This window comes from Bacillus sp. EB V-12, assembly GCF_056158125.1.
Map to the genome: position 1 here is coordinate 173014 of NZ_JBUXJL010000001.1, position 230686 is coordinate 403699.

At 36.3% G+C, this 230686-nt stretch carries 233 protein-coding genes, 3 tRNA genes, 3 pseudogenes and 6 other annotated features (2 of these 245 running past the window's edge); of the genes and pseudogenes, 195 read left to right on the forward strand and 44 right to left on the reverse strand.

The genetic code is table 11. From position 1 onward, the window contains the following. On the forward strand, positions 1-490 hold the 3' portion of the coding sequence (motB, locus tag ACZDYH_RS00915; RefSeq protein WP_001256734.1) for a flagellar motor protein MotB. The gene continues 299 nt to the left of window position 1, outside the view; 490 of the gene's 789 nt are visible here — the last part of the coding sequence; its start codon lies off the left edge, out of view; it ends in the stop codon at positions 488-490. A 26-nt stretch (positions 491-516) separates the two neighbouring features. Here motB and ACZDYH_RS00920 read toward each other — a convergent pair whose 3' ends face one another. Next, positions 517-1344 carry a 5'-nucleotidase, lipoprotein e(P4) family gene (locus ACZDYH_RS00920; RefSeq protein WP_000782767.1) on the reverse strand — a complete coding sequence of 276 codons (828 nt, stop codon included), beginning with the start codon at positions 1342-1344 and terminating at the stop codon, positions 517-519. 342 nt (positions 1345-1686) lie between these two features. Between ACZDYH_RS00920 and ACZDYH_RS00925 the strand changes: the two genes are divergently transcribed. From ACZDYH_RS00925 to ACZDYH_RS00935, 3 genes are all read left to right on the forward strand, one after another. Beyond that, on the forward strand, positions 1687-2571 hold the full coding sequence (locus ACZDYH_RS00925) for an ABC transporter ATP-binding protein (protein ID WP_000058117.1): 885 nt from the start codon (positions 1687-1689) through the stop codon (positions 2569-2571). Between the two features lie 2 nt (positions 2572-2573). Further along, the gene (locus ACZDYH_RS00930; protein WP_001224980.1) at positions 2574-3800 is read left to right on the forward strand and encodes an ABC transporter permease; all 1227 of its coding nucleotides are present in this window, start codon (positions 2574-2576) and stop codon (positions 3798-3800) included. Between the two features lie 118 nt (positions 3801-3918). Continuing rightward, positions 3919-4350 (forward strand): Rrf2 family transcriptional regulator, encoded by a 432-nt coding sequence (locus ACZDYH_RS00935; protein ID WP_000512998.1) that lies wholly within the window; start codon positions 3919-3921, stop codon positions 4348-4350. Between the two features lie 60 nt (positions 4351-4410). Here the strand turns inward: ACZDYH_RS00935 and ACZDYH_RS00940 are convergent, their stop codons facing one another. Next, a complete protein-coding gene (locus ACZDYH_RS00940; protein ID WP_000913213.1) occupies positions 4411-5076 on the reverse strand; it encodes an aquaporin in 666 nt (221 codons plus the stop codon). A 143-nt stretch (positions 5077-5219) separates the two neighbouring features. Continuing rightward, entirely contained in the window at positions 5220-6185 is a 966-nt protein-coding gene (locus ACZDYH_RS00945; RefSeq protein ID WP_001201624.1) for a DMT family transporter, read from the reverse strand. A gap of 100 nt (positions 6186-6285) precedes the next feature. On the opposite strand from ACZDYH_RS00945, the gene ACZDYH_RS00950 reads away from it, so the two are divergent. Next, positions 6286-6858 carry a helix-turn-helix domain-containing protein gene (locus tag ACZDYH_RS00950; protein ID WP_000661924.1) on the forward strand — a complete coding sequence of 191 codons (573 nt, stop codon included), beginning with the start codon at positions 6286-6288 and terminating at the stop codon, positions 6856-6858. 61 nt (positions 6859-6919) lie between these two features. On the opposite strand, the gene ACZDYH_RS00955 is transcribed toward ACZDYH_RS00950, so the two are convergent. Beyond that, positions 6920-7105 (reverse strand): PspC domain-containing protein, encoded by a 186-nt coding sequence (locus tag ACZDYH_RS00955; protein ID WP_000038411.1) that lies wholly within the window; start codon positions 7103-7105, stop codon positions 6920-6922. Positions 7106-7288: 183 nt separating this feature from the next. On the opposite strand from ACZDYH_RS00955, the gene ACZDYH_RS00960 reads away from it, so the two are divergent. The 5 genes from ACZDYH_RS00960 to ACZDYH_RS00980 all read left to right on the forward strand — a co-directional run bounded on the left by ACZDYH_RS00960 (position 7289) and on the right by ACZDYH_RS00980 (position 12042). Further along, positions 7289-8530 carry an amidohydrolase family protein gene (locus tag ACZDYH_RS00960; protein WP_000219564.1) on the forward strand — a complete coding sequence of 414 codons (1242 nt, stop codon included), beginning with the start codon at positions 7289-7291 and terminating at the stop codon, positions 8528-8530. Between the two features lie 97 nt (positions 8531-8627). Further along, positions 8628-9923, forward strand: coding sequence for a purine/pyrimidine permease (locus ACZDYH_RS00965; RefSeq protein WP_166694765.1), 1296 nt, complete (start codon positions 8628-8630; stop codon positions 9921-9923). 165 nt (positions 9924-10088) lie between these two features. Beyond that, positions 10089-10313: a spore germination transcription factor GerE gene (gene gerE / locus ACZDYH_RS00970; RefSeq protein WP_000659484.1), complete on the forward strand. Its 225-nt coding sequence runs from the start codon at positions 10089-10091 to the stop codon at positions 10311-10313. 106 nt (positions 10314-10419) lie between these two features. Continuing rightward, positions 10420-11082, forward strand: coding sequence for a type 1 glutamine amidotransferase domain-containing protein (locus tag ACZDYH_RS00975; RefSeq protein ID WP_000919610.1), 663 nt, complete (start codon positions 10420-10422; stop codon positions 11080-11082). Between the two features lie 321 nt (positions 11083-11403). Beyond that, positions 11404-12042, forward strand: a complete 639-nt coding sequence (locus ACZDYH_RS00980) for a TetR/AcrR family transcriptional regulator (RefSeq protein ID WP_001233008.1) — start codon at positions 11404-11406, stop codon at positions 12040-12042. A gap of 48 nt (positions 12043-12090) precedes the next feature. Here the strand turns inward: ACZDYH_RS00980 and ACZDYH_RS00985 are convergent, their stop codons facing one another. Then, positions 12091-12774 carry a type 1 glutamine amidotransferase domain-containing protein gene (locus tag ACZDYH_RS00985; protein WP_000728515.1) on the reverse strand — a complete coding sequence of 228 codons (684 nt, stop codon included), beginning with the start codon at positions 12772-12774 and terminating at the stop codon, positions 12091-12093. Between the two features lie 545 nt (positions 12775-13319). Between ACZDYH_RS00985 and ACZDYH_RS00990 the strand changes: the two genes are divergently transcribed. The 8 genes from ACZDYH_RS00990 (at position 13320) to ACZDYH_RS01025 (ending at position 19159) form a co-directional block, all read left to right on the forward strand. Continuing rightward, the gene (locus ACZDYH_RS00990; RefSeq protein WP_000513858.1) at positions 13320-14645 is read left to right on the forward strand and encodes an MFS transporter; all 1326 of its coding nucleotides are present in this window, start codon (positions 13320-13322) and stop codon (positions 14643-14645) included. A 213-nt stretch (positions 14646-14858) separates the two neighbouring features. After that, entirely contained in the window at positions 14859-15668 is an 810-nt protein-coding gene (racE, locus tag ACZDYH_RS00995) for a glutamate racemase (RefSeq protein ID WP_000774005.1), read from the forward strand. 181 nt (positions 15669-15849) lie between these two features. Beyond that, positions 15850-16899 carry a spore germination protein GerM gene (gene gerM, locus ACZDYH_RS01000; RefSeq protein WP_001126748.1) on the forward strand — a complete coding sequence of 350 codons (1050 nt, stop codon included), beginning with the start codon at positions 15850-15852 and terminating at the stop codon, positions 16897-16899. 128 nt (positions 16900-17027) lie between these two features. After that, entirely contained in the window at positions 17028-17765 is a 738-nt protein-coding gene (gene rph / locus ACZDYH_RS01005) for a ribonuclease PH (protein WP_001261765.1), read from the forward strand. A gap of 11 nt (positions 17766-17776) precedes the next feature. Further along, positions 17777-18385 carry an XTP/dITP diphosphatase gene (locus ACZDYH_RS01010; protein ID WP_000815939.1) on the forward strand — a complete coding sequence of 203 codons (609 nt, stop codon included), beginning with the start codon at positions 17777-17779 and terminating at the stop codon, positions 18383-18385. Between the two features lie 13 nt (positions 18386-18398). Then, on the forward strand, positions 18399-18902 hold the full coding sequence (locus ACZDYH_RS01015) for a metallophosphoesterase (RefSeq protein WP_000645511.1): 504 nt from the start codon (positions 18399-18401) through the stop codon (positions 18900-18902). Positions 18903-19010: 108 nt separating this feature from the next. Next, positions 19011-19084, forward strand: a tRNA-Gly gene (locus ACZDYH_RS01020). Position 19085: 1 nt separating this feature from the next. Then, positions 19086-19159, forward strand: a tRNA-Arg gene (locus tag ACZDYH_RS01025). A gap of 163 nt (positions 19160-19322) precedes the next feature. On the opposite strand, the pseudogene ACZDYH_RS01030 reads toward ACZDYH_RS01025, so the two are convergent. Beyond that, a pseudogene (locus tag ACZDYH_RS01030) lies at positions 19323-19415 on the reverse strand (DUF6572 domain-containing protein); the annotation flags it as partial. Between the two features lie 152 nt (positions 19416-19567). On the opposite strand from ACZDYH_RS01030, the gene ACZDYH_RS01035 reads away from it, so the two are divergent. Continuing rightward, positions 19568-19768 carry a hypothetical protein gene (locus tag ACZDYH_RS01035; protein WP_000124459.1) on the forward strand — a complete coding sequence of 67 codons (201 nt, stop codon included), beginning with the start codon at positions 19568-19570 and terminating at the stop codon, positions 19766-19768. A gap of 84 nt (positions 19769-19852) precedes the next feature. Here ACZDYH_RS01035 and ACZDYH_RS01040 read toward each other — a convergent pair whose 3' ends face one another. Then, the gene (locus tag ACZDYH_RS01040; RefSeq protein ID WP_000473869.1) at positions 19853-20467 is read right to left on the reverse strand and encodes a PH domain-containing protein; all 615 of its coding nucleotides are present in this window, start codon (positions 20465-20467) and stop codon (positions 19853-19855) included. A gap of 519 nt (positions 20468-20986) precedes the next feature. On the opposite strand from ACZDYH_RS01040, the gene ACZDYH_RS01045 reads away from it, so the two are divergent. The 7 genes from ACZDYH_RS01045 to ysxC all read left to right on the forward strand — a co-directional run bounded on the left by ACZDYH_RS01045 (position 20987) and on the right by ysxC (position 30425). After that, on the forward strand, positions 20987-21235 hold the full coding sequence (locus ACZDYH_RS01045; RefSeq protein WP_001983650.1) for a hypothetical protein: 249 nt from the start codon (positions 20987-20989) through the stop codon (positions 21233-21235). 197 nt (positions 21236-21432) lie between these two features. Continuing rightward, positions 21433-22431: a hypothetical protein gene (locus tag ACZDYH_RS01050; RefSeq protein ID WP_006921228.1), complete on the forward strand. Its 999-nt coding sequence runs from the start codon at positions 21433-21435 to the stop codon at positions 22429-22431. Positions 22432-22740: 309 nt separating this feature from the next. Beyond that, positions 22741-24018, forward strand: a complete 1278-nt coding sequence (gene tig, locus ACZDYH_RS01055) for a trigger factor (RefSeq protein ID WP_000105215.1) — start codon at positions 22741-22743, stop codon at positions 24016-24018. A 264-nt stretch (positions 24019-24282) separates the two neighbouring features. Beyond that, on the forward strand, positions 24283-25542 hold the full coding sequence (gene clpX / locus ACZDYH_RS01060) for an ATP-dependent protease ATP-binding subunit ClpX (protein WP_000472289.1): 1260 nt from the start codon (positions 24283-24285) through the stop codon (positions 25540-25542). Between the two features lie 106 nt (positions 25543-25648). Further along, a complete protein-coding gene (gene lonB, locus ACZDYH_RS01065) occupies positions 25649-27319 on the forward strand; it encodes an ATP-dependent protease LonB (RefSeq protein ID WP_000119170.1) in 1671 nt (556 codons plus the stop codon). 182 nt (positions 27320-27501) lie between these two features. Beyond that, positions 27502-29832, forward strand: coding sequence for an endopeptidase La (gene lon, locus ACZDYH_RS01070; protein WP_000097285.1), 2331 nt, complete (start codon positions 27502-27504; stop codon positions 29830-29832). Continuing rightward, a complete protein-coding gene (gene ysxC, locus ACZDYH_RS01075) occupies positions 29829-30425 on the forward strand; it encodes a ribosome biogenesis GTP-binding protein YsxC (protein WP_000869116.1) in 597 nt (198 codons plus the stop codon). Before lon ends, ysxC begins: the two co-directional genes overlap by 4 nt. 33 nt (positions 30426-30458) lie before the next feature. On the opposite strand, the gene ACZDYH_RS01080 is transcribed toward ysxC, so the two are convergent. Then, positions 30459-30875, reverse strand: a complete 417-nt coding sequence (locus tag ACZDYH_RS01080; RefSeq protein ID WP_000359781.1) for an organic hydroperoxide resistance protein — start codon at positions 30873-30875, stop codon at positions 30459-30461. 2 nt (positions 30876-30877) lie between these two features. Further along, on the reverse strand, positions 30878-31330 hold the full coding sequence (locus ACZDYH_RS01085) for a MarR family winged helix-turn-helix transcriptional regulator (RefSeq protein ID WP_000133916.1): 453 nt from the start codon (positions 31328-31330) through the stop codon (positions 30878-30880). A 416-nt stretch (positions 31331-31746) separates the two neighbouring features. On the opposite strand from ACZDYH_RS01085, the gene hemA reads away from it, so the two are divergent. The 32 genes from hemA (at position 31747) to pheA (ending at position 65287) form a co-directional block, all read left to right on the forward strand. Continuing rightward, positions 31747-33081, forward strand: coding sequence for a glutamyl-tRNA reductase (hemA, locus tag ACZDYH_RS01090; protein WP_000547868.1), 1335 nt, complete (start codon positions 31747-31749; stop codon positions 33079-33081). 17 nt (positions 33082-33098) lie between these two features. Beyond that, a complete protein-coding gene (locus tag ACZDYH_RS01095; protein WP_000008991.1) occupies positions 33099-33932 on the forward strand; it encodes a cytochrome c biogenesis protein in 834 nt (277 codons plus the stop codon). A gap of 15 nt (positions 33933-33947) precedes the next feature. After that, positions 33948-34877 carry a hydroxymethylbilane synthase gene (gene hemC, locus ACZDYH_RS01100; protein WP_001226395.1) on the forward strand — a complete coding sequence of 310 codons (930 nt, stop codon included), beginning with the start codon at positions 33948-33950 and terminating at the stop codon, positions 34875-34877. 2 nt (positions 34878-34879) lie between these two features. Beyond that, a complete protein-coding gene (hemD, locus tag ACZDYH_RS01105) occupies positions 34880-35632 on the forward strand; it encodes a uroporphyrinogen-III synthase (protein WP_000992345.1) in 753 nt (250 codons plus the stop codon). A 20-nt stretch (positions 35633-35652) separates the two neighbouring features. Beyond that, complete coding sequence (gene hemB, locus ACZDYH_RS01110; RefSeq protein WP_001087065.1) at positions 35653-36642, forward strand: porphobilinogen synthase; 990 nt, start codon at positions 35653-35655, stop codon at positions 36640-36642. Next, positions 36642-37931 carry a glutamate-1-semialdehyde 2,1-aminomutase gene (gene hemL / locus ACZDYH_RS01115; protein WP_000712943.1) on the forward strand — a complete coding sequence of 430 codons (1290 nt, stop codon included), beginning with the start codon at positions 36642-36644 and terminating at the stop codon, positions 37929-37931. Before hemB ends, hemL begins: the two co-directional genes overlap by 1 nt. A gap of 79 nt (positions 37932-38010) precedes the next feature. Then, positions 38011-39021 (forward strand): stage VI sporulation protein D, encoded by a 1011-nt coding sequence (gene spoVID / locus ACZDYH_RS01120; protein ID WP_002024850.1) that lies wholly within the window; start codon positions 38011-38013, stop codon positions 39019-39021. 66 nt (positions 39022-39087) lie between these two features. Beyond that, the gene (gene ysxE, locus ACZDYH_RS01125) at positions 39088-40113 is read left to right on the forward strand and encodes a spore coat protein YsxE (RefSeq protein ID WP_000350658.1); all 1026 of its coding nucleotides are present in this window, start codon (positions 39088-39090) and stop codon (positions 40111-40113) included. A gap of 250 nt (positions 40114-40363) precedes the next feature. Then, positions 40364-40595, forward strand: a binding site (T-box leader). 37 nt (positions 40596-40632) lie between these two features. Continuing rightward, a complete protein-coding gene (locus ACZDYH_RS01130) occupies positions 40633-43278 on the forward strand; it encodes a valine--tRNA ligase (protein ID WP_000072252.1) in 2646 nt (881 codons plus the stop codon). Positions 43279-43371: 93 nt separating this feature from the next. Beyond that, positions 43372-44673, forward strand: a complete 1302-nt coding sequence (locus ACZDYH_RS01135) for a bifunctional folylpolyglutamate synthase/dihydrofolate synthase (protein ID WP_070179515.1) — start codon at positions 43372-43374, stop codon at positions 44671-44673. Between the two features lie 165 nt (positions 44674-44838). After that, a complete protein-coding gene (locus ACZDYH_RS01140; protein WP_070179514.1) occupies positions 44839-45789 on the forward strand; it encodes a stage II sporulation protein B in 951 nt (316 codons plus the stop codon). 232 nt (positions 45790-46021) lie between these two features. Beyond that, positions 46022-46597, forward strand: coding sequence for a Maf family protein (locus ACZDYH_RS01145; protein ID WP_001226292.1), 576 nt, complete (start codon positions 46022-46024; stop codon positions 46595-46597). 46 nt (positions 46598-46643) lie between these two features. Continuing rightward, positions 46644-47321: a RadC family protein gene (gene radC / locus ACZDYH_RS01150; RefSeq protein WP_001013390.1), complete on the forward strand. Its 678-nt coding sequence runs from the start codon at positions 46644-46646 to the stop codon at positions 47319-47321. Between the two features lie 157 nt (positions 47322-47478). After that, complete coding sequence (mreB, locus tag ACZDYH_RS01155; protein ID WP_000466736.1) at positions 47479-48498, forward strand: cell shape-determining protein MreB; 1020 nt, start codon at positions 47479-47481, stop codon at positions 48496-48498. A gap of 41 nt (positions 48499-48539) precedes the next feature. After that, a complete protein-coding gene (mreC, locus tag ACZDYH_RS01160; protein WP_001135488.1) occupies positions 48540-49391 on the forward strand; it encodes a rod shape-determining protein MreC in 852 nt (283 codons plus the stop codon). Positions 49392-49405: 14 nt separating this feature from the next. Continuing rightward, a complete protein-coding gene (mreD, locus tag ACZDYH_RS01165; protein ID WP_000975766.1) occupies positions 49406-49951 on the forward strand; it encodes a rod shape-determining protein MreD in 546 nt (181 codons plus the stop codon). A gap of 35 nt (positions 49952-49986) precedes the next feature. Then, positions 49987-50673, forward strand: a complete 687-nt coding sequence (gene minC / locus ACZDYH_RS01170; RefSeq protein WP_000391521.1) for a septum site-determining protein MinC — start codon at positions 49987-49989, stop codon at positions 50671-50673. A gap of 2 nt (positions 50674-50675) precedes the next feature. Beyond that, a complete protein-coding gene (minD, locus tag ACZDYH_RS01175; protein ID WP_000503309.1) occupies positions 50676-51473 on the forward strand; it encodes a septum site-determining protein MinD in 798 nt (265 codons plus the stop codon). Between the two features lie 134 nt (positions 51474-51607). Continuing rightward, positions 51608-52354, forward strand: a complete 747-nt coding sequence (gene spoIVFA, locus ACZDYH_RS01180; RefSeq protein WP_000797471.1) for a stage IV sporulation protein SpoIVFA — start codon at positions 51608-51610, stop codon at positions 52352-52354. After that, positions 52347-53207, forward strand: a complete 861-nt coding sequence (spoIVFB, locus tag ACZDYH_RS01185) for a stage IV sporulation intramembrane metalloprotease SpoIVFB (RefSeq protein ID WP_098943406.1) — start codon at positions 52347-52349, stop codon at positions 53205-53207. Before spoIVFA ends, spoIVFB begins: the two co-directional genes overlap by 8 nt. 67 nt (positions 53208-53274) lie before the next feature. After that, positions 53275-54663, forward strand: a complete 1389-nt coding sequence (locus tag ACZDYH_RS01190; RefSeq protein ID WP_166694764.1) for an Rne/Rng family ribonuclease — start codon at positions 53275-53277, stop codon at positions 54661-54663. 77 nt (positions 54664-54740) lie between these two features. Further along, positions 54741-54818 (forward strand) — a sequence feature (ribosomal protein L21 leader region). A 14-nt stretch (positions 54819-54832) separates the two neighbouring features. Beyond that, complete coding sequence (gene rplU, locus ACZDYH_RS01195; RefSeq protein WP_000270907.1) at positions 54833-55141, forward strand: 50S ribosomal protein L21; 309 nt, start codon at positions 54833-54835, stop codon at positions 55139-55141. An 11-nt stretch (positions 55142-55152) separates the two neighbouring features. Further along, positions 55153-55497 carry a ribosomal-processing cysteine protease Prp gene (locus ACZDYH_RS01200; protein WP_001973720.1) on the forward strand — a complete coding sequence of 115 codons (345 nt, stop codon included), beginning with the start codon at positions 55153-55155 and terminating at the stop codon, positions 55495-55497. A 3-nt stretch (positions 55498-55500) separates the two neighbouring features. After that, the gene (gene rpmA / locus ACZDYH_RS01205) at positions 55501-55791 is read left to right on the forward strand and encodes a 50S ribosomal protein L27 (RefSeq protein WP_000944957.1); all 291 of its coding nucleotides are present in this window, start codon (positions 55501-55503) and stop codon (positions 55789-55791) included. A gap of 63 nt (positions 55792-55854) precedes the next feature. Beyond that, positions 55855-56403, forward strand: coding sequence for a sporulation initiation phosphotransferase B (locus ACZDYH_RS01210; protein WP_001003587.1), 549 nt, complete (start codon positions 55855-55857; stop codon positions 56401-56403). Then, a complete protein-coding gene (gene obgE / locus ACZDYH_RS01215) occupies positions 56403-57689 on the forward strand; it encodes a GTPase ObgE (RefSeq protein ID WP_000497127.1) in 1287 nt (428 codons plus the stop codon). Before ACZDYH_RS01210 ends, obgE begins: the two co-directional genes overlap by 1 nt. Positions 57690-57829: 140 nt before the next feature. Continuing rightward, the gene (locus ACZDYH_RS01220; protein ID WP_002082113.1) at positions 57830-58537 is read left to right on the forward strand and encodes a response regulator transcription factor; all 708 of its coding nucleotides are present in this window, start codon (positions 57830-57832) and stop codon (positions 58535-58537) included. Further along, positions 58527-59609 carry a HAMP domain-containing histidine kinase gene (locus ACZDYH_RS01225; RefSeq protein ID WP_166694763.1) on the forward strand — a complete coding sequence of 361 codons (1083 nt, stop codon included), beginning with the start codon at positions 58527-58529 and terminating at the stop codon, positions 59607-59609. Before ACZDYH_RS01220 ends, ACZDYH_RS01225 begins: the two co-directional genes overlap by 11 nt. A gap of 93 nt (positions 59610-59702) precedes the next feature. After that, positions 59703-60479, forward strand: a complete 777-nt coding sequence (locus ACZDYH_RS01230) for an ABC transporter ATP-binding protein (protein WP_000114529.1) — start codon at positions 59703-59705, stop codon at positions 60477-60479. Beyond that, a complete protein-coding gene (locus tag ACZDYH_RS01235; protein WP_166694762.1) occupies positions 60454-62376 on the forward strand; it encodes an ABC transporter permease in 1923 nt (640 codons plus the stop codon). The genes ACZDYH_RS01230 and ACZDYH_RS01235 overlap by 26 nt, the downstream gene beginning before the upstream one ends. Before the next feature lie 49 nt (positions 62377-62425). Then, entirely contained in the window at positions 62426-64339 is a 1914-nt protein-coding gene (locus ACZDYH_RS01240; RefSeq protein WP_088362139.1) for an ABC transporter permease, read from the forward strand. 96 nt (positions 64340-64435) lie between these two features. Then, the gene (pheA, locus tag ACZDYH_RS01245; RefSeq protein WP_000621701.1) at positions 64436-65287 is read left to right on the forward strand and encodes a prephenate dehydratase; all 852 of its coding nucleotides are present in this window, start codon (positions 64436-64438) and stop codon (positions 65285-65287) included. Between the two features lie 232 nt (positions 65288-65519). On the opposite strand, the gene ACZDYH_RS01250 is transcribed toward pheA, so the two are convergent. From ACZDYH_RS01250 to ACZDYH_RS01260, 3 genes are all read right to left on the reverse strand, one after another. Beyond that, entirely contained in the window at positions 65520-66167 is a 648-nt protein-coding gene (locus ACZDYH_RS01250) for an MOSC domain-containing protein (protein WP_000510698.1), read from the reverse strand. Positions 66168-66246: 79 nt separating this feature from the next. Next, a complete protein-coding gene (locus ACZDYH_RS01255; RefSeq protein WP_000812275.1) occupies positions 66247-66789 on the reverse strand; it encodes a transcription repressor NadR in 543 nt (180 codons plus the stop codon). Continuing rightward, positions 66789-67931: an IscS subfamily cysteine desulfurase gene (locus tag ACZDYH_RS01260; protein ID WP_000973766.1), complete on the reverse strand. Its 1143-nt coding sequence runs from the start codon at positions 67929-67931 to the stop codon at positions 66789-66791. Before ACZDYH_RS01260 ends, ACZDYH_RS01255 begins: the two co-directional genes overlap by 1 nt. A gap of 152 nt (positions 67932-68083) precedes the next feature. On the opposite strand from ACZDYH_RS01260, the gene nadB reads away from it, so the two are divergent. The 5 genes and pseudogenes from nadB (at position 68084) to ACZDYH_RS01285 (ending at position 74519) form a co-directional block, all read left to right on the forward strand. Beyond that, positions 68084-69613, forward strand: a complete 1530-nt coding sequence (gene nadB / locus ACZDYH_RS01265) for an L-aspartate oxidase (protein ID WP_001138532.1) — start codon at positions 68084-68086, stop codon at positions 69611-69613. Positions 69614-69632: 19 nt separating this feature from the next. Beyond that, on the forward strand, positions 69633-70466 hold the full coding sequence (gene nadC, locus ACZDYH_RS01270; RefSeq protein WP_088362138.1) for a carboxylating nicotinate-nucleotide diphosphorylase: 834 nt from the start codon (positions 69633-69635) through the stop codon (positions 70464-70466). 29 nt (positions 70467-70495) lie between these two features. Next, the gene (nadA, locus tag ACZDYH_RS01275; RefSeq protein ID WP_000025339.1) at positions 70496-71602 is read left to right on the forward strand and encodes a quinolinate synthase NadA; all 1107 of its coding nucleotides are present in this window, start codon (positions 70496-70498) and stop codon (positions 71600-71602) included. A 225-nt stretch (positions 71603-71827) separates the two neighbouring features. Further along, positions 71828-71984: pseudogene (gene safA, locus ACZDYH_RS01280) on the forward strand (SafA/ExsA family spore coat assembly protein); the annotation flags it as partial. A gap of 1893 nt (positions 71985-73877) precedes the next feature. Beyond that, on the forward strand, positions 73878-74519 hold the full coding sequence (locus ACZDYH_RS01285; protein WP_001093542.1) for a YhcN/YlaJ family sporulation lipoprotein: 642 nt from the start codon (positions 73878-73880) through the stop codon (positions 74517-74519). 33 nt (positions 74520-74552) lie between these two features. On the opposite strand, the gene ACZDYH_RS01290 is transcribed toward ACZDYH_RS01285, so the two are convergent. Continuing rightward, complete coding sequence (locus tag ACZDYH_RS01290; RefSeq protein WP_113304279.1) at positions 74553-74987, reverse strand: branched-chain amino acid ABC transporter substrate-binding protein; 435 nt, start codon at positions 74985-74987, stop codon at positions 74553-74555. 429 nt (positions 74988-75416) lie between these two features. On the opposite strand from ACZDYH_RS01290, the gene ACZDYH_RS01295 reads away from it, so the two are divergent. Beyond that, a complete protein-coding gene (locus tag ACZDYH_RS01295; RefSeq protein ID WP_000871192.1) occupies positions 75417-75947 on the forward strand; it encodes a BofC C-terminal domain-containing protein in 531 nt (176 codons plus the stop codon). A gap of 13 nt (positions 75948-75960) precedes the next feature. Here ACZDYH_RS01295 and ACZDYH_RS01300 read toward each other — a convergent pair whose 3' ends face one another. Further along, positions 75961-76905 (reverse strand): iron-hydroxamate ABC transporter substrate-binding protein, encoded by a 945-nt coding sequence (locus tag ACZDYH_RS01300; RefSeq protein WP_086389513.1) that lies wholly within the window; start codon positions 76903-76905, stop codon positions 75961-75963. A 188-nt stretch (positions 76906-77093) separates the two neighbouring features. Between ACZDYH_RS01300 and ruvA the strand changes: the two genes are divergently transcribed. Genes ruvA through yajC form a run of 6 tightly spaced genes read left to right on the forward strand, consistent with a single transcriptional unit; the run spans position 77094 to position 81427 of the window. Beyond that, positions 77094-77711 (forward strand): Holliday junction DNA helicase RuvA, encoded by a 618-nt coding sequence (ruvA, locus tag ACZDYH_RS01305; RefSeq protein ID WP_000464511.1) that lies wholly within the window; start codon positions 77094-77096, stop codon positions 77709-77711. Between the two features lie 5 nt (positions 77712-77716). Continuing rightward, positions 77717-78718, forward strand: a complete 1002-nt coding sequence (gene ruvB / locus ACZDYH_RS01310) for a Holliday junction branch migration DNA helicase RuvB (RefSeq protein ID WP_000344449.1) — start codon at positions 77717-77719, stop codon at positions 78716-78718. Further along, positions 78715-78915 (forward strand): DUF2905 domain-containing protein, encoded by a 201-nt coding sequence (locus ACZDYH_RS01315; RefSeq protein WP_000138162.1) that lies wholly within the window; start codon positions 78715-78717, stop codon positions 78913-78915. The genes ruvB and ACZDYH_RS01315 overlap by 4 nt, the downstream gene beginning before the upstream one ends. A gap of 19 nt (positions 78916-78934) precedes the next feature. Continuing rightward, on the forward strand, positions 78935-79987 hold the full coding sequence (gene queA, locus ACZDYH_RS01320; protein ID WP_086410356.1) for a tRNA preQ1(34) S-adenosylmethionine ribosyltransferase-isomerase QueA: 1053 nt from the start codon (positions 78935-78937) through the stop codon (positions 79985-79987). Between the two features lie 12 nt (positions 79988-79999). Next, the gene (gene tgt / locus ACZDYH_RS01325; protein WP_000125365.1) at positions 80000-81139 is read left to right on the forward strand and encodes a tRNA guanosine(34) transglycosylase Tgt; all 1140 of its coding nucleotides are present in this window, start codon (positions 80000-80002) and stop codon (positions 81137-81139) included. Between the two features lie 27 nt (positions 81140-81166). Next, on the forward strand, positions 81167-81427 hold the full coding sequence (yajC, locus tag ACZDYH_RS01330; RefSeq protein ID WP_000991115.1) for a preprotein translocase subunit YajC: 261 nt from the start codon (positions 81167-81169) through the stop codon (positions 81425-81427). 36 nt (positions 81428-81463) lie between these two features. On the opposite strand, the gene ACZDYH_RS01335 is transcribed toward yajC, so the two are convergent. Then, positions 81464-81847, reverse strand: a complete 384-nt coding sequence (locus ACZDYH_RS01335; protein WP_000349148.1) for a TIGR04086 family membrane protein — start codon at positions 81845-81847, stop codon at positions 81464-81466. A 103-nt stretch (positions 81848-81950) separates the two neighbouring features. Between ACZDYH_RS01335 and ACZDYH_RS01340 the strand changes: the two genes are divergently transcribed. Continuing rightward, positions 81951-82598, forward strand: a complete 648-nt coding sequence (locus tag ACZDYH_RS01340) for a DUF421 domain-containing protein (protein ID WP_000454838.1) — start codon at positions 81951-81953, stop codon at positions 82596-82598. An 80-nt stretch (positions 82599-82678) separates the two neighbouring features. On the opposite strand, the gene spoVB is transcribed toward ACZDYH_RS01340, so the two are convergent. Next, a complete protein-coding gene (gene spoVB / locus ACZDYH_RS01345) occupies positions 82679-84238 on the reverse strand; it encodes a stage V sporulation protein B (protein WP_088362203.1) in 1560 nt (519 codons plus the stop codon). Positions 84239-84423: 185 nt separating this feature from the next. Between spoVB and ACZDYH_RS01350 the strand changes: the two genes are divergently transcribed. The 11 genes from ACZDYH_RS01350 to ACZDYH_RS01400 all read left to right on the forward strand — a co-directional run bounded on the left by ACZDYH_RS01350 (position 84424) and on the right by ACZDYH_RS01400 (position 99164). Then, positions 84424-84708 carry a post-transcriptional regulator gene (locus tag ACZDYH_RS01350; protein ID WP_000886979.1) on the forward strand — a complete coding sequence of 95 codons (285 nt, stop codon included), beginning with the start codon at positions 84424-84426 and terminating at the stop codon, positions 84706-84708. A gap of 269 nt (positions 84709-84977) precedes the next feature. Beyond that, the gene (gene secDF, locus ACZDYH_RS01355; protein ID WP_088362204.1) at positions 84978-87242 is read left to right on the forward strand and encodes a protein translocase subunit SecDF; all 2265 of its coding nucleotides are present in this window, start codon (positions 84978-84980) and stop codon (positions 87240-87242) included. Between the two features lie 156 nt (positions 87243-87398). Continuing rightward, on the forward strand, positions 87399-88292 hold the full coding sequence (locus ACZDYH_RS01360; RefSeq protein WP_000409743.1) for a cation diffusion facilitator family transporter: 894 nt from the start codon (positions 87399-87401) through the stop codon (positions 88290-88292). Positions 88293-88393: 101 nt separating this feature from the next. Then, complete coding sequence (gene recJ, locus ACZDYH_RS01365) at positions 88394-90733, forward strand: single-stranded-DNA-specific exonuclease RecJ (RefSeq protein ID WP_000941230.1); 2340 nt, start codon at positions 88394-88396, stop codon at positions 90731-90733. A gap of 47 nt (positions 90734-90780) precedes the next feature. Continuing rightward, positions 90781-91293, forward strand: a complete 513-nt coding sequence (locus tag ACZDYH_RS01370) for an adenine phosphoribosyltransferase (protein WP_000346215.1) — start codon at positions 90781-90783, stop codon at positions 91291-91293. Between the two features lie 210 nt (positions 91294-91503). Further along, complete coding sequence (relA, locus tag ACZDYH_RS01375) at positions 91504-93687, forward strand: GTP diphosphokinase (protein ID WP_001262795.1); 2184 nt, start codon at positions 91504-91506, stop codon at positions 93685-93687. A 16-nt stretch (positions 93688-93703) separates the two neighbouring features. Further along, on the forward strand, positions 93704-94144 hold the full coding sequence (locus tag ACZDYH_RS01380) for a D-tyrosyl-tRNA(Tyr) deacylase (RefSeq protein ID WP_001266965.1): 441 nt from the start codon (positions 93704-93706) through the stop codon (positions 94142-94144). Between the two features lie 165 nt (positions 94145-94309). After that, positions 94310-94486, forward strand: coding sequence for a hypothetical protein (locus tag ACZDYH_RS01385; RefSeq protein ID WP_001242605.1), 177 nt, complete (start codon positions 94310-94312; stop codon positions 94484-94486). Positions 94487-94540: 54 nt separating this feature from the next. Beyond that, positions 94541-94771 (forward strand) — a binding site (T-box leader). Between the two features lie 69 nt (positions 94772-94840). After that, positions 94841-96112, forward strand: a complete 1272-nt coding sequence (gene hisS / locus ACZDYH_RS01390; protein WP_000027084.1) for a histidine--tRNA ligase — start codon at positions 94841-94843, stop codon at positions 96110-96112. 12 nt (positions 96113-96124) lie between these two features. After that, complete coding sequence (aspS, locus tag ACZDYH_RS01395; RefSeq protein ID WP_000840891.1) at positions 96125-97900, forward strand: aspartate--tRNA ligase; 1776 nt, start codon at positions 96125-96127, stop codon at positions 97898-97900. A 496-nt stretch (positions 97901-98396) separates the two neighbouring features. Continuing rightward, positions 98397-99164 carry a tRNA threonylcarbamoyladenosine dehydratase gene (locus tag ACZDYH_RS01400; RefSeq protein ID WP_000903179.1) on the forward strand — a complete coding sequence of 256 codons (768 nt, stop codon included), beginning with the start codon at positions 98397-98399 and terminating at the stop codon, positions 99162-99164. A 615-nt stretch (positions 99165-99779) separates the two neighbouring features. Here the strand turns inward: ACZDYH_RS01400 and ACZDYH_RS01405 are convergent. Together ACZDYH_RS01405 and ACZDYH_RS01410 are read right to left on the reverse strand one after the other, a co-directional pair. Further along, positions 99780-100421, reverse strand: coding sequence for an RsfA family transcriptional regulator (locus tag ACZDYH_RS01405; RefSeq protein WP_000857710.1), 642 nt, complete (start codon positions 100419-100421; stop codon positions 99780-99782). A gap of 37 nt (positions 100422-100458) precedes the next feature. Then, positions 100459-101745, reverse strand: coding sequence for a replication-associated recombination protein A (locus tag ACZDYH_RS01410; RefSeq protein ID WP_000812943.1), 1287 nt, complete (start codon positions 101743-101745; stop codon positions 100459-100461). A 293-nt stretch (positions 101746-102038) separates the two neighbouring features. On the opposite strand from ACZDYH_RS01410, the gene cymR reads away from it, so the two are divergent. From cymR to ACZDYH_RS01445, 7 genes are all read left to right on the forward strand, one after another. After that, complete coding sequence (cymR, locus tag ACZDYH_RS01415; RefSeq protein ID WP_000704116.1) at positions 102039-102455, forward strand: cysteine metabolism transcriptional regulator CymR; 417 nt, start codon at positions 102039-102041, stop codon at positions 102453-102455. Between the two features lie 35 nt (positions 102456-102490). Next, complete coding sequence (locus tag ACZDYH_RS01420; protein ID WP_000439881.1) at positions 102491-103636, forward strand: cysteine desulfurase family protein; 1146 nt, start codon at positions 102491-102493, stop codon at positions 103634-103636. Positions 103637-103652: 16 nt separating this feature from the next. Beyond that, positions 103653-104768, forward strand: a complete 1116-nt coding sequence (gene mnmA / locus ACZDYH_RS01425; RefSeq protein ID WP_001038010.1) for a tRNA 2-thiouridine(34) synthase MnmA — start codon at positions 103653-103655, stop codon at positions 104766-104768. Between the two features lie 109 nt (positions 104769-104877). Then, positions 104878-105537, forward strand: a complete 660-nt coding sequence (locus tag ACZDYH_RS01430; protein WP_163092995.1) for a tetratricopeptide repeat protein — start codon at positions 104878-104880, stop codon at positions 105535-105537. A 95-nt stretch (positions 105538-105632) separates the two neighbouring features. After that, positions 105633-107969, forward strand: coding sequence for an SF1B family DNA helicase RecD2 (gene recD2 / locus ACZDYH_RS01435; protein WP_000528082.1), 2337 nt, complete (start codon positions 105633-105635; stop codon positions 107967-107969). Between the two features lie 127 nt (positions 107970-108096). After that, entirely contained in the window at positions 108097-108285 is a 189-nt protein-coding gene (locus ACZDYH_RS01440; protein ID WP_000469281.1) for a hypothetical protein, read from the forward strand. Between the two features lie 18 nt (positions 108286-108303). Next, the gene (locus tag ACZDYH_RS01445; protein WP_001053553.1) at positions 108304-108432 is read left to right on the forward strand and encodes a YrzQ family protein; all 129 of its coding nucleotides are present in this window, start codon (positions 108304-108306) and stop codon (positions 108430-108432) included. Positions 108433-108478: 46 nt separating this feature from the next. On the opposite strand, the gene ACZDYH_RS01450 is transcribed toward ACZDYH_RS01445, so the two are convergent. Next, positions 108479-108691: a hypothetical protein gene (locus tag ACZDYH_RS01450; RefSeq protein ID WP_000242535.1), complete on the reverse strand. Its 213-nt coding sequence runs from the start codon at positions 108689-108691 to the stop codon at positions 108479-108481. Between the two features lie 176 nt (positions 108692-108867). Here ACZDYH_RS01450 and ACZDYH_RS01455 point away from each other — a divergent pair, with 176 nt between their 5' ends. Next, positions 108868-109935 carry an AI-2E family transporter gene (locus tag ACZDYH_RS01455; RefSeq protein ID WP_000793128.1) on the forward strand — a complete coding sequence of 356 codons (1068 nt, stop codon included), beginning with the start codon at positions 108868-108870 and terminating at the stop codon, positions 109933-109935. Positions 109936-109979: 44 nt separating this feature from the next. Here ACZDYH_RS01455 and ACZDYH_RS01460 read toward each other — a convergent pair whose 3' ends face one another. Continuing rightward, positions 109980-110324: a PH domain-containing protein gene (locus ACZDYH_RS01460; protein ID WP_000209578.1), complete on the reverse strand. Its 345-nt coding sequence runs from the start codon at positions 110322-110324 to the stop codon at positions 109980-109982. Between the two features lie 241 nt (positions 110325-110565). Next, positions 110566-110785, forward strand: a binding site (T-box leader). Between the two features lie 40 nt (positions 110786-110825). Between ACZDYH_RS01460 and alaS the strand changes: the two genes are divergently transcribed. The 13 genes from alaS to ACZDYH_RS01525 all read left to right on the forward strand — a co-directional run bounded on the left by alaS (position 110826) and on the right by ACZDYH_RS01525 (position 123765). Beyond that, positions 110826-113468 carry an alanine--tRNA ligase gene (alaS, locus tag ACZDYH_RS01465; protein ID WP_000811831.1) on the forward strand — a complete coding sequence of 881 codons (2643 nt, stop codon included), beginning with the start codon at positions 110826-110828 and terminating at the stop codon, positions 113466-113468. 76 nt (positions 113469-113544) lie between these two features. Continuing rightward, entirely contained in the window at positions 113545-113811 is a 267-nt protein-coding gene (locus ACZDYH_RS01470) for an IreB family regulatory phosphoprotein (protein WP_000348590.1), read from the forward strand. Positions 113812-113814: 3 nt separating this feature from the next. Further along, positions 113815-114228, forward strand: coding sequence for a Holliday junction resolvase RuvX (gene ruvX, locus ACZDYH_RS01475; protein ID WP_001221192.1), 414 nt, complete (start codon positions 113815-113817; stop codon positions 114226-114228). Between the two features lie 12 nt (positions 114229-114240). Continuing rightward, positions 114241-114519 (forward strand): DUF1292 domain-containing protein, encoded by a 279-nt coding sequence (locus ACZDYH_RS01480; RefSeq protein WP_000392730.1) that lies wholly within the window; start codon positions 114241-114243, stop codon positions 114517-114519. A 223-nt stretch (positions 114520-114742) separates the two neighbouring features. Next, a complete protein-coding gene (mltG, locus tag ACZDYH_RS01485) occupies positions 114743-115813 on the forward strand; it encodes an endolytic transglycosylase MltG (RefSeq protein ID WP_070179508.1) in 1071 nt (356 codons plus the stop codon). 203 nt (positions 115814-116016) lie between these two features. After that, entirely contained in the window at positions 116017-116658 is a 642-nt protein-coding gene (locus tag ACZDYH_RS01490; protein ID WP_000389102.1) for an O-methyltransferase, read from the forward strand. A 7-nt stretch (positions 116659-116665) separates the two neighbouring features. Then, the gene (locus ACZDYH_RS01495; RefSeq protein ID WP_000742806.1) at positions 116666-117595 is read left to right on the forward strand and encodes a peptidase U32 family protein; all 930 of its coding nucleotides are present in this window, start codon (positions 116666-116668) and stop codon (positions 117593-117595) included. Positions 117596-117613: 18 nt separating this feature from the next. Beyond that, entirely contained in the window at positions 117614-118894 is a 1281-nt protein-coding gene (locus tag ACZDYH_RS01500; protein WP_000217974.1) for a peptidase U32 family protein, read from the forward strand. 17 nt (positions 118895-118911) lie between these two features. Further along, positions 118912-119550: a uridine kinase gene (udk, locus tag ACZDYH_RS01505; RefSeq protein WP_000537078.1), complete on the forward strand. Its 639-nt coding sequence runs from the start codon at positions 118912-118914 to the stop codon at positions 119548-119550. Positions 119551-119828: 278 nt separating this feature from the next. Then, positions 119829-120305, forward strand: coding sequence for a transcription elongation factor GreA (gene greA / locus ACZDYH_RS01510; protein ID WP_000102591.1), 477 nt, complete (start codon positions 119829-119831; stop codon positions 120303-120305). 157 nt (positions 120306-120462) lie between these two features. Next, positions 120463-121143, forward strand: a complete 681-nt coding sequence (locus ACZDYH_RS01515; protein WP_000680877.1) for a hypothetical protein — start codon at positions 120463-120465, stop codon at positions 121141-121143. A gap of 88 nt (positions 121144-121231) precedes the next feature. Then, positions 121232-122986 carry a peptidoglycan D,D-transpeptidase FtsI family protein gene (locus tag ACZDYH_RS01520; RefSeq protein WP_000695153.1) on the forward strand — a complete coding sequence of 585 codons (1755 nt, stop codon included), beginning with the start codon at positions 121232-121234 and terminating at the stop codon, positions 122984-122986. A 116-nt stretch (positions 122987-123102) separates the two neighbouring features. Next, on the forward strand, positions 123103-123765 hold the full coding sequence (locus tag ACZDYH_RS01525) for a YrrS family protein (RefSeq protein ID WP_000897098.1): 663 nt from the start codon (positions 123103-123105) through the stop codon (positions 123763-123765). Between the two features lie 34 nt (positions 123766-123799). Here ACZDYH_RS01525 and ACZDYH_RS01530 read toward each other — a convergent pair whose 3' ends face one another. Further along, positions 123800-124015: a YrzA family protein gene (locus ACZDYH_RS01530; protein ID WP_000010984.1), complete on the reverse strand. Its 216-nt coding sequence runs from the start codon at positions 124013-124015 to the stop codon at positions 123800-123802. A 136-nt stretch (positions 124016-124151) separates the two neighbouring features. On the opposite strand from ACZDYH_RS01530, the gene ACZDYH_RS01535 reads away from it, so the two are divergent. The 13 genes from ACZDYH_RS01535 to ACZDYH_RS01595 all read left to right on the forward strand — a co-directional run bounded on the left by ACZDYH_RS01535 (position 124152) and on the right by ACZDYH_RS01595 (position 136166). Then, positions 124152-124790, forward strand: a complete 639-nt coding sequence (locus ACZDYH_RS01535; protein WP_000536320.1) for a class I SAM-dependent DNA methyltransferase — start codon at positions 124152-124154, stop codon at positions 124788-124790. A gap of 14 nt (positions 124791-124804) precedes the next feature. Continuing rightward, on the forward strand, positions 124805-125500 hold the full coding sequence (gene mtnN / locus ACZDYH_RS01540; RefSeq protein ID WP_001217024.1) for a 5'-methylthioadenosine/S-adenosylhomocysteine nucleosidase: 696 nt from the start codon (positions 124805-124807) through the stop codon (positions 125498-125500). An 82-nt stretch (positions 125501-125582) separates the two neighbouring features. After that, positions 125583-126506 (forward strand): O-acetylserine dependent cystathionine beta-synthase, encoded by a 924-nt coding sequence (locus ACZDYH_RS01545; protein WP_166694758.1) that lies wholly within the window; start codon positions 125583-125585, stop codon positions 126504-126506. A gap of 3 nt (positions 126507-126509) precedes the next feature. Then, a complete protein-coding gene (locus ACZDYH_RS01550; protein ID WP_001201917.1) occupies positions 126510-127643 on the forward strand; it encodes a bifunctional cystathionine gamma-lyase/homocysteine desulfhydrase in 1134 nt (377 codons plus the stop codon). A gap of 264 nt (positions 127644-127907) precedes the next feature. Continuing rightward, entirely contained in the window at positions 127908-130511 is a 2604-nt protein-coding gene (gene adhE / locus ACZDYH_RS01555; protein WP_000260507.1) for a bifunctional acetaldehyde-CoA/alcohol dehydrogenase, read from the forward strand. 126 nt (positions 130512-130637) lie between these two features. Then, positions 130638-130865, forward strand: coding sequence for a YrhC family protein (locus ACZDYH_RS01560; RefSeq protein WP_166694757.1), 228 nt, complete (start codon positions 130638-130640; stop codon positions 130863-130865). A 157-nt stretch (positions 130866-131022) separates the two neighbouring features. Continuing rightward, a complete protein-coding gene (locus ACZDYH_RS01565) occupies positions 131023-131970 on the forward strand; it encodes an ABC transporter substrate-binding protein (protein ID WP_000748452.1) in 948 nt (315 codons plus the stop codon). A 5-nt stretch (positions 131971-131975) separates the two neighbouring features. Then, positions 131976-133004, forward strand: coding sequence for a FecCD family ABC transporter permease (locus ACZDYH_RS01570; RefSeq protein WP_166694756.1), 1029 nt, complete (start codon positions 131976-131978; stop codon positions 133002-133004). Continuing rightward, positions 132991-133809 (forward strand): ABC transporter ATP-binding protein, encoded by an 819-nt coding sequence (locus ACZDYH_RS01575; protein ID WP_006926759.1) that lies wholly within the window; start codon positions 132991-132993, stop codon positions 133807-133809. The genes ACZDYH_RS01570 and ACZDYH_RS01575 overlap by 14 nt, the downstream gene beginning before the upstream one ends. Continuing rightward, positions 133776-134171: an ankyrin repeat domain-containing protein gene (locus ACZDYH_RS01580; RefSeq protein ID WP_001192770.1), complete on the forward strand. Its 396-nt coding sequence runs from the start codon at positions 133776-133778 to the stop codon at positions 134169-134171. The genes ACZDYH_RS01575 and ACZDYH_RS01580 overlap by 34 nt, the downstream gene beginning before the upstream one ends. Before the next feature lie 427 nt (positions 134172-134598). Further along, on the forward strand, positions 134599-135138 hold the full coding sequence (locus tag ACZDYH_RS01585; RefSeq protein ID WP_139848815.1) for a GNAT family N-acetyltransferase: 540 nt from the start codon (positions 134599-134601) through the stop codon (positions 135136-135138). A gap of 70 nt (positions 135139-135208) precedes the next feature. Then, positions 135209-135667 carry a GNAT family N-acetyltransferase gene (locus ACZDYH_RS01590; protein ID WP_000276126.1) on the forward strand — a complete coding sequence of 153 codons (459 nt, stop codon included), beginning with the start codon at positions 135209-135211 and terminating at the stop codon, positions 135665-135667. Between the two features lie 121 nt (positions 135668-135788). Further along, a complete protein-coding gene (locus tag ACZDYH_RS01595) occupies positions 135789-136166 on the forward strand; it encodes a hotdog family protein (protein ID WP_088362209.1) in 378 nt (125 codons plus the stop codon). 35 nt (positions 136167-136201) lie between these two features. Here the strand turns inward: ACZDYH_RS01595 and ACZDYH_RS01600 are convergent, their stop codons facing one another. Next, positions 136202-136747, reverse strand: a complete 546-nt coding sequence (locus ACZDYH_RS01600) for a helix-turn-helix domain-containing protein (protein ID WP_001020693.1) — start codon at positions 136745-136747, stop codon at positions 136202-136204. A gap of 156 nt (positions 136748-136903) precedes the next feature. Here ACZDYH_RS01600 and ACZDYH_RS01605 point away from each other — a divergent pair, with 156 nt between their 5' ends. After that, on the forward strand, positions 136904-137308 hold the full coding sequence (locus ACZDYH_RS01605) for a DoxX family protein (protein ID WP_001071553.1): 405 nt from the start codon (positions 136904-136906) through the stop codon (positions 137306-137308). A gap of 22 nt (positions 137309-137330) precedes the next feature. Then, entirely contained in the window at positions 137331-138188 is an 858-nt protein-coding gene (locus tag ACZDYH_RS01610; RefSeq protein ID WP_000009849.1) for a VOC family protein, read from the forward strand. A 14-nt stretch (positions 138189-138202) separates the two neighbouring features. Here ACZDYH_RS01610 and ACZDYH_RS01615 read toward each other — a convergent pair whose 3' ends face one another. The 3 genes and pseudogenes from ACZDYH_RS01615 to ACZDYH_RS01625 form a co-directional block, all read right to left on the reverse strand. Further along, positions 138203-138517: a 4a-hydroxytetrahydrobiopterin dehydratase gene (locus ACZDYH_RS01615; RefSeq protein ID WP_000979537.1), complete on the reverse strand. Its 315-nt coding sequence runs from the start codon at positions 138515-138517 to the stop codon at positions 138203-138205. Next, the gene (locus tag ACZDYH_RS01620; RefSeq protein ID WP_000163187.1) at positions 138498-140252 is read right to left on the reverse strand and encodes an aromatic amino acid hydroxylase; all 1755 of its coding nucleotides are present in this window, start codon (positions 140250-140252) and stop codon (positions 138498-138500) included. Before ACZDYH_RS01620 ends, ACZDYH_RS01615 begins: the two co-directional genes overlap by 20 nt. A 163-nt stretch (positions 140253-140415) precedes the next feature. Beyond that, positions 140416-140643: a binding site (T-box leader), on the reverse strand. A 50-nt stretch (positions 140644-140693) separates the two neighbouring features. Beyond that, positions 140694-140922 (reverse strand) — a binding site (T-box leader). A gap of 220 nt (positions 140923-141142) precedes the next feature. Continuing rightward, a pseudogene (locus tag ACZDYH_RS01625) lies at positions 141143-143896 on the reverse strand (S8 family serine peptidase). A 227-nt stretch (positions 143897-144123) separates the two neighbouring features. On the opposite strand from ACZDYH_RS01625, the gene ACZDYH_RS01630 reads away from it, so the two are divergent. Further along, entirely contained in the window at positions 144124-145362 is a 1239-nt protein-coding gene (locus ACZDYH_RS01630; RefSeq protein WP_000825732.1) for a TolB family protein, read from the forward strand. Between the two features lie 39 nt (positions 145363-145401). On the opposite strand, the gene ACZDYH_RS01635 is transcribed toward ACZDYH_RS01630, so the two are convergent. Together ACZDYH_RS01635 and ACZDYH_RS01640 are read right to left on the reverse strand one after the other, a co-directional pair. Next, entirely contained in the window at positions 145402-145524 is a 123-nt protein-coding gene (locus ACZDYH_RS01635; RefSeq protein WP_000071866.1) for a DUF4023 domain-containing protein, read from the reverse strand. A gap of 69 nt (positions 145525-145593) precedes the next feature. Further along, positions 145594-145932, reverse strand: coding sequence for a hypothetical protein (locus ACZDYH_RS01640; RefSeq protein ID WP_000871150.1), 339 nt, complete (start codon positions 145930-145932; stop codon positions 145594-145596). Between the two features lie 120 nt (positions 145933-146052). On the opposite strand from ACZDYH_RS01640, the gene ACZDYH_RS01645 reads away from it, so the two are divergent. From ACZDYH_RS01645 to ACZDYH_RS01655, 3 genes are all read left to right on the forward strand, one after another. Next, the gene (locus tag ACZDYH_RS01645; protein ID WP_000706239.1) at positions 146053-146655 is read left to right on the forward strand and encodes a histidine phosphatase family protein; all 603 of its coding nucleotides are present in this window, start codon (positions 146053-146055) and stop codon (positions 146653-146655) included. An 18-nt stretch (positions 146656-146673) separates the two neighbouring features. Continuing rightward, positions 146674-147210 carry a hypothetical protein gene (locus ACZDYH_RS01650; protein ID WP_000931931.1) on the forward strand — a complete coding sequence of 179 codons (537 nt, stop codon included), beginning with the start codon at positions 146674-146676 and terminating at the stop codon, positions 147208-147210. Positions 147211-147474: 264 nt separating this feature from the next. Then, on the forward strand, positions 147475-147975 hold the full coding sequence (locus ACZDYH_RS01655) for a DoxX family protein (RefSeq protein ID WP_088349056.1): 501 nt from the start codon (positions 147475-147477) through the stop codon (positions 147973-147975). Positions 147976-148016: 41 nt separating this feature from the next. Here ACZDYH_RS01655 and ACZDYH_RS01660 read toward each other — a convergent pair whose 3' ends face one another. Both ACZDYH_RS01660 and ACZDYH_RS01665 read right to left on the reverse strand, forming a co-directional pair. Next, positions 148017-148901, reverse strand: coding sequence for an alpha/beta fold hydrolase (locus ACZDYH_RS01660; protein WP_166694755.1), 885 nt, complete (start codon positions 148899-148901; stop codon positions 148017-148019). A gap of 15 nt (positions 148902-148916) precedes the next feature. Beyond that, positions 148917-149750, reverse strand: a complete 834-nt coding sequence (locus ACZDYH_RS01665; protein ID WP_000706693.1) for a GNAT family N-acetyltransferase — start codon at positions 149748-149750, stop codon at positions 148917-148919. A 260-nt stretch (positions 149751-150010) separates the two neighbouring features. Here ACZDYH_RS01665 and ACZDYH_RS01670 point away from each other — a divergent pair, with 260 nt between their 5' ends. After that, positions 150011-151396: an alkaline phosphatase gene (locus ACZDYH_RS01670; RefSeq protein ID WP_166694754.1), complete on the forward strand. Its 1386-nt coding sequence runs from the start codon at positions 150011-150013 to the stop codon at positions 151394-151396. 54 nt (positions 151397-151450) lie between these two features. Next, positions 151451-151918 carry a hypothetical protein gene (locus ACZDYH_RS01675; RefSeq protein ID WP_000732795.1) on the forward strand — a complete coding sequence of 156 codons (468 nt, stop codon included), beginning with the start codon at positions 151451-151453 and terminating at the stop codon, positions 151916-151918. Positions 151919-151995: 77 nt separating this feature from the next. Here ACZDYH_RS01675 and ACZDYH_RS01680 read toward each other — a convergent pair whose 3' ends face one another. Then, positions 151996-152646, reverse strand: coding sequence for a GTP pyrophosphokinase (locus ACZDYH_RS01680; protein WP_000456219.1), 651 nt, complete (start codon positions 152644-152646; stop codon positions 151996-151998). 349 nt (positions 152647-152995) lie between these two features. On the opposite strand from ACZDYH_RS01680, the gene ACZDYH_RS01685 reads away from it, so the two are divergent. The 3 genes from ACZDYH_RS01685 (at position 152996) to ACZDYH_RS01695 (ending at position 155551) form a co-directional block, all read left to right on the forward strand. Next, positions 152996-153622 carry a nitroreductase family protein gene (locus ACZDYH_RS01685; protein WP_000245977.1) on the forward strand — a complete coding sequence of 209 codons (627 nt, stop codon included), beginning with the start codon at positions 152996-152998 and terminating at the stop codon, positions 153620-153622. A 196-nt stretch (positions 153623-153818) separates the two neighbouring features. Then, a complete protein-coding gene (gene rpmG, locus ACZDYH_RS01690) occupies positions 153819-153968 on the forward strand; it encodes a 50S ribosomal protein L33 (protein ID WP_001265617.1) in 150 nt (49 codons plus the stop codon). Positions 153969-154057: 89 nt separating this feature from the next. After that, complete coding sequence (locus tag ACZDYH_RS01695) at positions 154058-155551, forward strand: YcdB/YcdC domain-containing protein (RefSeq protein WP_139848817.1); 1494 nt, start codon at positions 154058-154060, stop codon at positions 155549-155551. Positions 155552-155609: 58 nt separating this feature from the next. On the opposite strand, the gene ACZDYH_RS01700 is transcribed toward ACZDYH_RS01695, so the two are convergent. Continuing rightward, on the reverse strand, positions 155610-156515 hold the full coding sequence (locus tag ACZDYH_RS01700; protein WP_208328178.1) for a hypothetical protein: 906 nt from the start codon (positions 156513-156515) through the stop codon (positions 155610-155612). A gap of 152 nt (positions 156516-156667) precedes the next feature. On the opposite strand from ACZDYH_RS01700, the gene sigK reads away from it, so the two are divergent. Further along, positions 156668-157381 carry an RNA polymerase sporulation sigma factor SigK gene (sigK, locus tag ACZDYH_RS01705; protein ID WP_000051382.1) on the forward strand — a complete coding sequence of 238 codons (714 nt, stop codon included), beginning with the start codon at positions 156668-156670 and terminating at the stop codon, positions 157379-157381. 289 nt (positions 157382-157670) lie between these two features. After that, positions 157671-158459 (forward strand): phosphatidylserine decarboxylase, encoded by a 789-nt coding sequence (locus tag ACZDYH_RS01710; RefSeq protein WP_001255000.1) that lies wholly within the window; start codon positions 157671-157673, stop codon positions 158457-158459. A 185-nt stretch (positions 158460-158644) separates the two neighbouring features. Here ACZDYH_RS01710 and sda read toward each other — a convergent pair whose 3' ends face one another. Continuing rightward, complete coding sequence (gene sda / locus ACZDYH_RS01715) at positions 158645-158800, reverse strand: sporulation histidine kinase inhibitor Sda (RefSeq protein WP_000850094.1); 156 nt, start codon at positions 158798-158800, stop codon at positions 158645-158647. Between the two features lie 246 nt (positions 158801-159046). Between sda and ACZDYH_RS01720 the strand changes: the two genes are divergently transcribed. From ACZDYH_RS01720 to ACZDYH_RS01755, 8 genes are all read left to right on the forward strand, one after another. Further along, positions 159047-159559, forward strand: a complete 513-nt coding sequence (locus tag ACZDYH_RS01720; protein ID WP_000765314.1) for a YqeG family HAD IIIA-type phosphatase — start codon at positions 159047-159049, stop codon at positions 159557-159559. A gap of 3 nt (positions 159560-159562) precedes the next feature. Then, positions 159563-160669 (forward strand): ribosome biogenesis GTPase YqeH, encoded by a 1107-nt coding sequence (yqeH, locus tag ACZDYH_RS01725; protein ID WP_000140799.1) that lies wholly within the window; start codon positions 159563-159565, stop codon positions 160667-160669. A 15-nt stretch (positions 160670-160684) separates the two neighbouring features. Continuing rightward, the gene (aroE, locus tag ACZDYH_RS01730; RefSeq protein WP_000812076.1) at positions 160685-161518 is read left to right on the forward strand and encodes a shikimate dehydrogenase; all 834 of its coding nucleotides are present in this window, start codon (positions 160685-160687) and stop codon (positions 161516-161518) included. Positions 161519-161523: 5 nt separating this feature from the next. Then, a complete protein-coding gene (yhbY, locus tag ACZDYH_RS01735) occupies positions 161524-161817 on the forward strand; it encodes a ribosome assembly RNA-binding protein YhbY (RefSeq protein WP_000955224.1) in 294 nt (97 codons plus the stop codon). Between the two features lie 137 nt (positions 161818-161954). Beyond that, positions 161955-162524 (forward strand): nicotinate-nucleotide adenylyltransferase, encoded by a 570-nt coding sequence (gene nadD, locus ACZDYH_RS01740; protein ID WP_001226048.1) that lies wholly within the window; start codon positions 161955-161957, stop codon positions 162522-162524. Next, complete coding sequence (gene yqeK / locus ACZDYH_RS01745; RefSeq protein WP_001078477.1) at positions 162514-163083, forward strand: bis(5'-nucleosyl)-tetraphosphatase (symmetrical) YqeK; 570 nt, start codon at positions 162514-162516, stop codon at positions 163081-163083. The genes nadD and yqeK overlap by 11 nt, the downstream gene beginning before the upstream one ends. Beyond that, the gene (gene rsfS / locus ACZDYH_RS01750) at positions 163080-163436 is read left to right on the forward strand and encodes a ribosome silencing factor (RefSeq protein WP_000998173.1); all 357 of its coding nucleotides are present in this window, start codon (positions 163080-163082) and stop codon (positions 163434-163436) included. Before yqeK ends, rsfS begins: the two co-directional genes overlap by 4 nt. Continuing rightward, entirely contained in the window at positions 163433-164182 is a 750-nt protein-coding gene (locus tag ACZDYH_RS01755) for a class I SAM-dependent methyltransferase (RefSeq protein WP_000873069.1), read from the forward strand. The genes rsfS and ACZDYH_RS01755 overlap by 4 nt, the downstream gene beginning before the upstream one ends. Positions 164183-164353: 171 nt before the next feature. Here the strand turns inward: ACZDYH_RS01755 and comER are convergent, their stop codons facing one another. Beyond that, positions 164354-165181 carry a late competence protein ComER gene (gene comER / locus ACZDYH_RS01760; RefSeq protein ID WP_001020554.1) on the reverse strand — a complete coding sequence of 276 codons (828 nt, stop codon included), beginning with the start codon at positions 165179-165181 and terminating at the stop codon, positions 164354-164356. Positions 165182-165258: 77 nt separating this feature from the next. Here comER and ACZDYH_RS01765 point away from each other — a divergent pair, with 77 nt between their 5' ends. The 3 genes from ACZDYH_RS01765 (at position 165259) to ACZDYH_RS01775 (ending at position 168815) form a co-directional block, all read left to right on the forward strand. Further along, entirely contained in the window at positions 165259-165858 is a 600-nt protein-coding gene (locus ACZDYH_RS01765) for a helix-hairpin-helix domain-containing protein (RefSeq protein ID WP_000989944.1), read from the forward strand. Between the two features lie 63 nt (positions 165859-165921). Next, on the forward strand, positions 165922-166479 hold the full coding sequence (locus ACZDYH_RS01770; RefSeq protein WP_000439769.1) for a ComE operon protein 2: 558 nt from the start codon (positions 165922-165924) through the stop codon (positions 166477-166479). Between the two features lie 14 nt (positions 166480-166493). After that, positions 166494-168815 (forward strand): DNA internalization-related competence protein ComEC/Rec2, encoded by a 2322-nt coding sequence (locus ACZDYH_RS01775; RefSeq protein WP_001157831.1) that lies wholly within the window; start codon positions 166494-166496, stop codon positions 168813-168815. Positions 168816-168846: 31 nt separating this feature from the next. Here the strand turns inward: ACZDYH_RS01775 and ACZDYH_RS01780 are convergent, their stop codons facing one another. Beyond that, complete coding sequence (locus ACZDYH_RS01780; protein ID WP_000997609.1) at positions 168847-168981, reverse strand: YqzM family protein; 135 nt, start codon at positions 168979-168981, stop codon at positions 168847-168849. 346 nt (positions 168982-169327) lie between these two features. Here ACZDYH_RS01780 and holA point away from each other — a divergent pair, with 346 nt between their 5' ends. Beyond that, positions 169328-170338: a DNA polymerase III subunit delta gene (gene holA, locus ACZDYH_RS01785; RefSeq protein ID WP_001279916.1), complete on the forward strand. Its 1011-nt coding sequence runs from the start codon at positions 169328-169330 to the stop codon at positions 170336-170338. Positions 170339-170421: 83 nt separating this feature from the next. Here the strand turns inward: holA and rpsT are convergent, their stop codons facing one another. Further along, positions 170422-170679 carry a 30S ribosomal protein S20 gene (gene rpsT, locus ACZDYH_RS01790; RefSeq protein ID WP_001274011.1) on the reverse strand — a complete coding sequence of 86 codons (258 nt, stop codon included), beginning with the start codon at positions 170677-170679 and terminating at the stop codon, positions 170422-170424. Positions 170680-170859: 180 nt separating this feature from the next. Between rpsT and gpr the strand changes: the two genes are divergently transcribed. From gpr to ACZDYH_RS01950, 32 genes are all read left to right on the forward strand, one after another. After that, on the forward strand, positions 170860-171963 hold the full coding sequence (gene gpr, locus ACZDYH_RS01795) for a GPR endopeptidase (protein ID WP_000662616.1): 1104 nt from the start codon (positions 170860-170862) through the stop codon (positions 171961-171963). After that, positions 171960-172325, forward strand: a complete 366-nt coding sequence (locus tag ACZDYH_RS01800) for a YqxA family protein (protein ID WP_001215037.1) — start codon at positions 171960-171962, stop codon at positions 172323-172325. The genes gpr and ACZDYH_RS01800 overlap by 4 nt, the downstream gene beginning before the upstream one ends. 210 nt (positions 172326-172535) lie before the next feature. After that, a complete protein-coding gene (lepA, locus tag ACZDYH_RS01805; RefSeq protein ID WP_001030949.1) occupies positions 172536-174359 on the forward strand; it encodes an elongation factor 4 in 1824 nt (607 codons plus the stop codon). A gap of 130 nt (positions 174360-174489) precedes the next feature. Further along, entirely contained in the window at positions 174490-174864 is a 375-nt protein-coding gene (locus ACZDYH_RS01810; RefSeq protein ID WP_001293539.1) for a winged helix-turn-helix transcriptional regulator, read from the forward strand. A 51-nt stretch (positions 174865-174915) separates the two neighbouring features. Further along, entirely contained in the window at positions 174916-176055 is a 1140-nt protein-coding gene (gene hemW / locus ACZDYH_RS01815) for a radical SAM family heme chaperone HemW (RefSeq protein WP_000249433.1), read from the forward strand. 133 nt (positions 176056-176188) lie between these two features. Further along, positions 176189-177205: a heat-inducible transcriptional repressor HrcA gene (gene hrcA / locus ACZDYH_RS01820; RefSeq protein WP_000954941.1), complete on the forward strand. Its 1017-nt coding sequence runs from the start codon at positions 176189-176191 to the stop codon at positions 177203-177205. 114 nt (positions 177206-177319) lie between these two features. Next, entirely contained in the window at positions 177320-177886 is a 567-nt protein-coding gene (grpE, locus tag ACZDYH_RS01825; protein WP_000392711.1) for a nucleotide exchange factor GrpE, read from the forward strand. A 26-nt stretch (positions 177887-177912) separates the two neighbouring features. Next, on the forward strand, positions 177913-179748 hold the full coding sequence (dnaK, locus tag ACZDYH_RS01830; protein WP_000034700.1) for a chaperone protein DnaK: 1836 nt from the start codon (positions 177913-177915) through the stop codon (positions 179746-179748). Between the two features lie 204 nt (positions 179749-179952). Then, positions 179953-181068, forward strand: a complete 1116-nt coding sequence (gene dnaJ, locus ACZDYH_RS01835; protein WP_000043947.1) for a chaperone protein DnaJ — start codon at positions 179953-179955, stop codon at positions 181066-181068. A gap of 28 nt (positions 181069-181096) precedes the next feature. Then, on the forward strand, positions 181097-182035 hold the full coding sequence (gene prmA, locus ACZDYH_RS01840) for a 50S ribosomal protein L11 methyltransferase (protein WP_000872101.1): 939 nt from the start codon (positions 181097-181099) through the stop codon (positions 182033-182035). A 144-nt stretch (positions 182036-182179) separates the two neighbouring features. Then, on the forward strand, positions 182180-182929 hold the full coding sequence (locus ACZDYH_RS01845) for a 16S rRNA (uracil(1498)-N(3))-methyltransferase (RefSeq protein WP_001190154.1): 750 nt from the start codon (positions 182180-182182) through the stop codon (positions 182927-182929). A 6-nt stretch (positions 182930-182935) separates the two neighbouring features. Beyond that, positions 182936-184288 (forward strand): tRNA (N(6)-L-threonylcarbamoyladenosine(37)-C(2))-methylthiotransferase MtaB, encoded by a 1353-nt coding sequence (mtaB, locus tag ACZDYH_RS01850; RefSeq protein ID WP_000108679.1) that lies wholly within the window; start codon positions 182936-182938, stop codon positions 184286-184288. A gap of 321 nt (positions 184289-184609) precedes the next feature. Further along, positions 184610-184783, forward strand: coding sequence for a 30S ribosomal protein S21 (gene rpsU, locus ACZDYH_RS01855; protein WP_000048061.1), 174 nt, complete (start codon positions 184610-184612; stop codon positions 184781-184783). 15 nt (positions 184784-184798) lie between these two features. Beyond that, entirely contained in the window at positions 184799-185242 is a 444-nt protein-coding gene (locus ACZDYH_RS01860; protein ID WP_000054562.1) for a GatB/YqeY domain-containing protein, read from the forward strand. 864 nt (positions 185243-186106) lie between these two features. Further along, positions 186107-186400: a sporulation protein YqfC gene (yqfC, locus tag ACZDYH_RS01865; RefSeq protein WP_000732269.1), complete on the forward strand. Its 294-nt coding sequence runs from the start codon at positions 186107-186109 to the stop codon at positions 186398-186400. Positions 186401-186561: 161 nt separating this feature from the next. After that, entirely contained in the window at positions 186562-187761 is a 1200-nt protein-coding gene (gene yqfD / locus ACZDYH_RS01870) for a sporulation protein YqfD (protein WP_000792498.1), read from the forward strand. A gap of 3 nt (positions 187762-187764) precedes the next feature. Next, positions 187765-188724, forward strand: coding sequence for a PhoH family protein (locus ACZDYH_RS01875; RefSeq protein WP_000840501.1), 960 nt, complete (start codon positions 187765-187767; stop codon positions 188722-188724). Between the two features lie 194 nt (positions 188725-188918). After that, positions 188919-191063 carry an HD family phosphohydrolase gene (locus ACZDYH_RS01880; protein WP_000091509.1) on the forward strand — a complete coding sequence of 715 codons (2145 nt, stop codon included), beginning with the start codon at positions 188919-188921 and terminating at the stop codon, positions 191061-191063. Next, entirely contained in the window at positions 191060-191530 is a 471-nt protein-coding gene (ybeY, locus tag ACZDYH_RS01885) for an rRNA maturation RNase YbeY (RefSeq protein ID WP_000054684.1), read from the forward strand. Before ACZDYH_RS01880 ends, ybeY begins: the two co-directional genes overlap by 4 nt. Further along, positions 191527-191880 (forward strand): diacylglycerol kinase family protein, encoded by a 354-nt coding sequence (locus ACZDYH_RS01890; RefSeq protein WP_000715466.1) that lies wholly within the window; start codon positions 191527-191529, stop codon positions 191878-191880. The genes ybeY and ACZDYH_RS01890 overlap by 4 nt, the downstream gene beginning before the upstream one ends. A 99-nt stretch (positions 191881-191979) precedes the next feature. Further along, the gene (locus ACZDYH_RS01895; protein WP_017673539.1) at positions 191980-192378 is read left to right on the forward strand and encodes a cytidine deaminase; all 399 of its coding nucleotides are present in this window, start codon (positions 191980-191982) and stop codon (positions 192376-192378) included. Continuing rightward, entirely contained in the window at positions 192371-193276 is a 906-nt protein-coding gene (gene era / locus ACZDYH_RS01900; protein WP_001080230.1) for a GTPase Era, read from the forward strand. Before ACZDYH_RS01895 ends, era begins: the two co-directional genes overlap by 8 nt. 176 nt (positions 193277-193452) lie before the next feature. After that, a complete protein-coding gene (locus ACZDYH_RS01905) occupies positions 193453-193596 on the forward strand; it encodes a YqzL family protein (RefSeq protein WP_000883924.1) in 144 nt (47 codons plus the stop codon). Between the two features lie 33 nt (positions 193597-193629). Then, positions 193630-194376: a DNA repair protein RecO gene (recO, locus tag ACZDYH_RS01910; RefSeq protein WP_000487015.1), complete on the forward strand. Its 747-nt coding sequence runs from the start codon at positions 193630-193632 to the stop codon at positions 194374-194376. 107 nt (positions 194377-194483) lie between these two features. Beyond that, entirely contained in the window at positions 194484-195116 is a 633-nt protein-coding gene (ccpN, locus tag ACZDYH_RS01915; RefSeq protein WP_000583756.1) for a transcriptional regulator CcpN, read from the forward strand. A gap of 29 nt (positions 195117-195145) precedes the next feature. After that, positions 195146-195958 (forward strand): pyruvate, water dikinase regulatory protein, encoded by an 813-nt coding sequence (locus ACZDYH_RS01920; protein ID WP_000368944.1) that lies wholly within the window; start codon positions 195146-195148, stop codon positions 195956-195958. Positions 195959-196593: 635 nt separating this feature from the next. Then, on the forward strand, positions 196594-196737 hold the full coding sequence (locus tag ACZDYH_RS01925; RefSeq protein ID WP_000479733.1) for a hypothetical protein: 144 nt from the start codon (positions 196594-196596) through the stop codon (positions 196735-196737). An 81-nt stretch (positions 196738-196818) separates the two neighbouring features. Next, positions 196819-198615, forward strand: a complete 1797-nt coding sequence (gene dnaG / locus ACZDYH_RS01930) for a DNA primase (protein ID WP_000528223.1) — start codon at positions 196819-196821, stop codon at positions 198613-198615. A gap of 59 nt (positions 198616-198674) precedes the next feature. Next, entirely contained in the window at positions 198675-199802 is a 1128-nt protein-coding gene (rpoD, locus tag ACZDYH_RS01935) for an RNA polymerase sigma factor RpoD (protein ID WP_000764065.1), read from the forward strand. 386 nt (positions 199803-200188) lie between these two features. Beyond that, a complete protein-coding gene (cccA, locus tag ACZDYH_RS01940) occupies positions 200189-200545 on the forward strand; it encodes a cytochrome c550 (RefSeq protein WP_000828141.1) in 357 nt (118 codons plus the stop codon). A 165-nt stretch (positions 200546-200710) separates the two neighbouring features. Continuing rightward, positions 200711-201418 carry a tRNA (adenine(22)-N(1))-methyltransferase gene (locus ACZDYH_RS01945; protein WP_001006542.1) on the forward strand — a complete coding sequence of 236 codons (708 nt, stop codon included), beginning with the start codon at positions 200711-200713 and terminating at the stop codon, positions 201416-201418. Further along, the gene (locus ACZDYH_RS01950) at positions 201415-202536 is read left to right on the forward strand and encodes a Nif3-like dinuclear metal center hexameric protein (protein ID WP_139848820.1); all 1122 of its coding nucleotides are present in this window, start codon (positions 201415-201417) and stop codon (positions 202534-202536) included. Before ACZDYH_RS01945 ends, ACZDYH_RS01950 begins: the two co-directional genes overlap by 4 nt. Positions 202537-202576: 40 nt before the next feature. Here ACZDYH_RS01950 and ACZDYH_RS01955 read toward each other — a convergent pair whose 3' ends face one another. After that, positions 202577-203527 (reverse strand): 4-hydroxy-3-methylbut-2-enyl diphosphate reductase, encoded by a 951-nt coding sequence (locus ACZDYH_RS01955; RefSeq protein WP_000706662.1) that lies wholly within the window; start codon positions 203525-203527, stop codon positions 202577-202579. A gap of 89 nt (positions 203528-203616) precedes the next feature. Continuing rightward, the gene (locus tag ACZDYH_RS01960; RefSeq protein WP_049107964.1) at positions 203617-204351 is read right to left on the reverse strand and encodes a YqfQ family protein; all 735 of its coding nucleotides are present in this window, start codon (positions 204349-204351) and stop codon (positions 203617-203619) included. Between the two features lie 181 nt (positions 204352-204532). Here ACZDYH_RS01960 and ACZDYH_RS01965 point away from each other — a divergent pair, with 181 nt between their 5' ends. Together ACZDYH_RS01965 and ACZDYH_RS01970 are read left to right on the forward strand one after the other, a co-directional pair. Continuing rightward, positions 204533-205843 carry a DEAD/DEAH box helicase gene (locus ACZDYH_RS01965; protein WP_000194017.1) on the forward strand — a complete coding sequence of 437 codons (1311 nt, stop codon included), beginning with the start codon at positions 204533-204535 and terminating at the stop codon, positions 205841-205843. 168 nt (positions 205844-206011) lie between these two features. Beyond that, positions 206012-206908 carry a deoxyribonuclease IV gene (locus ACZDYH_RS01970; RefSeq protein WP_000912460.1) on the forward strand — a complete coding sequence of 299 codons (897 nt, stop codon included), beginning with the start codon at positions 206012-206014 and terminating at the stop codon, positions 206906-206908. A gap of 19 nt (positions 206909-206927) precedes the next feature. Here ACZDYH_RS01970 and ACZDYH_RS01975 read toward each other — a convergent pair whose 3' ends face one another. Further along, positions 206928-207182, reverse strand: a complete 255-nt coding sequence (locus ACZDYH_RS01975) for a DUF2624 domain-containing protein (RefSeq protein ID WP_001048954.1) — start codon at positions 207180-207182, stop codon at positions 206928-206930. Between the two features lie 148 nt (positions 207183-207330). Here ACZDYH_RS01975 and ACZDYH_RS01980 point away from each other — a divergent pair, with 148 nt between their 5' ends. The 4 genes from ACZDYH_RS01980 to ACZDYH_RS01995 all read left to right on the forward strand — a co-directional run bounded on the left by ACZDYH_RS01980 (position 207331) and on the right by ACZDYH_RS01995 (position 210420). Beyond that, on the forward strand, positions 207331-208209 hold the full coding sequence (locus ACZDYH_RS01980) for a YitT family protein (RefSeq protein WP_000435963.1): 879 nt from the start codon (positions 207331-207333) through the stop codon (positions 208207-208209). A 180-nt stretch (positions 208210-208389) separates the two neighbouring features. Then, a complete protein-coding gene (locus ACZDYH_RS01985) occupies positions 208390-209160 on the forward strand; it encodes a metal ABC transporter ATP-binding protein (protein ID WP_001059662.1) in 771 nt (256 codons plus the stop codon). Beyond that, positions 209160-209993 (forward strand): metal ABC transporter permease, encoded by an 834-nt coding sequence (locus ACZDYH_RS01990; RefSeq protein ID WP_000613815.1) that lies wholly within the window; start codon positions 209160-209162, stop codon positions 209991-209993. Before ACZDYH_RS01985 ends, ACZDYH_RS01990 begins: the two co-directional genes overlap by 1 nt. Positions 209994-210006: 13 nt before the next feature. Then, complete coding sequence (locus ACZDYH_RS01995; RefSeq protein ID WP_001054516.1) at positions 210007-210420, forward strand: Fur family transcriptional regulator; 414 nt, start codon at positions 210007-210009, stop codon at positions 210418-210420. A 79-nt stretch (positions 210421-210499) separates the two neighbouring features. Here ACZDYH_RS01995 and ispG read toward each other — a convergent pair whose 3' ends face one another. The 3 genes from ispG to yqgB all read right to left on the reverse strand — a co-directional run bounded on the left by ispG (position 210500) and on the right by yqgB (position 212977). Beyond that, a complete protein-coding gene (gene ispG, locus ACZDYH_RS02000; RefSeq protein WP_440022411.1) occupies positions 210500-211615 on the reverse strand; it encodes a flavodoxin-dependent (E)-4-hydroxy-3-methylbut-2-enyl-diphosphate synthase in 1116 nt (371 codons plus the stop codon). 164 nt (positions 211616-211779) lie between these two features. Beyond that, positions 211780-212145, reverse strand: a complete 366-nt coding sequence (gene yqfZ / locus ACZDYH_RS02005) for a protein YqfZ (RefSeq protein WP_000825414.1) — start codon at positions 212143-212145, stop codon at positions 211780-211782. Between the two features lie 73 nt (positions 212146-212218). Then, positions 212219-212977 carry a protein YqgB gene (gene yqgB, locus ACZDYH_RS02010; RefSeq protein WP_139848821.1) on the reverse strand — a complete coding sequence of 253 codons (759 nt, stop codon included), beginning with the start codon at positions 212975-212977 and terminating at the stop codon, positions 212219-212221. A gap of 241 nt (positions 212978-213218) precedes the next feature. On the opposite strand from yqgB, the gene ACZDYH_RS02015 reads away from it, so the two are divergent. From ACZDYH_RS02015 to glcK, 14 genes are all read left to right on the forward strand, one after another. Next, positions 213219-213292: transfer RNA gene (locus ACZDYH_RS02015), tRNA-Ile, on the forward strand. A 221-nt stretch (positions 213293-213513) separates the two neighbouring features. Next, complete coding sequence (sodA, locus tag ACZDYH_RS02020; RefSeq protein WP_088314527.1) at positions 213514-214125, forward strand: superoxide dismutase [Mn]; 612 nt, start codon at positions 213514-213516, stop codon at positions 214123-214125. Positions 214126-214241: 116 nt separating this feature from the next. Beyond that, positions 214242-215519: an MFS transporter gene (locus ACZDYH_RS02025; RefSeq protein ID WP_000871384.1), complete on the forward strand. Its 1278-nt coding sequence runs from the start codon at positions 214242-214244 to the stop codon at positions 215517-215519. Between the two features lie 109 nt (positions 215520-215628). Beyond that, the gene (locus ACZDYH_RS02030; protein ID WP_474885585.1) at positions 215629-217758 is read left to right on the forward strand and encodes a peptidoglycan D,D-transpeptidase FtsI family protein; all 2130 of its coding nucleotides are present in this window, start codon (positions 215629-215631) and stop codon (positions 217756-217758) included. Between the two features lie 332 nt (positions 217759-218090). Then, positions 218091-219008 (forward strand): PstS family phosphate ABC transporter substrate-binding protein, encoded by a 918-nt coding sequence (locus ACZDYH_RS02035; RefSeq protein WP_000871830.1) that lies wholly within the window; start codon positions 218091-218093, stop codon positions 219006-219008. 27 nt (positions 219009-219035) lie between these two features. Continuing rightward, the gene (gene pstC, locus ACZDYH_RS02040) at positions 219036-219986 is read left to right on the forward strand and encodes a phosphate ABC transporter permease subunit PstC (protein WP_000940917.1); all 951 of its coding nucleotides are present in this window, start codon (positions 219036-219038) and stop codon (positions 219984-219986) included. Between the two features lies 1 nt (position 219987). Then, entirely contained in the window at positions 219988-220854 is an 867-nt protein-coding gene (gene pstA, locus ACZDYH_RS02045; RefSeq protein ID WP_001242557.1) for a phosphate ABC transporter permease PstA, read from the forward strand. A gap of 28 nt (positions 220855-220882) precedes the next feature. Beyond that, complete coding sequence (pstB, locus tag ACZDYH_RS02050; RefSeq protein WP_000226686.1) at positions 220883-221698, forward strand: phosphate ABC transporter ATP-binding protein; 816 nt, start codon at positions 220883-220885, stop codon at positions 221696-221698. Between the two features lie 291 nt (positions 221699-221989). Then, complete coding sequence (phoU, locus tag ACZDYH_RS02055) at positions 221990-222646, forward strand: phosphate signaling complex protein PhoU (RefSeq protein ID WP_000251240.1); 657 nt, start codon at positions 221990-221992, stop codon at positions 222644-222646. A 340-nt stretch (positions 222647-222986) separates the two neighbouring features. Beyond that, positions 222987-225341, forward strand: coding sequence for a sugar phosphate nucleotidyltransferase (locus tag ACZDYH_RS02060; RefSeq protein WP_000679336.1), 2355 nt, complete (start codon positions 222987-222989; stop codon positions 225339-225341). 69 nt (positions 225342-225410) lie between these two features. Then, positions 225411-225560 carry a 50S ribosomal protein L33 gene (gene rpmG, locus ACZDYH_RS02065; protein ID WP_001265616.1) on the forward strand — a complete coding sequence of 50 codons (150 nt, stop codon included), beginning with the start codon at positions 225411-225413 and terminating at the stop codon, positions 225558-225560. A 105-nt stretch (positions 225561-225665) separates the two neighbouring features. Continuing rightward, positions 225666-226244, forward strand: a complete 579-nt coding sequence (locus ACZDYH_RS02070) for a 5-formyltetrahydrofolate cyclo-ligase (protein ID WP_000642750.1) — start codon at positions 225666-225668, stop codon at positions 226242-226244. Positions 226245-226347: 103 nt separating this feature from the next. Beyond that, entirely contained in the window at positions 226348-226548 is a 201-nt protein-coding gene (locus ACZDYH_RS02075) for a YqgQ family protein (protein ID WP_000253699.1), read from the forward strand. A gap of 19 nt (positions 226549-226567) precedes the next feature. Further along, positions 226568-227551, forward strand: coding sequence for a glucokinase (gene glcK, locus ACZDYH_RS02080; RefSeq protein ID WP_000391701.1), 984 nt, complete (start codon positions 226568-226570; stop codon positions 227549-227551). A gap of 80 nt (positions 227552-227631) precedes the next feature. Here glcK and ACZDYH_RS02085 read toward each other — a convergent pair whose 3' ends face one another. Beyond that, positions 227632-227805, reverse strand: a complete 174-nt coding sequence (locus tag ACZDYH_RS02085) for a DUF2759 domain-containing protein (RefSeq protein WP_000524852.1) — start codon at positions 227803-227805, stop codon at positions 227632-227634. A gap of 170 nt (positions 227806-227975) precedes the next feature. Between ACZDYH_RS02085 and ACZDYH_RS02090 the strand changes: the two genes are divergently transcribed. Both ACZDYH_RS02090 and ACZDYH_RS02095 read left to right on the forward strand, forming a co-directional pair. Beyond that, a complete protein-coding gene (locus ACZDYH_RS02090) occupies positions 227976-228605 on the forward strand; it encodes an MBL fold metallo-hydrolase (protein WP_000871236.1) in 630 nt (209 codons plus the stop codon). A gap of 9 nt (positions 228606-228614) precedes the next feature. After that, positions 228615-229727, forward strand: coding sequence for a class I SAM-dependent methyltransferase (locus tag ACZDYH_RS02095; protein ID WP_000525152.1), 1113 nt, complete (start codon positions 228615-228617; stop codon positions 229725-229727). Between the two features lie 142 nt (positions 229728-229869). On the opposite strand, the gene ACZDYH_RS02100 is transcribed toward ACZDYH_RS02095, so the two are convergent. Then, positions 229870-230160, reverse strand: coding sequence for an ArsR/SmtB family transcription factor (locus ACZDYH_RS02100; protein ID WP_000894377.1), 291 nt, complete (start codon positions 230158-230160; stop codon positions 229870-229872). Between the two features lie 433 nt (positions 230161-230593). Further along, on the reverse strand, positions 230594-230686 hold the final stretch of the coding sequence (locus ACZDYH_RS02105; protein WP_000379157.1) for a cysteine hydrolase family protein. The gene runs 420 nt beyond the window's last position; only the last 93 of its 513 coding nucleotides appear in the window; its start codon lies off the right edge, out of view — the gene reads right to left on this strand; its stop codon occupies positions 230594-230596.

Sequence of the window (230686 nt, forward strand, 5' to 3'; positions counted from 1 at the left end):
AGCTAAAGAAAAAAAAGAGATGGATGAATTGAAAGCATTACAAAAAAAGATTGATCAATATATTAATGAAAAACAATTATCTTCTTCTTTTCAAACTAAATTAACTGAAAAGGGATTAATGGTGACAATATTAGAAAATATACTGTTTGATTCGGGGAAAGCAGATGTGAAATTAGAATCTTTAGGGATTGCAAAAGAGATGTCTAGCTTACTTGTTTCAGCGTCACCTCGTGAAATTACAGTATCGGGTCATACGGATAATGTCCCTATTGCCAATGCGCAGTTTGCGTCGAATTGGGAATTAAGTACGCAGCGGGCAGTTAATTTTATGCAAGTATTACTGCAAAATAAAGAATTACAACCAGAAAAATTTAGTGCGATTGGATACGGAGAATACCGTTCAATTGCTCCAAACGATACACAAGAAGGAAAGGCAAAGAATAGACGTGTGGAAGTATTTATCTTGCCTTTAACAGAGAAAGTAAAATAAAAGAGGATGGCGAATGCCATCCTCTTTTATTTTACATCAAATGATTTTAAGTTGTCGCGACGGATTTTATCTTTTTCTGCATCTGATTTTTTGAAATCATAATCATATAAAGCGCCTTCCCAATCGCCATACATTGGATTCGGGAAAATAATGAATTTCTCACCAAATTGTGCTTTTGAATCTGCTACTGTTTGGTTACGATCTTTTACAGATTTTCCATCAAAACCTGTGAAATCAGATAAGTTATCACCGAAGAATAAGACAATATCATGGGTTTGAGAAACGAGTTCACGGCGTTTTTCTTTTCCTTTTTCTTTCGGATCTTGTAGTAATATATGTTCTTTCGTTGCTTGAGGAGCACCTACACGCTCAAGATTTTTAATTGTTGCATCTAGTTGATTCGTTTTACGATTTGAGATGTAGTAAATATCTACACCTTTAGACTCTGTATATTTTAAGAAATCAATTGCGCCTGGAAGGGCTTCAGCTTCAGCTTTGTTAATCCAATCATCCCATTTGTAAGGATAGCCTTTGCCTGTTTTTACGCTCATTGCCTGATGAGGACTGTTATCTAAAACAGTTTCGTCTAAATCAAGCACGATAGCAGGTTTTTTCTCTGTCCCTTTTGCAAGAATTGCATCAAGCTTTAATTGACCAATGTTGTACCCTTGGTAGTAAAGTGCTTTCGTTTCACCGGCTGTTTGATACCATAAATCAGCCATTAATTGTTGTTCTGTTAATTTTACTTTCTCTTCTTTCGCCACTGTTTTCTCTGGTGTTCCTGAACATGCTACAAGTGATGTAGATAGAACCGCTACAGATAATAAAGTGGTAATGCCCCTCTTCATCTTCATATGTATCCTCCTTGATGTTAGAAAATCATTTTATATTATATATTAAAATATAATATTTTTATATGAACATTTGCATATTGTCTTTTGTATATATAGTAGTATGTCCTATATTAGAAAGATGAGCAAAATAATAATAGTTGTTTTGACAAGTTTTATTGTCGTAATGACAATTATAATTGACAAAAAGAACTTTTTTATTTACAATTTTAACTAAATAGAACAAATGATGGATTCATGACGATGTTTACATATAAGAGAATGAAGCGTGGTGCTATATTTTGTCTTGAATAAACATAGTCTTTGAAAGAGAGTACGAATGATACTAAAGGGGAGGCTTTATACTTGAGTTTACAAATTCAAAACTTAACGAAACAATTTGGGGAATCAAAAGCAGTTAACGGTTTGCAAATTTCGTTACCAAAAGGTGAAGTACTAGGGTTACTTGGACGAAATGGTGCAGGGAAAACAACAACAATCAAAATGCTTCTCGGATTATTAACGCCTAATGAAGGTTCGATTACATGGGATGGAAAAGCATTTGGAAATAGTGGTGTAACAATTGGGTATTTACCAGAAGAAAGAGGTTTATATACAAAAAGTAGAGTAATAGATCAGCTGCGATATTTTGGTAGATTAGAAGGAATGTCGAAGAAAGAAGTGGATCACGCTATTGATCACTGGTTAGAGCGTTTAGCGATACCAGAATATAAATTTAAAACGGCTGGAGAGCTTTCAAAAGGGAATCAGCAAAAAATACAATTAATTGCTGCTCTTCTTCATAATCCGGAACTTCTCATTTTAGATGAACCATTCAGCGGCCTTGATCCAGTTAATGCTGGGATGCTAGCTAGTATTATTGAAGAACAAGTACAGAGCGGAAAGACGATTATTTTATCAAGTCATCGTATGGAACAAGTAGAGGCTTTTTGCCAACATGTATGTATTTTGAAAAAAGGTGAAGCAGTCGTAAAAGGACAGCTAAGTGATATTAAGAAAGAATACGGTTTCCGTAATTTAACGATTGAAGATACAGTAGAGAATGAAAAGGGATTAGAAGCTATACATGTATCGTATGAAAAACAACAAGGCCTTCTTTATGTGAAAGTACAGGACGATGCGGAAGCTCTCAAGATTTTGCAACAGTTGCAAGAGCAAGGTGTTAGCTTACGACAATTCAAAATGTTAGAGCCGACGTTAAACGAAATCTTTGTAGAGAGGGCGAAATAACGATGCGTAAATTTTCTCACGTATTTTCATTTTATTTTAGGGAAGCGTTTTTATCTAAGAAATCATTAATTACGAGTGCGATTTTATTTTTAGTTGTGTTTGGGATTTTTGCATTTAATCATTTTACTTCAGGCGATGATAAAAATAAGGATAAAGATAAAATTGCAGTTGTAGTAGAGAGTTCCACATATAAAGTACAAAAAGATGAGCTAAATAAGCTATTGCCATCAGCAAAAATAACAATTGGTTCAAAGGATGATTTTGATAAACTGCATAAGCAAGTAGAAGAAGGCGATTTAGATGGTCTATTCCATGTGACGGAAAAGGGTGGGGCTCCATCGATTACATATATGTATAATGGATTTCCAAGCCAAGCAACTTCTGCAATTATGGCAGGATATTTAAAGCAACAATATACGATGGTGACGATTGCCAAAAATAATGTTTCACCAGAAATTGCACAGCAATTACAAACAGAAATTCAAGTAAAGCAAGAAGCGATAAAAGATCGTACATCTTCTTTCGGAATTGCCTATTTCTTTACATTTGCTTTATATATGTTTATTGTAGCGTTCGGAAATACAATCGCAATGAATATTGCATCTGAAAAGGCGTCACGTGTAATGGAAGTAATGCTTCCGAAAGTGAAGCCTCTTACGATGATGTATGCGAAAATTTTAGCGGTTGTTTCAACGGCGTTATTGCAACTTGTCATATTGGCGTGTGGTTATCTTATTCCATATTTGTTAGGCTGGGTCGATTTAGAAAGTGCCTCACTATTTGGTATTCCAATTGACTTTACGAAATTAGATGCAAAGGTTATCAGCATGTTTCTTGTTTATTTCATTACGGGATATTTACTTTATGCGATGATGTATGCTGCTGCTGGAGCTGTCGTGTCTAAGACGGAGGATTTACAAGCTGTATCTTTCCCGGTAATGATTTTAATTATGGCTGCATTCTTTATTAGTATTAAATCATTAAGTGATCCGAATAGTACTATCGTTGTTGTAAGTTCTTACGTTCCATTTTTTACACCGATGGTTACCTTCTCACGTATTGTAGCTGGTGAAGCAGGTATGCTAGAAATTACGATAACATTAGCAGTCTTATTGGCGACAATTGCGGTATTAAATGCTGTTACAAGCCGCATTTACGTAAACGGCGTAATGAATTACTCAGATAAAGTGAAATTTAAAGATTTAGCGAAATTTATAAAGCGTCAATAATGAGAGAAAAGCATGATTTCCTATTGAAATCATGCTTTTTCTTTATGTATAAATTAAAAATAGTATATAATAATAAGAGTCGTCTTTTAATAGAATGAATAAAAAGGAGGGTGTGCAGATGGGGATTAGTAGTCGTTTTACAGTAGGTGTTCATATGCTGACATTACTTGCGATAGATCGAAACTCTCGCTGTACCTCTGAATGGATTGCCGGTAGTGTGAATACAAATCCAGTTGTGATTCGTCGCATTACAGGAATGTTGAAGAGAGCAGGGCTTGTTGATGTACAAGCTGGTAAAGGTGGTACGACACTTGCTCGAGATTTAGAAGAAATTACATTACTTGATGTATATAAAGCAGTGGAAGTTGTAGAAGAAGGACAACTATTTTCCTTCCATGAAAATCCCAACATTGAATGTCCAGTAGGAGCTAATATTCAATCAGTATTAGAAATTATTTTAATGCAAGCGCAAGAAGCGATGGAAAACGTACTTGCAAATGTAACGGTAGATCAATTAGTTACAAATTTAAAGTCTAAAATGAAAGAATAAAAAAAGCGAGCTTCCTCATAATGAGGGCTCGCATTTTTTTATTCAGAAATATTGAAAATTCTATTTTTCAGTATTTAAAATGAATTTACCTACGATAGCTGCAAAGATACCACCAAGAATTGGTGCTACGATGAATACCCATAGTTGAGAAAGTGCTTCTCCACCAACAAATAAAGCTGGTGCGATACTACGAGCTGGGTTAACAGATGTTCCAGTTAACGGAATTCCTAATAAGTGAATTAAAACTAATGTGAAACCAATTACTAGTCCAGCTAAAGAAGAACTTCCTTTTTTACCTGTTACAGCAACGATAACTAAAATAAATACGAAAGTTAAAATGAACTCAACTAAAAATGCTCCAGATAAACCAAGAGTTCCGAAACCATTTTGTCCTAAATTATCTAAAGGTGTTTTAGCAGATTTTAAAATTGTTACTAACGTTGCAGTTCCTAATAAACCACCTAAAATTTGAGCTAATACATAATAACAAAGTTCCATAGCGTTCATTCGTTTGTTGATGAACATAGCTACTGATACTGCTGGGTTAATGTGACATCCAGAAATTGTTCCGATGCTATATGCCATAGCTACAATAGATAGACCGAAAGCCATAGCGATTCCTAATGTTCCAATTCCTTCAATTCCGCCGCCAGTGACAGCTACTCCAGTTCCGAATAATACAAGTACAAATGTACCAATAAATTCAGCGATTGCTTTTTTTAACATAATTTACCTCCTATTGATGCGCATGAAACGTATTATAACATAAGTTTTAGTATAAACAGCCAATGAAATACTATTCTGATAAGGCGAAATAGGGGGACAATAAAAAAGAGTATGGTTCATCTCTATAGAACCATACCCTTTTTTTATGCCGATTTTTTCTGTTTAACGACTGGAACAGAACGGTTTAAAATACTATTTGCAACCATTCCTAACATGATAATAATCATTCCGATGAGAGAAAGTCCTTCAGGGAGTGAACCATTTAAGAAAATGATTTCTCCAAGTACGGTAAAGACCATCGTTCCAGCTTGTGTTGCTTCAACAGCTCCAAGTAGAGCGAGGTTATCTTTTGCTAAGTCAGTAGCAAAGAAAAATGTCATCGTTGCAATAACGCCGGAACATAACGCTAACAAAAATCCTTGAAGCATTTGGTTGGATGTTGGAATGCCAGTAGTAGAAAATCCGTATATACCAAGCAAGATTGTTATAGGAAGACTTCCAATTGCCATTCCTAATACACGTTGGAACGTATCAAGGCGTCCACCAACAAGCTCCATCATTTTTCGGTTACCGAACGGATATAAGAAAGCGGCTAATACGACAGGTAAAAAACCTGAAATGAACTGAGTCATTGTAATATGGCCTGCGGCAGTTGCTTGCATACAAATTACACCAAGTAAAATAAATAATGCAACATATAAGCTACGAAGTGGAATTTTTCCGCGTACAAGTTTCGTACCTGATTTTGTTTCTATTTTCACGAAAAATAGTGGTGATAGTAGTAAACCGGCTAAAATCGTAACTTGCCAAGTTCCAGCAACGAGCCAAGCTGGAGAAAAGACAGCTGCGAAACTTAATAAAGAATAAAAACCAATACCGGCAACAGAACCCCATCCGATCCATGCCAATGGATGTTTTTTTAACTCTTCCCATAATTCCCTAAAGTTTTTGCGAAATAAAACGATAAGGAATAAAATAGGAAGAGCAAATAAAAAACGGAAGGAAGCTGTCCAAGCCCAGCTCGTTCCAGATACATTCATTGCTCTATTAATAATAAAGGTTGCAGAAAAAAAGGCCGATGATAAAAGACCTAATAAAATTGCGCGCATGAAGTATAGCACTCCTTTCGAAAATAAATAATTATGTATAGTATGATATACTTTTAATTATTAAAAGTAAACTATTTTATACTTTGAGGTGGTTTTATATATGAAAGAAAATGAAGATATGCAAACGAAAGAAGTCATTCAACAAGTTGGACAGTTATTGAGACAAATTCGAAATGAACAGAAATTAAGTTTAGAAGAATTAGCCCATAAAACAGGAGTTAGTAAATTAACATTAGGAAAGATCGAAAGAGGGGAAACAAATCCGACACTAGCTGTCATTTGGAAAATAACGAAAGGGTTATCAATTCCTTTATCCAGATTAATGGTTGTTGGAGAACCTGTAGCTGTTGCACGCTGTGGAGAAGGATTTGCAGTAGATGAAGGACAAGCGTGGCATTTAGAAACGATGTTCCGTTATACGAAAGAAACAGGGATGGAAATGCACCGTGCTTGTTTACGATCAAATAGTATATATGAGCCAGAAGCTCATCATGAAGGTGCGATTGAGCTTGTAACGGTAATGAAAGGGAAAGTGTCTATTCAAGTGGAGAATGATGTATACGAATTAAATGAGTTTGATTCCATTCAATTTGAAGCGAATAAGAAGCATATTTATAAAAATGAAGAAGAAGAAGTGGCGGTATTACATTTAACGATGAAATATTCTTCATGAAAAAATCACCTATAGGATTCTATAGGTGATTTGCTCTTCTTAAGTATGTGAAATAATGCCGTTAGTACGAACGTGGCATAAGTAATAAACAAATGAAATAAACTAAAAATCCTGTCCCAAAACATAAAACAGCAATAACCCAAATGATACGAATAAGAGTAGAGCTAATATCAAAATATTCTCCTAAACCACCACATATACCAAATAGCATTTTATCAGTTTCGGATTTACATAACTTTTTTGACATATTCCAATCAACTCCTTTTTATATCAAATTGCATACTTTTATTCTATATGGAAATTTATGAGAAGACTATGGGGTTGTATTACATTTTTTTGCGAGAAGGGATCGTATTAATTGTCTTAATTTTCAGTGGATATTAAACTTGTAGTTATGAGGTGATTTTTAATAAAGGGTGGGGAAATAGAGATGACAGTATATTGGTTGACTAACGTAATGCTTGAATCAGGATATACATATGAAGAAGAGAGAATTTCACAAACAGAAACAGAATTATGCAGTTTACTTATTGAAGATGGTCGAATTAAAAAAATTATAAAAGGGATTGTTCAAGAGGAAGATATAGTAACTTTTGATGCTAAGAACTTATTAATGTTGCCAGCTTTCAAAGAGATGCACATTCACATTGATAAAACATATTATAGTGGCCCATGGAAAGCTTGTATGCCAGCAGAAAGTATTTTTACACGTTTTAATGAAGAAGAAAAAATTTTACCAAAGCAATTAGCGACTGCCCAAAATAGAGCTGAAAATATGCTAGAGTTACTACTGCAAAATGGTGCAACGAATATTAGAACGCATTGTAATGTTGATCCAATTATTGGGCTTGGTAATTTGGAGGCGACGTTAGCGGCATTAGAAACATATAAAAATCGAGTATCTAGTAGAATTGTTGCGTTTCCGCAACATGGATTATTGCGCAGTAATTCTGTGCAACTCGTGAAAGATGCGATGCGTATGGGTGCTCATCTAGTCGGAGGAGTAGATCCAGCTACAGTGGATAATGACATTGAAAAGTCATTACATACAATTATGGATATCGCAGTCGAATTTAATGCGGATGTTGATATTCATTTGCACGATGCGAATAATCTTGGAACGTTTACGATGAAGAGATTGGCAAGTTTAACAGAAGAAGCAGGATGGCAAGGCCGTGTAACGATTAGTCATGCACTTGGACTTGGTGGTGTTACTGATAAAGAGGCTGAAGAAGTGGCAGAAAGACTCGCAAATGTAAATATTGATATTACTTCAACAGTGCCAATTGGTAAACAAGTAATCCCAATTCCGTTATTAGATAAAAAAGGTGTTAAGGTTTCATTAGGCAATGATAGCATTACAGATCATTGGTCACCGTTTGGAACAGGTGATATGCTTCAAAAGGCGAATCGATTAGCAGAGCGTTTTGGGTGGAGTGACGAAAGGTCTTTAGGAAAAGCACTCCGCTTTATTACAGGAGGAAAAGAAACGTTAAATAAGGAAGGGAAACGAGTATGGCCGAATGTAGGGGATGAAGCGAGCTTTGTTTTGACGAATGCGACATGCGCTGCTGAAGCAGTAGCACGTCAAACAGAAAAACGTTTAGTCGTGTATAAAGGAAATATTGTTGTTGGAAGTTTAAATGAGGTGGAATTAAATAATCTTGTGTAGAAGAATCGTTTAAATATTTTGAGGAGGGTTCTAATGGTGAGTATAGAACTCTTCTTTTTTATTCTTACAATATATTTTTATAGGAAAGCTAGAAGGGATGAAAAAATTGGACAATCAACATAACCAAAATCATATTATGGGAACTTTGCAATGGTTTATATTTTTATTAGCAAATTCAATCGCACTACCAATTGTCGTTGGCGGATTATTTCATCTTACGACGGAAGAAATATTTTATTTAATGCAGCGTACGTTTTTTGTAGTTGGTATATCTTCTTTTTTACAAGGATGGCTTGGGCATAGACTGCCAATTGCGGATGGGCCGGCTGGATCTTGGGTTGGTGTATTTACCGTACTTGCTTATGCAACGGCCGGACAAGATCAATTACATAGTACACTGCAAATTTTAGAATTAGGAATGATAATCTCCGGTGTTATTCTAATAGGATTAGGAGTAACTGGTTTTATAGGACGTATTTTATTTTTATTTACGCCGCTTGTGACAGGGACGTTTTTACTTTTATTATGTTTACAATTAAGTGGTGTATTTTTAAAAGGAATGTTAGGAATTACAGCTACTATTTCTCAAATCGACGGATTTACAGCAATGATCGCGTTTAGTATATTTCTGTTCGTTATTATACTATCTAATTTTGGACAAGGCTTTGTCAAAAGTTATGCAGTTTTAATAGGATTAATTAGTGGGTGGGTTATTTTTCTCATTGCAGGAAAATTGACAATCCCATCTCAAGTAACTCATTTTGTGCAACTTCCACATATATTTGCTTGGGGACTTCCAAAATGGAATACAGGTATGGCTGTATCAAGTTTTGTTATGGTATGTATTTTAGTTTCGAATACGGTGGCAGCTATTATAGCAATTAATCAAGCAACTATTCATAAAGCGACTATTGAACAAAAACAGTTGAAAGATGGAACATGGGTTGGAGGGATTTCGCATATCATCTCTTCTGTATTTTCAACTGTAGGTGTCGTTCCGTTACCAGCAACGGCAGGATTTATACGTTTAACAAAACAAAAGTATATACGATCGTTCTTAATGGCATGTGCGTTACTAGTCGTAATGTCTCTTTTTCCAAGTATTATTCGTTACTTAGCATCTTTACCATCAGCTGTCGCATCGGCTGTTTTAATGGCTTCGTTCGTACAGTTAATTGGAATTGGATTTAATAATATAAAACAAGTGCCGATGAGTGAAAGGAATGTGACGATTTTAGGCGTTGCAGTATTATTTGGCAGCGGCGTTATGTTTTTACCGTCTGGAGTACTCCAATCCTTGCCGTCTGTTATGCAATATATATTCGGTAATGGTTTATTCGTAGGTACGGTTGTAAGTATATTGCTAGAACAAATATGGCGCGTTGGAAAGTAAGTGGATAAAAAGAGTGTACGCACTGTATAAAAGTCTAAAATAACATAGGAAATAAAGCCCATTTTCATTCACCACCTGCACATTTCGTTCATACAATATCTTGACTAAATAAACACCCAACTTACACATACACAGCTCTGGCTTAAGCAAGGAGGGTTATACCAGTTGAAGGAAAAAGCGTATCAATCTAAACCTTTACTCACAAAGAGAGAGAGAGAAGTATTTGAATTGCTGGTTCAAGATAAAACAACGAAGGAAATTGCAGGTGAACTTTTTATAAGTGAAAAGACAGTTCGCAACCACATCTCAAACGCAATGCAAAAGCTAGGGGTTAAAGGACGTTCACAAGCAGTTGTGGAGCTTCTTCGTATGGGAGAGCTCGAATTATAAGAAAGCAGCCGACTTTTATATAAAAGTCGGCTATTTTTTTGTTTGCTTCACTTGCTATATGAATGATAAAAACGTTTCATACATAAATAGGTAATAAGGAGGGGATATGTTGAAAAGGATACTGTTAGTTTCAACAAGTGCTCATGATATGAATGGACACCCGACTGGTTTGTGGCTTGAAGAGCTCGCAGCTCCTTATCATGTATTAAAAAAGGCTAAGTTTGATGTTGATATTGTGTCAATAAAAGGCGGGAGAGTACCTATAGATAGAGTGTCTATTCCGAATGGTATACCTCGCGAATTCAAGCATGTAGCTTCTTTATTGCAAAATACGAGGCCGATTTCAAATGTTCATTTTTCGGATTATGATGCGGTTTTATTTGGTGGTGGGCACGGGGCGATTGTAGATTTTCCAGGTAATCCATATGTAGCAAATTTGATTGAGAATATGTATAACAATAACCGGATTGTAGCGGCTGTTTGTCACGGAGTAAGCTCTTTAGTCGGTGTGAAAAATAAGGATGGCTCGTTTTTTGTTGCGGGTAAGCGTATAACAGGTTATACAAACGATGAAGAAAGAGCTGTACATTTAGAAAAGCGCGTTCCGTTTTTGCTAGAAAGTAAGTTGAAAGAAGAAGGAGCTTTGTTTTATGTAGCCCCCAATTTTACGCCGCATGTAGTAGTAGATGGTCATTTAATTACAGGACAAAATCCACAGTCTAGCGTGGAAATAGGTAAGGCTATAAAAAGGGCTGTAAATAAATTATAGAAAAAGTACCCGCTACTAACAAAGGTAGTGGGTATTTTTATCCCTCTATTTTCCAGGTAGTAGGACCGCGATTGGTGAGGGCTAATAATCAGTGGGGGATGAACAAAACTCCCACTGATTAAAGTTTCACTTTATTCTAAAATTCCCGCCTCAAAATTGGTTTGTAACCGTCCAGTTGGTAATAATTGATTATAGTTTTTTATGTATAGTATATGAAAATGTAATAAACTAAAAAGGCATAATGAGTATAATAACTTCATTTATAATCATTCGTGAATTTGCTATACTATTTTGTATGGACAAAAGGGGAGGCTCTTTTAAATGAGAAAAGTCGCATGTGCAAATACTTATATTAATAAAATAAAGCCCATTATTAGAAAGACAAGTTTTAGCCAATTGAAAATAGATGAAATTGCGAAATATATGGATATTAGTAAAGCTACTTTATATAAACGTTTTTCTTCGAAAGATGAAATTATTGAGGTGGTAGTAGAGGATTTCATGAACTATCTACTCGAAGGTGATGCGGATAATCAAGATGAAAGTATGTCATTTACAGAACGTTTCCAAAAGACGTTTATCCATTCTTTAAAATGTGTGACATATATTTCGGATGTTTTTTTGCAAGATTTGAAAGAAGCATATCCGCATTTGTCGGATCAATTAGTCGCTGCCCAACAAAATCGTAATCATAATTTGCAAATGTTTTTTGAAGCGGGTATGGAACAAGGTTATTTTAATAAAATGAATGCACAATTATTTATGGTACAAGATGATGTGATGTTAAGACGTATTATAGATCATTCTTTTTGTATTCAGTACGATATTACGTTAAAGAAAGCGATACTTGATTTTTATCAATTAAAGAAGTATCAACTTTTTAAACCAGAGTATATAGAAGCAATTGATGATTCTGAAATTGAAAAAGAAGTTATTGCTATTTTGCAAATGATTTCGTAAAAAAGCAGATCTCCCTTAATAGAGGAGAATCTGCTTTTTTAGTACATATTATTTTTGCAACTGTTTTAATACTAATTCGGCTACTGAACCACCTGAAGCTGGGTTTTGACCAGTGATAACACGATTATCTTCTAGAGCATAAGCTTCCCACGGTTGCGCGGCTTTTTCGTAAAGTCCTCCATTTTTAATGAGTTCATCTTCTGTTAAAAATGGAACGAATTGATCTAATTCAGCTAATTTTTCTTCTTCATTTGAAAAGCCTGTTACCTTCTTACCGCTAATTAAACGATCCCCATTGCTTAATGTAATATGAAATAAACCAGCAGCTCCATGACAAACGGAAGAAACAATTCCGCCGTTTTCATAAATATTGCGGCTAATATTTTGAAGTTCTTTATTTTCTGGGAAGTCCCAAATAACCCCGTGGCCACCTGCGTAATAAATAACAGCGTAGTCTTCTGGATTCACTTCACTTGGTTTCATTGTAGAACCGAGGCGATTCATAAACTCTTTCTTTTGATACCATTCCCAATCGATGCTCTCCGCCATTGCTAAACTATGTGGATCAATTGGTGTATAACCGCCTTGTGGACTGACGTAATCAACTTCGTAACCCGCTTCTTCTACTTTTTTTACGAAATGTACAGCTTCACCAAGCCAAAGTCCGGTAGCCCTATTTAAATTTGGATATTTTTCTACGCTTGTTAATACAACTAACATTTTTTTCTTCATCATAATCCTCCTATAATGTCTCTTCTATATAAAAGTTCTGTATGCGTTTCATTTTATTAAGTTAAAAAATGTAAATTTGAATAATCATGCCAGTCCTCCTTATATCGGCTTCGAAATTAGTGTATAATAACTTTTGAACAAAGTAAACTAAAAAGACTTAATTAGTTTACTTTGTATATTTTTCATTGACAAACTGTAATGCTGAAACTATGATAGTTCCATGAATATCGAACAACATACGTGTTTCGTTTCGAATTCAATTTACCCCGCATTAACGGGCAGTAAGACCCTCATCTCAAAATTCAGCGGAAGCAAAGAAGTTAGGTGGGGGTTGGGCTGCCCGTAAAAGCCCGATTGGTGAGGGCTAATAATCAGTGGGGGATGAACAAAAACCTCACTGATTAAAGTTTCACTTTATCGCGCGATAAATTAGCAACTTTTACACATTTAATGAAGTTGTTTAGTGGTAATACAACATTTAAATAACTTCATTTTTTTATCTATAGTTTGACAGTTTTAAAATTGCAATCAGGAGAGTGTTACACATGGGGAAAGATATAAGAAACCATTCGAAATGGTTTGTTTTTACATTATGTTTTATTGTTTTGTTAGGACCGATGAACGCTGTGTTATTTAATGTAGCGCTAGAGGATATTGCCAATGATTTATCAATTAGTCAATCGAAAGTAAGCTGGGTTGTAGTAGGGTATTCCTTAGTTGTCGGTATTGGTTCGATAATATATGGAAAGCTGGCTGATCGTTACAGTGTAAAAAGACTATTAATTATTTCTATTATCATATTTGTAGCTGGTTCTATTGTTGGATTTGTGAATCAATCTTATGAAATTATCATTTTCGCAAGGTTAGTGCAGGCGAGCGGCGGAGCAGCGTTTATTGCGCTTAGTATGATTGCGGTGGCGAAATTAGTTGCTCCAGCTAAAAAACCAGGTGCGTTAGCAATGATTAGTTCTTCTATTGCATTAGCGGTTGGTATTGGACCTTTAGTAGGTGGGGCAATTACAAATACGTTAGGGTGGCCGTATTTATTTTTATTTATGGTTATTTCAATGATTGGTATTTTCTTACTCGTAAAATTTATGCCAGAAGAGGCGCGACATACAGATGAAGTGTTTCGCTTTGATTTCATTGGAGCAGTTTTATTATTTGTATTGATTACGACCATTTTATTAGGAGTTAATATTAATAGTTGGCTTTTTGTGTTATCTGTTGTTTTTCTATTTTTATTTAAGGCTCATATGAAGAGAACGGAGTCGCCGTTTATTGATATTGAGTTATTTACAAATAAACCATTACTTCGTTTAATAGCGGTCGGATTTATCATTAATGTGGCGTTATGTGCTAGTTTATTATTATTACCATTACTGTTAGGAAGAGGACATGGATTGTCTCCATTCGTTATTGGAATTGTATTGTTTATTGCATCTCTCTTTGGTATTGTATCTAGTTTTATTACCGGAAAGATTATTCCTTCGTTTGGGAATGTGAAGATGATGTATGTAGCTTCTGTAGTTATGATCATTGGCTTTTTAATTTTAGGGATTATTCCGGACGGGAACTTACTCTTTATTTTATTTGCGGTTATTTTAACATTTATGAGTTATTCGGCAATTCAAGTATCATTAAACACATTTATCCCGAAAACATTAAATCCAGCTAAAGTTGGAGTCGGTCTTGGTTTATATAATTTAATTAACTTTTTCGGTATGGCATTTGGACCAGCTGTAGCGAGCAAAATTATGGAATCTACAAATAGTTATCGATTGAATTTTATTTTGATCGTCATTTTAATTGTTGCTCATTTCTTCTTATTAATGGGAATGTCTTCTTTTCAAAAAAAGATGGAGCAATGAATATGCACTTTATATAGAAGAAACCGACTTTCTTATAGAAGGTCGGTTATTTTTCTATCTTGCAAATTACGAAAAAAAGGAGCAAAATAAAAAAGGTCCTAGTCTATACATGGGAAAATGAAAATTTTCATACAGAAGCATTTGAAGTGAGCGAACTTAAAGTGTGTAAAATATAATGATAAACATAAAAGATGATGAATGAGAAAACGGGTGATGAAGTTGAATAGAGCAATCGGTGTTATCGATTCAGGAGTTGGCGGTTTAACAGTAGCGAAGGAATTAATTCGTCAGTTGCCGAAAGAGCGTATCATATATTTAGGAGATACAGCACGTTGTCCTTATGGTCCACGTTCTCGAGAAGAAGTACGTCAATTTACGTGGGAAATGACAGAGCATTTACTAGATTTAAATATTAAAATGTTAGTTATTGCGTGTAATACAGCAACTGCAGTTGTATTAGAAGAGATGCAAAAACAATTACCAATTCCAGTAGTAGGAGTTATTCACCCAGGATCACGTACAGCTTTAAAAGTGACAAACACGTATCACGTTGGGATTATTGGAACGATTGGAACGGTGAAAAGTGGTGCATACGAAGAGGCGTTAAAGTCTATTAATAACCGTGTTATGGTAGAAAGTTTAGCTTGTCCACCTTTCGTTGAACTTGTAGAGAGTGGGAATTTCGAAAGTGAAATGGCGTATGAAGTTGTAAGAGAAACGTTGCAACCACTGAAAAGTACCGATATTGATACACTTATATTAGGGTGTACACATTATCCGATTTTAGGACCTGTTATTAAAAAAGTAATGGGAGATAAAGTGCAACTAATTAGTTCTGGTGATGAAACAGCACGTGAAGTAAGTACAATCTTATATCATAGTAAAATGTTGAATGAAGGAGAAGAACAAAGCGATCATCTCTTCTTAACAACAGGAAAAATAGGCTTGTTTAAAGAAATTGCATCAAAATGGTTCGGTCAACCGATTGAAAATGTGAAGCATATTCATTTAGAAAAAGAATAATAGTAGAATTTATATAAGTGAGCTCCTGAGAAATCAGGAGTTTTTGTTTTATCTTGCTATTTGCTGGGGAGTAAGACCCCTGTTGATTAAAGTTTCAATTTATAAGAGGCGCAGCTTGTTCTAAAACATGAAACAGCTCGTATACATAATAGTACAAACTTAGATTTTAGGGGGGAATGGCATGCCTAAATCCACTTTTAAATGGGTTGTTGGTGCTACTGTGAGTGCTGTTTTACTAACAGGGTGTGGCTTTATAAATCAAGAGAAAGCAACTGAACAAATTGATCCGCCAAAACAAGTTACGTATACAGAGGGTGGGAAGAAAGAAGTAGCTAAAAAAGATAAGCAAGGGCAAATGGTAAATAGAGAACTATACCTTGTTGATAAAAATGGTTATGTTGTACCACAAACGTTAGCTATACCTACTCCGAAAGCAAATGAGACTGTGAAGCAAACGTTAGAATACCTTGTGAAAGATGGACCGGTAACGAATTTATTACCGAATGGGTTTCGTGCAGTCATTCCGGCGAATACAACGATGACCTTAGATTTGAAAAAGGACGGAACGGCAGTTATTGATTTCTCTAAAGAAATGAAAAACTATGCGAAAGAAGAAGAGCGTCAAATCGTTGAATCTATAGCTTGGACGTTGACGCAATTTACAGAGATAAAACAAGTGCAGTTCCAAATAAATGGTGAGAAATTGGCAAAGATGCCGGTTGGTGGTACACCGCTTGGTGAAGGAGTGAGCCGTGCAAATGGTATTAACTTCGATGATGAACAAGTAGCAGATGTAACAAATACAAAACCAGTCACACTGTATTTTATGGCGCAAAATAATAATAAACAGCAATACTACGTACCAGTCACACGCCGCGTTGCGGAAGGTAAAGAAAATGACTATGCAACAATTATAGATGAACTTGTAAAAGGTCCGATCCATCAATCGCTCCTGAATGATTTTAATCCAGGCGTTAAGCTTATTACGAATCCGAAATTACAAGACGGAAATCTTACATTAAACTTTAATGAAAATATATTTGTAAACCCAGATAAAAATATGATCTCAAATTACGTATTGAAGTCGTTAGTTTTATCTTTAACAGAAAAGAAAGGTGTGAAAAATATTTCTATTGAAGTGAATGGAAAAGCAAATCTTATAGATGAAAAGGGCGGAAAGTTAATAAAACCTGTAGATCGTCCAGAAAACGTGAATACAGGTAGTTTTTAATCGTCAATAATTTGATATACTTAAGTAAGAAAGAGGAATTGCTTTTTGGGTTCCTCTTCTTTTATTGTATACATATCATACATTTAAATTTGGCTATACTAACAAGTAGTTATGAGGAGGTTATTTTTATGCGAGTAGATGGTAGAGAGAAAACAGAATTACGCCATATACATATTCATACGAATTATTTAAAACATCCAGAAGGATCAGTGTTAATTGAGGTTGGGGATACAAAGGTAATTTGCTCAGCGACAATTGAAGAGCGTGTCCCGCCATTTATGCGTGGAGAAGGAAAGGGCTGGGTAACAGCTGAATATGCGATGATTCCACGTGCGACAGAACAACGTACAATTAGGGAGTCAAGCAAAGGGAAAGTAACAGGACGTACAATGGAAATCCAGCGCTTAATAGGACGAGCATTACGTGCGGTAGTTGATTTAGAAGCGCTTGGCGAGAGAACAGTTTGGATTGACTGTGATGTCATTCAAGCAGATGGTGGAACGAGAACAGCTTCTATTACAGGTGCATATGTAGCGATGGTATTAGCTTTCGAGAAATTATTACAAGCAGAAAAAGTATCTAAAATTCCAGTAAAAGATTATTTAGCAGCAACATCAGTAGGAATTGTTGAAGAGCAAGGTGTTGTTTTAGATTTAAACTATGCAGAAGATTCTAAAGCAGACGTTGATATGAATGTAATTATGACTGGAAAAGGTCAGTTCGTTGAAGTGCAAGGAACTGGAGAAGAAGCGACGTTTAGTAGAGCGCAGTTAAATGAATTACTTGATGCAGCAGAACAAGGCATTTTCCAACTGATTGATATGCAAAAAGAAGCGTTAGGTGACATCGTATCTCATATAGAGTAGAGGTGGAAAGTATGAAACAAGTTGTTGTAGCGACAAAAAATATGGGGAAAGTACGTGAATTTGCTGAGTTATTTGAGCGATTTGATTTAGAAGTGAAATCATTACACGATTTTCCTCATATTGAAGAAGTCGAAGAAACTGGTGAAACATTTGAAGAAAATGCGATCTTAAAAGCGGATAGTTTGAGTAGACAGTTGAATGCAATTGTAATTGCGGATGATTCAGGTCTTATTGTAGATGCGTTAAACGGGAAACCAGGCGTGTATTCAGCTCGTTTTGCTGGAGAGCCAAAAGATGATCAAGCGAATATTGATAAAGTTTTACAAGAATTAAATGAAATACCGTTTGATAAGCGTAAAGCTCGCTTCTACTGTGCATTAGCAGTAGCTTTCCCTGAAGGTGATAAAAAGCCTGTCATTGTAAACGGGACATGTGAAGGATTTATTTTAGAACAACGCCGCGGAGAAAATGGCTTTGGATACGATCCGATCTTTTATGTGGAAGAGTACAAAAAAGCAATGGCGGAATTAAGTTCAGATGAAAAAAATGCTATTAGTCACCGCGGACGTGCTCTTCGTAAGTTAGAAGAAAAAATCCCGGAATGGTTTTTAGGAGAATAAGGGAGAGAGAATGATGAAAGCTTTAATCGTAAGCGATAGTCATAGCTCTGTGAAGGAATTACAGCAGTTGAAAGAGAAGTATGAAGGGAAAGTAGATATCATGATTCATTGCGGTGATTCAGAGCTAACATCTGCTCATGAAGAACTGCAAGGTTTCCATGTTGTAAAAGGAAACTGTGATTATGCTAACTTTCAAGATGAAATTGTAACTGATGTAGATGGAATTCGCTTCTTAGTTGTGCATGGACATCGCCATAATGTGAAAATGACATTACAAACGCTAGCGTACCATGCTGAAGAAGTGGGAGCGCAAGTTGCATGCTTCGGACATTCTCACGTATTAGGTGCGGAATTAATCGAGGGCGTTTTATTTATTAATCCAGGCAGTATTTTATTACCACGTCAGCGTGTAGAAAAGACATTTGCTTTATTAGAAATGGATGAAAATCAAATGGAAGTTCGTTTTGAAACGTTAGACGGACAACTAGTTGAACAGGCAGTTTTTAAAAGAGGATAAGAAAATTTATCCTCTTTTAAAAAAGGTGTTGACTTTATGTGTGGTTATACATATAATAAATATTGTCGATAGGGCAACGGCGCTAACGAAGAAAAGAAAATAACATATGCGGGTGTAGTTTAGTGGTAAAACAAGAGCCTTCCAAGCTCTGGTCGAGAGTTCGATTCTCTTCACCCGCTCCATGTCCCAGTAGCTCAGCCGGATAGAGCATACGCCTTCTAAGCGTACGGTCGGGAGTTCGAATCTCTCCTGGGACGCTAAAAAAACCTTGTTATCTTTTGATAACAAGGTTTTTTGTTTGGGTTATAAGTGTAGTTCATGCTTAATATTTGCGACCTTTCCTTTGATATTAAGCAGTTGCATATGTACTTCTTTTTCTTAAATAAAAAGAGGACCATTTATGCGCCCTATTCCTCTTATTTAATTTAAAGAATCAATAGGTTTATGATGGAACTCAAATCCATATCCAGATTCTCTTAATTGTTTACTTACAATATTATAAAACTCTTTACCATTCTAGTACGATTGAGCAGCAGTTATCGGAACTTATCCCTGTGAGTGTGTTACAATTAATAGAAGCGAAAAACGAGAATCTCCAATTGACTGGACCTGTGATTGGTTAGATGGTTTAAGAAGGTCGTATAAAAAAGGGAGATGGCGCAAAGATGGCGAGATCAAATGAGAACGATTTAACGGAGAAATTGGCAGAAGGTCACCGAAAATATGGTGATGGCAATTTTACAGTACAGAACATCGGTGATGAAACTAACCCGAATTGGACTATCGTAAAAAATGTGAGGAAGGGATCGGCAGGCATTCGCGAAGGAGAAGATATATTAAGACTGCGATCAAAATATATAAAATAGTACGGAAATGGGCGGAGCGGGAGCTCGAATCTCTCCTGGTACGCTACAAAAACCTTGTTATCTTTTGATAACAAGGTTTTCTGTTTAGTTATTAATAAACTTCTCAAATACAAAACCATAATCTTTCACATTATATTGTTTCTTCGTATCAACAAGCCAGTTAAAGGCAATCTCGTTCATTTCTTTAAATTGCTCTGCTAAATTTACTTGTGCGTTTGAAATGCGGCTAAAGGCATTAGATGCCATATCTAAACTTTTATGTGCATATTGTAATGTAATATCGTTGTCGTATGAAATTTCTTCGATTTTAAGTAAAGCCTTATATAAATCTTTTAATTCTTCAATATGTTTTTTATGAACATCAATTGAGTAATGTTCATCGCCCATTTGAAACTTAATTTCTACATCTAAATCAATCGTTCCTGCAGTTTCAAGTGCTACGTTTTTAATTTGATATTTACTATAACTAAAGCGGCGTAGTGTACGTTTTTTACTTGTTGCGCTTGTACCGTCTAAGTGAATTAACCCTTTGTTTGTGAAGCAATATTCATCTGATTTCGATTTAATTAGAAAGTAAATTTTCTCCCCATCTTCATGCATTACATAATCATCGGCATCGACCTTATCATAGTCTTTAGGTGTAATAACAGAACCTACATCGCTTAGTCCTAATACATCTGCGGCCATTTTTTTAAACATATATAATCCCCCTTGTAAATTAAATTCTTAATTGTACAAAAATATATTAACATGATTTTCATCCTTTGTTTTCTTGTAATACGAAAATATCTGAAGGTAAGTTAAGAAAAGTAATGAATAATTATTTTGATCCTAAATTATTTAGTAAATCTATTAGTTTAAGATTGGATTCTTCGAAAAATAACCAAGAGAAAAAAGTTAATTTTGCAAGTGATTATAGAGAAATTCCGTGAAAGCACCTCAAGCTATGTGAGGTGTTTTTCTATCCTCTTTTGAAATCTTACAATTCTGTAAGGTAACTGTAAGGTAGTTCGATGGTAACAAATTGCTAATCTTTTATAATGAAGATAACAACGATAAAACGAGGAGGCAGAAATGATGAAAGGATTAGTTGTAACGGGCTTAACGGTTGCTTTTGGATTTGTAGCGTATGAGAAATTAACGTATGTAGTTGATGTTGTGAAACATTTGATTGCTTAGAGAAAACAGCCATGAGAGGGAAAGGGAATGAGTGAATGAATGGAATGGTTATTTGGAATTATAGGTACTTGTAGTGTAGTGTTATTGTTCTTTGTCCCAAGTGGTATACTTAGTTCGACAACAAGTTTGTTCTTCTTAAGTTTGTTTGCTTGTACGATGCTTATTATTATGTTTTTAATGAAGCGAAGTAAGCCAATCTTCTATTTTAGCATGATTGTTATGGCAATTATTGTTCTCCAAATTATTACCCTTGTAATATACCCCACAATTATAAAAGCTTTCCATTAATGATGAATCCTCTGCGTTTGTTGCTGGGGATTTTTATTTGTACAATTTTAATTTTTAGTAGAGATTTATTCGTATTGGAATGTAAAAATTAAATATTTTCATATTTCAAACAAATAATTTGGGGATGTTGTGTTCTCATTACGCATTTGATATATTTACTTTGAACATAATTAAAATCAAGAAAAAGAGGCGGACGTATGGATAAAAAAGAAAATACGGTCGTATTGTTTCCGCAGCTATCAGAGCGCTATATTGATGAAGGTTTTTTAGCGTTGAAAGAGCGGAAGTTCGAAGATGCATTGCGCTGCTTTGAAATATTACGTCAGTATAATGCGGAAACGGAACAAACGGAATTAGCTTCAGTTATTTGTTTACTCGAATTAAAACGTATGGAAGAAGCGAAAGACAAATGTGAACAGTTGCTTAAAACAGGAGTTGTCTTATTTGGTGATATTCTTGAAACGTACGTGACTATTTTAGTTCAAACAAATGATTATGAAGGTGTTATTGAAACTGTTGAAAAGGTTTTACAAACGAAAGATATAATGCCTGATCAAAAGGAAAAATTAGCGCAGCTTGCTTTATTTGCAGAAGGTATGCTAAATGAGGGAGACGCATCGCTAGTGGATTCAAATTTTGAGTTGAATGAGTTTACTAATGAAATTTTTGGAGAAAACTTTGGACAGAAGCTAAGAGCGATTCAGCGACTTTCATTAAAAGACTTAGATCTTGCATTACCTATTTTAAAGAAATTTTTAATAGATGAAGAGCAACATCCCTATTTGAAAACTTCTATTTTGTATAAAATGATAGAAAGTCAGGTAGAAGAGGAAATAGAGGTAGAAAAGTTTGGGAATACGATTAAGGTAATTCCAGCATTTACAGGTCATAATGAGGAGCAATCCAATAACATTATACATAAATTATCAAGTCGATTAGAGCAAAATTATCCCGATATATTTGAAGCGATGGTTACATATTGGAAAGAATTGCAAATTAGCATTTTCCCATTCGCTCTATTAATGGATAAAGAAGAGATTTGGTCAGCTGTTTTAGAGAGAATTGGAAGAAAGCGTTTCGGATTGGCTATTGATGAAGAAGAGCTTATGGCAGCATACAATATCGAATTGGAAGAGTTTCATATTGCCTATCAATGGTTATTACGTGTTGAAAGAGAAGGATATTTGCCCGTATAATTATGAAAAAGAATCGTTCAGTTCTTGAAACGAGCATATTCTATGTTATAATGTAAGGGTTGCAAAAGGCAGAAAACTGCCTGTTTGTAAGAGAAGAGAAGTGTAATTCTCTTACTTAATATGTTTCATATTATTCTCGAACAAAATATACCGTAGTTGTCTTCTGGGCAATTAGTAGATTGGAACATTATATCTGAAAGCTTTTGCTAGAGGATTATTTGTGTATTTGTTATTTCAAAAAAGAGATAATGAAGATCTTAATCTATAGAGGTATGTGCATACATTATTATAGTTGGAGGGAAAGAATAAATGTCTACAAAATGGGAAAAATTAGAAGGTAACGTTGGCGTTTTAACAATCGAAGTTGATGCTAAAGAAGTAAACAACTCTATCGACGCTGCGTTCAAAAAAGTAGTAAAAACAATTAACGTACCAGGTTTCCGTAAAGGAAAAATGCCTCGTCCATTATTCGAACAACGCTTTGGTATTGAATCTTTATACCAAGATGCTTTAGATATCATTTTACCAAAAGCATACGGTGAAGCGATTGAAGAAGCTGGTATCTTCCCAGTTGATCATCCTGAAATCGACATCGAGAAGTTCGAAAAAAATGCTAACCTTATCTTCACTGCAAAAGTTACAGTGAAACCTGAAGTTAAATTAGGTGAGTACAAAGGTTTAGCAGTAGAAAAAGTTGAAACAACTGTAACTGACGAAGATGTAGAGAACGAATTAAAATCTTTACAAGAACGTCAAGCTGAACTAGTTGTTAAAGAAGAAGGAACTGTTGAAAACGGTGATACAGCTGTAATCGACTTCGAAGGTTTCGTTGATGGCGAAGCATTTGAAGGCGGAAAAGGCGAAAACTACTCTCTAGCAATCGGTTCTGGTACATTCATCCCAGGTTTCGAAGAGCAAGTAATCGGTCTTAAATCTGGTGAGTCTAAAGACGTTGAAGTATCATTCCCAGAAGAGTACCATGCTGCTGAATTAGCTGGCAAACCAGCAACATTCAAAGTAACAATTCACGAAATCAAAACAAAAGAACTTCCTGAGTTAAACGACGAGTTCGCTAAAGAAGCAGACGAAGCGGTTGCAACTCTTGATGAATTAAAAGCAAAACTTCGCACAAACTTAGAAGAAGGCAAAAAGCACGAAGCTGAGCACAAAGTACGTGACGAAGTAGTAGAATTAGCTGCTGCTAACGCTGAAATCGAAATTCCAGAAGCTATGATCAACACTGAGTTAGATCGTATGGTTCGTGAATTCGAGCAACGTTTAAGCCAACAAGGTATGAACCTTGAGCTTTACTACCAATTCACAGGTACTGATGCTGACAAATTAAAAGAGCAAATGAAAGAAGATGCACAAAAACGTGTAAGAATCAATCTTGTTCTTGAAGCTATCATTGAAGCTGAAAACATCGAAGTTACTGAAGAAGAAGTAACTGCAGAAGTTGAAAAAATGGCTGAAATGTACGGTATGCCAGTAGACGCTATCAAGCAAGCTCTTGGAAGCGTAGACGCTTTAGCTGAAGATCTTAAAGTGCGTAAAGCTGTAGACTTCTTAGTAGAAAACGCTGCATAATAAAATAACAAGGCACGATTAAAATCGTGCCTTGTTTTATAAATATAGAAATATATTTATAAAACTTTTCGATGGAGAAGGAAAAGTTCCTTTACAAGTCGAATATACATATTTCAAAAGTTTTAAAAATTTTTTATTTGTACATAACTAGTCATATTATTTGTATTTCTCGCCACGTAGTGACATAATATGTATTTACATACGATACATTTATCGTGTACATACGAAGGCAAGAGGTTAGCACTTTGTAAGGGGTGTGAAAATATGTTTAAATTTAATGATGAAAAAGGGCAATTAAAATGTTCTTTCTGTGGTAAAACACAAACGCAAGTTCGAAAGTTAGTGGCAGGTCCAGGTGTTTACATTTGTGACGAGTGTATCGAACTTTGTACTGAAATTGTACAAGAGGAGCTTGCGAAGGACGAAGAAGTAGAATTCAAAGATGTACCGAAACCGGTAGAAATTCGTGAAATCTTAGATGAGTATGTCATCGGGCAAGATAGCGCGAAAAAAGCACTAGCGGTAGCGGTATATAACCATTACAAACGCATTAATTCTAACAGCAAAATTGATGATGTAGAATTAGCGAAGAGTAATATCGCACTTATCGGGCCAACAGGTAGTGGTAAAACATTACTGGCACAAACTTTAGCGCGTATTTTAAATGTTCCATTTGCAATCGCGGACGCAACATCTTTAACAGAAGCTGGATATGTTGGGGAAGATGTAGAAAATATCTTACTAAAATTAATTCAAGCAGCTGATTATGATGTAGAGAAAGCGGAAAAAGGAATCATTTATATTGATGAGATTGATAAAGTGGCACGTAAGTCCGAAAATCCATCAATTACACGTGATGTATCTGGTGAAGGTGTGCAGCAGGCACTTCTGAAAATTTTAGAGGGTACTGTAGCAAGCGTTCCACCTCAAGGTGGTCGTAAGCATCCGCACCAAGAGTTTATTCAAATTGATACAACGAACATCTTATTCATTTGTGGTGGAGCGTTTGATGGCATTGAGCCGATTATTAAACGTCGCCTTGGTGAAAAAGTAATTGGATTTGGTTCTGAGAAGAAAAATGCTGATGTGAATGAGAAGCATGTTTTATCTCACGTATTACCAGAGGATCTTTTAAGATTTGGTTTAATTCCAGAGTTTATCGGTCGTCTTCCAGTTATTGCGAACCTAGAGCCACTTGATGAAGATGCTCTTGTTGATATTTTAACGAAACCGAAAAATGCACTTGTTAAGCAATTCCAAAAATTATTGGAGCTTGACGATGTTGAGTTAGAGTTTGAAGAAGGTGCACTAATCGAAATTGCGAAAAAAGCAATTGAACGTAAAACGGGTGCTCGTGGACTTCGTTCTATTATTGAAGGCTTAATGCTTGATGTAATGTTCGAACTTCCATCTCGTAAAGATATCGAGAAGTGTATTCTTACAAAAGAAACAGTAGCTGATAATGAGCCGCCAAAATTGGTGTTACAAGACGGTACTGTACTTGATACAAAAACATCTGCATAATGCGAAAGGGAAACAGCAATTTTTATAATTGCTGTTTTTCTTTATGTTTAGCTACGTTCCTCCGCGGAAATACTAAGAGATAAAATATTGCGGGAGGAAATAAATAATGAGCTGGACAAATATATTTTTAGTTGTTCAACTTGTTTTTGGTGTAATTGTCGGATTGTATTTCTGGCATTTACTTCGAAATCAACGAACACAAAAAGTTTCAATTGATCGAGAATCGAAAAAAGAATTAGAACAGCTTCGTAAAATGCGTGAGATTTCTTTAACAGAGCCGCTAGCAGAAAAGGTGCGTCCTACAACCTTTTTAGATATTGTAGGGCAAGAGGACGGAATTAAGTCGTTAAAAGCGGCTCTTTGTGGTCCGAATCCGCAACATGTAATCATATATGGCCCGCCAGGTGTTGGGAAAACAGCGGCAGCACGTCTTGTATTAGAAGAAGCGAAACGAAATCCTAAATCTCCATTTCGTACGAATGCAACATTTATTGAACTTGATGCGACAACAGCTCGGTTTGATGAACGTGGTATCGCAGACCCTTTAATAGGTTCGGTGCATGATCCGATTTATCAAGGTGCTGGGGCGATGGGGCAAGCAGGTATTCCGCAACCGAAAAAAGGTGCTGTAACAGATGCACATGGTGGTATTTTGTTTATTGATGAGATTGGCGAGCTCCATCCGATTCAAATGAATAAAATGTTAAAGGTGTTAGAAGATCGAAAAGTATTTTTAGAAAGTGCGTACTATAGTGAAGAAAATACGATGATCCCAACATATATACATGATATTTTCCAAAAAGGCTTACCGGCAGATTTTCGCTTAGTTGGAGCAACGACACGTTCGCCAGAGGAAATTCCTCCTGCTATTCGGTCACGTTGCTTAGAAGTATTTTTCCGTGAATTAGATACGGAAGAAATTCAAAAAGTAGCGAAAAATGCCGCGGAAAAAGTGGAAATGCAAATAGGTGAAAATGGTATTGAAATGATCGGGATGTATGCAAGGAATGGACGAGAAGCGATTAATCTCGTGCAAATCTCTGCTGGTATGGCGATAAATGAAGAACGTTCTTTCATTAAGGATGAAGATATAGAGTGGGTTGTTCACTCAAGTCAGCTTACACCGAAATATGAAAAGCACATTTATCCGATTCCAAGGATTGGTCTTGTAAATGGTCTTGCTGTATACGGACCAAATACAGGTGCGTTATTAGAAATTGAAGTAACAGCAATCAAGGCGAAAGATAAAGGATCGGTAAATGTTACCGGAATTGTGGAAGAAGAAAGTATTGGTAGTCAAACGAAATCGATTCGTCGTAAAAGTATGGCGAAAGGCTCTGTTGATAATGTATTAACAGTACTTCGTTCTTTAGATGTGTTGCCAGAAGGATATGATATACATATTAATTTTCCAGGTGGTATCCCAATTGATGGACCTTCTGCAGGAATCGCTATGGCAACAGGTGTATATTCTGCGGTGCACCGCACGTATGTAAATAATGAAGTAGCGATGACAGGGGAAATAAGTATACACGGAGAAGTAAAACCTATTGGTGGCGTGTACGCAAAAATAAAAGCTGCGAAAAAAGCGGGAGCTAAGAAAGTCATTATTCCTGCTGAAAATATGCAACCATTTTTGTATACGATCAAGGGAATTGAAATTATTCCTGTCCGTAAGTTAAAAGAAGTATTTGAGTTAACGTTTATGCAAGAAAATATGCATAGAGAGCTAGATGTACATACTCACGTAGACGAAACAGATGCACAATCTATGTAAAAATAAACAATAATAAAATTTGCCAGACTTCGTTTAAGTTTGTATGCTTAATCGGAGTCTTTTTTCTTTTCGTGAGGTAGAAAAACAAGCTATTTACAATTGCGCGGAATCTCAGCAATTGCATCTAGGTGTATTGTAATATAAAATAGTTGAACAGGAGTTTAATTTATTATGGAGGTGCTATGTCTAGTATGAATACGAACGAAAGAATCGTGCCCCTCCTACCATTAAGAGGCGTTCTCGTATATCCAACGATGGTTTTGCATCTTGATGTAGGACGTGATAAATCGATACAAGCACTAGAGCAGGCGGCAATGGATGAAAATATCATCTTTTTAGCAATGCAAAAAGAAATGAATATCGATGATCCGAAAGAAGATGACATATATAGTGTAGGTACGGTGGCGAAAGTGAAGCAAATGTTAAAATTGCCGAACGGTACGCTTCGTGTCCTTGTGGAAGGTTTACATAGAGCAGAAGTAATAGAGTTTATCGAAGAAGAAAATGTAGTACAAGTGTCTATTAAAACGGTAACTGAAGAAGTAGAAGATGATTTAGAAGAGAAAGCTTTTATGCGTACGTTACTGGAGCATTTCGAACAATATATTAAAGTCTCGAAAAAAGTTTCAAATGAAACATTTGCAACGGTAGCTGATGTGGAAGAACCAGGGAGATTAGCTGATCTAATTGCTTCTCACTTGCCGATTAAAACGAAGCAGAAACAAGAGATTCTAGAGATTGTATCTGTAAAAGAACGATTACAAACACTTATTTCAATTATTCAAGATGAACAAGAGTTACTTAGCCTAGAAAAGAAAATTGGGCAAAAAGTGAAACGTTCCATGGAGCGCACGCAAAAAGAATATTTCTTACGTGAGCAAATGAAGGCGATTCAAACTGAACTTGGCGACAAAGAAGGCAAGGGCGGAGAAGTAGAAGAACTTCGTGAGAAAATTGAACAGTCAGGAATGCCGGAAGAAACAATGAAGGCTGCGCTGAAAGAATTAGATCGTTATGAAAAGTTACCAGCAAGTTCTGCGGAGAGTGGTGTTATTCGCAATTATATTGATTGGTTATTAGCGCTTCCGTGGACAGAGGCAACAGAAGATATAATTGATCTTGCTCATTCGGAAGAGATTTTAAATAACGATCATTACGGTCTTGAAAAAGTGAAAGAGCGTGTACTTGAATATTTAGCTGTACAGAAGTTAACGAATTCATTAAAAGGACCTATCCTTTGTTTAGTAGGCCCTCCTGGGGTCGGCAAAACTTCGTTAGCGCGTTCAATTGCAACATCATTGAATCGTAACTTCGTCCGTGTATCTCTTGGTGGTGTGCGTGATGAATCTGAAATTCGTGGTCACCGCCGTACATATGTTGGAGCAATGCCAGGACGCATTATTCAAGGTATGAAAAAGGCGAAAACAGTTAATCCAGTCTTCTTATTAGATGAGATTGATAAAATGTCTAATGATTTCCGTGGAGATCCATCAGCGGCATTACTTGAAGTATTAGATCCAGAACAAAACCATAACTTCAGTGATCATTACATTGAAGAACCATATGATCTATCAAAAGTTATGTTTGTAGCAACTGCTAATACACTTTCAAGTATTCCAGGTCCATTACTTGACCGTATGGAAATCATTTCGATTGCTGGCTATACAGAACTTGAAAAAGTACACATTGCTCGTGAGCATTTATTGCCGAAACAATTAAAAGAACATGGCTTACGAAAAGGTAATTTACAAGTGCGTGATGAAGCGCTGCTTGAGATTATTCGTTATTATACACGTGAGGCTGGTGTTCGTACGCTAGAGCGCCAAATTGCAAAAGTTTGCCGTAAAGTAGCGAAGATTATCGTTACAGCAGAACGTAAACGTATCGTTGTGACAGAGAAAAAGATTGTTGATTTACTTGGTAAACACATATTCCGTTATGGGCAAGCTGAAAAAACAGACCAAGTTGGTATGGCAACAGGTCTAGCTTACACAGCAGCAGGCGGCGATACACTTGCCATTGAAGTTTCTGTAGCGCCAGGAAAAGGGAAACTAATTTTAACAGGGAAACTTGGGGATGTTATGAAAGAATCAGCACAAGCTGCGTTTAGTTATATACGTTCTCGTGCAGAAGAGCTTCAGATCGATCCGAATTTCCATGAGAAAAATGATATTCATATTCACGTTCCAGAAGGAGCGGTTCCAAAAGACGGACCGTCAGCAGGTATTACGATGGCAACGGCACTTATTTCTGCGCTAACAGGTATTCCTGTAAGTAAAGAAGTGGGTATGACAGGTGAAATTACACTTCGTGGTCGTGTATTACCAATTGGTGGTTTAAAAGAAAAAACATTAAGTGCTCACCGCGCAGGCTTAACAAAAATTATTTTGCCAGCAGAAAACGAGAAAGATTTAGATGATATTCCAGAGAGCGTAAAAGAAAACCTTACGTTTGTGCTTGCATCTCATTTAGATGAAGTATTGGAGCACGCATTAGTAGGAGTGAAACAATGAAAGTAACAAAAGCAGATATTGTAATTAGTGCTGTTAAACCAGAACAATATCCAGACAGTGATTTACCAGAAATTGCATTAGCAGGTCGTTCAAATGTGGGGAAGTCTTCCTTTATTAATAAAATTTTAAATCGTAAAAAGTTAGTACGTATTTCTTCTAAACCAGGAAAAACGCAAACGCTGAACTTTTTCTTAATCAATGAGATGATGCACTTTGTTGACGTTCCAGGTTATGGATATGCGAAAGTATCTAAATCGGAGCGCGCTGCATGGGGGAAAATGATTGAAACGTACTTTACAACGCGTGAACAATTAGACGCAGCTGTATTAGTAGTTGATTTACGTCACCAACCAACAAGTGATGACGTGATGATGTATGATTTCTTAAAGCATTATGAAATCCCAACAATTATTATTGCGACGAAAGCCGATAAAATTCCGAAAGGGAAATGGCAAAAGCATTTAAAAGTTGTAAAAGAAACGCTTGCTGTTGAAATTGGCGATGAAATTGTTCTATTCTCTTCTGAAACAGGACTTGGAAAAGAAGAAGCGTGGAAAGCAATTCATAAATTTACAAAAACAAAAAACGCGTGACGAATGTCGCGCGTTTTTGTTTTGCTAAATTTTTTAGCGTACGTTTAATGTAACTTCAATATTTCCTCGTGTTGCTTTCGAGTAAGGACATACACCGTGAGCCGCTTCCACAAGTTCTTGTGCTTCGCTATGTGAAACGCCAGCCACATGTACATCAAGTACAGCAGATAGGCCGAAACCACCATCTGTATCTTTTCCGATAGAAACGTGAGCAGTTACTTCTGTACTTTCTACTTTCACACGTTTTGTACGAATGACAAGTTGTAATGCACTATCGAAACAAGCTGCATAACCAGCTGCAAATAGTTGTTCTGGATTTGTTGCTTCTCCGCCTGCACCACCTAGTGCTTTCGGCATTTTTACATCAAGATTTAATATGCCATCATCTGAAACTACTTTCCCATTTCTTCCACCTGTTGCTGTTACTGAAGCAGTATATAATTTATCCATATTTATTCCCCTTTTCCATCATTAATTGTTTTCATTGTGTCAATCAGTTTATTTAGTTGAATTAATAAAGAGCGATATTCTTGCTCTGTAATTCCTAAGTTTGTAGCCATCGTTGTCGGTAATGAACAAGCCTTTTCCTTTAAATCTTTGCCCTGTTCTGTTAATTCAATACAAACTTTTCGCTCGTCTTCTTTGGAACGAACACGTTTTACAAGTTTTAATGATTCCATACGTTTTAACATAGGTGTTAACGTACCAGAATCTAAAAATAGACGTTCTCCAATTTCTTTTACTGTTAGTCCATCTTGCTCCCATAGTACGAGTAAAGTAATGTACTGGGGATACGTAATACCCATTTCTTCTAAATAAGGTCGATAAAAACGAGTAACCTCTCTAGAGCAGGCGTAAATAGAAAAACAAAGTTGGTTATCTAGATGCAAAGAGTCTTCTGTCATAAATAACTCCCTTCTAATTAAGTTGTGCACAATTTAATTTTGTAAAACTAATATAACGAAAAAGAAATGCAATGTCAAATACATTGTATTGAGAAAGTCTTTGTTACATTTTGGAACAATCATACATATTTTCCTTCATGATGAAAGAAGATAGGGAAGATGATGTTATAATTTATATGGAATAGTTTCCATCACTTGATTATGAGGGCTTTTTTTGGTAACGTACAAATAGAGTTATTAATTTATAATCATTATAAAGTAGAATTTTTTTTATTAGTGTTACTGAATCTCCTTTATTACATACGGAGAATAATTAAAAAATAATCGGTTGTTCACACGATTGTCAGATTCATAAGAGGAAAGTTGTATTATGATAGTAGATAAAGTGATAAAACGGGTGAAGGGGGACATGCTGCGTGCATATTCTTGTTGTTAGTGTAAATTATCGAACAGCCCCTGTAGAATTTCGTGAGAAACTCACATTTCAGGCAGCAGAACTAGAGCGAGCGATGACTACATTACAAAATCAAAAGAGCGTGTTAGAGAATGTCATTGTATCAACTTGTAATCGCACTGAGATTTATGCTGTTGTCGATCAATTACACACGGGACGGTATTATATTAAGAAGTTTTTAGCTGATTGGTTTCAGCTTGAAATAGAAGAAGTCGCGCCATATTTAACTATTTTTGAACAAGATGGCGCAATAGATCATTTATTCCGCGTAACGTGCGGTTTAGATTCAATGGTAGTCGGAGAAACGCAGATTTTAGGTCAAATAAAAGATAGCTTTTTAGAAGCGCAACAAGTTAAAGCAACAGGCACAATTTTTAATGAATTGTTTAAGCAAGTCATTACATTAGCAAAACGTGCCCACTCAGAAACAACAATTGGTGAAAGTGCGATGTCTGTTAGTTATGCTGCTGTTGAGCTTGGAAAGAAAATATTTGGCGAGTTAACAGATTGTCATGTGCTTATTCTTGGTGCTGGTAAAATGGGCGAACTTGCACTACAAAACTTATATGGAAGTGGTGCTCGTAAAGTAACAGTTATGAATAGGACGCTTTCGAAAGCAGAAGTAATGGCTGAGAAATATATGGGACATGCAAAATCGTTAAGCGAATTACAATGTGCATTATTAGAAGCAGATATTTTAATTAGTTCAACTGGTGCATCTGAGTATGTCATTACGAAAGAGATGATGACAAAGGTGGAGAAAATGCGCTCTGGTCGTCCATTATTTATGGTTGACATTGCAGTGCCGCGTGATATTGATCCAGCGATTGATGAGCTAGAAGGTTCTTTCTTGTATGATATTGATGATTTACAAGGAGTAGTGGAGGCAAACCGTGCTGAGCGTTTGAAAGAGGCAGAGAAAATTCAATTTATGATTGAAGAGGAAATTGTTCTATTTAAAACGTGGTTAAGTACACTTGGTGTTGTTCCATTAATATCAGCTCTTCGTGATAAGGCACTTGCAATCCAAAGTGAAACGATGGTAAGCCTAGAGCGAAAAATACCAAACCTTAGTGATCGTGAGAAAAAAGTTATTAGTAAGCATACGAAAAGTATTATTAATCAATTATTAAAAGACCCAATTTTAGTAGCGAAAGAAATAGCTGCTGAAGAGGGAGCGAGCGAAAAATTAGCGTTATTTGCAAAGATTTTTGATTTAGAAACGGAAGAAGTAGAGAGTCGTGCGGAAGAAGTAGAACATAAAAGAGTGTGGACACCATCCGTTCCATCTTTATAATTTGGAAGGATGATCGGATGAGTTTTTTAAATAACAGTATTATTTATCATATTGCAATTATTTTATATGCTTGTAGCATTAGTTTATATTTTATAGATTATTTCCAAAGTAACCGAAAGGCGAACCGATTTGCTTTTTGGTTACTTGCGATTGTATGGGTCCTGCAGTCTATTTTTATGTTGCTTAGAGCTACAGATTCAGAAACGAATCCTATTTTAACTTTATTATCAGGGATTTATTTTTATGTTTGGTTATTGATTACGATGTCGTTAGTTATTAATCGATTTATGAGAATTGACTTTTTAGTCTTTTTTACAAATGTTGTAGCATTTGGCGTAAGCGCTTTTTCTATTTTTACACCGCTCGGAAAGATGTCGCCAGTACTTGCGGAACAATTAGTTTCAGAACTTGTATACGTGCATGTCGGTATGGCAATTATTTCTTACGCAACGTTTACTGTATCGTTCATTTTTTCTATTATGTATTTATTGCAATATCGCCTATTAAAAAAGAAAAAATGGAATGCGAGATTAAGAAGGTTAGGGAATTTACCGAAGCTAGAATCTATGTCTTACGGATTAAATTTATTTTCTGTTCCATTTTTCTTACTAGCAATTTTATTAGGATGTATATGGGGATATACAAAATTGGATAATTTCCATTGGTATGATACGAAAGTAATCGGATCTTTTGTCGTTCTATTTGTGTATTGCACAGGTTTATATTTACGAGCGGCAGATGTGTTGCAAGGTAAGAAAATTGTACAGTGGAATATCGGATCGTTTCTCGTAATGCTAGTAAACATTTTTCTATTAAGCAGTTTGTCCAATTTCCACTTTTGGTATTTATAATGAGGAGAGAGAATTATGCGCAAAATTATTGTAGGATCACGAAAGAGTAAACTAGCATTAACGCAAACAAACTGGTTTATTGATCAGTTAAAAGCCCTAGGTCTACCATATGAATTTGAAGTGAAAGAAATTGTCACAAAAGGTGATGTTATTTTAGATGTTACTCTTTCAAAAGTAGGCGGAAAAGGCTTGTTCGTTAAAGAAATTGAGCATGCGTTACTTACGAAAGAAATCGATATGGCTGTACATAGTATGAAAGATATGCCAGCCGTACTTCCAGAAGGTTTAATGATTGGCTGTACACCAAAGCGTGTTGATCCTCGTGATGCTTTTATCTCAAAAAATGGAGCATCGTTTAAAGAATTAGCGGAAGGTGCTATTTTAGGTACGAGTAGTTTAAGACGTAGTGCACAGCTACTCGCTGCGAGACCAGATTTACAAGTGAAGTGGATTCGCGGGAATATCGATACACGTTTACGTAAATTAAAAGAAGAAGATTACGATGCGATTATTTTAGCGACAGCTGGATTACAAAGAATGGGCTGGGATGATGATGTTATTACAGAACATTTAGATGATACGTTATGTGTACCTGCTGTAGGACAAGGTGCATTAGCGATTGAGTGTCGTGAGGATGATAAGGATTTATTGCAGTTGTTAGCGCATATTAATGATACGATAACAGAAAGAACAGTGGCAGCGGAGCGAGTATTTCTTCATAAACTTGAAGGTGGATGCCAAGTTCCAATTGCTGGATATGCAACCCTTACAGAAAACGATGCAATCGAATTAACAGCTCTTGTCGGCTCTATGGATGGCTCTGTTTTATTAAAAGAGACAGTAGTGGGTACTAATCCTGAGGAAGTAGGGTTAGAGGCCGCGGACCGTTTAATTAAACAAGGCGCCAAAGAACTCATTCTTGCTGCAAATAAGGAGCAACAATAAATATGAACGCTCTCGCTGGAAAAACGGTATTGATTACACGTGCCCAGCATCAAGCGAAACAAATGAGTGTAGCAGTGAAAGAAAAGAGCGGAATTCCATTGGAAATTCCGCTTTTGCGTATGGAAGGTATGTCTCATAGGCAAATTCAACATATTGAAGAGCAGCTACATTCATACGACTGGGTTATTTTTACGAGCAGAAATGGTGTAGCTTTTTTTCTAGATAGTTTAAAAAAGAAACTACCACTAACCATTAAAATCGCTGCGGTAGGTGTGAAAACAAAATTAGAGTTAGAAAAAAGGGGCTATCAAGTTCATTTTGTTCCGACTTCATTTGTTGCAGAAGCATTTGCAGAAGAGTTTCTAAAAGAATTAAGTGGAAACGAACGTATTTTATTTCCGAAAGGGAATTTAGCAAGAGAGATAATTCCGGTTGCACTTCGGGAAATTGGTGTTTCTCTAGATGAGCTAATCGTATACGGTACGAAAGTGAATATAGAAAAAAAGCAAGAACTTATAGCAGCATTGAAGTTAGGGAAAGTAGACATTATTACATTTACGAGCCCTTCAACTGTTACTAGTTTTGTTCGTTTACTTGAGGGTACAAACTGGAGAGAATGGACAAAAAAATGTACAATTGCTTGTATAGGACCTATTACGGAAAAAGAGGCAAGTCTTTATTTTCCGTCTGTTATTGTGCCGAAAGAGTACACTGTAGAAGCATTACTACAATATGTTTGTGAATCTATAAAATGAAAGAATGGGGATAGAAATCTATGAACTCTTTACAATTTAATCGTCATCGTCGTTTAAGACAAAGCGGGGGCATGCGTGCACTTGTGCGTGAAACGTTTTTACATACGGAAGATTTTATTTACCCTATTTTTGTATTAGAAGGTGAAAATGTTCGTAATGAAGTTCCTTCTATGCCGGGCGTATATCAAATGTCTTTAGATTTATTGCAAGCTGAAATGCAAGAAGTTGTTGATTTAGGTATTCGTTCTGTTATTGTATTTGGTTTACCTGCTGAAAAGGATGAAGTTGGATCATCAGCATATTGTGATCATGGAATTGTACAACGTGCTATTCAGCAAATTAAAGGTGATTTCCCTGAGCTAGTAGTAGTTGCAGACACATGTTTATGTCAATTTACAAGCCATGGCCATTGCGGTGTAATTGAAGATGGGATTATTTTAAATGACGAGTCTCTTGCAGTTCTTGCGAAAACAGCTGTAAGTCAAGCGAAAGCAGGAGCGGACATTATTGCACCATCAAACATGATGGACGGCTTCGTAACAGCAATTCGTCATGCATTAGACGAAAATGGTTTTGGACACGTGCCAGTTATGTCGTACGCTGTGAAATATTCATCAGCATTTTATGGACCATTCCGTGATGCTGCGCACGGTGCACCGCAATTTGGTGACCGTAAAACATATCAAATGGATCCGGCAAACCGTATGGAAGCATTCCGTGAAGCAGAATCAGATGTAATGGAAGGTGCAGATTTCTTAATCGTAAAACCAGCTCTTTCTTACTTAGATATTGTTCGTGATGTGAAAAATAACTTTAATTTACCAGTTGTCGCTTATAATGTAAGTGGTGAATATTCGATGATTAAAGCGGCAGCGCAAAATGGTTGGATTAATGAAAAAGAAGTTGTTCTTGAAAAATTAATTAGTATGAAACGTGCAGGGGCAGATTTAATTATTACGTATCATGCAAAAGATGCAGCAAGATGGTTACAAGAAGGAGGCGCTAAATAATGAAAAAGTTTGATAAGTCAATTGCAGCGTTTGAAGAGGCGCAAGACTTAATGCCTGGTGGCGTAAATAGCCCGGTTCGTGCCTTTAAGTCTGTTGGGATGAATCCGTTGTTTATGGAGCGTGGAAAAGGCTCTAAAGTATATGATATCGATGGGAATGAATACATCGACTACGTATTATCATGGGGGCCTTTAATTCATGGTCATGCAAATGATCGTGTTGTAGAAGCGTTAAAATCTGTTGCTGAAAGAGGTACAAGCTTCGGTGCACCAACAGAAATTGAAAATAAATTAGCAAAACTTGTTATTGAGCGCGTGCCATCAATTGAGATTGTGCGTATGGTTAACTCTGGAACGGAAGCAACAATGAGTGCACTACGTTTAGCTCGTGGTTATACAGGTCGTAATAAAATCTTGAAATTTATTGGTTGTTACCACGGTCATGGTGATTCGTTATTAATTAAAGCTGGTTCTGGTGTGGCGACTTTAGGTTTACCAGATAGTCCTGGTGTACCAGAAGGTGTAGCGAAAAATACGATTACAGTAGCTTATAACGATTTAGAAAGCGTAAAATACGCGTTTGAACAATTCGGTGATGATATTGCTTGTGTAATTGTAGAACCAGTAGCAGGAAATATGGGGGTTGTTCCTCCGCAGCCTGGATTTTTAGAAGGTCTTCGTGAAGTAACAGAACAAAACGGTGCATTGCTTATTTTTGATGAAGTAATGACAGGGTTCCGAGTAGCTTATAATTGTGGCCAAGGTTATTATGGCGTAACGCCTGATTTAACATGCCTAGGTAAAGTAATCGGTGGTGGTTTACCGGTAGGAGCATACGGTGGTAAAGCGGAAATTATGCGCCAAGTTGCGCCAAGCGGACCGATTTACCAAGCTGGTACTTTATCAGGTAATCCACTTGCAATGGCGGCAGGTTATGAAACGTTAGTACAGTTAACGCCAGAATCATATGTAGAATTTGAGCGTAAAGCTGAAATGTTAGAAGCTGGATTACGTAAAGCAGCTGAAAAACATGGCATTCCGCATCATATTAACCGTGCAGGCTCTATGATTGGTATTTTCTTTACAGATGAACCCGTTATTAATTACGATGCAGCAAAATCTTCAAACTTAGAATTCTTTGCGGCTTACTATCGTGAAATGGTAGAACAAGGTGTATTCTTACCACCATCTCAATTCGAAGGTTTATTCTTATCGACAGCACATAGTGATGCAGATATTGAAGCGACGATTGCAGCAGCTGAAATTGCAATGTCAAAATTAAAAGCGTAGTGTATTAGAGAAAATCGCTCTCCATAAGGGGAGCGATTTTTTTTATTCATAAAGTAAGCTTCCCACACATAAATCTGTAATGACATATAGTTTGGGAGGGGGAAAAGAAGTGGCTACAGATCATTCATTACGATTTTCATTAAAAGAATCTGTGTGGTTCCAAAAAGGACAGGAAGTCGAAGAACTTTTGTCAATTTCGTTAGATCCAGACGTTGAGATAGAAGAGCTTGATCATGAAGTAATCGTGAGAGGACAATTAGATTTAACGGGAGAGTATGTTGCACGAAAAGATGATTCCGCGTATTCATTAAGAGAACTATCGCCAGCAAAGTCAATTGATTATGTAGAAACAAGAGAAGATGGGGTTAATGAACTTGTTCATTCCTTTCCACTTGAAATATCAATTCCGAGAAATCGAGTGAAAGTAATTGAAGAGCTATATGTATCAATCGAGGAATTTGATTATGAATTAAAGGAAAATGGTTGCTTACAATTATTAGCGGATATATCTATTACCGGTTTGTGTGATGAAGAGAGAAGCGAGGATGAAGTTGAAGAGGAAGAAACGGTGTATGCTGAGTTAGAAGAAGATTCAGCGCAAGAGGATGAAAATAGACCGGCGCCGCATGTAGAAGAACCAGCATATAAGGAATCAGATGAGTGGGAAGATTACGCATTTGAACCGTTCCAATTAGAGGAAAGAAAAGAGCAGGAATTAGAAGAAGAGAAAATAGAAGAACATGAATTTGTGGAACGTGAAGAGGAGCAAGAAACAACGCCGCAATTTGAACTGTTCGGACGAAAAGATTTCAAGAAAGAAAAAGCGAAAAAGCAGGAAGAACAAGAAGAAGAGTACTCACAGCGAGATGAAAATGCGCTTTATTTAACAAAACTATTTACGAAAGAACCGGAAGAAGAATTTACAAAGTTAAGAATGTATTTCGTGCAAGAAGGGGATACAATTGAATCTATTGCAGACCGTTATGAAACGTCTGTACAAAATTTATACCGTGTCAATCAAACAGAAGATATATTTTTAAATACGGGGCAAATTATTTATATTCCCGTTTCAAGGGTAAAGGCGAAATAAGGAAGTGAGTGTTTTCACTCACTTCCTTTCTTAGAGGCTATGTTTTGAATAGAAAGGGTTATTCGTATGGATATTGAGTTGCGAAATCACTATGAACCTATCGTGAGGCAATATAGATTGGATACGCAGCATATGGAAGAGCACGGAAATGTAATGAAAATTTATACGAATCAAGGTCCATATGCACTCAAGAAAATAGAAGGCAGAAAGTTAGAGCGGAATAACTTTCTGCATCATATTCAATATTTGAAGGAGAAAGGTTTTTCAAATTATGTACCTATATATCATGCGACGGATGGAAGTTATATTTTAAGTGACGGGACGTATAATTATTATTTAATGCCTTGGTTAGAACGTGCAGAAGGAAACGGTGAGGACAATGATCAATACCATAAAATGTTTCAGACACTTGGAACGTTGCATCAAAAAACTGTGAAGGAAGAAACGTATACGGAAGAAGATTTAGAAAAACATTATACAAGTATATCCGATCGTTGGGAAAATGATGGTGAGATGTTAGAAGAGTTTCTCGTAGAATCTGAATCAAAATGGTATATGTCCCCGTTTGAATTGCAATATTGTACGTACTATCATCATGTAATGAGAGCGCGTGAATTTGCAACGAAGCAATTAAATGAGTGGAACGATGCGATGAAAGAAAAAGAGAAAACGCGTATTACTTTTGTGCATGGTAATGTGTCACTGAATCATTTTTTATTTGACTATGAGCGGAATGGCTATTTTATTAGTTTAGAAAAATCGAAGTTTGCAACGCCTGTGCAAGATATAGTAGGTTTTTATTCACGGTCTTTAAACACATATCCAATCGCAAGAAGTGATCGGTTTGAATGGTTTCAAATGTATCAAAAAAATTTCCCTTTTACGAAAGAAGAGCAACTACTTATGTTTGCGTATATGACGTATCCATCACAATTTATTCGGCAAATCCAGTCTTATAAGAAAAGAAGAGATAATCGCAACGAGGAAAATGAACTGCGCGGAGTAAAGAGTTTGCAACAATCGCATTGGCTCGTTAGCAATATAGAATATTTCCTGTCACAATTACAAGCTGCCCAGCAAGGGAACGGATAAAGTAAACATTCCCCGCTGATGATTAGCCTTCACCAATTGGGCGTTTACGGGCAGCAGGGCTCCCATCTAACTTCTTTGCTTCAGCTGAGTTTTGAGGTGGAGGTCTTACTGCCCACAAATAGCGTGGTAAAGAAGATAAGTAGAGGATTCTACTTATCTTCTTTTTGGCACGAAAAGCTGTAGTTTTAAATTTATCTTGACGAATAAGGTTTCGTTTTTTACACTATTGTATATAATAATTAACAATCATATAAATGCCTTGAAGGGGAAGAGTATAACATGAAACGTCTTCAGAGAGGAGAATCATTAGCTGGGAGATTCTCTAGATAGTTATGTTAGAAGGTAGCCCTGGAGCATCTTTTCTGAACAGAATAGTTCTTATTAGGAAAAGACGGATTTGTCCGTTATCAAATTAAGAGTATAAGCAAATTATGAATTTGTTTGTAAATAAAGGTGGTACCGCGATGTCCCTCGTCCTTTTTGGATGAGGGACATTTTTTATTTTAAGGAGGGAAAATAATGTCAAACACGGAAAAGAATTTACCAACTAAATATGATCATATGTCCGTTGAAGAAGGCCTTTATCAATGGTGGCTTGAAGGCAAATATTTTGAAGCAACAGGAGACGAGAAGAAACAACCGTATACAATTGTAATTCCACCTCCGAACGTAACTGGTAAGTTACACTTAGGTCATGCTTGGGATACAACTCTTCAAGATATTTTAACTCGTACGAAGCGTATGCAAGGATACGATGTACTATGGCTTCCAGGAATGGACCATGCTGGTATCGCAACACAAGCGAAAGTAGAAGGAAAACTTCGTGAAGAAGGTATTTCACGTTACGATCTTGGCCGTGAAAAATTCCTTGAAAAAGCTTGGGAGTGGAAAGAAGAGTACGCTTCTCACATTCGTCAACAATGGGGGAAAGTTGGTTTAGGACTAGACTATTCTCGTGAACGTTTCACATTAGACAAAGGTTTATCAGATGCGGTTAATAAAGTATTCGTTCAATTATACGAAAAAGGCTTAATTTACCGTGGTGAATATATCATCAACTGGGATCCAGCTACACGTACAGCTCTTTCTGATATTGAAGTAATTCATAAAGAAGTTCAAGGTGCATTCTACCATATGAACTATCCGTTAACAGATGGTTCTGGTCATATTCGTCTTGCGACAACTCGTCCAGAAACGATGCTTGGTGATACAGCAGTAGCAGTTCATCCAGAAGACGATCGTTACAAACATTTAATCGGAAAAACAGTTACACTTCCAATCGTAGGCCGTGAGATTCCGATTATTGCTGATGAGTACGTAGAAAAAGATTTCGGAACGGGCGTTGTAAAAATTACACCAGCTCATGACCCGAATGACTTTGAAGTAGGTAACCGTCATGACTTACCACGCATTTTAGTAATGAACGAAGATGGAACAATGAACGAAAAAGCTGGTAAGTATAACGGTATGGATCGTTTCGAATGCCGTAAAGAATTAGTAAAAGACTTACAAGAAGCTGGCGTATTAGTAGAAATCGAGCCACATATGCATTCAGTAGGTCATAGTGAGCGTAGCGGTGCAGTTGTTGAGCCTTATTTATCAACACAGTGGTTCGTAAAAATGGCTCCACTTGCTGAAAAAGCAGTAGCGCTTCAACAAAAAGAAGAAGAAAAAGTAACGTTCGTACCAGAGCGTTTTGAAAACACATATTTACGTTGGATGGAAAATATTCATGACTGGTGTATTTCTCGTCAATTATGGTGGGGACACCGTATTCCAGCTTGGTACCATAAAGAAACTGGTGAAGTATACGTAGGTACAGAAGCACCAGTAGATATTGAAAACTGGAATCAAGATAACGATGTACTTGATACATGGTTCAGTTCAGCGTTATGGCCATTCTCAACACTTGGTTGGCCAAATGAAGATTCAGCAGACTTCAAACGTTACTATTCAACAGATGCACTAGTAACGGGTTATGATATCATCTTCTTCTGGGTATCTCGTATGATTTTCCAAGGTTTAGAGTTTACAGGCGAGCGTCCATTTAAAGATGTATTAATTCACGGTTTAGTTCGTGACGAGCAAGGTCGTAAAATGAGTAAATCTCTTGGTAACGGTATTGACCCAATGGATGTTATCGAGAAGTACGGTGCAGATGCAATGCGTTTCTTCTTATCAACAGGAAGTGCACCAGGTCAAGATTTACGTTTCAGCATGGAAAAAGTAGAATCTACTTGGAACTTCATTAATAAAATTTGGAACGCATCACGTTTCGTATTAATGAACATGGATGATATGAAGTATGAAGAAATCGATTTAACTGGTGAAAAATCAGTTGCGGATAAGTGGATCTTAACTCGCTTAAACGAAACAATCGAAAGCGTAACACGTAACATGGATAAATATGAGTTCGGTGAAGCTGGTCGTTCATTATACAACTTCATTTGGGACGATTTCTGTGATTGGTATATTGAAATGGCGAAACTTCCACTATACGGTGAAGATGAAGCAGCTAAGAAAACAACTCGTTCTATTTTAGCTTACGTATTAGATCAAACAATGCGTCTATTACACCCATTCATGCCATTCGTAACAGAGAAAATTTGGCAACATTTACCGCATGAAGGCGAGTCTATTACAGTAGCTGCTTGGCCAACAGTTCGCGAAGATTTACAAGATACGGAGGCTGCGGCAGAAATGCACCTTCTAGTTGATATCATTCGCTCTGTTCGTAACATCCGTGCAGAAGTAAATACGCCAATGAGCAAAAAAGTTCAAATGCAAATTAAAGCAAAAGATGAGGCTGTACTTGCTCAACTTACGAAAAATAGCTCTTACATTGAGCGTTTCTGTAACCCAAGCGAATTAACAATTCAAACAGACTTACAAGCGCCAGAAAAGGCAATGACTGCAATCGTATCAGGTGCAGAGTTATTCTTACCGTTAGCTGATCTTATCAATCTTGATGAAGAGAGAGCTCGTCTTGAGAAAGAACTTGAGAAGTTCGATAAAGAAGTAGAACGTGTACAGAAGAAACTTTCTAACCAAGGTTTCGTAGCGAAAGCTCCTGCAGCGGTTATTGAAGGAGAGCGTGCGAAAGAGCAAGATTACCTAGAAAAACGCGAAGCAGTTCGTCAACGTCTAGCAGATCTTGAAAAGTAAAAATGTTTTTAGAGACTCACTATATTGGTGAGTCTCTTTTCTTTGCGTATAATAGAACTATGAAAGTTGTCTTTTGAAAGGGGAAAAACATACGTGATACATACATACGAAGAAGCGATAGGGTGGATCCATAGCCGATTGAAATTTGGAATTAAGCCAGGATTAGAAAGAATGAGATGGATTTTAGAAGAACTTGGAAATCCAGAGCGTCATATAAAATGTGTTCATCTTGCTGGTACAAATGGAAAAGGTTCAACGTTAACATATATGCGTTACATGTTAGAAGGCGCGAAATATAAGGTAGGAACGTTTACCTCTCCTTACATCGAATCATTTAATGAACGCATTAGTGTGAATGGAACACCAATTGCAGACGAAGAGATTACTGAACTTGTAAAGCTGGTAAAACCAGTCGTGGAAAAACTAGATGAAACGGATTTAGGGGAAGCGACAGAGTTTGAAATTATTACTGTTATGGCGATTTGCTATTTCGGCAAATTCAATTTCTGTGATGTTGTTTTATTTGAAACAGGGCTTGGTGGACGTTTTGATTCTACCAATGTTATACACCCTGTTCTCACGATTATTACGAATATCGGTCACGATCATATGCATATTTTAGGAAATACACTAGGAGAAATTGCATATGAAAAGGCGGGGATTATTAAGTCTGGCGTGCCGGTAATTACTGGTGTACAAGATGAAGAAGCTTTGCAAGTTATTCAAAATGTTGCAAAGGAAAATCATGCAAACTTATACGAGATGGACAACCATTTTACAGCATTACATAAACAGTCTAGTGAAGATGGAGAACAGTTCGATTTCACTTGTCCTTTCGCCTCTTTTGAAGATGTGCGAATCACAATGAAAGGCAGCCACCAAGTAGGGAACGCAGCACTTGCGCTTATGGCAGTCATGTATGTAAAAACATACTTATCATTTTTAATTGAGGAAGAAGAAATAAGAACTGGATTACAGGAAGCGTATTGGGTGGGGCGCTTTGAAAAACTGCAAAGTAATCCAGATATTATTATAGATGGTGCTCATAATCCAGAAGGTATCGAAAGCCTTGTGAAAACAGTAGAAGCGCATTACAAAGATAAAAATGTAATAGTGTTATTTACTGCCCTTGGTGATAAACAATTACATAACATGGTAGGCCAATTAGAAACCATTGCAGATGAAATTATTTTTACAACATTCGCCTTTGATCGTGCTATTTCTGCTGATAAGCTTGCATCATATTCACAGAAAGAATCAAAATTAGTTTTTGAAAATTGGAAAGAGGCAATTGATACAAAAGTTGAAATGATAGCAGAAAATGATGTTTTTATCATAACAGGTTCTCTTTATTTCATTTCTGAAGTACGAAAATATATTTGCGAGAAAAACTAGATAGTCTTTGCTATCTAGTTTTTTTGTTCTACAAATGAAGTCAAATGCATACATATAAGATAAATATATAGGGTTATTTGGCGAATTCCTCTGACAAATATCTCGTTTTTTTATGAAATGAATATGATATGATGCGGACAACGATAAGAGGTGAGGTGTGAGTGTATGGACAAGCAATCACGAACGATCTCAGTGAAAGTGAATGGAACAGAAGCGAAGTATGAGGAAAAAAAGAAAGATGAATTTGAATGGATGGTAGTAGAAAGTGAACGACCGAAAAATGTTGTTCCGTTTCAAAAAGCGAAATCAATGTCTGTGGAAAAATACCGAAAGAAGTGGAGTAATACATTAATTGTAATCGTTGCAACTGCAATCATTATCGGTACGGCGTTTGGAATGGGGATGCTTCATTTACTTACTGGACAAGGAACGACAGGAGGAAGTGAAGTGACAGCTTCAAGGCCGACTGGAAATGGAGAATCAAAGGTGGGTGGAACGGCAGAACAAACACCAGCACCGAAAGAAGAAAAACAAAAAGCACAAGCAGGAACGTCATTGGATCCAATGAAATTATTTTTTGTTCAAGGGGGGCTTTATTCTTCTGAAGAAAAGGGACAGGCAGCTCTTGAAGAATGGAAAGGCAATGGGGGCATTGGTGCTTTAAGACCGAGCGGTGATAAGTATGCAATAGTTGTTGGTATTGCTAGCGATGAACAGTCTATAAATCAATTAATGACTAAGTATAAAAATGATGGTGTCTCCGTTTTAAAAAAGAACTGGGATATAACAGATAAAGCATTGCTGAAAGATGATAAAGAAGTAGGAACATTTTTAACAAAAGTGCAGCCATTATACACTCATTTAGCAAAATATGCTTCTAGCGTACAAGTTGGTGGAAAAAGCAGCGCAAAAGATATAGAAGTAATTGGAAAAGAATGGAAAAAGGTTGAAAAAGAAGGGAAAAGTATGAAACAAGAAGAAGCAAAGAAACTGTATATGTATACGTCGGTAGCTGTACAAACAGTAAAAGATGGGAAGATGGATAAGGAATCTTTGGCGAAATTAAATCAAGTTATTATTGATGGTTTACTCTCGTATGAAAAAATTGTTTCGTAGAAAGTGAAATGATAGGATAATAAAATGAGTAAGAAAGAAGTACATGTACTTCTTTCTTTTCTTTTGAATTTAGAGCAAAGTGCTTTCTCTATGACAGGAATATAATCGTATGCAATAAAGAAGTGTTATTTTAGTTAGAGAAATTAATATTTCTTTCATTTGTGGACAAACTATTCCTTTGATACGATTAATATAAATTGTTCTGCTTCATGTGAGAAAGGAAGGAGAAAATATGAGAAAAATAATTTTAGCTTCAGGGTCACCTCGGAGGAAGGAATTGCTTGAGTTAGCTAGTGTGCCATTTGAAATCGTTGTAAGTGAAGTAGAGGAAACAATTGGTGCATATTCATCGCCTTCTGATATTGTAATGTCGCTTGCCTTGCAAAAAGCATCAGCGGTGGCAGAAAATAATAGTGATCACATTGTGTTAGGTGCAGATACAATTGTTACATATGAGTCGCGTATTCTTGGTAAGCCTTCTAATGAGGATGAGGCGAAAGAGATGTTGCAATTACTATCAGGGAAAACACATGAAGTGTATACAGGTGTTGCAATTATAGCAAAAGAAAAAACGGTTACTTTTTATGAGCGTACAGAAGTTACATTTTGGGAGTTAACAGGAGAGGAAATTGATACATACGTCGCGTCGAAAGAACCTCTTGATAAAGCCGGTAGTTATGGGATTCAAGGTAAAGGATCTATTTTCGTTCAAAATATTCAAGGGGACTACTATAGTGTAGTTGGCTTACCAATTGCACGTCTCGTTCGGGAATTAAAACAATTTGATATTGATGTAACCCATGCGTAAAATTGCATGGGGTTTTCTTTGAGAGAACAAATAAAGGGGTGGAGAGATGAACGGTATTCGTGATGTTGTAAGAGAAGAACAGCCACGGGAGCGTTTATTGTTAGAAGGTGCTGGAAGTTTATCAAATCGAGAGCTTCTCGCAGTGTTACTCAGAACAGGTTCTAAAGAAGAAACAGTTTTAAAGTTGTCAGATAAAATTTTACATCAATTTGATGGCTTACGTATGTTGAAAGATGCAACATTAGAAGAGCTAATTAGTATACATGGTATTGGGATTTCAAAGGCATCGCAACTTATGGCAGCCTTTGAACTAGGCAGAAGAATGGTACGTTTAGAATATCAAAATAGATATAGTATTCGAAGTCCAGAAGATTGTGCGAAATACATGATGGAAGAAATGCGTTTTTTACAACAAGAGCATTTTGTTTGTTTATATTTAAATACAAAAAATCAAGTTATACATAGGCAAACGATCTTTATTGGAAGTTTAAACACGTCAATTGTACACCCGAGGGAAGTTTTTAAAGAAGCCTTCCGTCGTGCAGCAGCCTCTATCATATGTCTTCATAACCATCCCTCAGGAGATCCCACGCCGAGCCGTGAAGATATTGCAGTAACAAAACGCTTAGTAGAATGCGGCCAGATTATCGGAATTGAAGTGCTTGATCATATTATAATAGGTGACCATAAATTCGTGAGTTTAAAGGAAAAAGGTCATATTTAAGACTATGCTTTTTACTTATTTTGTTTTATAATGTGATTTATGAGTTTTTTGTAGAAATTTATCTACAAAAAGGATAAAGATATAAAAAACGTACTGTTTTTATAATATAAAGTAAGAAAAAATGAGTCCGTGAAAACAAGAAAGGAAGATAAATAATATGTTTGGATTTGGTGGATTTACTCGCGATCTTGGAATAGACTTAGGAACTGCGAACACGCTTGTATATGTAAAAGGAAAAGGTGTAGTTTTACGTGAACCTTCAGTAGTTGCGTTACAAACTGATACGAAACAAATCGTTGCTGTAGGTAGCGATGCAAAACAAATGATTGGTCGTACACCAGGGAACGTTGTGGCACTTCGCCCGATGAAAGACGGTGTAATTGCTGATTATGAAACAACTGCAACAATGATGAAATATTACATTCAACAAGCTCAAAAATCAAACGGTTTCTTCTCACGTAAGCCGTATGTAATGGTATGTGTACCATCTGGTATTACAGCTGTAGAAAGACGTGCAGTAATCGATGCGACTCGTCAAGCGGGTGCTCGTGATGCTTATCCTATCGAAGAGCCATTTGCAGCAGCAATTGGTGCAAACTTACCTGTTTGGGAACCAACTGGTAGTATGGTTGTTGATATCGGTGGCGGTACAACAGAAGTTGCAATTATTTCTCTAGGTGGTATTGTAACAAGCCAGTCAGTCCGTGTTGCTGGTGATGATATGGACGATTCAATCATTCAGTACATTAAGAAAAGCTATAACTTAATGATCGGTGAAAGAACAGCTGAAGCATTAAAATTAGAAATTGGTTCTGCAGGCGAGCCAGAAGGTATCGAGCCTATGGAAATTCGCGGTCGTGATTTAGTAAGTGGTTTACCAAAAACAGTACTAATTCAGCCAGAAGAAATTGCAGATGCATTAAAAGATACAGTAGATGCGATTGTAGAATCAGTTAAAAATACGTTAGAAAAAACTCCACCTGAATTAGCGGCTGATATTATGGACCGCGGTATCGTATTAACAGGTGGCGGGGCATTACTACGTAATTTAGATAAAGTAATTAGTGAAGAAACGAAAATGCCAGTTCTTGTTGCAGAAGATCCATTAGATTGCGTAGCAATTGGAACAGGTAAAGCATTAGACAATATCGATCTTTTCAAAACTGCTGCTCGATAATATTGCAAAATAAAAATCAGTGAAATTAAGAGGGTGTGAACGTGCCACAGTTTTTCTTAAACAAAAGATTAATTGTTTTGTTGGTTAGTATTATTCTTCTCGTGGCATTGATTGGAATCTCATTGAAAGAACGGAACAGTTTAACATGGCCAGAGCAGTTTGTTAAAGATACTGTCGGTGTTGTAGAACGTGTATTCCAAAAGCCAGCGAAATACGTAGCTGGATTCTTCGAAAATGTAGAGGATGTAAAGCGCACGTATGAAGAGAATAAAGAATTAAAAGCAAAATTAGATAATTATGCAGGTCTATCAGGGAAAGTAAAACAATTAGAAGATGATAACAAGAAGTTACAAGAGCTAACTGGTAAAAAAGAGTTAAATAGCGGGTATACTGAAATTCCAGCTACTGTTGTTTCTCGTAATCCAGATAAATGGTACGATTTAATTGGAATTGATAAAGGGGCACAGCAAGGAATTAAAAAAGATATGGCTGTAGTAACTTCACAAGGGTTAGTTGGAAGAGTGAAAAGTGTATCTCAGTTTACATCATCAGTAGAATTACTAAGTTCTATGAGCCGAACAAATCGCGTTTCTGCTATTGTACAAGGGCAAGAGAAAATCTTTGGATTGATTGAAGGTTATGACAAAGAAAAGCAATTACTTCTTTTCACAAAGATTGGCTCTGATGCACCGGTAGAGAAAGATCAACTAGTTGTAACATCTGGACTGGGTGATATTTTCCCGAAAGGTCTTGTAATTGGAAAAATCGTTGAAGTTCAGCCGGATGCATATGGCTTAACAAAAACAGCTTATGTAAAACCTGCCGCTGATTTAAATGACGTAGAGCATATTACGGTTGCTAAACGTGCAACACCTTCAGCGCCATTAGAATAGGAGGAGAAGAAGAGATGATGAAGATATTAAAAAGAGCAGCTCTTCCTCTTTTGCTCCTTTTTGTGTTTCTATTTGAAAATATGTTTGCTACTGTTGTTCCAACGGATGTATTTTGGAAAGACAGCATAGCAGCACCGCATTTCTTTATAATCGTCTTATGTTTTATTACAGTGTATTATAGTCCGGTCCAAGGGATTTATTACGGACTATTATTTGGCTTCTTATTTGATACCGTATACACAGAACTTGTCGGGATATATATTTTTGCTTATCCGATTTTAGCTTATTTAGTATATAGTGTGATGAAAGTACTACAATTGAATTTATTTATTGTTGTTTCTATCATATTAGCTAGCGTTGTAGCACTAGAGTATTATGTGTATGGATTCTTAACTTTATTAGGACGTACTCATATGCCAGCGTATGTCTTTTTCACAGATCGTCTCCTTTCTACTTTATTGTTAAATGCTATTTTCTTATTGATAGTTTGTTTCCCACTGAGACGATATATAGTGCGTCTTTCAAAAGCGATGGAAGAAAAAGAAAAAAGGATTTTCTAATTTTATGTCGAATTGAATCGGTGGGGTGAACTTTAGTGGAAGAAAAAAAGCAACAAAATGTAACGATAAAAGGGACAAAAGATGGGATAACGCTTCATTTAGATGATTGTTGTTCATTCTCAGAATTATTGATGGAATTAGACGAAAAACTTTCTACACATTACTACGATGGTGATGGGCGCTCTTTAATTGAAGTGCATGTGAAAGTAGGAAATCGTTATTTAACAGAAGTCCAACAAGAAGAGATTCGTACGTTAATTCGTAATAAAAAGAATCTTGTTGTGGATTCAATTGAAAGTGATGTTATCACTAAAGCAGAAGCAATAGCTTGGAAAGAAGAAACAGAAATTGTCCCTATTTCCAAAATTGTTCGCTCTGGACAAGTTTTACATGTAAAAGGAAATTTGTTGTTAATTGGAGATGTTAATCCAGGCGGAACGGTTATCGCTGGGGGGAATATTTTTGTCGTAGGATCATTAAGAGGAATTGCACATGCTGGGTATTATGGGGATTCGGATGCTGTAATCGCTGCATCTGTTATGAACCCGATGCAACTTCGAATTAGTGATGTGGCAATGCGGGCTCCGGAAGAGAAAGAAGACGGAGCGGAGGCGGCAGAATGTGCGTATATTAATGAGAACAATCACATTGTTGTCGATCGCCTGCAACTTCTCACTCATCTTAGACCTAATTTAACAAAGTTAGAAAGGGGAATTGTATAGCTGTGGGAGAGGCAATAGTAATTACATCTGGAAAAGGCGGAGTAGGTAAAACTACTACATCTGCGAACATTGGTACGGCCCTAGCGTTATCTGGAAAGAAAGTGTGCTTAATTGACACAGATATCGGTCTTCGAAATTTAGACGTAGTAATGGGGCTGGAAAATCGTATTGTATTTGATCTTGTTGATGTCGTTGAAGGGCGTTGCCGTTTACCTCAGGCTCTTATTAAAGACAAACGTTTTGATGATCTTTATTTATTACCTGCAGCACAAACGAGTGATAAATCAGCGGTAACACCTGAACAAATGGATGAATTAATACAAGTATTACGTCAAGATTATGATTACATATTAATCGATTGTCCTGCGGGGATTGAGCAGGGATTTAAAAATGCGGTAGCTGGTGCGGATAAAGCAATCGTTGTTACGACTCCAGAAGTATCCTCAATGCGCGATGCGGATCGTATTATTGGGCTTTTAGAAAAAGAGGATATTGAACCACCCAAACTTGTTATTAACCGTGTACGTAGTCATATGCTTCATGAACAGGATATGTTAGATGTTGATGAAATTGTACGTACATTGTCAATCGAGCTTCTTGGTGTTGTCGAAGATGATGATGAAGTTATTCGAGCTACAAATACAGGTGAACCTGTGGCGTTGCAACCAAGCGGAAAAGCAGCGTTGGCTTATCGTAATATTGCAAGACGCTTGTTAGGTGAGAATGTACCATTACAAGCATTTGAACAAGAAAAGGTATCGGTATTTGCAAAGGTGAAAAACTTCTTTGGAATCCGTTAAGAGCACTTCGCACATATGCGAGGTGCTTTCTTTTTTCTTCACACGAATATCTTTCTTTCTTAGCTCATACATATGTACAAACTGTATACAACTGTTTCTAAATGAAATTAGCTTAACGAAAGAAAGGAGACAGTATGAAGAATAGACGCGTAGAAGAAATTAAAAAGCGGATTGCAAAAAGGAAGGCCGAGCAAGAAAGGATGGAGGAAGAGCAGTATTTTAACGGAGGGAATTTTGATAGTGAAGCAGTATTTATTGAAGATGGAGAAAAGGAAATGCATCCCTTATTTCGAAAGGAAGTCTTTTTCTTCAAAGTTTTATTATCAGCAATATTAGTTCTTTCGGTTGCTATTTTATATAAGAATGCTCCTTCTTCATTCAATGGAGCTAAAGCTGTTACAGAAAAAGTGATGAAAGAGGAATTTCAGTTTGCTACTGTAGCGAAATGGTACGAAAAGCAATTTGGAAAACCGCTTGTATTCTATTCGCCGAACGAGAAAAAAGAAGGAAGTATTCAGCAAAAAGATTATGCAATTCCTGCTTCTGGAAAAGTAATGCAAGGGTTTCAAAAAAATGGCCAAGGTGTATTTGTCCAAACAGCTACAAATGCAAAAGTGGAGTCAGTAAATGAAGGGTTAGTTGTTTTTGCAGGCAAGAAAGAGGAACTTGGAAATACAGTTCAAATTCAACATGCAGATGGTACGGAGTCATGGTATGCAAACTTAAACGATATGTCAGTGAAATTATATGATTACGTTTCAAAGAAACAAAAAATTGGAACGGTGAGTAATGATACAAATGATAAAAATGGAAAGTTTTATTTCGCGATAAAAAAGAATGAGAAATTTATTGATCCGATCCAGGTGATATCATTTGATTAAATATAGGGACGTTTTAACGAAAATTTCCGTGCATCCATTATTTTGGGTTATTATTGTCATTGGTATTTTTACTGCGCGTTTTAAAGAGTTATTACTGTTATTTTGTATTGTTCTTATTCATGAACTTGGGCATGCTATTGCAGCAGCACACTATAATTGGCGTATAAAAAGAATTCAGCTTTTGCCGTTTGGTGGCGTGGCCGAGCTTGAGGAACATGGTAATAAGTCATTGAAAGAGGAACTTGTTGTCGTAATTGCAGGGCCGATTCAACATGTTTGGATGATGCTGGTAGGTTATATGTTGTTTGAAGCCGGTTGGTTGAATGCAGATTTATATTATTTCTTTATGTGGAATAATATAATTATTTTAGCGTTTAATTTACTCCCTATTTGGCCGTTAGATGGCGGGAAAGTATTGTTTAATATACTATCATATCGTTTTCCTTATTTACAAGCACATGAAAAGATGATGAAATTGTCATGTGTTTTTTTTGGTGTAATATTAGGATGGCAGTTGCTCTGGAATAGTAACAATATTATGATGTGGGTACTACTCATATTTTTGGCAGTGTCGTTATATCAAGAGTGGAAACAAAGACGGTATGCATTTATGCGTTTTTTATTAGAACGTTATTATGGAAATAAAAGAGGGATTGAAAAGATTGCACCTATTGAAGTGCAATCAGAAGATCATTTATATAAGATATTCACAAAATTTCGTAGAGGATATAAGCATTCTATTATCATCCGTGGAAAATATAAAGAGCATTACACATTGGATGAAAATGAATTGCTCTATGCATATTTTACTGAAAAACGAACAACCTCATCAGTTGAAGAATTAATCGGTTAGTGTTGACGATAGCACTAACCTTTTATTATTGTAAAAGCAAAGAAGATTATAAAGTGAGGAAATAATTTTGAAAACGTTATATGTGAATTACGCTGGTTCGGAAAAGCGCGTTGCAATTGAAGAGAAGAAAAAGATTGTTGAGTTTTTATGGAAACGTAATGAAGAGCAAGAGATTGTTGGGCATATTTATGTTGGACGTATCGTAAGAACAATTGCTGGAATGAACGCAGCTTTTGTAAATATAGGTTTAGAAAAACATGCGTATCTTTCATACGATGATGTACCACCTTCTTATCGTATACATGAAGGGCAAGCGATACTCGTACAGGTTGTGAAAGAGGCAATTGATACGAAAGGGCCTAAATTGACAGCGAATATAGAATTTACCGGGAAATATGTCGTTTATATGCCGTTTGATGAGATGCGAGCTGTTTCTCGGAAAATAAAAAATAATAAAAGAAGACAACAGTTACTTGAAATTGAAGTAGAAGGAACGGGAGGTTACATTTTCCGCTCTGCTTCTGAAAAAGGGGGAATTGAAGAAATACAAGCTGAAATGCAAGGGTTACAACAGTTGTATGAAGAGTTAAAAAGAAAAGAGGATCAAGGAAAGGCGCCGTTATTACTTCATCGACCGGCGACCTTTTTAGATCGTGTATTTCAAGAGAACCCAATTGAAACAATTGAAAAAGTAGTTGTAGATACAAGAAGTATAGTAAAAGAGTTAGAAGACAAAGTTGGAAAAGAAAAAGTATCTTTTTATAATGAAAAGTCTTCGATGTTTAACCATTTTGGAATAGAGCGTGAAATTGAGAAAGCACTCCAAAAAATTGTGTGGCTTCCAAATGGTGCTTATTTAATTGTAGAGCAAATGGAGACGATGACTGTAATTGATGTGAATACGGGCAAGTTTACTGGAAAACAAAATTTACAAGATACAGTACTTCGCACAAATGAGATGGCAGCTGAAGAAATTGCACGCCAATTAAGACTTCGTGATATTGGTGGTATGATATTAATTGATTTTATTAATATGAAAAAAAGAGAAGATAAAGAAAAGGTAAGAGAATGTCTCATAGCTGCTATGCAAGATGACCGAACATATACAAGGGTGCTCGGTTTTACGGAGCTAGGGATTTTGGAGATGACACGAAAACGTAAAAAACATTCTTTACGTGACGTATTACTAGAAGAGTGTGTATCTTGCAAAGCGACGGGTTATGTGATGTCGCATGAAACAATTGCGTATGAGTTAGAGAGAGAACTAATCACATATGGAAATATAGAAGATGAAGCGGTATTAATCGCTGCGCCTAAAGAACTGCAAAAACAATTTTTGCAAAAAGAATTACAAAAAAATATTCCATTTGAAATTTATTTCAAAGATGATATTATCGAAAAGTACGCTATTATCCGTTTTGGAAGTAAAAAAGAAATTGTAGAACGGAAAAAATAGTTAGTAGAAGATTCATTGACAATACTCAATGAATTATGGTAACATCTTTATGTTATAGTTTATAGCACCTAAACGGCTATATGCTACAACCGCACAAGACAGGTTCCCTAAAGGCATTTATGTCTACCTCGTTTTTGGCGAGTCTTAGTAATTAAGAGGAGGTGCAAGTATGTACGCAATTATCGAAACAGGTGGAAAACAAATTAAAGTTGAAGCTGGTCAAGCAATCTACATTGAAAAATTAGATGTTGAAGCTGGTGAAACTGTTACTTTTGACAAAGTTCTTTTCGTTGGTGGCGAAAACGTTAAAGTTGGTAGCCCAGTTGTAGAAGGTGCAACAGTTACTGCGAAAGTTGAAAAACAAGGTCGCGCTAAGAAAATTATCGTTTTCAAATACAAAGCGAAAAAGAACAATCGTAAGAAACAAGGTCATCGTCAACCTTACACTAAGCTAGTTGTTGAAGCTATCAACGCTTAATTCTGGTTAACATGATTAAAATTACGATAAGTCGCACGAAATTAGGAAGTATCCAATCATTTAAAATGACTGGACATGCCGATTATGCGCCACATGGACAAGACCTTGTCTGTGCTGGAACTACAGCGGTTGTGTTTGGTTCTATAAATGCAGTGGAAGAACTTTGTAATGTGCAAGCAACTATTGAACTCGGAAGTGATGGCGGATTCTTAACGTATGAATTGCCTAATGATTTAGACGTTCATGCAGCAGAAAAAGCACAAACCCTTTTAGAAGGATTAGTTGTTTCGCTTAAGACGATCGAACTTGATTACGGAAAGTATATCCGTTTAATAGAAAAAGTGCAGGAGGTGTAACGTATGTTAAGATTAGATCTTCAGTTTTTCGCATCTAAGAAAGGTGTAGGTAGTACAAAGAACGGTCGTGACTCTCAGTCAAAACGTCTTGGTGCTAAACGCGCAGATGGTCAAACGGTTTCAGGTGGTTCAATTCTTTACCGTCAACGCGGTACAAAAATTTATCCAGGTGTTAACGTTGGTCGTGGTGGCGATGACACTTTATACGCGAAAGTTGACGGCGTAGTACGCTTTGAGCGTCTTGGCCGTGACCGCAAACAAGTGAGCGTATATCCTGTTGCTCAAGAAGCATAAGAACTCACGGAAAACTCTAACCTGAGTGCAGGTTAGAGTTTTTCTATATTAAGGGGTATCTAAATGAATGAAAAATGGACAATTATAGATGCATTGCGCCATTCAAGACATGATTGGCTCAATCGTATGCAGATGGTGAAAGGAAACCTTTCACTTGGAAAAGTGGAAGAAATTCATAGTCTCATCGATCGTTTTGTCCAAGAAGCGAGACAAGAATCCAATCTGATGGGGCTATCAATGCCTTTATTTTCAGAGTGGATTTTAACATATAATTGGAAACAGCAGCCGTGCTTATTGGAGTACGAAGTATTAGGGAAATTACATAACTTATCTCACTTGGATGAGACTGTATGTACATGGACGAATCAATTTTTCTCAATGCTTCAGCATAGTTTAGACGTATATGTTGAAAATTATGTTTGTATCACAATTGAATGTGACGCGGAGAATGCTCGTTTCTTTTTTGATTTTCGTGGTAAGCTAACGAGTGTAGAAGAACTACAGAATTGGCTTGCGACCCAAAACAATAAATGGTATTCCATTTCTTATACAGTGCGAGACGAAGAAGTCTCAGTTATATTACAACCAATTGAAAAAAGTGTGGTGAAATAATGTTTGTAGATCAGGTCAAGATATATGTAAAAGGCGGCGACGGTGGTAACGGTATGGTTGCGTATCGTCGTGAGAAGTATGTTCCTAAAGGTGGCCCAGCAGGTGGCGACGGCGGTAAAGGTGCAGATGTTGTTTTCGTAGTTGAGGAAGGCTTACGTACATTAATGGACTTCCGCTACCAACGTCATTTCAAAGCTGATCGCGGTCAGCACGGAATGAGTAAAGGTCAGCACGGACGTAAATCTGAAGATTTACTTGTAAAGGTTCCGCCAGGAACAGTAGTAAAAGATGAAAAAACTGGTCAAATTCTTGCCGATTTAGTAACGCATGGACAAACTGCTGTAATTGCAAAAGGTGGCCGTGGTGGCCGTGGTAACTCACGTTTCGCAACAGCTACGAACCCAGCGCCAGAAATCGCTGAGAACGGGGAACCAGGTCAAGAGCGTGATGTCATTCTAGAACTTAAAGTACTAGCAGACGTTGGACTTGTTGGATTCCCAAGTGTAGGTAAATCTACATTATTATCTGTTGTATCATCAGCGCGTCCGAAAATTGCAGAGTATCACTTCACAACAATCGTTCCGAATCTTGGTGTTGTTGAAACTGGTGATAACCGCAGCTTCGTTATGGCTGACCTTCCAGGACTAATTGAAGGCGCACATGCTGGCGTTGGACTTGGACACCAATTCTTACGTCATATTGAGCGTACACGTGTAATCGTGCATGTTATTGATATGTCTGGTTTAGAAGGCCGTGATCCATATGAAGATTACGTAACGATTAATAATGAATTGAAAGAATACAATCTTCGCTTAACTGAGCGTCCACAAGTTGTTGTTGCAAACAAAATGGATATGCCAGATGCAGAAGAAAACTTACAAGCATTTAAAGAGAAAGTGGGAGACGAAGTAAAAATCTTCCCAATCTCAGCTGTAACAAGACAAGGTGTTCGTGACTTACTGTTTGAAGTAGCAAACTTAATAGAAACAACACCAGAATTCCCAATACATGAAGTTGCGGATGAGTCTGATACAAGTGTAATGTACAAATTTGATACTGAAGGTGTTAAATTTGAAATTACACGTGAAAGTGATGGCACGTTTGTTATCTCTGGTTACGATATAGAGAAAACATTCAAGATGACAGACTTCTCACGTGATGAATCTATACGTCGTTTCGCTCGTCAAATGCGCGGAATGGGTATTGATGAAGCGCTTCGTGCACGTGGTGCAAAAGACGGAGATATTGTAAAAATTCTTGAATATGAATTTGAATTTATCGATTAAGACTGCCGAAATACGGCAGTCTTTTTTTATATCGTAAAAATCGGATTTATATAGGAAAAAATCCCCACTAATTAAATTTTCAATTTATAATGGAAAAAGGAGTAAATGTAGAAGAATTCTTTTATGGGGAGAAAAAGAACATGTATAAAATATTAATTGTAGAAGACGATGAGAAAATTGCGGGAATATTAGAGGAGCATTTAGAAAGGTATGGCTATCAATCATTTAGAGCAAGTGATTTACGTCATATAAAAGATGAGTTTGTAAAAATAAATCCTCATCTTGTGTTACTTGATATTAATTTACCGTACTTTGATGGTTTTTATTGGTGTCGTCAAATTCGTACTGTATCGAATGCGCCGATTATTTTTGTTTCTGCAAGAACAGGGGAAATGGATCAAGTAATGGCGATTGAAAATGGCGGCGATGATTATATTACGAAGCCATTCCATTTAGATATCGTAATGGCAAAGGTGAAGAGTGCGCTTCGCCGTGGCTATGGAGAGTATGCCTCTGCTGCTGAGAGTGATTGTTTAGGTGTAAATGGACTGTTGTTATTCCCGTCCCAGCATATCGTTGAGTGGCAGGGACAACAAACTGAACTGACAAAAAATGAGTTTTACTTATTAGAGTGTTTAATGAAACAGGTGAATCAATATGTAACGCGTGAAGAACTGTTAGAAGCTCTATGGGATGAAGTAGCATTTGTGGATGATAATACATTAACCGTAAATGTAAAACGTGTAAGGAAGAAACTAGAAGAGCTAGGCATTAAAAATGCAATTGTAACGAAACGTGGATATGGTTATGCGCTTCTTACAGAGTGGGGCGAAGGGCATGAAGGTTAAAAATTACCTCATGGACCGCTTTTCTTTAATACTTTCTTATATTGTTAGCCTTTGTTTATTTGGGCTTGTTTTGCAGTTGCAAAGTCTTTTAGAAAAGAAATCCATTGATTGGAGTACGTGGTTATATGGACTTTTATTAGGAACAGTTGTGTTTACTGTATACCTCATTTACGATTACCGAAAACGGAGTGTGTTTTTAAAGAGGATCGAAAAGTATGTTACTGTTGGAAATACATTACATGACTCTTTACTTATTGATGAATCTTATACATCAGAGCAAGAAATGGTCGTTGAATCTTTTACGTTATTAAGACAGCAATATATGAATGAAGTTCATAAACAGCATGCGAAAGAGCAACAGCAAATGATATTTATGAACCAATGGATTCACCAAATGAAAACACCAGTATCTGTTATTGAATTATTGCTGCAAAAGTTTGGCAAAGAGCATCGTGAGGCAAGAGCAACAGTTGAAAGTATTCGTGAAGAAAATAACCGTATACTAAATGGTTTAGATTTAGCGTTACATATGGCAAGACTAGAGCAGTTTGCGAAAGATTATAAGGTAGAAGTAGTAAATGTTATAGATGTCGTGCGAGGTATTATTAATGAAAATCGGAAATCCTTCATTCAATCGTCTGTATTTCCGAAAGTGATGTTTGAAGAAGATACTTGTATGGTTGCCTCTGATAGAAAATGGCTAAGTATTGCTATAGGTCAAATTGTTGTAAACGCAATTAAGTATACAAAAATTTCAGCGGCAGAGAAAAAAGAAATTCAATTTCAAATTGAAGAGAAAGACCAAAAGGTGTTATTACATATTAAGGACAATGGAATCGGTATTCCAGAGCAAGATGTAAAGCGCATATTTGATCCATTCTTTACGGGGGTAAATGGCCGTAAAACGAGAGAAGCGACTGGAATGGGTTTATATATTACGAAGGAAATTTGCGATAATTTACATCATGGAATGTATGTCCAATCGGCTGAAGGAGAAGGGACAACATTCACGTTCCAATTTGCAAAAGATGAAGAATATCATACATTGATGAGAAAAATGACAAAACTGTAAGATAACAAAACGTTTTGTAAGGGAAATCACTCGTTTCTTTTTCTTATTTTTCTTATAGTAAATGTAAGAAGAAAACACGTAGGGGGATTAGAAATGAGTGTTCTTGAAGTAAAAGGATTAACGAAGGTGTACCAATCAAAAGGTTCAGTAGCGACGACTGCTTTAAATGATATAAATTTTAAAATAGAAGAAGGCGAATTTGTAGGGATTATGGGTCCTTCAGGAAGCGGGAAAACGACGCTTTTAAATTTATTAGCAACAATTGATAAGCAAACTTCAGGTCATGTGCTTGTAAATGGTGAAGAAATTAATCAAATGCGTGCTGCAAAATTAGCGGAGTTTCGCCGTACACATTTAGGGTTCATCTTTCAAGATTTTAATTTACTTGATACGTTATCCATTAAAGAAAATATTATTTTACCACTTGTAATGGCGAAGAAATCTGTAAATGAAATCGATGCGAAAGTACTGGAAATTGCGAAGTTTTTAAACATCGAAGAAATTTTAAATAAAAAAGTATACGAAGTATCTGGGGGACAACAACAACGTGCAGCAGCAGCGAGAGCAATCATTCATGAACCGACGTTAATTTTAGCAGATGAGCCAACTGGAAACTTAGACTCGAAGTCAGCGAAATCGCTAATGGGCGCTCTGCAAGATTTACACGAGCAAAAGAAAGTAACGATTGCAATGGTTACGCACGATCCAGTAGCGGCTAGTTATTGTGAACGTATCCTTTTCATACGCGATGGGGAAATTTTCTCGGAAATACATAAAGGTAGAACGAAACAAGCCTTTTTCCAAGAAATTCTGGACGTACTTGCGATGCTAGGAGGAGAATATCATGAACTTTCGCCAGCTCGCGCTTAATAACGTAAAAGGAAATTGGCGTAACTATAAAGCGTTTCTTATTAGCAGTTGTTTATCGATTGTCGTATTTTTCATGTATGCTTCTTTTATTTATCATCCAGATGTCGTAAGCGGTAATATTAGTATGAGAAAGATGATCACAAAAGGATTAGAATCGATGAATTATATTGTGGTCATCTTCTCGGCACTCTTTATTTTATATGCAAATTCAACGTTTTTACGAGCAAGAAAAAAAGAGTTTGGTCTACTAACATTAATAGGCGGAACGAAATCGCAGCTCGGCCGAATGATTATATTAGAGCAACTGATGTTAGGTAGTATTGCAATTGTAATTGGTGTTGGGATTGGAATGCTTTGTTCAAAATTATTTTTCCAAGCGTTAAGCGTATTATTGAAAATAGATAAGACACTTCCACTTGTTTGGAATAGTAAAGCAGTTCTTATTACAGCTGGCGTATACTTTATCCTATTTTTAATCCTATCATTGTTTAGTGTTTGGACAGTAGGACGCTTGCAAATTATTGATTTATTAAGAGAAGCTAGAAAGCAAGAAGTAGAGCCGTTTGCATTTACATGGTTATGTGTAGTTGGTATAGGATGTATTATTGCTGCATATGTACTTAGCTTCCAAGTAACGTTTCTGAATTTCCTCATCCTCTTTTTACCGGTGGTAGGACTGACAATTGGCGGAACGTATTTATTATTTACACAAGGTAGTACAGTTGTATTAAAAGCATTACAAAAAAGAAAGCAATCTTTCTATACGTATCCAAATATGTTTGTTCTTAGCAATCTTATTTATAAAATGAAAGATAATGCTCGTTTTCTATTTGTAATTTCTATTATTACGGCGGTAGTATCTTCAGCAGTAGGTACACTGTACGTATATTTTGAAAATATGAGTGCGAAAACGGTAGAACTTACACCACATGCTATTTCATATGAGGAAAAGGGGTTAAATACGCATAATCTTATTAATGAAGAAAAGGTACAGGAGCTTGTGAAGAGACACGGGTTTGAAGATGCGCGAAAAGTAACCTACGTTAAACTACCGGCAACACAGAAAATAACGTTGTTTAATAGTGAACATGAAGTACCGATGACGATTATTTCAGAAAAAGAATATAATGCAGAAGTGCGCAAACAAAAGGGAGAGCAACCTACAGAAGTTCATAATGCACCAGGTAGTGCAACGATGGTTATGGTTGATATGTCAAATGAACTGATGAAGATAGATCGTACGAAACCGTATGAATTTACAATTAACGGGCAAAAGCAGTCTGTTCAATTAAATAATCCAACGCAGTATTCTGTTTTTAATGATAGTGAATATCTTATTGTAAATGATCAAGATTTTGAGAAATATGAAAAACTCGTACCAGATGAAGAAAAGACGAAATATTACGGTTATTATATCGAGGATTGGAAAAATACAGAAAATCTTGTATTAGATTTGAAAAATGAAATTGCACCAGAAAAGCAAGGAGAATTGAGAAATTCAGTGTTTGCGTATAAGGATATAAGAGAAGGTGGAGCAATTACAATGTTCATCGGTTTCTTCGTAGCGGTACTGTTCTTCTTCTTCGCTTGTAGTATGACATACTTTAAATGGTTTAACGATAAAGAACAAGATCGTATTCAATTTAAATCGTTAAAGAGAATCGGTATGACAGATAAAGAAATTCGCAAAATTGCGATTCGACAAATGGGAGTTATCTTCTTTATCCCAATTTTAATCGGTTCCATTCATAGTGGAGTTGCTCTTCATACGTTAGGGAAAATGCTTTATATTGATTTATGGAAATCAGGTGCGCTTGTAATTGGAGCATACATTTTAGCTTCTGCCATTTACTTTATGATCGCGCAAAGAGGATATTTAAAACACGTAAAAAGCTAGGGGAACCTCTAGCTTTTTGCCTATGTAGTAAGTTACAGGAGGACGATAGATGAACATTTGGCAACTAGCGCTGCAAAATATAAAAGGGAATTGGCGTAATTATAAAGTGTTTTTCTTAAGTAGTTGTTTTGCAATATTTGCTTCTTACGCATATATGTCTGTCATTGTGCATCCGTATATGCAAGAGACGGTGTGGTATCAAAACGTACGTTGGGGACTTATCATATGTAATGTTATAATCATTTCTTTTTTCGTCATATTTATTTTGTACTCTACTTCTATTTTCATAGAAGCACGTAAGAAAGAATTAGGGTTATATATGTTAATGGGAGCAACGAAATCTAACGTAATAGGAATGATTATGACCGAACAAATTTTAATCGGGGTCTTCGCGAATATTTTCGGTATTGTGCTCGGTATGATATTTTTAAAACTCTTTTTTATGGTATTTAGTATGTTACTGGGGCTTCCGAAAGAACTCTCTGTCATATTTGACGTAAGGGCGATTGGTGTAACATTTATTACATATATGGTTGTTTTTATTTTGTTATCTTTTATAAGTGCTTTACGTATATGGAATATAAAAATCATTCGGTTATTGAAAGAATTTCGAACAGATAAAAAAGAGAAGAAAACATCAAAGTGGCTTTGTTTATTCGGTTTTGCTTGTTTAGTGGGCGGGTATGCGTTGGCGCTACAAGTGACGATGACTACGATAGCAATATACTTTTTCCCTGTGTCTATACTTGTCTTTTTTGGAACGTACTTTTCTTTTACACATGGAGCTACCCAAGTGTTAGAAATGATAAAGCGAAATAAAAAGATTATGTATACATATCCGTATTTATTTATAGTGAATCAATTGTCACATCGAATGAAGGAAAATGGTCGCTTTTTCTTTCTGATGTCTATGGCAACGACGTTTGTAGTTACAGCAACAGGTACGGTGTTCTTATATTTTTCTAGCATGCAAGATATGTGGCGAACTGGAGGGGTACACTCGTTTTCGTACATAGAAAAAGGTATTTCTACTTATGAAGTCTTTGAGGAAGGTGCGGTTGAAAAATTACTGCATCAATATGAGTATGATGATTTTCAATATATGAGTTTTGTTGGAGTTTATGCATCCTTTCAGTCTAATAAGGGAGAAACAACAATAGTACCGCTTATAAAAGAAAGTGAATATAACCAAGAAGCAAGGAAACAAAAACAGAAAACGTATCGTCCTAAAAAAGGTACAGTGACACTCGTTTATTATAATAAATACAATAATTCGAATGTGTATAATCAAAAAGAGATTCAATTGCAAGTAATGAATCAACCATATCAATTCGTATTTAACGGTCAGAAAGAAGGGGTTCAATTTAACCATCACCCTTCGTACATTAATGGTCTGTTCTTCGTTATGAATGATGAAGATTTTGACAGTATAGCAAATCAGGTTCCTGATTCTGAAAAAATGATATATAGAGGCTACACATTATCAAATATAGAAAATACGAAGAAATTAAATGAAGATTTACGGAGACATATAAAACAAGATAATAATAATGCATTTCGAAGCAATATGGAGTTGTATGTAAATATGAAAGAAGGCGGCGATATTACTCTATTTGTAGGCTCATTTATTAGTATATTATTCTTTCTCACTTCATGTAGTATCGTGTATTTTAAATGGTTCCATAATATTGCATCGGACCGAAAGCGGTATGGTGCACTCTCTAAACTTGGAATGACGAAGGAAGAAGTATGGAAAATTTCTCGTTGGCAATTATGTATGCTATTTTTTGCGCCAATTATAGTAGGGAGTATGCATAGTGCAGTTGCATTATATACGTTTCATAATACGCTTTTTATGGATGGATCATTAAGAAAAGTAGGTTTGTTCATTCTGTTTTATATCGCAGCATGTATCATTTATTTCTTCTTCGCTCAAAGAGAGTATAAGAAACATTTAGACTAGCGAATGCTAGTCTTTTTTAAATATTCGAAATTTACATAGAAGAATATAAAAAAGTATGGTATAACAGTAAGAAAACGAAAAAGAGGGGAAAAGACGATGATTCGAGTAGGATATTTAGGACCAGAAGCAACATTTACAAATATGGCGGTGAGTCGTTTTTTTCCGGAAGCAGAGCATGTACCGTATCGAACGATTCCAGATTGTATAGATGCAGCTGCAAATGAAAATGTAGACTTCGCAGTTGTACCGTTAGAAAATGCAATAGAAGGTTCAGTGAATATAACGGTTGATTACCTTGTACATGAGCAGCCGCTTTCCATTGTAGGAGAAATTACAGTACCAATTCAGCAGCATTTACTTGTACATCCGCAGTATGCAGAAGTGTGGGATGAAGTATATGCAGTGCATTCTCATCCGCATGCCATTGCACAGTGCCATAAATTTTTAAATGAAGAATTAAAAGGAGTAACTGTTCGAGATATGACATCTACAAGTGCTGCTGCACAATATGTGAAAGAACATCCTGAAGAGAAAATTGCCGCTATTGCAAATGAAGCGGCTGCAGAAAAATACGGATTAACAATTGTGAGACGTAGTATTCATACGCATAAAAATAATCACACACGTTTCTTAGTACTCCATAAGAAAAAGAAAGCAGTACTCCCGAATAACGGAGAGAACCGCGGAGAGAAAACGACGCTTATGATAACGTTACCTGCAGATTATGCAGGTGCCCTATATCAAGTGTTATCAGCTTTCGCATGGAGAAAATTAAACTTATCAAAAATCGAATCGCGTCCGATGAAAACAGGTCTTGGAAATTACTTTTTCTTAATCGATGTCGATAAAGCATACGATGACGTATTATTGCCAGGCGTAACGATGGAACTTGAAGCACTCGGTTTTTCTGTTACTGTGCTGGGGAGTTATTCTTCTTATTGGTTGTAAGATGTAGATGGAATGTTGGTATTTGTCTAATCGTCAATATCATTTCATTGCCTAATATATTTTTTAATAGATTAATAAAATCCCACCTGCAGAAGGTGGGATTCTTTATCCCGCTATTTGCCGGGCAGTAAGAGCCCCACCTCAAAATTCAGCGAAAGTGAAGAAGTTATGAGGGGATCGGGCTGATAATCAGTGGGGAATGAACAAAACCCCCACTGATTAAAGTTTCACTTTATTTCAACTTCGCAAGACGATCTTCTAATTGACCACGCCAAATATCAGCTAGTTCTGGAACAGCAAGAATCTTCTCGATGCCATCTTTATCTTTTCTATTATGAAAATAAATTTCGTTAGAGAATAAAACAGAAACATTGCTTGATGGACGTTCTAGTAATGTAATTTTTGAATCTTTACGTACAGTACCTTCTTGAAGAACGCGGCATAGGTAGCCAGTAAATCCAGTTGCTACAATACGCGGCAGTATGCCAGGGATGCCAAGGCGTTTTGAAATTGTGCTACAAGGTACGCGCGCTTGTGTCACTTGAATAATCGCTTCACCTAATTTGTATGTATCTCCGATGCAAACATCATGCTCTAACATATTTGTTACGGTAATGTTTTCGCCAAATGCGGAAGCTGGAAGTGTTGTTTGAAATTCTTTTTCCCATAGTGCGTAATGCTCGTGTGAGTACACACAAACTGCGCGATCAGGTCCACCGTGGTGTTTTAAATCTGCTACATCATCACCAAGGAAGCCATCTTTTGATAGGAAAGCTTCTTCGGTAAGTTCTTTACATATACCGGTAATCATTTCTTTATCTTCGCTATATTTCATTTGTTTCGGTTTCCCAATGCTAAAGTGAACGAGTTCAATTCCCATATTTGATCTCCTTTACGATTGATTACAATATTATAGCATTAAAAAAGCACAGAGAATGATAAAAACTCTGTGCTTTACATTAATAAACGAGAAATCCTGCTTTATCTAAAGCTTCGCAAGCAGCATCTAACTTCTCTTTAGAATCTGCTTCAATTGTATGTAAGTGAATACCATCTGTTAGTTGCGATAGATAGGAAGCGTTTGTGTTTTCGATTTTTTGTAAATATTGCTCTACATCAAAGCGATTGCTTACCATAATGGATGCTGTTAAGTCACCGTATACAGGATGCTCAACTTTTACGTCTTTAATCGTAACGCCGTGGTCAACAAGCATTGTAAGTTCTTGACGTACTTCTGCTGGTTTGTGCTGGCATACGATTACGCGTTCAAAAGTTTGTTGTTTCTCTTGTGGCTTTAAATATAAATAGCCTTGAGCAGTTGCAATAATTGGTTCGTTTCGTGCTTTAAGCAAGGAAATATCTTGCACGATAACTTGTCTACTTACGTTCGTCTTTTTCGATAGTTCATTCCCCGATAACGGTTCATTTGCAGCAAGAAGCCACTGGAGGATAAGCTGTCGTCTTTCTTCACCTAAAATCTTTTTTTGTTCATTTTGTTTCATTATGATTTAACACCTCTATAAAATTGATTTCCAATTGTGTGTAGTGCATGAATAGTAGTATCAATTTGATCTTTCGTTGTTTGTTGTCCGAAAGAGAAGCGGACATATTGTTTTGCCTCTTCATACGTTTTTCCAATTGCAAGCATAGTTTTCGAAGGTTCTTGTTTACCGACTTGGCAAGCACTTCCGGTGGAAATGGCGATACCATGGCGATTACATTCTAGCATAGTATATTGACCTTCTATTCCTTTTATTGTAACCCCAACAATATGTGGTAAACAAGAAGTAGAATGACCTTCTACTTCAATTTCTAGCGGAAGTGTTTGTATTTGCTCTAAAAAGTAGGATCGTAACTCTTTAAAACGTAAACTTTCTTCCCATTGAGTTTTTAATATATTTTCAGCAGCTGTTAAAAAAGATGCGATGCCGGGAACGTTCACTGTACCTGGGCGAAATCCTTTTTCGTGAGAAGTTCCTGGAAATACTTGTTCCCAGCGAGTTTGCGGATTTATGTAGCAAGCGCCGACACCTTTTGGTCCGTATATTTTATGTGCTGAAACAGAAAGACTATCAATCCCCATCTCAAAAACATGGATAGGCAGTTTACCAAACGTTTGCACACAATCCGTATGAAATAAAACATTATATTTTTTTAAAAGTGCCCCGATTTCTGTAATGTTTTGAACGGTTCCGATTTCAGAGTTTCCATGCTGTATACTTGCTAGCACAGTATCTTCCGTAATAGCTGCCTCTAAATCTACTAAACAAATGAGTCCATTTTTATCAACAGGAATTTCAGTGATCGTATAGCCTTTTGATTTTAGGGATTGAAAATAACTTCGAATGGATGCATGTTCCATAGGTGTCGTAATAATATGCTTCTTATTTCGGGCATTTAGAAGTGATTGGATTGCAAGATAGTTCGATTCCGATCCACCACTTGTGAAAAATATTCCTTGTTCTTTTCCTCCAATCATTTCCGCAAATGTTTTTCGGCAAACTTGTAATAAAGAAGAAGCCGTTCCTCCAATATCATGTAAACTTTGTTCATTTCCGAAGTATTGCGATGCTGCTTTCATATATGTTTGTAACGCTTCCTCGCTCATAGGTGTAGTAGCTGCATAGTCAAGATATATCATCATGTAAGTTCCTCTCTCTAGTAAGAGTTACATTTCTTTTACTTTTTAAATGGTAGTGAAAATAAGAATTATAAAAAAACTCTTGTCATTATTTTAAAACTATGTAAATATAGGTGTCAAGACAGTTGAAAAGTGTAAAGTAGGAGGCAACAATTATGCCAAGCGCAGATGTCTTAATTATTGGAAGTGGCGTTGCGGCACTTCGTGTTGCAAAAGAGATTTGTCACGAAAAGAATGTGATTATTATCACAAAGGAGACGAAACGTAATAATAATACACATTTAGCTCAAGGTGGAATTGCCGCAGCGGTAGCTACATACGACAATCCTAATGATCATTTTGAAGATACGCTAGTAGCAGGGTGTCATTATAACAATGAAGAAGTGGTCCGTTATTTAGTCGAGGAAGGACCGAAAGAAATTAATAACCTTATTGAAAATGGAATGAAATTTGATGGAGATGAAACAGGTCCTCATCTTGGAAAAGAAGGAGCGCATCGAAAACGTCGTATTTTACATGCAGGTGGCGATGCAACAGGAAAGAATTTATTAGAGCATCTTATTCAAGAAGTAGCTCCATACGTTACGGTAGTGGAACAGGAAATGGTGCTCGATTTTATTATAGAAAAAGATAAATGTGTTGGGGCTTTAACTCGCAACAATAAAGGAGAATTGAAACGTTACAATGCAGATTATACGGTGTTAGCTTCAGGCGGTATTGGCGGTTTATACGCCTTTACTTCTAATGATGAGACGATTACAGGCGATGGACTTGCAATGGTGTACCGTGCAGGCGGAGAGCTTGTAGATTTAGAGTTTATACAATTTCATCCGACGATGTTATACGCGGGTGGGCGTTGTTCTGGTCTTGTGTCCGAAGCTGTTCGCGGAGAAGGAGCTGTCCTTATAAATGGAAAAGGGCAGCGTTTTATGATGGATATACATTCCGAACAGGATTTAGCGCCTCGTGATGTAGTCGCAAGGGCTATTCATGAACAGCTACTTGCGGGTGAAAAAGTGTACTTAAACATCGAAATGATTCAAAACTTTGAACAACGCTTTCCGACCGTGTCATCGATATGTAAAACAAATGGAGTCGATATAAATAAAAAACGTATTCCAGTCGTGCCTGGTACTCATTTTCACATGGGCGGCGTGAAAACGAACTGTGATGGAGAGACGTCTATTCCGAACTTATACGCAGTCGGTGAAGTAGCTTGTAACGGGGTTCATGGTGCAAATAGATTAGCGAGTAATTCATTATTAGAAGGTCTTGTGTTTGGAAAAAGAATCGGACGACACATTTTATCTAGAGAGACAAAAGAAAAGGTGAACATGCTAGCCGAAAAGGAAGCAAAGTTTATCGTTCTGAATCATTTACCGACGAAAGAAGAAATACAAAAATGCATGATGAAATATGTTGGGATTGTGCGAACAGAGCAAAGTTTATCTTATGCGAAGAGATGGCTTAGTAAGTATGGTGTTCGAAATATGATATTACAACATGATGTTCTTACGAATGAAGAGATAACGCTTATTAATATGTTAACGGTTTGTGAGCTTATAGTTGTGTCAGCCTTGCAAAGAGAAGAAAGTATTGGCGGGCATTACCGGAGTGATTATCCAGATAGAAATATAGGAAAGAAAGAGATTGTTCGAGTAAAGAGAAAACGACAACTTGTGTGATGAGGGGAAGAGGGGCTTTATGAACACGATAAAAGTTAAAGAAGCATTAAATCGATTTTTTTTAGAAGATATAGGGGAAAGAGATGTAACATCTCAGCTTATTTTTCCAGATAACTTGCTTTCGAAAGGAACGTTTCTTGCGAAGGATACAGGGGTCTTTGCAGGACGTTTAGTAATTGAATCAGGATTTAAATTAATTGATGAGAGAATTGAAGTAGAGCTTCATAAAAAAGATGGGGACCTTGTAGAAAAAGGCGAAATCATTGCAACTGTGCAAGGTCCAATTGCATCGTTATTAACAGCAGAGCGCGTTATATTAAATGTTATTCAGCGTATAAGCGGAATAGCGACGATGACGCGTAAAGCGGTTCTTGCTTTAGATAGCAGTCATACTCGCATTTGTGATACGCGAAAAACGATGCCAGGACTACGTATGTTTGATAAGCATGCAGTCGTGTGCGGCGGTGGATTTAATCATCGCTTCGGTTTATATGATGGTGTCATGATTAAAGACAATCATATTGCGTTTGCTGGTTCTATTACAAAAGCTGTTACATCAGTGAAAGAGAAGTTAGGACATATGGTGAAAGTAGAAGTAGAAACAGAAACTGAGGAACAGGTGAGAGAGGCTGTTGCTGCTGGTGCTGATATTATTATGTTCGATAATCGTACGCCAGATGAAATCCGGGAGTTTTCAAAAATTGTACCAAGTGCTATCGTTACAGAAGCTTCAGGGGGCATCACAATTGAAGATTTACCGAAATACGGAAAAACAGGGGTAGATTATATTTCACTTGGAGCGTTAACACATTCAGTGAAAGCACTTGATATTAGTTTCAATATTGAAGGATAAGGAAAGTGGCTTAGAGGGGAGAAACGTATATGAGTATTTTAGAACAAGTACAGCCAATTGAAACGATGTTACCAGAGCGTTATTACACGATGTCAACGGAAGATATGGAAAAGCGTGTTCGTGAAATTAAAGAGAAAATGGGGAAAATGTTATTCATTCCAGGGCATCATTATCAAAAAGATGAAGTGGTACAATTTTCAGATGCAGCAGGGGATTCACTTCAGCTTGCGCAAGTTGCAGCGAGCAATAAAGACGCAAAATATATTGTTTTTTGCGGGGTGCACTTTATGGCGGAAACAGCAGATATGTTAACGACAGATGATCAAGTTGTCATCTTACCAGATATGCGTGCAGGTTGTTCGATGGCGGATATGGCAGATATTGAACAAACAGAAAGAGCATGGAAAGAGCTCACGAAATTATTTGGAGATACGATGATTCCGTTAACATATGTGAACTCTACAGCTGCAATTAAAGCGTTTTGTGGTCGTAATGGAGGAGCAACAGTAACATCTTCTAATGCAAAGCAAATGGTATCTTGGGCGTTTACTCAAAAAGAACGTCTTGTCTTTTTACCAGACCAACATTTAGGGAGAAATACAGCGTACGATTTAGGTATCCCGTTAGATAAAATGGCAGTATGGGACCCGCACACAGATTCATTAGAGTACGATGGGGATATAGAAGAAATTCAAGTAATTTTATGGAAAGGGCATTGTTCTGTTCATCAAAATTTTACAGTGAAGAACATTGAGAGCGTACGAAAAAATCATTCTGATATGAATATTATTGTACATCCAGAATGTTGCTATGAAGTTGTAGCTGCTTCAGATTATGCAGGCTCAACGAAATATATTATTGATATGATTGAATCAGCGCCATCTGGTAGCAAATGGGCGATTGGTACAGAAATGAATTTAGTGAACCGAATTATTCAGCAACATCCAGATAAAGAAATTGTTTCACTTAATCCATTTATGTGTCCGTGCTTAACGATGAACCGAATTGATCTGCCTCACTTATTATGGACACTTGAAACGATAGAAAGAGGAGAAGAAATTAACGTTATTAGCGTAGACAAACAAGTAACGGCAGAAGCGGTTCTTGCATTAAATCGTATGTTAGAGCGTGTGTAAAGCAACGGTATTCCCGTTGCTTTTTTTCATACATATAATCATAACGGGAACGAAATGGGCATACATTGTTTTGAAGAAATCATTGTGGTTCTTTATGCTTATTCCGCTTCGAATGATATTGAAAATCGAAGAAGTGATAAAAGTGAAAAGAAGTTAATGTTATTTAGAAAGAGTTACTTCATGAGATTTGTTACTTATAGATAAGTTATACAGGAGGGGGAAAATTTGAAAATTCATATCGTGCAAAAAGGGGATACCCTTTGGAAAATTGCGAAAAAGTACGGAGTGGATTTTGACACGTTGAAAAAAACAAATACACAACTTAGTAATCCAGATTTAATTATGCCAGGTATGAAAATTAAAGTGCCATCCAAGAGTGTTCACATGAAACAACAGGCTGGAGCAGGTTCAGCGCCTCCAAAGCAATACGTAAAAGAAGTGCAGCAAAAAGAATTTGCAGCAACACCAACTCCGCTTGGAATAGAAGATGAAGAAGAAGTTACGTATCAATCAGCACCAATTACACAGCAGCCAGCTATGCAACAAACACAAAAAGAAGTGCAAGTAAAACCGCAGAAGGAGATGCAGGTAAAGTCGCAAAAAGAAGTACAGGTGAAACCACAGAAGGAGATGCAGGTAAAGCCACAAAAAGAAGTACAGGTGAAACCGCAAAAAGAAGTGCAAAAAGAACAGCCAATTCAAAAAGAAAAACCAGTTGAAAAACCGTCTGTTATTCAAAAACCACCTGTGATAGAAAAACAAAAACCGGCGGAAAAAGAAAACACGAAGTTTTCGGTAAATGTATTACCGCAGCCGCCACAACCACCAATAAAACCGAAAAAAGAATATAAAATTTCAGATGTAATAAAAAAAGGAAGCGAGTTAATTGCTCCTCAAATTAGTAAAATGAAACCTAACAATATCATTTCTCCGCAAACGAAAAAAAACAATATAGTATCGCCACAAGTGAAGAAAGAAAATGTAGGAAATATAGTATCGCCGCAAGTGAAGAAAGAAAATGTAGGGAATATAGTGTCGCCGCAAGTGAAGAAAGAAAATGTAGGGAATATAATATCGCCACAAGTGAAGAAAGAAAATGTAGGAAATATAGTGTCACCGCAAGTGAAAAAAGAAAATGTAGGGAATATAGTGTCACCGCAAGTGAAAAAAGAAAATGTAGGGAATATAGTGTCACCGCAAGTGAAAAAAGAAAATGTAGGGAATATAGTGTCACCACAAGTGAAGAAAGAAAACGTAGGGAATATAGTATCGCCAAATGTATCGAAAGAAAATGTAGTTATTCCACAAGTCATACCGCCAAATATTCAAATGCCAAATATTCAAATGCCAAATATTCAAATGCCAATCATGGATAACAACCAGCCACCGAATATAATGCCAATCATGGATAACAATCAAATGCCGAATATAATGCCAATTATGGATAACAATCAAATGCCGAATATAATGCCAATTATGGATAACAATCAAATGCCGAATATGATGCCAATTATGGATAACAATCAAATGCCGAATATGATGCCAATTATGGATAATAATCAAATGCCGAATATGATGCCGATTATGGATAACAACCAACCGCCGAATATAATGCCAATTATGGATAACAACCAAATGCCGAATATAATGCCAATTATGGATAACAATCAAATGCCGAATATGATGCCAATTATGGATAACAATCAACCACCCAATATGATGCCGTATCAAATGCCGTATCAACAGCCCATGATGCCGCCGAATCCGTATTATCAACAACCAAATCCATATCAAATGCCATATCAGCAAGGAGCGCCGTTTGGACCGCAATATACGTCTATGCCAAATCCGAATATGATGCCAATGGATAATAATAATATGCCGCCGCTTGTGCAGGGTGAGGAAGATTGTGGATGCGGAGGAGAAAGTAGACTATATAGTCCACAACCAGGCGGTCCGCAATATGCGAATCCTTTATATTATCAACCAACTCAGTCTGCATATGCACCACAGCCAGGAACGATGTATTATCAACCAGATCCACCAAATGTATTTGGAGAGCCCGTTTCAGAAGAAGAGGACGAAGAAGAAGTTTAAAAAGGCGGGAGTATTCCCGCCTTTTTTACATTCCTGTTAATTAAGAAAATGAAGTTTTTTTATGAAGTGCTAGAAAATTCCCAGTGAAATATTAACAGTGTAAAAACCTTCTCTGTTACTCATCATAAGAGGGAGCTTTTCAGTAGAGAAGCTCATTCTAACAGAGGGGGTTTTTGTATTGAATACGAAAGTAAAAGTGATTGCTGCTTCTTTGTTAGTTACTAGTGCATTAGCTGCATGTGGTACACCAAAAAACAATGCAATGGATGGACGTAACTACAATTACGAGCGTACATCTTATAATGATACACACCAGTATCGTGATAATGTGACGCGTAATGATCGTTATACAGATTATGTAACATATAGAAATGGTCGTAACGATACAGGATACAATTATTATCGAGATGTAAATTACAATGGACAAATTGCTAATCCGCATCCAACTCGTAATATTACAATGAACAATTCATACATTAACAATGATGGTAAAACAGCTGAAAGAATAACAAATCGTGTGAAACGTATGAATAACGTAGACCGTGTGTCTACAGTTGTATATGGAAACGATGTAGCGATTGCGGTAAAACCACGTAACACAGTGACAAATGAAACGGCGATGGCTAACGAAATTCGTCAAGCTGTTGCAAATGAAGTTGGAAACAGAAACGTATATGTTTCTGTAAGAAATGATATGTTTACTCGTGTCGATGCAATGAGTACGCGTCTACGTAACGGTACAGTTACAAACGATTTTAATCGTGACATAGTGAATATGTTCCGAGACATTCGTTACGGTTTAACTGGTACAGTGCGATAACAAAACAAAAGAGGAAGGGTGAGCCCTTCCTCTTTATTCATCGTTGTCTTGTAAACGACGTTTTTTAATAAAATAACTAACGGAGTAAGAAACTAAAAAGCATATGAAAAGAATACTACCTGTTAAAATAGTTTCAAACAGTGGTCTTTCTGGACTGAAAATAATATAAATAATAGCCATAACGATTCCTACAATAAGGGAGCGGAAGACAAGTTTGTAATAAGGAGTTAACTGTATTTCCTTTTCGCCTTCTTCTACATCGATTGAAACACTTAACTGTAAATAAGCAAGTAAAATACTTGTAAACATAAATAATAGCCACAATGGAGATTTCGTAATTTGATCAATGCCTTCAGTGAATCCGATATAGCCTAAAATTCCAACTACGCCAATGTATTGAAAAAGAAAGACAATACGTATGTTTTTTAACATTTGAAGAATGAGGCGTTCATCCTTTATTTTTTTCATAATATTCATCCCCTGCTTATTATGATTTCGCTGTCACATTAATTGTAACATATATATTGCAATTATCAATTTATAATTTACATAAAATAATTTGGATGAAAGAGGAAATGAAATGTTTTTATAAACATGTTGCACTTATACTTTATTAATGTTATATTAGCAAAGCGATGAGCTAATTTACGTAAGACGAGAGATATGCTTAAGTGCTAAACACGCGAATGTGGTCGCCTGGTCTCTCGCCGTAAACGCATCAAGACGCCTGCTTTGCAGGCGTCTTTCATTTTATATAAAAGTAAATGATACATGCAGATGAGGTAAACCCTTATCTGCATTTTTTATTTTTCGAAAGAAATGTAATATGGATAAAACCCCCATTTCCGGAAAAACTACTAATGAAAGTATGATCTTGCCTAAAAGAGGTGAACGGAAATGAAATGGATACTGATTGCGATGCAAGCTTTCGTTATGATGTTTTGTTTCGTTTATGGAACGAATGTGAAGGCGGAAGGGCCAGTACCAGAAGTAACGAAAAAAGAACCTGAGGTTACAATTTTATTAGAGCGTATGTATGTTGATGGCGAAGTAAGCGAAGAAATACTTACAGAAAAAGTGACGGATTTAGAAAAGTTTTTACAGCAGTATAAAGAATGGCAGCTCGTTGATCGTGATGATGTACAAATTGTATTGCAAAAGAAAGTTGATGATATTTCTCCGTTATTGAAAACGAGCGGGTATTTTGGTGTTTCAGAGGAAGGGATATTACAAATTTTCAAAGGTGTACCGAAAAGTGATAATGCGATCCATTCTTTCTTTCAAATTGATATGAAAAAGCTTGAGAGCTATGAACGTGCGAAATTGAAACGTGGCATTCGTATTAAATCAAAAGAAGGTTTTGTGAAGACGATTGAAAAAATGAAGCAATACGCAGTTCAAAGTAAGAAAAAAAGCAGCTCATGGTGAGCTGCTTTTTTTCTTATTTGTTTTTAGCTAAAATTTCTTTTGCGATTTCATCAATTAGCATATCTTTTCCGATTGGATTGAATGCTTTCGTATTGAAGACTTCATTTGATACTTCATATACGTGATTATTTTTAACTGCTTTATTGTCTTTCCAAACGGCACTGTTTTTGTAGTCTTCGTAAACTTTATCAGCTTCGCCGCCGAAGTTTACAATAAACATTTGGTCAGGCTGGAATGCAACTAGACCTTCTAGTGATACTTGCGCCATCGTTTGTTTTAAATCCGTACCTTTTGTTGCTGGAAGTTTTAAGTCATTAAAGATGATGTCACCGTATCCGAAGCTACCGTATACACGGAAGTTTTGTGGTGTAACTGCAACGAACATAAAGTTCTCATCTTTTGTTTTCTCTTTAATTTTTTTAGATAAAGAGTCTGCTTTCTTCTCGTAGTCTGCAATCCATTTGTCTGCTTTCTTCTCTTCGTCAAATAGCTTACCTACTTCTTTAAACTTACCACGCCAGTCTTCTAAGTTTGTTTCTAGAACAACTGTAGGTGCAACCTTTTCTAGTTGATCATAAATTTTTAATTGACGGTTGTTTAAAATAATTAAGTCTGGTTTTAAAGCAGTAACAGCTTCTAAATCAACTTTAGGTGCCCAGTACCAACCTACTGCTTTTACTCCATCTAACTTGTCTGTTAAGTGATTTTGGATTTTATCTTTATATGTATTTGCTGTACCAACAGGTTTGTGTCCAAGAAGTAATAGTTCTTCTGTTGATCCAGATAAGTCAACAATTCTCTTTGGATTTACTGGAATTGTAGCTTCACCTTTAGCATGTTTTACAACTTTTGTTTTCGGTTGTTCTTTTGCCTTCGATTCTTCTTTTTGAGAAGAACAGCCAACGATAGAAAGAACAACGAGCATAATAGTAAATAAAATAAATAGCTTACGTTTCATCCTGATGTAACCCCTTTAATTAGTATTGATAATCATTATCGACTTCTGTATATTAAGGTGCTTTAACCTTTCTGTCAATGGAAAATAACAGAAGTTTCAAGTGGAGAACATTTGTTGGGGTAGTCTCGCTTTTCTATCATTAAATATGTTAAAATGGAATACATGATTTAAGAGGGAGAGATCGTATTTTGTTTGAATATGTTACAGGTTACGTGGAGTATGTAGGGCCGGAATATGTCGTAATTGATCATAATGGAATTGGTTATCAAATTTTCACACCGAATCCGTATGTATTTCAAAGAAGTAAGCAAGAAATCCGTGTCTATACATATCATTATGTAAGAGAAGATATTATGGCACTTTACGGGTTTAAAACACGTGAAGAGCGTTTATTATTTACAAAGTTGTTAGGCGTGTCTGGCATTGGGCCAAAAGGAGCTCTTGCAATTTTAGCTTCTGGTCAAACAGGACAGGTCGTTCAAGCGATTGAGCATGAAGATGAGAAGTTTTTAGTGAAATTCCCAGGCGTCGGAAAGAAAACAGCACGCCAAATGATTTTAGATTTAAAAGGAAAACTAGCAGATGTCGTACCAGATGCATTTGTTGATTTATTCTCAGACACAGAACGTTTTGATGAGAAGAAAGGTTCATCAGCTGAGCTTGATGAGGCACTGGAAGCTCTGCGCGCACTTGGATACGCAGAACGCGAAGTTTCTCGTGTTGTACCAGAGTTATTAAAAGAATCATTAACGACGGATCAGTATATTAAAAAGGCACTTAGTCTTTTACTAAATGGTAAGAGGTGAGTATAATGGACGAACGTCTCCTTTCAGGGGAATCTGCATATGAAGATGCGGATTTAGAATATTCATTACGGCCACAGACGCTCCGTCAGTATATTGGCCAAGATAAAGCAAAACATAATTTAGAAGTATTTATTGAAGCGGCGAAAATGCGTGAAGAAACGTTAGATCACGTGCTTTTATATGGACCACCAGGTCTTGGTAAAACGACGCTTGCGAATATTATTGCCAATGAGATGGGCGTTAATGTTAGAACAACTTCAGGTCCCGCAATTGAAAGACCAGGAGATTTAGCTGCTGTATTAACAGCGCTTCAGCCAGGGGATGTATTATTTATTGATGAAATTCATCGTTTGCATAGATCAATTGAAGAAGTATTGTATCCTGCGATGGAAGACTTTTGCCTTGATATTGTAATTGGAAAAGGGCCTTCAGCACGTTCTGTACGCCTAGATTTACCGCCATTTACATTAGTTGGAGCAACAACACGTGCTGGAGCATTATCGGCACCGCTTCGTGACCGCTTCGGTGTACTTTCAAGGTTAGAGTACTACACAGTAGATCAGCTTTCTGCGATTGTTGAACGTACAGCAGAAGTATTTGAAGTTGAAATCGATTCGTTAGCTGCATTAGAAATTGCAAGACGTGCTCGTGGTACACCTCGTATTGCGAATCGTCTTTTAAGACGTGTACGTGATTTCGCGCAAGTTCGTGGTAACGGAACGGTTACGATGGAAATTACACAAATGGCATTAGAGCTACTGCAAGTAGATAAATTAGGTCTAGATCATATTGATCATAAATTACTGCTTGGTATTATTGAGAAATTCCGTGGCGGTCCAGTTGGATTAGAAACGGTTTCAGCAACAATTGGAGAAGAATCTCATACGATTGAAGATGTGTATGAGCCGTATTTATTACAAATTGGTTTTTTACAACGAACGCCAAGGGGCCGAATTGTAACGCCGCTTGCGTATGAACATTTCGGAATGGAGATACCAAAAGTATGACGGAGATGCCAAAGCTGCTTATTACAGCCGGGATCTTACTCATCGTTGTTGGATTAGCTTGGAAGTTCATTGGAAGGCTTCCAGGCGATATTTTTGTGAAAAAAGGAAACGTTACCTTTTATTTTCCTATCATTACATGTATTGTGTTAAGTATTGTATTATCTTTTATTATGTATATAATAAATCGATTTAAATAAGAAATAGGTGGATATAGCTATGGATATAAATCTGTTTGATTTTCATTTACCAGAAGAACTTATTGCACAAGTCCCGTTAGAAGAGCGTGAAACATCAAGATTAATGGTGTTAGACCGTGAAACAGGTGATATTGAGCATAAACATTTTACGGATATTCTTTCTTACTTACATGAGGGGGATTGCTTAGTTTTAAATGAAACGAAAGTTATGCCTGCTCGTTTGCACGGTGTGAAAGAAGATACAGGCGCGCACATTGAAGTACTTCTTTTAAAACAAGAAGAAGGTGATAAGTGGGAAACGCTTGTAAAGCCAGCGAAACGTGTAAAAGAAGGAACTGTTATCTCTTTTGGCGAAGGGAAATTAAAAGCAACTTGCACAGGAACTGCAGATCAAGGTGGACGTCAGCTTGAATTTTCATATGACGGCATCTTCTATGAAATTTTAGATGAACTTGGGGAAATGCCACTTCCTCCATATATTAAAGAGACGCTAGAAGATCGCGATCGCTATCAAACAGTATATGCGAAAGAAATCGGTTCAGCAGCAGCGCCGACTGCGGGACTTCACTTTACAGAAGAGTTACTTGAGAAGTTAAAGCAAAAAGGCGTTCAGTTAGCATTCATTACACTTCACGTAGGACTTGGAACATTTAGACCAGTTTCTGCAGACACGATTGAAGAACACCATATGCACGCAGAATATTATCATATGTCTGAAGAGACAGCGGCATTATTAAATCGTGTGAAAGAGAATGGTGGACGTATTATTACTGTAGGTACGACATCAACTCGTACGTTAGAAACAATTGCAACAGATCATGACGGTAAGCTCTGCGCCGCTTCTGGATGGACAGATATTTTCATGTATCCGGGATATGAATTTAAAGCAATTGATGGTTTAATTACAAACTTCCATTTACCGAAATCAACATTAATTATGCTTGTAAGTGCATTTGCAAATAGAGATAATGTACTTCATGCTTATAATGAAGCAGTAAAAGAAAAATATCGTTTCTTTAGCTTCGGTGATGCAATGTTCGTTGCATCTCACGCTAAAATGAGAAACAAATAAAAGGAGTAAGTTATGACAGCAATTCGTTATGAATTTATTAAGACATGTAAACAAACGGGTGCCCGTTTAGGTCGTGTGCATACGCCGCACGGTTCATTTGATACACCAACATTTATGCCAGTTGGTACACTTGCAACAGTTAAGACAATGTCACCAGAAGAATTAAAAGCAATGGATTCTGGCATTATTTTAAGTAATACGTATCATTTATGGCTACGTCCAGGTCATGAAATTATTCGTGAAGCAGGCGGCTTGCATAAATTTATGAACTGGGATCGTGCAATCTTAACAGACTCTGGTGGTTTCCAAGTATTCAGTTTAAGTGACTTCCGTCGTATTGAAGAGGAAGGCGTTCACTTCCGTAATCACTTAAATGGAGATAAATTATTCTTATCACCAGAAAAAGCGATGGAAATCCAAAATGCATTAGGTTCAGATATTATGATGGCATTTGATGAGTGTCCACCATTCCCAGCTACTTTTGAATATATGAAGAAATCTGTAGAGCGTACGAGCCGCTGGGCAGAACGTTGCTTAAAAGCGCATGAACGTCCGCAAGATCAAGGTTTATTCGGTATTGTACAGGGCGGGGAGTACGAAGAGCTTCGTCGTCAAAGTGCGAAAGATCTTGTTTCAATGGACTTCCCTGGTTACGCTGTAGGTGGTTTATCTGTTGGTGAACCGAAAGATATTATGAACCGTGTTCTTGAGTTTACAACACCACTCCTTCCAGATAATAAGCCTCGTTACTTAATGGGTGTAGGTTCTCCTGACTCGTTAATCGATGGCGCAATTCGTGGTATTGATATGTTTGACTGTGTACTTCCAACTCGTATCGCTCGAAATGGTACATGTATGACAAGTGAAGGTCGCCTTGTTGTAAAAAATGCGAAATTCGCAAGAGACTTCGGTCCGCTTGATCCAAACTGTGATTGCTACACATGTAAAAACTACTCACGTGCGTACATTCGTCACTTAATGAAATGTGATGAAACGTTCGGAATTCGTTTAACGTCTTATCACAACCTTCATTTTCTGTTAAACTTAATGGAGCAGGTGAGACAAGCTATTCGTGAAGACCGTCTTGGCGATTTCCGCGAAGAGTTCTTTGAACAGTATGGCTTTAATAAACCGAATGCTAAAAACTTCTAATACATAATTTAAAAGGAGGAACAAAAGATGAATGCAGGTATGATGAATATCGTTATGATCGTTGCGATGTTTGCGATTTTCTATTTCTTATTAATTCGCCCGCAACAAAAACGTCAAAAAGCAGTTGCTCAAATGCAAAGTGAGTTAGCAAAAGGTGATGCTATCGTAACAATCGGTGGTTTACACGGTACAATCGAATCAGTAGATGAGACAAAAATCGTTATTAAATCTGGTGGTTCACACTTAACTTTCGATCGCAATGCGATTCGTGAAGTTGTGAAAAACTAATGTGGAAGGCCCTGCATGAAATGTGCAGGGCCTTTTTTAGTTACTTTGCTTTGACATATTTACACCGAAAATACCACCGAGTGTACTCGCCCCCATTAATGCTAATTGATATAGTAATTGTGAGTTCGATAAGGTTTGAGAAAAGCCTAAATAGTTAACTAGAAAGACGAGTATAGTGAACGTGAGCCCTGTTGTGAAACCTACTAGCCAACCTTTTCCTTGAGCCTTTTTGCCGGCAGTAAATCCAGACATAAGCATAGATAAAAGAGCGAGTATAAAAATAGTAACGGTTAATGTCCCTTCATTTATATTCGTAAACTTTAATAAAAGAGCCATAATCATACTAGTAATAGATGCGAGAATTAGTAGCGTAACAATACCGAAGCCAATTGCAGTTGATAATTTTTTCGTTCCATCCATTTATGCATTCCCCCTTTTTAATACAAGCATATTTTCCTTTTGCTCAAGTTAGACTAGTTTCTTTTTTATAGGGGAGTCTATACGTAAAAAAGGAGATGTAGAAATGGAATGGATATCGGTAATTGGACGGACAATGCTTTTGTATATCATCATCTTAATTATTTTTCGTCTTATGGGTAAACGTGAGATAGGAGAGCTAAGTGTATTAGATTTAGTCGTATTTATTATGCTTGGAGAAATGGCTGTAGTAGCAATTGAAAATACCGATAAATCACTTTGGCATCAATTAGTTCCGATGACTTTTCTTATGTGCATACAAATCATTTTGTCAGTCATTTCATTAAAGTTTCAACGATTTCGGCATTTAATAGAAGGTGAACCAGCAATTATTATTAATGCGGGAAAGATTGATGAAAAAAAGATGAGAAACCAACGATATAATATTGATGATTTAATGATGCAATTAAGGGAACAAGGAGTTGGAGATATTCGGGATGTAGAATATGCTATTTTGGAACCGTCTGGGAAGTTATCTGTCTTTCAAAAACAAAAAAATAAACAAGATACATTGCAGTTTACGCTTCCTCTTATTATTGATGGAGAAATTCAATCTAGTCATTTACAAATGATTGAGCATACAGATGAATGGCTTATTGAGAAATTAAAAAACTTAGGTTATAACGATATAACACAAATTTTATACTGTAGTTTTCAAAATGGACAATTTTTTGTTGATGTAAAAGAAAATTAGAGACTTATCCTTTGGAAGAGTAAGAATGATTAGTATAACTAATAATCAGTGGAGATTACCCCACTGATTAAAGTTTCACCTTATTTCAAAAATGAAAGCTTACGAATGATAGGGAGACGATTTAACTCTTCTTTTCGAATGAGTTTGAAAGTGAAGAGAAGTACGATATAAACAATTGTTGTTAAAGTGATTTCCCATAATGTTTGTATGCCAAGGGAATGAGAGAAAATAATATATTTATGAAGATAAAAACCGAAGGCGCCTGCGATACCGATGGCAAGTCCGCCGAAAATATAGTCTTTTGCGTAAATGGTAAATGTAATCTTTTTTAAAACAGTAGCGTAGTGAAGAAATGTTACTGTTACAATATTTGCAGCAATAGCAAGTGCAACCCCCATCATTTGAAACTCTGGCCTTGATGCTAGTACAAAAATAACGATTAATTTCACGATGGCACCAATAAATGTATTCATCATGGCGGCTCTTGCTAAGTTTAAAGCTTGCAAAACAGAGGTAAGTGGACTTTGGAAATAATGAAATAAAAAGCAAGGCGCAAGAAGTTGAATGAATGCTGTTGCGCTGTCTGATCCATACATAAGAGTTAAAACAGGAGAAGCGAATACGTATAATATAACGACAGACCATCCGCCGGTAATTAATGAAATTCGAAGTGCTTGTTGTAAACGGTGCTCTACTAATTTATGTTGTCTTTTTGCCATTGCTTCACTAATAGAAGGAACGAGCGCTGTAGAGAGAGCGTATGTAATAAAGGCGGGTAGTGATAGGAGCGGGAATGCATAACCGTTTAATATACCGTATTGCTGGGTTGCAACAGAAGCAGCGACACCAGCGATTGCTAAGCTTTGCATAACGACAATAGGTTCAAAAAAATATGAAACGGAGCCGATTAAACGACTTCCTGTAGTTGGAAGCGCAATATCCATCAGAGAATAAAATGTCCCTTTGCTTTCCTTTACAGTAGTGAAAAATCCAGAGCGTATTGATAAATGTTTTTCTCGCTGAAATAACGTGAGTAAAAATAATAAGGATGCAACTTCACCGAGAACAGCTGATAACATAGCGCCGGCTGCAGCATATTCTATGCCGTAAGGTAAAAATAATTGAATGCATATAGCGATAATGGTAATGCGGACGACTTGTTCTAGAACTTGCGCATAAGCGCTAGGTTTCATGTTTTGTTTCCCTTGAAAGTAACCACGCAAAACAGAAGAAACAGCAATAACGGGAACAACAGGCAAAATGGCCATTAATGGATAGTACGTTCTTTCGTCGGTTAATAATGTTTTTGCTAAAATAGGTGTGAGGAACATAATTCCGATTGTTAAAATGATACTAATAACGGATGTAACAGCTAGTGATACGGTTAATATTTTTTTAACTCTTTGTTTATCGTTCACAGCTTCCGCTTCTGCTACAAATTTTGCGATGGCGACAGGAAGACCAATTTGTGTCAATGTAATTGCTAAAATGAATGTAGGAACGGCCATCATATAAAGACCAACGCCTTCTTCTCCTAAAATACGTGCCATTACTATGCGGTTGATAAAGCCGAGTATTTTTGTAATAAAGCCGGCTATCATTAAAATAAATGCGCCTTTTAAAAAGCTTTGTCTCGTCATGTTCTTCTCCTACCTTCTCAAAATCAATGGAATGATTTACAATAATTTATATGCACGTACGAGACAAGAATGACAAGCATTTAAGAGAGTGAAGTGTGATAGTGCTCTTGAAAGTAGTTATTGCTGTCCATTAGAGCGGGATTAAAGCGACTTTTTCGTGCTGAAATAAGAAGGAGATGTTATAGATGTTAGATAGAGAGGCTTTGGTAGAATCATACCGCGGACAGTTACAAGTCGTTTTAGAAAGTAAAGTAGAAGAGTTTCAAATGTTCGGTTACGACCGAGTGACAGATGATGACATTTGGAAGTTTCTTAAAGTGAAAAAGTGGAAGAAGATAGACAGCGATGTTAGATTGTATGAATTAGTTAATGACGTATTAACAGTAAGTACTAATGAATATATGACATATTTAACTGTTGAAGCTTACCAAGCGCCACTTTGGTCATTTGATGAGTATGAAAATAAATAACCGACTGCAATTGGTTTGTTCTTCCTTTTGCAGTATAATGATATGTATTGATAAAGAGGAAATAATTGTGTCTAAGATTATATATAAAGGAGGTAGTGAAGAGGAAAATAAATGATGAAAGTGTAGGGAGTGTAAAAGCTTACCTATACAGCTAGTGATGAGCTAGCAAAAATTATAGAAAGGAAGTCTACTAACTAGGCGTATGCACACGTATAGCAGTGAATCGTAAAAGATTTATTGAAAGTGTTAGTAGCAGAAAGAGGGTACATATGGCAAAGCGTGGTACGAGAATTGCCGCCTTTTTCCTCATCGTCTTATTAATCGGTGGAGTAATTGGTGCGGCAGGAAAAGACATAGCAAAAGGAATTAGTCTAGGACTAGACCTTCGCGGTGGTTTTGAAATTCTGTATGAAGTAAAACCAGCCAAAAAAGGTGATAAAATCGATCGAGACGTACTTGTAAGTACAGTAGGTGCTCTTGAAAATCGTGTCAATGTTCTCGGTGTAAGTGAGCCGAACATTCAAATCGAAGGACAAGATCGAATTCGTGTACAGCTTGCTGGTGTACAAGATCAGCAAAAAGCACGTGAAATGTTATCAACACAAGCGAAATTAACATTCCGTGATGTGGATGATAACCTTCTTATGGATGGAACGGATTTAAAAGGCGGCGGAGCGAAGCAAACATTTGATGAGCAAGGCCGTGCGAGCGTAGGTCTTACACTGAAAAGCGCTGAAAAATTCCGTGCAGTAACTGAAAAGATTTCAAAAATGCCACCACCAACGAATTTAATGGTAATTTGGCTGGACTTTGAAGAAGGAAAAGATTCGTATAAAGCAGAATCTGCAAAACCGAATCCGAAGTTCTTATCAGCAGCAACAGTAAACCAAGTATTTAACCAAGCTGAAGTATCTATCGTAGGTGGAAACTTCACAGTTGAAAGTGCGAAACAACTTTCATCTTTATTAAATGCAGGTGCACTTCCTGTTGATTTAAAAGAAATGTATTCAACATCTGTTGGAGCGAAATTTGGTCAACAAGCGTTAGAGCAAACGATTTTCGCTAGTGCGATTGGTATCGCTCTTATCTTCTTATTTATGCTTGTATTCTACCGTTTACCAGGACTTGTAGCGGTTATTATGTTAGGTTTATACATTTTCGTTACATTACTTGTCTTTAACTGGATGCATGCAGTTCTTACGTTGCCAGGTATTGCGGCGTTAGTGCTCGGAGTAGGTATCGCAGTTGATGCGAATATTATTACGTACGAGAGACTGAAAGAAGAGCTGAAAATTGGTAAGTCAATGATGTCGGCATTCCGAGCTGGTAACCATCGTTCCTTAGCAACAATTCTAGATGCAAACGTTACGACTCTTGCAGCAGCTGGTGTGTTATTCGTTTATGGTAATAGCTCTGTAAAAGGATTCGCAACAAGTTTAATCGTAAGTATTTTAGTCGGTTTCATTACGAACGTATTCGGTACTCGTTTCTTACTAGGTTTACTTGTAAAGAGCCGTAACTTCGATAAAAAACCAGGGTATTTTGGTGTGAAACAAAAGGATATTATTCCATTAACAAAAGGTGTAGTACATCCGCCAACGAGATTTGATCGTATTAATTTCGTAAATATCGGTCATAAATTCCTTATTTTCTCGATTGTAGTTGTAATTGCAGGAGCAATTATCTTACCAATTTTCAAATTGAACCTTGGTATTGACTTTGCGAGTGGTACACGTATCGACTTGCAATCAAAACAAGCCGTTACTGTGTCTGATGTTCATAAAGATTTTAAAGAATTGAACATTGATGTGAAGGAAGAAAATATTGTACCGACTGGAGATGACAATAAAGGTTTCGCAGTTCGTACATTAGGTGTTTTATCAAAAGATGAAATTGCGAAAACAAAAACATTCTTCCACGATAAATATGGTACAGATCCAAACGTAAGTACAGTTTCACCGACAATCGGTAAAGAAATTGCACGAAATGCATTTATCGCAGTATTAATTGCTTCTGCGGTTATCATTTTATACGTAAGTATTCGTTTCCGCTTTACGTATGCGTTATCTGCAGTACTTGCATTATTACATGACGCATTCGTTATGATTGTTATGTTTAGTATTTTCCAACTAGAGGTAGACTTAACGTTTATTGCTGCAGTACTAACAATCATCGGTTATTCTATTAATGACTCGATTGTTACATTTGATAGAAACCGTGAATTATACAAACAGAAAAAACGAGTGCGCGATATAAAAGATCTAGAAGAAATCGTAAATGCAAGTATTCGCCAAACGCTTGGTCGTTCGATTAACACCGTATTAACAGTGTTATTCCCAGTAATTGCACTGCTTATCTTCGGTAGTGAGTCACTACGTAACTTCTCGTTTGCGTTACTTGTTGGATTAATTGTAGGTACGTACTCTTCTGTTTTCGTTGCCTCTCAAATTTGGTTAATGCTTGAAAACCGTCGTTTGAAAAAGGGAAAAAACAAGAAGAAGGTTGAGAAAGTAGAATCTGAACCGCAAGTATAGAAAAGATGATGTCTCTTTATGAGGCATCTCTTTTTTCGTTTGTGGATACAATAAGATAGCAACTTTTTAACAGAAAGAAGATGGAAGAAAGTGGTGGTGTTATCGCTGTTTTTGTTAAAATAAAAAGATAGGTTAAGAAAAGAAGGGATTTTAATTATGGAAAAAGATGAACGTTTTAAACAGGCCGAGTTTGGTGCTATTGTCGGGATCGTTGGTAATATTATATTAGCGATTGTAAAGGCGGTAATTGGTTATATTGGGAACAGTAAAGCGCTATTAGCGGATGCCGTGCATTCTGCATCAGATGTAATAGGTTCGCTAGCTGTACTTTTTGGATTGCGAGCGGCAAAGCAGCCACCTGATGAGGATCATCCGTATGGTCATGGTAAAGCGGAATCGATTTCAGCGATTATTGTTGCGGTATTATTATTTATTGTGGGACTTGAAATCGCGATTTCGTCTATAAAAGCTTTTTCGCAAGAACTAGAACCGCCGAAAGGAATTACGATATTTGCTGTTGTTCTTTCAATCGTCGTGAAAGAAGGAATGTTTCAATATAAATTTCGATTAGGGAAAAGAGTAAACAGTGATGCAATTATTGCAAATGCATATGAGCACCGTTCGGATGTATTTTCTTCAATTGCAGCTTTAATCGGTATTTGTGCAGCTATAATAGGTGGTAAGCTTGGTATAGACTGGCTTGTATACGCTGATCCAATTGCGGGATTAGTTGTTTCACTTCTTGTTGTAAAAATGGCATGGAGCATTGGAGCGGAAGCAATTCATGCAACGCTTGACCATGTTCTTCATGAGGAGGATGTTATTCCGCTTAGAGAAGCAGTTCTTCAAGTAGATGGTGTGAAAAAAATTGGTTCTTTATATGCACGGGAGCATGGTCATTATGTTATTGTCGATATTAAAGTGTCCGTAGATCCATACATTACTGTAGAAGAAGGACACCGTATTGGAAAACATGTGAAAGAAATACTTATGAAACAAGATAATGTACAAAATGTATTCGTACATATAAATCCGTATTCTCCAAATTAAACATCATTAACATTTTAGTATATAGATATTGCATCGTAGTTTGCATTATATTGTCACCCCTTAATCTGTCTTGTATAATGAACAGGTTAAGGGGTGATTTCGTGTTACAACCGAAGACGCGTTGGAAAGAAAAAGAATATAATGACGAGCGAGTGAGTGAATTAGCAAGTAAATTACAGTTATCGCCACTTGTCGTTTCGTTATTCCTCGGTAGAGGACTCGATACAGAAGATAAGATTTTAGATTTTTTAAATACAGAAAATCAAGAATTTCATGATCCATTTTTATTAGAAGGAATGGATAGAACGGTAGAACGTGTAAATAAGGCGATTCAAAATGGAGAGCAAATATTAATATTTGGTGATTACGATGCGGACGGAGTAAGTAGTACGACAGTTTTATATCTTGCTCTTCAAGAATTAGGTGCAGAAGTAGAATTTTACATTCCAAATCGTTTTACAGAAGGGTATGGACCGAACGAAGAAGCATTTCGTTGGGCGCATAGCGCAGGGTTCTCGCTAATTATTACTGTCGACACTGGTATTGCAGCGGTACATGAAGCGAATGTAGCGAAAGAGCTTGGAATAGATCTAATTATTACAGATCACCATGAGCCACCGCCAGAATTGCCAGAAGCACTTGCGATTATACATCCGAAATTAGATGGCGGTGTATATCCGTTTCACTATTTAGCTGGTGTAGGTGTTGCGTTTAAAGTTGCGCATGCACTATTAGGCCGTGTACCAGAACATTTATTAGAGATCGCAGTAATTGGTACAGTAGCCGATTTAGTATCACTTCATGGTGAAAATAGGTTGCTAGTGAAACGCGGTTTAAAACATATGCGTATGACGAGAAATATTGGTTTGAAGGCATTGTTTAAAGTTGCTAACGTTTCGCAAAGTGAAATTACCGAAGAGAGTATTGGCTTCTCAATTGCACCTCGTATTAATGCGGTCGGGCGTTTAGAAGATGCTGCGCCGGCTGTACACCTTTTATTATCAGATGATCCAGAGGAAGCGAAAGAGCTAGCTGAAGAAATTGATGAGCTGAACAAACTGCGAAAAGATATTGTAAAGCAAATTACAGAAGAAGCTATCGCTGAAGTGGAAAATAACTTCCCACCAGAAGAAAATAAAGTATTAGTACTTGCAAAAGAAGGCTGGAACCCAGGGGTAATTGGAATTGTTGCTTCGAAATTAGTTGAACGTTTTTATCGTCCGACGATTGTATTAAGCATTGATCCTATAAAAGAAACAGCAAAAGGCTCAGCACGTAGTATTGCAGGATTTGATTTGTTTGCAAATTTATCAGATTGTAGAGAGTTATTACCACACTTCGGAGGGCATCCGATGGCAGCGGGAATGACGCTACATATGAATGATGTAGATGAATTACGTCGCCGCTTAAATGAACAAGCAGATGCAATGTTAACAGAAGAAGATTTTATTCCAATTACAGCAGTTGATGTTTTTTGTAAAGTAGAGGATGTAACGCTAGCGGCAATTGAAGATATGCAAAAACTAGCCCCGTTTGGTGTTGGAAATCCGAAACCACGTATTGCAGTAAAAGATGCAGAGTTAGAAAGTATTCGCGCAATCGGATCAGATGGCTCTCATTTAAAAATGGCTCTTCGTGATGGACAAGCAACACTGGATACAATTGGATTTGGCTTTGGTGCATATGCGAAAGAAATCTCTCCAGTTGCAAAAGTATCTGTAATAGGAGAAGCGTCTATTAATGAATGGAATAACTTTAAGAAGCCACAACTAATGGTACAAGATATTGCTGTAGAGGCGTGGCAATTATTTGATTGGCGTAGTATGCGTAATGCAGAAGCAAATTTAGCAGAACTTCCGAAAGAAAAAATAACAATGGTGTATTTTTCTGAAGAGGTATTGAATAAATTTTCTTTAGAGAGCTATAAAGAAAAGCTCATGCATGCTTCAGAAGTAACGCATTTAGATGATCAATATATCGTGTTACTTGATTTACCAAAAGGAACAGATGAATTACGTGAGCTATTTAAGGTAGGATTCCCAGCGCGAATTTATACGCTATTTTATCAAGAGAATAACCACTTATTTAGTACAGTTCCGACGAGAGAACACTTTAAATGGTACTATTCTTTCTTAAGCCAAAAAACACCATTTTCTTTAAGACAATATGGAGAACAACTATGTCGTCATAAAGGTTGGTCAAAAGATACAGTAAATTTCATGACACAGGTGTTTTTTGAGTTAGAATTTGTTACAATAAAAGATGGCGTCATTTTTATGGCAGACAAAAAACAAAAGCGTGATTTAATTGAATCGAACACATATCGTGAGAAAATGAACCACTTACAATTAGAAAAAGAATTGGTTTATAGCACATATCAGCAACTATATACATGGTTTGAAACGATTCGTAATCATAAAGAAGTAGAACAGTTAGGGTAAAGGATTTGTATTTACAAACCTTTTAGATCTGAGGAGGATTCAGAAATATGGATTTCAAGCAACATATCGCAATTGTACCGGATTATCCGAAAGAAGGTATTGTGTTTAAAGACATTACACCTTTAATGAATGACGGTAAAGCATACAAAGCAGCAACAGACGCAATCGTTGAGTACGCAAAAGAAAGAGATATCGATGTTGTAGTAGGACCAGAAGCTCGTGGTTTCATTATCGGTTGCCCAGTTTCTTATGCGTTAGAAGTAGGATTTGCGCCAGTTCGTAAATTAGGAAAATTACCACGTGAAGTAATTACAGTTGACTACGGTAAAGAATATGGTAAAGATGTTTTAACAATCCATAAAGATGCAATTAAGCCAGGTCAGCGCGTATTAATTACAGATGATCTATTAGCTACAGGTGGAACAATCGAAGCGACAATTAAGTTAGTTGAAGAGCTAGGCGGAGTTGTAGCAGGAATTGCATTCTTAGTAGAACTTACTTACTTAGATGGTCGTAAAATGTTAGATGGTTACGATGTATTAGTATTAGAAAAATACTAATCACTATATAGGTAAAACTACGGTGATAAAAAGTACCCGTGAATCTCTTGGAGAGGAGCGGGTACTTTTGTATAATTGAACAAAAAATTATGGTGAAATGTCAGTAAAATCTTTTCCTTTTCACAATTCACAATCATTGGGTTATAATGATAGAATATAATTTATTCTATTAAATAAAGATAAAGTCAATTTTCAATAAAAGGTGATTCGATGGCAAATGAGCAGGTACTAACAGCTGAACAGGTACTCGAGAAAGCAAGTCAATATTTAGCGGATGAAGATATTGAGCTAGTGGCACGTGCCTATGAATATGCACGTGATGCGCATAGCGAACAATATAGAAAATCGGGTGAACCGTATATTATTCATCCGATTCAAGTTGCAGGTATTTTAGTTGATTTACACATGGATCCAGCTACGGTATCAGCAGGTTTCTTACATGATGTAGTGGAAGATACAGAGATTACGTTAGAAGATATTGAACGGGAATTTAACAAAGAAATTGCTATGCTTGTTGATGGCGTTACAAAGCTTGGGAAGATCAAATATAAATCTCACGAACAACAACAAGCAGAAAACCATCGCAAAATGTTTATTGCAATGGCTCAAGATATTCGAGTTATTTTAATTAAACTAGCTGATCGTCTTCATAACATGCGTACATTGAAACATTTGCCTCAAGAGAAGCAGCGTCGCATAGCGAATGAAACGTTAGAAATCTTTGCACCTTTGGCACATAGACTCGGAATTAGTACTATTAAATGGGAGCTAGAGGATACGTCACTTCGCTATTTAAATCCACAACAATATTATCGTATTGTAAATTTAATGAAGCGTAAACGTGCAGAACGTGAAGAATATTTAGACGAAGTAATGACTGGTATTCGTGAGAAATTAAAAGAAGTTGCAATTCAACCTGAGATTTCTGGAAGACCGAAACATATTTACAGTATTTATCGTAAAATGGCACTGCAAAATAAGCAGTTCAATGAAATTTACGATTTATTAGCTGTACGTGTCGTTGTAAATAGTATTAAAGATTGTTATGCGGTGCTTGGAATTATTCATACGTGCTGGAAGCCGATGCCAGGTCGTTTTAAAGATTATATTGCAATGCCAAAAGCAAATCTATATCAATCTCTTCATACGACTGTAATTGGACCGAAAGGTGATCCACTTGAAGTGCAAATTCGTACGAAAGAAATGCATGAAATTGCAGAATTTGGGATCGCGGCACACTGGGCATACAAAGAAGGAAAAACAGCAGAAACAACAGGTACATTAGAGAAGAAACTCACATGGTTCCGTCAAATATTAGAATGGCAAAATGAAGCTTCTAATGCAGAAGAATTTATGGAGTCATTAAAAATTGATTTATTCTCTGACATGGTATTCGTCTTTACACCGAAAGGCGATGTAATGGAATTACCACTTGGATCTGTTCCAATTGATTTCGCGTATCGTGTCCATTCGGAAATTGGGAATAAAACAATTGGTGCAAAAGTAAATGGGAAAATGGTGACGCTGGATTATAAATTAAAAACAGGCGACATCATTGAAATTTTAACGTCGAAACATTCATATGGCCCAAGCCAGGATTGGGTAAAACTTGCTCAAACATCTCATGCGAAAAATAAAATTCGTCAATTCTTTAAGAAACAACGTAGAGACGAAAATATTGAAAAAGGCCGTGAACTTGTTGAAAAGGAAGTACGTGGTCTAGAGTATGAGATGAAAGAAGTATTGGCGCCGGATAACTTAAAACGCGTCGCTGAGAAATTTAACTTTGCAAATGAAGAAGATATGTTTGCAGCAGTTGGATATAGCGGAATTACAGCTTCGCAAATTGTTACGCGACTAACGGACAAGTTCCGCAAACAACGCGAAGAAGAAGAAATTGTTGAAGTTAAAGAAGTCCGTAAACCGATGAAAATTCGAAAATGGGATTCTGGTGTAAAGGTAAGCGGTGCTGATAATTTATTAATCCGTTTATCGAAATGCTGTAACCCAGTTCCGGGCGATGATATCGTTGGGTATATTACGAAAGGCCGAGGTGTATCAATTCACCGCCGTGATTGTGTAAATGTTCATACAGAAGAAGCTGTAGAACGATTATTAGAGGTAGAGTGGGAAGGTAGCCCTGAAAAAGAAATTGAGTATAACGTTGATATTGAAATTTCAGGTTACGATCGCCGCGGTTTATTAAATGAAGTACTGCAAGCTGTTACAGAGACGAAAACATACATTTCAGCTGTTTCTGGTAGAAGTGACCGTAATAAGATGGCAACAATTAATATGTCAATCTCGATTCGTAACTTACAACACTTGAAAAAAGTAGTAGAACGCATTAAACGCGTTCCAGAAATTTATGCAGTACGACGCATGATGCATTAATAGGGAGTGTAGAAAGATGAGAGTTGTTTTACAACGATCAAAGAAAGCGTCTGTCACAGTAGACGGTGAGATCGTAGGACAAATTCCGTTCGGTTTAACATTACTAGTTGGCATTACGCACGAAGATACAGAAAAAGATGCAACTTACATTGCGGAAAAAATTGCAAACTTACGTATTTTTGAAGATGAGAGCGGAAAGATGAATCATTCTGTACTTGATGTAGAAGGACAAGTTCTATCTATTTCGCAATTCACATTATACGGAGATTGCCGCAAGGGCAGACGTCCAAACTTTATGGATGCTGCGAAACCTGACTATGCAGAGCGTTTATACGATTTCTTTAATGAAGAAGTTCGTAAACAAGGATTACATGTGGAAACAGGAAAGTTTGGAGCAATGATGGACGTTTCTTTGATCAATGATGGTCCGGTGACCTTAATTGTAGAAAGTAAATAGTGTTGATAAAAAAGAGAGGGTTATATAATCCTCTCTTTTTTATACATTGTTGTATGTTTTGTTCATTTATTTGGAATCAATAGCAGTTTCGGTTATGTATAACTCTCTCATCAATATGGAACAATAAAAAGTAAAACATCCATATTGAATGTGAGGGATATACGTATGCGTATGAATGAAAAAGGGCATTCTGTTACAAATGGTGCAAATCAACTGTTTAACGTGAATTTTCATGATTTTATTTCAAAAGAGCAAAACAATACTTCAATGGAGCTTGCTTCCGAGTTTGGGATTTCTCTTCAAGATGTAAAGCGTTTAAAGAAGCAGATTGAACGTTCTTAGAGCACTTGACAATCCTACTTAACAAACGTATAGTAATTTTATATTTACATATGAATATAACCGTTGATAGAGAAGAGTAAATGAGACACACATGGAAAGAGAAGGAATGTCTTAGGCTGAAAACATTTCTGCATGATGACTGATTGAATGACACTCTAGAGGTTTCAACTTGAACGGCATATATGCTTAGTAGGGATGAACGCATATTTAAGCGTTATTAAAAAAGTGGAAGCATACGTGCTTCAATTAGGGTGGCACCACGGGTATAATACTCTCGTCCCTACTGTTTAAACAGTAGAGGCGGGAGTTTTTTTATTTTTATTAAGATTAAAACAATTTGAGGAGGAACTGAATATGTCTATTCAAATCCCACGCGGAACGCAAGATATTCTTCCAGGCACTGTTGAGTTATGGCAGTATATCGAAGGGCAAGCACGCGAAATTTGCCGTCGTTACAATTATAAAGAAATTCGTACACCAATCTTTGAACACACTGAGCTATTTTTACGCGGTGTTGGTGATACGACAGATATCGTACAAAAAGAAATGTACTCATTCCAAGATCGTGGAGAGCGTAGCTTAACATTACGTCCAGAAGGTACTGCACCTGTTGTACGTTCTTACGTTGAAAATAAAATGTTTGGTGATGCGACACAACCAACGAAATTATACTATATCGGTCAAATGTTCCGTTATGAAAGACCACAAGCAGGTCGCTATCGTCAATTCGTACAATTCGGTATCGAAGCAATCGGCAGTAATGACCCTGCAATTGATGCAGAAGTAATTGCACTTGCTGTTGAATTTTACCGCGGCATGGGCTTAAAAAATATTAAAGTTGTATTAAACAGTTTAGGTGACGCAGCGAGCCGTCAAGCACACCGTGATGCATTAATCGCACACTTTGAGCCACGTATCGGCGAATTCTGTTCTGACTGTCAATCTCGCTTAGAAAAGAACCCACTTCGAATTTTAGACTGTAAGAAGGACCGTAACCATGAATTAATGGGAACAGCACCATCTATTACAGAATACTTAAACGAAGATTCAGCAGTATACTATGACAAAGTTCAAGAACTATTAACGATGATGGATGTTCCATTTGAAAAAGATCCGAACTTAGTGCGTGGTTTAGACTACTATCAACACACTGTTTTTGAAATTATGAGTGAGGCAGAAGGTTTCGGTGCGATCACTACATTAAGCGGTGGTGGCCGTTATAACGGACTTGTACAAGAAATCGGTGGACCAGAAATGCCAGGTATCGGTTTTGCAATGAGTATTGAACGTTTAATTATGGCGCTAAAAGCTGAAAACATTGAATTACCACTTGAACATAGCATTGATTGTTACGTTGTAGCGCTTGGCGAAAAAGCGAAAGACCATGCTGCAAAAGTTGCGTTCGATCTTCGTAAAGCTGGATTGTCAGTTGAAAAAGATTATTTAGATCGCAAAATGAAAGCACAATTTAAATCAGCAGATCGTCTAAAGGCGAAATTTGTAGCTGTATTAGGAGAAGATGAGCTAGATAAAGGCATCATTAACTTAAAAGATATGGCAACAGGTGAACAAGAAGAAGTAGCGTTAGATGTATTTGCTTCATACGTAGCAGAGAAATTAATATAGGGGGAACTTACAGTGGCTGAAAGAACACATGCATGTGGAAAAGTAACAGTAGAAGCTGTTGGACAAACAGTTCAATTAAAAGGTTGGGTACAAAAACGCCGTGACTTAGGTGGATTAATCTTTATCGATTTACGTGACCGTACAGGTATCGTACAAGTTGTATTTAACCCAGAAACATCAAAAGAAGCGTTAGAAGTAGCAGAAACAATTCGTAGCGAATACGTATTACACGTAGAAGGTACAGTTGTTGAACGTGGTGAAGGCGCAATTAATGACAATATGGCAACTGGTCGTATTGAAGTACAAGCAACAAAAGTAAATGTACTAAATGCAGCGAAAACAACGCCAATTATCATTGCTGATGATACAGATGCATCAGAAGATGTGCGTTTAAAATATCGTTATTTAGACTTACGTCGTCCTGTAATGTTCAACACATTCAAAATGCGTCACGACGTAACAAAAACAATTCGTAACTTCTTAGATACAGAAGAGTTCTTAGAAGTAGAAACACCAATTTTAACGAAAAGCACGCCAGAAGGAGCTCGTGACTATTTAGTGCCAAGTCGTGTACATGATGGTGAATTCTATGCATTACCACAGTCACCACAGTTATTTAAACAGCTTCTTATGGTCGGCGGATTTGAGCGTTACTATCAAGTAGCACGTTGTTTCCGTGATGAAGATTTACGTGCGGATCGTCAACCAGAATTCACGCAAATCGATATCGAAGCTTCATTCTTAACACAAGATGAAATTTTAGATATGATGGAGCGTATGATGACGAAAGTTATGAAGGATGCAAAAGGTGTAGAAGTGAGTGCACCATTCCCTCGTATGAAATATGCTGATGCAATGGCTCGCTACGGTTCTGATAAGCCAGATACACGCTTTGAAATGGAACTAACAGACTTATCTGAGTTTGCAGCAGATTGTGGCTTTAAAGTGTTTACAAGTGCTGTAGAAAGCGGCGGACAAGTAAAAGCAATTAATGCAAAAGGTGCTGCAAGTAAATATTCTCGTAAAGACATCGATGCATTAACTGAATTCGTGAAAGTATACGGTGCAAAAGGTCTAGCTTGGCTTAAAGTTGAAGAAGACGGCCTAAAAGGACCGATTGCGAAATTCTTCGGTGAAGAAGATGCAAATGTGTTAATGAGCACATTAGAAGCTACTGCTGGCGACTTATTACTATTCGTAGCAGATAAGAAGAGCGTTGTTGCAGATAGCTTAGGCGCACTTCGTTTACGTCTAGGTAAAGAGCTTGAGTTAATTGATGAAAGTAAATTTAACTTCCTATGGGTAACTGATTGGCCACTACTTGAGTACGATGAAGATGCAGATCGTTACTTCGCAGCTCACCACCCATTCACAATGCCATTCCGTGAAGACGTTGAGTTACTAGAAACAGCACCAGAAAAAGCACGTGCACAAGCATATGACCTTGTATTAAACGGTTATGAGCTTGGTGGTGGATCACTTCGTATTTACGAGCGTGACGTACAAGAAAAAATGTTCAAAGCACTTGGATTCTCACAAGAAGAAGCGCAAGAGCAATTCGGATTCTTATTAGAAGCATTCGAATACGGTACACCACCACACGGCGGAATCGCATTAGGTTTAGATCGTCTTGTTATGTTACTTGCAGGCCGTACGAACCTTCGTGATACAATTGCATTCCCGAAAACAGCAAGCGCAAGCTGCTTATTAACAGAAGCTCCAAGCCCAGTTGCAGAAGCGCAGCTTGAAGAACTGAACTTAAAATTAAGCTTGAAAGAAGAGAAGTAAGAATAGGGTCTAGATGGTTATACTATAACCGTCTAGACTTTTTTTGAGAGGTTGTTTAAAAAGTCCGGTTTAGATAACTGTCGCATCTCATCGTTGCTTCGCCAGTCCGGTGCTCGAGTAGTATTTCTACACTGCGCTCCTCCTGGCTTCAGCGCCTCGATCTGCTCGGTTCTCTAAATCCTCCTTTTTAAACGTGTATTGAAAGGAAGTTTAAAAAGTCCGGTTTAGATAACTGTCGCATCCCATCGTTGCTTCGCCAGTCCGGTGCTCGAGTAGTATTTCTACACTGCGCTCTTCCTGGCTTCAGCACCTCGATCCGCTTGGTTCTCTAAATCCTCTTTTTTAAACGTGTATTTAGGAAGAAATAAAATTCTGGTCTATGTTTTCATTCTCGAAATATGTATTTTTAGGAATTCTATAACTTTTTCTATACAAATAGTCGGAAAAACGCTAGAATACATGGTAGACCATTTTTGTAATAGGAGTGTAGAGCTGAATGTTACATCAATTTTCACGTAATGAATTAGCCTTTGGTAAAGAAGGACTTGAAATATTAAAAAATAGTACAGTCGGTATTTTAGGAATTGGCGGCGTAGGTTCTTTTGCAGCTGAAGCGTTAGCACGTTCTGGCGTAGGACGTCTCGTATTAGTTGATAAAGACGTTGTAGATATTACAAACGTAAACCGTCAAATTCACGCTTTAGTATCTACTGTAGGACGTTCAAAAGTAGAATTAATGAAAGAGCGTATCGCGGACATTAACCCAGAGTGTGAAGTAATTGGACTAGAAATGTTTTATACAGATGAAACATATGAAGAGTTCTTTAAGTACGGTTTAGACTTCGTAGTGGATGCATCTGATACGATTACGTTCAAAATTCATTTAATTAAACAATGTTTACGTCGTAAAATTAAAATTATCTCAAGTATGGGTGCAGCAAATAAAATGGACCCAACTCGTTTCCGTATTGCGGACATCTCTAAAACACATACAGATCCAATTGCGAAAGTCATTCGTACGAAGCTTCGTAAAGAGGGTATTAAAAAAGGTGTAAAAGTTGTCTTCTCTGACGAAAACCCAATCGTAATTCGTGAAGAAGTACGTAAAGAAATTGTACCAGACGAGAATGCAAAAATTCGTAAGGCGAAACTACCGCCTTCATCAAATGCATTCGTACCATCTGTGGCAGGCTTAATTATGGCAAGTCACGTTGTACGTGAACGCATTAAAAACGTAGAAGTGAAACGTGTAGGGCAAGAATAAAAGAAAAGCATATATCCATTTTGGATATATGCTTTTTTATATGTATTAAAGAAATATGAATATTTGCATCACTACTAGTTCAAATGTAAGTAAGGTTAGTAAGCAATAATCATATTTATCTGATTTATAGGCGGATGTCTTTTTTAGACTGTTAATGGTGAAAAGAGCTAAAGTTAGGACGAGAAGGCCAAGAGTTATTTTGAAGATTATTAATGAAATAGCAACCATCTCCCTTTAAAGGTATATGTTTATAATAACATTTTAGTAAAAAATATCTAATCTGTTGTAGGAGTTTCCTTGTATGACAAGGAGGAATGTTATTGTCAATCTTTGTCGTTAAATCGATATCCTTTATTGAATCGTTGATATATTGCAAGTTGTGATAGATAAATTTGAAAAATCGTTGATATATTGCAAGTTGTGATAGATAAATTTGAAAAATCGTTGATATATTGCAAGTTGTGATAGATAAATTTGAAAAATCGTTGATATATTGCAAGTTGTGATAGATAAATTCGAAAAACCGTTAATATAATTTCATTTACCGATATCTATATATGGTTCACCGAAAACAAACAGGGATGTCACTCGGTTAAAAAAGTGACATCCCTGTTTTTAATTCTCTGCAGAATAAATAATATCTAAATTCCCATTTTGATCGGTTTTGAAAATTGGGGCAATTTGCTCTTCTTGCTCTTCGACTGAAACAAGTTTTCGAGCACGATCCATAATTCGAACAAGCATCGCGTAATCTTCTTCGATTGCTTGTTGTTTTTTTGTGAGTACTGCTAATTTCGTTTCAAGTTCATGATTCGTTTTTTGCAGAGAGGTGAGTTGAGCTTGTAATACATCATTTTCAGTTTGCAACTTTGCAAGTGAAGGATTGTTATGTTCTAAATTTTGTAAAAATGAAATGACATTTTGCATTGTAAGATCTTGTTTACTTGACGTAATATCTTCTGAAAAATCGGCGTCAATTACGAGTTGTTTCGTTTTCGTGAACCGATCTTTTTCTATATTAGCTTCAGAACGTTTTAATTCTTTACGTTGTTTTTTTGCAAGCTGCACCGCATCTTCGTAATTCGGTCTTACTTCAGCATTCCATCTAAAGCCACAAGCTGCGGAAGTGCGGTTTAAAGCGTCGCCAACTTCATCAAACGCTTTTATTTGTGTACTTCCGCTGCGAATATGTCGCAAAACAGTTTCTGCTAAAAGGAGATCATCTTCTTTTGTCCATGCATCTTGACGTGTTTTCATAAGCGAAGCCTCCATAATGGTGACGTTTTCGTTTATGTTACCCTTTATTTTTCGTTTTATTCGAAGTTTGTAATCTTTCATAAACAGTAGAAAGTGCTTGCTCAAATTTTCCTGTCGTTTTCGGTTTATAATATTGCTTGCTTTTTATTTTATCAGGTAAGTATTGTTGCCTTACCCAGCCGTTTGGATGGTCGTGCGGATATAAATATCCAATGCCTCTTCCAAGTGATTCTGCGCCTTTGTAATGACTATCTTTTAAATGGCTTGGAATGTCACCTGTTTGACCGTTGCGTAAATCGTGTAATGCAGCATCAAGTGCTTTATAAGCTGAATTTGATTTTGGTGATAAGCATAGCTCGATAACGGCATTTGCAAGTGGGATGCGTGCTTCTGGGAATCCAACTCGTTCAGCTGATTCAATTGCAGCTAGTGTACGTGGTCCAGCTTGTGGGCTAGCAAGTCCAATATCTTCATAAGCCATAATAAGAAGGCGTCTGCCAATGCTTTGTAAATCACCTGCTTCAATAAGGCGTGCTAAATAATGGAGTGCTGCATTTACATCACTTCCGCGCACTGATTTTTGAAATGCTGATAATACATCATAATGAGCATCGCCGCCTTTGTCGTGGACGAAGCTCTTCTTTTGTAAGCATTCTTCTGCAATCTCGAGTGTGATTTCAGCCGCTTGATCGTCTGTAGTAAAGCTAGATAATACAGCAAGCTCAAGTGCGTTATAAGCGGAACGCATATCACCACCAGAGGCGTTTGCAAAGTGATGTAGTGCTTCATCTGTTACCGTTACTGCATATTCTCCAAGGCCTTTTTCTTTATCTTCTAAAGCTCTTTTTAACCCAATTAAAATATCTTCTTCTGTTAGTGCGTGTAATTCGAAAATTTGACACCTGCTTCGAATAGCGGAGTTTATTGCATGGAATGGATTACTTGTCGTAGCACCAATTAAAGTAAGAAGTCCGCTTTCTAAGTGAGGTAATAGAAAGTCTTGCTTTGCTTTATCTAGACGGTGAACTTCATCTAAAATTAAAACGAGGTGTCGATGCATCTTCGCTTCTTGTACGACAACTTCCATATCTTTTTTATTGTGAGTAACAGCGTTCAATAGACGAAACGGGGTACCGGTACTTCCTGCAATTGCACTGGCAATGGATGTTTTTCCTGTACCTGGAGGACCGTATAAAATCATAGATTGAAAATGATTGGCTTGGACCATTCGCCATAAAATCTTTCCTTCACCAACTAAATGTTGTTGCCCAATAATTTCTTGAATATTTGTAGGGCGCATTCGATGTGCGAGTGGTTGTTTCATTTGGACCGTCTCCCTTAATATATAATCTCGTTCTATCGTATCATTTTTTTCTACGGAATTTAAAATAGGATGCTGTTTTATGGGAAAAATGAAGGTTAATATTTTCATTTTTCTTTCAATTGTAATAATTTCCGAGTTTTTCAATGTGATTTTATGTTATCATTTTGATACACAAGTTGAAATTTCTTATAATACTATATTATGCTATAATTTCATAGGATTTTAAATTGTGTTCTTTTTATAAATAAGATATAACCAATAGAAGTGAAAATTTGAAAAGAGGTGCAAAATAGATGAAGATTTCAACAAAAGGCCGCTACGGCTTAACAATTATGATCGATCTTGCAAAAAAGTTTGGTGAAGGTCCGATTTCATTAAAATCAATTGCGCAGGCGCATGACTTATCCGAGCATTACTTAGAGCAATTAATTTCACCACTTCGTAACGCTCGTCTTGTAAAGAGTACGCGCGGGGCATACGGCGGATATGTATTATCTGATCAACCGGCTAACATTACAGCTGGGGATGTAATCCGTGTATTAGAGGGACCGATTAGTGTTGTAGAAATGATAGAAGAAGAAGAGCCAGCACAGCGCCAGTTATGGATGCGTGTTCGTGATGCGGTGCAAGAAGTGTTAGATAGTACAACGTTAGAAGATTTAGTACGTTATGAGGAAGAAAATCACGGGGGCTATATGTTTTACATTTAATTCCTTGTGAAACGATTTGGAAAGAAGGAGATTTAATGGAACGCATTTACTTAGATCATGCTGCGACATCTCCGACTCACCCAGAAGTGGTCGAAAAGATGATTCCATATATGACAGAAATATTCGGGAACCCGTCTAGTATTCACTTTTATGGACGTCAAACGCGCCATGCAGTAGATGAGGCGAGACGAGTGTGTGCACGCAGCATTCATGCGAATCCGAATGAAATTATATTTACGAGCGGTGGTACAGAAGCTGATAATTTAGCGCTTATCGGTGTAGCACGTGCGAACCGTCATAAAGGTAACCACATAATAACGACGCAAATTGAACATCATGCGATTTTGCATACGTGCGAATTGTTAGAGCGTGAAGGGTTTGAAGTGACATATTTACCTGTCGATGAAACAGGGCTTATTCAAGTTTCTGACATACAAAAGGCATTAACAGAAGAGACGATTCTTGTATCTGTTATGTTTGGGAATAATGAAGTAGGGACAATGCAACCAATTGTGGAAATAGGAAAGTTGCTAAAAGATCATCAAGCTTATTTCCATACAGATGCGGTACAAGCTTACGGTTTAGTAGAAATTAATGTGAAAGAGTTTGGAATTGATTTATTATCAATTTCAGCTCATAAAATTAATGGGCCAAAAGGTGTAGGGTTCTTATACGCTGGTGCAAATGTGAAATTTGAACCGTTATTAATAGGCGGAGAGCAAGAAAGAAAACGCCGTGCTGGTACGGAAAATGTGCCTAGTATTGCTGGGCTTCAGCATGCAATTCTTATAGCTGAAAAAACTCGTGAGCAAAAAAATGCCCAATATGAAGAGTTTAAAGATATAATGGTATCTGTCTTCAAAAATGAAGGCATTACTTTCGAGGTAAACGGAAACTTAGAACATCGCTTACCGCATGTACTTAATGTAAGTTTTACAGGAATGAACATTGAACCATTTCTTGTGAACTTAGACCTTGCTGGCATTGCAGTATCAAGCGGTTCTGCTTGTACAGCTGGTTCGATTGATCCATCACATGTATTAGTAGCGATGTTTGGAAAAGACTCCGATCAAATACGTTCATCCGTACGCTTTAGTTTTGGACTTGGAAATACGAAAGAGCAAATTGAAAAAGCGGCGTACGAAACAGTGAAAATCGTGAAGCGATTAACACAAAATTAGCATGGGAGGTGACATGATGAACAAACTACCTCACGAAACACGCGTTGTCATCGGAATGTCCGGTGGCGTCGATTCATCTGTAGCAGCACTTTTATTAAAAGAGCAAGGTTATGATGTAATCGGAATTTTTATGAAAAACTGGGATGATACAGATGAGAATGGTGTCTGCACAGCAACAGAAGATTACAATGATGTAATTGAAGTGTGTAACCAAATTGGTATTCCGTATTATGCAGTAAACTTTGAAAAACAATACTGGGATAAAGTATTTACGTACTTCTTAGATGAGTATCGAGCTGGTCGTACACCAAACCCAGATGTAATGTGTAATAAAGAAATTAAATTTAAAGCATTTTTAGAGCATGCAATTGCGCTTGGTGCGGATTATGTGGCAACAGGCCATTATGCACGCGTTGCTTATATGGACGGCGAATATAAAATGCTTCGCGGCGTTGATGACAATAAAGATCAAACATATTTCTTAAATCAATTAAGCCAAGAGCAATTATCAAAAACAATGTTCCCGTTAGGTGAATTAAAGAAACCGCAAATTCGTGAAATGGCGAAAGAAGCTGGCTTAGCGACAGCGGCGAAAAAAGATAGTACAGGTATTTGCTTCATTGGTGAGCGTAACTTTAAAGATTTCTTAAGTAACTACTTACCGGCACAACCAGGTGTAATGCAAACATTATCTGGTGAAGTGAAAGGGAAGCATGACGGTTTAATGTATTATACAATTGGACAACGTCATGGCCTTGGAATTGGTGGTAATGGTGATCCATGGTTTGCTGTTGGGAAAAATCTAAAAGAAAACATTTTATATGTTGATCAAGGATTCCATAACGAACTTCTATATGGTGATGAAGTTATTGCTACGAATGTAGGATGGGTAAGTAACAAAGAAAAAGAAACAGAATTTAAGTGCACGGCGAAATTCCGTTATCGTCAAGAAGACAATAAAGTAACGGTTCAAATCGTTGATGAAAATACAGTTCGTATTCTTTGTGATGAGCCAATTCGTGCAATTACACCAGGACAAGCAGTCGTTTTCTATGATGGAGATGAGTGCTTAGGCGGTGCTACAATTGATGAAGTATACCGTAGTGGTAAGAAATTGGATTATTTAGGATAAACGAGAAGCCTCTGCCGATTAGCGGTTAGAGGTTTCTTTTACATAAAGCGAATTTTCGTTCGCTTGGAAAATACATTCTTTGTTATAATTTGTTGTAGAGGTGAAGGACATGTCAAACAAACTTGAAAAAGGTATTCAATATATGCAAGAAGGAAACTGGGAAGAAGCAGCTAAAAATTTTACAGAAGCAATCGAAGAAAATCCGAAAGATGCGCTTGGATACATTAATTTTGCAAATTTATTAGACGTATTAGGTGATAGCGAGCGAGCGATTTTATTTTATAAACGCGCACTAGAGTTAGATGATAAATCTGCAGCTGCCTATTATGGTTTAGGAAATGTATATTATGGCCAAGAGCAATTTACTGAGGCGAAAGCTGTATTTGAACAAGCAATGCAAGCTGGATTACAATCAGCTGATGTAACATTTATGTTAGGTATCACACATGTACAGCTTGGAAATGATCGTCTTGCACTACCATTCTTACAAAGAGCAACAGAATTAGATGAAAACGATGTAGAAGCTGTATTCCAGTGCGGACTTTGCTTCGCGCGATTAGAACATGTTCAAGAGGCGAAACCTTATTTTGAAAAGGTATTAGAAATGGATGAAGAGCATGCAGATGCGTATTACAATTTAGGTGTTGCGTACGTATTTGAGGAAAATAATGAGAAGGCTCTCGCTTTATTTAAGAAAGCAACTGAAATTCAGCCAGATCACTTTTTAGCGGGTAATGGCGTTCGTTTATTAGAGCAAGAAGCTGAATAAGATAAAAATATAGTTTAATGGGTAGTTATCCCTCATCTAAAAAGGTGGGGGATGTACTGCTCATTAAAGTGAAAATATCGGAAAGGAGAGGAAAGATGGGAAATCAACATGCAATGGATTTGTTTGAGGAAGAGAAAAAGTTTATAAAAGCGCAAGTTCTTCATACCATTTTCCACAACGAAGAAAACCTCTATTCCGTTGTCAGTATGAAAGTCATTGAAACGAATGAAACGTATGACGAAAAGAAAGTAATGATAAACGGTCATTTTCCCCGCATGCATGAAGATGAAGTGTTTACATTGACTGGTCATTTTAAGGACCATCCAAAGTATGGAAAACAATATATGGTTGAAACATTTAAAAAAGAATTGCCGCAAACAAAAGCAGGTATGGTGCAATATTTAGCGAGTGATTTATTTAAAGGGATAGGAAAGCGTACAGCTGAAAAAATTGTGGACCATCTCGGAGAACATGCTATTTCTAAAATTATGGATGACCCTGAGGCATTAAATGGTGTTGTTAATAAACAAAAGGCTCAGGAAATATATGAGACAATTGTTGAACATCAAGGATTAGAGAAAGTAATGAGCTTTTTAAATGGCTACGGTTTTGGAACGAAACTTTCTATTAAGATTTACCAGCAATATAAAGAGATGACATTAGAAGTGATTCGTAATAATCCGTATCAACTTATTGAAGAAGTGGACGGGATTGGTTTTGGAAGAGCGGATGATATAGGGCGTGCGTTAGGGATATCGGGTAATCATGACGACCGTGTACGAGCGGGATGTTTTTACACATTAGAGAATGTCTCATTACAACTTGGTCATGTTTATATGAGGAAAGATCAACTTGTAAGAGAAACGATGTCACTTTTAAACAATCAAGAAGGAAGAGTGACTGAGGAAGATATTATAGGTTGTATTGAAACGATGCAAAGTGAAGGGAAAGTCATCATAGAAGAAGAACGAGTGTATTTAGCGACGTTATTCTACTCTGAAAAAGGTGTTGTAAAGTCTATTCGCAGGCTTATGAATCAAGAAGAAACACCTTCATTTCCAGAAGCGGAAGTGTTAAAAACGTTAGGTGAAATTGAAGAACAACTGAACGTACAATATGCACCGTTTCAGCAAGAAGCAATTCAAACGGCACTTCATAAACCGATGATGTTATTGACAGGTGGACCAGGAACAGGGAAAACAACAGTTATTAAAGGGATTGTTGAAATGTATGCGTCACTTCACGGATTATCGTTAAATCCGAATGAATACAGTGATGATAATCCATTTCCAATACTATTAACAGCTCCAACAGGAAGAGCAGCGAAGCGGATGAGTGAATCGACAGGACTTCCAGCTTGCACAATTCACCGTTTACTTGGTTGGACGCCAGAAGGATCTTTCCAGCGTAATGAAACGGATCCTGTCCAAGGTAAGCTCCTTATTATCGATGAATTTTCAATGGTTGATATTTGGCTTGCAAATCAGCTATTTAAGTCGTTGCCGACGAATATTCAAGTTATCGTTGTAGGTGATGAAGATCAGTTGCCATCTGTAGGACCTGGACAAGTATTAAAAGATTTATTAAATGCAGGCGCAGTTCCGACAGTGAAGCTTACTGAAATTTATCGTCAAGCGGAAGGCTCATCAGTCATTCAACTTGCCCATGCGATAAAAAATGGAACTCTACCACCAGATTTAGCGCAAAACAAAAAAGATCGTTCGTTTATCAGCTGTACAGGGGCTCAAATTGTTGAGGTTGTGAAAAAAGTTTGCGAAAATGCTAAAACAAAAGGCTTTAGTGCAAGGGATGTTCAAGTATTAGCACCGATGTACCGCGGGCCTGCTGGTATTAATGTATTAAACGAAGCGCTGCAACAAGTATTTAATCCGAAGAGGGAAAAGAGTAAAGAAATTGCTTACGGTGATGTTGTGTACCGAAGAGGCGATAAAGTACTGCAACTCGTGAATCAGCCGGAGAGCCAAGTGTTTAATGGTGATATTGGGGAAATTGTTTCGGTGTTTTATGCGAAAGAGAACGTTGAGCAACAAGATATGATTATCGTTTCATTTGATGGAATTGAGGTAACGTATACGAAGCCCGATTTAAATCAAATTACGCATGCATATTGTTGTTCCATTCATAAATCACAAGGTAGTGAATTTCCGATTGTTATTATGCCAATCGTGAAAAGTTACAACCGTATGTTACGTCGTAATTTAATTTACACGGGTATTACAAGAAGTAAGAAGTTCCTTATTATTTGCGGGGAGGAAGCAGCTTTCCAATCTGGTGTAAATCGCCTTGATGATGCAATGCGTCAAACAACTTTAGCTAGTCGCTTGCAAGAATCACAAGGAGAAGTACAGATGGTCACAGTTAATGGCGAGGAAATGGACGTGGAAAACATTTCACCGTATGATTTCATGTAACAAGGTGAAATTATATAGTGAAACTTTCAAACGCATAGCGTTGAAAGGCTCCAGTAATGTATAAATGAATGCAGTTTGGACATAATGGCGAATAGAATCTGGGAGACTGTAAGGAGATGAAAGCCATATGTTCATTTGTCCAAATTGCAAAGGGAAAGACATTGGAAAAATAGGTGTCAACCAATTTTATTGCTGGAATTGTTATATCGAATTATCGGTTTCAAAGGGGAAAATCCATACACATCAAGTTGAGGAAGATGGTTCATTAAGCTCTCTTGATGATTTATTTGATGAGAATGAAAGAACGATCGGATAACGAAAAGGGGGATTTACTTTGAATCTACGCAATTCATTAATCGCATTAGGTGTTGGAGCTGCAGCATATCAATATGCTCGTAAACAAGATGTATTTTCAAAACGCAATATGAAAAAAGCACGTAAGATGATTAAGTCTTACTTATAATCATTTCGATAAATTGAAAAACTCCCTTGTAGACAAGGGAGTTTTTTTATGCACCCATATGCAAATAAAAAAGTCCGATCTCTGAGAAAAGATAAGATAGACCGTAGCAGCCAACGCCAAGTATTCCATACTGCCATAATTGCTTCGCTTTTTCTTTACGTGAGGAATGAATAAAGAACCCCTTCCAAATACCGAACCCGATACAAATCCATTCAAGAATCATAAAAAGTGCTGATAATCCAAGCATAAACAAAACCATAATTAGCCCTCCTGATTATATTAATTCATGCTGTATTCTCAGGGGTGGTTGTCCTTGTTATGTTATTTATATGTACGTCTTTAAAAAACAGTATGGTCCGTATGAAAAGATTTTAAAAGTTTCGCACATAACCTACCCCATTTATTTTCAAAATAAAGGTGGAGGAGGTTTTTCATGTGAAGAATCTTAAAATCATTTGGATATATCGTTTAGGATTATTGTTACTTGTTTTTCTTTGTCTGCTCGTCTTTTTAAAAATTAAGCCGCTATGGGCACCGATTATTTTTGTATTTAAAGTAGCAATCACGCCGTTTCTTATCGCGTGTTTTATTGCGTATTTATTGCACCCTTTAATTGAAAAAATTCATAAGGAAGGGATGCCTCGTACACTTGCCATTTTGCTCATTTATATCCTTTTCTTTGGCGGAATTGGTTATGGGATTTATAAAGGAACACCAGTCGTTATTAAACAGTTACAAGAGATTAATGAACAATTTCCCCAGTTTACAAAGATGTACGATTCGTGGATGGATGGCGTTACAGAACAAACAGCGAATTTCCCTTCGTTCATTCATGAAAAGGTGAAGCAACTTTTTGTGGGTGTGGAAACGAAGATTCAAGCGCTTTTAAATAAAGTGATGAGTACAGCTCGTGGTGTACTCGATTCATTGCTCATTATTTTCTTAATACCGTTCATTGTATTTTACATATTAAAAGATTATGGTGAGTTTTATCATATCTTTTGGAAACTAGTCCCAAGTAAATGGCGAGGTACGGGGCAAATGCTTGCGAAAGAAATTGATAAGTCACTTGGAAGCTATATTCGAGGACAGTTATTTGTTTGTTTAGTATTAGGGGGAGTATCAGCTCTTTCTTTTTGGTTTATCGGTATGAAATATCCATTATTGCTTGGCATTATTATTGGGGTAACGGATATAATCCCATACTTCGGTCCTATTTTAGGAGCGATCCCGACGTTAATGATTGCAGCAACAGTATCAACGAGTTTACTTATTAAGGCGGGGATCACGATTGCGATTTTGCAATTTGTGGAGAGTAACATTTTATCGCCTTACATCGTTGGTAAGTCACTTCGTATGCATCCCGTTATTATTATGCTTGCCTTACTAGTTGGGGGAGAGGTAGCTGGGATTGTAGGGTTACTAATATCTGTTCCAATTTTAGCAGTTATTCGCACTGTCATTGTTCATGTGAGACCGCTCTTGAAAAAAGAAGATGTGTAAGTATAGAAGCCCTCTATGTAAGAAATAGAGGGCTAATCATATATTTATTTAGAAAGCTGCTCGTGTATCTTTTGAACGAGGGAGCTCACATCATTTGTTTGAATATGTTTTATTTTTTTCCATTCGTTATCATACATAAATATAATTTGATTGTTGAAAAGACGCTTTTGTTCTTTTAGATTAGAAATTTTTGCGAAAGAGTACTCTTCAAATATTGGATTCTTACTTACATCTGGCCCATAAAAGAATAGTCTTTTGTTCGTTAAAATTAGCAATCCTGGCCTTGCGACGGAACGATAAATAAATATGTCTAATGAACATGCTGCGTAAAATAATATCGTTTCGTCAGTCGCTAATATGTTTTTAGCTTTGCTAAGTAAGGTTGTCATTGTGATCGCTCCTTTATTTTATTAACAATAATTTAATTATAGCAAAAAAAGTAATATTTAGAAATTTTTATAAATCATTCTTGTAAGGAGATTCCGATTTGTTAATAAACGCATAATATATGAAAAGGCTGTTAAGAATGAATAGTAGAATACCTATGATTAATAAGCAATTAATACAATATAAATGATTATCTACATTGACAAACTTAAGAGAATTCTATTATATTTAGTCATATAATACATTAAATCAATGACGGAACAAGTACGTTACAGTCCATTTATAGAGAGAAGCTTCCATATGGCTGAAAGAAGCTTTAGATGAAGGGTAACAGAAAGCTAATCCTGAGAGCAGCTAATCACTGCCGTCTTGCCACGTTACGGCACCATGAGGTGATGAATTGATTGTTATTGTAATCAATTCATAATTAGGGTGGTATCGCGAGTTAACTCTCGTCCCTTTTATAGGGACGGGAGTTTTTTATATTTAAGGAGGAAAATACAATGAAACAACTAACAGGCGCACAAATTCGTCAAATGTTTTTAGACTTTTTCCAAGAAAAAGGGCATGCAGTAGAACCTAGTGCATCACTAGTTCCGCATGAAGATCCATCTCTTCTATGGATTAATAGTGGTGTAGCTACATTAAAAAAATATTTTGATGGACGTGTAATCCCACAAAATCCACGTATTACAAATGCTCAAAAATCAATTCGTACAAACGATATTGAAAACGTAGGGAAAACAGCTCGTCACCATACATTCTTTGAAATGTTAGGAAATTTCTCAATTGGTGATTACTTCAAAGAAGAAGCAATTACATGGGCTTGGGAATTCTTAACGAGCGACAAATGGATCGGATTCGATAAAGAATTACTATCAGTTACAATCCATCCAGAAGATGAAGAAGCATTCACAATTTGGAATGAGAAAATGGGCGTTCCCAAAGAGCGTATTATTCGCTTAGAAGAAAACTTCTGGGATATCGGTGAAGGACCAAGTGGACCGAATACAGAGATTTTCTATGACCGCGGAGAAGCTTACGGTAATGACTTTAGTGACCCAGAATTATATCCAGGCGGAGAAAACGAGCGTTACTTAGAAGTATGGAACCTTGTATTCTCTCAATTTAACCATAATCCAGACGGTTCATATACACCACTTCCTAAGAAAAACATTGATACAGGGATGGGTCTAGAGCGTATGACATCTATCGTTCAAGATGTACCTACGAACTTTGATACAGACCTATTCATGCCGATGATTGGTGCAACAGAAACAATTTCTGGTGAAAAATATCGTAATGGCGATTTAGAAAAAGATATGGCATTCAAAGTAATTGCTGACCATATCCGTACAGTAACATTCGCTGTTGGTGACGGTGCTCTTCCATCTAACGAAGGCCGTGGTTATGTATTACGTCGTTTATTACGCCGCGCTGTTCGTTATTCGAAGAAATTAAACATCAACCGTCCATTTATGTTTGAATTAGTACCGGTTGTTGGAGAAGTAATGAAAGACTTCTATCCAGAAGTACTTGAAAAGAAAGATTTCATTGCGAAAGTTGTGAAGAACGAAGAAGAGCGTTTCCATGAAACACTTCATGATGGTGAAGCGATTTTAGCTGAAGTAATTGCAAAAGCAAAAGAAGAAAAAACAACTGTTATTTCTGGAGTAGATGCGTTCCGTCTATATGACACATACGGTTTCCCAATTGAATTAACAGAAGAATATGCAGAAGAAGCTGGCATGACAGTTGATCATGAAGGTTTTGAAAATGAAATGGAAAAACAACGTGAGCGTGCACGTGCTGCTCGTCAAGACGTTGATTCTATGCAAGTTCAAGGTGGTGTCCTTGGAGAAATTAAAGTAGCGAGCGAATTCGTTGGTTACGGTACAGTTGCAACAGAAAGTAACGTTGTTGCACTTGTGAAAAACGGTGAATACACAGACAGCTTACAAGCTGGTGAAGAAGGACAATTAATGCTTGATGTAACACCATTCTATGCTGAGAGCGGTGGACAAATTGCAGACCGTGGTTACCTTCTTGCGGATGGTGTGAAAGTTCTTGTAAAAGACGTACAAAAAGCACCAAACGGCCAAAACTTGCATAAAGTTGTTGTTGAAGAAGGTACATTAACGAAAGATGCGGCTGTAAAAGCTATTATCGATACGAAAAACCGTAGTAGCGTTGTAAAAAATCATACAGCAACTCATTTACTACACCAAGCATTAAAAGACGTACTTGGAACACACGTTAACCAAGCAGGTTCTCTTGTAACTTCTGAACGTCTACGCTTTGACTTCTCTCACTTCGGTCAAGTACAAGCTGACGAATTAGAAAAAATTGAGCGTATGGTAAACGAGAAAATTTGGGAAAGTATTGATGTTGAGATTTCTCAAAAAGCAATCGAAGAAGCGAAAGAAATGGGCGCAATGGCATTATTCGGTGAAAAATACGGAGATGTTGTACGCGTTGTACAAGTTGGCGATTACAGCTTAGAGCTTTGTGGTGGTTGTCACGTTGATAATACAGCTTCTATCGGTATTTTCAAAATCGTTGCTGAGTCTGGTATCGGTGCAGGAACTCGTCGTATTGAAGCAGTAACTGGTAAGTCTGCATACGAATTAATGAACGATCAAGTAGGTTTATTAAAAGAAGCAGCAGGAAAAATGAAAACAAATCCGAAAGATATTTTAACAAGAGTTGATGGTCTATTTGCTGAAGTGAAACAACTGCAAAAAGAAAATGAATCTCTTGCTGCGAAATTAAGCAATATCGAAGCTGGAAACTTAACTGATTCTGTAATGACAGTTGATGGTGTGAATGTATTAGCAGCGAAAGTAAATGTTGCAGATATGAATAACTTACGTACGATGATGGATGATCTGAAAAATAAATTAGAGTCAGCAGTTGTTGTATTAGCGTCTGTTAATGACGATAAAGTAAACATCCTAGCAGGTGTAACGAAAGACTTAATTAGCCAAGGTTACCATGCTGGTAAACTTGTGAAAGAAGTAGCTTCTCGTTGCGGCGGTGGCGGTGGCGGCCGTCCTGATATGGCACAAGCAGGCGGTAAAAACCCAGCTCAAGTCGAAGAAGCTTTAGCATTTGTACAAGAGTACGTTAAATCTGTTTCAAAATAAAGAGATAGTAGTGTACAATGGTAGGGAGAGGAGAAGTTCTTCTCCCTATACTTACTATATAAGTGAGGTGCTTGAAATGGACGGTTTTGATAAAACAATGAAGTTTAGCATTCAAGATGAAAAACAGAGTGTCCATGTAAATGATGTACTTTTAACTGTGTATGATGCACTTCAAGAAAAAGGCTATAATCCGATTAACCAAATCGTCGGTTATTTATTAAGTGGAGACCCAGCATACATACCTCGCCATAAAGATGCACGTAGCATCATTCGCAAGCTTGAACGTGATGAGTTAATTGAAGAGCTTGTGAAGTCTTACTTGAAACATCATCGTGAGGAGTAGTTTATGCGGATATTAGGTTTAGATGTAGGTACAAAAACAGTCGGAGTTGCAATTAGCGACGAAATGGGCTGGACAGCACAAGGATTAGAAACAATTAAGATTAACGAAGAACGAGGTCACTTTGGTTTTGATCGTATTTCTGAGTTAGTAAAGCAGTACAATGTGGACAAAATAGTAGTAGGTTTACCTAAAAATATGAATGGTACAATTGGCCCACGTGGCGAAGCGTGCCAACAATTTGCAGAAAACCTACGAGAGCTGTTACAATTAGACGTTGTAATGTGGGACGAGCGTTTGTCAACAATGGCAGCGGAACGTCTACTCATTTCAGCTGATGTAAGTCGTAAGAAGCGAAAACAAGTAATCGATAAGATGGCTGCAGTCGTAATCTTACAAGGATTTTTAGATAGAAAATAAGAGGTGACCAAAATGGAAGAACGTCAAATTACAATTGTAGACGAAAAAGGTAACGAACATTTATGTGAAATTATTTTCACTTTTGATGCTGACAAATTTGGTAAAAAATCATACGTAATCTTCTCTCCAATCGGTGAAGTAGATGAAGATGGAGACCCAATTTATGATGCAATGGCTTATGAGCAAAATGAAGAAGAGGGCGGAGTTTTACTTCCAATCGAATCAGAAGAAGAGTGGGAAATGGTACAAGAAACGTTTAACACTATTGCTGATGAGCAAGAAGCTGAATAATAAGTACTGAAAAGATGGACGACATACAGTCCATCTTTTTTTGTATTTATATGTAAAATGAAAGATTTTTTGTCGAAACTGTGTAAGTCTTTGTAGTATAATGAGACGGATTGTAGAAAAATAAAGTGTCAATTAAAAAAGATAAGTGAATTTGTTGCGTTTTTACATCGTGCTGTATAGAAAGGTGTACATACGGTCTACAATTAAGTAAGGAGGAAATGTTTTGATAGAGAATCAAGTGAAAAAGAAGCGTAGACGCATCTTTTTATTTTCGATTATTGCACTGCTTTTAGTTTGTGGTTCAGTCTATGCGTATATTTCATCCGCATTAGGACCAGTTGATAGCGGGAATAAAAAAGAGATTGAAGTAGAAATTCCGAAAGGATCATCTACAAGTAAAATTGGAGAAATTTTAGAAGAAAAAGGCGCTGTAAAAAACGGTACAGTTTTTAGTTTTTATACAAAGGCTAAATCGAAAAGTTTACAAGCAGGTACATATTTATTAAATCCTTCAATGAATGCTGAAGATGTAATCGAACAAATGTCAGCTGGCAACGTGCATCGTCCAGCTCTTTATAAAGTGACGATTAAAGAAGGGGCGCAAGTAACTGAAATTGCAGAAACGATTGCGACAGAACTAAAGTGGAATAAAGATGATGTTACGCGTCAATTAAACGATAAAGCATTTATTCAAAAAATGCAGCAAAAGTATCCGAAGTTATTAACGGATAAAATCTTTGATAGTAATATTAAATACCCATTAGAAGGTTATTTATATCCTGCAACGTATTCGTTTTATAAGAAAGATACAACGTTAGAAGAAATTGTAATTACAATGCTTGAGAAAACAAATGCAATCATTGTTCAAAATGAGGCGAAAATGAAAGCGAAGAATTGGGATGTTCATCAGCTTTTAACATTATCTTCACTTATTGAAGAAGAGGCAACTGGTTTTACAGATCGTCAAAAGATCTCTAGTGTCTTTTATAATCGTTTAGCAAAAGGTATGCCGCTTCAAACGGATCCAACGGTATTATATGCACTTGGAAAGCATAAACAACGTGTATTATACGAAGATTTAAAGGTCAACTCACCGTACAATACGTATGTTGTAAAAGGATTGCCGGTAGGGCCAATCGCAAACTCTGGTAAACATTCAGTAGAAGCTGCGTTAGAACCTGCGCAAACAGATTATTATTATTTCTTAGCTGCACCAAGTGGTGAAGTGTACTATGCGAAAACATTAGAAGAGCATAATGCATTAAAGCAAAAATACATTACGAAAAAACAGTGAAATGGGGAGGGATAGCGAAAAAAGTCGCACATCCCTCTTTTTTGTGGTAAAATATATCGGGTTAAAAACTGGCAGAAGAATCGTTTTTAATATCAAAACGGGACGTACAAGCTAAGGATAAAGCTGGCTTGTATTTTTATTGCATTCTATGTGTGAAAAGACGTCATAGAGGCACTTCTCCATGTAAATAAGGAGGACCATTTATGGAGGATGCAGTTAACGAGTACCTATTATCATTTATTGATCCGAAAGATAAATTAATTCTTGAAATGGAAGAATATGCAACAGAAAATCATGTGCCGATTATGGATCGACTTGGAATGGAATTTATGCTGCAATTTTTACGTTTAATTGGACCGAAAAGCATTTTAGAACTTGGAACAGCAATCGGTTATTCTAGTATTCGTATGATGCAAGCTATTCCAAATTCACGTATTGTGACAGTTGAGCGCAATCGTGAGCGATATGAAAAAGCACTTGAATATATAGAACGTTCCCCAGTAACAGATCGTATTTCAGTTATTTACGGTGATGCGTTAGAGACAGGTGAACAAGTAAAAGAACACGGGACATTTGACGTTATTTTTATTGATGCAGCAAAAGGACAGTATCGTCGTTTTTTTGACTTATATGAACCGTTATTAAATCCTGGTGGCGTAATTATTTCAGATAATGTTATGTACCACGGTCTTGTAACGACAAAAGAGAAAATTGAAAACAGACGTACACGTGGTTTAATCCGTCGTATTAAGACGTACAATGAGTGGCTTATGAACCATGAAGGATATGATACAACGATTTTCCCAATTGGTGATGGAGTAGCTGTTAGTAAAAAGAGAGGGTGACCAAGGTATGAAGAAACCTGAATTGTTAGTAACGCCAAGAGCGGTGGCGGATATCGAACAACTTGCGAAAGCAGGAGCAGATGCGGTAATGATTGGTGAGCAAAAGTTTGGTTTACGTTTAGCAGGGGAGTTTTCACGTGAAGATGTAAAACAAGCTGTGAAGATTGCACATGAAAATGGTGTGAAAGTATACGTAGCCATGAACGCTATGTTCCACAACGATAAAGTAGAAGAATTAACAGATTACGTTTCATTTTTAAACGAAGTAAATGTAGATGCAATTGTTTTCGGAGATCCAGCGGTATTAATGGCTGTTCGCGAAGTAGCACCAAATATGCAGTTGCACTGGAATACAGAAACGACAGCAACAAACTGGTTCACTTGTAACTACTGGGGACAAAGAGGAGCGAAGCGCGCTGTATTAGCTCGTGAGCTGAGCTTAGATGAAATTGTTGATTTAAAAGAAAATGCTGAAGTGGAACTAGAAGTACAAATTCACGGTATGACTTGTATGTTCCAATCGAAGCGTTCATTAGTAGGAAACTACTTTGAGTATCAAGGACGTAATCTTGACATTGAAAAGAAAAAATATGAAGAGAATATGTTCTTATATGACCCAGAGCGTAACAATAAATATCCAATTTATGAAGATGAAAATGGTACTCACATTATGAGTCCCAACGATATTTGTTTCATCGATGAATTAGAGGAACTAATCGAAGCTGAAGTTGATAGCTTAAAAATCGACGGTGTACTAAAAAGCTCTGAATACATTATTGAAGTAACGAAGAAATATCGTCAAGCGATTGATTTATGCGTAGAAGATCGTGATGCATATTATGACGTGAAAGATGATCTATATAAAGAAATAGAAGAAATGCAACCAGTAAATCGTCCGTTAGATACAGGATTCTTCTTTAAAGAAACGGTTTACTAAACGAGGAGGGTGTAGGAAATGACTGTACAAGAAATTTCACGAGTGATCGATGGCAAACGTGTTATTGTGAAGAAACCTGAACTGTTAATCCCTGCGGGTAACTTAGAAAAATTAAAAGTAGCTATCCATTACGGGGCAGATGCTGTATATTTAGGTGGACAAGAATTTGGTCTTCGTTCGAATGCAGGTAACTTTACGCTAGAAGAAATGGCAGAAGGCGTTGAGTTTGCAAAGAAGTATGGAGCAAAAATATACGTAACAACAAATATCTTTGCGCATAATGAAAATATGGACGGGCTAGAGGAATATTTAAAAGGGATTGAAAAAGCTGGCGTAACGGGAATTATCGTTGCTGATCCGCTTATCATTGAGACTTGTAAACGCGTAGCGCCTTCTGTTGAGGTGCATTTAAGCACACAGCAATCACTATCCAACTGGAAAGCAGCACAGTATTGGAAAGAAGAAGGTTTACATCGTCTTGTATTAGCTCGTGAAGCAAGCTATGAAGAAATGAAAGAAATTAAAGAAAAAGTGGATATTGAAATTGAAGCATTCGTACATGGTGCAATGTGTATCGCATATTCAGGAAGATGCACATTAAGTAACCATATGACAGCGCGTGATTCTAATCGTGGTGGTTGTTGCCAATCTTGCCGCTGGGATTATGATTTAGTTCAAACAGTATCACAACATAAAGATGCAAAAGAGCTTCCTCTATTCCAAGAAGGAGATGCTCACTTTGCGATGAGTCCAAAAGATTTAAATTTAATTTTATCCATTCCGAAAATGATTGAAATCGGAATCGATAGCTTAAAGGTAGAAGGACGTATGAAATCAATCCATTACGTAGCGACTGTAGCAACTGTATATCGTAAAGTAATTGATGCTTATTGTGCGGATCCAGATAACTTTGAGTTTAAACAAGAATGGTTAGATGAGCTTGATAAATGTGCAAATCGTGATACAGCTCCTGCATTCTTTGAAGGGGTTCCAGGACATCAAGAGCAAATGTTTGGAAATCATAGTAAGAAAACAACGTATGATTTTGCTGGTTTAGTGTTAGATTATAATGAAGAAACGGGCATCGTAACGATTGAGCAACGTAATCATTTCAAACCAGGACATGAAGTGGAGTTCTTTGGACCAGAAATAGAAAACTTTACGCAAACGGTGGAGAAAATTTGGGATGAGGATGGAAACGAATTAGATGCAGCGAGACATCCGTTGCAAATCGTGAAATTCAAAGTGGATCAACGAGTGTATGTGAATAATATGATGCGCAAAAGCATACTTCAATAAGAAAGAGTGATAGTCGAATGGGGACGAATAAGCCTGTTGTAATTGGAATTGCTGGTGGTTCGGGATCAGGTAAAACGAGTGTAACGAAAGCGATTTTTGACCATTTTAAAGGTCATTCTATTTTAATCTTAGAGCAAGATTATTATTACAAAGATCAAAGCCATTTACCAATGGAAGAGCGTTTAAAAACAAATTATGATCATCCGCTTGCGTTTGATAATGATCTGTTAATTGAACATTTGCAGCAGTTGCTTGCATATGAGCAAATTGATAAGCCTGTATATGACTATACATTGCATACGCGTTCAGAAGAAATTATTCCAGTTGAGCCGAAAGATGTAATTATTTTAGAAGGAATTCTTATTTTAGAAGACCCACGTCTTTGCGAGTTAATGGACATTAAATTATTCGTTGATACGGATGCTGACCTTCGTATTCTGCGCCGCATGCAGCGTGATATTAAAGAGCGCGGTCGTACGATGGATTCAGTTATTGATCAGTACGTAAATGTTGTACGTCCAATGCACAATCAATTTATTGAGCCTTCTAAGAAATTTGCGGATATTATTATCCCTGAAGGTGGACAAAACCACGTTGCAATTGATATTATGGTGACAAAAATTGCAACAATTCTTGAACAAAAAGTAAATTTGTAATAGCATAGTAAAAGATATACGGTATGAAGGGATTTTTTCCCTTCTTATCGAATACAATGAAACATGCAACCTCATCTATATATAGGTGAGGGCATATTTATATCAACTTTCCATACATATCTTCTTTATATAAAGAAGAATTGGAAATACGGGGTTGTATGTGACAACTCCGCTAGTGCAAGGGTACTAGAAACCTCCGCTAACAATGGAAGCGGAGGAGTTTTCATATGGAACTCCTCTTTTTTTCGGGGGATTGGTATATAAAAGGAGTGGAAAATATGTCAACAGAAAAAACATACCCTATGACGCAAGAGGGTAAGCAAAAACTAGAGAACGAACTTGAGCAATTAAAAACAGTAAGACGTAAAGAAGTAGTAGAACGTATTAAAATCGCACGTAGCTTCGGGGACCTTTCTGAGAACTCTGAGTACGATGCAGCGAAAGATGAGCAAGCGTTCGTAGAAGGACGTATTACACAATTAGAAAATATGATTCGTAATGCAGTTATCATTAAAGATACTGGCGAAGTATCAACTGTTGTTACATTAGGTAAAACAGTAACATTTAAAGAATTACCAAACGGAGATGAAGAAGCGTACACAATCGTAGGTAGCGCGGAAGCTGATCCATTCGAAGGAAGAATTTCTAACGATTCTCCAATCGCAAAAAGCTTATTAGGTAAGCAAATTGGTGAGAAAGTAACAATCCAAACACCAGGTGGAGAAATGCAAGTAGAGATTGTCTCTGTAAAATAAAAAAAAGATTCTCCTATCGGGAGAATCTTTTTTTTCTGTAGAATGAAAAAAATTGTGTAAACCTTAGAGTGATTCGACAAAAAATGTCAAAAAAACACTTTAAGCTTTGATATCATAATTAGAGACCATAGGTTTTAAAAGGGAAAAGGGGCTAATTATGAAACATAAAATCTTTACAGGATTGGTTTGTAGTATCTCCATATTAGGACTTGCTGCATGCGGAACGAATGAAGAAACTACATCATCAAAGGGAGAAAAAGTAAAGCAAGAAGAAAAAAAGGATATTAAAGCAACTGAGAGTTCAAAAGCCTTAGAAAATCCACAAGATAAAAAGGAATTTAATGATTTTGATGTAGCGTATCAATTAGCAATTGTCATGAAAATATTTCAAGATGTAACGATTAAGTATGATTACGCAATTGGGAATCCAGATTATTTATTGCGAGATTCGATGGATCAAAAAACAATAGATGATATGAAGAATATGTTACAAGAACAGGCGAAGAATAATGATAAAATTTTAAAAGATGAAGTGAATCAAGCATATACATATTTAAAACAATCGAAAGTAAGTAATAAAGATGATATTCAAAAAATAATAGATGCACAAAATAATTATTTACATATTGTAGATAAGATGATTACTTGTATTGATTCTGTAACAGTTGAGAATGCAAAAGAAAAAAGAAATGAAATGGATAATTTCAGTAAGGACTATTTAAAAGTAGCGGCTAATGTAACAACTACTGTAATTGAAGTTGCTAAAAACACTGGAGTGAATGAAACTGAATTTAAATCGCTTCTTACGAAATTTTTAGAGAAGCCAAAAAAACAATAATAGCTTTATATAATATCTATTTTTGTTTTGGAGCTTGTATAAATAAAATAGTACCTCGTCTAAACTACAATAGACGAGGTGTTTTTTTATGAAAATAAAACGGAGAATTACAATTGTTTTAATTTGTTTTATGAGCGTTATGTTTGTATTGCTTTGTCGTTTAATCCAAATTCAAATTATAGATACAGAATCATTTACTGATCGCAAAATAAATTTAATTGAAAAAAGTGTTACGCAACGTACACAATCCATTACAGTAGACGATGGACGTGGGCAGTTTATAGATCGTAATGGTAAAGAAATAGGTGAGGAAAAATATCCTGTTTTAATTATTTTTCCATTTTTACAAATAAAAAATGACATGTTAGAGAAAATCGCGCATATCATTGGTGTGTCGAGACAAGAGATTAGAAGACAAATGAAAAATAACAAAAATGCATTTACCCTACAAGGAGAAACTGCTCCATTTCGAGTGACACGAGAGCAGATGGAGAAGGTAAATGAATTACATGTATTAGGTATTGTAGCAGCTGAAGTGCGATTAAAACAAACTGGAGAAATCAGTCATTTAATTGGTGATGTAGGGGAGAACGAAAGGGAGTTTCAAAAGCGATATGGAGAATTGAAAAAAATTTCAAAACAAACGCCGATAGGTATTTCAGGATTACAGCAATCATTTGATGAATTTCTATTGACTGATGGAGAGGCAAAAGTATTATATCAAGTAGATCGGCAAGGAGAACCAATTTTCGGAAAGCAAGCGAAATACACTTCACCAGGAAATCCGTTTTATCCAGTTAGGGTTCAAACTACTTTACATAAAGAGTTGCAGCAAAAAGCAGAAGAAGTGATTGAAGCAAACGAAATAAAGAAGGGGGGATTAGTATTACTTGATGTAAAGACAAATGAAATATTAGCGATGGTTAGTAAGCCGTCTTTACAAGTAAGGGATGAGAATTTATATAAAACTACACTTGAAAATCAAATGTTAACGCCACATTTTCCAGGCTCTGTTTTTAAAACAGTAGTTGCAGCTGCAGTCATTGATCAAAAAGTAAATTTGTTTAATCGGACATTTAACTGTAATAAAGATTTATATGGTGAAAACGACCCGCAAGTTAGGATGGGTACGCTTAACTTTAAAGAGAGCTTTGCTAGGAGCTGTAACAGGACATTTTCCGAGTTAGGTAACGAGCTATTACAAAAGGATAGGACGGTGTTAGAAACATACGTAGCAGCTCTAGGAGCAAATGAAAAGGTTGGATGGAAAGGTTCTGTATTTCATACACCTCATTTTGAGCAAATGTCAGAAGAGAAAGGCACTACTATTTGGGGAAATGAAGAAAATAAAAGTAATAAAAAAGCGGTAGAACAAACAGCGATTGGACAGAAAGATGTACGTATATCACCTCTAGCAATTGCCAATATGATGGCGACGATTGCGAGGAATGGAGAAAAGATGGAAGTGAAAGCTGTTGAAAAAATAGTATATAAAAATGGAGCGGATTTTTTTACATTTGAGAGCCATACGTTAAATGGAAAACAGCTTTCGTATGAAACAGTGAAAACATTACAAGAGTTATTAAGAGGCGTTGTAACAAGGGAGAAAGGAACAGGAACGGCATTCCGTTCGTTGCCACTAAGTGTCGCTGGAAAATCCGGGACAGCGCAAACGGGGAAAGGGACGAGGGTGAATCGCTGGTTTGCAGGTTATTTTCCGTATGAGAATCCAAGATATGCTTTAGTTGTTGTTGATCTAGAGACTGATAGCAAAGTGAATAAAGTTACACCTATTTTTAAAGATATGGTGGGAGCAATCTATCAATTGGAGAATGAAAAGTAATCTTGCAATTTATAGTGAAATGTCTTCATTTCATGAAAATATCATTGTAAATGTTCAACCTTTCTAGATTTAATGTTACAATAGCAATTAGGAAAAACTGCATGGAGGTTTGGAGAATGGCAGGAGGATCAAGATTCCAACAGAAACAACAAAAACGTCGTCAAAACGGTGTTTTAAATATTGCAATCGCTATTGTATTACTATTAGTAGCTATTGTAGCATATCAATTGTTCGTTCCTAGTACGAAAGAGCAAGCATCTTCTACTGATAAGAAAGTCTCTCAACAAACAACAAAGAATGAGAAAGCTGGAAAATCAGAAGATAAAGAATCTGCTAAGAAAAAAGAAAAAGAACAAGAGCAAGCAGAAGCTAAGAAAAAAGCTGAAGAAGAGAAGCTAAAGGCTGAAGAAGAACAGAAAAAAGCTGAAGAAGAAGCGAAAGCTAACGAGAAAGTATCAGCTGAAAAAACTGTATCTAAGGCAAAAGAGGCTTACACAAAACCTTCTTGGAAAGCTGTAGGAACAGAACAAGGTTCATCACCGGCGATGACGTTTAAACAAGGATCATCAGATTGGAATGAGATGCAAAGTGCAATTGCTGCAGGTGTTGAGATACCGAAAGAGCAATTAGTATTCCATTTTGTTGGAAGAGACAAAACTGGAAAGAGCAAAGCTTATGGTGATGTTCAAGATAAGCAAAGTGGCAAAAGATATTACGTAAATATTGATTGGGTAGACAATGAGGGCTGGAAACCAGTACTTGTTCAAACTCTAAACTAAAAAAGAGAAGCTCCTTAGGAGCTTCTCTTTTTTGTTAACGCAATTTCTTTAATTTAAAATGAACAACCGCGCTATAATAAGGTCTTTTGCTTTCAGGATCCATGACCATTTGATGAGAGATGTGATGAACTTCAAGCATAAGTGCTTTATTATTATCAATTTGTTCACTAATTTTTCGTTCTAAAGAAGCTAAGTCTCCCGCTTCAAAAAACTCTACTTTATCTTCTAACATTTCAAAGGTAAATGACATGAAGACGGCCCCTCTCCTATGTAATCAACTATAGTGTAACAAAGAAAAGAAGGAAATACCATGTACATTTCAATTGACATTTTTAGAAAGAGGGAATATCATACTGATAAAACCGATAAGAAAAAGGGGAATTTTTATGGGTACAGAATTTAATGGTTTATTTGATGAGTGGGCTCATACGTACGACTCATTTGTACAAGGCGAAGATATACAATATAAAGAAGTTTTCGCCCATTATGAGGACATTCTAGAGGATGTAGTTAACAAGTCATTTGGTAATGTATTAGAATTTGGTGTCGGTACAGGTAATTTAACAAATAAATTATTACTTGCTGGCCGCACAGTTTACGGTATAGAACCGTCGCGTGAAATGCGCATGATTGCAAAAGAGAAATTGCCAAAAGAATTTTCAATTACAGAGGGTGATTTTCTTTCGTTTGAAGTTCCAAATTCAATTGATACCATTGTAAGCACCTATGCATTTCATCATTTAACAGATGATGAAAAAAATGTAGCAATTGCGAAGTATAGTCAATTGCTAAACAAAGGTGGTAAAATAGTGTTTGCTGATACGATATTTGCAGATCAAGATGCATATGATAAAACTGTTGAAACAGCAAAAGAAAGAGGTTTCCACCAGTTAGCAAACGATTTGCAAACGGAATACTATACACGTATTCCAGTTATGCAGACTATTTTTGAAAACAATGGCTTCCATGTAACGTTCACGAGATTAAATCATTTCGTTTGGGTAATGGAGGCAACTAAGCAATAGAAAGAGGGATTAGATTGAGAATTGCTGTAATTGGAGCAATGGAAGAAGAAGTACGTATTTTACGTGACAAATTAGAACAAGCAGAGACAGAAACGGTTGCAGGTTGTGAATTTACGAAAGGGCTATTAGCAGGGCATGAAGTAATCTTGTTAAAGTCTGGTATTGGTAAAGTAAACGCAGCGATGTCAACGACAATTTTATTAGAAAAATATAAGCCTGAAAAAGTAATTAATACTGGCTCAGCTGGTGGATTCCATCATTCTCTAAACGTTGGTGATGTAGTTATTTCCACTGAAGTTCGTCACCATGACGTAGATGTAACAGCATTTAACTATGAATATGGTCAAGTACCAGGAATGCCGCCTGGATTTAAAGCTGATGAGGCGTTAGTTGCATTAGCTGAGAAATGTATGCAGGCTGAAGAAAATATTCAAGTTGTAAAAGGTATGATTGCAACAGGTGATTCATTTATGAGTGATCCGAACCGTGTTGCAGCAATTCGTGATAAATTTGAAAATCTTTATGCGGTAGAAATGGAAGCAGCAGCTGTTGCACAAGTATGCCACCAATATGAAATTCCGTTTGTTATCATTCGCGCACTTTCTGATATTGCTGGTAAAGAATCAAATGTTTCATTTGATCAGTTTTTAGATCAAGCAGCTCTTCATTCTACAAACTTTATCGTAAAAGTGTTAGAAGAGTTAAAGTAATGTAACAAAAAGGCAACTGTCTCATATAAAGAAAATACATACAGTTGCCTTTTCTTTATTGGCAAACAAGGGGGAGAACACGATGAATGTATATCGTGGAGTTCATGAGTTAATTGGTCATACACCAATTGTAGAAATTACTCGTTTTTCACTTCCGAAAGGGGTCCGTTTATTTGCAAAGCTTGAATTTTATAACCCAGGCGGAAGCGTTAAGGATCGTTTAGGAAGAGAATTAATCGAAGATGCGCTAGAAAAAAGGCTTGTTACCCAGGGTGGAACAATTATTGAACCGACTGCTGGGAATACTGGTATTGGACTGGCACTTGCAGCATTAGAGCATGATTTACGTGTTATTGTTTGTGTACCAGAGAAATTTAGTATTGAAAAACAAGAATTAATGAAAGCACTAGGTGCAACGGTCGTGCATACACCGACTGAGCAAGGAATGACCGGTGCAATTGCTAAAGCAAAAGAGTTAGTAAATGAAATACCGAATTCATACTCTCCAAGTCAGTTCGCAAATGAGGCAAATCCTCGTGCATATTTTAAAACATTAGGACCTGAACTGTGGGACGCATTGAATGGAGAGATTAACATATTTGTTGCTGGAGCAGGAACTGGCGGTACGTTTATGGGGACTGCATCTTATTTGAAAGAAAAAAATATAGATATTAAAACAGTTATCGTAGAGCCAGAAGGATCTATTTTAAATGGTGGTAAGGCTGGTTCACATGAGACCGAAGGAATTGGACTGGAATTTATCCCGCCATTTTTGAAGACATCTTATTTTGATGAAATTCATACGATTTCTGATCGAAATGCATTTTTACGAGTGAAAGAATTAGCGCAAAAAGAAGGACTTCTCGTTGGGAGCTCTTCAGGAGCAGCATTTCATGCGAGCTTACTTGAGGCAGAGAAGGCAGCACAAGGTACAAATATTGTAACCATTTTTCCTGATAGCAGTGAGCGCTATTTAAGTAAAGACATATACAAAGGATGGGAATAAAAAATGAGAGCAAAGACAAAGTTAATTCATGGTATTCGCATAGGAGAACCTTCAACTGGATCTGTAAACGTACCGATTTATCAAACAAGTACGTACAAACAAGAAGCAGTTGGTAAGCATCAAGGATATGAATATTCACGTACAGGTAACCCAACACGTGCAGCTTTAGAAGAAATGATTGCTGTATTAGAAAATGGGCATGCTGGATTTGCATTTGGTTCAGGAATGGCTGCTATTACAGCGACAATTATGTTGTTCTCAAAAGGTGACCACGTTATTTTAACAGATGATGTTTATGGCGGAACATACCGCGTTATTACGAAAGTATTAAACCGTTTCGGTATTGAGCATACATTTGTAGATACAACAAACTTAGAGGAAGTTAAAGAAGCGATTCGTCCAAATACGAAAGCAATTTATGTGGAAACACCAACGAACCCACTACTAAAAATTACTGATATTAAGAAAATATCTACTCTTGCTAAAGAGAAAGACTTATTAACAATTATTGATAACACATTCATGACGCCATATTGGCAGTCGCCGATTTCTTTAGGAGCAGATATTGTGCTTCATAGTGCAACGAAATATTTAGGAGGTCATAGTGACGTAGTTGCAGGTCTAGTAGTTGTAAATAGCCCACAACTAGCAGAAGATCTTCACTTTGTACAAAACTCAACAGGAGGTATTCTTGGGCCGCAAGATAGCTTCTTACTACTTCGTGGTTTAAAAACATTAGGAATTCGTATGGAAGAACATGAAACGAATTCACGCGCTATTGCTGAGTTCTTAAATAATCATCCAAAAGTAAATAAAGTATATTACCCAGGTCTTGAATCACATCAAAACCACGAATTAGCAACAGAACAAGCAAATGGTTTTGGTGCTATTATCTCATTTGATGTAGATAGTGAAGAGACATTAAATAAAGTACTTGAGAAATTGCAGTATTTTACACTGGCTGAAAGTTTAGGAGCAGTAGAAAGTTTAATTTCTATTCCATCTCAAATGACACATGCATCAATCCCAGCTGATCGCCGCAAAGAATTAGGAATTACAGATACATTAATTCGTATTTCTGTCGGTATTGAAGATGGTGAAGATTTAATTGAAGATTTAGCACAAGCGCTAGCATAATAAAAAAACGCACTGCTAATATAGAGCAGTGCGTTTTTTTATTACATTATTTTGTGAAACATTTCACAAAATAGACATACACAAACGAAATGATTTCATGTATATTGAATTCAGGAAATGTTACTCACGAACAAACTTGTGAAACATTTCACAAACAATGAAATTCATGTAGGAAAGCATCTCTATTTTTTTATGTTAATTGGGACTTATTTTGACCTATAGGGACATATAAGGACCGTGATAGTAGAATAGGAGGAAATTTACATGGTAGTCAAAGAGAAAGTTGTAAATGAAATGCAGGAAGTAAAAAAGATGATTGATACACTAGTAAATAATGGTCAACAAGCTTTACAAGCATTAGAAAGTTTTACACAAGAGGAAATTGACAACATTGTTCATGAAATGGCATTAGCAGGTGTTGATCAACATATGCCGCTAGCAAAATTAGCAGTTGAAGAAACTGGCCGTGGTGTATATGAAGACAAATGCATTAAAAATATTTTTGCCACTGAATATATTTGGCATAGTATAAAGCAAGATAAAACGGTAGGAATTATTCACGAAGATTCTCATGAAGAAATAATAGAAATCGCGGAACCTGTCGGTGTAGTAGCTGGGGTAACGCCAGTAACGAATCCAACGTCGACAACAATGTTTAAAGCGTTAATTGCGATAAAAACAAGAAATCCAATTATTTTCGCGTTTCATCCTTCCGCACAAAAATGTTCTGTGGCAGCGGCGAAAACAGTATATGATGCAGCGATGAAAGCTGGTGCACCAAAACACTGTATTCAATGGATTGAAAGACCGTCTGTTGAAGCGACGAAACAATTAATGAACCATGATGGTGTAGCACTCGTTCTAGCAACTGGAGGCGCTGGTATGGTGAAATCAGCTTACTCTACTGGAAAACCAGCGTTAGGCGTTGGGCCTGGTAATGTACCGTGTTATATAGAAAAATCAGCACATGTAAAACGAGCTGTTAATGATTTAATTTTATCGAAAACATTTGATAACGGTATGATTTGTGCATCGGAACAAGCAATCATTGTCGATAAAGAAATCTATGATGATGTTAAAACAGAAATGATTGAAAACAATTGTTACTTTGTAACAGAAGAAGAAAGAAAAAAATTAGAAAAGCTTGTTATAAATGAAAATACATGTGCAGTAAATAGTGATATTGTAGGGAAATCAGCACAGTATATTGCCGATTTAGTTGGGATTACTGTTCCTGAACATACAAAAATGCTTGTAGCTGAAATTCAAGGTATCGGAGCAGCATATCCGTTATCTCGTGAGAAACTGAGTCCAGTATTAGCTTGTGTGAAGGCGAATTCATTAGAAGAAGGATTTACATATTGCGAAGAAATGTTGAACCTCGGTGGTTTAGGACATTCAGCAGTTATCCATTCTACAAATAAAGATGTGCAAAAGCAATTTGGATTACGTATGAAAGCTTGCCGTCTCATTGTAAATGCACCTTCATCACAAGGTGGAATAGGTGATATATATAATGGATTTATTCCATCACTTACACTTGGTTGTGGTTCATACGGAAAGAATTCAGTTTCCCAAAATGTAACAGCCACTCATTTATTAAATATAAAAAGGCTGGCAAATAGAAAAAAGAATATGCAGTGGTTCAAATTGCCACCAAAAATTTATTTTGAAAAACATGCTACAGCTTATTTAGCAAATATACCTAACATTTCACGTGCATTTATTGTAACGGACCCTGGAATGGTTGAACATGGCTATGTCGATACAGTCGCGCACTATTTAAACAAGCATGCAAATGATGTGAAAGTTGAAGTTTTCTTTGAGGTCGAACCAGATCCATCAGATGAAACTGTTTTTAAAGGTGCGGAAATGATGAGAAGCTTTAAGCCAGATGTAATTATCGCACTTGGTGGTGGTTCAGCTATGGATGCAGCAAAAGGAATGTGGTTATTCTATGAGCATCCAGAAACGACATTCTATGGCATTAAACAGAAGTTTTTAGATATAAGAAAACGTACATGTAAATATCCGGAATTAGGAAATAAGGCGCAGTTTGTTGCGATTCCAACGACATCAGGAACGGGATCAGAAGTGACACCATTTGCGGTTATTACAGATAAGAAAAATAATATAAAGTATCCGCTTGCAGATTATGAATTAACACCAGATGTAGCAATTGTTGATCCGCAATTTGTAATGACAGTACCACCACATGTAACAGCAGATACTGGTATGGATGTTTTAACACATGCAATTGAGGCGTATGTGTCTGTTATGGCAAATGACTATACAGATGGATTAGCATTAAAAGCTATTGATCTCGTATTCAAATATTTACCGAGAGCATATAAAGATGGAAATGATGAAGAAGCAAGAGAAAAAATGCATAACGCTTCTGCAATTGCAGGTATGGCATTTGCAAATGCTTTCCTCGGTATTAATCACAGCTTAGCACATAAAATTGGACCAGAATTCCATATTCCGCACGGACGCGCAAATGCCATTCTAATGCCGCATGTAGTCCGCTATAATGCTATTAAGCCAAGAAAACACGCATTGTTCCCAAAATATGAGCACTTTGTGGCAGATGAAAGATATGCACATATAGCGAGAATGCTCGGGCTTCCAGCAAGCTCGGCAGCAGAAGGGGTGGAATCACTCGTCAAAGCAATTATTGAGCTTGGAAAAAGCTTAAATATTAATATGAGTATTGCAGGACAAGGAGTAGATAAAGAGCAATTTGAAGAGGTTGTTGGAGTATTAGCAGAAAGAGCTTTTGAAGATCAATGTACAACTGCTAATCCAAAGTTGCCGCTTATTTCAGAACTGAAAGAAATTTATATGGAAGCATATAAAGGTGAATAATGATTACAAAAGAGCCGCAGTAAAGCGGCTCTTTTTTTATTGGAAAACATCTCCCAGAATGGCTGTATTTACTGGTCTTTCAGTTTCATAGAATATGATACAGTGAAATGGAGGAGTGAGAATATAATGAAAGAATTAAAAGGAAAAATAGAAGACTATACTCGGTTCGGACAAATTCTTCTCGCTGTAAGTACATTGTTAATGGTTGGCTTGTTGATTCCGAATGGAGCAAAAGAGACAATCCAATTTTTTGTTATGATGGGGAGCATCGTTATATTTTTAAGTTTATCGTTCTTTTTCTTTCAGCGTGTGAAAGTGATGCGTGACCGGCTAGAGGAAAATGAATGTGAATAATATTGTTAACTAGAGCGCGGCGAAAAGAAAAAATCTTTTTGTCACGCTTTTTGTTTTTTGTAGAAAAATGTATGCGTTTCGTGTTGACAATGATAATCCTTATCAATTAAAGTAGAATAGTAGTTAATGATTATCATTATCAATTAGAGGTGAAGGAATGAAAAAATCTATTACGCTATTTACAGCGATTTTATCTATTTTTTTCTTGTTAATAGGTTGCAGTGCCAAAGGGGACGAAAAAGCGTCTGCAACCAAAACAGAAAAAGGAAAAGAGAAAATCGAAATTACCGACCTATCAGGAAGAAAGGTAACATTCGATAAAGTGCCAGAAAATTTTGCAACATTAAGTATGGGGGACATGGATATTATTCATGCTTTAGGTGGAAAAATAGTAGGTCGCCCGGATACGAAATTAACTCTTCCAGAGGAGTTAAAGAAAGCACAAGTAATTGGGAATGCACATCAACCGAATTTTGAGCAAATTGCTAGTTTAAAGCCCGATGTACTTGTTGCTAACAATGGATTCCAAAAGAATGTGCCAACGGTTGAAGGACAAGGAACGCAAGTTATCATTTCTTCTGCGAATTCTGTACAAGATATTCAAAAGAATATTGAATTATATGGAACGGTAATGAAGAAAGAAGATAAAGCAAAAGAAATTAATCAAAAAATGAATGATCAAATGAAGAAATATGAGAAAAAGAGCGATGTGAAAGCATTGCTAGTGTATGGCGCACCAGGTACTTATTTAGCGGCATTACCAACATCTTTATCAGGTGATATTTTAGAAAAAACAGGCGGAAAAAATATTGCTTCTGATTTTCCAGAAACGAAAGAATATCCGCAATATGCACAGCTAAGTGTAGAACGTATTATTGAGGCGAATCCAGATGTGATTTATTTAATTACACACGGAGATCCAAAAAGTGTGAAAAAAGCATTCGAAGGCGAAATGATGAAAAATGAAGCGTGGAAAAATTTAGAGGCAGTAAAACAAAACCGCGTAGTTATTTTGCCACCTGATTTATTTGGATCTAATCCTGGTACAAAAGTTACAGAAGCAATGGATTTTATGTATAAAAGTATACAAGATGTAAGGAAATGATACGTATGGAAAGTAGTGAAGTAGTAAGAGAAAAGGAACATCCTTTTGCGAAAAAAAGATGGATAATAGCAGTTACTTTAGTTGTATTAACAATCCTAGGTCTCTTGTACGGTCTTTTCGCAGGAAGTTTATCCTTTTCTATACGAGATATTTTAACAGGTATACAAGAGGAAGGTTCGACAGTTCATCGAATTGTATGGGATCTTCGCATACCGAGAGTGCTTATTGGGTTTATAGTAGGAACATGTTTAGCTGCATCTGGTACACTGCTACAAGGGGTTATGAGAAACCCTCTTGCAGATCCTGGTATTATCGGAGTTTCATCTGGAGCAGGCCTTGTAGCAATTGTCATCATGATTTTATTCCCACAGCATCTAGCTTTTTTACCACTAGGGGCGTTTTTAGGAGCTTTCATAACAGCGATGGTTATTTATGCTTTATCATGGCAAAAAGGGGCACCACCTTCAAGAATCGTCTTAGTAGGGGTGTCGATCAATGCATTAATTGGTGCAGCAACGTCAGCATTAATGTTATTACATAGTGACAAAGTACAATCGGTGTTATCGTGGTTAGCGGGCGGTATTGGTGGTGTAAGTTGGGCACATTTAAACATGATTATTTATTATGCAATATTCGCCATTATATTAGCTTTCTTTGGTATTAAGCATATTCGAGTGTTAATGCTTGGAGATGAAATGGCAAAGTTATTAGGACATAATGTGGAAAAAAGTCGGTTTTATTTAATCGTAGTAAGTACATTATTAGCTGGAATTGCAGTAAGTGTGTCTGGTCTTATTGGATTTGTCGGTCTTGTCGTACCACATATGCTACGTTTATTAGTTGGAAATGATTATAGATATTTGCTACCTTTATCATGCCTTGGCGGCGGGGTATTACTTGTTTTTGCGGATGCAATAGCTCGAAGTTGGTTTGACCCAATCGAATTGCCTGTTGGTATTTTACTGTCCTTCTTAGGTGGTCCGTTCTTCTTATATTTAATTCATAGAGGAGGAAAACAAAGTGATTTCCGTTAACAAAGTGTTTTACGCACACTCTGAAAGATTTCAAATGCAAAATATGAATGTACATATTAAGGCTGGAGAAATCGTTAGTTTAATTGGTCCGAATGGATCGGGAAAATCTACTTTGCTTCGTTTAATAGCAAGGCTACTGAAACAAAGCGAAGGGGACATCATTTTAGATGGGAAAAATATTCATATGATGAAGAGTGCTGATGTAGCGAAGCAATTAGCAATGTTACCGCAAATGCATGATCATCAATTAGATTTAACAGTGAAAGAACTAATTGAGTTCGGAAGAGGTCCACATAAATCATGGAGTAGCCGCTTAAATAAAGAAGATGAAGAAATTGTTGATTGGGCATTGTCTGTTACAAATCTTGAAGGGTATGAATATCGTCTTTTACATTCTTTATCAGGAGGGGAACGGCAACGTGCTTGGATTGCGATGACGTTAGCGCAACGTACAAATGTCTTATTATTGGATGAACCAACAACCTTTTTAGATATCGTTCACCAGTTGGAAGTAATGGAACTTGTGAAACGATTAAATGAGGAGTTTGGAATGACAATTATAATGGTTTTACATGACATTAACCAAGCTGCTCAATATAGCGATCGTTTACTTGTATTAAAGCGAGGAAAGATTCAGTATGATGGTATACCAGAAGAAGTACTATGCCATGAAATGTTTCAACATGTATTTGGCATAGATGTAGATATTTTTCAAGGAAGTGACAAGCCTTTTTTTACACCGAAACGAATTTCTAAAAGGGGAGAAGAGCGATGCAAACAGAAGAGCGTATTACCACGGAATTAGTAAGAGAATTTGTTATGGCAGCTCACGGGAATTTAGAGAAAGTACAAGAGCTATTGGTTGAATCACCAAGCTTACTTCACGCCTCTTATAATTGGGGTGGATCAGATTGGGAAAGTGCGTTAGGCGCATCGGCACATGTAGGTCGTAAAGATATTGCTCTTTATTTACTAGAAAAGGGTGCTCGGATGGATATTTTTGCAGCAGCTATGCTTGGTGAATTAGAAGTTGTACAAGCTATTTTAGTAGCTCAACCAGAAGCATTGCGTGCATCTGGCCCTCATGGTATTTCTCTTCTTCAACATGCACGAATGGGTGGAGAGAAATCTAAGCGTGTATATGATTATTTAGCAATACTATCTTAATGAACGAAGGAAGTTCTTATGTGCGGTAAACTTTTCACTTGAAACAATTGGAAAGTTTACCGCCCGTTAGAACGGGATAAGTATCTAGTATATTTGAAAATCCTACACCCCCCTCAATTGTAGTTTTCTTTATGCTAGTTATGATATGGATGCAGTGGACAATATTTGTCTACTGCTTTTTTTAGTTATTTAGAATGAATATTCTGTATTTTATCATTGGTTCATTTATCCCGCTATTTTCCAGGCAGTAAGACTCTCGCCTAAAAATTCAGTTAAAGAAAAGAAGTTAGACGGGAGATCCACTGCCTGTAAACGTCGGATTGGTAAAGGCTAATAATCAGTGGGGTGAACAAAATTCCCCACTGATTAAAGTTTCACTTTATAATAAATAGTAACATACCGTATACATACAAAACATGATCGTGAAATGAAGAATAAATTAGTGGAAAGGAGTGCCAGCATGTTTCATACAGAACGTTTACAAATTCGCAAATATACAATGGATGATTTACAGTTCTACGCTTCACTATGGGGGAACGAGAAGGTAATGCGTTATATTGGAAATGGGACATTAAAAACATATATACAGTGTAAAAAAAGTCTGGAGGAATGGGTGATTCCTAGCTATAAAAACGGTCTCGGTTTATTTGTATTGATTGAAAAGGAAACGGGAACAAGAATTGGTCATGCAGGGCTGGTAAAGCAGAAAATAGATGGAAAAGAGGAAATTGAAATTGGTTATTGGTTACTTCCTCAGTATTGGGGAAAAGGGTATGCAAAAGAAGCGGCGGCAGCATTTCGTGACTATGGTTTCCAAGCATTACGAATGAATAAATTAATTTCTCTTATTAATCCGAATCATCCCGCCTCAATATTTGTTGCTAGAAAAACTGGGCTCAGCTACGAGAAAACAACGTCATTTCATGGAATCGATGCTCTAGTTTATTCTATTAAGCGTGTTGGATGAAAAAATTACTTTTTTAAAGGTAAATTGCATTTTTTGAAGAATGGTATATGAAAATAAAGGGAGGGGTTACATGTACATTTATCATAATGGACTTATTATTCGTGAGGGAACGAGTAGTGTACCAGCATATGCAATTAAAGCTTTATTTGAAGATGCCGGTTGGAGTAATGATAATATCCCTTCTTGGCAAATTGAAAAATTTACGATAGCATTCGAAAATTCAACATGGGCTTTCACAATTTGGGATGAGGAAGAGATGATTGCGATGGTTAGAGTCATTTCTGATGGAATTATGATTGCGAACATAGTAAATTTAGTTGTGAAGTGTGAATATAGAGGGAAGGGATTAGGTAAGAAGCTTGTAGCTCTTTGCCTGCAAAAACTTCCCCACGGTGATTGGTTTGCGCATACATCAGCGAACAATTTTGATTTTTATAGAAGCTGTGGATTTGAAGTTAGAGAGCTATCGAGAAATGGAACATGTGCGTATTATGGATATCAAGTCGCAAAAAGAGATGGTCACCGATAAATGAATGGAAAGTAAAAAAGTATAGCGAGGTAATTTTGAGACTTTTGATAATAGAGAATGGATTGAGGCTCGTTTTATGATAAAATAAAAGAAAATTCTGTTTATTATTAGGGGGATAAAAATGAGTGTAAAAGCTGGGGATGTATTTAAATATGAAAGAAGATTTACTGAGGAAGAAGTTTTTGAATTTGCAAATATTACCGGTGATAAAGGTAGACACCATGTGGAATACGATGAAAATGGAAGATTAATGGTTCATGGTTTATTGACTGCTAGCATTGGGACGAAAGTGGGAGAAGAGTTACATTACATAGCAAGAGAATTAGTAAGTGAGTTTATTAGACCAGTTTTCACAGGAGATACGATCACTTGTGAACTAACTTTAATAAATGTTGAGCAAATGGAAGGCTATAAAAAAGTTTCAATCGAGTCAGTTTATCGCAATCAGCATGAGAAGACTGTACTAGTTGGGACAAGTTATGGAATTATAAGGGGATAAAAAGAAGCCTGTTTAACAGGCTTCTTTTTTATTATTTAGTAAACACGTTTTCGATTTTCTGCATAACTAGAGATGAGTAATAATGCAGTTTCTTCTCCTATATTACGAACAATATGAGGAACGCATGCATTCCATGAGAAAGAATCACCTTCTTCTACAATTGCAATATCTTCACCGTGCTGAACTTCTAATTTTCCGCGTAATACAAGGTGACATTCTTCCCCTTCATGGGCATTTGGTGAATTTTCTTTCGGGAATCCAGTAGGGATTTCTACTAAAGATAGGCGAAGGCCCCCTTGCTCCGCAACATGTTCAATTCTTTGCTCATCTTTGCCGTATACACTGTATTTCCGTTCTTCTTTTTTGACAATTTTTAATCGATCTTTTTGCTCTAACAATAAATAGGGAAGGGGAACGTTTAAAAAATTGGAGATCGTTTCTAAAGTTGAGATAGATGGTGATGTTTTATTATTTTCAACCTGACTCATAAATCCTTTAGAAAGACCTGTTCCCTCGCAAATTTGTGCAATTGTTATGCCTCTACGTTGACGAATTTCACGTATTGCAGAACCAATATTCATAAAATCAAGCTCCTTTTTGTAAACAACTATTTGTATCATAGCAAAAAAAATATATTTTTTCCCAGTGAAAATGAATTGACGAATAAAAAAAATTAGTGTATGTTTTGTAATGTAAATAAAAGTTTTGTATAAGAAAACTATAAGGGAGAGAATGAAATGAATCAACATATTGGTAACTTAATTATTCGTATCGTGTTAGGGGTAACATTCTTCATGCACGGTTTAACAAAATTCCAATCAGGAATTGACAATATTGCAGGATGGTTTACAAGTATTGGTTTACCAGGAGGACTTGCATACGGTGTAGCAACGTTTGAATTAGTTGGAGGTCTATTATTAATTCTAGGTTTAGGTGTAAGATATATTGGATTATTATTTGCACTTGTTATGGTTGGAGCAATCGTAAAAGTGAAATGGTCAGCTGGTTTATTGGGAGATGGAAAAAATCCTGGTTTCGAATTAGAACTCGCATTATTAGCAATGGGTGCATACTTATTTGTTGCAAAAGCTGATGGCTTTGTAGATAATTTCTTAAAAGAAAAAATGTCAAAGAAGAACTAATTTAAATGGGGGGGCTAACAAGATGAGTTTTCAACTTCATCCCGATACAACACTTGATGTTGTTCATTTATACGTATCTAATGTAAAGAAATCACTAGAGTTTTATACGGAAGTACTAAGTATGAAGGTACTAAGAGAAGAAGAAGCAGTCGTTACATTTGGGAATGAAAATGATGAACCACTTCTTATCATTGAAGAAAAGAAAGAAGCTTTTCCGAAGCAAAGAGGAAGAACAGGGTTATATCATTACGCAATTTTATTACCAAGTAGACAGGATTTAGCGAATGTTCTTCGTCATCTTGTAGAGATGGTATATCCACTACATGGCGGAGCCGATCATTACTTTAGTGAAGCTCTTTATTTAGCTGATCCAGATGGAAACGGGATTGAAATTTATCATGATCGACAAAAAGAAGTTTGGCGTGATGAGAATGGAGAACTCCCATTTGTTAGTAACCCGTTAGCTGGTGAAGAATTATTACAGCAAGGAAGTACATGGAATGGCTTTCCAGCTGGTACTGTGATGGGGCATATTCATTTTCATGTAGCTGATTTAGAGGAAGCGAAACGTTTCTATGTTGATGGTCTTGGTTTTGAAGTAACGATTCCATCTCGTAATGGAGCATTGTTCGTATCTGCAGGTGGTTATCATCACCATATCGGTTTAAATACATGGCAAGGTGAAGGGGTACCACCGCAAATGCCAGGTTCTGTTGGTTTGAAATATTTCACAGTTGTACTAGCGAATGAAAAACAAAAAGAGCAAGTATGTGAAAGCTTAAAAAATATTGGCAAGATTGCTACGTACAAAGATGGAATATTACAAGTCGAGGATCCATTTGGACATTGTATCCATTTCAAAATAAAAGGAGAAGCCTAAAAAGGCTTCTCCTTTTATTTTCTTATAATTGCTTTTTCGTTTTGTAAAAATAGTTCATCAAATTGTTTTGCAAGCTCAAAATCTAGTTTCGTTAAACCTTTTGCATTCCAAGATGACAAAGTAATAATAACTGCTTTATACTGGATAAGGATAAATGGATGGTGATTATGTTCTTCTGATAGTTTGGCGGCTTCAGAGACAAATTCGACTCCTTTTAAGTAGTCGGAAAACATATATTTTCGTTCAATCCATTTCTCATCTTTTACCATCCATTTATCTACCTTCAATAATTCTTCGTGAACTTCTTCTTCAGTTAATCTTAGCATCATTTTTCACATCCTTTACTGGAAGTAACGCAAGACCATTGTTAATAAGGCGTGTTACAGCTTCGTCAGTTGTGAAAGTAGAAAGTTGATGTAGTAATGCTGCCGATGTTTCATGCCCTTTGTTATGCTCTAAAAGTAACTCTAATACTTCAAGGCGCAGTAACCATTCTTTCGCATAAAATTTATTTAATACTTCTTGAATTGCTATTAATTGATCGATATGCGCGTCGTGTAAAATCCCCTCACTTCGAATATCTCGAACTGTTTGATACATACGTTCAAGTTCATTCAGTACAAGTGGAGCAGGAATTTCGTGAACTTCTTCATCCATTGGGAAAAATGCTGCGGCATCTGCGGCACCTGGGAATACTGAAGTGATTTGTGAGCCAACAGCCATATCAAATGCGCCCCATGAAGCATCAAATAAAACGCGGGCGTTATAAGTAACTGTGCAATCGATAAAGGAAATAAGAGCAATTTTCTTATCGTTTTTTACAATATCTGTTACTGTTCCTTTTACATGAATACCACTTGCAAAAGTAAACTCAGCGATAGTTCCAATTGTAATTCCTAATGATTGTAGTTGTTCGTCTGTACAATTTTCTAATGCAATATTTTCAGTGAGTAATCCAATCGGTGTTCCAAATCCGTCACTGTGTACAGAAGTAGAATGATTCGCTAACTGTTTATTATGAAGTGCTAATGCCGTTGGAGAATTTGTTCGCATGTAAATTAATTCACCTGCATCGTTTTCAATTGTCTCGCTAAATGTACCTGTAATTTGTAATCCGCTATTTAGCTCAGCTGTTGCATAGTTCTCAGAGCGAATTGCTTTTTCTAAACCTTCTTTTCCACCTGTTTTAAAGGCCATTGTTTTAGAAAATGTTTCAAGCGCATCTGTTAATTCTTCAAAGGATTCACAAACAAATAGTTGTGGTTGCATTTTTGTTACGTCATAAGTTGTCCCTATACATGCTTCGATAGAAAATGGAACCTTTTCTACAGCGTCTGTTAAGCAATGTTTGCTTTCGCCAACAGAAGAAAGGAGACCAGCACCATATATCTTTGGATCATCTATATTTCCGATCAATCCATATTCTACTGTCCACCAGAAAAGACGTGAAATTTGTTCAGCTTCTGATAAACCAGAAACTAAGTTTTGTTTTTCAATTACAGCATTTTCAGCAGCCTTAACTTCATCAGGAGTAGAAGTAGGGCTTTCTTTCACTATCGTTAATGTACGAACAGCTTCAAATGCATCATGTTCTTCTTTTGTAGAGAAAGCTTTTGCACCAATTTGCCCAAAACGTTTCACATATTTTGCATATGTAGGATCAAGTAAAATCGGTGCGTGTCCTGCGGCTTCGTGTACGATATCTGGAGCTGGTGTGTACTCGATATTTTCTACTTTCCGAATATCTGTTGCGATCGGTAGTAATCCGTGTCCTTGAAAATCGAAGAATGCTACGCCGGGAATAAGTCCGTCAATCGTTACAGCGCCCCAGCCACTTGGTGCCAAACACTCATTCATTTCTTCTACTTTTGGAATTGCATCTATATTAATACCAGATGATTGTAGTCCGTTCACATAGGCTGGATGAGCAACGTCTTTTAAGAAGCTATGATTTTGTCTCATAATGTAACGCCACACAGCGTGATTCACCGGTGTGTATTGATCATAATGTTGTGTGGATACGAATGGTTTTAAATGCGATGGAATTTCTGTTTTCTTTGTCATTTAGACATCCTCCTTTTTTTCTATAAAATTGAATATCGATTTCGTATAGCTTGTATCACCTCCCTTCATTATTTGTAAGCGCTTATAAAATTTTATCATAAGATTCGGAATTATTTAACATCTGTTTCTGTGAGAAATAGAAAAAGCCCCTATCGGAAAATCCGATAGGGGCGAAAGAATCGCGGTACCACCCTATTTGTAAGTGAAAATATACTTACATCTCAATTAATGATAACGGAAAAATTCCGTCTTTTCCTTCATGCATAAAAGCACTACGAAAAAGAAGCTCCAGAATTGTAATTCATACTTATATATGTGCTAATTTCCACCGACCATTAGCTCTCTGTAACAGGGATATAAGATACTACTGCGATTCTTTCAACGCGTATATATGAAATTGTGTAAGAGGATGGACGCAAAAAAGTCCCTATCGGAAAATCCGATAGGGACGATAAAAATCGCGGTACCACCCTATTTGTAAACAACTAATTGTTTACCACTCACTTTACGATAACGGAAAGATCCGTCTTTCTCTTCATGCATAAAAAGCATTACGGGAAAGAAGCTCCAGAATTGTAATTCACGCTTGTATATGTACTGATTCGCACCAACCATCAGTTCTCTGAGACAGTGATATAAGTCGCTACTAGTATTCCTTCAAAGCCGATATATAATTCGTTCAACTAAACTATGTTTTGTATTATAAAACTATATTAAAAAAATTGTCAACAAAAATTTTTTATCCCGTGTTAATGAGCAGTAAAATTCCTACCTCAAAATTCGGTTGGAGCAAAGAAGTGAGATGGGAGATTAACTGCCCGTAACTCCCGATTGGTGAAGGCTAATAATCAGTGGGGATGAACGAAATCTCCACTGATTAAAATTTTACTTTATTTCACTTCTAAATTAACAGTTAAATTAGAGGTATTGCCAGCTGCATCAGTTGCTACAATGTGAATAGTATTTTTTCCTTCTTGTAATTGAGTGCGATCGAAATAAATGTCATAGCTTTTCTCCCAAGGGTTCAGGAATGCCTGTTCCCATACACCATTTCCGTTAATTTCATATTGCATTCTCACTGGAATACCAGGTGCTATCCAACCAGATTCTGACATCCAATCTAGTAGAATATCATCAACTTTTCCTCTAATTACGAGATTTTCTTGGTCAACCTCGTGTGTTAACTTAGGTGCAGTTCGATCAAGAAATACAGCAGCTGTTTGCTTTGTTTCCCCGCCAGAATTAGAAGCAACTGCTTCAATTTGATATAGCCCATCAGTTAAAGGAGTGCCATCTGCTTTTGTACCATTCCATTTGAAAGGTTTATACCCAGGAGTTGCATTTTTAGCTTGATGGATAATCCCTTGATACGTTACACGTTCTTTCGTAACTAAATTTGCATGCAATGTGATATCATCCACAGGCGCAACTAAATAGTAGTTGATGAGATTATCATCTAGTACGTGGTCGCCATTTGGGCTAAAAGTAGAATTAATAATTTCAAGTCCATCGATACGTTTATAATCTTTAGGATCGATACTAAATGTGAATGGAATTCGAATTTCTTCTTTTGCCCCTTGTTCTTTTACATATACATTTCCAGTATACACACCTTGTTGTAGTGAGCTATCTACAGTGATAGTAAATGGTTTTTCGGTACTACTATTCGGTTGAATGCTAATCGATGAAGGGACAGAAGCTTTTACTTTTGTTTTTGTGTTTGCATCTAGTAATTCCACACGAGTTGAAAAACTTTTCTTTTTACTAGAAAGGTTTTGTAATGTAACATTTTGCGTCAGTTTTACTTTTCCGCTATTGGGCTTAATAAGACCGAAGCTGACATTGTTAGGTTTTACTAATACATTTGTTTGAGCTGCTTTCGGAATGTTAATTAAACCAGATCCTTGTGCCATAACAGGGTATGTATTTTCATTGACATCATGTAATGTTTTGGCATTGTTGGCAAGAGCCGCTTTCAATTGTTCTGTCGTCCAATCAGGATGCATTTGACGCAAGAGGGCAACCGCTCCAGCTACTTGCGGAGCAGCCATACTTGTTCCGTTATGCGATTCATAGCCGCCTCGCGGTACTGTACTAGTAATTTGTACTCCAGGTGCAACAACATCAGGCTTTATTAGCCAACTTCCTTGTGATGGTCCTCTTGAACTAAAGTTACCGATAAGTTCTGTTTGCTTTGGTTGTCCAATTTTTATATTTTTCTTTCGTTTTGTAATTAAAGTTTTTAATTCTTCTCCATTTGTATTTGATAATTGCATTACTGGGACAGCTAGATGTTCACGTGAAAAATATTCCGGCATCATATTAATTTCTTTTTCGCTAGAGATTAATAACACACCAAGTGCACCAGCTTGCTTCGCTTGTTCTGCTTTTACTAATGTACTAGAAGTACCTTGTAAAATAAGTGCGAATTTCCCTTTCACATCTTGTTTTGCATAATCACTTGGATTGCCATAACCAACATATACAAGAGGAGAATCATTTTCTATTGGAAAATCGGATTTTGATAATGGTAACCCTTGATATGTTTTGCTGGAACCAGTTACTTGGAATGTTGGAAACGGGATAGAAACCGTAGATGCTCCAACAGAAATGACACTACTTGCGTTACCGGGAGCATCAACAGACCAAGGTTTTGGTCCGTCATTTCCATTTGAAACGACAGCAGTAACACCAAGTTTCGCTGCTCGTTCTAACGTTAATGTTACAGGCTGATCAGGTACATTTAAATCCTGCCCAAGGGAGAGGTTTAACACATCCGCACCATCTTGAATTGCTCGCTCAATTCCTTGGATAATATCATCTGTTGTACCAGTTCCACCGTCATTCATTACACGATAGGCTAGAATAGAAGCGTTTGGAGCAACGCCTTTAATTTTTCCGTTACCCGCAATAATTCCAGCTACATGAGTACCATGTACGTTACCATCCATTGGATCGTTATCTTCATCAACCGTGTCATATCCACCGATATAATTTGCCTTTAGGTCAGGGTGTGTATAGTCTACGCCAGAGTCGATAATGGCTATTTTCATGCCTTTTCCATCAAGCGGTTTGCCAAATGGATCTTTTAAATTCCACGCTTCAGGTGCACCAATTGTCGGTCCACCGATATTTGGTGCTTCTTCGTTAATAGCACTTTTTGATGTTTCATGTAATTTATATGTTAAGTTCGGATAGACTGCTTTTACTTCAGGTAAAGAGGCAAGAGAGGTAATTTGATCTCCAGGAATTGAAATAGAGAATCCGGAAAATAACGTATTATACACTTCTTTAATTTTTGCACCAGGTGCTTTTTCTTTTATTTTCTTAGTCGTATCTTCTTGTGCTTTTTTGAGCTCAGCATGATAAGACTGTGCATTACTATTTTGTAAATCTGGAGCATGCTGAATATTACTTTGAGCAGCGAGAGGTGCATGTTGTAATTCTACAATTACTGATATTTCTTTTGTTGTTTTCGTTTCAACATTTTGAGCGATTTTATGTTCTCCCTACTGTTCAATCGTTGTTTTTAATTGTGGACTAAATTGCTTCTCCTTTTGTAGTGATTCAGCATGAGCACTTAAAGCTCCAAAACTAGAAAAGACAAGCGCCATGCTTAATAGTGTAGATGTAGTTTTTTTCATTGATACTCCCCCTAATAAAAGTGCCAATATTCAGAAATAAAATCTTGCATTTTAGTTAGAAATTATACATATAAATGTTGGCTAAACTATACTTTCGACATAATTCATACCAATCCTCTATGGATTGAAAATTTCTTGGGAAATTTTTTCTGATTATGTCGAATCGATATTTTTCACATATTGTAGGGATAAAGTGAGGAATGCTATGAGGGAAATGGAGTGATGGTATGAAAAGGCTAATAGTAAGTAGTAGTGTAGTGTTGTTTATGTTTTTATGTTCTATCACTATTACTAGTGCAGAAAATAATAGCGTGAAAGTTGCTTTTATTCGTCATCATAATCTTTGGATTAAAGTTGATGGGAAAGAAATACAGATTACAAAAGGAGAGTACATAACAGGGCCGAAGTGGTCATATGATGGGGAATGGCTAGCGTATGTAAAAGGGAAGAAACAAAGTATTCTTGAGTTATATCGGCTGAAAGATGGAAAGAAAGTTACGCCGTTTCACTCAGAAGCATCGAATTATCAATGGTCACCAACAGAAAATATAATTGCATTTATATTTACAGGTACATTAAATACATTTGATGTAGAAAAAAAGAATGCAGATTTTGAAAATGTATCGGCTGGTGTAGGGGATTATGCATGGTACCCCGATGGAAAGAACTTTCTTGTATCCTCTGAAGCGCACTTACTTCCAACAGGATGGACAGGGGCTCAGCTATATGAAGTGCAAAAAGATGCACATATGAATCCTCACAAAATGAAGCATTTGTATGCATTGCCAAATGAACACGATGATTTCCTAGCGCTAGTAGCAAGTGGCTTTAAGTGGTCACCAGATCAAAAGTGGATTTCATTTTTAGCAGTACCGACAGCTTCATGGTCAGCTGATAGTAATACGCTTTGCTTAGTTCGTGCAGACGGCAGTCGGTTTGAAAAAGTAGATCAAATGTTATTAAACGCACAATGGTTTCAATGGGCACCATCAAAAAATATATTAGCTTATATTGAAGGGAGCGGAAGAGTTGCATTAGAAAATAAACATTTAAAAGTAAAGGAATTGCCAGCACTTCAGCAGAACATATTTACGCCGAAAGGATATGTTGATTGGGATTTTGTATGGAAGAACGATAGAGTAATTATCGTTTCACGAGCAAAAGAGGCAGGGATAGAAACTCCACCAGAAAAAAGGCCACTACCATCTTTATATGAGGTCGATAGTACAAGTAATGCACAGCATCAAATCACAAAGAAAACGAACAAGCAAGGGGATTACCACCCGATCTTCATGAAGAAGAGTAATCAATTAATTTGGATACGTTCAGACCGTAAGAAAGCGGATGTATGGCTTGCTCATAAAGATCGGAAGCAGGAAAAGAAGTGGATTGAAAATATAGATGTACCAGCGTGGTATTATGAGAAATGGAATTGGGGAAATGTTATCTCGGTGAAAGAAGAATAAAAAAACTGCCTAAAAGATCATTTTAGGCAGTTTTAATTGTTATTTATGTGTTTTATTTGGCTTTTTTTTCGCTGGGTTTCCGTTCCCTTGGCGCTTTCTATTTTGTTCATCTTTTGCTTGTTTTTCATGTAGTGTATCTAAAAATTCATTCGAGTTACTCATGTTTATATCTCTCCTTTCATTTTGTCATGATTACTATAACCATTTAGGAGGATAATCATGAGTTAGAAGTTAGGCACTTAATTTTCTTCGATAATGTAAGTAAAATATTCCATACATAACAAATAGCATGAGTAAAACTTGTAACTCTACATTTTCTTTTAAAATAGCTGCGATAGTGTCTGGTAAGTACGGTGATTTATCGTTTGTGCTTAAACCTAACCATTTATTTAAGAGGCTAATGGTACAAAACATAAAAACACCGGACCAGCTTGCCGTAATTGCTTTTTGCTTAATTTTTGTTTCACGTTCATCATCTGTAATCCAAGGATTAGCAGTTTTATCACTACTAAAGAAGCCGTTTATATATCCCCATACAATCATTCCAATAAAGACAATTATCCATTTCATATATGTAATTCTTCTTTCTGTGTAAAAAGTTTTTTACATATTGGTTTTCATATAGCAGGAATAAAGTATGAGATAGGGAAGAAATATGTAAGAGGATTTCATAATGAGAGGAGGAAGGGGATGAAAATCGTCTTTGTTCGGCACGGGGAAGGAGAACATACAAGGGATTTGCCATCAAGTTTAAAAGTGCTTCATCCGCCATTGACGGATGAAGGAAGGAATCAGGCTAAATTACTTCAATGCAATGTGCCATTACAAGAGACGGATATATTAATTGCTAGTCCTACACTTAGAACTTTGCAAACGGCGACAATATGGAGTGCGAAAGTTGCTTGTCAAAAAATCGTTCATCCATATGTATCTCCGCGTATTTTTCCTTATCGAGAAGAAGCGAGAACATTACCGTGCGATTATATAGTAGATCAGGGAATGATAACAAAGTTATTTCCGCATTTTTCGATAGAGAAAAGCTCAAATAATCAGTTATGGAAGGAAGGTATAAACACTATTTCAGAGAATAGTTTTCAGCAAATAGTAGATGAATTTCTTCTTTGGTGTTATGAACTGAGTGTTGAAAGAATTTGCATTGTATCCCACGATGGAACAATTACAGCATATAGGCAATATTTACAGAAAGTCGTTTTAACTAGATCAGATTTTTTGAAAGAAACGGGTATATATGAAATGGATTTATCCCAGAAAATTCTGATTGATAAGGGCTGATTATAGGATGGGGATTGTATGTTGAATATTGCATTAGTAGTTGGTTTTAATTCGGATTTAGAGGCGCAATCAATCCGAGCATCTCTTGAATATTTTGGTGCAAGGGTTGTGACATATTGGATTGGTAGACCGAAAGATTTTGTGGGAGTTCTTTCTGGAAAGAACTTATTTAACGATGTTAATTATATTATTTTTTGCTTTCATGGTGAAGAAGGGAAGTTTGTCATGGAAGAGTTAGGCGAAGAAGTATATGAACAAGATGAACCGAGAGGGTATTTTGGTGCAGAAGAAATTTATGAATATGCAAAATTGCATAATACACATATTGTAAATAGCGGGTGCACGTTAGGGGAGAAAAATCTAGCAAAATCTTTTTTACATAGTGGTGCGAAATCATATATTGGATCGATTGATTATGTAGATGGAAATGCAGCACTTATGTTTACTATACGCTTATTTTATGGGGTTATTAACCATGGGAAAACGTTAGAAGAAGCGTTTCAAGAAGCGAGTTTAATTGATGAGGAGACACATACATTTCGATTCTATAATTAGTGTGAAACACGTTTATTCTATATTCGAATAAACGTGTTTCACATTTAACTCACAATTTTTTTACATTTTTTTCAATGAAAATGATTATCACCTGTGGTATGATATGTTCAAGTTTTTACAGGTAATAAAAGTTACTATATAAACGTTAGTTTTGAATGTTTCATACGCATGTCACGAATTATTCATAATTAACGTTTTAAAAATAAGTAACTAATGTTATTATATTATCTGTAACTAACTTAATTACAACTTTAGGAGGAAGATATGGTTATTCAATTTTTAAGAGAAAACAAAGCAGTTTCTTTTGTATTAGCAGTAATTCGAGTATATCTTGGTTACACATGGTTAATGGCTGGAATCGGTAAACTACAAGGAAAAGGATTCGATGCAACAGGTTATTTGCAAGGGGCAATTGAAAAATCTAAAGGTGCACAACCGGCTGTTCAATCTTGGTGGGCATCATTCTTACAAGAATTTGCAATTCCAAATGTAGATTTGTTTAATACACTTGTAACATGGGGAGAAATTTTAGTCGGAATTGGTTTAATTGTAGGCTGTTTAACAAAAACAGCGGTCTTTTTTGGTCTTGTAATGAACTTTTCCTATATGTTTAGTGGGTCAATTGGTGTGAACCCTGAGATGGTTATCTTATCTATGTTTGTTCTTGTTTCCGGTATGAACGCTGGGAAATTTGGAATGGATGGCTTCGTTATCCCGAAAGTATTAGGATCAAAAACTCCAAAACGCCAAAAGCAAGCTGCTTAATATATGAAAACGGGTATCTCATTTTGAGATACCCGTTTATGTTATTTTTCAACTTTAATCGGATTGTTTTTAAAGAAATCTTTTACATACCCGACAAATTCTTGTGGTTCTTGGCGAAATGGTGCATGATAACCTTTTTCAATAATATGTAAATTGCTATTTTTTAAGAATTGATGATACGTTTCTCCTTCTTTCCAGGAAACGCTACTATCATTTCTGCCCCATATAATTAAAGTTGGCTGTTTTATTTCATTTGCATTAATTTTAAGACGTCTAGGCCATAATTTCATTTTATTATAATGCTCTTCATCATTACGTTTGAATTTCACTTTGCTTTCATCATAATCTGTAATAGAAGAAACGGCATTTAAATCAGTCGACAATTGTGGTTTTGGTGAGCCTTGTTTAGTAACGAATGTATGAGGGCCACCTGTAGCATCAGTTAAAATAAGGTGAGAAACTGCTTCAGGATATAAATATGTTAAATTTAGAGAAATTTCTCCCCCCATGGAATGCCCCAGTATTGCGAATGAATCATACCCTAGTTTTTTCATTAATTTATAATACAAATTTGCATGAGTTGGAAAAGAATAATAAAAATCCATTGGCTTAGATGAGCGCCCGAATCCTAAAGCATCTACAGAAATAATTGTATGATCTTTTGCTAAATCGGAGTAAATCTTTTGAAAACCATCTGATGACCCTCCAAAGCCATGAATCATAAGTAAAGGTGGTTTTTCATTACCAATCTTTTTAAAGTAAATGGTTTGACCATCTATTTCTACCATTTTTTCCTCGGTAGCTAGTTTCGCTGTAATTGTATTTTTAACTTGTTTTACTTGTTCTACTGGCTTTTCTGCTGCACTACATCCTACTAATAGTGTAAGAGTAAGACAACCTACCATAAAATAGCTAAATCGCTTCAATTAGGTGTCTCCTTTCTAACATAACGCTGTATCTATCATAGCAAATAGCATATTACGATTTCCAGGAAGTCGGCTACCATTTTTTATCATAAGAGGTGAAAGGAGCGTTTCTTGGAAATTTTCTGTTTGAAGAAATTTACGAAATGTAAATTGTGAGTGTGGGACATCAATTCGTACTATACCATTCCAACATTCACATATCTTTTTTAATAATTGAATAGCATCTTCTGCTTGCTTGGCGATAAGTGGATTGATACATAATATATTGCCCTTTTGTATGCATAATGAAAAAGCTTCTATACAGTTATTTCTTTCAATTTTAAAAGAGTGTACAGCCCTTGGTAATAGCAAAGAGTAAAGTAGAGAACGATTCATACCAGTTGCAATTTGATCCAGAGAAGTAAGAGATATAAGGTCTTCTTCTTGTACTTGTTGTAAGTGAGAAGGGTACGTCTTAATAGTTTGCTTTTCAAAACGATGAATCGTTGTTGCTGTTTGAAATCCGCATGATGTGTATAGAGGTTCGCCAGCTTTTGTCGCAATAAGTGCAATGGGTTGTTTTGGATGAATTTGTTCCAAGCAATGATTTAGCAACATGCGCCCTATTCCGCGTCCTTGAAAATTAGGGTGAACGATTAACATACCAATGGAAGCGAAGTTACTTGTAAAGGGAAATACTCCTCCAGTCGCAATGAGTTTGTTCTCATGAATGTAACCTACAAGTGTGCCGATAGAAAGATACATTTCGAATTGTTTTTTCATAAAAATTTCATCGTGTAACCATCCAACAGATTTGCAAAGATTAAGTAATTCAAAAATAAAAGACTCATTTAGCTTTACTATTTTCATAAAGGCTCACCGCATTTCTATTTATTTTCATAAAAATAGAGTCAAAATGTAAAAAAGAGATTTACGTTAAATGAAATCCAACTTGTTTATATTTAAATTGTAAAGGGCGGGATGATTGATACAAAAAGACAAAGTTATACAAATTATAACTGATATTTACATAAGTTAACAAAAAATTTACATACAGCTAATTTTCTCTTAATAGTCTTCCGTTAAATTTGATAGTGGGAAATGAATAACCTAATTAGGGGGACAAGACAGTGAAAAAGTTTGTGAAAAAAGCATGGCCATTTGCAGTTGTGGCATCATTAGCAGTTACTTCGGTAGCAACATGGAATTTTACTCGTTCTAGTGAGGTTAATGCAGATGAGAACGGAAGCAATGCAAAGATTAAAAATGTTATCGTATTAATTGGGGATGGTATGGGTCCTTCATATATGACGGCTCACCGTTATATGAAAGATAATCCAAAAACCTTTGAAATGGAATCTACAGAATTTGATAAGCATCTTGTAGGAACACAAAAAACATACCCAGAAGATGAACATGAAAATATTACAGACTCTGCATCGGCAGCAACAGCTATGTCAGCAGGGATTAAAACATATAATGCTGCAATTGCAGTTGATAATGATAAAGCGGAAGTGAAAACAGTTCTTGAGCAAGCGAAAGAAAAAGGGAAATCAACGGGACTCGTTGCAACTTCTGAAATTACACATGCAACACCAGCTGCTTTCGGTGCGCATGACATTAGCCGTAAAAATATGGACGCAATTGCAAATGATTATTTTGATGAGAAAATTAAAGGGAAGCATAAAGTAGATGTTATGCTTGGCGGCGGCATAAAGAACTTTGTTAGAAAAGATCGTAATCTTACAGAAGAGTTTAAGAAATCTGGTTATAGCTATGTAACGGATCGAGATCAATTGTTAAATGATAAAAATGACCAAATTCTTGGTTTATTTGCACCAGGTGGATTAGATAAAATGATTGACCGTAATGAGAAAACACCTTCATTAGAAGAAATGACTAATGCAGCAATTGAGCGTTTGAACAAAAATAAAAATGGTTTCTTCTTAATGGTGGAAGGAAGTCAAATCGACTGGGCTGGACATGATAATGATATTGTTGGTGCAATGAGTGAAATGGAAGACTTCGAAAAAGCTTTCAAAGCAGCGATTGAGTTTGCGAAAAAAGATAAAAATACGTTAGTTGTTGCAACGGCAGATCACGCTACTGGTGGCTTATCTTTAGGTGCCAATGGCGAGTATAACTTTAAAGTAGAACCAATTAAAGCTGCAAAGCGCACACCAGACTTTATGGCAAATGAGATTGCAAAAGGTGCAAATGTAGAAGAAACATTGAAAAAGTATATTGATTTACAATTAACTCCAGAAGAAATTCAAGCTGTAAATGATATAGCTCCGTCAAAAGATGTAACAAAGATTGATAATGCAATTGAAGATATTTTCAATAAGCGCTCGGTTACAGGCTGGACAACGGGTGGACATACAGGGGAAGATGTGAACGTATATGCATTTGGTCCAGGTAAATACTTGTTCTCTGGCGTTCAAGAGAATACAAATATAGCGAAACGTGTCTTTGATATTGTTGGCGGTGGCGATCCGAATAAAGGAAGACGCTAATTAAGAGCGAAAGTGAGGCGAAATGCCTCACTTTTCTTTTTAGGAGTTGGGAATATGAAAAAGTTATTTAGGAAATTAAGATTCCTTCTAGTGTTTGTAGTACTACTAGTTGGATGTCAACAAGAAGAGAATAACGTAGAACAAAAATCTACTACTAAAAAAACTGAGGAAAAGGTACAAATAACAAAAGAAGAAGAGAGATCTATTCAAGATGTTATTCATACATTTGTGCGAACGACGAATGAAAAAAATCTTGCAGAACATATGGAGTTATTTTCAAAGAAGATGCCTAGTGCTGAAGACTTAAAAACACAAAAAGAAGCCGCATTTCAAAAGGGAAATAAGAAAATTGAATTGGAACATATAGATATGAAAGTTAGTAAAGTAGGGTATGTTATTGTTGAAACGAAAGAAAAGGAAGTAGACGACAGTATCACTCTTCAAAAGAAAGTACAGTATGCTCTTGGGAAAGAAGATGATAAATGGAAGATTGAAGAGGTTCGAACGATAGAGAAAAAATAAAGTGAAACTTTAATAAGTGTGGAGTCGTACTTCCCAAAAATGATAGAAAAAAGGTTCTCATTGGCGAGAACCTTTTTTTATAGTGGTAGCATAATTTGATTTGAACATGCCTCAATATCATCAATATCTTGACGAATTGTGGCCATTTTATTATCCAGATCTTCAGCTTTCATTGCTGCATCATGTAGTTCATCTTTTAAATACTCCGGTATTTTCCCTTCATATTTATAATAAAGTTTGTGTTCTAAACTTGCCCAAAAGTCCATTGCCAGTGTACGTAACTGAATTTCTGCAAATACATCTTTTGTACCAGAATTTAGTGATAAAGGGTATTTAATGATCATGTGTAAACTTTTATATCCGTTTCGTTTTGGGTTAGCGATATAATCTTTTACTTCTATGACTTCCATATCTTCGCGTTTTTGAATGACTTCTTTCAAATGATAGATATCTTCTACGAAGCAACATGTAATACGAATACCAATAATATCTTGTAAATGTGTTTGAGCATTTTCAACTGTTGGTAATAAGTTTTTGCGCTCTAGTTTTTTAATAATACTTTCAGGTTGTTTTAGTCTTGTTTTTATATGTTCAAACGGGTTGTAATCCTCTAGAAATTGAGCTTCCCGGTTCATAATTTCAAATTTAGTTTTTAACTCTTCTAAAGCAAATGTATATGGTAATACAAAAGCTTTCCAGTAGTTAACTGTTGATTGATTATATTCCATTTATATACACACCTTTTCCTATTTGCAAGTGAGGTCGTTATTATACTAAATACCAAATCATATAAGCGCAAGCAGCAAATGATGAGATCATAAAGCGATATTTAGTTTTCATACTTTCAACTCCTTTCGAGTAAGATTTTATATTAATAAACGTGATTGTTAATAAGTTCACTATGTACAGTTTCTATAGTAATAGATTCGTGTGAATTTCGTATGAACTAATTGTTTCAGCTTTTTGTCTTTTTTGCTGTTAATCATAATTATTATTCGGATTTAAAGTGTTTTTATTTGATTTATCTATTTGTATAAATTAATGTATATTTAAATTTATAGTTATTGAGGAGGATATATGGTGAACTTTGAAGAATTAGCAATTGCTAGACGTTCTGCAATGAAATTTATACAAGGTATAGAAATCCCTGATGAGGATTTTAAAAAAATATTTGAGTTAACTAAGCTTTCTCCATCTTGCTATAATTTGCAGCACACACATTATGTTGTAATTCGTGATCAAGAGCGAAAAGAAAGATTAAAAGAATTAGCTTTCGGTCAATATAAAGTATCGAGTGCATCAGCGGTAGTGTTCGTTTGTGGTGATAAAAAAGCATACCAAAATGTTGAAAATATTTACTTCGGCATGAAAGTTTTAAAGATGATTGATGAATGTGAATATGAAGATACAATTAGGAAAACGAAAGGTTTATATGAAGGAAAAGGAGAGCGTTTCATGGAGGATGAAGCGATTAGAAATGCTTCGTTAAGCGCGATGACTTTTATGTACGCAGCTAAATATTATGGCTATGATACATGTCCAATGATTGGTTTCGATGAAAAAGCAGTACAAAGTGAATTAAATATGCCGGAGCATATAGTACCTGTTTTAATGATTACGATAGGAAAAAGTGATACGACTAAAACTCGTCCACGAGGATATCGAAAGCCGATTAGTGAGTTTGTTACATACGAATCGTTTTAATAAAGTGAAACTTTAAATCAGTAGGGGTCTTATTGGCCGTTAATGCGGGACAAAATTTATTTAACTATAAAAAACAAGGGGATTCTAAATGGAATCTTCTTGTTTTTGCAATTGACAAATAGAATGAAGTTTTATAATATATAAATCGTAATCATTACGTTTTAGTTGCAATCTTTGAAAGAAAGGAGAATTAAATATGCGTGTAAATATTACATTAGCTTGTACGGAGTGTGGCGATCGTAATTACATTTCTAAAAAAAATAAACGAAACAATCCAGAACGCATCGAACTAAAAAAATATTGTCCACGATTAAAGCGAGTAACGTTACATCGTGAGACGAAGTAAAAGACTAGAGATATCTCTAGTCTTTTTTTTATAGTTCTTTGGTTTTGTTTGTTATAATTACCTTAAAATGTAATAAAGGGAGCGGTATGATGAATCAAAAAGATAAAGAAAGAAAAGAGCGAGTGGCTCATATTATTAACATTCCAGATGAATATAGTCTTGTTGTAGATGATCAAGAAGGGGTTGATGACCCGTATCATCTATTATGGTGGGAGCATAAAGAGGATCAGGAGAGAACGATACAAATTACATTGAATAGACATACTGGTAATTTAATTGAGTTTAGGATAGATGATGAAAATTCTTTTTCAAGTGGTAAGGAAGCGATAGAGGAGAAGAAGGCAAGGGAGATTGCAAATGCGTTCTTGAAAAAATATACAAAAGAAGGATATGAATTCTATACATATGTAACGGTTAAGGACGACAGGCGTGGTTGGAAAGAAGTAAATTATATGCAAGAAGTGAATAGCTATCCATTGCCGAATACAGGGTGCGTTGTGCGAGTGAACTCTTCAGGTAATGTTGTGCAATTTCATTACAATGGACAAAAAGCTATAGAGAAAAAACCGTTATGGCCAAGTGAAATTGTTGAGGAGAATATCGTTTTAGAAAATTTGAAAGCTAGACAAGATATGAGACTTGTATTTATAGATTTAACATACTCTTCATGTGAGTATGAAAGCGGGGAAGAAGTAAAAGGGTACCATCTTGTATATGAACCAGAGCCTAGTCATGCGTTTATTGATGCAAGTACAGGTAAAGATTTATATGAGCCAGATCATTATAAATTGCCTTCGGCTGTAGCTGTTGGAAAATCGAGAAAAGGTAACGAACGAGGTGACATATTCGAATTATTTGACTGGAATAAAGAAGGTTTTACAAAAGTAGATGAGACGGAAAATGATGATGAAATAAGGATGAAATTTGTTCCGAAAGAGGAATTACAAAAACAGAAAGAAGAAAAGAATCCATATTTAATGAATGAATTCTTTAAAAAGCATTTACCGATGTTGAAATATAATAATTTAGTTAGCGTTACAATTGATAAATTAACCAATGAATTAACTGGTTTTATAAAACTGACAGATGATAAAGAAGTAAAGCAAATACTGTCTAGAGAGGAATGTTTACAAAAAGCACTTCAATTTTTAGAACGAGTTATTCCAGATATCAAACAATATCTGCGTCTTTGGGAGGAACGTGAAGAAGCAGAAGATGGGATTGAAAGATTTATCTTTTCTGTATATATAAATGATATTCCGGCAGAGTATAACCAATTTATGATCAACATCAATGCAGAAAATGGTGCTGTTATGCACTACTCGGGGGAGTCTAGCAACTTTATAAAAAAATTACTTACATATGAAACAACACCAAAATTAATAAAAGAAAAAGCGTTAGAAATATACAGAGCGGCTATCCGAGTTAAATTAGAATGGTTTTTAGATCATGATGCAGAGGAAACGAAATACAAACTACTGTACAAACAAACGACAGATGAAAAACATAAAGAACCTTTTGATTGTAGTCGGGAAATTCGTTATATTGATGCCCAAGCGGGGAGAAAGATTTGGAGTAAGTAAAATAAAAAGAGTTATTTTTCAAAGAAAATAACTCTTTTTATTTTTATAATTTGCCTGTTCACTTTTCAAAAGTAAATGTGATAGGAAGATTGGAATGAGAACTATCACTTTTAAATATTACTTTCCATTCTTTAGTATGGGCTTTAATTTCAAAATTAAGAAGATTCATCGCTCTACGTTTATCTATTTCTAAAAACATATTATGAATTTCTGGTTCTTGCTGTAAATTAAGAGCCTTTAGTGTGACTGTAAATGTGAAAAAATTCTGCCCTTCATATACTATTTTTGATATTTTTGTTTTTTGTGTATTTAACAGCACATAAAAACGGTCTGATGGAGTTAATTGTACAGAGTCATCAGTAATTTCATTCTCGCTATTATGAAGTTCAACTAAGAAAGATGTACTATGTGAAGAATCTTTTTTGCTTGTAATCTGTAATTCAGTAGGAATCATCGGTATTTCATAAAATTCATTCCTTATTATATTATTGTAATCCTCTGAAAATTTACGGACTTCTTTTGGAAAAGAGTCTTCTTGTGTACTTAAAAAAGTTTTATGTTGATTTGGAATTTTTTTACTAGAATTTAATGTTTCTTTAAAGTAATAATTGGATCCAGTTAAAAATAAAAAACTACAAATTAATAAAAAAATTCGATACAGATTTTGAAAATGAAAGAACAATAGTATACATGTAATAATTCCAATTACATAGAAAATAAAGATAAGTAGTTCTAGTTTTGAGTGAAACGAGAAACCATAGTTATGAAAAAATTTTATTCCAGTTATAATTTGAGCTCCAAAAAATAAAGAAATTCCAAATTGAAAAAATAATAAATCAGGTCCTCTTTTAATAACAAAAGTAATGAACGAAATGAAAAGTAAAAATACCCCTAAATAAATTGTTACATTTAATAATCGTTCTAATGTAATCATGAATAATGTCCCCTTTAATAGCATATTCATATATAAATAACAATTTTATATAATTATAATATAACAATAAAATATTTTAAATGTTGGAAGTGTTGAGTTTTATAAATAAACTGTACAGACACAAACAACCTCACGCCCACATACACATAATAAAGACCACTATTTTGGCGGAGGTGAAAGGTTTGAGTCTATTCGCCGCAATTGGATATATGGTTCGAGAAGTGTTTGTCTTTGTTTCTTATGTGAAGAATAATGCGTTCCCGCAGCCGTTATCATCAGATGATGAGAGAAAGTACTTAGAGTTAATGGAGCAAGGTGATGCTCAAGCGAGAAATCTTTTAATTGAACATAATTTACGGCTTGTAGCTCATATCGTTAAAAAATTTGAGAACACAGGAGAAGATGCAGAAGATTTAATTTCAATTGGTACGATTGGGCTCATTAAAGCGATTGAGAGCTATTCTGCAGGAAAGGGAACGAAGCTTGCGACGTATGCAGCACGCTGTATTGAAAATGAAATTTTGATGCATTTACGTGTACTAAAGAAAACGAAAAAAGATGTTTCACTTCATGATCCGATCGGGCAAGATAAAGAGGGCAATGAAATATCGCTTATTGATATATTAAAATCAGAGTCTGAAGATGTAATTGATATGATTCAGCTTAGTATGGAGTTAGAAAAAATTAAAGAGTATATCGATATTTTAGACGAAAGAGAAAAAGAAGTGATTGTGAAACGTTTTGGACTTGGGCTAGATAAGGAGAAAACACAGCGGGAAATCGCTAAGGCGCTTGGTATTTCTAGAAGCTACGTATCACGGATTGAAAAGCGTGCTTTAATGAAAATGTTCCACGAGTTTGTCAGGGCAGAGAAAGAGAAAAAAGCGAAAGAGTAAAGTGTATTAGAAGCAGCCATATTTAAAATGGGCTGCTTTTCTTATTGTAAATAAGAAAAGAAAACGCGTTATGCTAAGAAGAAATACATGTTCACTGTTGAAAATGACGGATTCTATCTGTAATATTAGAAGGTGCTAAATAATTTAAGAATAATACCATACTTAGTTTTCTGTATATATAATAAGGCTGCTTTATATGATATGTGGGAATAAGAACCAATTTTACATATGATATAGAAAGAAAAGAAGGGAAAACTAAAGTTATAGACTGATTAGGGGGTTTCGCAATTTGCGACGTACATTATATCGACTTATGATAGAACTTACAAATGGTCGCTTTACTTCTTATATATTACGTAAATTTGCACAATCTCGTTTGAGCTCTATCATTATTCCATCGTATGCGAAAGTTTTTCAAATTAATCAAGATGAGATGGAAAAGGGTTTGAAGGAATATAGAACATTGCATGAATTATTTACGCGTAAGCTAAAAGAAGGAAAGCGTAGTATTGATACAGATGCATCGAGTATCGTTAGTCCTGTTGATGGTGTTTTTGCAGATCATGGTCCTATTGAGGATACAAAAACATTTGATATTAAAGGAAAGCGCTATTCAATTGTGGATATGCTAGGTAATGAAGAACGTGCAACGCGATATGCAGGCGGTACATATATGGTAATTTATTTGAGTCCAAGTCATTATCATCGCATTCATAGTCCGCTTTCTGGTTCTGTGACTGAAAGATTTGTACTCGGTAGAAAATCATATCCGGTAAATGCAGCTGGTATGGAATACGGGAAAGAACCACTGTCAAAAAATTATCGTTCTGTTACAGAAGTAAGCAGTGATGGCGAGCATATGGCTCTTGTAAAAGTAGGGGCCATGTTTGTTAATAGTATTGAGCTTTTGCATGAGAGAGACACTGTTCAAAAAGGTGAAGAAATGGCATACTTTACATTTGGTTCAACAGTTGTGTTATTGTTTGAAAAAGATATGATAGAAGTAGTGCAGGAATTAAAGAGTGGACAAGAGCTTCGTCTTGGTGAAAAAATAGCTACTCGCTTAGCTCATAAATAAAGAAAAGCTTTTATAACCGTAAGTAAGAGTTATGGGCAAAGATACTTAATGATGAAATCCCCTAGATGGGAGTACTTGTTTATTCGAGAGCCATCGTAGGATGGCTCTTTTTACAGGGCATCCAATAAATTATCCTTTAACTGTTTAATTGGTAAGGGCTGATTAAACTTTCACTTTATATGTAATCAAGATGATTTGACAAGCTTGTCCTCTAATGAGCGTCTAATGATTTCTTGTTTTATAAGTAAAATGAAGTCGGGATTTAATTTTAGTTCTTTTGCTTTATAATAAGACTCAGTGAGTAACTCAGTGGATAACTGTTCCATATGTTTTGTTTTCAAGGTGAGTCACCTCCTAATAATATAAGGATTGATTCGTTGATGCATTTAATGTACCAAAAAAATATGACAGTCACAAACGAGTGGTTATCCACATACCTAGGTGGATAAAGTGTGTATAGTTTGTTAGTAAATTCCAAATTAACTGAAAAATTAATGTGGAAAATGTGTACAATTTTATCCACAGGTTATATATCGAAAAATGTTGTCGAAAAATTTTATGAAAAATCCTCAAAGAGGTGAAAGAAATTGAAACTATTTTTACCAAATGAATATGTGAAAAATGTATATCATGTTCAACCAGAAGATTTAAAAAAACGTGGGATTAAAGGTGTTATTACTGACTTAGATAACACTTTAATTGAATGGGATCGTCCCAATGCAACACCGCAACTTGAAAAATGGTTTTTGGAAATGAAAGAGCAAGGCATTCAAGTAACGGTCGTTTCAAATAATAATGAGCAACGTGTAAAAGATTTTGCTGATCCATTAGGTATTCCATTTATTCATAGTGCACGTAAACCATTTGTTCGCGCATTTAAGCGTGCGATACAAGAGATGCGTTTGCAGCCAGATGAAGTTGTAGTAATTGGAGATCAGTTACTGACTGACGTGCTTGGTGGAAACCGAGTAGGCCTTCATACAATTTTAGTTGTACCGGTAGCACAAACGGACGGATTAGTAACGCGCTTTAATCGAAAAATTGAACGAAGAATTATGAAAAATATGAAGAAAAAAGGTTTAATTAACTGGGAGGAATAAAGTTTGACTGAAACAATTAAATGTATTGGTTGCGGTGTAGAAATTCAAACAGAAAATAAAAACGAAGTGGGGTATGCTCCTGCCTCATCTTTAGAGAAAGAACAAGTTATTTGTCAACGTTGTTTTCGCTTGAAGCATTACAATGAAATTCAAGATGTATCGTTAACAGATGATGACTTCCTACGCATTTTAAATGGAATTGGAAAATCAGATGCATTAGTAGTCAAAATTGTAGATATTTTTGATTTTAATGGTAGCTGGTTACCTGGCTTACATCGTTTCGTAGGGAATAATAAAGTATTACTTGTTGGAAATAAAGCTGATTTAATTCCAAAGTCAGTAAAACATGATAAAGTAAAACATTGGATGCGCTATAGTGCAAAGCAGCTAGGATTAAAACCAGAAGATGTCTTTTTAATTAGTGCAGCGAAGGGACAAGGAATCGCTGAATTAGCAGATGCTATTGAGTATTATCGCGGCGGCAAAGATGTTTATGTTGTTGGATGTACGAATGTAGGGAAATCGACATTTATTAATCGTATGATTAAAGAATTTAGTGATGAGACTGAAAATGTAATTACAACATCTCATTTCCCAGGAACAACACTTGATTTAATTGATATTCCATTGGACGAAGAGTCTTCTTTATATGATACGCCAGGTATTATTAACCACCACCAAATGGCTCATTATGTTGGAAAGCAAAGCTTAAAGCTTATTACACCAACAAAAGAAATTAAGCCGATGGTATTCCAATTAAATGAAGAACAAACGTTATTCTTTAGTGGATTGGCACGTTTTGATTATGTAAGTGGTGGTCGTCGTGCATTTACTTGTCACTTCTCGAATCGCTTAACAATCCATCGTACAAAGCTTGAGAAAGCAGATGAATTATATAAAAATCATGCCGGGGATTTACTAAGCCCACCAACGCCAGAAGAATTAGCAAATATGCCTGAGCTAGTGAAATACGAATTTAATATTCGTGAACCTAAAACGGATGTTGTATTCTCTGGATTAGGATGGGTTACTGTGAACGAACCAGGAGCAAAAATTGTTGCACACGTACCAAAAGGAGTAAGTGTTTCACTACGTAAATCTTTAATTTAATATGGAGAGGGATTTATGAAACAATTATATGGTGTAATCGGAAATCCAATTGGACATTCATTATCACCCGTTATGCATAACGACGCATTTGAACACTTGAATATGGATGCCCATTATCATGCGTTCCTTGTTGAAGAGGAATTGCTAGGGGAAGCAGTAAGAGGTTTAAAAGCATTAGGTATTTCAGGATTTAATGTAACAACTCCGCACAAGGTTGCTATTATGGAGTATTTGGATGAGATTGACCCATTGGCAAGGAAAATCGGTGCAGTAAATACAGTGGTTCATAAGGATGGAAGATTAATTGGCTATAATACAGACGGGATTGGTTTTGTTCGAGCGTTGCAGTCAATTAGTAATGAACCACTTCAAGGGAAACGTATTTTGTTACTTGGTTCAGGTGGTGCTAGCCGAGCTATTTATTTTTCTCTTGCTGATGTAGGTGTAAAAGAGATTGATGTAGCCAATCGTACAGTAGATAAGGCAAAGGAACTTATTGCTGCACGTACGGCCGATGTTAATTCTGTTGCTTTGTCGTTAGAAAAAGCGACAGAAGAACAAGGAAATTATGATATTATCATTCAGACGACAACGATAGGTATGCATCCACACGTAGAACATACGCCATTACAAATTTGTTCGTTAAAAAAAGGAACGATTGTATCAGATATAATTTATAATCCATTTGAAACGAAAATTTTATGTGAGGCAAAAGAGCAAGGTGCAATCATTCAAAATGGTATTGATATGTTTGTTTATCAAGGAGCACTTGCATTTGAAATGTGGACAGGACGCACGCCAAATATCGAGAGAATGAAACAATTAGTTATAGAAAAGCTTGGAGGCTAACATATATGTTAACAGGAAAACAAAAAAGATTTTTACGTGCACAAGCACATCATTTAACACCAATTTTTCAAGTAGGAAAAGGCGGAGTAAATGAAAATATGATTAAACAAATCGCAGATACTTTAGAAGCTCGTGAGTTATTTAAAGTAAGTGTATTACAAAACTGTGAATTTGATCGCCGTGAGGTTGCGGAAGAACTTGCAAAAGGTGCACGTGCTGAAATCGTTCAAGTAATTGGAAGCACAATCGTTTTATACAAAGAATCAAGAGAAAATAAACAAATTAAGCTTCCTCGATAAAAAGACTAGCATGCGCTATTTTTATCGTTTATGCGTAATGATGTAGAGAGCGAAACCAATTGAACTTTTATTAATAGCAACTCTCTTCATTCCTAACCGAGGAGAGTTGCTGTATGTAAAAGGAAGGGGCGTTTCTTTTGAGAAAAATTGGCATCATTGGCGGTACATTTGATCCGCCTCACTATGGACATTTGCTAATTGCAAATGAAGTATATCACGCTTTGAACTTGGAAGAAGTATGGTTCTTGCCAAACCAGATTCCGCCACATAAACAAGGGCGGAATATTACAAGTGTAGAAAGTCGTTTACATATGTTAGAGCTCGCGACTGAGGCAGAAGAGCACTTTTCTATTTGTTTAGAAGAGCTAAGTAGGAAGGGCCCATCTTATACGTATGACACTATGTTACAATTGACGAAGAAGTATCCGGATGTGCAGTTTCACTTTATTATTGGTGGGGATATGGTTGAGTATTTACCGAAGTGGTATAACATTGAAGCTTTACTTAATCTTGTAACGTTTGTTGGAGTTGCAAGACCTGGGTATACATTGCATACACCATATAAGATTACTACAGTGGAAATTCCGGAATTTGCAGTTTCTTCATCCTTATTACGTGAGAGATATAAGGAGAAGAAAACGTGTAAATATTTACTTCCCGAAAAAGTACAGGTATATATCGAGAGGAATGGGTTGTATGAATCGTGAGAATGCACTGCATATTGTCAAACAACAAATGCATGAAAAACGTTATATACACACAATTGGTGTAATGGAGACAGCGATTGAGCTTGCTAAGTTATACGGTGTGGACGAAAAAAAAGCAGAGATGGCAGCTATATTCCATGATTATGCGAAATGTAGAGCGATTTCAGAGATGGAAGAGATTATTAAACGTGAAGATTTGCCGAAAGATTTACTTTGCTATAACAAAGAGTTATGGCATGCACCTGTTGGGGCATACTTAGTAGAAAAAGAAGTAGGCATTACGGATTCTGAAATTTTGCAAGCTATTACATATCATACAAGTGGTCATGAGAATATGACGATGTTAGATAAAGTGATTTATGTAGCTGATTACATTGAACCTGGGCGAAAGTTTCCAGGAGTGGAAGAGGCTCGTAAACTCGCATATACGGATATAAATCAAGCTTTATTATTTGCGTTAAAGAGAACAATTCAATTTTTAATGGAAAAAGATCAGACGATTTATCCATTAACATTCCAAACATACAATGCAGTTATCAAGGAGGAAATGAGTAAATGAACGATAAAGATTTATTAGTATTAGCGGCAAAAGCAGCTGATGATAAGAGAGCAGAAGATATGGTTGTCCTAAATATGCAAGGTATTTCACCAATTGCAGATTATTTCATTATTTGTCACGGGAATTCAGACAAACAAGTGCAAGCAATTGCACGTGAAATTAAATCAAAAGCACATGAGTTCCAAATCGACGTACAACGTATGGAAGGGTTTGACGAAGCACGTTGGGTATTAGTTGATCTTGGAGATGTAGTTGCTCATGTATTCCATAAAGATGAGCGTAATCACTATAATTTAGAGCGTCTATGGGGCGATGTGCCACGTGAAGATATTACAGAAGAGTTAGGCCAATGAAATACGAACAATTTGCATTGTTGTACGACGAACTAATGAATGATGTCCCTTATGATAAATGGGTGGAATTTACAGAGGAAAGTTTACAGCAGGCAGATATGAAAGAGGCAAAAATTCTTGATGTAGCATGCGGTACGGGTAATGTAACCCTGCCGCTTGTGCAAAAGGGTTACGATTTAATAGGTGTCGATCTTTCAGAAGAAATGTTAACAGTCGCTCAGCAAAAACTAGGAGGAGAGGGATACTTTATTCCTTTTTATCAACAAGACATGCGAGAGCTTGATGTTCCAGGTGAGTTTGATTGTGTAACCATCTTTTGTGATTCATTAAATTATGTATTGCAAGAAGATGGAGTACAAGAAACATTTAGAAGAGTATTTCACCATTTACGTCAAGATGGTTTGTTTTTATTTGATGTACATTCTTTATATAAAATACATCATGTATTTCAAAATGAAACGTATACAGTGAATGGAGAAGAAATATCTCTTATTTGGAATTGCTTCCCTGGTGAAGAATCAAATAGTGTAGAGCATGATTTAACATTCTTTGTTCAAGATCCGGAAGAAGATGTGTACCATCGGTTTGACGAATGTCACGTGCAACGTGCATATCAAGTGGAAGAGTTAACGAAATGGCTTGAAGAAGCAGGTTTTACAGTGCTTCGTGTAACAGGTGATTTTGAGCGACTTGAAGTTACAGAACAAACAGAGCGTATTTTCTTCATGGCGAAGAAAAACGGATAAAACAAAAGCAACCGAGAAGGTTGCTTTTGTTTTATAAAGAAGATGTATTTTTAGTTCTAGCATAATCTGAAGATCGTATGAGTAAAGTGCGGGAATAGTAGTTGAAGTGAAAATGTATTGTAAAAAAGTAAGTATTTATAAAAAGGATTTGGAATGAAAATGACGTATTTATTATGTGTGTTTATTGAATTGCTGATCAACGCATTCTAAATCTTCATCAAATTTTTCATGTGTTCGCTCGATTAACTTATGGAACATATCTCCAACGTGCTCTTCTAAAACCCGAATGCCTTCCCCAGTAACGCCGCCTTTCACGCAAACCTTTTCTTGTAAGGTAGGTAATGTGAAGATTTCTTTTTCAAGTAATTTCCCCATCCCCACGACCATTTCACTTACTAAAGTAGTAGCCTCTTCGTGTGTAATATTTGTTTTATCTACAGCAGCGTTAATGAAGCATTGTAGTAAATAACTAAAGAAAGCAGGACCGCAACTTGCTATATCAGATGAAACGCGCGTTATATCTTCTTCTATTACAAGAGGTGTAGAAATGTTTTTGAATAGACGAAGTAGTTTTTGTTGCCATTCTTCAGAGCAATTATCTCCAAATGTAAATAGTGAGGCGCCAGAGAGCGCGCGATTTGTGATACTTGGAATGATACGCGCGACGTGGCAAGGTACGAGAGTCTCTAATTGTGATGGAGATATTGGACTTGTAATAGAAACTAAGCACGTTTCATCAGAAAAATGTTCAGCGTATTTTTTTAGGATAGGGTATATATCTATCGGCTTGACACAAATAAAAATAAGTTGTGATTGTTCGATTACTTCCGGGATTGTTTTTGCTATATGAACAGAAGGGTATTTTTCTTTTATATGATATGCTTTTGCAGGCGTCCGATTAATGATTGTAAGGCACGAAGGTTTGACAGCACGGGTTTCTAAAAATGCATCGATTAGTATATTCCCCATGTTTCCTGTCCCTATAATTCCTATGTTCAAAGTTTCATCCCTCCTTCGTAACAGCTTTCTCCTAAACAATATGAATGATGTTATAAATTTATGATTAGAGGTGTAAAATGATGTGGGATTTTCCGAAAAAGTGGTTAGGTTTAGTAGTTATTATTGGAACTTTACTTTTTCTTGTTTTTTGGAAAACGAATCAGAGTGTAGAACGAACGCCTATTACAATGAATGTACAAGAGAAGGAAATCGAAAAAAAGGGTAAACCGAAAATATCGGATACAAAGGAACAGAAAAGAACAATTATAATTGATGTGAAAGGAGCGGTTAGTAAAGAAGGGGTATATGAAATGAAGGAAGGAGATCGCGTAAAGGATGCGGTTCAAAAGGCTGGTGGTTTTTTATCAGAAGTAGATATGAAAAAAGTGAATTTAGCACAAATTGTACAAGATCAAATGCTCCTTTATATACCGAGTAAAAATGAATCAGAACAAGGGGTGCTTACTTCTTCTAAGGAAGATGGCAAGATTCGAATAAATACAGCGGCGAAAGAACAACTAGAAAAAATTACAGGGATTGGCTCTCGAAAGGCAGAAAGTATTTTGAAATATCGAGAAGAACATGGTCCGTTTCAGAAAATAGAAGATTTATTAGAGATTGATGGGATTGGTGCGAAGTCTCTTGAAAAGATAAAAGATCAAATTATTATTCCGTAAAAGATTGACGAAGTTTTTCTTCTTTCGCTACACTACAAGTAGACAAAAAAGTAGGTGAAAAATATGGAACGAATTTCATGGGATCAATATTTTATGACGCAAAGCCATCTACTATCTTTGCGTAGTACATGTACAAGGCTTGCGGTAGGAGCGACAATCGTTCGCGATAAACGAATTATTGCTGGTGGATATAATGGTTCAATTAAAGGTGGCGTACATTGTATAGATGATGGTTGTTACGTAATCGATAATCATTGTGTTCGGACAATTCATGCCGAAATGAATGCTTTATTACAATGTGCCAAGTTTGGTGCGAAAACAGAGGAAGCAGAAATTTACGTTACGCATTTCCCTTGTTTACAATGTTGTAAGGCAATTATTCAAAGTGGTATTACAGCGGTTTATTATGCGCAGGATTATAAAAATCATCCATACGCCATAGAGTTATTTGAACAAGCGAATGTAACAGTGAAACACGTTCCGCTAGAATATGATATTGCTGCATTAGAGGATCAAAAACGTTATACAGAGTTGAAAGAATTATTTGCGTCTTTAGAAAAAGATAATTTATCAATGGAAGAATTACAGCATGTATTCACGAAAGCAAAAATGATGCTATAAGGAGTGAGTATAAGTTGCAAGAACAATGGGGGTATGTTGCAATCTCGTTTATAATAGGGATTGCAATTGCCTTTTCCTCGTCACTTTTATTGATAGTTTTTTGCCTCTTTTTAAATGTTTTCTTCTGTTTATATCGCACTTCGCGTAAAACCTTCATTTTTTGTATTGTAGCGTGCTTTAGTAGCGTTATATACACTTCCTATGTTCAAACGTGGAATAAGCCTCTAGGGGAGTCCTATGGAGTTACAAGAGGGGTTATACAAAATACACCACTTGTTAATGGGGATCGCCTATCTTTTCAATTTGAAGATCAGAATAAAAATATAGTGCAGTTAAGTTATAGAATAAAATCAGCTTTGGAAAAGAAAAAAATGCAACAATTATACGCAGGGATATCATGTGTATTCGAGGGTGAGAGGAAAGAACCGGAAACAGCTCGGAATTTTCATGGTTTTAATTACCGTGATTATTTATACAAACAACATATTCATTTCACATTTGAGGCTACATATATTTCTGAATGCTATAAAACATCACTGTCGCTTACGCAATGGATTCTTCTTTTGAGGCAACAAGCAATCTCGAAAGTTACAGAAATGTTTCCAGAGCAATCAGGTGCTTTTATGAATGCATTACTATTTGGTGATAGACAACAAATGACGTTTGAAGTGGAAGAGCAATATCAACAATTTGGTCTTGTACATTTGTTAGCAATTTCAGGTTCGCACATTGTATTGTTAATGGTAATAGTATATTTTATTTTGCTAAGAAGCGGTGCGACAAGGGAGGTAGCAACAATTTGCCTTATCGTTTGTATTCCTTTGTATATGGTTTTAGCAGGGGCGTCACCCTCTGTTATAAGAGCTTCTATAACAGGAGTTTTGATGTTGATTGCTTTTATGTGCTCGATTCGTTTGTCTAGTTTAGATGCTTTAAGTGTAACAGCTATATGCATGCTTATATATGACCCTTATCTTGTTTTTAATATTGGATTTCAGTTTTCTTTTGTAGGTAGCTTCGCTTTACTTTTGTCTGCTCCGTTATTGTTAGGGAGTAGCAACGGAGTAATCCGGAATTCTATTTATATTTCTATCATTTCACAGCTCGTTAGTACTCCGATTTTGTTATATCACTTTGGTTATTTTTCTCCATATAGCATTCTCCTCAATCTCTTATACGTTCCGTTTTTATCTATCATTGTATTACCATGTAGCATTATTATTTTACTGTGTATGCCAATTGTCCCGTTTCTCGCAAAAGGATTTGCCGATGTATTATCAATAGGCTTGAGTATGTCTAATGATTTTCTAAGTTATTGTGAAAGTTTACCATTTACCCAGCTTATCTTCGGGGAAACGCCCCTCAATCTTGTAGCTGTATATTGCGCGAGTATTGTCAGCATATTGATGGTTTGGGAAAGAAGAGCGCCGAAAAAAATAGTTTGTATAGTTGCAAGTGTATTTCTTTTTATTAGCACATGTCATTATATATATCCATATTTTAGAGGAAGCGGAAGTGTAACATTTATTGATGTTGGACAAGGTGATGCAATATTAATTCGCCTTCCGTATGATAAAGGGATTTATCTTATTGATACAGGTGGAACGCTTCGTGTGAATAAGGAAGAATGGCAACAAAAAAAGCATGAATTTTCTGTTGGGAATGATGTTTTAATACCCTTTTTACAAAAAGAAGGTATTAAAACAATTGATAAATTAATCGTAACGCATGGAGATGCAGATCATATAGGTGCTGCACAAGAATTATTATCATATATACCTGTAAAAGAAGTGGTATTTGGCCGAAAGGGAAAAGATGCAGTATTAGAAAAAGTAGTCAAGAAACAGGCATTAGAAAAGGAAATGAAAATAACTGAAGTGGGGGAAGGGGCGAGTTGGAGTGTAAATGAAGCGGAATTTTTCGTTTTAGCTCCAAAAGGAAAAGAAAAAAGCGAAAATAACGCTTCAATTGTAATATGGGCAAAATTTGGAGGGTTGAAGTGGCTATTTACAGGCGATTTGGAAGAAGAAGGGGAAAAGATTTTAGTAGAGGCATATCCAGATTTACAAGTGGATGTTTTAAAAGTTGCTCATCATGGGAGTAATACGTCATCTATAGAGCCTTTTTTGAACGTCATGCAGCCTCGTGTAGCGATTATATCTGTTGGTAAGCAGAATAGGTATGGACACCCGCATAAAGAAGTGATAGAGCGTTTTGAGAAGATGGGGAGTGCGATATGGCGCACGGACAAGCAAGGTGCTATTTCCTATGTTTTTAAAGGGGAAAATGGAACCTTTAAAAGTAAAATCACATATGATAAAACACATAATAGATGAAAAAGAGAAGACTGCCATGAAGTGGCAGTCTTTAAGAACCGATAAATTTAATAACAGTTGCAATGATGAAAAGTGTTGCGAAAAAACCAAATGAGACGATAAATCCTACCCCTGAATCAATAGCGTCATTGCGTTTACTTTGAACGTTTTGTTCAAAATCATTCATTTAGAATCCCTCCCCAACATTCCACTTTAGTATAAAATATTGTCAGAAAAAAATCTACAATTTCCATATGAAGAGAAAACGAGCTTTTTTGCTACTTTTAAATCATGAAGTAATGTGAGTTTTTCGTTTCCAAGCATGTTAACAGTTGGCACTTATACTCAAATTTTTATTGCGAATAATAAAGGGAAGGTGATTACCGCACACCAATAAGAAACCCGGGGCTTATTGCGTGGCGTTTAATATAAATAAAGGGACGGGTTATAAAGCCTGTTCCTTTGTACTTGTAAAACAAAAGCTAGGGCATTAGTATAAATATATATTGCCAAGTTAGGGAGTAGGAAAAAGTATGAGTGATATACATAAAAAAATTAAAAAGAAACAGTTTGCTCCGTTATATTTACTATATGGAACGGAAGCTTTTTTTATAAATGAAACGATAAAGCTTATTACGACAGAAGCACTTGAAGAAGAAGATCGAGAGTTTAATGTTGTGACATACGATTTAGAAGAAGCGTATTTAGAAGATGTGGTTGAGGATGCGCGTACGCTTCCTTTCTTCGGAGAACGGAAAGTACTGTTAATAAAATCACCGTTATTTTTGACTTCGCAAAAAGAAAAGTTAGAGCAAAATATAAAAATTTTAGAAGAATACATTGGTGAACCTTCTCCATTTTCTATTCTTGTTTTTGTTGCGCCTTACGAAAAACTTGATGAGCGAAAAAAAATTACAAAACTATTAAAGAAAACAGCAGATGTAGTAGAAGCAAATGCGATGCAAATACAGGATGTTCAGAAATGGATTGTTGCTCGTGCAGATGAAGTGCATGTGCATATTGATAACGCGGCTGTTAGTTTGTTGCTAGAGCTTGTGGGAAGTAATGTAACAATGTTGGCGAAGGAAATGGACAAGTTAACGTTATACGTTGGTATGGGTGGAGAGATTACGACGAAACTTGTTGCAGAGCTTGTGCCAAAATCCGTTGAGCAAAATGTATTCGCTTTGACAGAAAAAGTGGTGAAAAAAGATATTGCAGGTGCAATGCAAATTTTGGATGGATTATTTACGCAGCAGGAAGAGCCGATTAAATTGCTTGCGTTATTAGTGAGTCAATTCCGCTTGTTGTATCAAGTGAAAGAGCTACAGCAACGTGGTTATGGACAAAATCAAATTGCGTCTCATATTGGTGTACATCCGTATCGCGTGAAGTTGGCAATGAATCAAACGAAGTTTTTCTCTTTTGAAGAATTAAAAAAAGTGATTATAGAATTAGCGGAAGCTGATTATAGTATGAAGACGGGAAAGATGGATAAGAAACTTGTGCTCGAGTTTTTCTTAATGCGATTAAATCATATGTGATGACACAAAAAAGTTCATGTACTAAGTACATGAACTTTTTTGTATATAAAAAAACGATCCAAATGGATCGTTTTTTAAACGCCTTACGCGTTTACTTGTTTCGCTAAGCGAGATTTTTGACGAGCTGCAGCGTTTTGGTGGATAAGACCTTTACGAGCTGCTTTGTCAAGTTTTTTAGAAGCAGTTTTGAAAGCTTCTTTAGCATTTTCAAGATCGTTATTAGTAACTAAAGCTTCTACAGTTTTAACAGCAGAACGCATGTCAGACTTGATAGAAGCGTTATGTGCACGACGCTCTTCGCTAAGTTTAGCGCGTTTGATAGCAGATTTGATGTTTGCCATACTTTTCACCTCCCTGGTGCAATCGAATGACTCGATTCTTACATAGAACAAGTGATATTCTATCAAACGGTGAAGAGAATTGCAATAGTATATCCATGAAATTTCACGTAAAGGAAAGAATGACCTTATATAACTTTGGGAAATCTAACGATATTTACTATGAATTACGGAGGAGATACGATGAAAGAACCATTAGATTTAAGTAAATATAGCATTAGAACTGACCTTGCTGTAGAAGCTCATCAAATGTTGCAAGAAAGCCAAGAAGAACAAAAAGGGATACAGGGAGTTATTGTAAAAGAGAGAGAAGAAGAGGGGACTATAATTACAAAAGTAACAATTGATGAAGCTGCCTCTGAAGCGATGGGGAAAAAACCTGGAAATTATTTAACGCTTGAAGTACAAGGGATACGTCAGCAAGATACAGAACTTCAACAAAAAGTGGAGCGTATTTTTGCAAAAGAATTTTCTTGTTTCTTAGAAGAGGTTGGAGTTACAAAAGAAGCAAGCTGTTTAATTGTAGGTCTTGGGAATTGGAATGTAACACCAGATGCTCTTGGACCGATAGTTGTAGAAAATGTATTAGTAACGAGACATTTGTTTCAATTACAGCCTGAAAGTGTAGAAGAAGGGTTTAGGCCTGTTAGTGCAATTCGGCCGGGGGTAATGGGAATTACAGGGATCGAAACGAGCGATGTTATTTATGGGATTATTGAGAAGACGAACCCGGACTTTGTAATTGCAATTGATGCATTAGCTGCCCGTTCTATTGAACGAGTAAATAGCACGATACAAATTTCTGATACTGGAATCCATCCTGGATCGGGGGTTGGGAATAAACGTAAAGAACTAAGTAAAGACACATTGGGTATCCCTGTTATCGCAATTGGTGTTCCGACTGTGGTCGATGCTGTTTCGATTACAAGTGATACGATTGATTTTATTTTGAAACATTTCGGCCGAGAGATGAAAGAAGGAAATAAACCTTCACGATCTTTGTTACCAGCGGGATTTTCATTTGGAGAAAAGAAAAAATTAACAGAAGAAGATATGCCGGATGAAAAGAGCAGAAATATGTTTTTAGGTGCTGTTGGTACGTTGGAAGAAGAAGAAAAAAGAAGGCTGATTTATGAAGTGCTATCTCCTCTTGGTCATAATTTAATGGTAACCCCAAAAGAAGTAGATACTTTTATTGAGGATATGGCGAATGTAATAGCGAGTGGTTTAAATGCGGCGCTGCATCATCAAATTGATCAAGATAATACGGGAGCATATACACATTGAGGGGAACAGATGATTATCGTTTGAGTCGCTTTACGCTTTTGTGTATATGTAGTGTGGCTTTATGTTTACTTATGATGATAGCAGGAGTGGCACTTGCTAATCATGGTTTGAAAAGTATGAAAGGTTATCAGCAATTGTCATATGAACAAATAGCTCATATGACAGGGACAGAAAGTACAGGTGCTGAATCAGAAATTTTGGGTAGCTCGTTTTCGGCCTCAGAAAAACAACAACAGTTAGAACGTTTAAGAAGTTTTAATGTTGTAGAAGGAATTGGGATGGCAGTAGCAAGTGTAGCTTATGAAATGACGAAGTTCGGAACGGATATCGTTGTTGGGAAAATAAAAGGAATTTTTAGCTAAGAGTAACATGGGAGGCGGTTGTTTTACTGGTTTGTAAGACAGCCGTTTTAAAATTTGAAAAGGGTTTGTCTCTTATGGTTTATTCGCATAAGATATAGATAGAATGATTTGTATCGTAAGCAGCACGAGTTTTCATTGAATCTTTGTTGCTCTATTGATATAATCAGTGCTAGTGTATATTGGCGAGACTATTAGGAGTTGAGAACATAGATGAATAAAGAAGAAAGAGCAAAAAGACAGTCCAAAATCCGTAATTTCTCTATTATTGCTCATATTGACCACGGAAAATCAACGTTAGCAGACCGTATTTTAGAGAAAACAAACGCGTTAACACAACGTGAAATGAAAGCTCAGTTGCTTGACTCTATGGATTTAGAGCGTGAGCGTGGTATTACAATCAAATTAAACGCAGTACAATTAAACTATAAAGCAAAAGATGGTGAAGAGTATATTCTTCATTTAATTGATACACCAGGACACGTCGACTTTACGTACGAAGTATCTCGTAGTTTAGCGGCTTGTGAAGGCGCGATTCTTGTAGTAGATGCAGCGCAAGGTATTGAAGCGCAAACGTTAGCAAACGTATACTTAGCGCTTGATAATAATTTAGAAATTTTACCAGTTATTAATAAAATCGACTTACCGAGTGCGGATCCAGAACGTGTACGTCAAGAGGTAGAAGATGTAATTGGTTTAGATGCATCAGAAGCGGTACTTGCTTCTGCGAAAGCTGGAATTGGTATTGAAGAAATTTTAGAACAAATTGTTGAAAAAGTACCAGCTCCGGCGGGTGATTCAGAAGAGCCGTTACAATGTATGATTTTCGACTCTTTATATGATCCATACCGCGGTGTAATTGCTTATATCCGTGTTGTAAATGGAACAGTAAAAGTTGGCGATAAAGTACGTATGATGGCAACGGGTAAAGAATTTGAAGTAACAGAAGTAGGTGTATTTACACCGAAAACTACGCAACGTGACGAGTTAACGGTAGGTGATGTAGGTTTCTTAGCAGCATCGATTAAAAATGTTGGTGACACACGCGTTGGTGATACGATTACACATGCGAAACGTCCAGCTGCAGAGCCGTTAGCAGGTTACCGTAAGTTAAACCCGATGGTATTCTGTGGTCTGTATCCAATTGACTCTGCTCGTTATAACGATTTACGTGATGCATTAGAAAAATTAGAGTTAAACGATTCTGCCCTTGAGTTTGAACCAGAAACATCTCAAGCGCTAGGATTTGGTTTCCGTTGTGGTTTCTTAGGACTTCTTCACATGGAAATCATTCAAGAACGTATTGAACGTGAATTTAAGATTGACTTAATTACAACAGCGCCAAGCGTTATTTATAAAGTTTATTTAACTAACGGTGAAGATGTTATTGTTGATAACCCATCTAATATGCCAGATCCACAGTCTATCGATCGTGTAGAAGAGCCGTTTGTGAAGGCTTCAATTATGGTTCCGAATGACTATGTTGGAGCTGTAATGGAGATTTGCCAAGGTAAACGTGGAACGTTTATTGATATGCAATATTTAGATGAAACGCGTGTTACATTAACATATGAAATCCCGTTATCAGAAATCGTATATGACTTCTTTGATCAATTGAAATCAAATACGAAAGGGTATGCATCATTTGACTACGAGTTAATTGGCTATAAACCATCTAAACTTGTGAAAATGGATATTCTTTTAAATAATGAACAAGTGGATGCTTTATCATTTATCGTACACCGTGATTCAGCGTATGACCGTGGTAAAGTAATCGTAGAGAAATTAAAAGAATTAATTCCGAGACAACAGTTCGAAGTGCCAATTCAGGCGACTATCGGAAATAAAGTTGTAGCACGTTCTACAATTAAAGCGATGCGTAAAAACGTACTTGCAAAATGTTACGGCGGTGACATTTCTCGTAAGCGTAAACTTCTTGATAAGCAAAAAGAAGGTAAAAAACGTATGAAGTCTGTTGGCTCTGTAGAAGTACCGCAAGAGGCATTCATGGCTGTACTGAAAATGGATGACAACTAATATTTGAAATAAAAAAGAAGTCGTTTGTGCGGCTTCTTTTTTCTGTATAATTACTTTTTAGACATCTGAGCAGCTCTCATTTACAATAATGAGAGAGCTTTTTAGTTCATATAGAGTTAGGAGATTGTTAATGTCCGAAAATATTCGAAAAGATATTCAAGATAAAATACAAAATGGTAATTTTAATTGTGAAAAGGAATTGACGCTTTCTATTATTAGTGGAAAGTGGAAAGTTGTGATACTGTGGCATCTTGGTGTGGAAGGGCCGCATCGTTTCAGTGAATTACAACGGTTATTCCCAAGCATTTCTCATAAAGTTTTGTCGAACCAATTAAAAGAGTTAATGGAAGATGGGATTGTTGATCGGACAGTATATCCCGAAATTCCTCCTCGCGTTGAGTATTATATGACGGAACTAGGCATGTCACTTTTACCGATCGTTGAAATGATGTATGATTGGGGAAAAATGCGAATGGAACAAATTCGTAATACGTTAGAGAAGTAGAGAACCCTCCGGAGTGCGGAGGTTTTCTTTTTAGAAAGGTAGGAGTTATATTTGGTACAAGCTGCATACATTCATATTCCGTTTTGTCAGCACATTTGTCACTATTGTGATTTTAATAAAGTGTTTATTGAACGCCAACCGGTTGATCAATATTTAGATTATTTAGAGAAGGAAATAATAAATACGGTTCAAAAAGTTCCATTTGATAGTATGAAAACGATTTTTGTGGGTGGGGGAACTCCGACAGCGTTAAATATGGAACAGACAAAAAAATTACTCGAGATTATTAATCGTCATTTGCGTCCGTTCGCCCCGAATTGTGAATTAACATTTGAAGCGAATCCAGGAGATCTACCGAAAGAGAAGCTAAATGTACTGCTAGAAGGTGGAGTAAATCGAATTAGTTTTGGTGTGCAAACGTTCCGTGATGAACTTCTTGAGAAGATCGGGCGCAAGCATACGAGGGAAGATGCATTCCTCGCGATTCGAGAGGCACAGGAAGTAGGCTTTAAAAATATTAATGTAGATATTATTTATGCTTTGCCAGGACAGACGATAGAAGATGTAAAAGAAACATTAGATATTGCTTTTACGCTTGGTGTACAACATTTCTCGGCATATTCATTAATTGTGGAGCCAAAAACAGTGTTTTATAACTTAATGAACAAAGGGAAATTACGTCTTCCGGGTGAAGACCATGAAGCGAAAATGTATGAAATAGTAATGGATGAAATGGAGAAACACGGTTATAACCAGTATGAAATTAGTAATTTCTCAAAAGGTGACAATAAAAGTAGACATAATCTCACATACTGGAATAATGAAGAGTATTATGGATTTGGAGCTGGAGCTCATAGTTATGTGAACGGAGAACGTATACAAAATGTTGGTCCCCTGAAGCAATATTTTAATAAAATTGATGAAACAGGATTTCCGTATTTAGATGTTCACAAAGTGACGGAGAAAGAAAGAATGGAAGAAGAGCTGTTCTTAGGGCTTCGAAAAACAAAAGGTGTTTCTAAAACGGCGTTCCGCAATAAATTTAATGTAGAGATGGATCAAGTTTTCGCGAAGCAGTTACAAAGCAACCAAGAGCAGGGATTGCTTGAAGAGGAAGATGGACATGTGCGTTTAACGCGAAAAGGAAAATTATTAGGGAATGAAGTATTCCAATCATTTTTGATTGACTAATTAAATGTTCTATAGGCGTGAAAAAGTTTCATTATTTCGTGACGTTTCCGTTGACAATTGAATGTCAATTTTGGTAAGTTATTAATAGATTTAGCACTCAAAGACAAAGAGTGCTAACAGAGGTGATGATGAGATGCTTACGGAACGTCAGCTCTTAATTTTACAAACAATTATTGATGACTTTATTGGATCAGCGCAGCCCGTTGGGTCTAGAACGTTGGCTAAAAAAGATGAAATCACATTTAGTTCAGCTACTATTCGAAATGAAATGGCGGACTTAGAAGAATTAGGCTTTATTGAAAAAACGCACAGTTCTTCTGGACGTGTTCCTTCTGAGAAAGGCTACCGATTTTATGTAGACCATCTTTTAGCGCCGCAAAACTTACCGAACGCTGAAATTGTACAAATTAAAGATTTATTTGCTGAAAGAATTTTTGAAGCGGAAAAAATTGCACAGCAATCTGCTCAAATTTTATCAGAACTTACGAATTATACGGCAATTGTTCTTGGACCGAAGTTAAGTACAAATAAACTTAAAAATGTACAAATTGTGCCGCTTGATCGTCAAACTGCAGTCGCTATTATTGTAACCGATACAGGGCATGTACAAAGTAAAACGATTACCGTTCCGGAATCTGTTGATTTATCAGATTTAGAAAAAATGGTTAATATTTTAAATGAAAAGCTATCTGGCGTACCGATGGAAGAACTTCATAATAAAATCTTTAAGGAAATTGTTACAGTTTTACGTGGGTATGTTCATAATTACGATAGTGCAATAAAAATGTTGGATGGTACATTTCAAGTTCCGTTATCGGAAAAGATATACTTTGGAGGAAAAGCAAATATGCTTTCGCAGCCAGAGTTCCATGACATTCAAAAGGTTAGATCTTTACTTACCATGATTGATAATGAAGCCGAATTTTATGACATTTTGCGTCATAAACAAGTCGGGATTCAAGTGAAAATTGGTAGGGAAAACTCTTCGACGGCTATGGAGGATTGTAGTTTAATTTCTGCAACATATTCGATCGGCGAAGAGCAACTTGGAACAATTGCTATTTTAGGTCCTACGAGAATGCAATACTCTCGTGTAATTAGTTTGTTACAGTTATTTACGAGACAATTTACTGATGGGCTTAAAAAGTAAATGAGAGTAATACATTCGCTCAAGTGATGAAATTTTCATTGCTGTGTGTAATATATAATGCTTAGGTAATCATGCTATGCATGATACCTAATACCTTTTAAGGAGGTGAATATTGTGGAAGAGCGTAACGAACAAGTGGTAGAAGAAGTAAAAGAAGCGCAAGTTGAAGAAGCTGTCACGCCAGAAAACAGTGAAGAAACTGTAGAAGAAAAAAGTGAGGCTGCTCTTTTACAAGAAAAAGTAGATGAGTTACAAGCGAAACTAACGGAAACGGAAGGTCGCACATTACGTCTACAAGCTGATTTTGAAAATTATAAGCGCCGTGTCCAAATGGATAAACAGGCTGCTGAAAAATATAGAGCACAAAGTCTAGTTTCAGACATCTTGCCAGCTCTTGATAATTTTGAAAGAGCAATGCAAGTGGAAGCGACTGATGAGCAAACGAAATCCTTGTTACAAGGTATGGAAATGGTGCATCGTCAATTGTTAGAAGCGCTGACTAAAGAAGGTGTGGAAGTGATTGAAGCTGTTGGTAAACAGTTTGATCCTAATGAACACCAAGCTATTATGCAAGTGGAAGATAGTGAATTTGAATCAAACGCGGTTGTGGAAGAATTCCAAAAAGGTTATAAATTAAAAGACCGTGTGATTCGCCCATCAATGGTAAAAGTAAATCAATAATTTACATAAAACTAGGAGGATTCGCCATGAGTAAAATTATCGGTATTGACTTAGGTACAACAAACTCTTGTGTAGCTGTTATGGAAGGTGGAGAACCAAAGGTTATCCCAAATCCAGAAGGGAACCGTACAACACCTTCTGTTGTAGCTTTCAAAAATGAAGAACGTCAAGTTGGGGAAGTTGCAAAGCGCCAAGCAATTACAAACCCAAATACAATCATGTCTGTTAAACGTCATATGGGTACAGACTACAAAGTAGAAGTTGAAGGTAAAGATTATACACCTCAAGAAATTTCTGCCATCATTTTACAAAACTTAAAAGCTTCTGCTGAAGCATACTTAGGTGAAACAGTAACGAAAGCTGTTATTACAGTACCTGCATACTTCAACGATGCAGAGCGTCAAGCAACGAAAGATGCTGGTCGTATCGCTGGTTTAGAAGTTGAGCGTATCATTAACGAGCCAACAGCAGCAGCACTTGCTTACGGTTTAGAAAAACAAGACGAAGAACAAAAAATCTTAGTATATGACTTAGGTGGCGGTACATTTGACGTATCTATCCTTGAGTTAGCAGACGGCACATTCGAAGTTATTTCAACTGCTGGTGACAACCGTCTTGGTGGCGATGACTTTGACCAAGTTATCATCGATCACTTAGTAGCTGAGTTCAAAAAAGAAAATAACATTGATTTAAGCCAAGATAAAATGGCGCTTCAACGCTTGAAAGATGCAGCTGAAAAAGCGAAAAAAGATCTTTCTGGTGTAACACAAACTCAAATTTCATTACCATTCATTAGTGCTGGAGCTGCTGGTCCATTACACTTAGAATTAACGTTAACAAGAGCGAAATTCGAAGAGCTTTCAGCAGGTCTTGTTGAAAGAACATTAGAGCCAACTCGTCGTGCATTAAAAGACGCTGGTTTTGCGCCAAGCGAATTAGATAAAGTTATTCTTGTTGGTGGATCTACTCGTATCCCAGCTGTACAAGAAGCTATTAAACGTGAAACTGGTAAAGAGCCATATAAAGGTGTAAACCCTGATGAAGTTGTAGCATTAGGTGCTGCAGTTCAAGGTGGCGTACTTACTGGAGATGTAGAAGGCGTTCTATTATTAGACGTAACTCCACTTTCTTTAGGTATTGAAACTATGGGTGGCGTGTTCACGAAATTAATTGAGCGTAACACTACAATTCCAACAAGTAAGTCACAAGTATTCTCGACAGCTGCTGATAATCAACCAGCAGTAGACATTCACGTATTACAAGGTGAGCGTCCAATGTCAGCTGACAACAAAACGTTAGGTCGTTTCCAATTAACTGACCTTCCGCCAGCACCACGTGGTATTCCACAAATCGAAGTAACATTCGATATTGATGCGAACGGTATCGTTAACGTACGTGCGAAAGACTTAGGAACAAGCAAAGAGCAAGCTATTACAATCCAATCTTCTTCAGGTCTTTCTGATGAAGAAGTAGAACGTATGGTACAAGAAGCGGAAGCAAATGCTGACGCTGACCAAAAACGTAAGGAAGAAGTTGAACTTCGTAACGAAGCTGACCAACTTGTATTCCAAACAGACAAAGTTGTAAAAGATTTAGAAGGTAAAGTAGATGCAGCTGAAGTTGCAAAAGCAACAGAAGCGAAAGAAGCATTACAAGCTGCAATTGAGAAAAACGAGCTTGAAGAAATTCGTGCGAAAAAAGATGCTTTACAAGAAATCGTACAACAATTAACTGTTAAATTATACGAGCAAGCTCAAGCAGCTGCTGGTCAAGCAGAAGGTGCGCAAGGTGCACAAGACGCTGGCGCGAAGAAAGACAATGTAGTTGACGCTGAATTTGAAGAAGTAAAAGAAGACAAGTAATTCAACTGTAAACATAATAAGTAAGATGACAAAAAGTCAAAGTCAAGCGTGCCTTGACTTTGGCTTTTTTCACGAATGAGAAGCGATGTGTGAGGATCTTAAGTTTTTCGCTTTGCATACTGTAAGTGAGGAAACTTTGTTGCAAAGCACTTTCTTTCGGTGTTAAAATTACGTTTATGTGAAAGATTCGGGGGTTGTAAATTTATGAGTAAACGAGACTATTATGAGGTCCTTGGACTTAGCAAGGGCGCTTCAACAGATGAAATAAAAAAAGCGTATCGTCGTTTGGCTAAAAAATACCATCCAGACGTAAGCAAAGAAGAAAATGCAATTGAAAAGTTTAAAGAAGTACAAGAAGCATATGAAGTGTTAAGTGATGATCAAAAGCGTGCGCAGTACGATCAATTTGGTCATGCTGGTGCAAATCAAGGATTCGGTGGATTTGGCGGCGGAGGAGACTTCGGCGGTGGCTTCGGTTTTGAAGATATATTTAGTTCTTTCTTTGGCGGTGGCGGCGGCAGACGTCGTGATCCAAATGCTCCGCGCCAAGGTGCTGACTTACAATATCAAGTCACTTTAGATTTTGAAGAAGCTATTTTTGGTAAGGAATTAAATGTGGAAATTCCAGTAGAAGATCCATGTGATACTTGTAAAGGTAGTGGAGCAAAACCAGGAACTTCAAAAGAAACATGTAAACATTGTTCAGGTTCTGGTCAAGTGAGTGTTGAACAAAACACACCGTTTGGTCGTATCGTAAACCGTCAAGCTTGTGGTCATTGTTCAGGAACTGGACAAATTATTAAAGAAAAATGTACGACATGTCACGGTTCAGGTAAAGTTCGTAAACGTAAAAAAATCAATGTTAAAATTCCAGCGGGTATCGATAATGGTCAACAAATTCGAGTGTCTGGAAAAGGTGAAGCCGGCGTAAATGGCGGACCAGCAGGAGACTTATATGTTGTCGTTCATGTAAGAAATCATGAATTCTTCGAGCGTGAAGGAGATCACATTATTTGCGAAATGCCATTAACATTTGCGCAAATGGCGCTTGGTGATGAAGTGGAAGTTCCTACTGTTCATGGTAAAGTGAAGCTGAAAATTCCAGCAGGAACACAAACTGGAACAGAATTCCGCTTAAAAGGAAAAGGTGCTCCGAATGTACGTGGATACGGCCAAGGAGATCAATATGTAGTCGTTCGTGTTGTTGTACCGACGAAATTGACTTCACAGCAAAAAGATTTATTACGTGAATTTGCAGGACAAGAAGAGCAGGATGATAGTTTATTCGGAAAGCTTAAACGTGCTTTCAAAGGGGAATAATGGAAATAAAAAATGGAGTTGGTAAATTGTGAAATGGTCAGAAATTAGTATTCATACAACAGAAGAAGCAGTAGAAGCTGTCTCTCATATTTTACATGAAGCTGGTGCTAGTGGAGTTGCGATTGAGGATCCAGCGGAGTTAACGAAAGAGCGCGAGCAACAATATGGTGAAATTTATGCATTGAACCCAGATGAATATCCGGCGGAAGGTGTATTAATAAAAGCGTATTTCCCGCAAACGGATTCTTTACATGAAACGATTGCAGGTGTAAAATCATCTATTGATGTGCTTCCATCTTACGACATCGAAATTGGTACTGGAAATATTACCGTTAACGAAGTCAATGAAGAAGATTGGGCTACTGCTTGGAAAAAATATTACCATCCAGTACAAATTTCTGATACATTCACAATCGTACCGACTTGGGAAGAATATACACCATCTTCTCCTGATGAAAAAATCATTGAATTAGACCCGGGTATGGCGTTTGGTACAGGAACTCATCCAACAACAACGATGTGTATCCGTGCTTTAGAAAAAACAGTACAGCCAGGTGACAACATTATTGATGTAGGAACAGGTTCTGGTGTACTTAGTATTGCAGCAGCAAAATTAGGTGCGTCTTCTGTTCAAGCGTATGATTTAGATCCGGTTGCGGTTGAAAGTGCAGAAATGAATGTACGTTTAAATAAAACAGATGATATCGTGTCTGTTGGACAAAATAGTCTTTTAGAAGGTATTGAAGGTCCAGTTGATTTAATCGTAGCTAACTTATTAGCAGAAATTATTCTATTATTCCCTGAAGATGCAGCAAGAGTTGTGAAGTCAGGTGGATTATTTATTACATCGGGCATTATTGCTGCGAAGGAAAAAGTAATTTCTGAGGCGCTAGAAAAAGCTGGATTTACAATTGAAGAAGTGTTACGAATGGAAGATTGGGTAGCAATTATTGCACGAAATGCGTAATATAGATTTTAGTCTATAATGAAAAGGGGAGTCTCTCACTATAAGGTGAGGGACTTGCCGTTTGTTATATGAAAAATGATAACGTTTCGTTCTTTTCGTAAGTGTTGACTTACGAAAGGAACGAAACTCTACTAAGGTGATTATATGCAACGTTATTTTGTAGAAGAGAAATATGTAAATGAGACAAGTATTCGCATTGTAGGTGATGACGTACATCATATCGCAAGAGTGATGCGTATGTCAGCTGGTGATCATATTTATTGCTGTGTAAATGGAAAAACAGCAGTATGTTCAATTGATGAAATTACCAGTGAATTTATTAATACGGCTATTGTAGAATGGGTAGAGGCGTCAAGTGAACTTCCTGTTTTCGTGACGATTGCAAGTGGACTGCCAAAAGGAGACAAGCTAGAGTTAATTTTTCAAAAAGGAACTGAGCTTGGGGCAGCTGCATTCTTACCATTTCAAGCATCTCGCTCTATCGTAAAATGGGATGCGAAAAAAGCTGATAAAAAAGTTGAGCGTTTAAGAAAAATTGTGAAAGAAGCTGCGGAACAATCACATAGAAGTGAAATTCCAGAAGTACATGCTCCGGCATCATTTAAGCAATTGCTTTCAATGAGTGGTGAGTATGATGCTTGTCTTGTTGCTTACGAAGAGGAAGCAAAACAAGGCGAGAAATCTAATTTTGCGAAAGCTTTAACGACAATGAAACCAGGTCAAAAGCTATTGATTGTATTTGGCCCAGAAGGCGGTTTAGCTGAGGAAGAGATTACAGCGCTTCGTGAACATAAATTTGTACCATGTAGTTTAGGACCAAGAATTTTAAGAACAGAAACGGCGCCGTTATACGCGTTAAGTGCTGCTTCGTATCATTTTGAATTGATGGGGTGATGATCAATGTCAACTGTTGCGTTCCATACGTTAGGTTGTAAAGTAAACCACTATGAAACAGAAGCCATTTGGCAATTGTTTAAACAAGGTGGTTATGAAAGAACAGAATATGAAAAGAAAGCTGATGTATATGTTATTAACACATGTACAGTAACGAATACTGGGGACAAAAAAAGCCGTCAAGTAATCAGACGTGCTGTGCGTCAAAATCCAGATGCAGTTATTTGCGTAACGGGATGTTATGCACAAACATCTCCAGCTGAAATTATGGCGATTCCAGGTGTAGATATTGTAGTTGGTACACAGGATCGTGAAAAGATGTTAGGTTACATCGAAGAATTCCGTAAAGAGCGTCAACCAATTAATGCTGTCCGCAATATTATGAAAACACGTGTGTACGAAGAACTTGATGTACCTTATTTCACGGATCGTACACGTGCGTCTTTAAAAATACAAGAGGGTTGCAATAACTTCTGTACATTCTGTATCATTCCTTGGGCGCGCGGTTTAATGCGTTCTCGTGATGGAAAAGAAGTTATTAAACAAGCGCAACAATTAGTGGATGCAGGCTATAAAGAAATCGTATTAACGGGTATTCATACAGGTGGATACGGCGAAGACATAAAAGATTATAACTTAGCTGGATTACTTCGTGATATGGAAGCGGAAGTAGGCGGATTAAAACGTCTTCGTATTTCTTCTATTGAAGCGAGTCAAATTTCAGATGAAGTAATTGAAGTGTTAGATAAATCTGAAGTAGTTGTACGTCACTTGCATATTCCGTTGCAATCTGGTTCTAATACTGTATTAAAACGTATGCGTCGTAAATATACGATGGAATTCTTCCAAGAGCGTTTAGATCGTTTGAAAGAAGCGTTACCAGGCCTTGCGATTACATCTGACGTAATCGTTGGTTTCCCAGGTGAAACAGAAGAAGAATTCATGGAAACATACAATTTCATTAAAGAGAACCGCTTCTCTGAGTTACATGTGTTCCCTTACTCAAAACGTACAGGAACACCTGCAGCACGCATGGAAGATCAAGTTCCTGAAGATGTGAAGAATGATCGTGTTCATCGTTTAATTGAGCTATCTAATCAATTAGCGAAAGAATATGCATCAGCGTTTGAAGGTGAAGTGCTTGAAATCATTCCAGAAGAGCAATTTAAAGACGGCGACCGTGAAGGGTTATATGTAGGGTATACAGATAACTACTTGAAAATTGTATTTGAAGGATCAGAAGAATTAATTGGTAAGCTAGTGAAAGTGAAAATTACGAAAGCTGGTTATCCATATAACGAAGCGCAATTTGTTCGTGTTCTTGAAGATGATGTGAAAAAAGAATCAGCAAGCGCATAAAAAAGAGCGTGCAACCGGAAACGGTTTGCATGCTTTCTTTATTTGAAGCGGTTAAGTACTAGAAGGTGGAGAGGCATTTCGTGCATCCCTGTATGAAAAAAGTTGAAATGATAAAAATATAGTTGTCTTCATGAAAGAAGGATACTAGCTATTTGTATAACTTTTGAAAAGGAAATGCTTCTATTCTTCTTTTATTCTGCCAAATAGTTGACCTGAAGTGATAAAATGTATTATAATCGTAAAAGACATGCTGAAGAAGTGTTTCTTTTTGCATGCTGAAGTTAGTATGTAAGTGTGATGTTTCGGAGGGAGGGAAAGAGAATGTCAAAAACAGTCGTTCGTAAAAACGAGTCTTTGGAGGATGCACTTCGCCGTTTTAAAAGATCGGTTTCTAAAACTGGTACACTTGCTGAAGCAAGAAAGCGCGAGTTTTATGAAAAACCAAGTGTAAAACGTAAGAAGAAATCTGAAGCGGCAAGAAAGCGTAAATTCTAAGAGAGGGTGTAAGTTATGAGTCTTCTCGGTCGTTTAAACGATGATATGAAACAAGCGATGAAGAATAAACAAAAAGAAAAATTAACCGTTATTCGTATGGTTAAGGCTGCTTTACAAAATGAAGGTATTAAACTGCAACATACTCTTACTGAAGAAGAGGAAATAACAGTTTTAGCTCGTGAAGTAAAACAGTATAAGGACTCCCTCCTTGAATTTAAAAAAGCTGGTCGTGAAGACCTTGTTAATAAACTGCAAAGTGAAATTCAGATTTTAAGCGCATATTTGCCAGAGCAATTAACTGAAGAAGAACTAGTTGATGTAATCAAGCAAGTTATTTCTGAAGTTGGTGCGACTTCTAAAGCAGATATGGGTAAGGTGATGACTGCTGTTATGCCGAAAGTAAAAGGTAAAACAGACGGATCACTTGTGAATAAGCTGGTTATCCAGCTATTAGCATAAAAAAACGTCTCATTTCGTATGAGACGTTTTTTTATTGTTCTGATTAAGGAGAAACGCTATATTGCTTAAAAGGCGTTTCTGTAAGTGATAAAAACCCCTCTAGTTAAAGTTTCAATTTATTATTTCCTTGTATAATTCCGATTCTACACCTATTCTTACTTCCTTGACTAAAACTTCTTTCGCGAATAAAAGCTAAGTACCGAGCCTTCTGAAACTCAGATTGAAGTTTTATAGCTTGCTCTTCAGCATAATCCTCAAAGGTAACGAAAGAGATTCTAACTATTTTAGATTTTGCATCAGTTGCATAAAATGGCTGGATATTACTGTCGGTAACTTGTTTTATAACATTCAAAACTTCTTGACCAAAGCCGATTTCCTTTCGTATTTCCTCATTTATTAATTCATTTTTTAATGAACCCTAATATTTTTTGAAATTCATATAACAACCACCTATAAAATATTCTTACTTACACCGCAAAATTCAGAGTGGAGCAATTTCCTTTTTCGGATTTTATCTCATTTGTCTAATGAATGACAACTACTTATTCTATGGTCAGTATGTCACGTCCAGAACGAATTGTAACAGGTTTTTTCAAGTTTCCAACTTCTTGCTAGGCTCAATTTCTTAATGTAACTTGTACTGATATCCTGTAGGGGCGCATATTCTTGTATTAATACTTCTATTATTAAAGGTAACATCCTCTGATCCATCATTGTCCTGACAAATATGATTTCATATAGCGACTGTTTTAATTAACATGATATGAACTCTTGCAGAATATAGTTATGTTAGTGAAGTCGTTATAACACGATAGGCACTTGTGAAGAAATACATATATATGGGATGAGAGGGGGTCTTTCGAGATGAAGAAATTAGAACAAATGAAAAATTGGTTGACAAAACAAGTAGACCTACCAGTGGATGTATTAATGGATCTACCTCGGATTACTCTTGTTGGGCAAATACATATTTATATAGAAAATCATCGGGGGTTATTAGTGTTTTCAGATAAAGAAGTGCGATTGCTTTTAAAACACGGTCAATTATTAATTAAAGGACAATCCTTTGTTATTAAAACGATTCTTCCAGAAGAGCTTTTACTCGAGGGGATAATTGAGCAAGTAACATTTTTAGAAAATGAAAAAAAAGGTGATTGAAGTGAAACTTCCATTTGTGAAGTTTTTCTTCTTTATCCTGTAAAAGTTCCGTTGATAGAGACTGATTACAGTTTTACTCTGTTTTATTTTAGTACGAGCTATTTTAATGCTTCAAATAAAAAGTAGTATATCTACTTTTAGAAAGGTAGTGAAGGTGGTAAATGAAAAATAAATGGTTTATAAAGTGGCTTGGATATGTAAAAGTGCGAATTGAAGGTAGAGGAGCGGAACGGTTTGTTAATGAATGTGTACGGAGGAATTTATTAGTTTGGGATGTTAAAAAGATAGCTGATGAAACGTTAGTTTTTTGTATGTTGTTACGCGATGTGAAAAAAATAAAACCAATTTATAGAAAAAATGAATGTAAATTATATTTTATTGGACGTTATGGTTTTCCTTTTTGGAATAAACGTTTAATTAAAAACAGTGGATTTTTAATTGGTTTTTTAATTTTCTTTTTTGGTGTGATTGCAATGTCAAATATGGTTTGGAAAATTGAAATTACAGGAGCTAAACCTGAAACAGAATATATATTGATGAAAGAATTGGATAAAATGGGTATTAAAAAAGGGAAACTACAATTTCAAATGCCGAATGTAGAAGATGTGCAACGCCATTTGACAGATAATATTAATGCCATTACTTGGGCGGGACTAGAAGTAAGGGGAACGACTTATCATTTTAAAATTGTTGAAAAAAACGAACCGAAGAAAGAAAAGGAACAAAGGCCACAAAATTTAGTAGCAAAAAAAGAAGCGATTATTACAAAAACGTTTGTAGAAGTTGGAAAGCCGGTTGTACTGAAAAATGATCATGTAGAAAAAGGACAGATTCTCGTATCGGGAATATATGGTAATGAGGAAAGTCCGACGATTGTTTCAGCGAAAGGTATTGTATATGGCGAAACGTGGTATACATCTAAGGTGGATGTCCCGTTAAAGACGCAATTCCAAGTGTATACTGGTAATGTATACAATGAACATTTTCTTAAATTCGGGGATACGAAAATAAAAATATGGGGATTTCAGCATGATAAGTATAAACGCTCTCGTACTGAAAGTGTAAAGCATGATGTGAAATTATTTGGTTTTACACTGCCGATTGCATATGAAAAAGATGTTGTGAGAGAAGAAGAAGAAGCGAATCGAGAATATACAGAAAAGCAAGCGCTGAAAGTAGCGAAGGAGATGGCCGAAAAAGAACTAAAGAAAAAATTGGATGAACATGCTATGATTGTAAGTGATAAGATTTTGAGTAAAGAGGTTGAGGCGGATCAACTAAAAGTCACATTGCATTATACTGTGGTTGAAAATATTGCAGAGCCACAACCAATATCCGAATCCGATATTCAAGGAGACTGAGTAATGGCAGAACAATTAGTAGAAATGAACCAACAATTGGAAAATGCTAACGAAGCAATCGCTCTTTTTGGAGTTAATGATGCGCATTTAAAAGTAATTGAACGAGAACTGAATGTATCGATCGTAACTAGAGGAGAAACTGTTCATGTATCTGGGGCAGTTGAAACGGTGGCACTCGTAGAAAAAATCTTACAGCAATTACTTGTTGTAATTCGTAAAAGTATATCAATTTCAGAGAGAGATGTTGCGTATGCGATTCAGCTTGCACAACAAGGGAAAATTGCTCAATTTGAAGAGTTATATGAGGAAGAAATTTTCAAGACTGCAAAAGGTAAATCCATTCGTGTAAAAACAATGGGGCAAAGAAGATATATTCATGCGATGAAGAAGAATGATATTGTCTTTGGGATAGGGCCTGCAGGAACTGGAAAAACATATTTAGCTGTAGTAATGGCTGTGAGGGCTTTAAAACAAGGATATGTAAAGAAAATTATTTTAACAAGACCTGCTGTAGAAGCTGGAGAAAATTTAGGTTTTTTACCAGGGGATTTGAAAGAGAAGGTAGATCCATACTTACGCCCGTTATATGATGCTTTACATGATATTCTTGGACAAGAATATACGCAGCGTATGATGGAGCGAGGAGTAATTGAAATAGCTCCGCTTGCTTATATGAGGGGGCGTACGCTTGATGATTCATTTGTTATTTTAGATGAGGCTCAAAATACAACGGGTGCTCAAATAAAAATGTTTTTAACAAGATTAGGTTTTAGTTCTAAAATGGTTATTACAGGGGACCCTTCACAAGTAGACTTGCCAAAAGGGGTAAAATCAGGGCTATCTATAGCTGCTAATATTTTATCTGGTGTATCAGGTCTGTCATTTATTACATTAGAACAAACGGACGTTGTGAGACATCCATTGGTGCAACGTATTATTGAGGCATATGATAAAATGGAATGATCCTATTTGTCAGGATCATTTCTTTTTGTATGATAAGGTTGGCGAACGTCATATTTTTTACTATCATGAAAGATAAGGAAAATAAACTATTGGTACTAGTGTATAAAATATTGCCTCAAAGTATCGTTTGGTAGAAGAAATGAAAGCTATAAATAGTTTCACTTTATTTCTGGAGAGGAGAAGGTATTGAAATCATGTCAAGATCTCAAGAAATTTCTAAGTGGTTTCGTAATTTACAACATTCGAAAAAACTAAGTTGGATTTCTTACGTTGTGTTAGGAGCAGTGCTGTTTTTTGCGCTTATGAATAATGTAAAACCAGAACAATTAGATGTTAATATGTATTCTATTGCGAAAAAGACAATCCATTCTCCTATAAAAATTGAAGATAAAGTTACAACGGATAAAAAGAAAAAAGAAGCCGCTACAAAAGTTGAAGATCAATATACATATAAAAGTGAGTATAAACAAAACAAAGTTGATATTGTGAATGACGTCTTTGCTAAAGTGGATGAAGTGGTGCAAGAGATTAAAGCTGTTGGACCGGATGATCAAAAAAAGATGACTGATGCTGAGAAAGTGGACAAGTTAAAAAAGAAACTACCCGCTGACTTAACGAAAGAGTTATCTGATTCAAACTTACTGAATTTGATTAATGCAGATCCGAGCCAATTAGTATTAGCGAAAGATGCTGCGGTCACAGCGATTAATAGTATCATGACTGAGCATATTAAAATGGACGAATTGAAAGATGCGAAAGAACGATATGTAAGTGAGATGAATAGTGTTAATGTTGATAATGGTTTAAAAGAATCAATTAAGGCGCTAGGAAGATATGCAATTTCAGCTAACTATTTTTATGACCCAATCTTAACGAAAGAGAAGAGAAAAGCAGAGGAAGATTTAGTTCCACCTGTTTATATTCTTCAAGGACAAGTTCTTGTTAGAGAAGGTGAAACAATTTCAAGTGATGTGTATAATCAGTTGAAATTAGTTGGTTTGTTAGAAAAAGGGAACGGTTTTCAACCTTATGTTGGATTAGCGGTACTCATTGGTGTGTTACTATACTTTATGCATAAACAATTTGAATTATTTTTAAAGAGAAAAAGAGAAGATAGACCGTATGTTTTAGCGTATATTACAATTTTGTCTATCACAATCGTCTTAATGAAAATCATTAGTTTGTTTCAAAAACTTGAATACGCAGGGATTGCATATGTTGTCCCAGTTGCGATGGGAACAATACTTGTAAAACTAATGATTGGTGATCGATTTGTCTTTTTAACGAGTATGATTTTTTCTGTATGCGGAAGTATTATGTTTAATGAAGGAGTAACGAGTACATTAAATTATAGTGTAGGGATTTACGTATTGTTAAGTTCGTTATCGGTTAGTATTTTCTTGCGAGAAAAAAATCGTCGTACAATGATTTTACAAGCTGGTATACTCGTTTCTGTATTAAATGTAGTCGTATTGGCGGCGCTCTTATTATTACGTAATGGGAATTTTTCGCCTCTTGAAATTGGTACGCAATTATTAATGGCTTCACTTTCAGGGATTATATCATCCGTTTTGGCTATGGGGATTTTACCATATTTAGAAAGTGGACTTGGAATCGTATCAAGTATGAAGCTTATGGAATTATCAAGCCCAAATCATCCACTTTTACGCAGAATTTTGTTAGAAGCGCCAGGGACATATCATCATAGTGTAATGGTAGCGAATCTTTCTGAGGCTGCTTGTGAAGCAGTCGGGGCAAATGGTGTATTAGCGCGTGTAGGGGCATATTATCATGATGTAGGAAAAACAGTACAACCGCAATTCTTTATTGAAAACCAAATGGGAATTGAAAACCCGCATGATAAATTAGATCCTGTAACAAGTAAAGATATTATAATTGCTCACGTAACGGATGGAGTAAGAATGCTCGAAGAATATCATATTCCACAAGAAATTATTGATATCGCTGGGCAACATCACGGTACAACGTTACTGAAATATTTTTATTATAAAGCTATTAAAGAAGATAAAGAAAAATATACAGAAGAGATGTTCCGTTATCCAGGTTCAAAAGCAACTTCGAAAGAATCGGCAATTGTTGGTATTGCTGATAGTGTAGAAGCTGCGGTACGTTCTATGAATCACCCAACGCCAGAACAAATTAATAATTTGGTGCAAAGTATTATTAAAGATCGACTGCAAGACGGTCAATTTAGTGAATGTGATTTGACGTTTAAGGAACTACAAATCGTTGGAAAAACGTTGTGTGAAACGTTAAATGGTATTTTCCATTCGCGTATTACATATCCGGAACCTCCGGAAGAAAAGGAGAAAGAATGAGTTTGTTAATTGATTTTATTGATGAAACAGAAGAAGTAAAAGAAGAGTATATGAGTTTAATTCGTGAAGTGTTAGAAAAAGCAGCTCAAATGGAAAATATCGAGGATGGTGCGGAGGTATCGGTGACATTTGTAGATAATGAGCGCATTAGAGAAATTAATCGTGATTACCGAGATAAAGATCAACCTACAGATGTAATATCCTTTGCCATGGAAGAGATGGGAGAAGGAGAAATGGAGATTGTTGGTGCAGAGATGCCGCGCATGTTAGGGGATCTTATTATCTCTATTCCAAGGGCGAAAGAGCAAGCTGAAGAGTACGGACATTCTTTCGATCGTGAACTTGGATTTTTGGCGTTACATGGCTTTTTACATTTACTTGGTTATGATCACATGACAGAAGAAGATGAAAAAGAAATGTTCGGAAGACAAAAAGAAATTTTAGAAGCTTTTGGATTAGGACGATGAAAAAAGGAAAACTTATAGATAGTTTTGGATATGCTATAGCTGGTATATTCTTTTGTTTTCGTCATGAACGAAATATGAAAATCCATTATTTAGCCGCAGTCATTGTTATATGCTGCGGCTTTTATTTCCATATTACGAAAATAGAGTGGATGATATTACTTGTTGTAATAGGGAGTGTAATGAGTTTAGAGATGGTAAATACGGCTGTGGAAAAAACGGTAGATTTAGCGACTGCCGATATTCATCCGTTTGCAAAAATTGCAAAGGATGTTGCGGCAGGAGCGGTTTTATTGTTTGCAATTATAGCTGTTATAATTGGTGCTATTATCTTTTTACCGTATATGGTATAGTTGCATTCCGAAGCTTTTATTAAGCTTTGGAAGTGCTGTAAGGGCCTTTAATGAGAGAGTGTATCTCTTCATAGCTGTGAACAGGAAGGATGCGGGAATATGAATAGTAAACAATTAATTCTAGAAGCAATCGAAGCGCGTAAACAAGCGTACGTACCATATTCTAAATTTCAAGTAGGTGCAGCATTATTAACGCGCGGTGGAAAAGTATATCGTGGATGTAATGTTGAGAATGCATCATATGGCTTATGTAATTGTGCTGAAAGAACAGCTTTATTTAAGGCGGTTTCTGAAGGAGATAACGAATTTGTAGCCATTGCGGTTGTAGCAGATACAAAGCGCCCAGTACCTCCTTGTGGAGCATGTCGACAAGTTATGGTAGAATTATGTAAACAGGATACGAAAGTATACTTATCAAACTTACATGGTGACGTTCAGGAGACGACAGTCGGAGAATTGTTACCAGGAGCATTTTTAGCGGAGGATTTACATGAATAGAAAAGGTTATAAATCAGGTTTTGTCTCTATTATTGGCAGACCGAATGTTGGAAAATCTACATTTTTAAACCGTATTATTGGCCAGAAAATTGCTATTATGAGTGATAAGCCACAAACGACTCGTAATAAAATTCAAGGTGTATATACAGAAAATGATGCACAAGTTATTTTCATTGATACACCAGGAATACATAAACCTAAACATAAATTAGGCGACTTCATGGTAAAGATGGCTCAAACGACATTAAAAGAAGTTGATATTGTTCTGTTTATGGTTAATGCAGTTGAAGGATTTGGTCGTGGTGAGGAATTCATCATTGAGAAATTAAAAGAAACGAAACAACCAGTATTTTTAGTCATTAATAAAATTGACCAACTTCATCCAGAGCAATTACTAGAGTTAATTGATCAATATCGTAAACTACATGAATTTGCAGAGATTGTACCAATTTCTGCGTTAGACGGTAATAATGTGGACGCTTTAATTGGAACAATTAAAAAGTATTTACCAGAAGGACCACAATACTATCCAGAGAATCAAGTAACGGATCATCCGGAGAGATTTATTATTGCAGAGCTTATTCGTGAGAAAGTACTACATTTAACACGTGAAGAAGTGCCGCATTCTGTGGCTGTTGTTATCGATGCGATTCAAAAGCGTGAGGGCGGGGCAGTTTATATAAATGCAACGATTGTTGTTGAACGTGCATCACAAAAAGGAATCATCATCGGAAAACAAGGGAAAATGTTAAAAGAAGTTGGTAAGCGAGCTCGTTTTGATATTGAAGCGCTACTTGGTTCTAAAGTATTTTTAGAAGTATGGGTAAAAGTGCAAAAAGATTGGCGTAATAAAATGTCTCAGCTTCGTGACCTAGGTTTCCGCGAGGATGAGTACTAAAATAGAGTAAAGTTGTAATCAGTGGATGGTTGGTTCATCCACTGATTATTGGTTTTTATGAACTTTGATAAATTAGGAAAAATTTTTCTCACATGAAAATGGACAAAATGGGTCAATTTAATAACAACAAAGGAAATTGGTTTATAGGCTACGCTTATTGAGAAAGGTGGATTCTTATGCTAGATTTTACCTGGAAGTTTTTCTCCAAAACAGGAAGTATTGAAACGTACTTGCTTTTGAAAGAAATGGAAAAAGACGTAAACGATGAGATGGATCAACATGAAGAGGAGCTAGCGCATCTAGACTCTCCAATTTCTTGACCCGTTTTGTTCAAACCTTGGATGGTGACGAACATGTTTCAAAAAGTTGAGGGCATCGTTATCCGTACGACAGATTACGGAGAAACGAACAAAATTGTTACAATATTCTCAAGAGAACTTGGTAAGGTAAGTGCAATGGCAAGAGGGTCAAAAAAACCGAAAAGCCGATTAGCATCTGTGTCGCAATTAATGACACATGGCCATTTTCTAATTCAAATGGGATCTGGGCTTGGAACATTGCAACAAGGCGAGATTATTTCAACTATGAAAGAAATTCGCGAGGATATATTTTTAACTGCTTATGCATCATTTATTGTTGAGTTAACTGATAAAGCAACAGAAGATAAAAAACATAATCCGTATTTATTTGAAATGTTATATCAAACGTTGCATTATATGTGTGAGGGTGTTGATCCAGAAGTATTATCATTAATTTATCAAACGAAAATGCTTCCGGTATTAGGGATGCGCCCGTACTTTGATACATGTGCGATTTGTCATCAAGAAACAGACTTTGTCGCCTTCTCCGTAAGGGAAGGCGGTTTTCTGTGCTCACGTCATGCAGAGCAAGACCCATATCGTATACCGGTAGGAGAAGCTGTTCATAAATTATTACGCCTTTTCTTCCATTTCGATTTACATAGGCTCGGAAATGTATCGGTAAAGGATAGCACAAAAAAACAAATGCGTTTAGTATTGAATACATATTATGATGAATATTGCGGAATTTATTTGAAATCAAGACGTTTTTTAGAACAACTTGATAAGTTTCAAATATAATTTTGGGCCGTATACGGTCCTTTTTACATACTTTCTTTTTCGAATAGCATATTTAGTATATAATATTTAAGAGATAGTATAACTTTTTTCGTTGTGCATTAAAGGTGGTGATTATCATAGAGCTGAATAAACGGCAAGAACATATCATTCAGATTGTAAAAGATCACGGTCCTATTACAGGGGAATCAATTGCAGCGCAATTGGGTCTAACACGTGCGACGCTAAGACCAGACTTAGCAATTTTAACGATGGCTGGTTATTTAGAAGCACGTCCACGCGTAGGTTATTTTTATACGGGTAAAACTGGGGGGCAGCTATTATCTGAAGCTGTTAAGAAAATTAAAGTACAAGATTATCAATCTAGACCGGTTGTAATTGATAAAAATGTTTCCGTATACGATGCAATTTGTACGATGTTTTTAGAGGACGTTGGTACATTGTTCGTTGTAGATCAGATGACTCTATTAGTTGGTGTTGTGTCTCGTAAAGATTTATTAAGAGCGAGCTTAGGAAAGCAGGATTTAACCTCTCTTCCGGTTAATATTATCATGACAAGGATGCCAAACATTGCGATGTGTCGTAGAGAGGATTCTTTATATGATATTGCGATGGAATTAATAGAAAGACAGATTGATGCAATGCCAGTTGTAAAAGATACGAAACAAGGTTTAGAAGTGATTGGGCGAATTACAAAAACAAATATTACACGTGCGTTTGTAAATTTAGTAAATAACGAATAAGTGTAATTTGTTTAAAGTGAGGTAATGTAATGGATAATAAAATCGTATATGTCGTATCTGACTCTGTAGGAGAAACGGCTGATTTGGTTGTTCGAGCAGCAATGGGGCAATTCCCGTTTGCTCCTGATATTAGACGTGTACCGTATGTAGAAGATACAGGGACATTAAAAGAAGTGATTTCGATTGCTAAGAGTAATCAAGCACTTATATGTTTTACGTTAGTTAAGCCTGATATGCGCCAGTATTTAGTAACAGAGGCTGCAAAAGAAGGGGTAGAGGCATACGATATTATCGGCCCTCTTATTGATCAAATTGAAGAAATTACGGGGCAAGTGCCGAGATATGAGCCAGGTGTTGTCCGTAGGTTAGATGAAGAATACTTTAAAAAGATTGAAGCGATTGAGTTTGCTGTGAAGTATGATGACGGCAGAGATGCACGAGGTATTTTAAAAGCAGATATCGTGTTGATTGGTGTTTCGCGTACATCAAAAACACCACTTTCCCAATATTTAGCTCATAACAAACGCTTGAAAGTTGCGAATGTACCACTCGTGCCAGAAGTTGACCCACCTGAAGAACTATATCAAGTGGCAAAAGAAAAATGTTTCGGTTTGAAAATTACGCCAGATAAGTTAAATCATATTCGAAAAGAACGATTAAAATCACTTGGATTAAGTGATGGAGCAACATATGCAAATATTAATCGTATTCAAGAAGAAATTGATCACTTTGAGGAAGTAATTAGTAAAATAAATTGCCAAGTAATCGATGTATCGAATAAAGCGATTGAAGAAACAGCAAATATTATTGTGAATGCAGTGCAAAACCAAAAAATGTTTTAGCACATTTACCAAAGGTGAATGTGCTTTTTTCGCTCATGTGAAATATGATACCTATGGATTTTGTAATAGATTGTAGTGTAATGGTTATACTTATACTCCTTTGTCTTTTAGTATATTCAAGGTGTGAGTTTGTCATCCTGAAATGTAAGATGAAAAAATAAAGGGATATGTAGCGTAGTTGAAGAAAATATATTATAATAAAAAATTGTGATAAAAACCTATATTTTACGTTTAGACTTTAATTTTTCAGAATAAACTAGGGATAGGATTTACGAAAAAGACATGTAATTACGTTAAATCGACAAAATCTATACAAGAAAACGCACATTATGGAAGGATTCACAGAAGGGATGTAGAATACAGAAATATGCAAAACATCAACAACATATTAGTTGGTGTAGATGTATATCCCGTGAAGGCTGAAATTGTGCAAGTTGGAGCGGAATTTCATGTCGGAATTTTGTTTGTCGCATCATATGCTCATCCTTTAAGGAAATAGCAAGGCAATTGGATCATTGTAGATACTGAACAAAATGGAGTTGATTGTTATATGGATCAACATGAAAAAGTTACAGATCTCAAGATCAAACAGTATATGTGGCTTGCTACTCTTCTTGGAAAAAGGTGTATATGTATTGTTTCTAAGAGATACATTTGTAACAGATGAGCAAATGTATACAATTTTATATAGCAAGTATGTATATGCGATTTATGCAGATAAAGGACCTATAGGAAAGGTTCAAAATCGTTTATACAATGTAATCGGCAACACTTTCTAACAAGTTTAGAAAAATATTGTCGAATTATAAAGGAATTTTTTAATTTATATCGAATACAAAATACGACACGGAGATGGAGTTATGGGGAACAGAATTCCCGAAGAAGTTGTTGAACAGATTCGGACATCATCCGATATTGTAGAAGTCATTGGTGAATACGTTCAACTTAGAAAACAGGGGCGTAACTATTTCGGCCTTTGTCCATTTCATGGTGAGAATTCTCCTTCATTCTCTGTTTCATCTGATAAGCAAATTTTTCATTGCTTCGGATGTGGAGAAGGTGGAAATGTATTTTCCTTTCTAATGAAAATGGAAGGACTGGCGTTTACCGAGGCTGTTCAAAAGCTAGGCGAAAGAAATGGAATTGCGGTTGCAGAGTACACATCAGGACAAGGACAACAAGAAGACATATCTGATGACACTGTCATCATGCAACAAGCTCATGAATTATTGAAAAAGTATTATCATCATTTATTAGTAAATACGGAAGAGGGAAATGAAGCACTTTCATATTTATTAAACCGTGGTATTACGAAAGAGATGATTGAGAAGTTTGAAATTGGTTATGCATCACCTGCTTGGGATGCAGCGACGAAAATTTTACAAAAAAGAGGTTTATCGCTGTCTACTATGGAACAAGCTGGCCTTCTAATAAGAAGTGAGAAGGATGGTAGTCATTATGATCGCTTCCGTGGAAGAGTTATGTTCCCGATCTATACGCTACAAGGTAAGGTGATAGCGTTTAGTGGAAGGGCGTTAGGAGATGACACTCCGAAATATTTAAATAGTCCTGAAACACCGATTTTTCACAAAAGTAAATTGTTGTATAACTTCCACCAAGCAAGACCATTTATTAGAAAGCGTGGGCAAGTGGTTCTTTTCGAAGGATATGCCGATGTACTAGCTGCGGTAAAAAGTGGTGTGGAAGAAGCTGTTGCGACAATGGGAACAGCTTTAACTGAAGAACAAGCAAAACTTCTGCGACGTAACGTTGAAACTGTTGTTCTTTGCTATGATGGTGATAAAGCAGGGCGAGAAGCGACGATGAAAGCAGGGCAATTATTGCTAAAAGTTGGTTGCCAAGTGAAAGTCACATCCTTGCCAGATAAGCTTGATCCTGATGAATATGTGCAACAATATGGGACTACTGCTTTTGAAAATCTTGTGAAATCAAGTGTGAGTTTTGTTGGTTTTAAAATAAATTATTTGCGTTTAGGGAAAAATTTGCAAGATGAGTCTGGCAAAGAAGAATATGTGAAAAGTGTTTTAAAAGAGTTATCGTTGTTACAAGATGCGATGCAGGCAGAGTCATATTTGAAGTCATTATCGCAAGAATTTTCGTATTCAATGGAAACACTTTTGAATCAATTGCACCAATATCGCAAAGAACAAAAGGTACAGCAAAAACAAATAAAGCAGGTTGCTAAACCGTCTCAAGTCGTTCAAACAAAACCGAAGTTAACAGGTTTTGAAAGAGCGGAAAGAGAAATTATTTACCATATGTTGCAAAGTGCAGAAGTAGCTGTTCGTATGGAATCCCATATAGAAGATTTTCATACAGAAGAACATAAAGGGATTTTATATGAACTATACGCATATTATGAAAAGGGAAATGAACCTTCAGTCGGAACATTTTTAAGTTGGCTCTCTGATGAAAAGTTGAAAAATATTATCACTGATATTTCGACGGATGAATTTATTAATCCAGAATACACAGAAGAAGTGTTACAAGGCCATTTGGAGACGCTTAGACGGCATCAGGAAAAACTTGAAAAGATGGAGATCATCTTTAAAGTGAAACAAATGGAAAAAACAGATCCTGTAGAGGCTGCTAAATATTATGTAGCATATTTACAAAATCAAAAAGCGAGAAAATAGCTTTTTTGATAAAGTTTTAGTATAATGAATGTTTGTATCTCGCGTAAGGAGGGGAACAGATGGCTGACAAACCAGCTCGTTCTAAACAAATTGAAACTGAAATGACCCTTGAGCAAGTGAAAGAACAACTCACTGAGCTCGGAAAAAAACGTGGCGTTCTTACATATGAAGAGATTGCAGAACGCATGAATGGATTTGAAATTGAATCCGATCAAATGGATGAATACTATGAATATTTGGGTGAACAAGGCATTGACTTAGTTGGTGATAATGACAACGAAGAAGGCCCTAATAATCGCCAAATTTCAAAAACAGAAGAAGAGTTTGACCTCAATGATTTAAGTGTACCACCAGGGGTTAAAATCAACGATCCTGTTCGTATGTATTTAAAAGAAATTGGTCGTGTAGACTTACTATCTGCAGAAGAAGAAATTCGACTTGCAACGCGTATTGAAGAAGGCGATGAAGAAGCGAAACGTCGTCTTGCAGAAGCAAACTTACGTCTTGTAGTAAGTATTGCAAAGCGCTATGTAGGCCGTGGTATGCTTTTCTTAGACTTAATTCAAGAAGGTAATATGGGTCTAATTAAAGCTGTTGAAAAGTTCGATTATCGTAAAGGTTTCAAATTTAGTACGTATGCAACTTGGTGGATTCGCCAAGCTATTACACGTGCCATTGCAGACCAAGCGCGAACAATTCGTATTCCAGTTCATATGGTTGAAACGATTAACAAGTTAATTCGTGTACAACGCCAATTATTACAAGATTTAGGTCGTGAACCGTCTCCTGAAGAGATTGGTGAAGAAATGGATCTTGCTCCAGAAAAAGTACGTGAAATCTTAAAAATTGCACAGGAGCCAGTTTCTCTTGAAACACCAATTGGTGAAGAAGATGACTCCCATTTAGGTGACTTTATTGAAGACCAAGAAGCAACATCGCCTGCGGACCATGCAGCCTATGAATTGCTAAAAGAACAATTAGAAGATGTGTTAGATACGCTAACAGATCGTGAAGAAAATGTTCTACGTCTTCGTTTCGGTTTAGATGATGGACGAACTCGTACGCTTGAAGAAGTTGGGAAAGTATTCGGCGTAACGAGAGAGCGTATCCGTCAAATTGAAGCAAAAGCACTTCGCAAATTAAGACATCCAAGCCGTAGTAAGCGTCTTAAGGATTTCTTAGAATAGGTTATTTTTTAAGTTTACTTCACCATTGTGAAGTAAACTTTTTTATTTTGTTAATTTTTGTTAAAATTTAGCTATCGGCAACGATTACAATTTCTTGTAATTTATTTTACAGAATTGTCTTTTGATTTGCAAATGCTCATTTTTCGATTTTTCGATTAATTTTGTTTATTCTATACAAAAATATATGTAGAAAAGCGAAAAATATGATGAGAAACGTTAATAATTATCGAAATAATAAGCGATATGACAATAAAAAACAATAAACTGAATTTATGGAATATTTTTAACAAGTGGTAGTTTACTCTTTTCTGATAGAGCGTTTTCAAGTACAATGGAAATGACTGAATCATCTAACTATTTAGGGATATAGAAGGGGGAGAAGAGATATGAAACGTAATCCGCTGATTCCGTTCGCTCTTATTGCAGCATTGGGTATTATCGTTATGTTTGTATTTTCATTTCAGGGGCTAAATAAATCTAAAGAGTTAGCTGATGCAAAAAATGGCGGGAAGCCAGCACAAACGGCATCAAAACCAGAAGATATTGTGAAGCAAAGTTGTACGAGCTGCCATGGTGATCAGTTACAAGGGGCAGTTGGACCTAACTTGCAAAAAATTGGTGGGAAACTTTCAAAGGATGAAATTAAAGAAATTCTTTCGAAAGGAAAAGGCAATATGCCTGCCAATATAGTTCCAGCTGATCAAGCCGCTAAAGTAGCTGATTGGTTATCGAAGAAAAAATAAAGTTCCGTATGACAAGCCTTTTGCTTATGCAAAGGGCTTGTTTTTCTATATTTTCTAAAATACGATGAATGATAGAGCAGTGAATTGTTGTTATGGGCTTGCAACAACTACTATAAATTCATTATCATGGAGACAGACTGACAAGAGAAGGAGTAATGGAAATACATGAATGAAGTAAAGCTTTCAAAACGATTAGAAGAAGTTGTACGTGAAATACCAGTAGGATCTACAGTCGCTGATATTGGATCGGATCATGCGTATTTACCGTGTTATACAATTATAAATAATATTGCTACAAAAGCAGTTGCAGGAGAGGTCGTAGATGGACCATTTCGCTCTGCGCAAGCAACTGTAGCTGAAAGTGGTTTACAAGATAAAGTAGATGTGCGTAAAGGGAATGGATTAGCTGTTATCGCACCAGGAGAAGTAGATGTAATTACGGTTGCCGGAATGGGCGGAGCGTTAATTCGTGACATTTTAGAAAGTGGTAAAGAAAAATTAGAAGGTGTAACACGTTTAATTTTACAGCCTAATATTGCAGCGCATCATATTCGTGAATGGTTTATTGAGAATGGTTGGGAGCTTATCCATGAAAAAATCGTAAAAGAAGATGGGAAAATTTACGAAATTTTAGTAGGGGAGCGAGGAAATGTTGCAGCGCCTTACTCTGAAAATAAACAAGCTGAATTGTTTATGGGACCATTTTTAATAACAGAAAAAAGTGAAGCCTTCGTTGAAAAATGGGAAGGAGAATTAAAAAACTTCCAAAATATTTTAAAACAGTTAGAACGTGCAGCTGATTCTGAAGAAACAAAAGCGAAGCGTGGGGAAGTAGAAGCGAAAATGAAAATGATAGGGGAGGTTTTATCATGAGTAAAATTCCAAATGGCCATGAAATTATTTCTTTATTTGAAAGTATGTATCCGAAGCATTTGGCGATGGAAGGAGATAAGATTGGCCTGCAGATTGGAGCGCTTAATAAACCCGTGCGGCACGTATTGATTGCGTTAGATGTAACGGAAGAAGTTGTGGATGAAGCAATTCAATTAGGGGCAAATGTCATTATTGCTCATCATCCTTTAATTTTTAACCCGTTAAAAGCGATTCATACAGATAAGGCGTATGGGAAAATTATTGAAAAGTGTATTAAAAATGATATTGCAATCTATGCAGCGCATACAAATGTGGATGTTGCTAAGGGCGGGGTAAATGATTTACTTGCTGAGGCGTTAGGATTGCAAAATACAGAAGTTTTGGCACCGACATATGCAGAAGAAATGAAAAAAGTTGTTGTGTTTGTGCCAGTCACTCATGCAGAAGAAGTAAGGAATGCATTAGGAGACGCAGGTGCTGGTCATATCGGCAATTATAGCCACTGTACGTTTAGTAGCGAGGGTACAGGCGCATTTGTACCTCAAGAGGGGACAAATCCTTATATCGGGGAAACTGGACAGTTAGAACGTGTAGAAGAAGTGCGAATCGAAACGATTATTCCAGCTTCATTACAGCGGAAAGTGATTAAAGCAATGGTAACGGCGCACCCTTATGAAGAAGTAGCATACGATGTGTATCCGCTTGATAATAAAGGTGAAACGTTAGGCCTAGGAAAAATAGGATACTTACAAGAAGAAATGACGCTTGGTCAATTTGCAGAACATGTGAAACAATCATTAGACGTGAAGGGCGCAAGAGTTGTCGGTAAGTTAGACGATAAAGTGCGTAAAGTAGCTGTACTTGGTGGAGATGGTAATAAATATATAAACCAAGCGAAATTTAAAGGAGCAGATGTATATGTAACTGGTGACATGTACTATCATGTTGCTCATGATGCGATGATGCTCGGTTTAAATATAGTTGACCCAGGACATAATGTTGAAAAAGTAATGAAACAAGGTGTACAAAAGCAATTACAAGAAAAAGTGGATGGAAAGAAACTCAATGTACACATTCATGCTTCGCAGTTACATACAGATCCATTTATATTTGTATAAGAAAAATAAAAACCGTTGCTCATGCAAGCAACGGTTTTTATTATTGTTCTTTTTTCACTTTCACGCGAGGTAATATTTTTTGTAACGGTACTTTTCGAACTCTTTCCCATGTAGCGGGATTCATTGGGTTATATTGCTCTAAGAAAGCGATAACTTCTTTCGTAATTGGCGTTGGAGTAGAAGCACCTGCTGTAACAGCTACGTTTTCTACACCTTGTAGCCACTCTAATTGAATTTCGCTTACATCAGCAACTCGATATGCTTTTGTACCCGCGATTTCTTGTGATACTTGTGCTAAGCGATTTGAATTGTTACTTTTCGGATCACCAACAACAATTGTTAAGTCTGCAACATCAGCTTGTTTAGCGACAGCTTCTTGGCGAACTTGAGTTGCTAAACAAATTTCTTTATGGAATTCTGCTGTTGGGAATTTTTTTTGAATGTCCTCCATTAAATGTTGAACATCCCATTGACTCATCGTTGTTTGATTTGTTACTAAAATTTTATCTGTTGGGATTTCTAATGTTTTTAAATCATCGGCTCTTTCGATAAGGTGAACGATGTCAGGTGCAATACCAACTGCGCCTTCTGGCTCTGGATGATTTTTTTTACCGATATAAATGACATGATACCCTTCCGCTTTCTTAGCTTCGATAAGGTCATGCGTCTTGGTAACATCTGGGCAAGTAGCATCGATTGTTGTTAAACCTTTTTCTTTTGCGCGTTGTTTAACTTCTGGAGAAACACCGTGTGCAGTGAAAATAACAGTACCAGAATCAATTTTATCTAAAATTTCTAAGCGACTTGGACCGTCTAATGTGATGATTCCATCTTCTTCAAAAGCGTCTGTAACATGTTTATTGTGAACAATCATACCTAAAATATAAATGGGTCTCGGCAATGATTTATCTAATGCGGCGTTACGTGCAATTACCATTGCATCGACAACACCGTAGCAATAACCACGAGGGGAAATTTTAACAATTTTCATATGAGTAATCCTCTCCTTCTAAACAAGGGATACTTTTGTGCATAGTCTTTTACATTATAAAGGAGGAGTGGATAGAAAACAAAGGATTGTTACACATATAGTTTTGGTTTTGTTGCTGTTTGTTGAACTGGTTCTTTCGGTAACTCTTTTTCTATTACAGGTTCAATCACTATTTTCTTTCGTTTTCGTTTCTTTTTTTGAGGTGCAGGAGGCGGACTTTCTACCTCAACTGGCTCTGTTACATTTTCCGTTTGATTTTCTTCCGTGCTTTTTCCAGAGGTGAGGATTTTAACAATGCTTGGTAGACTACGCATAATAGGACCATACTGTTCGACGACAGGACCTACAGATTGAACGACTTGGGATACTTTTTCGATGTTATTTATCATATTAGTTGGATTCGAAATTAAGTTCGAAAAAAAACTGCCGATGCCACTGCTTGCTGTTGCCGCAGTTGTAGTTGCGCCGCCGCGCGTTTCATTTGATTCATACATTTGAGGCGGTATCATTTGCTCAGGATGTTGCTGCATGTATGGTTGATATTGTGGATGTTGCTGCGGATATTGTTGCTGGTATTGCTGCGGATATTGCTGATGATATTGCGGCGGTGGTGGTTGCTGATGCATCATTGGTTGCCCTTCCATTTGTCGGTAAGGTGGAACCATTTGCATAAACGGCTCGGTTGGATCGTGTTTTTTAAAAAGCTTAGCAAGAAAACCTTTCTTTTTTTGTGCCATTGGTGGTAGTTGTGGAATTGGATATGGTGTATAAGGTTGCTGCCCTGGATTCGGATACATTTGCCTTGTAGGGGATTTCGGAAACATGTGAGAAATCCTCCTTTCTTCAGTTAGGTATATACACATACAATATGCAATAAAAGGGAAGAAGGTTAGTTTTTGAAGTGAAAACCTAAACTAAAGATGGATTTTACTTGTAGATTTCGATATAATGTAGACTTGACTGATTTGTGCGCGCAGTAGAAATTTTAGAAAGAAGGTGTAACTTATGACACAACAAACTTTTACACAGTATGATTTTAAACCATTTTTAATAGATGCAGTTCGTGAACTACGCTTTACAGAGCCGACAGGAATTCAGCAGAAAATTTTCCCAGTCGTGAAAAAAGGTGTAAGTGTAATTGGACAATCCCAAACAGGTTCTGGGAAAACACATGCATACTTACTTCCTACATTAAACAGAATTAATGCAAGTCGTGAAGAAGTACAACTTGTTATTACAGCGCCTACTCGTGAGTTAGCACAACAAATTTACGAAGAAATCGTGAAATTAACAAAGTTTTGTGCGGAAGACCAAATGATTACAGCACGTTGTTTAATTGGTGGAACTGATAAACAACGTTCAATTGAGAAATTGAAAAAACAACCTCATATCGTAGTTGGGACACCAGGACGTATTAAAGACTTAGTTGAAGAACAAGCATTATTTGTTCATAAAGCAAATACGATTATTGTCGATGAAGCAGACTTAATGCTTGATATGGGATTCATTCATGATGTAGACAAAATTGCAGCACGCATGCCTAAAAACTTGCAAATGTTAGTTTTCTCTGCAACAATTCCTCAAAAACTAAAACCGTTTCTGAAGAAATATATGGAGAATCCAGAGCATATTCATATCAATCCAAAACAAGTTGCAGCTGGAAACATTGAACACTATTTAGTGCCTTCTAAACATCGTAATAAAATTGATTTAGTGCATAAAATGCTACTTCAATTTAAACCGTATTTAGCAGTTGTTTTCACGAATACGAAAAAGATGGCAGACCAAGTTGCTGATGGATTAATGGAACGTGGCTTAAAAGTTGGACGAATTCACGGGGATTTATCACCACGTGATCGTAAAAAAATGATGAAACAAATTCGTGACCTTGAATTCCAATATATTGTTGCGACTGATTTAGCAGCACGTGGTATTGATATTGAAGGGATTAGCCATGTTATTAACTATGAGCTACCATCAGATTTAGATTTCTTCGTTCACCGCGTTGGAAGAACAGCACGTGCGGGGCATTCTGGTATTGCAGTGACGATTTATGATCCAGCAAACGAAGAAGCGTTAGATAGCTTAGAAAAACAACGTCATATCGAGTTTAAACATGTAGATTTACGTGGAGATGAGTGGGCAGATTTAGGTGAGCGTCGTCGTCGTAAGAGCCGTAAAAAACCAAATGACGAACTTGATGTTATGGCAACGAAAGTTATTAAAAAACCGAAAAAAGTAAAACCAAACTATAAACGTAAACTTGCAACAGAACGTGACAAAGTGAAGAGAAAATATAGCAATAAAAAAAGATAAGGGGTTTCCCTTATCTTTTTTTAATCCCGCTAATTTAAATGAAGAGTATAGTCTGTCTAAATAGTCATATGAATTTGTGTAGTGCGTCTTTTGTGAACAAACAATTCACTACATATTTCTACAAATTATGCTATCATTATATCTATTGTATATTGAAGAGGTGATTGTATGTTAAAGATTGGATCTCATGTTTCCATGAGTGGTAAGAAAATGTTATTAGCAGCAAGTGAAGAGGCTGTTTCATACGGTGCAACAACGTTTATGATTTATACAGGTGCACCGCAAAATACACGAAGAAAACCAATTGAAGAATTGAACATAGAAGCAGGAAGAAAACATATGGAGCTGAACGGAATTGAGGAAATTATCGTCCATGCGCCGTATATTATTAATGTTGGGAATACGACGAAGCCAGAAACATTCCAATTAGGCGTAGACTTTCTTCGCATGGAAATTGAAAGAACATCGGCATTAGGTGTAGCGAAACAAATTGTTCTTCACCCAGGAGCGCACGTTGGTGCTGGAGCAGATGCTGGTATTCAACAAATTATTAAAGGGCTTAATGAAGTATTAACGCCAGAACAGACGGTTAACATTGCGTTAGAGACGATGGCAGGAAAAGGAACAGAATGCGGTCGTAGCTTTGAAGAAATTGCAAAGATTATTGATGGTGTAAAATATAATGAAAAGCTATCTGTATGCTTTGATACGTGTCATACGCACGATGCAGGATATGATATTGTAAATGACTTTGACGGCGTATTAAACGAATTTGATAAGATCGTTGGTATAGATCGTTTACAAGTACTTCATATTAATGATAGTAAAAATGTACGCGGAGCAGGAAAAGACCGTCATGAAAACATTGGATTTGGTCACATTGGGTATAAAGCATTGCATCACATTGTACATCATCCACAGTTAATGCATGTACCAAAAATTCTTGAAACACCGTATGTAGGGGAAGATAAAAAAGATAAGAAGCCACCATACAAATTGGAAATCGAAATGCTGAAAAACGGCACTTTTGATGAAGGGCTTCTTGAAAAAATTAAAGCGCAATAAGGAGGGGGAAATCCCCTCCTTATTTTAGTAGTTGCTGAAATAATGTATTTACTTGTTGGGCAGTGGCAGGGGAAGTTACTTTTGCGATTTGTTTTAAAAGCTCTAGTCGCTCGTTGTTATCGTAAATATTAATATTTTTACCCTTCATAAGTAAAACGATTTGATCAGCTTGTGCGGCTGTAATGGGAACTTCATATTCTTTGCTATATTTTAATAGCTCTTTTGTAGAAATATGATTTAATTTTTTATTAACAATTTGTTTAATGAGGTTCATCTTATTATCCTCCTTCACGCGTTCTTCTATCGAAATATATGAGCATATAGCTTGTACATATTCGTGTGGAGTTTCTTTTTCATGAGGAAAAGAAGCGTATGTTATAATATAAGGACAAAACTACAGAAAAAGAGTAAAGGGAGGACTTATGGAGCAAAAGCAACATCGAAAAGAAAGTGTTATTCATCTCATTTATCGTTTAGTTATGATTATTTTTGGAGCAGCATGCGCGGCGGTAGCAATTGAACTATTTTTAATGCCAAATAAAATTATTGATGGTGGAATTATTGGTATTTCTCTTATATTAGATTATCTTACTCCTAACATTTGGTGGTTAAGTTTTTCTACTTTAGTCGTTGTTCTCAATATCCCATTTATGTATTCCGGTTATAAGCAAATTGGAAAAACATTTATGTTATCTTCGACATTTGGTATTGTAGCGTTAGCTTTCATTGAGTCAACGTTACATGCGGTACCACCATTTACAACAGAACCTATTTTAGCGACAGTGTTTGGTGGTCTTATTTTAGGTCTTGGTGTAGGACTTGTAATTCGTCATGGTGGATCGCTAGATGGAACTGAAATTATGGGGATTTTATTAACGAAGAAATTACCATTCTCTGTTGGTGAATTCGTAATGTTTGTGAACTTATTTATTTTTGCATGGGCAGCATTTGTGTTTGGTGTGGAACAAGCGATGTATTCTGTTATGACGTACTATATCGCATTTAAAACGATCGATACAGTAATTCAAGGGCTAGATGAAACGAAGGCGGTTTTAATTGTATCTGATCAATATGAGGAAGTATCAAACGCGATTTTGCATCGTCTTGGCCGTGGAACTACAAAGCTTGTAGCGAAAGGTGGTTACACGGATAAAGAAAAAGAAGTTATTTATGCAGTTGTAACGCGTCTAGAAGTGACGAAGTTAAAATCAATTGTGCATGAAATTGATGAAAATGCATTTGTTACGATTATGAGCACGCAAGAGACAAATGGTGGTAAGTTTAAATCGGCTATTCACTAAAAAGTTTATAGGAATATTTTTCGGAAGCAGAGAATTTTTCTCTGCTTTTTGTTATAATAGTAAGGTTTCTTGAAAAAATAGATATATTTTAGGCAGATTGGTTTACAACTATAATAAGCTGTACTATAATTCAAATAGATATAAATCGGAATCATTCTGAATTAAAATAGGTGAGATGCTATGAATAATATATTAGAAATTGAAGGTTTAACATTCCGATATGAAGATCGGAATGTGTTAGAAAATATTAATTTGCAAGTTCCGAAGGGAGCTTTTTTAGGTTTAGTGGGACCGAATGGTTCAGGTAAATCAACTTTACTTAAGTGTTTATTAGGTGTTTTAAAGCCAAAAGAAGGAAGCATTCGCGTGTTTGGCGTTGATAGTAAGAAGTTTAAGGAATGGAACAAAGTTGGTTATGTATCCCAAAAGGCAAATAGTTTCAATTCTGGTTTTCCAGCAACTGTTTCTGAAGTTGTGTCAATGGGACTTGTTTCGAAAAAAGGGCTTTTTCGCTTTTTCACAAAAGAGGATAAGAAAAAGGTAGAAAAAGCAATTGCTGATGTAGGGATGAGTGAGTTTCAAGGTCGTAACATTGGAGAGCTTTCTGGTGGACAGCAACAGCGTGTATTTATTGCTCGTGCGCTCGTTAGTGATCCTGAATTGCTTATTTTGGACGAGCCTACTGTTGGAATCGATGTGAAAAATGTGGAAAGTTTTTACGAAATATTAGAGGATTTAAACAAAAGGCTCGGGATCACATTAATTCTTGTTACTCATGATATGGGAGCTGTTACTGAAAAAGTAACACATGTTGCATGCCTAAACCAACATCTACATTTCCATGGAAATGTAGAGAAGTTCCGAGAGTTAGAAGATGCAGAAATGTCCGTCTTATATGGACATCATGTTCATCGTTTAGAACACGAACATGAGCATCACGGGAGGATATAATGATACAAGATTTTTTACAATATGACTTTTTACGTAATTCTTTATACGCTGGTATTTTAATTGGACTTGTTGCACCGCTAATTGGTGTGTTTGTTGTTATTCGTCGTTTATCTCTTATTGCGGATGCATTAAGTCACGTGACGTTATCGGGTATTGCAGCAAGTTTATTACTTGAAAAAACCATTTTTACAGGTGGATTTTTAAACCCCTTATATATGGGGATGATTTTCTCGATTGGTGGAGCGCTACTAATCGAAAAGTTACGAACTGTATATAAGCACTATCAAGAATTAGCAATTCCAATTATCCTTTCGGCAGGGATGGGGGTTGGAGTTATTTTCATTTCACTTGCAAATGGATTTAACACAGACTTATTTAGTTATTTATTTGGTAGTGTCAGTGCTGTAACAAGTACAGATTTAATTATTATTGGGATTGTAGCAATTGTTGTTGTTGCGACAATTATTTTATTATATAAAGAGCTGTTTCTATTATCATTTGATGAGGAATACGCAGTATCAACTGGTTTAAGAGCGAAATGGATTCACTTTATTTTCATTATATTAGTTGCTCTTGTCATTGCAGTATCAATGCGTGTAGTGGGGGTTCTTCTGGTATCATCATTAATGACGTTACCAGTTGCAGCAAGTATTCGTATTGCTAAAGGATTTAAACAAACAATTTTCTTTTCCATTTTATTTGGTGAAATTGCAGTAATTGGTGGAATGTTTGCTTCGTATCAACTTGATCTAGCGCCAGGTGGTACAATTGTTATGATAGCAGTTCTTATTTTAATCGGTGCGATTTTATGGAAGAAGAAAAAAACTGCATAAAGTAGGGATAGGTATGAATCTAACAGAAGCTTTACGCCTAATGAAAGAAAAAGGATACAAACATACTGGAAAAAGAGAAGAGATGCTCAGATTATTTGCAGCACATAATCGTTATTTAACTGCGAAAGACGTTTTAGAGCATATGAAGGACGATTATCCAGGGCTTAGTTTTGATACGATTTATCGTAACTTAACAGTTTTTGCTGAGATTGGTGTTTTAGAACAAACGGAATTAAATGGTGAAAAACATTTTCGTTTTACTTGTTCTATTATGGAACATCATCATCATTTTATTTGTTTGGATTGTGGGGGAACGAAAGAGATTACTTCCTGCCCAATGGATTTTATGAATAAAGATTTTACCGGTTATGAAGTAACGGGTCATAAGTTTGAAATATATGGTCGTTGTCCAAAATGTGCAAAGTAAAAGCTCGTCGGTTATATAACTGACGAGCTTTTTTACGTAGAAAAGAAGGTTGCTCACAAATATTGTGGCAACCTTCTTTTTATTGTTCTTGTGTCTCTTTTTCTTTTTCTTTTTCTTTTTCTCGTTCAGCAGCCATTTCAGCAGCAATTACGTCGATTTCTTTTTTCAGTTCTTCTACCATTATTTCTTCTGGCACTTTACGAACGACTTGCCCTTTACGGAATAATAATCCCTCTCCACGTGCACCGGCAATACCGATATCAGCTTCACGAGCTTCACCAGGGCCATTTACAGCGCAACCAAGTACTGCAACTTTAATTGGTACTTGAAGTGTAGAGATGTATTCTTCCACTTCGTTAGCAATGCTAATTAAATCGATTTCAATACGACCACAAGTTGGACAAGAGATAAGTGTTGCTGCATTAGACGCAAGACCGAATGATTTTAATAATTCGCGAGCAACTTTTACCTCTTCAACTGGATCAGCACTTAATGAAATACGTAGTGTATTTCCGATGCCTTTATTTAAGATTGCTCCAAGACCAGCAGCACTTTTTACAGTTCCGGCAAACAATGTTCCAGATTCTGTAATACCTAAATGTAATGGATAATCAAAAGCACGAGCAGCTTTCTCGTATGCTTCGATTGCTAAGTTAACATCAGAGGCTTTCATAGATACGATAATATCGTGGAAATCTAAGTCCTCTAAAATTTTAATATGATGTAGCGCGCTCTCAACCATACCATCTGCAGTTGGGTACCCGTACTTTTCTAAAATGTGTCGCTCTAATGAACCAGCGTTTACACCGATACGGATTGGAATACCGCGCTCTTTTGCTGCATTTACAACAGCTTCTACTTTATGGCGACGACCAATATTACCTGGATTGATACGTACTTTATCGATGCCACCTTCAATTGCTTTTAAAGCAAGGCGATAATCAAAATGAATATCAGCAACAAGTGGAATGTTGATTTGTTTTTTTATATCAGCAATAGCATCTGCTGCGCGTTCATCTGGAACGGCAACGCGGACGACTTGACAGCCGGCTTCTTCTAAACGCTTGATTTCAGCAACTGTTGCTTCAACATCATGTGTTTTTGTTGTTGTCATACTTTGTATAATTAATTCATTATTACCGCCGATTGTTAAATTACCGACTTTAACTGGACGTGTTTTTGTACGATGAGTCATTTCATTCACGAATAGATCGCTCTCCTTATAAAAGAAGTTTCTTATTTAGTCCCTCATATCAATGATAGTATACGTGATATAGGGCTATAGAAACCGAAGTACTCGGTTTCACTTTTACTATTGTATCAGCGCCTTTATGTAATTGACAAGGATTAAGTGATAGCTTATTGATATAACGGGAATTTATAAGACTTTCCAATTTGTATTTTTGTAGCAGAGGTACTTTTGTTTAATTGTTTAAAGTCGTCAATGACTTTTTCTATGGAAGGAATTTTTTTCTTGTTAATTTGTTCTGTAATAGAAAGAACTGTCTCACCAGTTTTTACTTCAATTGTTTTATAAGATACATCCGTTTCTTTTTCTGTTTTGTTCGCTTTATTTTGTTGACTGTCTGTGTTTTCTTTTTTAATTGTTTGAGCAGCAGTTGTTTTTTTATATGAACTTAACATCGGTAAAGTACCGATTTTTATATCGTAATAAAATATATAACCGAGAACAAGCACGAATAGGAATATACCTAATCTCTTCATATTCTTCACTCCTTTGCTAGGAATATATGCTTGTCCAAAAAAAAAATGCCTATTTAGGCATTTTTTTTCGTTCTTATTTTTCTTTCGGTTTTGGAACTTCTTTAATTGTTAAGTACAGAACAATTAAAACAACTGCGATATAGATGAATGTTGATCCAGGTACGACAATCTTGCATGCATCCATAATCATAAAGAAGATTGTTGGAATTGTGTAGCTGTATGCAGTTAGTGTCCAAACTTGTTTATAGGATAGTTTACGTTGACCGCTCATAGCAGAACCGATGAACGCAAGTAAAGTCACGCCTACAAAAGTTATGAATAATTGGAATAGGTACACTAAGAATCCAATAACAAATAATAAAATTGGATAAATATTATCGAATAAAGAAATGAATTCTTGTAGATCTTTTTTCTCAAGAGATGCACCTAACAAATCGTTATAAGAATACGTTTGTGTTTGACCATTTCCCATAGAGACTACTTTATCTTTTAAAACAAATAAACCTGTTTTATTTTGATATTTTTCTAGGTCTGTTGAATTTGGATCAAATACGAAAAGTGTATTTCCTTCTTCTTTTTCAATAGGTTGATCAATATCGGCTTTTAGTTCGCCATTTTCGATTTTAAAATCAGGTAAATCTTTATCGATGACTTGATTTACCATGCCAACACCATCCTGGATAAAACTACCGTACAAAAAAGTTCTTGGAATAGTAGTAATTAAGCAAAGTAGCATAATATACAAAATGGTTTTACCGATTTTTTGAAAACGGAATAGCGCCATATCTTTAGGCGAGTATATGCTTTTTATGAATTGGGTAAATATGGACATAGATTCACTTCCTTTATGTATGTATAAAATCATTGTAACGTAGGAATCTAGAGAATCTCAAGATATATTATATTTACATATAGTGGAGATAACTAAATTTCTTTTATTAACTTTCTTCTTTTAAATAAGAAAAATACAATTGACACTTTTCTTTTCTATATGGTAAATTTATCTTACATTTCTTAAAGAGCATATCCGATAGGAATTCCTTTATTTGATATGTTGTTACATACATAATTGTGGACCCTTAGCTCAGCTGGTTAGAGCAGACGGCTCATAACCGTCCGGTCGTAGGTTCGAGTCCTACAGGGTCCATATCCATTTCGCATGTTTATTATGTTAGCAGGAAGCTTCCTTGTAGAAGGAAGCTTTTTTTACGGAATATATGAGCATTTTAATTGAAAAGAAGTGGGAATTTTGCTACTTTAATGATAGCAAGACAATGTGATTTATTTGTTTGCACCCTATGGCAATTAGGGTAGAATGAAGTTGTATGTCACTTAAGTGGCAATACATAAACTGGGAGGAATATAACAATGGCAAAACACGAATTACCAAATTTACCTTATGCGTATGATGCTTTAGAGCCTCACTTTGACAAAGAAACAATGAACATCCATCATACAAAACATCACAACACGTACATTACAAACTTAAACGTTGCTTTAGAAGGTCATGCAGAATTAGCTGACAAAAGCGTAGAAGAATTAGTTGCAAACTTAAACGAAGTACCAGAAGCAATCCGTACAGCAGTACGTAACAATGGTGGCGGACATGCTAACCATACATTCTTCTGGACAATCCTATCTCCAAACGGCGGAGGACAACCTGTAGGTGAACTTGCAACTGCAATTGAAGCAAAATTCGGTAGCTTCGATGCATTCAAAGAAGAATTCGCAAAAGCTGGCGCAACTCGCTTCGGTTCTGGTTGGGCTTGGTTAGTAGTAAACAATGGTGAGTTAGAAGTAACAAGCACTCCAAACCAAGATTCTCCTTTAACTGAAGGTAAAACTCCAGTTATCGGTTTAGATGTTTGGGAGCATGCTTACTACTTAAACTACCAAAACCGTCGTCCAGACTACATCGGCGCATTCTGGAACGTTGTAGATTGGAACGCTGCTGAAAAACGTTACCAAGAAGCAAAATAATCGTAATAAATATAGAAAAAGCTAGGGGAGAGCTCCTAGCTTTTTTCTATGCTTTCCTTTTACATAATTGGGCTTGTCTTTGGAAGACTAGAACATGAAGTAAAGGAGAGTTGTGTATGAAATGGAAACATATAATTGGTGACGTTGAAGTGAATCGGGATTTAGTGTTATTACTCCTTATAGGAGGTTTATACACGCTCGCAATTTCTTTATCGAATACGTTTGTAAATATTTATTTATGGAAACAAACACAAAATTATGTGAATCTTGGCTTGTATAATTTAGCCAGCGTGGTATTACAGCCTCTCACATTTCTTGTAGGGGGAAAATTAGCGAAACGTATCGATCGCTCGATTTTATTACGAATAGGAGTAGGGACGCTCGCAATTTTTTTTATTGTTGTCTTAGTAGCAGGGAAAAGTGCTTCTCAGTATATTTTATTAATGGGGGCTCTTTTAGGAGTAGGATACGGTTTTTACTGGTTGGCTTTTAACTTATTGACATTTGAAATTACAGAACCAGAAACAAGAGATTTCTTTAATGGGTTTCTTGGACTTCTTACATCCTTCTCTGGAATGATTGGACCAATAGCAGCAGGATACACAATTTCACGTATGGAGAAATGGAGTGGCTATACTGTTATATTCTTTCTTTCATTAGTTCTATTTGCAATTGCTGTCGTCTTAAGCTTCTTTTTATCTAAAAGAGAATGTGAAGGGCGTTATGAAATCGTGCAAGTATTGAAAGAACGACGGATTGATAAAAATTGGGGAAAGATTACACGAGCTCATTTTTTCCAAGGATTGAGAGAAGGAACATTTATTTTTGTCATTTCAGTATATGTTTATTTAGCAACTAATAGTGAGTTTGCATTAGGGAAATACAGTTTAGTGAACTCTGCTGTATCCTTTGTATGTTATTACTTAGTTGCTCGTATGTTAAAGAAGGAGTGGCGAAAAAAAGCAATTTTACTTGGAGGCATTATTTTATATGCTGTCGTCTTTTTAGTTATTTTCAATGTTACATACACGAAATTACTTATTTATGCGGCATGTATTGCAATTGCATATCCTATTTTACTTGTTCCGTACGGATCAATGACATATGACGTAATTGGTAGAGCGAAAAATGCGAGAGAATGGCGTGTGGAATATGTCGTTGTTCGGGAGCTGTGGTTAAACGCCGGAAGAATCTGTTCCATTTTAAGTTTTTTATGTGCTGTACTATTCTTTCCACCTGAAAAAAGTTTACCTTACTTATTATGTATTTTAGGTGCTGGACATTTTCTTATTTATTTTGCAGTTAAAAATGTCAAATATGATGAGGGAAATGCGAGTAAAGCAAGTGTTGTAACGCAAGGGAACGCGCAAAACCAAACTGAACCAGAAGGTTAACTTCTCGTTTGTTTTATGCTAGAATAGAAAAAGATGTAAGACAGCAGTGAGGACACCTGTATGAAGGTGTCCCTTTCACATTACATAGCTGTTGGTAGAGGGGGTTTGTATGAGCAAGAAGCAGAAGCAAAATAAGAAAAAGACCCACGTTCCTTTTCGGTTAAACGTGCTGTTTTTCTGCGTGTTTTTAATGTTCTCCGCTGTTATTGTAAGGCTCGGATATGTACAAATTGTTCGCGGTGAAGAATATAAGAATGAAGTGGAGAAGAAAGAAAACTCAACGATAAGTAATCCTGTACCGCGTGGGAAAATATTTGACCGTTATGGGCGACCTGTAGTAGATAATGCAGCCATTCGTACTATTACATTTACAAAAATGAAAGGATCAACTGCAGAAGATCGCTTAGAAACAGCGAAAAAGCTAGCAGATTTGATTGAAGTACCGACAGATAAATTAACGGATCGCGATAAAAAAGATTATTGGCTTGCTATGCATAAAGAGGAAGCTAAAGAAAAAATTACGAATAAAGATCGTCAAGAGTTTAAAGATAAAAAAATTGATGATAAAGAATTAGACGAGCGCCAGCGAAGTCGTGTAACAGAAGAAGAGATTAATCAATTATCCGCAAAAGATCTAGAAATACTAGCGATTAAGAGTAAGATGGATGGCGGATATGCAATGACACCTCAAGTTCTTAAGAAAAATGCAACAGATGAAGAATATGCGATTATTAGTGAAAATTTAGCGCAATTACCGGGAGTAGATACAAGTGTTGATTGGGAACGAAAATATGCATATGATGGTGATTTGTTCCGAAGTGTACTTGGTGGTGTAACAACTTCTGACGAAGGTTTACCGAGAGAAAGACTAGATTACTATCTTGTTCGTGATTATAACCGAAATGACCGAGTAGGGAAAAGTTATCTTGAACAACAGTATGAAGATAGTCTGCACGGTACGAAAGCAGAAGTTAGAAATGTTACAGATAAAAACGGTAATATTTTAGAAACGATTAATGTATCAAAAGGACAAAGCGGTAATGACTTGAACTTAACAATTGATATGGAATTACAAAAGCGCGTGGAAGATATTCTTGCGAAGAATTTAATGAGGTTTAAAGGAAGCGAACCTCTTTTAGATCGCGCATTCGTTGTAATGATGAACCCAAAAAATGGTGAAGTTTTATCTATGGCGGGGAAACAATTAGTTAACGAAGATGGCCAAACGAAAGTAAATGACTTTGCATTAGGTACCATGACAAGTTCTTATCCGATGGGATCAACTGTAAAAGGTGCAACAGTACTTACTGGATATCAAACTGGTGCGATTCAACCAGGGGCAGTACAATTGGATGAACCAATTAAATTAAAAGGTACACCTACGAAGTCGTCTTGGAAAACGATGGGATACATTAATGACCTAACAGCTTTAAAAATGTCTTCTAACGTTTATATGTTTAAAACAGCGATGAATATCGCCGGTGTTCAGTATGTGAGAGGTGGTACGTTAGATATACCTCAAAAAGCATTTGATACGATGCGTTATTATTTCGGACAGTTTGGACTTGGTGTAAAAACAGGAATTGATTTACCGAATGAATCTGCTGGTCAGATGGGTATAAGTAGTCAACCAGGTTTCTTACTAGATTTATCAATTGGACAGTATGATACGTATACACCACTTCAATTAGCGCAATATATTTCGACGATTGCCAATGGCGGATATCGTATGCAACCACAAGTTGTAAAAGAAATTCGTCAACCGGCAGTGAAACCGGATGAAGTTGGGAAAGTTGTTCAATCTATGGAACCGAAAGTATTAAATCGTGTTGATATGCCAGAATCGCAAATTAAACGTGTTCAAGAAGGATTTAGACAAGTTTATAATGATTCAGGTGGTACAGCTACAAAATACTTTACAGGTGCAAAATATAAAGCGGCAGGGAAGACAGGTACCGCGCAAACTGTGTATGGCGGAGATAAAGAGATTGGTAGAAAGGCAAACGGTGAACGTGTGGAAACATATAACTTAACATTAGTAGGTTATGCGCCACTTGAAGATCCAGAAGTAGCATTCTCTGTTGTCGTTCCGTGGGTACATGATGATAAGACTGGTATTAATGGATATATTGGTCGTGAAATTATGGACGCTTACTTTGATTTGAAAAACAAAGAAGTAAATGGTGAAGCTCCAAAAGATGATAAAGACAATAAAAATAAAGAGCAAGATGATGAATAAAAAAGTTGTAAAAAAGCACACTATCTGAAAAGATAGTGTGCTTTTTTTTATGGTTTATGCATATCGTGTAATAAATGTGGACAAGTATACAACATTGAAAAAAACGCGGCCGTATAAATGATACTTGTATATGGTAGGATAGGGGATAAATATTTTATAGGGAAATCATCAGAGGAAATGAATAGCTACTACTGAATTAAAATTGTACCGTATGTTGATTTATGTGGAACTTTACAAAACTTTTACAAACAATTAAAACCGAATTAATAGTTTAGCAGTATTCTTATATCTGTAATCCTGTTATTTTCGGTTACTTCTAGGAGGAAGAACACGTGAAATGGATGCGTACACCGATTAAAGTTTTCGTATTATCAATATGGTTCCTCTGTTTTGAAATGTCTACTGCATTTGCTTTAAATGATACGGGAGAAGTGAGAGTTGATGGATCCTCAACGGTTTTTCCTATTATAGAAGCAGTAGCGGAGGAATATACAAAGGTGCATCCAGACGTGAAAATTTCCATCAGTATTTCTGGAACTGGGGGAGGATTTAATCGTTTCAGTAAAGGAGAAGTAGATATAAATAATGCTTCGAGAGTAATGAAACAAGTCGAGAAAAATGAAATGAAGAAAAACTCTATTCAGTTCACACCTTTTGAGGTTGCTAACGACGGTCTTACGATTGTTGTGAATCGCCATAATACATGGGTAGACGATATGTCAGTAGACGAGTTACGACTACTTTGGAGTGAAGATGGAAGAGAGAAGCGATGGTCACAAATTCATTCAACATGGCCACGTGAACAAGTGAAGTTTTATGCACCAGGCGTAGACTCTGGTACGTATGATTATTTTCAAAATGTCATCTTACAAAATCATCGCATTGTAAAAAAAGTCTCTTTGTCTGAAGATGATCAAGTTATTATGCAAGGGGTAATGAATGATAAACATGCCATTGCTTTTGTAGGATATGCTTATTATATGGCTAATCGAGATAAGGTGAAAGCAATAAAAGTAAATGGTGTATTTCCGACGAAAGAGACCATTCAATCAGGTAAGTATAAGCCGTTATCTAGGCCACTACTTACTTATGTGAATAATGCATCTATCCGAAATAAAATGAATGTAGCAAACTATGTTGAGTTTATGATTCAGCATGTTGGTAACCTCGCTGAAGAGGTCGGGTATGTAAAATTAAGAAAAGAAAAATACAATGAACAGCTGCGTATGTTAACAGAAATAAAAAGGTAATGTCAGGGTGGAAAGGGGTTTTCATCTTTGGCTCATAATGACAAAAGTCAAATTACATTTTCTGTACAACATTTGATTGAAAGAAATACAAAACAAAGAAAAAAAACGCAGCGAATCAATCGAATAGTGCCTTTATTACTAAAAATAATTGCTAGCGTTTCTATTGTGACGACACTTGGCATTGTTTTTACGCTCTCTAATGAAACAATCATGTTTTTTCAAAAAATATCATTATACTCCTTTTTGACGGAGAAAGAATGGTTACCATTTTTTGAAGACCCTAAATTCGGTATATTACCACTTATATGTGGAACGTTCCTTGTAACAGCAATTGCTATGTTTGTAGCAATTCCTATCGGTTTAGCGTGTGCCGTATTTTTAAGCGAATATGCTTCAAATAGTGCACGGAAAATATTAAAGCCGATGTTAGAGCTATTAGCAGGTATCCCGACAATTGTATATGGTTTTTTTGCATTAACAGTTGTTACACCGCTTTTACAAAGGATTATACCAGATTTACAGTTTTTTAATGCGATTAGTCCAGGAATCGTTATCGGATTTATGATGATGCCTACAATTGCATCTCTATCTGAAGACGCGATGAGAGCTGTGGCGAAAGGGACGAAAGAAGCTTCATTAGCACTCGGAGCGACGCGGTTTGAAATGGTAAAACAAGTGGTGTTTCCGTCCGCTTTTACAGGGATTATGGCAGCAATTATATTAGCAGCTTCTCGTGCAATTGGTGAAACGATGATCGTTGTAATTGCAGCAGGATCCACACCAAATGTATCGCTTGATCCGACACATTCTATTCAAACGTTAACAGCCTATATTGTGCAAGTAAGTTTAGGTGATGCTCCGCATGGAACGATTACGTATTACAGCATGTATGCTGTAGGCGCAACGTTATTTTTGTTTACCTTTATTATGAATATCATTTCGCAGGCAATTATGCGCCGTTTTAGGAGGATGACATAATATGCGAATGTTAAATCATAAAAAAATACAAAAAAATATGGCATCACGCTTTTTAAAAGATCGAATTTACAAATTGTTATTTTATATAGCAATTTTATTTTCAATCGTAATTTTGTTTTTGTTACTGTTTCAAATTGTTGAAAAAGGTATAAGTTATCTTTCAATAGATTTCTTTACAAATTTCGCTTCACGTAATCCGAAAGAAGCTGGTATTGCTGCAGCTTTGTCAGGGACAATATTATTTATGAGTATTGTTATACCTGTTTCTTTTATATTTGGAGTTGGAACAGCACTTTATTTAGAGCAATATGCGAAGGAATCTCTATTTAAAAAAATAATAGAGATTAATAATCAAACGTTAGCAGGAGTACCATCCGTTGTATTTGGATTGCTTGGTTTAACTATTTTTGTATATGCTCTTCATTTAGGAGAGAGTATAGTTGCAGCAGCATTGACGATGAGTCTACTCGTTTTACCAACAGTCGTTGTGGCGAGTCAAGAAGCAATTCGATCAGTACCAAGTGTTTTATTAGAGGGTTCTTACGGATTAGGTGCTACGAAGTGGCAAACGATGTATCAAATTGTATTGCCATATGCTTTCCCAGGGATTATAACGGGCTGTACGTTAGCGATATCAAGAGCAATTGGAGAGGCTGCACCACTATTAGTTATTGGGGCACTTGCGTTTGCAAATTATGTTCCATTTAGTATGTTTGATAGATTTACAGTTCTACCAATTCAAATTTTTAATTGGATGAGTAGGCCACAAGAAGAATTTCAGTATGTAGCAGCAGCTGGGATGATTGTTTTGTTAGGTTTGTTGCTATTTATCAATATATTTGTTTTATGGTTACGAAATCGAAAATAAGTTGGAAGTGGATGAAAGGGGAATTCAAATGGTAGCAACAGTAGTAAATGTACAGGTGAAAAACGAAGAGAAAATCGAGACTGCGCCAAAGAAGGTAGTATTTGATACGAAAAATTTAAATTTATGGTACGGGGAAGACCATGCTTTAAAAGATATTAATTTAAGTATTCATGAGAATGAAGTTACAGCCATTATCGGTCCAAGTGGCTGTGGTAAATCAACTTACTTAAAAACATTAAATCGCATGGTAGAGTTAGTACCGATCGTTCGAACTACAGGTGTAATTGAGTATAGAGAACGCAATATATTTGATAAATCATATCCAGTTGAAGAATTAAGAACGCATGTAGGAATGGTGTTCCAAAAGCCAAATCCATTTCCAAAATCTATTTATGAGAATGTAACATACGGTCCAAAAATCCATGGTATTCGTGACAAAAAGACATTAGATGAAATTGTTGAAAAAAGTTTACGTGGAGCAGCGATTTGGGATGAGTTAAAAGATCGTTTGCACGATAATGCATACGGTTTATCTGGTGGACAGCAACAGCGTCTATGCATCGCACGCTGCTTAGCTATTGAGCCAGACGTTATTTTAATGGATGAGCCAACATCGGCATTAGACCCAATTTCAACATTAAAAGTAGAAGAATTAATTCAAGAGCTAAAGAAAGATTTTAGTATTGTTATCGTAACGCATAATATGCAACAAGCAGCGCGTATTTCAGACAAAACAGCTTTCTTCTTAAGCGGGGAAGTTGTGGAGTATACAGATACAAACAAATTATTTACGACTCCTTCAGATAAGCGTACAGAAGATTATATTACAGGTCGCTTTGGTTGATATCGTTTCAAAGCTAAGAGCAAATGCCCTCTTAACAGAGGGCATTTCTTATTTTATCTTACTGTTAATAAAGAAGTAATACTTCTCCTTATCTTAAGTTTTATTACAAGCGTAAGAGGCTATGTAGGAGATTTACCCCGCTATTTGCGGGCAGTAAGACCCCCACCTTAAAATTTAGCGAAAGCAAAGAAGTTAGGGAGGGGATCTTGCTGCCTATCAAATCCCGATTGATGAGGGTTGATTAAAGTTTCACTTTTATATAATGGCACATAATATTGAGGGGGAAGAAAAATGGTAAGAGAACAGTTTCAAGGTGATTTAAAAGCGTTACAGCAAAAGGTGATTGAGCTTGGAGAATTAGCAAATGCGGCTTTATTGATTGCTATGGAAGGTCTGCATACAAGGGATGTAGAGAAAGCGTTAGAGGTCATTGATGGTGATTACCGCATGGATAATTTAGAAGAGGAAATAAACGATCTTGCGCTTATGCTCATTACGAAGCAGCAACCTGTAGCAAGTGACTTAAGAAGGATTTTTATTTCAATTAAAACAGCGACAGATTTAGAGCGCATTGCAGATCATGCTGTTAATATTGCAAAGGCTACAATTCGTCTTGGGGAAAAAGAAGTGGCTGTTAGTTTGCACAACCTAGATGAAATGTTTGCGGTTGCAAATGAGATGTTGCATTTAGCGTTAGAAGCATATGAACAAGAAAATTTAACTTTTGCGAAACAAATTGCTGAAATGGATGATTCCGTTGATGAAATATATGGAAAAGCAATTCGTGAGTTTATATCTTCAGTTCCGGAACAACCAGAAGCAATTACGCAAATTACACAATTATCATTTGTCGCGAGATATATTGAGCGTGTAGCAGATCATATTACAAATATTGCTGAAAATGTCTTTTATTTAGTAAAAGGAAAGCATTATTTATTGAATGAGTAGGAAAAAAAGCAGGTGATGAGAAATCACCTGCTTTTTTTAGTCAAAACATGACAAAAAAAGCTCGTTGTTTCCTTTAGTTTATGATGATAAGATGTATCATAATGTAATGGAAAAATTAGTATATATGTTTGTCGTTAATAAGTATTATTTACCAATTTATAGTAAGCGCTTTCTTGTTGTTTGAAATGTACGTTTTTATAGGTTAGAAATTTAATTATATAGTCTTCTAAATGAGGATGTGTTTAACTAATCAAGTTTATGCTGCTAGTTCATGTGGGATAGGGAATATACATATGGTATATGGAGTTACTGAACATTATATAAGTGGAGGCTGAAGTATATGAAGGGGGTTATTTTAGCTGGAGGAAAAGGAAGGCGCCTTAGACCATTAACATGTAATACTCCAAAGCCGATGTTACCATTATTAGAAAAACCAGTTTTAGAATATAATATTGAGTTATTACGCCAGCATGGTATTCGTGAAATTGCAATTACTGTTCAATATATGAGTACGACTATTAAGCAATATTTTGGTGACGGTAGTAAATGGGGAGTTAACTTGTATTATTTTGAAGACTCTCCTCCGCTTGGCACAGCAGGGAGTATTAAACAAGCAGAACAATTTTTAGATGAAACATTTGTTGTGATAAGCGGGGATGCATTAACTGACTTTCAATTATCAGAAGGAATTAGGTTTCATGAACAAAAGAAAAGAATGGTAACAATGTTTGTGAAAGAAGTAGAAAATCCACTCTCATTTGGATTGGTTGTAATGAATAAAGACCAGGAGGTTACACGATATATAGAAAAGCCGGGCTGGAATGAGGTAGTATCTAATGTTGTGAATACAGGCATATATATTATGGAGCCAGAAATCTTTTCTTACATACCGCCTAGGCAATTTTTTGATTTCAGTCATGATGTGTTTCCGTTATTGGCAAACAAAAATGTGTTATTCGCATATTTGTCAGAAGGTTATTGGTTAGATATCGGCACATTTAATCAATATCGACAAGCACAATTTGATTTGTTAACGAAAAAGTTACAAGTACCTATTCCTTATACAGAAGTATTACCGATGGTATGGATGGGAGAAGGGGTGACGATTGGTAAAGGGACGAAAATTCATGGCCCCTCTTTTATTGGAGAAGGAGCAAAGATTGGTACAGGAGCTGTAATTGAGCCATATTCTATTATTGGGAAAAATAGTATCGTTTCAAATTATTCTCATCTGCAAAAAAGTATTGTTTTTGCAAATGCCCACATTGGGAAGTATTGTGAACTATTAGAAACGACAATAGGAGAGCGTACAATAGTTGAAGATGATGTTACACTGTTTCAAAAAAGTGTTGTAGCGGATCACTGTCATATCGGAAGAAGTACGGTAATTAAGCAAAAAGGAAAACTATGGCCTTATAAGGCGATTGATAGTCATTCGATAGTAGGAGCGGCTGGTATTCAAGAGAGTGAAATGAGTGCAGGGTGGTTACAAAAAAGCCGCATTGTAGGAAGAGGGAATGTTGAAATTACTCCCCAGTTTATCGTGAAGATTGCGATGGCGTATGGTTCTCTTTTTAAAAAAGGAGAAAGTATATTAATTGGAAGTCAAGAAAATATAGAAACAACCTCTTATAAAAATTTATTTTTACATGCTATTCATGGTATAGGGATTCATACGATGGAATGTAAAGAAATGAACGAGTCACTTTTTCAATATAGTGTTCACCAGTTGCAATGTGCAGGTGGTGTTTTCATTCAAGTGGAGAATGAGAATGAGATTGTTATAAAGTTATACGGTCAAGCTGGCATGCCGTTAACGTATAAGCAGCAAAAAGAGATAGAACAAGTATATATGTCCGAATTGTTTTATTACGTGCATGAGAAAGAAATGGGGCGTAATAAGCTCGTTCATGTTTCTATGAATGAGTATATAGAAGTTATATTGGAGCATATTGATATCGAGAAAATACAGATGCAGAAGTTTCATCTTCTTATTAATAAGAGAAATGATACGTTGCAACATTTACTCATGCTCTTTCTGCAAAGACTTGGTTGTACAGTTACATGGATTTATGCAAGCGAACAAAAAGATCATGTGAAAGCTTTGATGAAATCAAGTAAAGCGAATATGGCTCTTATGTTTTCTGAGCAAGGAAATCATTTCGAGTTATACGATAAACATAGTAATATTTACCAAGGTACAGATTTGGAAGAGGTAGATATTCCAGATTTCTTACTCGAATCGACAGGAAATATTTACCCAATGTCTTTGAAGTTAGGAGAATGTTATCTTCTATTTTATACGCAGGATGAAAGAAAGTCGTTTCAAGTAAGGTGGAAGCGAGATATTTTATATCGGATTGGAAAATTATTCGAGCTAATAGCATTGCAAGGAAAAACGTTTCTCAGCATAGTAGAGCAATCACCTCCGCTCTATTTACTTTATGATGAAGTGGTATGTTCATGGAATGAAAAAGGGGAAATTATGAGGAAATTATTGGATGATATAGAAAGGAAGGGAGAAGGTATATTTGAAGGAGTACAGTTCAAATATACTGAAAAAGAGTGGTCTTATATCGTTTCTGACACAAAACAACCAAAATTTTTGGTGTATTCACATGCTAGAAACCCAGTAATAGCAAGGGAAAATATGAAAAATCTTATAGAAAAAATTAGACAATATCAAAAGGTGTAGAATTTTTATTTTAAAAGTGGTATTATAGTATAGTCTGATTTAAGTTATTAGTACTGGAGGGAAATAAGAATGCGTGTGAATATTACTCTAGCATGTACAGAATGCGGAGATCGTAACTATATCTCAAAGAAAAATAAACGTAACAACGCTGAGCGTATCGAGCTTAAAAAGTATTGCAAGCGTGACAAGAAGTCTACGTTACACCGTGAAACAAAGTAAGCAGTAGGAATATTTTCCTACTGTTTCTTTTTTTTATTCGATTCCTATGTTAAAAGTGATACACTATCAGCATAGAGTAAAGTGTCACTGTAAGGGGGAGAATGTGTGAAAGCAGAGAAAGTACGTTTACGTAAACAAATAATAGAACACATGAATTCTTTATCAGAAGAACAGTATACAACTTTATCAGAACAGATTGCATTTTCGTTGTATGCGCAAAAAGAGTGGGTTGAAGCTAAAACAATTGGAATTACTCTTTCAATGGAAAATGAAGTGAATACATATCCTATTATCGAAAAAGCTTGGGAAGAAGGAAAGAAAGTTGTAGTTCCTAAGTGTAATAAAGGAACTAGAACGATGTCCTTCCGGCAAATTAATAATTTTGATCAATTAGAAACGGTGTATATGAATTTACGTGAACCGATTCCTGGGCTTACGGAAGAAGTGAATATGGATGAAATTGATCTTCAAATTGTGCCGGGCGTAGCTTATACAGAACGAGGAGAGCGAATTGGGTACGGCGGTGGCTATTATGATCGTTATCTCGTGCATTATAAAGGGAAAACGCTGTCATTAGCGTATGATTTTCAAATGGTAAAACACATTCCAGTAGAGCCATTTGATAAAAATATAGAAAAAATTATTACAGAAAAAGGAACACTGCTTATAAATAAGCTTGTATAGACAAATAAAAATTGACGAGACTTTTTCTTCTTGATTATAATAAAATATGTGAACGTTTTCTTATTATAATTTTTTATAGTAAGTGAGCATAGAGGGTGATGAAATGGTATCTATTTATGATATTCAGCAATTGCTAAAGAAATTTGGTACGATTATTTATACGGGAGATCGAATTGCAGATTTACAATTAATGCAAGATGAATTGCGTGAATTAAATCAATCACAGCTAATCGATCCACAAGACTATCAAACAGCTTTATTTTTATTGAAGCAAGAAATTCAAAAAGAGCTAAATAAGAATTAGATAAAGGTAGGTAAGCAACATGGAAGAGAAATGGTTAGTTGGTGTTGACCTTGGTGGTACAACGATTAAATTAGCATTTATTAATGTATACGGTGAAATTTTACATAAGTGGGAAATCCCTACGAATACAGGTGAGCAAGGAAAACATATTACACTTGATGTTGCGAAAGCAATTGATAAAAAGCTAGAAGAATTAGGCGAATTGAAGAGCAAATTAATTGGTATTGGTATGGGAGCTCCTGGTCCTGTACATGTGGCGTCTGGAATGATTTATGAAGCGGTTAATTTAGGATGGAAAAACTATCCGCTAAAAGATTTATTAGAAGTAGAAACAGGATTACCTGTTGTTATTGATAATGATGCAAACTTAGCAGCGCTTGGTGAAATGTGGAAAGGTGCTGGTGAAGGTGCAAAAGATTTAATCTGTATGACACTTGGTACGGGCGTTGGTGGTGGTGTAATCGCCAATGGTGAGATTGTACACGGCGTGAGTGGTGCTGCTGGTGAGATTGGACATATTACAGTCGTTACAGAAAATGCTTTCCCATGTAATTGCGGGAAGTCTGGTTGCTTAGAAACAGTAGCATCTGCGACAGGTATTGTACGTGTTGCTATGCAAAAAATACAAGAGACTAATAAAGAGAGCATGTTGCGTTCTATGTTAGCTGAAGAAGGACGTATTACATCAAAAGATGTCTTTGAAGCACTTGGACAAGGTGATGAATTAGCAGGTGAAGTAGTAGAAAAAGTAGCTTCTTATTTAGGATTAGCTGTAGCGAACCTTTCTAGTACATTGAACCCAGAGAAAATTGTTATTGGTGGAGGCGTGTCTAAAGCTGGAGATGCGTTATTAGAACCAATTCAACGCTATTTCGAGCAATACGCTTTCTCACGTGCTGTAAAGAGCACGAAGTTAGCTATTGCAACACTTGGTAATGATGCAGGTGTTATCGGAGGAGCTTGGCTTGTAAAAAAGCACAAATACGAAGCGAAGATGATATAAGTTGTGAAATATGAAAAGAGGAAGGGGGAACCCTTCCTCTTTTTGTGTAAAATCTCGATGAAGAATAAAGTGTAAACGAATTAAGCTGCTGGTGGATACCCGTTATATAGAACAGTCATGATCGTAAACCATCCGAAAACGAGTACAGTTGCAATTGCAAAGCCGCTCGCGAAAAAGTTTTTTTCACGAAGTGTTCTAAGCGTAGCAAATACAGCTAACAGAGTGACAAGTGTAAAAATAATAACAAGGCCCATACAATATCCTCCTCTGTCTACCCATTTCTTATTATGAGTTTTTGGAATATTTACTCTTTTATATTGTACATGTTTTAAAAATGATTGTCGAGATAGCATCCTTTCTTTTCCTCAGAGAAAGAAATGTTGTATCATTAAAAGTAAGTTTAATAACTGGAGGAGATTTTCATATGAAATGGATACAAATGCCGTTAGGCCCATTACAAACAAATGCTTATATTTTAATGAACGATCAAAAAGAGTGCATTATCTTTGACCCTGGTCATGAAGGTGAAAAGCTCGTTACATATTTACAAGAAAAACAATTAAAACCATTGGCTGTTTTATTAACACATGCTCACTTTGATCATATCGGTGCTGTTGATGCCGTAAGAGACGCTTTTCATATTCCTGTGTACGTACATAAAGAAGAAGCAGATTGGTTAGGAGATGCAACTGTAAACGGCTCTCAAATTTTTATGATGAACCGCAGTATTACAGCAAAACCAGCGGATCATATTATTGATGCAGAAGGTACATTAACAATTGGATCATTTAATTTTGAAATTTTTGAGACACCAGGACATTCTCCAGGAAGTATTTCTTATTATACTAAAGAAGCGAATGCTGTATTTTCAGGAGATGTATTGTTCCAAATGAGCATTGGAAGAACAGATTTGCCTGGTGGAAGTTTTGCTGAATTAATTGGAAGTATTGAAGAGAAATTATTTGTATTACCAGATGAAACAGCGGTGTTATGTGGACATGGTCCAGAAACAAGCATTGGCTTTGAAAAAGAAAATAATCCGTTTTTACAATAAGGAGTCATTATGGGAATGGAGCTCATTTTAAGAGAATGGATGGGGAAAGAAAAGGATTATTCAATTTCATATAGTACGTATATGAACCTTGTATTGTATACGGAGGGGCATGGATATTATATGAAAGAACGTGAAAAGATTGGAAGACAAGGGGATTTTTTTACAAGTAGCAATGTATCCTCTGTTTTTGCAAAAACTTTTGCTAAACTTTTTATTCGTCTTGTTGAAAATGGTGAAGTTGCTTCGAATATTTGTGAGGTTGGTGGGGGAACAGGGAAGTTTGCCTATGATGTTTTACAAGAATGGAAGCAATTATCTCCAAACACCTTTATTAATTTAAACTATTCAATGATTGAAGTGAGCCCTTTTCATAGGAAATTACAGCAGGAGCAACTTGGCTCATTTTCTAATGTATCGTACTATACCTCCTATAGTGAAATGGGAGATTCTTTCGAGGGAATTCTTTTTTCGAATGAGTTGTTTGATGCATTTCCTGTTGAAGTAATTGAGAAAAGAAATGGTATATTGTATGAAGTACGTATTACATATACAGAGGAAGGAAACCTTTCAGAAGTATGTAGGCCGTTAAATAAAAGAATTGGTCGCTATTTATTGAAATATAATATTCATATTGCTGAAGGGCAACGTTTTGAAGTACCAATTGTTATGGAGGAGTATATAAAAGAAATTTCGAAATGGTTTCAAAAAGGTATATGTATTACAGTTGATTACGGATACACAAAAGAAGAATGGATGCATCCAGCACACCGCGAAGGAAGTTTGCGAGGATATTATCAGCATAAGCTAATGCGTAACCCACTAGCGCATCCAGGTGAAATGGATCTTACTACTCATGTTCATTGGGACGAGCTAAAGGAGATGTTTAGTATGCAAGGAATGAGTGCAGTATGGCATAAGAAACAATCTGAGTTCTTGTTAGCTGCAGGAATATTAGAACAGCTTACGAGCCATCAAGATACGAATCCTTTTTCTGAAACGCAAAAACAAAATCGAGCAGTTCGTTCTATGATTTTAAATGGAGGAGTAGGGAGTTCGTTTGATGTTGTTATACATACAAAAGATATGCAACATTTACATTTGGATCAGTATGTAACAATATAAAAAACAAGACACAGTATATACTGTGTCTTGTTTTTTAATACGACTTATGTAGTATTATATATTTCCTCTCATGATATATATTTATATTAAAGATATGAGATAAAAAATATAGAATACGTTCTTTTTCTGCGATTATTAGTCCCTAACCTAATAATACACGAACGAGTTGAATGATTGTTTCATTCTCTACTTTGTAATAAATTTCCAATCCTTTTCTTTCACTAGAAACGATTTTAGCGCTTTTTAATTTTGCTAAATGCTGTGAAATTGTAGATTGTGGCATGTTTAAGCCAGTATACATTGTAGAAACGTTGCTTGGACCGCGCTCGATTAATCCTTTTACGATACATAAACGAACAGGATGAGCTAGCACTTTTAATAATTCTGCATTACTTTCATATAGTTCTAATTCTTTTTGAAAGGTTTCTAACATGTTCTTTTCCACCTCCGTGTGAGCTATTATACCATACTATACATACCAAAAATTTAAAGAAAAGAAAATAGTTGTTGCAGAAAAAAAGTCCTAAAGTAAAGAAATTGTAAGAAAAGAGACCCGGATGTAAATAAAATAGGTAAATTAGCATGTTTTTGTAAAATGACATTTTTGGGTGAAAATTTCGATGCGTTTTAAAAATTGAAAGATATAGATATATTTGTAACACAATTTTATCATGATTTTCTTATTCTTTCAAATGAATATACGAAATTTTTAAAATAATATGACAAAGGAATTATAATGATATATATAGAATATAAAACAGGTTAAAAGAAAAGAAGCTGAATGTCATTCGCTTCTTTATGGTGATAATGAAATATTTGATTAGGGCTGATAAATCTTAGGATGATCAAGTCATTAGTCATTTATTCTAAAATTCATCTTTTAGCAACGTTAAAAATCTGTGATTCCATATGTTCTCATAAAAATCAATTGTCTCTTTTGCGGACATAAAAGGATTATT

What these genes read in the sequence shown, in the direction of transcription:
- ACZDYH_RS00920 (WP_000782767.1), bottom strand. Translation starts at nt 1,344, where the DNA reads ATGAAGATGAAGAGGGGCATTACCACTTTATTATCTGTAGCGGTTCTA.
- ACZDYH_RS00930 (WP_001224980.1), top strand. Translation starts at nt 2,574, where the DNA reads ATGCGTAAATTTTCTCACGTATTTTCATTTTATTTTAGGGAAGCGTTT.
- ACZDYH_RS00935 (WP_000512998.1), top strand. Translation starts at nt 3,919, where the DNA reads ATGGGGATTAGTAGTCGTTTTACAGTAGGTGTTCATATGCTGACATTA.
- ACZDYH_RS00940 (WP_000913213.1), bottom strand. Translation starts at nt 5,076, where the DNA reads ATGTTAAAAAAAGCAATCGCTGAATTTATTGGTACATTTGTACTTGTA.
- ACZDYH_RS00945 (WP_001201624.1), bottom strand. Translation starts at nt 6,185, where the DNA reads ATGCGCGCAATTTTATTAGGTCTTTTATCATCGGCCTTTTTTTCTGCA.
- ACZDYH_RS00950 (WP_000661924.1), top strand. Translation starts at nt 6,286, where the DNA reads ATGAAAGAAAATGAAGATATGCAAACGAAAGAAGTCATTCAACAAGTT.
- ACZDYH_RS00955 (WP_000038411.1), bottom strand. Translation starts at nt 7,105, where the DNA reads ATGTCAAAAAAGTTATGTAAATCCGAAACTGATAAAATGCTATTTGGT.
- ACZDYH_RS00960 (WP_000219564.1), top strand. Translation starts at nt 7,289, where the DNA reads ATGACAGTATATTGGTTGACTAACGTAATGCTTGAATCAGGATATACA.
- ACZDYH_RS00965 (WP_166694765.1), top strand. Translation starts at nt 8,628, where the DNA reads ATGAAAAAATTGGACAATCAACATAACCAAAATCATATTATGGGAACT.
- ACZDYH_RS00975 (WP_000919610.1), top strand. Translation starts at nt 10,420, where the DNA reads ATGTTGAAAAGGATACTGTTAGTTTCAACAAGTGCTCATGATATGAAT.
- ACZDYH_RS00980 (WP_001233008.1), top strand. Translation starts at nt 11,404, where the DNA reads ATGAGAAAAGTCGCATGTGCAAATACTTATATTAATAAAATAAAGCCC.
- ACZDYH_RS00985 (WP_000728515.1), bottom strand. Translation starts at nt 12,774, where the DNA reads ATGAAGAAAAAAATGTTAGTTGTATTAACAAGCGTAGAAAAATATCCA.
- ACZDYH_RS00990 (WP_000513858.1), top strand. Translation starts at nt 13,320, where the DNA reads ATGGGGAAAGATATAAGAAACCATTCGAAATGGTTTGTTTTTACATTA.
- racE (WP_000774005.1), top strand. Translation starts at nt 14,859, where the DNA reads ATGAAGTTGAATAGAGCAATCGGTGTTATCGATTCAGGAGTTGGCGGT.
- gerM (WP_001126748.1), top strand. Translation starts at nt 15,850, where the DNA reads ATGCCTAAATCCACTTTTAAATGGGTTGTTGGTGCTACTGTGAGTGCT.
- rph (WP_001261765.1), top strand. Translation starts at nt 17,028, where the DNA reads ATGCGAGTAGATGGTAGAGAGAAAACAGAATTACGCCATATACATATT.
- ACZDYH_RS01010 (WP_000815939.1), top strand. Translation starts at nt 17,777, where the DNA reads ATGAAACAAGTTGTTGTAGCGACAAAAAATATGGGGAAAGTACGTGAA.
- ACZDYH_RS01015 (WP_000645511.1), top strand. Translation starts at nt 18,399, where the DNA reads ATGAAAGCTTTAATCGTAAGCGATAGTCATAGCTCTGTGAAGGAATTA.
- ACZDYH_RS01035 (WP_000124459.1), top strand. Translation starts at nt 19,568, where the DNA reads ATGGCGAGATCAAATGAGAACGATTTAACGGAGAAATTGGCAGAAGGT.
- ACZDYH_RS01040 (WP_000473869.1), bottom strand. Translation starts at nt 20,467, where the DNA reads ATGTTTAAAAAAATGGCCGCAGATGTATTAGGACTAAGCGATGTAGGT.
- ACZDYH_RS01045 (WP_001983650.1), top strand. Translation starts at nt 20,987, where the DNA reads ATGGAATGGTTATTTGGAATTATAGGTACTTGTAGTGTAGTGTTATTG.
- ACZDYH_RS01050 (WP_006921228.1), top strand. Translation starts at nt 21,433, where the DNA reads ATGGATAAAAAAGAAAATACGGTCGTATTGTTTCCGCAGCTATCAGAG.
- tig (WP_000105215.1), top strand. Translation starts at nt 22,741, where the DNA reads ATGTCTACAAAATGGGAAAAATTAGAAGGTAACGTTGGCGTTTTAACA.
- clpX (WP_000472289.1), top strand. Translation starts at nt 24,283, where the DNA reads ATGTTTAAATTTAATGATGAAAAAGGGCAATTAAAATGTTCTTTCTGT.
- lonB (WP_000119170.1), top strand. Translation starts at nt 25,649, where the DNA reads ATGAGCTGGACAAATATATTTTTAGTTGTTCAACTTGTTTTTGGTGTA.
- lon (WP_000097285.1), top strand. Translation starts at nt 27,502, where the DNA reads ATGTCTAGTATGAATACGAACGAAAGAATCGTGCCCCTCCTACCATTA.
- ysxC (WP_000869116.1), top strand. Translation starts at nt 29,829, where the DNA reads ATGAAAGTAACAAAAGCAGATATTGTAATTAGTGCTGTTAAACCAGAA.
- ACZDYH_RS01080 (WP_000359781.1), bottom strand. Translation starts at nt 30,875, where the DNA reads ATGGATAAATTATATACTGCTTCAGTAACAGCAACAGGTGGAAGAAAT.
- ACZDYH_RS01085 (WP_000133916.1), bottom strand. Translation starts at nt 31,330, where the DNA reads ATGACAGAAGACTCTTTGCATCTAGATAACCAACTTTGTTTTTCTATT.
- ACZDYH_RS01095 (WP_000008991.1), top strand. Translation starts at nt 33,099, where the DNA reads ATGAGTTTTTTAAATAACAGTATTATTTATCATATTGCAATTATTTTA.
- hemC (WP_001226395.1), top strand. Translation starts at nt 33,948, where the DNA reads ATGCGCAAAATTATTGTAGGATCACGAAAGAGTAAACTAGCATTAACG.
- hemD (WP_000992345.1), top strand. Translation starts at nt 34,880, where the DNA reads ATGAACGCTCTCGCTGGAAAAACGGTATTGATTACACGTGCCCAGCAT.
- hemB (WP_001087065.1), top strand. Translation starts at nt 35,653, where the DNA reads ATGAACTCTTTACAATTTAATCGTCATCGTCGTTTAAGACAAAGCGGG.
- hemL (WP_000712943.1), top strand. Translation starts at nt 36,642, where the DNA reads ATGAAAAAGTTTGATAAGTCAATTGCAGCGTTTGAAGAGGCGCAAGAC.
- spoVID (WP_002024850.1), top strand. Translation starts at nt 38,011, where the DNA reads ATGACATATAGTTTGGGAGGGGGAAAAGAAGTGGCTACAGATCATTCA.
- ysxE (WP_000350658.1), top strand. Translation starts at nt 39,088, where the DNA reads ATGGATATTGAGTTGCGAAATCACTATGAACCTATCGTGAGGCAATAT.
- ACZDYH_RS01130 (WP_000072252.1), top strand. Translation starts at nt 40,633, where the DNA reads ATGTCAAACACGGAAAAGAATTTACCAACTAAATATGATCATATGTCC.
- ACZDYH_RS01140 (WP_070179514.1), top strand. Translation starts at nt 44,839, where the DNA reads ATGGACAAGCAATCACGAACGATCTCAGTGAAAGTGAATGGAACAGAA.
- ACZDYH_RS01145 (WP_001226292.1), top strand. Translation starts at nt 46,022, where the DNA reads ATGAGAAAAATAATTTTAGCTTCAGGGTCACCTCGGAGGAAGGAATTG.
- radC (WP_001013390.1), top strand. Translation starts at nt 46,644, where the DNA reads ATGAACGGTATTCGTGATGTTGTAAGAGAAGAACAGCCACGGGAGCGT.
- mreB (WP_000466736.1), top strand. Translation starts at nt 47,479, where the DNA reads ATGTTTGGATTTGGTGGATTTACTCGCGATCTTGGAATAGACTTAGGA.
- mreD (WP_000975766.1), top strand. Translation starts at nt 49,406, where the DNA reads ATGATGAAGATATTAAAAAGAGCAGCTCTTCCTCTTTTGCTCCTTTTT.
- spoIVFA (WP_000797471.1), top strand. Translation starts at nt 51,608, where the DNA reads ATGAAGAATAGACGCGTAGAAGAAATTAAAAAGCGGATTGCAAAAAGG.
- rplU (WP_000270907.1), top strand. Translation starts at nt 54,833, where the DNA reads ATGTACGCAATTATCGAAACAGGTGGAAAACAAATTAAAGTTGAAGCT.
- ACZDYH_RS01200 (WP_001973720.1), top strand. Translation starts at nt 55,153, where the DNA reads ATGATTAAAATTACGATAAGTCGCACGAAATTAGGAAGTATCCAATCA.
- rpmA (WP_000944957.1), top strand. Translation starts at nt 55,501, where the DNA reads ATGTTAAGATTAGATCTTCAGTTTTTCGCATCTAAGAAAGGTGTAGGT.
- ACZDYH_RS01210 (WP_001003587.1), top strand. Translation starts at nt 55,855, where the DNA reads ATGAATGAAAAATGGACAATTATAGATGCATTGCGCCATTCAAGACAT.
- obgE (WP_000497127.1), top strand. Translation starts at nt 56,403, where the DNA reads ATGTTTGTAGATCAGGTCAAGATATATGTAAAAGGCGGCGACGGTGGT.
- ACZDYH_RS01220 (WP_002082113.1), top strand. Translation starts at nt 57,830, where the DNA reads ATGTATAAAATATTAATTGTAGAAGACGATGAGAAAATTGCGGGAATA.
- ACZDYH_RS01225 (WP_166694763.1), top strand. Translation starts at nt 58,527, where the DNA reads ATGAAGGTTAAAAATTACCTCATGGACCGCTTTTCTTTAATACTTTCT.
- ACZDYH_RS01230 (WP_000114529.1), top strand. Translation starts at nt 59,703, where the DNA reads ATGAGTGTTCTTGAAGTAAAAGGATTAACGAAGGTGTACCAATCAAAA.
- ACZDYH_RS01235 (WP_166694762.1), top strand. Translation starts at nt 60,454, where the DNA reads ATGAACTTTCGCCAGCTCGCGCTTAATAACGTAAAAGGAAATTGGCGT.
- ACZDYH_RS01240 (WP_088362139.1), top strand. Translation starts at nt 62,426, where the DNA reads ATGAACATTTGGCAACTAGCGCTGCAAAATATAAAAGGGAATTGGCGT.
- pheA (WP_000621701.1), top strand. Translation starts at nt 64,436, where the DNA reads ATGATTCGAGTAGGATATTTAGGACCAGAAGCAACATTTACAAATATG.
- ACZDYH_RS01250 (WP_000510698.1), bottom strand. Translation starts at nt 66,167, where the DNA reads ATGGGAATTGAACTCGTTCACTTTAGCATTGGGAAACCGAAACAAATG.
- ACZDYH_RS01255 (WP_000812275.1), bottom strand. Translation starts at nt 66,789, where the DNA reads ATGAAACAAAATGAACAAAAAAAGATTTTAGGTGAAGAAAGACGACAG.
- ACZDYH_RS01260 (WP_000973766.1), bottom strand. Translation starts at nt 67,931, where the DNA reads ATGATGATATATCTTGACTATGCAGCTACTACACCTATGAGCGAGGAA.
- nadB (WP_001138532.1), top strand. Translation starts at nt 68,084, where the DNA reads ATGCCAAGCGCAGATGTCTTAATTATTGGAAGTGGCGTTGCGGCACTT.
- nadC (WP_088362138.1), top strand. Translation starts at nt 69,633, where the DNA reads ATGAACACGATAAAAGTTAAAGAAGCATTAAATCGATTTTTTTTAGAA.
- nadA (WP_000025339.1), top strand. Translation starts at nt 70,496, where the DNA reads ATGAGTATTTTAGAACAAGTACAGCCAATTGAAACGATGTTACCAGAG.
- ACZDYH_RS01290 (WP_113304279.1), bottom strand. Translation starts at nt 74,987, where the DNA reads ATGAAAAAAATAAAGGATGAACGCCTCATTCTTCAAATGTTAAAAAAC.
- ACZDYH_RS01295 (WP_000871192.1), top strand. Translation starts at nt 75,417, where the DNA reads ATGAAATGGATACTGATTGCGATGCAAGCTTTCGTTATGATGTTTTGT.
- ACZDYH_RS01300 (WP_086389513.1), bottom strand. Translation starts at nt 76,905, where the DNA reads ATGAAACGTAAGCTATTTATTTTATTTACTATTATGCTCGTTGTTCTT.
- ruvB (WP_000344449.1), top strand. Translation starts at nt 77,717, where the DNA reads ATGGACGAACGTCTCCTTTCAGGGGAATCTGCATATGAAGATGCGGAT.
- ACZDYH_RS01315 (WP_000138162.1), top strand. Translation starts at nt 78,715, where the DNA reads ATGACGGAGATGCCAAAGCTGCTTATTACAGCCGGGATCTTACTCATC.
- queA (WP_086410356.1), top strand. Translation starts at nt 78,935, where the DNA reads ATGGATATAAATCTGTTTGATTTTCATTTACCAGAAGAACTTATTGCA.
- tgt (WP_000125365.1), top strand. Translation starts at nt 80,000, where the DNA reads ATGACAGCAATTCGTTATGAATTTATTAAGACATGTAAACAAACGGGT.
- yajC (WP_000991115.1), top strand. Translation starts at nt 81,167, where the DNA reads ATGAATGCAGGTATGATGAATATCGTTATGATCGTTGCGATGTTTGCG.
- ACZDYH_RS01335 (WP_000349148.1), bottom strand. Translation starts at nt 81,847, where the DNA reads ATGGATGGAACGAAAAAATTATCAACTGCAATTGGCTTCGGTATTGTT.
- ACZDYH_RS01340 (WP_000454838.1), top strand. Translation starts at nt 81,951, where the DNA reads ATGGAATGGATATCGGTAATTGGACGGACAATGCTTTTGTATATCATC.
- spoVB (WP_088362203.1), bottom strand. Translation starts at nt 84,238, where the DNA reads ATGACGAGACAAAGCTTTTTAAAAGGCGCATTTATTTTAATGATAGCC.
- ACZDYH_RS01350 (WP_000886979.1), top strand. Translation starts at nt 84,424, where the DNA reads ATGTTAGATAGAGAGGCTTTGGTAGAATCATACCGCGGACAGTTACAA.
- secDF (WP_088362204.1), top strand. Translation starts at nt 84,978, where the DNA reads ATGGCAAAGCGTGGTACGAGAATTGCCGCCTTTTTCCTCATCGTCTTA.
- ACZDYH_RS01360 (WP_000409743.1), top strand. Translation starts at nt 87,399, where the DNA reads ATGGAAAAAGATGAACGTTTTAAACAGGCCGAGTTTGGTGCTATTGTC.
- ACZDYH_RS01370 (WP_000346215.1), top strand. Translation starts at nt 90,781, where the DNA reads ATGGATTTCAAGCAACATATCGCAATTGTACCGGATTATCCGAAAGAA.
- relA (WP_001262795.1), top strand. Translation starts at nt 91,504, where the DNA reads ATGGCAAATGAGCAGGTACTAACAGCTGAACAGGTACTCGAGAAAGCA.
- ACZDYH_RS01380 (WP_001266965.1), top strand. Translation starts at nt 93,704, where the DNA reads ATGAGAGTTGTTTTACAACGATCAAAGAAAGCGTCTGTCACAGTAGAC.
- ACZDYH_RS01385 (WP_001242605.1), top strand. Translation starts at nt 94,310, where the DNA reads ATGCGTATGAATGAAAAAGGGCATTCTGTTACAAATGGTGCAAATCAA.
- hisS (WP_000027084.1), top strand. Translation starts at nt 94,841, where the DNA reads ATGTCTATTCAAATCCCACGCGGAACGCAAGATATTCTTCCAGGCACT.
- ACZDYH_RS01400 (WP_000903179.1), top strand. Translation starts at nt 98,397, where the DNA reads ATGTTACATCAATTTTCACGTAATGAATTAGCCTTTGGTAAAGAAGGA.
- ACZDYH_RS01405 (WP_000857710.1), bottom strand. Translation starts at nt 100,421, where the DNA reads ATGAAAACACGTCAAGATGCATGGACAAAAGAAGATGATCTCCTTTTA.
- ACZDYH_RS01410 (WP_000812943.1), bottom strand. Translation starts at nt 101,745, where the DNA reads ATGAAACAACCACTCGCACATCGAATGCGCCCTACAAATATTCAAGAA.
- cymR (WP_000704116.1), top strand. Translation starts at nt 102,039, where the DNA reads ATGAAGATTTCAACAAAAGGCCGCTACGGCTTAACAATTATGATCGAT.
- ACZDYH_RS01420 (WP_000439881.1), top strand. Translation starts at nt 102,491, where the DNA reads ATGGAACGCATTTACTTAGATCATGCTGCGACATCTCCGACTCACCCA.
- mnmA (WP_001038010.1), top strand. Translation starts at nt 103,653, where the DNA reads ATGAACAAACTACCTCACGAAACACGCGTTGTCATCGGAATGTCCGGT.
- ACZDYH_RS01430 (WP_163092995.1), top strand. Translation starts at nt 104,878, where the DNA reads ATGTCAAACAAACTTGAAAAAGGTATTCAATATATGCAAGAAGGAAAC.
- recD2 (WP_000528082.1), top strand. Translation starts at nt 105,633, where the DNA reads ATGGGAAATCAACATGCAATGGATTTGTTTGAGGAAGAGAAAAAGTTT.
- ACZDYH_RS01440 (WP_000469281.1), top strand. Translation starts at nt 108,097, where the DNA reads ATGTTCATTTGTCCAAATTGCAAAGGGAAAGACATTGGAAAAATAGGT.
- ACZDYH_RS01450 (WP_000242535.1), bottom strand. Translation starts at nt 108,691, where the DNA reads ATGGTTTTGTTTATGCTTGGATTATCAGCACTTTTTATGATTCTTGAA.
- ACZDYH_RS01460 (WP_000209578.1), bottom strand. Translation starts at nt 110,324, where the DNA reads ATGACAACCTTACTTAGCAAAGCTAAAAACATATTAGCGACTGACGAA.
- alaS (WP_000811831.1), top strand. Translation starts at nt 110,826, where the DNA reads ATGAAACAACTAACAGGCGCACAAATTCGTCAAATGTTTTTAGACTTT.
- ACZDYH_RS01470 (WP_000348590.1), top strand. Translation starts at nt 113,545, where the DNA reads ATGGACGGTTTTGATAAAACAATGAAGTTTAGCATTCAAGATGAAAAA.
- ruvX (WP_001221192.1), top strand. Translation starts at nt 113,815, where the DNA reads ATGCGGATATTAGGTTTAGATGTAGGTACAAAAACAGTCGGAGTTGCA.
- ACZDYH_RS01480 (WP_000392730.1), top strand. Translation starts at nt 114,241, where the DNA reads ATGGAAGAACGTCAAATTACAATTGTAGACGAAAAAGGTAACGAACAT.
- ACZDYH_RS01490 (WP_000389102.1), top strand. Translation starts at nt 116,017, where the DNA reads ATGGAGGATGCAGTTAACGAGTACCTATTATCATTTATTGATCCGAAA.
- ACZDYH_RS01495 (WP_000742806.1), top strand. Translation starts at nt 116,666, where the DNA reads ATGAAGAAACCTGAATTGTTAGTAACGCCAAGAGCGGTGGCGGATATC.
- ACZDYH_RS01500 (WP_000217974.1), top strand. Translation starts at nt 117,614, where the DNA reads ATGACTGTACAAGAAATTTCACGAGTGATCGATGGCAAACGTGTTATT.
- udk (WP_000537078.1), top strand. Translation starts at nt 118,912, where the DNA reads ATGGGGACGAATAAGCCTGTTGTAATTGGAATTGCTGGTGGTTCGGGA.
- greA (WP_000102591.1), top strand. Translation starts at nt 119,829, where the DNA reads ATGTCAACAGAAAAAACATACCCTATGACGCAAGAGGGTAAGCAAAAA.
- ACZDYH_RS01515 (WP_000680877.1), top strand. Translation starts at nt 120,463, where the DNA reads ATGAAACATAAAATCTTTACAGGATTGGTTTGTAGTATCTCCATATTA.
- ACZDYH_RS01520 (WP_000695153.1), top strand. Translation starts at nt 121,232, where the DNA reads ATGAAAATAAAACGGAGAATTACAATTGTTTTAATTTGTTTTATGAGC.
- ACZDYH_RS01525 (WP_000897098.1), top strand. Translation starts at nt 123,103, where the DNA reads ATGGCAGGAGGATCAAGATTCCAACAGAAACAACAAAAACGTCGTCAA.
- ACZDYH_RS01530 (WP_000010984.1), bottom strand. Translation starts at nt 124,015, where the DNA reads ATGTCATTTACCTTTGAAATGTTAGAAGATAAAGTAGAGTTTTTTGAA.
- ACZDYH_RS01535 (WP_000536320.1), top strand. Translation starts at nt 124,152, where the DNA reads ATGGGTACAGAATTTAATGGTTTATTTGATGAGTGGGCTCATACGTAC.
- ACZDYH_RS01545 (WP_166694758.1), top strand. Translation starts at nt 125,583, where the DNA reads ATGAATGTATATCGTGGAGTTCATGAGTTAATTGGTCATACACCAATT.
- ACZDYH_RS01550 (WP_001201917.1), top strand. Translation starts at nt 126,510, where the DNA reads ATGAGAGCAAAGACAAAGTTAATTCATGGTATTCGCATAGGAGAACCT.
- adhE (WP_000260507.1), top strand. Translation starts at nt 127,908, where the DNA reads ATGGTAGTCAAAGAGAAAGTTGTAAATGAAATGCAGGAAGTAAAAAAG.
- ACZDYH_RS01560 (WP_166694757.1), top strand. Translation starts at nt 130,638, where the DNA reads ATGAAAGAATTAAAAGGAAAAATAGAAGACTATACTCGGTTCGGACAA.
- ACZDYH_RS01565 (WP_000748452.1), top strand. Translation starts at nt 131,023, where the DNA reads ATGAAAAAATCTATTACGCTATTTACAGCGATTTTATCTATTTTTTTC.
- ACZDYH_RS01570 (WP_166694756.1), top strand. Translation starts at nt 131,976, where the DNA reads ATGGAAAGTAGTGAAGTAGTAAGAGAAAAGGAACATCCTTTTGCGAAA.
- ACZDYH_RS01580 (WP_001192770.1), top strand. Translation starts at nt 133,776, where the DNA reads ATGCAAACAGAAGAGCGTATTACCACGGAATTAGTAAGAGAATTTGTT.
- ACZDYH_RS01585 (WP_139848815.1), top strand. Translation starts at nt 134,599, where the DNA reads ATGAAGAATAAATTAGTGGAAAGGAGTGCCAGCATGTTTCATACAGAA.
- ACZDYH_RS01590 (WP_000276126.1), top strand. Translation starts at nt 135,209, where the DNA reads ATGTACATTTATCATAATGGACTTATTATTCGTGAGGGAACGAGTAGT.
- ACZDYH_RS01595 (WP_088362209.1), top strand. Translation starts at nt 135,789, where the DNA reads ATGAGTGTAAAAGCTGGGGATGTATTTAAATATGAAAGAAGATTTACT.
- ACZDYH_RS01600 (WP_001020693.1), bottom strand. Translation starts at nt 136,747, where the DNA reads ATGAATATTGGTTCTGCAATACGTGAAATTCGTCAACGTAGAGGCATA.
- ACZDYH_RS01605 (WP_001071553.1), top strand. Translation starts at nt 136,904, where the DNA reads ATGAATCAACATATTGGTAACTTAATTATTCGTATCGTGTTAGGGGTA.
- ACZDYH_RS01610 (WP_000009849.1), top strand. Translation starts at nt 137,331, where the DNA reads ATGAGTTTTCAACTTCATCCCGATACAACACTTGATGTTGTTCATTTA.
- ACZDYH_RS01615 (WP_000979537.1), bottom strand. Translation starts at nt 138,517, where the DNA reads ATGATGCTAAGATTAACTGAAGAAGAAGTTCACGAAGAATTATTGAAG.
- ACZDYH_RS01620 (WP_000163187.1), bottom strand. Translation starts at nt 140,252, where the DNA reads ATGACAAAGAAAACAGAAATTCCATCGCATTTAAAACCATTCGTATCC.
- ACZDYH_RS01630 (WP_000825732.1), top strand. Translation starts at nt 144,124, where the DNA reads ATGAAAAGGCTAATAGTAAGTAGTAGTGTAGTGTTGTTTATGTTTTTA.
- ACZDYH_RS01635 (WP_000071866.1), bottom strand. Translation starts at nt 145,524, where the DNA reads ATGAGTAACTCGAATGAATTTTTAGATACACTACATGAAAAACAAGCA.
- ACZDYH_RS01640 (WP_000871150.1), bottom strand. Translation starts at nt 145,932, where the DNA reads ATGAAATGGATAATTGTCTTTATTGGAATGATTGTATGGGGATATATA.
- ACZDYH_RS01645 (WP_000706239.1), top strand. Translation starts at nt 146,053, where the DNA reads ATGAAAATCGTCTTTGTTCGGCACGGGGAAGGAGAACATACAAGGGAT.
- ACZDYH_RS01650 (WP_000931931.1), top strand. Translation starts at nt 146,674, where the DNA reads ATGTTGAATATTGCATTAGTAGTTGGTTTTAATTCGGATTTAGAGGCG.
- ACZDYH_RS01655 (WP_088349056.1), top strand. Translation starts at nt 147,475, where the DNA reads ATGGTTATTCAATTTTTAAGAGAAAACAAAGCAGTTTCTTTTGTATTA.
- ACZDYH_RS01665 (WP_000706693.1), bottom strand. Translation starts at nt 149,750, where the DNA reads ATGAAAATAGTAAAGCTAAATGAGTCTTTTATTTTTGAATTACTTAAT.
- ACZDYH_RS01675 (WP_000732795.1), top strand. Translation starts at nt 151,451, where the DNA reads ATGAAAAAGTTATTTAGGAAATTAAGATTCCTTCTAGTGTTTGTAGTA.
- ACZDYH_RS01680 (WP_000456219.1), bottom strand. Translation starts at nt 152,646, where the DNA reads ATGGAATATAATCAATCAACAGTTAACTACTGGAAAGCTTTTGTATTA.
- ACZDYH_RS01685 (WP_000245977.1), top strand. Translation starts at nt 152,996, where the DNA reads ATGGTGAACTTTGAAGAATTAGCAATTGCTAGACGTTCTGCAATGAAA.
- rpmG (WP_001265617.1), top strand. Translation starts at nt 153,819, where the DNA reads ATGCGTGTAAATATTACATTAGCTTGTACGGAGTGTGGCGATCGTAAT.
- ACZDYH_RS01695 (WP_139848817.1), top strand. Translation starts at nt 154,058, where the DNA reads ATGAATCAAAAAGATAAAGAAAGAAAAGAGCGAGTGGCTCATATTATT.
- ACZDYH_RS01700 (WP_208328178.1), bottom strand. Translation starts at nt 156,515, where the DNA reads ATGAATATGCTATTAAAGGGGACATTATTCATGATTACATTAGAACGA.
- aroE (WP_000812076.1), top strand. Translation starts at nt 160,685, where the DNA reads ATGAAACAATTATATGGTGTAATCGGAAATCCAATTGGACATTCATTA.
- yhbY (WP_000955224.1), top strand. Translation starts at nt 161,524, where the DNA reads ATGTTAACAGGAAAACAAAAAAGATTTTTACGTGCACAAGCACATCAT.
- yqeK (WP_001078477.1), top strand. Translation starts at nt 162,514, where the DNA reads ATGAATCGTGAGAATGCACTGCATATTGTCAAACAACAAATGCATGAA.
- rsfS (WP_000998173.1), top strand. Translation starts at nt 163,080, where the DNA reads ATGAACGATAAAGATTTATTAGTATTAGCGGCAAAAGCAGCTGATGAT.
- ACZDYH_RS01755 (WP_000873069.1), top strand. Translation starts at nt 163,433, where the DNA reads ATGAAATACGAACAATTTGCATTGTTGTACGACGAACTAATGAATGAT.
- ACZDYH_RS01765 (WP_000989944.1), top strand. Translation starts at nt 165,259, where the DNA reads ATGATGTGGGATTTTCCGAAAAAGTGGTTAGGTTTAGTAGTTATTATT.
- ACZDYH_RS01770 (WP_000439769.1), top strand. Translation starts at nt 165,922, where the DNA reads ATGGAACGAATTTCATGGGATCAATATTTTATGACGCAAAGCCATCTA.
- ACZDYH_RS01780 (WP_000997609.1), bottom strand. Translation starts at nt 168,981, where the DNA reads ATGAATGATTTTGAACAAAACGTTCAAAGTAAACGCAATGACGCTATT.
- holA (WP_001279916.1), top strand. Translation starts at nt 169,328, where the DNA reads ATGAGTGATATACATAAAAAAATTAAAAAGAAACAGTTTGCTCCGTTA.
- rpsT (WP_001274011.1), bottom strand. Translation starts at nt 170,679, where the DNA reads ATGGCAAACATCAAATCTGCTATCAAACGCGCTAAACTTAGCGAAGAG.
- gpr (WP_000662616.1), top strand. Translation starts at nt 170,860, where the DNA reads ATGAAAGAACCATTAGATTTAAGTAAATATAGCATTAGAACTGACCTT.
- lepA (WP_001030949.1), top strand. Translation starts at nt 172,536, where the DNA reads ATGAATAAAGAAGAAAGAGCAAAAAGACAGTCCAAAATCCGTAATTTC.
- ACZDYH_RS01810 (WP_001293539.1), top strand. Translation starts at nt 174,490, where the DNA reads ATGTCCGAAAATATTCGAAAAGATATTCAAGATAAAATACAAAATGGT.
- hrcA (WP_000954941.1), top strand. Translation starts at nt 176,189, where the DNA reads ATGCTTACGGAACGTCAGCTCTTAATTTTACAAACAATTATTGATGAC.
- dnaK (WP_000034700.1), top strand. Translation starts at nt 177,913, where the DNA reads ATGAGTAAAATTATCGGTATTGACTTAGGTACAACAAACTCTTGTGTA.
- dnaJ (WP_000043947.1), top strand. Translation starts at nt 179,953, where the DNA reads ATGAGTAAACGAGACTATTATGAGGTCCTTGGACTTAGCAAGGGCGCT.
- ACZDYH_RS01845 (WP_001190154.1), top strand. Translation starts at nt 182,180, where the DNA reads ATGCAACGTTATTTTGTAGAAGAGAAATATGTAAATGAGACAAGTATT.
- mtaB (WP_000108679.1), top strand. Translation starts at nt 182,936, where the DNA reads ATGTCAACTGTTGCGTTCCATACGTTAGGTTGTAAAGTAAACCACTAT.
- rpsU (WP_000048061.1), top strand. Translation starts at nt 184,610, where the DNA reads ATGTCAAAAACAGTCGTTCGTAAAAACGAGTCTTTGGAGGATGCACTT.
- ACZDYH_RS01860 (WP_000054562.1), top strand. Translation starts at nt 184,799, where the DNA reads ATGAGTCTTCTCGGTCGTTTAAACGATGATATGAAACAAGCGATGAAG.
- yqfC (WP_000732269.1), top strand. Translation starts at nt 186,107, where the DNA reads ATGAAGAAATTAGAACAAATGAAAAATTGGTTGACAAAACAAGTAGAC.
- yqfD (WP_000792498.1), top strand. Translation starts at nt 186,562, where the DNA reads ATGAAAAATAAATGGTTTATAAAGTGGCTTGGATATGTAAAAGTGCGA.
- ACZDYH_RS01875 (WP_000840501.1), top strand. Translation starts at nt 187,765, where the DNA reads ATGGCAGAACAATTAGTAGAAATGAACCAACAATTGGAAAATGCTAAC.
- ACZDYH_RS01880 (WP_000091509.1), top strand. Translation starts at nt 188,919, where the DNA reads ATGTCAAGATCTCAAGAAATTTCTAAGTGGTTTCGTAATTTACAACAT.
- ybeY (WP_000054684.1), top strand. Translation starts at nt 191,060, where the DNA reads ATGAGTTTGTTAATTGATTTTATTGATGAAACAGAAGAAGTAAAAGAA.
- ACZDYH_RS01890 (WP_000715466.1), top strand. Translation starts at nt 191,527, where the DNA reads ATGAAAAAAGGAAAACTTATAGATAGTTTTGGATATGCTATAGCTGGT.
- ACZDYH_RS01895 (WP_017673539.1), top strand. Translation starts at nt 191,980, where the DNA reads ATGAATAGTAAACAATTAATTCTAGAAGCAATCGAAGCGCGTAAACAA.
- era (WP_001080230.1), top strand. Translation starts at nt 192,371, where the DNA reads ATGAATAGAAAAGGTTATAAATCAGGTTTTGTCTCTATTATTGGCAGA.
- ACZDYH_RS01905 (WP_000883924.1), top strand. Translation starts at nt 193,453, where the DNA reads ATGCTAGATTTTACCTGGAAGTTTTTCTCCAAAACAGGAAGTATTGAA.
- recO (WP_000487015.1), top strand. Translation starts at nt 193,630, where the DNA reads ATGTTTCAAAAAGTTGAGGGCATCGTTATCCGTACGACAGATTACGGA.
- ACZDYH_RS01920 (WP_000368944.1), top strand. Translation starts at nt 195,146, where the DNA reads ATGGATAATAAAATCGTATATGTCGTATCTGACTCTGTAGGAGAAACG.
- dnaG (WP_000528223.1), top strand. Translation starts at nt 196,819, where the DNA reads ATGGGGAACAGAATTCCCGAAGAAGTTGTTGAACAGATTCGGACATCA.
- rpoD (WP_000764065.1), top strand. Translation starts at nt 198,675, where the DNA reads ATGGCTGACAAACCAGCTCGTTCTAAACAAATTGAAACTGAAATGACC.
- cccA (WP_000828141.1), top strand. Translation starts at nt 200,189, where the DNA reads ATGAAACGTAATCCGCTGATTCCGTTCGCTCTTATTGCAGCATTGGGT.
- ACZDYH_RS01945 (WP_001006542.1), top strand. Translation starts at nt 200,711, where the DNA reads ATGAATGAAGTAAAGCTTTCAAAACGATTAGAAGAAGTTGTACGTGAA.
- ACZDYH_RS01950 (WP_139848820.1), top strand. Translation starts at nt 201,415, where the DNA reads ATGAGTAAAATTCCAAATGGCCATGAAATTATTTCTTTATTTGAAAGT.
- ACZDYH_RS01955 (WP_000706662.1), bottom strand. Translation starts at nt 203,527, where the DNA reads ATGAAAATTGTTAAAATTTCCCCTCGTGGTTATTGCTACGGTGTTGTC.
- ACZDYH_RS01960 (WP_049107964.1), bottom strand. Translation starts at nt 204,351, where the DNA reads ATGTTTCCGAAATCCCCTACAAGGCAAATGTATCCGAATCCAGGGCAG.
- ACZDYH_RS01965 (WP_000194017.1), top strand. Translation starts at nt 204,533, where the DNA reads ATGACACAACAAACTTTTACACAGTATGATTTTAAACCATTTTTAATA.
- ACZDYH_RS01970 (WP_000912460.1), top strand. Translation starts at nt 206,012, where the DNA reads ATGTTAAAGATTGGATCTCATGTTTCCATGAGTGGTAAGAAAATGTTA.
- ACZDYH_RS01975 (WP_001048954.1), bottom strand. Translation starts at nt 207,182, where the DNA reads ATGAACCTCATTAAACAAATTGTTAATAAAAAATTAAATCATATTTCT.
- ACZDYH_RS01980 (WP_000435963.1), top strand. Translation starts at nt 207,331, where the DNA reads ATGGAGCAAAAGCAACATCGAAAAGAAAGTGTTATTCATCTCATTTAT.
- ACZDYH_RS01985 (WP_001059662.1), top strand. Translation starts at nt 208,390, where the DNA reads ATGAATAATATATTAGAAATTGAAGGTTTAACATTCCGATATGAAGAT.
- ACZDYH_RS01990 (WP_000613815.1), top strand. Translation starts at nt 209,160, where the DNA reads ATGATACAAGATTTTTTACAATATGACTTTTTACGTAATTCTTTATAC.
- ACZDYH_RS01995 (WP_001054516.1), top strand. Translation starts at nt 210,007, where the DNA reads ATGAATCTAACAGAAGCTTTACGCCTAATGAAAGAAAAAGGATACAAA.
- ispG (WP_440022411.1), bottom strand. Translation starts at nt 211,615, where the DNA reads ATGACTCATCGTACAAAAACACGTCCAGTTAAAGTCGGTAATTTAACA.
- yqfZ (WP_000825414.1), bottom strand. Translation starts at nt 212,145, where the DNA reads ATGAAGAGATTAGGTATATTCCTATTCGTGCTTGTTCTCGGTTATATA.
- yqgB (WP_139848821.1), bottom strand. Translation starts at nt 212,977, where the DNA reads ATGTCCATATTTACCCAATTCATAAAAAGCATATACTCGCCTAAAGAT.
- sodA (WP_088314527.1), top strand. Translation starts at nt 213,514, where the DNA reads ATGGCAAAACACGAATTACCAAATTTACCTTATGCGTATGATGCTTTA.
- ACZDYH_RS02025 (WP_000871384.1), top strand. Translation starts at nt 214,242, where the DNA reads ATGAAATGGAAACATATAATTGGTGACGTTGAAGTGAATCGGGATTTA.
- ACZDYH_RS02030 (WP_474885585.1), top strand. Translation starts at nt 215,629, where the DNA reads ATGAGCAAGAAGCAGAAGCAAAATAAGAAAAAGACCCACGTTCCTTTT.
- pstA (WP_001242557.1), top strand. Translation starts at nt 219,988, where the DNA reads ATGCGAATGTTAAATCATAAAAAAATACAAAAAAATATGGCATCACGC.
- pstB (WP_000226686.1), top strand. Translation starts at nt 220,883, where the DNA reads ATGGTAGCAACAGTAGTAAATGTACAGGTGAAAAACGAAGAGAAAATC.
- phoU (WP_000251240.1), top strand. Translation starts at nt 221,990, where the DNA reads ATGGTAAGAGAACAGTTTCAAGGTGATTTAAAAGCGTTACAGCAAAAG.
- ACZDYH_RS02060 (WP_000679336.1), top strand. Translation starts at nt 222,987, where the DNA reads ATGAAGGGGGTTATTTTAGCTGGAGGAAAAGGAAGGCGCCTTAGACCA.
- rpmG (WP_001265616.1), top strand. Translation starts at nt 225,411, where the DNA reads ATGCGTGTGAATATTACTCTAGCATGTACAGAATGCGGAGATCGTAAC.
- ACZDYH_RS02075 (WP_000253699.1), top strand. Translation starts at nt 226,348, where the DNA reads ATGGTATCTATTTATGATATTCAGCAATTGCTAAAGAAATTTGGTACG.
- glcK (WP_000391701.1), top strand. Translation starts at nt 226,568, where the DNA reads ATGGAAGAGAAATGGTTAGTTGGTGTTGACCTTGGTGGTACAACGATT.
- ACZDYH_RS02085 (WP_000524852.1), bottom strand. Translation starts at nt 227,805, where the DNA reads ATGGGCCTTGTTATTATTTTTACACTTGTCACTCTGTTAGCTGTATTT.
- ACZDYH_RS02090 (WP_000871236.1), top strand. Translation starts at nt 227,976, where the DNA reads ATGAAATGGATACAAATGCCGTTAGGCCCATTACAAACAAATGCTTAT.
- ACZDYH_RS02095 (WP_000525152.1), top strand. Translation starts at nt 228,615, where the DNA reads ATGGGAATGGAGCTCATTTTAAGAGAATGGATGGGGAAAGAAAAGGAT.
- ACZDYH_RS02100 (WP_000894377.1), bottom strand. Translation starts at nt 230,160, where the DNA reads ATGTTAGAAACCTTTCAAAAAGAATTAGAACTATATGAAAGTAATGCA.